Origin of the sequence: Bradyrhizobium sp. Mp19, from assembly GCF_029952935.1 — a bacterium.
In the GTDB taxonomy this organism is placed as follows: domain Bacteria; phylum Pseudomonadota; class Alphaproteobacteria; order Rhizobiales; family Xanthobacteraceae; genus Bradyrhizobium; species Bradyrhizobium elkanii.
The window spans coordinates 1-225,739 of record NZ_JASAUT010000005.1 but is presented as its reverse complement, the minus strand read 5'-3'; the positions used below and the strand labels follow the sequence as shown (position 1 = coordinate 225,739).

Here is a 225,739-nt window from a genome sequence, read left to right as displayed (position 1 = left end):
CTGGAGGAGCGGCTCGGCGCGCGGCTACTGCAGCGGACCACGCGGCAGGTGACGCTGACCGACGCCGGCTCGCGCTATCTGGAGCGGGCGCGCCGGATCCTCGCCGATGTCGAGGAAGCCGAGGACGCGGTGGAGAGCGAGCGCACCCGCCCCGAGGGGCGCCTCGTGATCTCGGCGCCGTTCGGCTTCGGGCGGCTGCATGTCAGCCCGGTCGTGAGCGCCTATTTGAAGCGCTATCCCGGCGTCGGCGTCGACCTGCGGCTGTCGGATCGCAGGATCAATCTGGTCGAGGACGGCGTCGACCTCGCGGTCAGGATCGGGCACCTGCCGGATTCGACGCTCGTGGCGCGGCATGTCGGCCGGATGCGCCGCATCGTGGTGGCGTCCGCCGGCTATCTCAAGCTTCGCGGCAGGCCGAAGCGGCCGGCGGACCTCACCGCCCATGACACGATCCAGTTCGGCGCCATGACCGCGACGCCGGATTGGCGCTTCATGGAGGATGGCCGCGAAATCCGCATTACCCCTACGCCGCGCTTCACCAGCAACAGTTCGGACGCCGCCATCCAGTACGCCGAGCAGGACGGCGGACTGACCCGCGTGATGGCCTATCAGGCGGCCGAATCGCTGAAGGCGCGGCGGCTCCAAATCGTGCTCGCCGAGTTCGAGCAGCCGGCGGTGCCGATCCACGTCGTCTATCCGACGACGCGGCTGTTGTCGGCCAAGGTGCGGACCTTCATCGATCTCGTGACCGAGATCACCGACTGGTACTTCGATTAGCTCACCGGCGGCTTCTTCGGCACCACGCGGAAGGTGCCGTTGGCGCGTGCGATGGTCACGCCGTCGGCCTTGATCAGGCTCTGCGCGAAGCAGATCGTGCTGCCGGTCTTGATCACGTCGCTCTCGATCGCGAGCCATTGTCCGACATTGGCGGAGCCTACGAAATCGACCGCGAGCGAGATCGTCACGAACGAGGTGGTCCAGCCGGTCGCCTGGCCGCAGCTATAGCCCATCGCGTTGTCGGCAAGCGCGGCGATCAGGCCGCCATGGATCAGGCCGCGGCCGTTGGTGTGCGGCCTCGCCAGCCGCAGGCCGATGATGACGGCCCGCTCGGTCTTCTTTTGGTAAAGCGGCTCCCAGGGCTCGGTGAGCGGGCTCTTGCGGAACAGCGGCTCGAAGCCTTGAGGGACGTCCTCGGGAGTATCGGGGACGATTTGCGTATCGGTGCTCATCTGAAAGCTCGCATATGGCGTTGGGTTGACGCCATTGAACGCGATGTCGATGACGGTTTCACCGCCTACAAAGTTTTAAACGGGATTTGCGCAGGTGTTTGAATGTAGCGCGGGCCTGTCGCCACATCTCCTGCTGTTATCGCACGGCTTGACCGGGCGATCCAGTATTCCAGAGACCGCACGGCATGAATCGAGAAGCCGCGGCGTACTGGATACCCCGCATGCGCGGGGTATGACGGCTGAGTGTGTAACGGAGAGGTTGCTCGACGAAAGAAACAGCGAGCTTGCCTAGAACGGCAGCCCCACATAGTTCTCCGACAGCGAGGTCGAGGCCGCCTTCGAGCTGACGAGGTAGTCGAGCTCGGCGATCTGGATGCGCGCGGCGAATTCGCCCTCGTCGGGGAATTTGTGCAGCATCGAGGTCATCCACCAGGAGAAGCGCACCGCCTTCCAGACCCGCGCCAGTGCTTTCGCCGAATAGCCGTCGATGCCGGCGGAGGATTTCTCGTCGTAATATTCGCGTAGCGCCTGCGACAGATAATGCACGTCGCTGGCGGCAAGGTTGAGGCCCTTGGCGCCGGTCGGCGGCACGATGTGCGAGGCGTCGCCGGCCAGGAACATGCGACCGAACCGCATCGGTTCGGCGACGAAGCTGCGCAGCGGCGCGATGCTCTTTTCGATCGAGGGGCCGGTGACGATCTCGTCGGCGGCCTTCTGGTCGAGCCGCCGCTTCAATTCGTCCCAGAACCGCTCGTCCGACCATTGGTCGACATGATCGTCGAGCGGGCACTGCACGTAATAGCGGCTGCGGTGGGACGCGCGCATCGTGCACAGCGCAAAGCCGCGCTCGTGGTTGTTGTAGATCAGCTCCGGCGAGACCGGCGGCGTCTCCGAGAGGATGCCGAGCCAGCCGAACGGATACACCCGCTCGTAGCTGGTGATCGCCGAAGCCGGCACGCTGGCGCGGCTAATGCCGTGGAAGCCGTCGCAGCCGGCGATGAAATCGCAGGCGATTTCGTGGGTGACGCCGTCCTTGACGTAGCTGACGCGCGGATGATCGGTGTCGAAATCGAGCGGCTTGACGTCGGCCGCCGAGTAGATCGAGGTCAGGCCGGCGGCCTTGCGGGCATTCATCAGGTCGAGCGTGACCTCGGTCTGGCCGTAGATGGTCACGGTCTTGCCGGTCGAGCCATGCAGGTCGATGCGGTGCCGCGCGCCGCCGAACGCCAGCTCGAGACCGTGATGGACCAGGCCCTCCTGGTGCAGCCGGGCCGCGGCGCCGACGCTCTCGAGCAGCGACACGGTGCCTTCCTCGAGCAGCCCGGCGCGAATCCGCCCCAGCACATAGTCGGGGGTCTGCCGCTCAAGAATGATGTTGTCTACGCCGAAAGTATGAAGTAGTTGCCCAAGCAACAGTCCGGCCGGACCTGCGCCAATGATTGCTACTTTTGTCCGCAATACCTTGTCCTCCCGATCGGATAGGCTTTTAGCCGGTGCCCGCGCCGCGGCGCGCGCCGTCAACTTGCCAAGGCAACTATATCATATAACGGTTTTGGCAAGGCGGATTTGCGCGGGACGCACGTTCGCCGCAGCGCAAGATGCGGCGGACGGGACCGGCGGAGGGTGCGACGTGGCGTCCGCCCGGCGGATTTCGTCTTGAATATCCGCGCGAATTAGATAACATGTTAAGTAATGAGACCGGGCAGCAAGCCCGTCCTGGAGAGGAGGAGACGTGATGAGGAAGACAATGTTGGCGGTGTTGATGGCCGCCGCCATCGTGCCGGCCGCGGGACCTGCTGTCGCGCAGGACAAGACCGTCAATCTCAAAGTGTCGCTATGGGTGCCGCCGGCGCATCCGCTGGTGCCGGCGACGCAGGCCTGGGCCGCCGATATCGAGAAGGCATCGGGCGGCACCATCAAGGTCACCGTGTTTCCGTCCGAGCAGCTCGGCAAGGCGTTCGACCATTACGACATGGCGCGCGACGGCATCGCCGACGTCACCTATGTCAATCCAGGCTATCAGCCCGGCCGTTTCCCGATCGCGGCCGCCGGCCAGCTTCCGTTCACCTTCTCCGACGGCAAGAAAGGCACGCTGGCGCTGAACGAGTGGTACCACAAATATGCGCCGACCGAGATGAAGGACACTAAGCTATGCTTCGCCTTCATCCACGATCCGGGCGCGCTGCACGGCAAGAAGAAGATCGTGCTGCCGAGCGATCTCTCCGGCGTCAAGGTGCGTCCCGCGCAGAGCACCATCGGCGAGATGGTCAAGATGTTCGGCGGCACCAATGTGCAGGCCTCCGCGCCGGAATCGCGCGACGCGATCGAGCGCGGCGTGGCCGACGAGATCACCTTTCCCTGGGGCTCGATCTTCCTGTTCGGCATCGACAAGGTGGTGAAGTACCACATGGACGTGCCGCTCTATTCGACGGTGTTCACCTACAACATGAACCTCGCCAAATATAATTCGATGTCGGCTGCCCAGAAGAAGGTGATCGACGACCATTGCACGCCGGAATGGGCCTCCAAGGTCACCGACCCCTGGACCGATTTCGAAGCCAATGGCCGCACCAAGATGAAGGCGCTGGAAGGCCACGAGGTCTACCCGCTGACATCGGATCAACTCGCCGAGTGGAAGAAGGCGGTCAAGCCGCTGCGCGACAGCTGGGCCGAGGCGGTGAAGAAGGCCGGCGGCGATGCGGCAAAGATCGACGCCGATCTGCAGGCCACGCTGAAGAAGTACGAGGCGGGGATCTAGCCGACTTCGTCATTCCGGGGCGCGCGTCAGCGCGAACCCGGAATCTCGCGCCACAATCCCCGGATTCCGGGTTCGCTCGCGTGGCGAGCGCCCCGGAATGACGGTTCCTGACAGCGATAGTCCGACATCATGGCTGCCAACTCCGAAGTTTCCCCAGACGGCGCGATCACCGGCCCACCCGAACCGGCGCGCAAGAATTTCATGGACCGCTTCATCGATTCGATCGAATGGGTGGCGGCCTTCTTCGTCGGCGTCGTCGCGCTCAACACCTTCACCGCGGTGTTCATGCGAAAATTCTTCGCGGTGACCATCCCCGACTACTACAATTTCGGCCAGTTCCTGCTCGGCATCCTGATCTTCTGGGGCATTGCGGCGACCAGCTATCGCGGCACCCACATCACCGTGGATCTGGTCTGGGCCAACGCCTCGCCGCGCCACCAGCGCTGGATCGACATCTTCGCGACGCTGGTGCTGCTGTTCGTGGTGAGCGTGCAGACCTACACGCTGGTCGACAAGGTGATCGACACCAGGAACAGCCATATCGTCACCATGGATCTCGGCGTTCCGGTCTGGCCGTTCTTCCTGGTGTCGTGGATCGGCGATGTCTCCGCGGTGCTGCTGATCGCGATCCGCACCTACCGCCTGATCTTCCATCCGGAAGATATCCATGATGCCAAGATCAAGACCGCGGAGTAGACGGCCATGAGTCTCGACCTCAGTCCCGAGACCGTCGCCGTCATCGGCTTTGTCAGCCTGTTCGTGCTGATGCTGCTCCGTGTCCCCGTCGGCATGGCGATGGGCCTCGTCGGCATCACCGGCTTTGGCTACCTCACCGGCTTCGCGCCGCCGCTCAAGCTGGTCGGCCAGACCACGATGCGCACGGTGACGGATTATTCCTTCGGCGTGATCCCGATGTTCCTGCTGATGGGCGCCTTCGTGTCCGTCTCGGGCATCAGCCGCGAGCTGTTCCGCGCCGCCAACACCTTTGTCGGTCATTGGAAAGGCGGGCTCGGCATTGCGACGATCGCGGCCTGCGGCGGCTTCGCCGCGATCTCGGGCTCTTCGGTCGCGACCGCCGCGACTTTCTCGGCCGTCGCCTATCCCGAGATGCGCCGCTTCGGCTATCCGCAATCATTCGCCGCCGGCGTGATCGCGGTCGGCGGCACGCTCGGGGCGATGCTGCCGCCGTCCACCGTGCTCGCGGTCTACGGCATCATCACCCAGCAGGATATCGGCAAGCTGTTTATCGCGGGCGTGGTGCCGGGCCTGCTCGCGATCCTGATGCACATGATCACGATCGGCATCATCGGCGTGACGCGGCCCGGCTTCCTGCCGGCGGGAAAGAAAGCGTCATGGCACGAACGCTTTGTCGCGCTGCGCGACGTCTGGTCGCCGCTGCTGCTGTTCCTGTTCGTGATCGGCGGGCTCTATGGCGGCTTCTTTGTCCCGACCGAAGCCGGCGCGGTCGGCGCGGTGGGCGCCTTCATCATCGGTATTCTCCGCGGCAAGTTGACCAGGGAAGGCATCCTGCAATCGCTGCTGCAGGCGACGCGCACCGCGGCCGCCGTGTTCACGGTGCTGATCGGCGCGCTCTGCTTCGGCTATTTCCTTACCATCACCCAGACGCCGCAGCACGTCACCGAATTCCTCACCGGGCTCGGCATCGGCCCCTATGGCGTGCTGGCGCTCATCCTCCTGATGTACCTTGTGCTCGGCTGCCTGATGGACGCGATGGCGATGGTGATCCTCACCGTGCCGATCGTGTTTCCGGTGGTGACGGCGCTCGGCTTCGATCCGATCTGGTTCGGCATCATCATCGTCATGACGGTCGAGCTCGGCCTGATCCATCCGCCGGTCGGCATGAACGTGTTTGTGATCAAGAGCGTGATCAAGGACGTCAACATGTCGACGATCTTTGTCGGCGTGCTGCCGTTCGTCATCACCGATTTGATCCGGCTGGTGATCCTGATCCTGTTCCCGCTGCTTGCGACCTGGCTGCCGCAGCGTATGATTGGTTAGGCTTATGAATCCCGAGCTCGAGACCAGATACGTCTTCACCATCACTGCCCGGATCGCGGAGGTGACCTCCGCCGGCGACATCGGCACCGGCGTCCGCCGCATCATTCCGATCATCGGCGGCGAGGTGAGGGGCGAGAAGGTCAACGGCAAGGTGCTGCCGTTCGGCGCGGACTTCCAGATCGTCCGGCCCAATGAGCTGATCGAGCTGGAGGCGAAATACGCGTTCGAGACCGACGACGGCGCCGTCGTCTATGTCGAGAACAAGGGCATCCGCTTCGGGCCGGTCGAGTTGTTGCAGAAACTGAAGCGCGGCGAGCCGGTCGACCCCAGGCTGATCTATTTCCGCACCGTGCCGAAATTCGAAACCGGCGCCGAAAACTACCGCTGGCTGATGCAGCACATCTTCATAGGCTCCGCCGCCCGCCACGCCGACCGCGTCGCGATCGACGTGCACCAGGTGCTTTAGCTTCGCACACATGCCGTCTCACCCGCCGGGATCCGCCAACATTCGGTGTCGTCCCTGCGAAAGCAGGACCCATACTCCGCGGCCTGTGTCGTGAACGGGACTCGTCGTTCCGTCGTCGCGCAGCAATAATCATTGGTGGTTATGGGTCCCTGCTTTCGCAGGGACGACGGGTGGAGGGGGCGCGCGTATCAACTCCATCACCGTCACCCTGAGGAGGCCGCGCAGCGGCCGTCTCGAAGGGTCGACGACCACCAGCCGGGCCGTGCATCCTTCGAGGCCCGCTTGCGCGTGCACCTCAGGATGACGGAATCGACAGCCGTGCGCGCCCATATTGACTCTCCTGCCAATCGTTATAAAACATAACTATTCTGAACAGGAAACAATAACGCCATGGGAAACGCTGCCGGCGGGGGAGACGCCTCGCTGCTCAGGATCGAGACGCGAGGGGCGGTGCTGACGGTCGGGCTGAACCGTCCCGCCAAGCGCAATGCGCTGAATGACGGCATCATCCTGGCGCTGCGGGACTGCTTCTCCGCGATACCGGATGCGGTCGGTGCCGTCGTCATCCATGGTATCGGCGATCACTTCTCGTCCGGCCTCGACCTCTCCGAACTGACCGAGCGCGACGCCACCGAGGGTCTGGTGCATTCCCAGATGTGGCACCGCGTGTTCGACCGCATCCAGTATTGCCGCGTGCCTGTCATCGCCGCGCTGAAGGGCGCCGTGATCGGCGGCGGGCTTGAGCTGGCCTGCGCCGCGCATATCCGGGTCGCCGAGCCGTCGGCCTATTTCGCGTTGCCCGAGGGCCAGCGCGGCATCTTCGTCGGCGGCGGCGGATCGGTGCGGCTGCCGCGCCTGATCGGTGTGCCGCGGATGGCCGACATGATGTTGACCGGGCGGGTCTATTCGGCGACCGAGGGCGCCGCCTACGGCTTCTCGCAATACCTCACCGAGGCAGACGGCGCGCTGCCGAAGGCGCTGGAGCTTGCCGAGCGCGTCGCCGCCAATGCGCCGCTGACCAACTTCGCCGTGCTGCAGGCGCTGCCGATGATCGCCGAGGCCAATCCGCAGACCGGCCTCTTGATGGAATCGCTGATGGCGACGGTGGCGCAGAGCGACAAGGAAGCCAAGAAACGGATCCGTGCCTTCCTGGATCGCAAGACCGCCAAGGTGAAGCCGACATGAGCGCCGCGCCGTCTGCAACCGCCAGCCCCGCGCATCCGCTGCGCCCGATCTCGTTTGGCAATCCCGACGTCACCGTCGAGCGCCGCGACGACGGCACGATCTATCTCCGTCCGAAGCTCAGCCTCGCGGATTTTCCGGTTCGCCTCACCGACCGCCTGCATCACTGGGCAAAGGCCGAGCCGAACCGCGTGTTCATGGCCGAACGTGCCGCCGGCGGCGGCTGGCGGCAGATCACCTACGCGCAATTGCTCGAGGCTATCAGGCGCATCGCCTCCGCGTTGATCGCGCGCGGGCTGTCGGCCGAGCGGCCGATCGTGATCCTGTCGGGCAATTCAATCGATCATGCCTTGATGGCACTCGGCGCGCTCTATGCCGGCGTTCCGTTCTGCCCGGTGTCGCCGGCCTATTCGCTGGTATCGCGCGACTACGGCAAGCTCAGCTTCGTCATCAAGCTTCTGACGCCCGGCCTCATCTTCGTCGACGATGCCGACAAGTTTGCCGACGCGCTGCGCGCCAATGTCGGATCCGATGTCGAGATCGCCGCGAGCCGCGGCACTGTGCCCGGCCGTGAGGTGACGCGCCTCGCCGGTCTCTTGGCGACGCCGGAAGACCCGCGCCTCGATGCGACCCATGCGGCTATCGGTCCGGACACGATCGCGAAATTCCTGCTGACGTCGGGGTCGACCGGCAATCCCAAGGCCGTCATCAACACCCAGCGCATGATCTGCGCCAACCAGGTGATGCTGCGCGAGACGCTGGCGTTCCTCAAGGACGAGCCGCCTGTGATCGTCGACTGGTTGCCATGGAATCACACTTTTGGTGGCAACCACAATGTCGGGCTGACGCTCTATAATGGCGGCTCGATGTATCTCGATGAGGGCAAGCCGATGCCCGGCGGCATCGAGGAGACCGTGCGAAACCTGCGCGAGATCTCGCCGACGGTCTATTTCAACGTGCCAAAAGGCTATGAATCGCTGCTGCCCTATCTGCGCGACGACGCCGGTCTGCGGGCAAAATTCTTCGACCGGCTGCATGCGATGTTCTTCTCGGGCGCCGCGCTGTCGCCGTTCATCTGGAACAGCCTCGATGCGCTCGCCGTGCAGGAGAAGGGCTATCGCGTGCCCATGCTGACCGGGCTCGGCGCCACCGAGACCTCGCCGTTCTTCATGTCGGTGCGTCCCGATACCAGCCGCTCCGGCCATGTCGGGCTTCCGGTGTCGGGCAACGATGCGAAGCTCGTTCCGAACAACGGCAAGCTCGAGGTCCGCGCCAAGGGCCCGAATGTGACGCCGGGCTACTGGCGGCAACCCGAGCTGACCGCCAAGGCGTTCGACGAGGAAGGTTTTTACAAGTTCGGCGACGCGCTGAAGCCCGCTAACGCGAGCGATCTCGATGCCGGTTTCGATTTCGACGGCCGCATCGCCGAGGATTTCAAGCTGGCGAGCGGCACCTGGGTCAGCGTCGGCCCGTTGCGGGCGCGCTTCGTTGGCACCTGCGCGCCGCTGGTGCGCGACGTCGTGATCGCGGGGCTCAATCGCGACGAGCTTGCCGCAATCGTGATCCTCGATCTCGACGGCTGTCGCCTGATCAATCCGGCGCTGGTCGCCAATGACATCGCGGCCGCGGCCAATGATCCGCTGGTGCGCGCTGCCTTTCGCGAACGCTTCGCGCGTGTTCTCGCCGGCGCCACCGGCTCGTCGAACCGGATCGCGCGCGCGATCCTGCTCGACACGCCGCTGTCGATCGATCGCGGCGAGGTCACCGACAAGGGCTCGATCAACCAGCGCGCGGTGCTGGAGCATCGCACGGACATCATCGAAGCGCTTTATGCGCCGGTGCCGCCGGCATCGGTGATCACGTCAGTCTAGTTCTCGAACAGGAGAAAGCCATGCAGTTGAAGGACCAGGCCGCCATCGTCACCGGCGGCGCATCGGGATTGGGTGCTGCGACCGCGCGCCGTCTGGCCGCGCAGGGCGCCAAGGTCGCGGTTTGCGACCTCAACGCCAAGCTCGCCGAGAGCGTCGCTGCCGAGATCGGCGGCATTCCGGTGGTCTGCGACGTCGCCGATGCGGCGGCGGCCGAAGCTGCCGTCGCGGCGGCCGCCAAGGCGCACGGCCCGGCCCGCGTGCTGGTGAATTGCGCCGGCATCGGGGTGGCAAAGCGCGTGATCGGCCGCGAGGGGCCGATGGCGCTGGCCGACTTCGACAAGGTGATCAAGGTCAATCTGATCGGCTCGTTCAACATGCTGCGGCTTGCGACCGCTGACATGGCCAAGCTCGAGCCGCTCGCAACCGGCGAGCGCGGCGTCGTGATCTCGACGGCCTCGGTCGCCGCTTATGACGGCCAGATCGGGCAGGCGGCCTATTCGGCATCGAAGGGCGGCATCGTCGCGATGACGCTGCCGATCGCGCGCGAGCTCGCGCAATTCGGCATCCGCGTCCTGACGATCGCGCCTGGCCTGTTCATGACGCCCCTGCTGGCCGGCCTGCCGCAGGAAGCGCAGGATTCGCTCGCCGCCGCGATCCCGTTCCCGCGCCGGCTCGGCCAGGCCGACGAGTTCGCCTCGCTGGCGCTGCACATGATCGACAACCCCTATCTGAACGGCGAAGTGGTGCGGCTCGATGCCGCGCTCCGGATGGCGCCGCGCTGAAGCATGATCCGGAAGAGCGCGAGCCGCCCTTCCGGATCGCTCACGCTCAATCGAGGATAAACCATGTTCGTCAATCGGCGCGACGTGCAGATCCAGTGGGGCGATTGCGACCCTGCCAACATCGTCTACTACCCGCGCTACTTCGCGATGTTCGACGACTCGACCTCGATCATGTTCGAAGCCGCCGGTTGCTCGAAGCAGGACCTCGTCCACAAATACGGCCTGGTCGGCATTCCCATGGTCGACACGCGGGCGAAATTCCACATCCCGTCGACCCATGGCGACTGGATTACCATCGAGAGCCGGATCGAGAGCATCAAGCGCTCGAGCTTTGAGGTGGTGCACCGCGTGCTCAAGGGCGAGGCACTGGCGATCGAGGCGTTCGAGACCAGGGTGCTGGTCGGCCGCCATCCGGACGATCCCGCCAAGCTGAAATCGGCGCCGTTTCCGCAGGAGATCATCGACCGCTTCATGAACGGCTGACGTGTGCATGAAGGGCTGACTCGTAGCCCCTCATGACTCGACTTTCGGAGCATGATCCTCTCGGAAAACCGGTTTCCACTTTTCCGGATCATGCTCTAAAGAAGGGGCTGAATTGGCCCGCAAAACTGGTTTAAACCCAAAAAACTTATCCGCAGGGAGGAATGAATGAGGAAGGCCACTCTCGCCGCAGCAGCGCTCGCAGCAGCCATCGCGCTGCCGGGCGCGCCCGCACTGGCGCAGACCAATGAAATCACCATCGGCATCTCGATCTCGACCACGGGGCCGGCCGCGGCGCTCGGCATCCCGGAGCGCAACGCGCTCGATTTCGTGCCGAAGGAGATCGGCGGCGTGCCGCTGAAGCTGATCGTGCTCGACGACGGCGGCGATCCGACGGCTGCGACCACCAATGCGCGGCGCTTCGTCACGGAGTCGAAGGCCGACATCATCATGGGCTCCTGCACCACGCCGCCCTCGATCGCGGTGTCGACGGTCGCCAACGAGGCCGGCATCCCGCATCTCGGCCTCGCGCCGTTCCCGATCAACGACGCGCGCATGAAGTGGTCGGTCGACCTGCCGCAGTCGATCCCGATCATGGGCAAGGTGCTCTACGAGCACATGAAGGCGCACAACATCAAGACCGTCGGCTATATCGGCTATTCGGATTCCTACGGCGACCTCTGGGTCAACGACTTCAAGGCGCAAGCCGTGCCGATGGGCCTGACCATGACCGACGAGGAACGCTTCGCGCGTCCGGATACGTCGGTCGCGGGCCAGGTGCTGAAGCTCGTCGCCGCCAATCCTGACGCCATCCTGGTTGGTGCTTCCGGCACCGCCGCGGCGCTGCCGCAGACCGCGCTGCGCGAGCGCGGCTACAAGGGCCTGATCTACCAGACCCACGGCGCCGCCAGCATGGACTTCATCCGCATCGCGGGTGCGGCCGCAGAAGGCGTCATCATGTCGGCGGGCCCGGTGATGTCGCCGGAAACGCAAGCCGACAGCGCGCTGACCAAGAAGCCTGGGCTTGCGCTCAACACCGCCTATGAAGCAAAGTACGGCGCCAACAGCCGCAGCCAGTTCGCCGGCCATTCCTACGATGCCTTCGAGGTATTGAAGCGTGTCATCCCGGTGGCGCTGAAGGCCGGCAAGCCCGGCACGCCGGAGTTCCGCGAAGGCATCCGCAAGGCGTTCATCTCCGAGAAGGAGATCGTCGCCACCCAGGGCGTCTACAACTGGACCGAAAAGGACCGCTACGGCCTCGACGACCGCTCGCGCATCCTGCTGACGGTCAAGGACGGCAAATACGTCCCGGCGATGTGAGCCGGTCGCGATCCGCGAAACGAAGAAGCCGGCCCCGATAAGGCCGGCTTTTTCTTACCCTCCCCCTCCAGGGCCCCTGGAGGGGGAGGATCGCCGCGCATGCAATGCGCGGCGAGGTGGGGTGAAGGTCTATCCGCGTTGGCAGTATCGCCGCACACCAGCGCCTAAATCGCGCTTTCGCCTTCGTGCTGGAAGCCGAGATAGCTTGCGGCGACGCCCTTGTTGGCGGCGATGTCCTTGGCGGTGCCCGACAGCACGAACTCGCCGAGCTCCATCACATAGGCGCGGTCGGCGATCTGCAATGCGGCCTGGGCGTTCTGCTCGACCAGCAGCACCGAGACGCCGGCGGCGCGGAGCTCGCCGACGATGCGGAAGATGTCGGCGACGATGATCGGGGCGAGGCCGAGGCTCGGCTCGTCCAGCATCAAGAGCTTCGGCGCGCCCATCAGCGCGCGGCCCATCGCCAGCATCTGCTGCTCGCCGCCGGACAGCGTTCCGGCAAGCTGCTTGCGCCGCTCCTTGAGCCGCGGAAACAACGTGTAGACCCGCTCCAGCGAGGTCGCCGCGACAGCCTTCGCGATCCGGAAGGCGCCGAGCTCGAGATTGTCCTCGACATTCATGGTGCCGAACAATTCGCGATGCTCGGGCACCAGGCTGAGGCCGATGGCGACGCGGTCCTCGATGTCGAGCGGCGCCATGTCGACGCCCGCGAACGTCGTGCGCCCCTTCAGCGGCAGCACGCCCATGATGGCGTTGAGCAGCGTGGTCTTGCCGGCGCCGTTGGCGCCGATGATGGTGACGATCTCGTTGTCGGCGACGTCGAGCGAAACGCCGCGTACCGCCTCGACCTTGCCGTAGGAGATGTGGACGTCGGTCACCGATAGCAGCGCACTCATGCGGCGGCTCCGAGATAGGCCTTGATCACGTCGGGGTTGCGCTTGATCGCGGCCGGCGTGCCCTCGGCGATCTTGGTGCCGAAATCCAGCACCACGATGCGGTCGGCGAGATCCATCACGAACCCCATATCGTGCTCGACCAGCAGCACCGACATGCCGCCGTCGCGCAATTGCCGGAGCAGCGCGGCCAGCCGCTGCTTCTCCATGTGGCGCAGGCCGGCGGCCGGCTCATCGAGCAGCAGCAGCATCGGATCGACGCACAGCGCGCGGGCGATCTCGACGATGCGTTGCTGCCCGAGCGACAGTGAGCCTGCCAGCTGGTCGATCTGGTCGGACAGGCCGACGCGCGCGATCTGCCGCGCGGCTTCCGCCAGCAGCTTCGCCTCGTCAGCGCGGTCGAGCCGCAGCATGCTGGAGATCGCGCCGGAATTGCCACGCAGATGCGCGCCGATCGCGACGTTCTCCAGCACGGTCATGTCGGGCACCAGCTTGACATGCTGGAAAGTCCTGGAAACGCCGAGCTTGACCACCTCCTGCGGCGGAGCGTTCTCGACTTCCTTGCCAAGCACGGAGATCTTGCCGCTGGTTGCGGTCAGGACGCCGGTGATCAAATTGAAGGTGGTGCTCTTGCCGGCGCCGTTCGGGCCGATCAGCGCGACGATCTCGCGGGCGTTGACGTCGAACGAGACGTCGTTGACGGCGAGCACGCCGCCGAACTGCTTGCGCGCCTTGTCGATGTGCAGAAGGATCGGAGACGTTCCGGGCGCCCGTTCGCGGTGCTCCAGCTTCACGGACGTGTCCGGGGTCTTGCGGGCGGGCTTGAACGGCAGCCGCGACATCAGCCAGGGCCAGACGCCCTGAGGCGCGAGCTGCAACAGCAGCACCAGCATGATGCCGAACACGATGGTCTCGAGCTGGCTCTGGCCGCCGAAGATGTAGGGCAGGTAGCTCTGCAGCACCTCCTTGAGGATCACGACGATGCCGGCGCCAAGCACGCCGCCCCAGACGTAACCGGCGCCGCCGACCACGGCGATGAACAGATACTCGATGCCGGCCTGTGCGCCGAACGGCGTCGGGTTGGCGGCGCGCTGGAAATGCGCATAGAGCCAGCCGGACAGGCCGGCCAGCACCGCGGCATAGATGAACACCAACAGCTTCGCGCGCGGCGTCTGCACGCCGAATGCTTCGGCCGCGACATGGCCGCGCCGCAAGGCGCGGATCGCGCGCCCGGTGCGGGAGTCCAAGAGGTTCATGGTCAGCAGCGCGGAGAGCAGCACCGCGACCCAGATCGCATAATAGATCGCATCCGGGCTCAGCATCTTGAACGAGCCGATCGACAGCGGCGGAATGCCGGAGATGCCGTCGTTGCGGCCGAGGAATTCGAGCTTGCTGAACAGATAGAACAGCCCGATGCCCCAGGCGATGGTGCCGAGCGGCAGATAATGGCCGGATAGCCGCACCGTGACGATGCCGAGCAGCACGGCCGCGATGCCGCTGACCAAGAGCGAAGCCGGCAGCGTCAGCCAGGGCGAGACGCCGTAGGCGGTGGTCAGCACCGCCGTGGTGTAGGCGCCGAAGCCGCAGAACGCGGCCTGGCCGAACGAGGTCAGGCCGCCGACGCCGGTGAGCAGCACGAGGCCCATCGCGACCAGCGCGGCGAGGCCGATATTGTCGAGCAGCACGATCCAGAACGGCGGGATGCCCGGCAGCAGCGGAGTCACCGCCATCACGAGCGCGAAGATGATGAGAGGAAGGCGCTGCGTCATCGCGCTCAATCCTTCTCTTCTTCGACCTCGGGCGCCGCGAGCGAGCGCAACACGAGCACGGGGAGGATCAGCGTGAACACGATGACTTCCTTGAAATTGCTGGCGTAGAACGATGAGAAGGCCTCGACGATGCCGACCACGATGGCGGCGACCGCGGTCAGGGGGTAGCTGACCAGGCCGCCGATGATGGCGGCGATGAAACCCTTCAGGCCGATCAGGAAGCCGGTGTCGTAATAGAGCGTCGTGATCGGCACGATCAGGATGCCGGAGATCGCGCCGATAACGGAGGCGAGCAGGAATGCGATCTGGCCGGACAGCGTGGTGCGGATGCCGACCAGGCGGGCGCCGAGGCGGTTGACCGCGGTGGCGCGCAGCGCCTTACCGGTCTTGGTGTAGCCGAAGAACAGCCACAGGGCGACGATGAAGCCGATCGTCAGGCCGTAGACCGCAAGGCTCTGCCCGGTGAAGCGCAGCGGGCCGGCGGTCACTGCGGCATTCGACAGCGCAGGCGCGCGCAGGCCTTCGGCGCCGAAGAACACCAGGCCGAGGCCCTGCAGCGCCAGATGGCAGCCGACAGAGGCGATCAGCAGCACCAGCACGGAGGTGTGCGCGATCGGCTGGAACGCGATGCGGTAGAGGAACAGCCCGATCGCCGCCACGATCAGGAGCGCGAGCGCGATGTTGACGGCGATCGGCGTGCCGGGACCGACCAGCGCGTAAATCAGACCGAGCAGCGCGACGGGAAAGGCGATGTTGAGCGCGACCGAGCGGATCACCAGCCGCGCATGCAGCGCGTTGCGGGCGAAGAACAGGTCGAGGGCGAAGGCGACGAGGCCCATCGCGACGGCAAGCCGTGCCGTGCCGGGCACCTGGCCGGTCGCCAGCATGGCGTAGCTCAGCGCACCGTAGGTGACGAATTCGCCCTGCGGGATCAGGATCACCCGCGTCACCGCGAACACCAGCACCAGGGCCAGCCCGAGCAGTGCGTAGATCGCGCCATTGGTGATGCCGTCCTGCAGCAGGAACAGCATGATCGTTGTGTTCAAGGCCGAGCGCTCCCCCTCAAGCGTCGGACCGCCGCAACCGGTCGTGCCGGTCAGGTCGGCCGATATCGGCTGTTGAAAGCTGCCGATATTTGATATAGTCCATAACAATTATTAGATATAATCTCAAGGTCCCCGAGTGTCGTGCGGGATTCTTGTACCGGGATTGCGAGCCTGGAGCGATGACTGTTTCCAAGACCGCCACCGATGCCCTCCGTTCGTCGCGGGCCCTGCGCAGGGAACCGGCCGATTCTGCCGGGGACGACAGCATGCTGCAACTGGGCGAACTGTCCGGATTGCTCGGCTATTCGTTGAAGCGCGCGCAGCTCAGGGTATTCGAGGATTTCCTGCGCTGCGTCGCGCCGCTGCAGCTGACGCCGGCGCAGTTCTCGGTGCTGCTTCTGCTCGACAAGAATCCGGGCCGCAACCAGACCGAGATCGCCAACACGCTCGGCATCCTCAGGCCGAATTTCGTCGCGATGCTCGACGCGCTGGAGAGCCGCGACCTTTGCGCGCGGATGCGCTCCACCAACGACCGCCGGTCCCACATCCTCGTCCTGACCGACAAGGGCCGCGCCGTGCTGGCGCGCGCCAAGAAGCTGGTCGCCAACAAGCACGAGGCGCGGCTGATCGAGGTGCTCGGTCCGGCCAACCACGCCGCGCTGCTGGAGATGCTGGCGAAGCTCGCGCAGGAGTTTTGAGGGGGCGCGACGGCCCGTCCGCTCGCAATGACGCGTTGGGTTGATACATATCCGGCATGCGGGCGCCGCCAGAAGGCGAACCGTCGCGGTCTAAAGCTTGTAGCCGATGTTCCGCAGCAGATCCTTCCGCCACGCAATGTCGGCGTCGGTTTCGACACCCAGCGGCGAGGCGCCATCCACCACGCCGAGCACGCCGCGCCCGAGCTCCGTCTGCGCGACGATCACCTGTGTTGGATTGGCCGTCGAGCAATAGATGCGGCAGACCTCCGGCACTGCGCGCACCGCCGGCAGCACGTTGACGGGAAAGAACCCGTCGCCGAGGAAAATCAGGAAGGTGTGACCGGCGCCGATCGCCAATGCGTTGTCGCGTGCCAGGGCGAGCGAGGCGTCGTCGTTACCGGAGCAGCGCACCAACCGCTTGCCGGAGGCCTCGCAGAAAGCCAACCCGAAGCGGATGCGCGGAACCGCGCCCACCAGCGCTTCGTGAAGGTCTTCCACGGTCTTGATGAAATGCGACTGGCCGAAGATGAAGTTGGTCTCATCCGGCTTGACGATGGGCACCACGGTGAGTTCCATGGCTTCGCTCCTGCACGCGAACGCCCCAATCCATGGTAGGCCGTCGGAGGGCGTTTGCAAGCGGCCACAGGCGCTCAAATGTGCCGGCTGTCTGCTTCGGCTCACGCCGACCAGCGTCCGTACTCACGACGGCTCTCAAGGGGGACCGGAAATCGCCGGGAGGTTGCGCGCCGAAGGGCGGCAATTGTGGTATCCTCCGTCAAGCGCGATGGCCCGTATGTTGCCCGGCCCCTCGCAAAAGGCCGCGAAGCGTACCGAGCGTTGCTAACGGATCTGAAGGGAGCGCTTCCGGGGGCTCGAGGAGGATCAACGCCGTGAAGCGGGACTTCGACCTCATCGTCTATGGCGCGACGGGTTACACCGGGGGTCTCATCGCCGAATATCTGGCGACATCCTATCGCGGCGACGATGCTCCGTCCTGGGCAATTGCGGGACGCTCGACCGACAAACTCCAGAAAGTGCGTGCCGACATCGGCGCACCGGACGATTTGCCGTTGGTGAAGGCGGATGCCGCCGAGCCGGCCAGCCTGCGTTCGATGTGCGAGCGCGCGGCCGTGATCGTCACCACGGTCGGGCCCTATCAGCTTCACGGTCCCGAGCTAGTGGCGGCATGCGCGGCCACCGGCACGGCCTATGTCGATCTTTGCGGCGAACCGGGCTGGATGCGGGGGATGATCGACGCCCATCACGAAGAGGCAAAACGGACCGGCGCGCGCATCGTCTTCTCCTGTGGCTTCGATTCCATCCCGTTCGATCTCGGTGTGCTCACGTTGCAGGAGAAGGCGCGCGAGAAGTTCGGACGCCCGGCGCGGCGGGTGAAGGCCCGTCTACGCAAGGTGAGGGGTGGCATGTCTGGCGGCACCGCGGCGAGCGCTCAGGCGACGCTGGCCGCCGCGGCGCGCGACCCGGCCCTGATCCGGCTGCTGACCGATCCCTTCGCGTTGACGCCGGGCTTCACTGGGCCGTCTCAGCCGTCGGGCCTCGTCCCCGAATATGACACGAGCATGCACGCGTGGCTCGTGCCGTTCCCGATGGCACCGATCAACACCAAGAACGTGCACCGCACGAACTTCCTGTTGGGCCATCCCTACGGCAGGGACTTCGTTTATGACGAGATGATGGTGGCGCCGGGACTTGGGGACATCGCGAGCGTGACGACCGAGACGTTCGCCACGGTGGTGTCCTTGTTCGGGACCGGCGGTCTCAAGCGCGGCACAGGCCCGACCCGGGAAGCGCGCGAGAGGGGCTTCTACGACATCTTCTTTCTCGGCGAGGTGCCGGATGGCGGACGGGTCGAAGCCGTTGTCACCGGCGACCGCGATCCGGGCTATGGCTCGACCAGCAAGATGATCACCGAAAGCGCTCTCTGCGTCGTGCGCGACGTGCAGGGCGAGGGCGGCATCTGGACGCCGGGCGCGCTGATGGGGCCGGCCTTGCGCAAGCGTCTAAAGGAGCGCGCCGGCCTCACCTTCAGTGCGCGTTGAGGTTACGCAGTCGGCAGGTATAGCGGCCCGTTCGGCTAAAAAAGCGACTAGAGCATTTTCGGTTCTGATTGAATCAGAACCGAAGCTCTAGATTCTTGTTTTGACGCGTTTTCTTCACGCGAACCGGTGCCCACTTCGCTCGAAAACGCTCTAGAGGGCGATCATACGATCTTCCGCTACGATACTTGAGCTTGGCTCCGACTCATCTGCTTGCAAGGAAGGCAGCCCCAATCCAGGGCCAAGCAATTGACGGCAGCGAAGCAGCGCCGCAAATCCGGACAGTGCGTCGAGACTGGTCCGAAGCAGCATCGGTAACTCGCTCGGCTGTTTCATTGTCGCACGGACCAGCGCGGCGAGATCGATCGTCCCGTTTGCACGCACTGCGGACAGGGCGGCGGCAGGAAGCTGCCGACCGGCCGGATCCATGATCACGCGGACGGCAGTCATAGGGAGGCCGCGCGCTGCAGCGACGCTCGCCGCCACATGAGATTCGTTATCGACCGCCAGCGCGCCTGTACTCATATGCAGCGAGCGCTTCGCTTCTGGATGCATGGCGACGGTGGTCACACCAGCAATAGGGCCATAAATCGAACCGGGGATGAGTCGAAGCAAGGCTTGCGACCAGTCCCGATCAGTGAAGAGCTGAATCGTTTCCGAAACGATCGTCGATGCTACGACGCATGCGCCTGCCGGGAGGTCGGGCGAAAGGCCGCCCGCGACGCCAAAGCTGATGAGACCGCAGCAATCCTCAGCAATTGCCGACGCGAGAGACTCCGCGAGCGTGCTGCCATCGCCACTGCAGATCGCCTGCGTATGCAGGTCTGCAGCGATCCGCGCCTCAAATGCAAGTCCCGTGACTCCAATCACCGCTGCCATGAGTCCGCTCCCCGGATGCCGCGCTGGACGGCTTGTGTCCGCGCATGCGGGTCGTATCAGGAGTGTTCTGCTCCAACGCCAAATCGCAAATGACTAACGAGTTAGTTTCTGACGGATATGTTAGCTGCTTTGTTTTGGCGCCGTGATAAATGCTGCCCTAGGGCCGGGATCCGTGGTGAGCGTGAGATCGTGCCGGAAGCTGCAACAGCGCACTTGACGAGCCAAATCGGCGACCTCACGAGACGCGAGCCGATGCAATGTCCGCCGCATCTCCAAGTCATTGTGCGGAACGATTTGGAGCATTGTCCGCGCTGGCAGTTCGCCTTCGCGAGCGAGCGCAAGGATCATCGATACTATGAGTTGGTCGAGGATACCCTTCATCCCGAGTTCGATTACCGGTATTTCCTCATCAAGGATGCGGTTGACCAGATTTGTGCGGTACAGCCATTCTTCCTGATGGACCTGGATTTGCTGGCCGGTGCGAGCCCGCGGTTTGGCGTAATCATCGACGCCATTCGCCGGGTGTGGCCAGGTTTGATGCGCGCCCGTGCGCTCATGGTGGGGTGCGTCGCCGGGGAAGGTCATCTTGACGGGGACGAGGCCTGCCATCGAGGCTGCGCGGAACTGCTGGCCTCTACGATTGCAATCCATGCTCGCAGGCTCGGGGCACGGCTGATCGTGCTCAAGGAGTTTCCGGCGCGATACCGACCAATCCTCGACTGCCTGATCGCTCACGGCTTCACCCGCATCCCCAGCCTGCCCATGACCAGGCTTTGCATCGATTACGCCAATTTCGATGACTATATGAATCAAGCGCTCAACAGCGCAACCCGTAAGAAACTTCGCAAGAAGTTTGAGGCGACAGCGCGGGCCTCTCCATCCGTCGAGATGAACGTCGTCAACGACGCGACGCCGGTGATCGCGCAGATCTATCCATTGTATTTCCAGGTCTATCAGCGTTCGAAACTGCACTTCGAGAAGCTGACGGAACAATACTTCTGCGACTTGGGGCGGCGGATGGGGGACAAGGTCCGCTTCTTCCTCTGGCGTCAGAACGAGCGGATCGTCGCGTTTGCCGCATGCATGGTACACGGTGACGCGATTTATGCGGAGTACATAGGTCTCGACTACGATGTCGCCTTAGACTTGCACCTCTATCATTATGTGTTTCGCGACATGGTGAGCTGGGCAATCGCCAACGGGTACAAATGGTTTCGCAGCAGCGGGCTGAACTATGATCCAAAGCTGCACCTGAGGCACTTGCTTGACCCGATCGACTTATACGTTCGGCACACCTCCGCGCCGATCAACTCAGTGTTGAAGCGCATTTTGCCGGTGCTCGAGCCGACGCGATATGACGAGACGCTTGCGAAGTTTCGTAACTATCAGGAGCTTTGGGCGCAGCCCGAGACTGGCCTTGGGTCCGTCGAGGATACGGCCTAATCCACCAAAATCACCCGCACGTCATTGACGTTGGTCAGCGTCGGCCCGGTCAGCAGCAGATCCCCGGTCTGGGCGAAGAACCCGGTCGCATCGTTATTCTCGAGATAGGCCTTCGGATCGAGGCCGATCGATTTCATCTTCGCGAATGTCGCCTGGTCGATCACGGCGCCGGCCGGGTCGGTCGCGCTGCCGGCGCCGCCGTCGGCGCCGTCGGTATCGGCGGCCAGCGCCGAGACGTCGGGCGTATCCTTCAGCAGGCCCGCCAGTGCCAGCGCGTATTCCTGGTTGGGGCCGCCGCGGCCATTGCCGCGCACCGTCACCGTCAGTTCGCCGCCGGAGATGATCGCAACCCGCTTGCCTTCGCTGCGCGCCTTCAGCGCAAGCCGCGCATGCTCGGCCGCGACCTCGCGGGCCTCGCCTTCGAGATCGGCGCCGAGCGCGACGGTCTCGTAGCCGGCGTGCTGCGCGACCTTCACCGCGGCGTCGATCGAGGCCTTCGGCTTTGCCAGCAGTTCGAATGTCGCCCGCGCGAAGGCGGCATCGCCGGGCTTGCAGCTTTCGTTCGCGAGGTCGTCGAGGGCGCGGCGGACCGCGTCGTCGATCGAGAGATTGTATCTGGCGACCAGCGCGCGGGCGTCCGCCAGCGTGGTCGGATCCGGTACCGTCGGCCCCGAGGCGATCGCGGAGGGATCGTCATGCGGCACGTCGGAAATCGCCAGCGTGACGATCTCGGCGGCGTGCTGGCCGGCGCGCGCCAGCCGTCCGCCCTTGATGCGCGAGAGATGCTTGCGCACGGTATTCATTTCGCCGATCGGCGCGCCGGAGCGCAGCAGCGCGCGGTTGACCTGCTGCTTCTGCGCGAAGGTCACGCCCTCGACCGGCGCGATCCAGTTCGCCGAACCGCCGCCGGTCAGCAGCACCAGCAGGAGATCGTCCGGGGTCGCTGTCGCGGCGAGCTGCAGCGTGTCGTCCGCCGCCTTGAGCCCGGCCTCGTCGGGCACCGGGTGGCCGGCCTCGACGACCTTGATGCGGCGGGTCGGCACGCCATGACCGTGGCGGGTGGTGGCGATGCCGACCAGCCGCGACGGATCGAGCTCGAGCGCGTCGAGATAGTGCCGCTCGGCAGCCGCGGCCATTGCCGCGGCGCCCTTGCCTGCGCAGAGACAGATCACCCGACCCTTCGGCACCGGCCGCAGCCGCGACGCCAGCACGACATCGGGATGCGCAGCCGCCACCGCGGCATCGAAGATCGAACGCAGGAAAGGACGACGGTCGGTCATGGCTGTGCCTTTGTGCGGGTCGGGACGTAGGTACTGTTCCCTCTCCCGCTTGCGGGGGAGGGTCAGGGTGGGGGTGCTGCCACGAGTCGTATTGCGGAGACAGCCCCCACCCGGATCGCATCTTTGATGCGATCCGACCTCCCCCGCAAGCGGGAGAGGTAAGGGAAGATTGCGGCCGTTTCGATCGAAGCAATATCCATTCCGGCTCTAATTGCCGCCGACTTCGCCGCTGATGACGTCGCCGAACAATTGCCAGCGCTCGCCCTTGAACTGCATCAGCTGCAGTTGCTCGATCGGCTGGAAGTCGGTGGGCCCGGTCGACAGCGTCACGCCGGGCAGCAGGCCGCCCTGCGCGAATTGCTTCAGGCTTGCCGCCTGCTTCATCACATTGGCGCGGGTGAGGTCGTCGCCGCAGCGGCGCAGCACCTCGACCATCGTGGTCGCCATGTTGTAGCCGGTCATCGCCGAGGCATCGACGCGGTTGGTGTCGGGCATGTATTTGCCGAGCAGTTCGTCGAACGCCTTCATGCCGGCGTCATCCTTCCACTGCGGATCGCTGGCGTCCTTGGCGTAGGCGGCCGAGATCACGCCCTGCGCGTTGTCGAGGCCGGCCGGACGCATCACGGTCGCGGTGGAAGCCGAGACGTTGGAGACGATGGTCACCGGCTTCCAGTTCATCTCGCCGAGCTTCTTGATCGCCTGGGCGCCGAATTTCGGCGTGGTGAAGAAGACGATGACGTCGGGATTGGAGGATTTCAGCCGCACCACATGGGAATCGATCGTCGGCTCGGCGACTTCATAGCTCTCCTTGGCGACGACGCGCGCGGGGTCGCTGGCGAAGCCGTCTTCCAGGCCCTTGAGGTAGTCCTTGCCCATGTCGTCGTTCTGGTAGAGCACCGCGACCTTGGCGGCGGGCTTTTCCTTGAGCAGATATTTCGCGTAGATCCGCGACTCGCTCTGGTAGCTGGGCAGCCAGCCCATGGTCCACGGGAAAGCCTTCGGATCGTTCCACTTGGTCGCGCCGGTGGCGACGAACAGCTGCGGCACTTTCTTGGCGTTGAGATATTTCTGGATCGCGGTGTTGGAGGCGGTGCCGAGCGTGCCGAACAGGAACAGCACCTCGTCGCTCTCGACCAGCTTGCGGGCCTGCTCGACGGCCTTCGGCGGCGAGTAGGCGTCGTCATAGGAGACGAAAGTGATCTTGCGCCCGTTGATGCCGCCGTCGTCGTTGACCTTCTTGAACACCGCGGCCATCGCCTTGCCGACCACGCCATAGGCCGACGCCGGGCCGCTATAGGGCACGATGTTGCCGATCTTGATCTCGGTGTCGCTCGCACCGGTGTCGTATTTCTTCTGCGCCCATGCGCCACTGCCGGTCGCGGCGGCGACGGCGAGGCCGAGCAGGGCGGTTGCGACACGGTGTCGGATCGGCATCGGCATTTCCCGAAATCTCCTTGTTGTTGCCGCCGCGCAAGGGCGCCGGTTTCTTGTCGGGGTTCTTGCCGGTTTACCTAGCGTATCGCCGGGCAAAGTGTAAGCAGGCATTGCCCGGGCCGGCCTGCGAGCAGGGCCATGGCTTTAAATCCTGGTTTCTGACGGGTTTTCTTCGCACGAACCGCTACCCGCTTCGCCCGAAAACGCGCCAGCAAAAAGCCCCCTGCGACGGTATCGCAGGGGGCCATTCCCGGTCGAGGGGCGGCGGGGAATCAGCCGCCGACGTCGGCGCTGATGACGTCGCCGAACAGTTCCCATTTCTCGCCCTTGAACTTCATCAGCTGCAGCTGGCTGATCGGTGCGAAATCGTTTGCCGCGGTGTTGATCTTGACGCCGGGCAGCAGCACCTCGGTGCGGAAGTCCTTCAGGCTTGCCGCCTGCTTCATGATGTTCTCGCGGGTGAGGTTGTCGCCGCACTGCTTCAGCACCTGGACCAGCGTCTGCGCCACGCCGAAGCCGACCACGGTGCCGCCGTCGAGCTTGTCGCCTTCGGGGAAGTCCTTGGCCATGAAGGCGTAGAACTCCTTCATGCCGGGGTCATTGTCCCATTGCTTGTCGGAAGCGTCCTTCAGGTAGGCGGCGGAGATGATGTCCTGCGCGTTCTCGAAGCCGGCCGGCTTGATCACGCTGCCGACCGAGGCCGACACGTTGTTGAGGAAGTGGGTCGGCTTCCAGCCGATCTCGGCGACCTTCTTGATCGCCTGGGCCGCGAATTTCGGCGTCGCGATGTCGATGAAGACGTCGGCGTTGCTCGCCTTCAGCTTGACGATGTTGCTGTCGATGGTCGGCTGGGACGTCTCGAAGCTTTCTTCGGCGACGATCATGCTGGCGGCCTTCTGGCCGAGCCCGTCCTTCAGACCCTTCAGATAGTCCTTGCCGTAATCGTCATTCTGGTAGAGCACGGCAATCTTGGCGTTCGGCATGTTCTTCAGGATGTACTTGGCGTAGATCTGGGTCTCGCTCTGGTAGTTGGGCTGCCAGCCCATGGTCCAGGGAAAGTCCTTCGGGTCGTTCCACTTGGTGGCGCCGGTCGCGACGAACAGCTGCGGCACCTTCTTGGAGTTCATGTATTTCTGGATCGCCGAGTTCGACGGCGTGCCGAGCGAGTTGAAGATCAGCAGCACCTCGTCGCTCTCGACCAACTTGCGGGCCTGTTCCACGGCCTTCGGCGGCGAGTACGCGTCATCGTAGGAGATGAAGTTGATCTTGCGGCCATTGATGCCGCCGGCATCGTTGACCTTCTTGAAATAGGCGGCCTCGGTGCGGCCGATCACGCCATAGGCGGATGCCGGGCCGCTGTAGGGCATGATGTTGCCGATCTTGATCTCGGTGTCGCTGGCGCCGGTGTCGTATTTCTTCTGGGCCAGCGCAGCGCTGCCGGATGCGGCGACTAGCGCGAGCGCGGCCCCGAGGACCGCAAGTTTCTTGGTAGCGGACATCTATGTCTCTCTCCCTGTTTGTCAGACGCATGTGTCTCGGCCCTCTTGCTTGGAGAGCTCTTTATTTGGCTGCAGTGATTATCATTTTAGGCGGTTCGCCTCAATGAGAAGCCCCTGCGGCAAACGCCGCAGGGGCGGTATCTTTGGTCGACCTTTCCGGCCTAACCGCCGACGTCGGCGCTCAAGACTTCGCCGAAGCGCTCCCAGGTCTCGCCCTTGAAGCGGATCAATTGCAGCTGCGAAAGCGGCGCGAAATCGGTCGCCGAGGTGTTGACCTTGACGCCGGGCAGCAGCCCGCCGGGCTCGTAATCGCGAATGCTGGCCGCCTGCTTCATGATGTTCTCGCGGGTCAGATTGTCGCCGCAGGCCTTGAGCACGTGGACCAGGCCCTGCGAGACGATATAGGCGTACATCACCGAGGCATCGGCCCGGTTCGCTTCCGGATAGTACTTATCGAGGAATTCGTTCCAGGCGATCATCGCCTTGTCGGTCTTCCACTGCGCGTCGGTCGGATCCTTGAAATATTGCGACGAGATGATGTCCTGGGCGTTCTCGAAGCCTGCCGGCTTGATCACGCTGCCGATCGATCCGGAGACGTTGTTGAGGAAATGCAGCGGCTTCCAGTTGAGCTCGGCGTTCTTCTTGATCGCCTGCGCCGCGAATTTCGGCGTCGTGATGTTGAAGAACACGTCGGCGCCGGAGGCCTTCAGCCTCACGATGTGGGAATCGATGGTTGGCTCCGTTACCTCGTAGCTGTCCTCGGCGACGATCATTGACGCTGCCTTGGCGCCGAGCCCGTCCTTGAATCCCTTCAGATAGTCCTTGCCGTAGTCGTCGTTCTGGTAGAGCACCGCGATTTTGGCGTCCGGCTTGTTCTTCAGGATGTACTTTGCATAGATGATGGACTCGCTCTGGTAGTTGGGCTGCCAGCCCATCGTCCAGGGGAATTCCTTCGGGTCGTTCCACTTGGTGGCGCCGGTGGCGACGAACAGTTGCGGCACCTTCTTCTGGTTCATGTATTTCTGGATCGCCGAGTTCGGCGGTGTGCCGAGCGAATTGAAGATCAGCAGCACCTCGTCGCTCTCGACGAGTTTGCGCGCCTGCTCGACGGTCTTCGGCGGCGTGTACGCGTCGTCGTAGCTGATGAAGTTGATTTTGCGGCCGTTGATGCCGCCCTCGGCGTTGATCTTGCGGAAATAGGCCTCCTCGGTCTTGCCGATCACGCCATAGGCGGAGGCCGCCCCGCTGTAAGGCATGATGTTGCCGATCTTGATCTCGGTATCGCTGGCGCCGGTGTCGTATTTCTTCTGGGCCAGCGCAGCGCTGCCGGATGCGGCGACGAGCGCAAGCGCAGCAGCAAATGCCGTCAATTGTCGTATTCCAGACATGCCGTTTCTCTCCCTGATTGCAGATGATGTGTCGCGGCCCCCTGTTTCGAGGGCTCATTATTGGTCGTAAAAACTATCATCTTACCTGGGGTGCCTCAATGAAAAGCCCCTGCGGCATTGCCGCAGGGGCTGCGTCTTTAGTCGATCGCCCTCAAGGCGGGCCGCTGCTCAAAAATCCGCCAACGCGTTGGCTTGTGCGCCGCGCCAACCGCAGAGATTGCGGTCGAGTAAAACGGCGATGTTGAGTTGAGCGCGCGGATCGAACAGACCGACGTGACGATCAGTTGCTCAGATTGCTTGAAATGATGTCCCCGAACAGCTCCCACTTTTCGCCCTTGAACCGCATCAGGCGCAGTTGCTTGATCGGCGCGAAGTCGGTGGCTGACGTGTTGATGCTGATGCCCGGCAGCAGCGTATCGGGGACATAATCCTTCAGGCTTGCGGCCTGCTTCATGACATTGGCGCGGGTGAGGTCGTCACCGCACATCTCCAGCACCTTCACCATGGTCTGCGCGGCGGCGTAGCCGAAGGCGGTGGCGCCGTCGAGCTTGTTGGCGTCCGGATAATTCTTCTTGAGGAAGGCGAGGAATTTCTCCATGCCGGGATCCTTGGCCCACTGCGGATCGGCGCCGTCCTTGAGATAGGACGCCGACAGGATACCCTGCGAATTCTCGAAGCCCGCCGGCTGCATCACGCCGCCGACGGAGGCCGAGACATTGGCGACGATCTGCAGCGGCGTCCACGCGATCTCGGCGGCCTTCTTGATCGCCTGTGCCGCGAATTTCGGCGTCGCGATGCTGACGAAGGTGTCGGCACCGGCGGCCTTCAGCTTGACGATGTGACTGTCGATCGTGGGCTCGGATGTCTCGTAGGCCTCCTCGGCGACGATCATCGATGCCTTGTCGCCGAAGGCGTCCTTCAAGCCCTTGAGGTAGTCCTTGCCGAAATCGTCGTTCTGGTAGAGCACGGCGACCTTGGCGTCGGGCTTGTGCTTCATGATGTATTTTGCGTAGACCCGCGCCTCGTCCTGGTAGGACGGCTGCCAGCCCATGGTCCACGGATAATCTTTCGGGTCGTTCCACTTCGAGGCGCCGGAAGCGATGAAGAGCTGCGGCACCTGCTTCTCGTTCATGTATTTCCGGATCGCCGCGTTGCTTGCGGTGCCGACCGAGCCGAACAGCAGCAGCACTTCGTCGTTCTCGACCAGCTTGCGTGCCTGCTCCACCGTCTTGGGCGGCGAGTAGCCATCGTCGTAGGAGATGAATTTGATCTTGCGGCCGTGGATGCCGCCGGCATCGTTGATCATCCTGAAATAGGCCGCCTCGGTCTTGCCGATCACCCCATAGGCCGACGCGGGACCGCTGTAGGGCATGGTGTTGCCGATCTTGATCTCGGTGTCGCTGGCCCCGGTGTCGTATTTCTTCTGAGCCTGCGCGACATTGCAGCTCGTCAGGATCAGAGCGAACGCGGACAACAGCGCCGTCAGGGACGGACGTGCGGCAGTCATGGTTTCCCCACCTCGGGTTCTTTGTTTGGAGTATTCAATACCATCGGCGCGGGGCGTCAACAAAAAGCCCCCGCGACGGATATCGCGGAGGCTGTTGTTTTATTCCCGCAGTGCAACGTCACTCGGAGGGGACGTCGCCGGAAATGATCTCACCGAACAGTTCCCACTTCTGGCCCTTGAAGCGCTGCATCTGCAGCTGGGCGATCGGGGCGAAGTCGGTGGCCGAGGTGTTGATCTTGACGCCGGGCAGCAGGGTGTCGGGCGTAAAGTCCTTCAGGCTCGCCGCCTGCTTCATGACGTTGGCGCGGGTGAGATCGTCGCCGCACATTTCGAGCACCTTGGCGAGCGTCTGTGCGGCGCCATAGCCGTACACATAGCCGCCGTCGGTCTTGTCGGCGCCCGGCATGTACTTGTCGAGAAACTCGGCCCACTTCTTCATGCCGGGGTCGTTGTTCCACTGTGTGTCGGCACCGTCCTTGGCGTAGGCGGCCGACAGCACGCCCTGCGCGTTGTCGAAGCCGGCCGGCTGCATCACGCTGCCGACCGAGGCCGACACGTTGGTGATGATCTGCAGCGGCTTCCAGCCGAGTTCGGCGGTCTTCTTGATGGTCTGCGCGCCGAACTTCGGAGTGGTGTAGATCAGCAGGACGTCGGGATTGGCGGCCTTGATCTTGACGATGTGGCCGTCGATCGACGGCTCCGAAATCTCATAGCTCTCCTCCATGATGATGCTGGAGGCCGCCTTGGCGCCAAAGCCGTCCTTGGTGCCCTTGAGGTAGTCTTTGCCGAAATCGTCGTTCTGATAGAGGATCGCGATCTTGGCGTCGGGCTTCTCCTTCATCAGCCACTTGGCGTAGATCTGCGCTTCGCTCTGGTAGCTCGGCTGCCAGCCCATGGTCCACGGGAAGTTCTTCGGGTCGTTCCACTTGGTGGCGCCGGTCGCGACGAACAGCTGCGGGATCTTCTTGGAATTCAGGTATTTCTGGATCGCGGTGTTGGACGGGGTGCCGAGCGGGTTGAAGACGAGCAACACCTCGTCGCTCTCGACCAGCTTGCGCACCTGCTCGACCGCCTTCGGCGGCGAATAGGCGTCGTCATAGCTGACGAAATTGACCTTGCGGCCGTTGATGCCGCCGCGATCGTTAATCATCTTGAAGTAGGCTTCTTCGGTCTTGCCGATCACGCCGTAGGCGGAGGCTGGTCCCGAATAGGGGATGATGTTGCCGACCTTGATCTCGGTATCGCTTGCGCCGGTGTCGTATTTCTTTTGGGCGAATGCGGTCGTGGACGTCGCGGCAACAGCGACGATCGCCGCGGAAATCGCGGCGATCCGAACGGTAGAAAGCATAATATCTCCTGGTTTGCTTCTATAGGCTGTCAGTTTTTCTTGAACTTTGCGGCCAGTTGCTGGGCAACGATCGCAACCTGCCTGGCGCCGTGCGGCACGAGGAAGATGACGAGGAACAGCAGCACGCCGAACACCGCGCCCGAAAGGCCCTTCGAAATACCCTCGGCGATGTTGGGCACGAAGATGATGAAGGCGGAGCCCACGATCGAGCCGGGCAGCCAGCCGACGCCGCCGACCACCATGCCGAGGAACAGCGAGATCGCGAGCTGGATGGTGTAGCCGTCGGGTGCCACGAACTGCACCGCGATGGCGCCGAGACCGCCGGCAACGCCGGTGATGCCGGCCGAGACGCCGAACGCCAGCGTCTTGTACAGCGCGACGTCGACGCCCATCGCGGAGGCCGCGATCTCGTTGTCGCGGATCGCCATGAAGGCGCGGCCCGAGCGCGAGCGCAGCAGGTTCACCGAAGCGATATAGATCGCGATCGTGACCACCAGCGTGAAGTAATACAGCCACATGTCCTGCCCCATCGGCAGGCCAAACGGCGCATCCGGCTTGGTGACCACGAGACCCTGCACGCCGCCGGTCCAGTGCTCGAAATAGCCCAGCTTCAGAAGCTGCGGCATCGCGGTTGCTAGCGCAAAGGTGGCGAGCGCCAGATAGACGCCGGAAAGCCGCAGCGCCGGCTGGCCGAACAGGAAGCCGAAGCCGAAGCAGATGATGCCGGCGATCGGCAGCGTGAGGGCATAGTTCATGCCCGCATGCTCCATCAGGATCGCCGAGGTATAGGCGCCGACGGCGTAGAACGCGCTCTGACCGAGCGAGAACTGGCCGGAGCCACCGGTCAGGATGTTGAGCGCCAGCACCGCGATGCCGTAGATCAGAAGCATCGTCATCTGGAAGATGATGAAGTTCTTGACGAACAGCGGGATCAGGATCAGCGCGGCGAGCACGACGAGCGAGGTGCCGTAGCCCAGCGTCATGGCGCGCTTGGGAACGGCCTCGACGGCCTGGCCTTCGGTGACGACTTCGACTTCTTCAGCGGCGCTCATGATCAAACTCGCTTCACGATGGCGCGGCCAAAGAGGCCTGCCGGTTTGACGACCAGGACGACGATGATCAGCGCAAGCGCGATCGGAAGTTTCAGCTCATTGCCGACGCCGGGGATGTAGGTGCCGACGAGGTTCTCGAAGACGCCGACCAGGAAGCCGCCCATCACCGCGCCGAACGGCGAGCTCAGGCCGCCGAGCACGGCTGCGGCAAATCCGTAGATCAGCACGCCGAGCATCATGTTCGGCTCGAGGAACACCACAGGTGCGATCATCATGCCGGCGATCGAGCCGATCGAGGCGGCCATGCCCCAGCCCAGCGCGATCATCCAGGAGGTGTTGATGCCGACGAGGCGCGCCGATTCCGGCAGCGAGGCTGCGGCACGCATCGCAAGACCGACCCGGGTGAAGCGGAAGAAGAAGAACAGCAGGAGCAGCATCAACAGGGTGATGCCGATCATGCCGGCCTGGTGGGTTGAGATCAGCTGGCTGCCGAGGAACGGCGAGGAGCCGAACGGTGTCGGATACTGCTTGATAGTGAAGTCCCAGATCAGGCCGGCGACCGAGTTGATGATCGCGTAGAGCGCGATGAAGCCGGCGACATTGGTCAGGATCGGCGCCTTGGCCAGCGGCTTGAACAGCAGCCGCTCGATGACGATGCCGGCGGCGAACGAAAAGGCGACGGTGAGCACGAAGGCGCCCCAATACGGCACGCCCCATTGCATCAGCTGCCAGGACACGAAGGTCGAGAACATCGCCATTTCGCCCTGGGCGAAATTCAGATGGTCGATGGCCTGGTAGATCATCACGACCGCGAGCGCCATGCAGGCATAGATCGCGCCCGTGGCGATGCCGGCCAGGACCTGGTTGGCAAAAAGCTCCATTGTGCCAGCTCCCTCAGTAGCCGAGATAGGATTTGCGGACGTCTTCGTTGTTCGCGATGTCCTTGGCATTGCCCGACATCACGATCCGTCCGGTTTCGATCACATAGGCCTGGTCGGCGAGTTCGAGCGCCAGCTGCGCATTCTGCTCGACCACCAGGATGGTCACCTTTTCCTCGCGATTGATCTTGCCGAGGATGCGGAACAGGTCGCGCACGATCAGCGGCGCGAGGCCGAATGACGGCTCGTCGAGCAGCATCAGGCGCGGCCGCAGCATCAGCGCACGCGCCACCGCGAGCATCTGCTGCTCGCCGCCGGACAGCGTGCCGGCCTGCTGGGTGTAGCGCTGCTTCAGCACCGGGAAATGCTCGTACATCCGCTCGATGTCGGAGCCGATCGCCTTCTTGTCCGGGCGGCTGATGGCGCCGAGCTGCAGGTTTTCCTCCACCGTCATGTTGGTGAAGGTGCCGCGGCCCTGCGGCACATGGGCGATGCCGAGGCGGACTACGTTTTCGGTCGAGCGCGTGCCGATCGGCTTGCCCTCGAACTCGATCGCACCGGTCGAGCGCACCATGTTGCAGATCGCCCGCAGCGTCGTGGTCTTGCCGGCACCGTTGGCGCCGAGCAGGGTGGTCAGCGAGCCCTCGTTGAGCGAAAAGGAGAGGCCGTGCAGGGCCTGAACCTGGCCGTAATAGGCGCGCAGGTCCTTGACGTTGAGCATCGTGGTCATTGGTCCTTGCTCCCCAGATAGGCCTTGATGACATCAGGGTCGGCCTGGACCTGGGCCGGCGTGCCTTCGGCAAGCTTGCGGCCGAAATTGAGCGCGACGACGTGGTCGGCGATCGACATCACGAGACCCATGTGATGCTCGACCAGCAGCACGGTGATCTTGCGGTCGTCGCGGATTTTGCGGATCAGGTCGCCGAGCACATAGACTTCCTCATGATTGAGGCCGCCGGCCGGCTCGTCGAGCAGCAGGATCTTCGGGTCTGCGGCCAGGGCGCGCGCCAGTTCGACGCGCTTCTGGGTGCCGAACGGAAGTCCCGAGACCACGGTGTGGGCGACGTCCTCGAGATCGAGATAGCCGAGGATGTCGTGCACCTTCTTGTTCATGTCGGTCTCGCCGCGGCGGACCCAGGCGAGGCGCAGCGAGTCGCTGACGATGTCGCTCGAGGTGCGCGCATGCGCGCCGACGCGCACATTGTCGATCACGGACAGGTTGGGAAACAGCGCGACATTCTGGAAGGTGCGGCCGATGCCGATCTCGGCGATCCGGTGCGGCGGGCGCGACAGGATGCTCTTGCCTTCCATCAGGATGTCGCCGGACGACGGCTGATAGAGCCGCGACAGGCAATTGAACAGCGTCGTCTTGCCGGCGCCGTTCGGCCCGATCAGTCCGAGGATCTGTCCGTGGCGCATGTCGAACGACACGCCGTTCAGTGCGATGATGCCGCCGAACACGACGCTGACGTCGCGAACCGCGAGCAGGGGATCATTCCCCTGCGCGAGTTGTGCCTGCGTCATCTCGTCTCGCCCGCCGTCTTCGAGCGGTGCGAGCGGCCCTGCGATGCGTTTCGCTGGACGTGATGGAGGCTATCTGATCCCCTCGGCCAAACGTGCAACTTTCCCTCCTACTCTGGTCTTTTTGCGTTCTTCTTTTTTGGATTGCGGCGCCATTCCACCGAGCGCCTGCTCGATGTTCCTTACCATCGCCACAAGACGAGGTCCAATGTCGTTGAGCAATCTGTCTTCCGTGAAGCGGAATGCCGGCGCGCCGCAATTGAAGGCGTAAGGACCGGTTCCGTCGTTCAATCTCAATGCAACGCCGACCGCGGCGACGTCGTTCTGCCAGTCGCCTGCGGACATCGTGAAGCCGTGCTTCGCGACCGTCTCGCCGGAGCGCTCGATGCCGTCGCGCATCTTGGCCCAGCGGCTGCCGTAGTGATCGCGCAGCTCGCGCAGTAAAGCCGCACGCTCGTCGGGCGGCAATGCCCAAATATAGGCACGTCCCATCGCCGTGGTTGCGATCGGCACCCGCGAGCCGACGTCGAGTTGTACGCCGAGCGCCAGGCCGTTCCGGCTCTGGCCGAAATAGATCATGCTGTGGCGGTCGCGGCCGCCGACCGCGACTGCGCCGCCGGTCGCGCGCATCACTTCTTCTCGATAGGGCTCGGACAAATGCCGAACGCCGAGATTGGCGAGCGCGGCGTAGCCGAGTGCCATCGCCGACGGCGCGAGCTGGTACTTCTCGAACTTCGGTACAGGTGTAAGGTATCCCAGCTTGGTGAGCGTGTAGGTCAGCCGGGAAATGGTTGGCTTCGGTAACTTGGTGCGGGCGGCAATCTCCTGATTGCCGAGCAGCCCGTCATTGGGTTGGAATGCGCGCAGGACGTCCAGTCCGCGGGAAAGCGCGACGACGAAATTGCGATCGGTCGCGGCTTTCTTGCTAGCGCGCTTCATCCCTATCCTTGCCCTGCCCTTGTCATGCTCGTTGACAAGGCACGTGCTTCAAAATAACCCTCCATGTCAAGATGTGGAATTAAATTTCGCAGTGCGAAATTGGTCTAATCGTAGCGGCTCGACGCAAGTCGTGCAGCTACTCAACACAAGTCCAAGAACAAACATCCAGGGAGAGTCCCGGTGAGTGAAGTCGTCAAGCTCGAACGTCATGACAATATTGCCGTCGTCACGGTTAACAGTCCGCCCGTGAATGCGCTGAGCGCCGCGGTGCGCGGCGGCATTTTCGAGTGCATCAGGAGCGCGATCGATGACGCGCAGGTTCAGGGCATCGTGCTGACCTGCGCCGGCCGCACCTTCATCGCCGGCGCCGACATCACCGAATTCGGCAAGCCGCCGAAGCCGCCCGGGCTCGCCGAAGTGCTGAGCCTGATGGAGAGTTCGCCGAAGCCGATCGTGGCCGCGATCCACGGTACCGCGCTCGGCGGCGGCCTCGAGGTTGCGCTGGCCTGCCACTACCGTGTCGCCACCAAGGACGCCAAGCTCGGCCTGCCCGAGGTGAAGCTCGGCCTGCTGCCGGGCGCGGGCGGAACCCAGCGCCTGCCGCGCGCGGTCGGTCCCGAGCTCGCGGTCAAGATGATCGTCGGCGGCGATCCGATCGGCGCGGACGCGGCGCTGAAGGCCGGCCTGATCGAGGAGATCGTCGAGGGTCCGGCCTCGGGCGGTGAGGCATTTGCGCGCAAGGTGGTCGCCGAGAAGCGTCCGCTGCGCAAGCTGCGCGACGACGACTCTAAGCTCGCCGCTGCCAAGGCCGATCGTTCGATCTTCACCAATGCGGTCGCTGCGCTGACCAAGAAGTCGCGCGGCCTCGAGGCGCCGTTCGCCGCGGCGGACGCCGTCGGCGCCGCGATCGACCTGCCGTTCGATGAGGGCCTGAAGAAGGAGCGCGAGGGCTTCCTCAAGCTGATGAACGGCGACCAGTCCAAGGCACAGCGCTACGCGTTCTTCGCCGAGCGCGAGGCCGCCAAGATCTCCGGTGTTCCCGAGGGCACCAAGGGCCGCAACGTGGCGCGCGTCGCCATCCTCGGCGCCGGCACCATGGGCGGCGGCATCGCGATGTCGTTCGCCAATGCCGGCATCCCGGTCACCTTGATCGAGACCGGCGAGGAGCAGCTCAAGCGCGGCATGGGCATCATGCAGAAGAACTACGAGGCGACCGCCGCGCGCGGTGGCATCCCGGCGGACGCGCCCGCCAAGCGCATGGCGCTGATCAACGGTGTCGTCGGCATCGAGAACGTCGGCGACGCCGACCTCGTGATCGAGGCGGTGTTCGAGACCATGGCGGTCAAGAAGGAAGTGTTCGGCAAGCTCGACCAGTATGCCAAGCCGGGCGCGGTGCTGGCCTCCAACACCTCCTATCTCGACATCGACGAGATCGCGAAGTCGACCAAGCGTCCGCAGGACGTGCTCGGCATGCACTTCTTCTCGCCGGCCAACGTCATGAAGCTGTGCGAGATCGTGCGCGCCGACAAGACCGCGCCGGACGCGCTGGTCACCGCCGTCTCGATCGCCCGCAAGATCGCCAAGGTGCCGGCAGTGGTCGGCGTCTGCGACGGCTTCGTCGGCAACCGCATGCTGGCGCAGCGCGGCAAGCAGTCCGAGAAGCTGCTGTTCGAAGGCGCTCTGCCGCAGCAGGTCGACGCCGTGGTGACGAAGTTCGGCATGCCGATGGGCCCGTTCGCGATGGGCGATCTCGCCGGTCTCGATATCGGCTGGCGCTCGCGCAAGGACCGCGGCATCAAGTCGGAGATCGCGGACGCGCTCTGCGAAGCCGGCCGCTTCGGCCAGAAGACCGGCAAGGGCTACTACAAGTACGAGGCGGGCTCGCGCGCGGCGCTGCCCGATCCGGAGGTCGAGAAGCTGATCGACGAGACGCTGGCGCGCCTCGGCCGCAAGAAGCGCGTCGTCAGCGACGACGAGATCCTCGAGCGCATGATGTACCCGATGATCAACGAAGGCGCGAAGATCCTCGCCGAGGGCATCGCGGCGCGTCCGTCGGATATCGACGTGGTCTGGCTCTATGGCTATGGCTGGCCGATCTATCGCGGCGGTCCGATGTTCTGGGCCGACACCGTCGGCCTCAAGCACATCGCCGATCGCCTGGCCTTCTACGCCAAGGAGACCAACGATCCCTCGCTCGAGCCGGCGCCGCTGCTCAAGAAGCTCGCCGACGAGGGCAAGACCTTCGCCTCGCTCGCCGCGCCGTCGAAGGCGGCGTGATTGGCCGACCGTAACCACGTGTCATTCCGGGATGCGCCGGAAGGCGCAGACCCGGAATCTCGAGATTCCCCGATGCGCAATTGCGCATCTTAGGTTCACGCTGCGCGTGCCCCGGAATGACAGTTTCCAGAGTCTGGTTTTCATGACCTATCCCGGCGAACAATATTATCCCAAGGGCGTGCAGTGGAGCGACGAGATCACGCGCGGCACGCTGCCGGACCTGCTCTCGAGCGCCGCCGCCGAGTTCGGCGCGCGCCCGGTGCTCGAATTCCGCGACCGGCCGATCGGTTACGCCGAGCTGGAGGCCTTGGTCGAGACCGCCGCCGCGGCCTTCATGCGGGCCGGCTACGGCAAGGGCACGTCGGTCGCGCTATTCCTCGGCAATTCGCCTGACCATCCGATCAATTTCTTCGGCGCGCTGAAGGCCGGCGCCCGCGTCGTGCATCTGTCGCCGCTCGACGGCGAGATCGCGCTGTCGCACAAGCTGTCCGATTCCGGAGCGCGGGTGCTGGTCACCAGCAACCTCTCGGCGCTGTTGCCGACCGCGCTGAAATTCCTCGCCAAAGGGCTGCTCGACCGTCTGATCGTCTGCGAGGACGACAATTGGGGCAAGGTCGGCACGCCGCAAACCGCGCTGCCCGACAATCCTGCTGTCATCACGCATCGCCAGTTCATCGACGGCGCGACCAGGCCGTCGCAATGGCCGGCGGTCGACGTCGAGGACGTCGCGCTGCTGCAATATACCGGCGGCACCACCGGCCTGCCCAAGGGCGCGATGCTCAGCCATGGCAATCTCACCGCGGCGGTGTCGATCTACGACGTCTGGGGCAAGCCCGGGCGGCTCGAACGCAATGCGATCGAACGCGTGATCTGCGTGCTGCCGCTGTTTCACATCTACGCACTGACCGTCGTGCTGCTGTCGGCGATCCGGCGCGGCCATCTGATCTCGTTGCACCAGCGCTTCGACGTCGAGGCCGTGATGCGCGACATCGAGGTCAAGCGCGCGACGGTGTTTCCCGGCGTGCCGACAATGTGGATTGCGATCGCCTCGCTGCCCGATCTCGACAAGCGCGATCTCTCTTCGCTGGTGGTCGCCGGCTCCGGCGGCGCGCCGCTGCCGGTGGAGGTCGCGAAGATCTTCGAGCGCCGCGTCGGCATGAAGCTGAAGAGCGGCTGGGGCATGACCGAGACCTGCTCGCCCGGCACCGGCCATCCCAAGGAGGGGCCGGAGAAACCGGGCTCGATCGGCTTGATGCTGCCCGGCATCGAGATGGACGTAGTGTCGCTGGAGGATTCCACCAGGGTGATGCCGGTCGGCGAGGTCGGTGAAATCCGCATCCGCGGTCCGAACGTCACCAAGGGTTACTGGAACAGGCCGGCGGAGACCGCGGAGGCTTTCGTCGGCGACCGCTTCCTCACCGGCGACATCGGCTACATGGATGCCGACGGCTATTTCTATCTGGTCGACCGCAAGAAGGACATGATCATCTCCGGCGGCTTCAACGTCTATCCGCAGATGATCGAGCAGGCGATCTACACCCATCCTGCCGTGCAGGAGGTGATCGTGATCGGCATTCCCGACGGTTACCGCGGCGAGGCGGCAAAGGCCTTCATCAAGCTGCGCGACGGGCAGCCAGCGTTCTCGATCGACGAGCTGCGTGCATTCCTCACCGGCAAGGTCGGCAAGCACGAGCTGCCGGCAGCGCTCGAGTTCGTCGACGAGCTGCCGCGCACCCCGGTTGGAAAGCTGTCGCGTCACGAATTGCGCCAGCAGCAGCCCAAGCCTTCTCAAACCAAGACTGCTCAAACCGAGACATCTCAATCCAAACCACAGCAGACTGCATCAGGATCCCGCTCATGACCGACGCCGTTATCGTCTCCACCGCCCGCACGCCGATCGGCAAGGCCTATCGCGGCGCGCTCAACGTCACCGAAGGCGCGACCTTGCTCGGGCACGCGATCGGCGAGGCGGTGGCGCGCGCCAAGGTCGATCCGAAGGAGATCGAGGACGTGGTGATGGGCGCGGCGATGCAGCAGGGCGCGACCGGCGGCAACATCGCGCGCAAGGCGCTGCTCCGCGCCGGGCTGCCGGTGAGCGTTGCCGGCACCACGATCGACCGCCAGTGCGCCTCCGGCCTGCAGGCGATTGCGCTTGCCGCGCGTTCGGTGATCTTCGACGGCGTCGAGATCGCGGTCGGCGGTGGCGGCGAGTCGATCTCGCTGGTGCAGAACGACAAGATGAATTCCTTCCACGCCCAGGATCCGGCGCTGCTCAAGATCAAGGGCGAGGTCTACATGCCGATGATCGACACCGCCGAGATCGTCGCCAAGCGCTACAACATCTCGCGCGAGAAGCAGGACGAGTATGGACTCGAAAGCCAGCGCCGCACCGCGGCCGCGCAGCAGGGCGGCAAGTTCAAGGAAGAGCTCGCGCCGATCACCACCATGATGGCAGTCACCGACAAGGCGACCGGTGCCGTCACGATGAAGGAGGTGACGCTGTCGCAGGACGAAGGTCCGCGGCCGGAGACCACGGCCGAAGGGCTTGCCAGCCTCAAGCCGGTGCGCGGCGAGGGCTTCACCATCACCGCCGGCAATGCCAGCCAGCTTTCGGACGGCGCCAGCGCCTCCGTGATCATGAGCGACAGGGAAGCCGCCAGGCGCGGCCTGAAGCCGCTCGGCATCTTCCGCGGCTTCGTCTCCGCCGGCTGCGAGCCGGACGAGATGGGCATCGGTCCGGTGTTCGCGGTGCCGCGGCTGCTCAAGCGCCACGGCCTCAAGGTCGACGACATCGATCTGTGGGAGCTCAACGAGGCGTTTGCGGTGCAGGTGCTGTACTGCCGCGACAAGCTCGGCATCGATCCGGAGAAGATCAACGTCAATGGCGGCGCGATCTCGGTCGGCCATCCCTACGGCATGTCGGGTGCGCGGCTCACCGGCCACGCGCTGATCGAGGGCCGCCGCCGCAAGGCCAAATACGCCGTCGTCACCATGTGCGTCGGTGGCGGCATGGGCGCGGCCGGCCTGTTCGAGGTGCTGCAGTAATTCACCGTCGTCCTGGCGAAAGCCAGGACCCATACCCCGCGGCCGGGGTAAGGGGCACGGACGGCAGTCGCCTTCGCAGGACAACGAAGGCCGGTGGTAATGGGTCCTGGCTTTCGCCAGGACGACAACGAAACAAGACGTTAGGTTTCGCTCAAAAGGAGGATCCGATGGATCTCGCTTTCACCAAGGAAGAGATAGCGTTTCGCGAGGAGGTACGGGAGTTCTTCAAGAACAACGTGCCGCCGGAGACCCGGCGCAAGCTGCAGGAAGGCCGCCATCTGTCGAAGGACGAGATGGTCACCTGGTGGCGCATCCTCAACAAGAAGGGCTGGGGCGTCACCCACTGGCCGAAGGAATATGGCGGCACCGGCTGGAGCACCGTGCAGCACTACATCTTCAACGAGGAGCTGCAATCCTACCCCGCGCCGCAGCCGCTCGCCTTCGGCGTCAGCATGGTCGGTCCGGTCATCTACACCTTCGGCAACGAGAAGCAGAAGAAGGAATATCTGCCGCGGATTGCCAATGTCGACGACTGGTGGTGCCAGGGCTTCTCGGAGCCGGGTTCGGGTTCGGACCTCGCGTCGCTGAAGACCAAGGCCGAGCGTAAGGGCGACAAGTGGATCATCAACGGCCAGAAGACCTGGACCACGCTCGCCCAGCACGCCGACATGATCTTCTGCCTCTGCCGCACCGACAACAACGCGAAGAAGCAGATGGGCATCTCCTTCATCGTGTTCAGCATGAAGTCGAAGGGCGTCACCGTGCGCCCGATCCAGACCATCGACGGCGGCCACGAGGTCAACGAAGTGTTCTTCGACGACGTCGAGGTGCCCTACGAGAACCTGATCGGCGAAGAGAACAAGGGCTGGGATTACGCCAAATTCCTGCTCGGCAATGAGCGCACCGGCATCGCCCGGGTCGGCGTGTCGAAGGAGCGGCTGCGCCGCATCCGTGCGCTGGCCTCCAAGGTCGAGGCCGGCGGCCGTCCGGTGATCGAGGATCCGGCGTTCCGCGAGAAGCTCACGGCCTGCGAGATCGAGCTGAAGGCGCTCGAGCTGACCCAGCTCCGCGTCGTCGCCGACGAGGGCAAGCACGGCAAGGGCAAGCCCAATCCGGCCTCCTCGGTGCTCAAGATCAAGGGCTCGGAGATCCAGCAGACCACCACCGAGCTGCTGATGGAGATCATCGGTCCGTTCGCCGCACCCTACGACGAGCACGGCGATGCCGGCTCCAACGAGAGCATGGATTGGACCGCGCAGATCGCGCCGAGCTACTTCAACAACCGCAAGGTTTCGATCTACGGCGGCTCCAACGAGATCCAGCGCAACATCATCAGCAAGGCCGTGCTGGGACTGTAAGCCACAAGTTCGGTGTCGTCCCCCGCGCAGGCGGGGGACCCAGTACGCCGAGCCGATCGTGATTCCCAACGAGGGCTGCGGCGTACTGGATCCCCGCTTTCGCGGGGATGACGAGTGGAGATCAGGGCAGGCGCCCGCGTGATTTTGGAGAGATGATAAAATGGATTTTGATCTGTCCGAGGAGCAGCGGCTTCTCAAGGAGAGCGTCGACGGGTTGCTGGCGGATGCCTACGACTTCGATGCGCGCAAGAAGTACATGAAGGAGAAGGGCGGCTGGAGCAAAGCGCTCTGGGGCAAGCTCGCCGAGCAGGGCCTGCTTGGTCTGCCCTTTGCGGAGACCGACGGCGGCTTCGGCGCCGGCGCGGTCGAGACCATGATCGTGATGGAAGCGCTCGGCAAGGCGCTGGTGGTCGAGCCTTATCTCGCCACCGTCGTGGTCGCCGGCGGTTTCCTGCGCCATGGCGGCTCGGCCGAGCAGAAGGCCAAGTACATTCCCGGCATCATCGACGGCAGCAAGACCTTCGGCTTTGCCCAGCTCGAGAAGAACTCGCGCTACGATCTCTTCGACGTCGTGACCACGGCCAAGAAGAAGGGCGCCGGCTGGGTGATCGACGGCGAGAAGTTCGTCGTGCTCAACGGCGAGAACGCCGACACGCTGATCGTGACCGCGCGCACCAAGGGCGGCCAGCGCGACAAGACCGGCATCGGCGTGTTCCTGGTTCCGGCGGATGCCAAGGGCGTCACCAGGAAGGGCTATCCCACCCAGGACGGCCTGCATGCGGCCGACATCACCTTCACCAATGTCGAGGTCGGTGCTGACGCTGCGATCGGCGATCCCGAGAACGGCCTGCCCCTGATCGAGCGCGTCGCCGACGAAGCCCGCATTGCGCTGTGCGCGGAAGCGGTCGGTGCGATGGACGAGTCGCTTAAGGAGACCGTCGAGTACATCAAGACCCGCAAGCAGTTCGGCGTTGCGATCGGCTCGTTCCAGAGCCTGCAGCACCGCGCCGCCGACATGTTCGTGGCGCTGGAGCAGGCCCGCAGCATGTCGATGTTCGCCACCATGGCGTCGGACTTCGACGACGCCAAGGAGCGTTCGTCCGCAGTCGCGGCTGCCAAGGTGCAGGTCGGCAAGTCCTTGAAGTTCGTCGGCCAGCAGTCGATCCAGCTCCATGGCGGCATCGGCATGACCATGGAAGCCAAGATCGGCCACTACTTCAAGCGGCTGACCATGATCGAGAACACGCTCGGCGACACCGACTACCACCTCCGTCGCGTCAGCGAGGGCGGCGGGCTGCTGGCTTAACCACACAGGCGTCATTCCGGGGCTCGCGAAGCGAGAACCCGGAATCTCACACCACAACTTCTGGATTCCGGGGCTGCGCCTTGCGGCGCATCCCGGAATGACGCGTCAACAACAGGGAAACAACAACAATGAAAAACACCCCGTTCGATCTCACCGGCCAGGTCGCGGTCATCACCGGCTCGAGCCGCGGCATCGGCCGCTCCTCGGCCGAGCTCCTGGCCAAACTCGGCGCCAAGGTCGTGATCTCCTCGCGCAAGGCGGACGCCTGCGAAGAAGTCGCCGACGGCATCAAGAAGGCGGGCGGCGATGCGCTCGTCATCCCCTGCAACATCTCACGCCGCAACGAGGTCGAGGCGCTGGTCTCGGGCACCATCAAGCACTACGGCAAGATCGACATCCTGGTCTGCAACGCCGCGGTGAATCCGTATTACGGCCCGCTGCTCGACATTACGGACGAGGCGTTCGACAAGATCATGGGCGCCAATGTCAAGAGCAACATCTGGCTGTGCTCGCAGACCATTCCGCAGATGGCCGAGCGCGGCAAAGGCTCGGTCGTGATCATCTCCTCGATCGGCGGCCTGCGCGGCTCGACGGTGATCGGCGCCTACGGCATCTCCAAGGCGGCCGACTTCGCGCTGTGCCGCAGCCTCGCCGGCGAGTGGGGGCCGAAGGGCGTGCGCGTCAATTGCGTGGCGCCCGGCCTGGTGAAGACCGACTTCGCCCGCGCGTTGTGGGAGGACCCGGATAATCTGAAGCGCCGCACCGCATCGACGCCGCTCCGCCGCATCGGCGAGCCCAACGAGATCGCCGGCGCCGTGGCCTATCTCGCTTCCGACGCCTCGACCTTCATGACCGGCCAGACCATCGTGGTCGACGGCGGCGTCACCACGGCGGCGACGTAAGTTCCTTCGCCTCCCCCGCAAGCGCAGGGCTATCGCATTTCGTGGCGGTGCCCTCGTGGCCATCCCTCGAGACGCCCGCCTTCGGCGGGCTCCTCAGGATGAGGTCTTGTTTTGCGGCACAATAGTAGACCCTCATGGTGAGGAGCGCCGCTTGCGGCGCGTCTCGAACCACGAGGCCGAGCACTTGCGCCGCAAGCGCAGGGCTATCGCATATCGTGGCGATGCCCTCGTGGCCATCCTTCGAGACGCCCGCCTTCGGCGGGCTCCTCAGGATGAGGTCTTGTTTTGCGGCACAATAGTAGACCCTCATGGTGAGGAGCGCCGCTTGCGGCGCGTCTCGAACCACGAGGCCGAGCACTTGCGCCGCAAGCGCAGGGCTATCGCATATCGTGGCGATGCCCTCGTGGCCATCCTTCGAGACGCCCGCCTTCGGCGGGCTCCTCAGGATGAGGTCTTGTTTTGCGGCACAATAGTAGACCCTCATGGTGAGGAGCGCCGCTTGCGGCGCGTCTCGAACCACGAGGCCCAGCACTTGCGCAGTCGCCAAGGGGCATATGCGATAGCCTTGCCCGCAAGCGGGAGAGGGCGCCGAGCTCTCCAGACTAGACTTCTCTGTTCGCCCTAAACCCGCGCCAGCGCCCGCTCAAAATCCTCGATCAGGTCGTCGGGATGCTCGAGCCCGGCCGAGAAGCGAATAAAACCTTCGCTGATACCGAGCTCGGCGCGGGCTTCCGGCGCCAGCCGCTGATGCGTCGTGGTCGCGGGATGCGTGACCAGGCTCTTGGCATCGCCGAGATTGTTGGAGATGCGCGAGATCTTCAGCGCGTTGAGGCAGCGGAAGGCGCCGGCCTTGCCGTCCTTCACCTCGAAGCCGACCAGCGTCGAGCCGGCGCCCATTTGCTTCTTCACCGTCTCGGCCTGCGGATGGTCGGGGCGGCCCGGATAGACCAGCCGCGTGATCTTCGGATGCCTGGCCAGCGCCTCGGCGATCTTCGCCGCGTTCTCGGTCTGGGCGCGGACGCGGACGCCGAGCGTCTCCAGCCCCTTCAGCAGCACCCAGGCGTTGAACGGCGACAGCGACGGACCGGTCTGGCGCATGAAATTGTGGATGTGCTCGGCGATGAAGGCTTCTGATGACAGGATGACGCCGCCGAGGCAGCGGCCCTGGCCGTCGATATGCTTGGTCGCAGAATAGACCACGACGTCGGCGCCGAGCGACAGCGGGCTCTGCCAGATCGGCGTCGCGAACACATTGTCGACGATCAGCCGGGCGCCGCCGCTATGCGCGATCTGTGCGATCGCGCCGATGTCGAGCACGTCGAGCGTCGGATTGGTCGGGCTCTCCAGGAAGAAGGTCTTGGTGTTCGGCCGCAATGCGCGCTGCCACTGGTCGAGATCGAGGCCGTCGACCAGCGTCGTCTCGATGCCGTAGCGCGGCAACAGGTCCTGCACCACGTAGAGGCAGGAGCCGAACAGGGCCTTCGAGGCCACCACATGATCGCCGGCCTTCAGCGGCGCCAGGATCGCGGTGGTCACCGCGGCCATGCCGGTCGCGGTCGAGCGCGCGGCTTCCGCGCCCTCGAGCTCGATCATGCGGCGCTCGAACATCGCAATGGTCGGGTTGGAATAGCGCGAATAGATGAAGCCGGGGTCCTGGCCCTTGAAGCGCGCCTCGCATTGCTCGGCGGTGTCGTAGACGTAGCCCTGGGTGAGAAACAGCCCTTCCGACGTCTCCCCGAACTGCGAGCGCAGCGTGCCGCCATGGACGAGGCGGGTTTCGGGACGAAAGCGGGCGGTACCTTCAGATTCAGACATGTGACCTCCGAGGTGGCCATTTCCCCTGGAAACTGGCCACAAAAAAACCGGCCTGGAGCAACCTCCACAAGCCGGGATCACACTGTCCCCGGCCTGTTTAGCGACTTATTTAACGTGGCTGCAAGCCGGCCGGCTCAAATCACCACGGGATAAGTGCAGCTGATATTCCCTCGCGCCCTTTCCGTCAAGACGGTCATCGGATAACCCCTAAAAGCCCATATATTGGGGCTTGATGGCCGTTCAGAGTATGATTTTGGGCCATCTCGAGGGACCTCGCCGTGTCGTTCACGCTGGAAGATGAATCCAACGGAATCCTGCCCGACCGCATGATCGCGGAGATGGCGGAGGCCGGCCTCATTCTGCCCGCCTACGACTTCGTCGAGAGCCAGATCCAGCCGGCCAGCCTCGATCTGCGCCTTGGCGACATCGCCTACCGGGTCCGTGCCAGCTTCCTGCCGGGGCCCGATGCCACCGTCGCCGAGCGGATCGACGAGCTGAAGCTGCACGAGATCGATCTGTCCGACGGCGCGGTGCTGGAGACCAACTGCGTCTACATCGTGCCGCTGCTGGAGAGCCTGGCGCTGCCGCCGGAGATCGTGGCCGCGGCCAACCCGAAGAGCTCGACCGGACGGCTCGACGTCTTCACCCGCGTGATCGCCGACGGCACCCGCCGCTTCGATATGATCGGCGCCGGCTATCACGGCCCGCTCTACGCCGAGATCAGCCCGAAGACGTTTCCCGTGCTGCTGCGCGAGGGTTCGCGGCTCAGCCAGGTCCGCTTCCGGATCGGCGAGGCGACGTTGACCGCCGACGAGCTCGATGCGCTGCATGCCGCCGAGCGGCTGGTCGATATCGACGATGCCGATCTCTCCGATGGCGTTGCGCTTTCCGTCGATCTCTCCGGCGAGAGCTCGGGCGGCTTCGTCGGGTATCGCGCCAAGCGCCACACCGGCGTGGTCGATGTCGATCGCCGCGGCGGCTATGCGGTCGACGATTTCTGGGAGCCGATCAAGGCCCGGCCCGACGGTAGCCTCATTCTCGATCCCGGCGAGTTCTACATCCTGGCGTCGAAAGAGGCGGTGCAGGTGCCGCCGGACTACGCCGCGGAGATGGTGCCGTTCGATCCGCTGGTCGGCGAATTCCGCGTCCACTATGCCGGCTTCTTCGATCCCGGCTTCGGCTATGCCGGCGCCGGCGGCAAGGGCGCGCGCGCCGTGCTGGAGGTGCGCTCGCGCGAGGTGCCGTTCATTCTCGAGCATGGCCAGATCGTCGGCCGTCTCGTCTATGAACGGATGCTCGAGCGCCCCGACGCGCTGTACGGCCAGCGCATCGGCTCGAATTATCAGGCGCAGGGCCTGAAGCTGTCGAAACATTTTCGCGTGTAGCGGAATTCCTCCTCCGCTGTCATTCCCCGCGAAAGCGGGGAATCCAGTACGCCGCGGCTTCTCGATCGGTCACACCGGCTCTGGAATAATGGATCGCCCGATCAAGTCGGGCGATGACACCGAGTGTGTAATTCCGTTTCGCGCGCGATTAATTCCGTAGCCCGGATGGAGCGAAGCGAAATCCGGGATTCGCGCCGCTGCAACGCGCCGCCCCGGATTGCGCTTCGCTGCATCCGGGCTACGATTGCGCATGCGAGCTCGACCTCGCCAACAAGAGCCAGGGAGCGAACATGACCGCAGGCGAAAGCGCACAAGAAACGCAGTGGCGCAAATGGCGCAGCGTCGCCGATCTCTATCACGCCTTCTTCACCGGGCTGATCCTCACCGTCGTCACGCGGCGCGGCACCGTTGACGCCGCCGAATTCGTCTTCCGCGTGTTTCGCCGCCAGCAGCAGGAACGCTTTCTCCCCGGCCTGAAGAAGCTCGGCCTCGACGGTCTGCCGCCGGCGGTCGCGGCCGCGCAGTATCATTATCTCTCCAACTGGATCGGCGGCGTGCATGTCGAATACATGTACGAGACCGACCGCAAGGCCTGGATCCGCTATCCGCCGCCGCGCTGGATCTGGAAGGGCACGGCGATTTGCGGCGTGCCCGGCGAGGTCTCGCGCGCGATGCTGCGCGGCTGGCACGCCAACAATGGCGTCGCGCTCGGGGATTTGCGGCTCGGCTTTGTCTGCACCAAGCAGAGTGTCGACGGCCAGGACGGCCTCGAAGGCTATTACTGCGAGTACGATCATCCGCTCGAGCTCGATCAGCGCCTCGTGTTCGCGCGCCATCTCGAGGCGCCGCTGTTCGATTCCAGAACCGCGCCGGCGCTGCCGGTCGACAGCTGGCCGAAGCCGCGGCTGGAAAAGGCCTATCGCAACTACGCGATGGAATATGTGAAGACGGCCGCGCCGGTCATCGTGCAGGTGTTCGGCCCCGAGGATGCGAGCTATCTGCTGCATCTCACCGGCAAGCTGATCGGCATGCAGTATTATGACGAGGTCGCGCAGGCGCTCGGCGGCAGCCGTGGCCGTGCCACGGAATTTGCCGCATTCCTGCGCACTCTCTTCGAGTCGCAGGACGATGTCGCTGACATCACCGAATCCGAGGGCCAGTTCGAAATCCGCCAGCACGGCTGGAAGCTGATGGCCGACGTCGCCGACTATCATCCGGCCTGCGCCAGCGTGCTGACCGGCCTGTTCGACGGGCTGGCCGCCGGCTGCGGGCGGCATATTCCGGTGCATCTGAAGCCGAATGGTGCCGCCGGCGCGCCGTTCGTGTGGTCGATCGGCTAGCGCCAAGGTTCATCCGGGTTCACCTGCAATCGCGCAGGCCCCCCTTGCGTCCCGCGCACGTGGATTCCGCCATTGCCATGGTAGGGAAACACCATGGCGCGGCTCCCCAGATCGCGCGTGGGAGTAGAAATGTCCGATCTCGGCCTCGCCGAAATACCTGTCGACGAACAAGAGCGGCCGCTGCCGCCGCCGGTGACCAAGCCGGCGCGCAATGCGCTGCTCGACGGGCCGATCCTGCGCACGTTGCTCTGGCTGGCGTGGCCGAATGTGATCGCGCTCTCCGCCGGCACCTGCGTCGTCATCGCGGAGACTTCGTATATCGGCCGGCTCGGCGTCGAGTCGCTTGCGGCGATGGCGCTGGTGTTTCCCTGCGTGATCCTCACCATGACGATGTCCGGCGGCGCGATGGGCGGCGGCGTCGCATCCGCGATCGCGCGTGCGCTCGGTGCCGGCGAGATCGAGCGCGCCTCGACGCTGGCGATGCATGCGCTGCTGATCGGCCTGACCTTTGGTTTGACGTTCATGCTGGGCATGCTGATCTTCGGTCCGCGCCTGCTCGAATTGCTCGGCGGCCGCGGCAATGTGCTGGCGCAGGCGATCGCCTATTCGCAGGTGTTCTTCGGCGGCGCGATCCTGCCTTGGCTGATGAACACCATGGCCGGCATCCTGCGCGGCACAGGCAACATGAAGCTGCCGTCGACCATGATCCTGTCCTCGGCGGTGTGGCAGATCATTCTCGGCGGCACGCTCGGGCTCGGTCTCGGTCCGGTACCGCAATTCGGCATGCGCGGTGTCGCCGCAGGTTCGCTGATCGCCTATTCGATCAGCATCAGCGTGATGGGCTGGTATCTGTTCTCGGGCCGCGCGCGCGTGAAGCCGAAGCTCAAGGGGCTCCGCGTGCAGTGGGCGATGTTCATCGACATCCTCAAGGTCGGCGCGGTGTCCTGCTTCTCGCCGCTGCAATCGGTTCTGACGATCTCGATCTTCACCCACATGCTGGCGCAGTTCGGCACCGCGGTGCTCGCCGGCTACGGCATCGGCGCGCGGCTCGAATTCATGCTGACCTCGGTCGCCTTCGCGGTCGGCATCGCCTCGGTGCCGATGATCGGCATGGCGGTCGGCGCCGAGCGCGTCGCGCGGGCCCGGCGCATCGCCTGGACCGCGGGCACGGTGTCGTTCCTTGCGGTCGGCGTGGTCGGCAGCTTCATCGCCGTCTTCCCAGACCTCTGGGTCAATCTGTTCACCAATGATCCGCATGTGCGGGCGACCAGCCATCAATATCTTTCGACCGCCGCGCCGATGTACGCCTTCATCGGCCTTGCGATGTCGATGTATTTCTCCTCGCAGGGCGCGGCGAAGGTGCTGGGTCCGGTGCTGGCGCAGACGGCGCGCTTGATCTTTATCGGCGCCGGCGGCTGGTGGCTGTCGACGCATGACGCAAGCGCGCAGAACTTCTTCGCACTCGCCGCCGCCTCGATGGGGGTGCTCGGCGTGCTGTCCTGCCTCAGCGTGATCCTGACGCGCTGGGGCAAATCAGCGCCGGTCGCCGAGGCGCAGCCGGCGCTGTCGTAGCTCTCTGCTCCACAATCCCCCGACTCTCACACCGTCATCCTGAGGAGCGGCCCCTTGGCCGCGTCTCGAAGGATGCACGGCCCCGATGCCTCAACATGCTCGTGGACAAAGCCGGGCCGTCGACCCTTCGAGACGGCCGCTATGCGGCCTCCTCAGGGTGACGGTGAAAAATTTTCCGGCCGCCAGCCCCGCTACGCCGCGTTCTTCTCCTTGAAGGATTTGGCCATCGCCGCTTGCATCGCCGCCGCGCCGAGGTCCATCTGCGCGTCCATGTAGGGCGCGACCTCGTGCGGCAGCACGTCGGCGATCCACACTACGCGGCAGCGCGTGTCGCCCTCGGCGAACACCTGCACCGAGGCGGAATGCTGCTTCAATCGTTCGCTGGTGATCGCATAGACCAGCCGCTTTCGGTTGTCGTCGCAATCGACCAGCGTCTCGCGCGCCACGGTGCCGTTGGCGAAAGTGACGGTGCGGACGTCGCCGTCGAGTTGCGTGTCGGTCACGAAGCCCGGCACCAGCCGCGTATGCAGCGCGCCGAAATCGCGCAGCGCGTCCCAGACATGATCAGCCGGCGCGTCGATCGGGATATTCTTGTGAATGGAAGCCATGATTGTAACCTTTCGGGTGGTTGTCATCCCCGCGCAAAGGATTCGCCTTTGTCGCTGGAGGTGCGAGCGACGCGATGCCCCGGCATCGCGTTCCTGAGCGAGCCTCGAAGGATGACCGGATCTCGCTCGGGGCCATCCTTCGAGACGCCGCGCGTTGCGCGGCTCCTCAGGATGACGTTGGAATGCGCGGCTCTTGCTTACGTCGACACCGCCTCGACATTGTTGCCGTCGGGGTCGAGCAGGAATGCCGCGTAATAGGTCGGGCTGTAGTCCTTGCGATGGCCGGCCGCGCCGTTGTCCTTGCCGCCGGCTTTCAGGCCTTCGGTATGGAATGTCTTGATCGCGTCGTGGCTCGGCGCGCGGAACGCAACGTGGGCGCCGCCTTGGGCCTTGCCCCTGTGCAAATGCAGCCAGAGCGCGGGCTCGCCCTTCGGGCCGAAACCGGCGCCGCTGTCGTCGCGCGAGCAGAGCACGAAGCCGAGTGGCGCCAGCACCGCGGTGTAGAAGCGCACGCTGGCGTCGAGGTCGGCAACGCGCAATCCGATATGATCGTACATAAGGGAATCTCCAGTCGTTGGGCGCATCGAAAGACGCGCGGACTGGAGCAGCCTAGCTATTGCAGCGCGAGACGTTCTTGGAAAATCTTGCGGTCGCCGCGAGAGGCCTGGCGGAACTTCAGCGGCGAGGCGCCGGCGGCGCGGTGGAAGCTGCGCACGAAATTGGACAGATCACCGAAGCCGACGTCATAGGCGATGTCCGTGATCGGGCTGTCGTCGTCGGCGAGCCGCCGTGCCGCATGGCGCAGCCGCGAGCGCACGAGATATTGATGCGGGGTGACGCCGAGCACGGCGGAAAACAGCCGCAGGAAATGGAAGGTGCTCAAGCCGGCCTGTTCCGCAGTATCGTCGAGGTCGATCTGATGATGTGAATTGGCGTCGATCCACAGCGCGGCCTCGACGGCGCGGCGGCGATCGCGCAAGCCTGCGGTGAGGGGCTTCGTCGCGCGGTCGGACACCAGCTCGACAAGGCGGCTGGTGAGGAGGTGGCCGATCTCGTCGAGACCGACGTCGCTGTTGCCATCTGCCGCCGTTTGCGCGAGCTCGCCGATCACCATCAGTTCCGGCAGCGGCGGCACCGACCCGACCTGCCAGACCGCCGCGCGGTCGCCGATGGTCTCGACCAGCACCGGGTCCAGGAAGAACGACAGGCATTCGTCGCCGACCACGTGGTCGTGCGTGCAGGTGTATTCATAGCCGGGATGGCCGACCAGGATCGAACCTGCCACCAGCTCATGGAAGCGGCCGCGGCAATGGCAGCCGAAGCTGCCGCTGCGCACATAGGACACCGAGTGGGAGGCGAACTGCTCGGCGAACGGCTTGTCGCCGGGTTCCGCCGTGCAGCGAAACTCGTTCACCGTGATGCGATCGCGCTGTAGCAGCGTGGTTCGGACCATACCGGGGATTTAAGCTCGCGGCCGGAGCCGTGCAACTGGCAGCAGCACATCAAAAAGGGTCTTGCTGGTGGTCGGCTGGGCGCCCTCGATCGAGAGCAGCCGCCGTTTCGAGATGCTGCCGCCGTTCGGCGAGATCCGGTCGGCGTAATGGCCCGCCTCGAGCACGCGGTGGCAGGGCACCATGACCATGAAGGGGTTGCGGCCGAGCGCCTGTGCCACCGAATTGACCGCACCGGACGCGCGCAAGGCGCTCGCCACCTCGTCATAGGTCCGGGTTTCGCCGCGGGGAATGGTGCGGACAAACTGGTAGACGCGCGCGTTGAAGGCCGGGATGCCGCTCATGTCGAGCGCAACGCCGGCAAGGTCCCCAATGCCGCCGCGCAAGGTTGCAGCGATGCCCTCGATCGCGACAGTGATCTCCTCGGGAGGCCGCATCTCGCGCGCATCCGGATAAAGCTTGAATAGCCGCTTGCGGGTCTCGATCTCGCGCAGCTCGGGAAGCTGCACGCCGGCCACGCCGAGCTCACCCCACGCGATACCGCATCGGCCGATCGCCGTATCGAAAATGGTGTACCCACGCCCCGCCATGACGCCACCAGCCCCCATGCGCGCGATCTTAACATCGTCGCCGGCGTGCGCATCTTGAATCTTGACGTTTAGCTAACCATGTCGCGACACCGTTCGGTGTGACCCCGCCAATTACCGGTCACGCATCTTAAAGGCTTTGCCCGCTATCTGGTCGTCAGCATGCTGCTCCACGGTACGATCGGCGGAACGATGACCAGCACCGGCGCGGATATCGCGCGCGGCGGCACCGCCGTGGCCGGGACGTCGGCCGGGCGTCGTCATCCGCTGTTCGCATTGCTGTTGCTGGCCTTGGTCCTGCGCCTTGCGGCCGCGCTCTGGCCCAACGTGATGTATCCGGACGAGATCTTTCAATATCTCGAGCCGGCGTGGCGAATGCTCGGCCATGACGGCATCTTGACGTGGGAGTGGCGCGAAGGCATTCGCGGCTGGTTCCTGCCGACATTGCTGGCCGGGCCGGTCGCGGTGGGCGGCTTGATTGCGCCGGGCGGCGAGGGCGCTTTCCTGGTGCCGCGCCTGGTCGCCGCAACAGCGTCGCTGTCGATCGTGGTCAGCGCCTGGTACTTCGGTGCTCGGATATCGCGAACCCATTCCATCGTCGCGGCGTTCGCGGCTGCGGTCTGGTTCGAGTTGATCCTGCTCGCGCCGCACACATTGGGCGAGCCGTTGGCGACGGCGCTGATCGTGCCGGCGGCGCTGCTGGTGACCGGTCGTCCGTCGCAGCGGCATCTCGCGATCGGCGGCGCGTTGCTCGCTTTCGCCTTTGTCTGCCGCTTTCAGTACGCGCCGGCCATTGCCGTGCTTGCGCTCGGCGCCTGCTGGATGCGTTGGCGAAACCTGATTGCGCTGATCGCGGGCGGCCTCGCCGCGCTGGTGCTCACCGCCGCGATCGAGCTTGCGCATGGCGCCGTGCCGTTCGCCTGGCTGATTGGCAACATCAAGGAAAACCTGCTGCACGATCGCGCGACCGAGTTCGGCGTGACGCCCCCTTCGGCCTATCTCGTCAACTTCCTGATCGTGTGGTCGGCGGCGATCGTATTGCCGCTCGCTGCGATCTGGCGCGGCTCGCGCCATGCGCCGCTGCTGCTGGCCGTGGCGTTGGTCAACCTCGTCTTCCACAGCCTGATCGCGCACAAGGAATACCGCTTCGTCTTCCTGTCGGTGGCGCTGTTCATCATCGTCGCGGCGCTGGGATCGGCCGATTGGGTGCAATGGCTGCGCGCAAAACCCGGGTGGCGCCGCTGGGCATTGCCGATCGTCACCGGCGGCTGGGCCTTGCTCTCGGTGACGCTCGCCGGCGCCAGCGAGGGGATGCGCGACTACTGGACGCGCGGTGTCGGCGCGGCGCGGCTCGCCGCCGAACTGCGCAGCGATCCGCAGATGTGCGGCCTCGCACTTTACAATGTCCGTTTCCAGCTGTTGCCGGGGCGGGAACGATTGGTTGGGACGACGCCGCTTTATGCGCTGGAGCCCGCCGATCCGCTCGCCGAGCTGATCCTGCCGCCGCTGTTGCAGGCGACCAGGCCGGCCTTCAACCGCATCCTCGCGCGGCCCGCGGCCGCCGGTGATCTGCCGGCGGATTATTCAAGGCAAAGCTGTGCCCGCGTCGGCATCGCCGATGCCTGCATCTATGCACGAAGCGGCAGCTGCGACGCATCCGCCGCCGCGGCTTTTGTCATCAATGACGTGCTCGTGAGGATGGGCCATTAGCGAGCGCGGTGCGGCGATCGGCTCCAATGCGCGCTTGATCCGCTGCCTCCGCCCGGGCTATGGTCCGGCCGGTCGCACCCGTGAGGTGCGACCTCAAGCAATTGAGATCGCGGGCGTAGTTCAATGGTAGAACGGCAGCTTCCCAAGCTGCATACGAGGGTTCGATTCCCTTCGCCCGCTCCAGCCTTCAGGCAAATGTCGCGGGACAGCTCGTCGGCAAGGCAATGTATTTGACGACAGCAGGAGACGTAACGTGAGGTTGCTTGGAGCGCTGCTGCTTGCGCTGGGCGTGCTTTGGATGACGAGGCCGGCATCCGCGCAAATGTATGATCCGCGCTATCCCGTCTGCATGCATGTTTACGGTGAGTTGGTCGGCGAGCGCATGGACTGCATCTTCACCTCGCTGGATCAGTGCCAGGCCAGCGCTGTGGGCATGCCGGCGACCTGTCTGGTGAACCCCTATTATGCGCCGAGGTCGGCGCGTCCTTACCGGCCTGAACGATGACCTTTCCGCTCGTATTGGCGAGCGTCATTTGAGATCAGTGCATGGCATGGTGGTACTTCGCGCTCTTCGCGATCGTTCTGGTCGGATGTTGTGCATTGGTGGTCCGCGCCCGTCGCGGCAGCAATGCGAGAGAAGACGAGGAGCTGAACCGGCGGATTGACGAGCGCGTCGATCGGCTCGATCTCCCCAGGCGCAATCGCGACAGGGATTCCTGACCCAGGCGATCCGCAGACGGCCTTCGCTATTATCCCGGGATATTACGGCGATCTGTTCACGCAACGTGCGCGCCTAACGAACCGTACTCGACCTGTTCTTCTCACAACGCGCAGTTATGTTTCCGTAGTTCTCCGCGTTTGAGAACGAAGTTCCACCGGAACGATGTCGCGGGTTCCGGCATTGGTCGAACAGAGCCGACCGACCTCCGGCGAGAACGGTCGGTTCAAGCCCGCGCCGGGCCGTTCCCTCTCAACAGCCCCCCTAGAAGACGGTCGGCGCGGGTCCTTATCCCGGTTCTGCCCGATGTGACGAGCGTGCGCGCCGGCCGAGTATCGCTGACGTTGCGCGATGGATTCAGCGCCAGCCTAAAGCGGGCGCGATCTGGGTCAGGATCGTCTCGATCACATGCGTGTTGTAGGCGACGCCGAGTTGATTGGGGACGGTCAGAAGCAAGGTATCGGCCTCCGCGATCGCCTCATCGGTCTTGAGCTGCTCGATCAGCCTGTCCGGCTCGGCTGCGTAGCCGCGGCCGAAGATCGCGCGCGTCCTCTCGTCGATCAAGCCGATCTGGTCTTCCTCCTGCCCGTTGCCGAAATAGGCGCGGTCGCGATCGTCGACCAGCGCGAAGATGCTGCGGCTCACCGAGACCCGCGGCTCGCGCGTGTGCCCGGCCTCCTTCCAGGCGGCGCGATAGGCCCGGATCTGGGCCGCCTGCTGGATATGGAAAGCCTCTCCGGTCTCGTCGCTCTTCAGTGTCGAGCTCTGCAGGTTCATCCCGTGCTTCGCCGCCCACACCGCGGTGGCGTTCGAGCCGGCGCCCCACCAGATGCGCTCGCGCAGGCCTTCCGAGAGCGGTTCGAGCCGCAGCAGGCCGGGAGGATTGGGAAACATCGGCCGTGGATTGGGCTGCGCAAATCCCTGACCGCGCAGCATGTCGAGGAAGATCTCGGCGTGACGCCGGCCCATGTCGGCGTCGGTTTCGCCCTCGCCCGGCTGATAGCCGAAATAGCGCCAGCCATCGATCACCTGCTCGGGCGAGCCGCGGCTGATGCCGAGTTGCAGGCGTCCCCTCGCGATCAGGTCGGCCGCGCCGGCGTCCTCGATCATGTAGAGCGGATTTTCGTAGCGCATGTCGATCACGGCGGTGCCGATTTCGATCCGGCTGGTCCTGGTGCCGACCGCCGCCAGCAGCGGGAACGGCGAGGCTAGCTGGCGCGCGAAGTGATGGACACGAAAATATGCGCCGTCCGCGCCGAGCTCTTCGGCGGCGACCGCAAGGTCGATGGATTGCAGCAGCACATCCGCGGCTGAGCGGGCCTGCGACTGCGGCGAGGGCGTCCAGTGCCCGAACGAAAGGAATCCGATTTTCTTCATGCCGGCAATGTAGGGATGTCCGCGCCGAATTGCGATCCGCGATGTGACCCGGGAATGACCGAAAGTATTTACCAGCCGGGAGATTTTTCTGCGGCAGATGTTGCGGGTTTTGCAGATCGCGCCGTTGCGCACGTGCTGCATGCGTGCAGGTCTTGCCGCCTGCGCCGCGGTGTGGCTTGCGATCCCGGGGCGCGCCGCCTAGCTTTCCGCCACGATTTCTCCCGCCAACACCGTCCCGCAGGTCCCGATGTCGCAGCCGCTTCTGTTTCAGCCGATCACGCTTCGCGGCGTGACCTCCCGAAACCGCATCCTGATCTCGCCGATGTGCCAGTATTCGGCAACCGACGGCTTGGCCAATGACTGGCATCTCGTGCATCTCGGCAAGTTTGCCCAGGGCGGCGCCGGGCTCGTGATGGTCGAGGCCGCGGCGGTGACCGCGGAGGGCCGCATCACCCATGGCGATGTCGGCATCTGGAGCGACGAGCAGATCGCGCCGCTCGAGCGCATCGCCGCCTTCCTCAAGGACAATGGCGCCGTGCCCTCGATCCAGCTCGCGCATGCCGGCCGCAAGGCCAGCATGCAGCGTCCCTGGTACGGCAATGCCGCTCTCGATGCGGCCGATCGTGCCCGCGGCGATCTGCCGTGGCGCACGGTGGCGCCGAGCGCGATCCCGATGGAAGAAGGCTGGTTGATGCCGCACGCGCTCGACGCGGCCGAACTCGCCGCGCTGCGCGAGCAATGGCGGCGCGCCACCTTGCGCGCGGTGGAGGCCGGCTTCGAATTCGTCGAGGTGCATTGCGCGCATGGCTATCTGCTGCACGAATTCCTCTCGCCCTTGTCGAACCGCCGCACCGATGCCTATGGCGGCGATCGCGCCGGGCGGATGCGCTATCCGCTCGAGATCATCGAGACCGTGCGCGCCGCCTGGCCGGCGGAGCGGCCGCTGTCGGTGCGGATTTCCTCGGTCGACGGCGTCGACGGCGGCCTGACGCTCGAGGACCAGGTCGCGTTCGCCCGCGAAGCCAGGGCGCGCGGCGTCGATTTGATCGATTGCTCGTCGGGCGGCCTGCTCGGCTCGGCGACCGCGGCGCGGATTCCGCGCGGCTACGGCTTTCAGGTGCCCTATGCCGATGAGATCCGCCGCGCCGCCGACATTGCGACCATCGCGGTCGGCCTCATCCTGCACCCGCAGCAGGCCGAAGACGTCCTCGCCAAAGGCCATGCCGACCTGGTCGCGATCGGGCGCGAGGCGCTGTTCGATCCGAACTGGCCGCTGCATGCCGAGCTTGCGCTCGGCGGTGGAGGCGGCGAGGTGTTCGCGTCGTGGCCGAAGCAGTATGGTTGGTGGCTGGAGCGGCGCGAGCCGGGCCTGCGCCGGCTCGACGGCCCGCCGCTGCCGTTCCGCCAGAGCTGACAAGAAAATCCGACAACAACCTGGGAGGTCGTTATCATGACGTCAGTCGCAAAGCGCCCCTATCGCGGCGTCTTCCCCGTGGCGCCGACCATCTTCGACGCCAGCGGCAATCTCGACCTCGATGGGCAGCGGCGCTGCGTCGACTTCATGATCGACGCCGGCTCCCACGGCATCTGTATCCTCGCCAACTTCTCCGAGCAGTTCGTGCTGACCGACGCCGAGCGCGAGACCGTGATGCATACGGTGCTCGAGCATGTCGCCGGCCGCATTCCCGTCATCGTCACCACGACGCATTTCTCCTCGGCGGTGTGCGCTGAGCGCAGCCGTCAGGCGGAGGCCGCCGGGGCCGCGATGGTGATGGTGATGCCGCCCTATCACGGCGCGACCTTCCGCGTCGGCGAGCCGGGCATCTATGAGTTTTATCGGGTCGTGTCGGATGCCATCAACATCCCGATCATGATCCAGGACGCGCCGGTCGCGGGCACGCCGCTGTCGGTCGACTTCCTGGCGCGGATGGCGAAGGAGCTTGCCAATGTCAGGTACTTCAAGATCGAGGTGCCGATGGCCGCGAACAAGCTGCGCGGCCTGATCGAGAAGGGCGGCGCCGAGATCGAGGGGCCGTGGGACGGCGAGGAGGCGATCACGCTGATGGCCGATCTCGATGCCGGCGCCACCGGTGCGATGACCGGCGGCGGCTATCCCGACGGCATCCGCCAGATCATGGATCCGTTCTTTGCCGGCCGCCGCGACGAGGCGGTGCGGGCCTATGCGCGCTGGCTGCCGCTGATCAACTACGAGAACCGCCAATGCGGGCTGCAGGCCTGCAAGGTGCTGATGCGCGAAGGCGGCGTCATCAAGTCCGATGCGGTGCGCCACCCGCTGCAACCGCTGCATCCCGCGACGCGCGCGGGGCTGATCGAGATCGCGCGGACACTCGATCCGGTTGTGCTGCGCTGGGGACGGTAACGGGGGCTACGCGTCCCACGTCAGCGGCAAATCCAGCAGGCCGCGGAACGCCCAGCCGCCGATCCGCGCCGGCTTGTGCTCGATCAGGCGCAGCTTCTTCAGCCGGTTGAAGATCGCGGGCAGCGCGACGTCGGCGACCATGGCGCGCGAGGCCCAGGCACCGGCGCAGAAATGCGGTCCGGCACCGAACGCGATGCTTTTGCCGGCGTCGCGGCGCACGTCGAACGCGTCGGGCCGGTCGAAATGCTTCTCGTCGCGGTTCGCCGAGCCGAACATCAGGAACACGCGCTCATTGGTCTCGAATGCGACGTCCCTGATCGTCCAGGGCTTTGCGATCCGCCGCGGCGACATCCCGATCGGCGAGATCCAGCGCGCATATTCCTCGAACACCTGCAGCCACGGGATCGTGCCGCTCGCCGCCAGCGCAAGCTGGTCGGGATGGGTCAGCAGCGCCCATACCGTGCCGGCGATCGCATCGCGCGGCTCGTTCTGGCCGCCCGAGATCGCAAGCTTGATATTGGCGCGCACGCTCTCCATCGGCATGTCGGTCTGCAGCATCACGCCGAGCAGGCTGAGGTCGGGCGTTTTGCGCAGCCCAGGGACCATGTCGTCGATCGCGGCGTCGATGCCGGAGGTCGCCGCATGGCAGCGCGCCTCGATCGCGGGATCGCCGACATAATTGGCGATACCGTCGATCATGCCCTGCGACCAGGCGTTCATGTCCTGGAAGCGCATATTGGTGAGGCCTGTGATCGACTTCAGGCATTCGGCCGAGAATGGCAGCGCGAAGGCCTGCACGAAATCGACCACGCCGTCCGGCTTCAGTTTGTCGAGGATGCGCGTCGCGTGTGCTGTGAACTGCGCGGTCCAGTGTGATCGGACGGTTTTGGGCGAGATCGCCGGAAAGATCGCCTTGCGCTCGTTCATGTGCGCATCGCCGTCCTTGCGCATCATGTTGTGGCCCATCAGTTTGTTCATCAGCCCCTCGGGCTGGTGCGACGAGAACACGTCGATCTGCTTCTCGGAGATGAAGATGTCGTCGCGGTTGCACAGCAGTGTGCTGCCGAGCTGCGGCACGTAGGCGATCGGCGCCTCCTTGCGCATGCGCGCCAGCGTCGGATAGGGGTCCTGCCAGAAGGCGGGGACGTCGATGTCGAAATGGGGCGCGGTGCTCACGACGTGATCTCGGTTTGGCCTCAGGTTTTCGAGCCGAGCATAGGCCGGCAGGCGCGGCCCGTCTGTCCCCAGCGCTGGGGACAGCGGGGGCGGGGTAGGGCAATCGCATATGACGCTTCGGCGGCTACGGAGGTAACTCGGCCTCGTGGTTCGAGACGCGCCGCAAGCGGCGCTCCTCACCATGAGGGTCTACTATTGTGCCGCAAAACAAGACCCGTCATCCTGAGGAGCGCGCCGAAGGCGAGCGTCTCGAAGGATGGCCGCGAGGACGCTGCCCGACAGATCCTTTTATAGGCGATCGCTCTGGGGGGGCCGCCGTTCAAGGTTCCGTCAGTTCAGGCTGCGCGCCGAGGCCATCAGGCGCAGCGCGATCGCGAACAGCTCGTTCTGCGAGGAGATGCCGAGCTTGTCATAGGCACGCTTGCGATAGGTGAGGGCGGAGTGCAGCCCGATGCCGAGCTCGGCGGCGATCGCTTCCGAGCTGAGACCGGAGAGGATGCGCAGGCAGACCTCCTTCTCACGCCCGGTCAGCCTGGCGAGCGGCTCAGCGGTTGCAAACAGGATCTTCAACCGCTCGATCGGATCAACATCCGCTGCCGGGTCGCGCTGGAAATGCCGCGCCACGGCCGCCGTCAGCGCCGGCGCGACCGCGGCCAGGCGCGCGATCTGCTCGCGGCTGAAGCGGCCTTGCGCGGTGATCTGGTAGAAGTTGACATAGAAGCAGGTGTCGCCGGTCCAGATCGCGGAAGCGAACTTGTCGACAATGTCGGAGTCGTCGAAGAAGATCTTGCGGTAGCCGTCGCTGTACATGCGGCGGGCGAAGGTCGGCAGCACGATCGGCGCGGGCTGGGTCCGTCCCTCGAACACCGCATCGCGGTTCGGGTCGGCCTGATGGAAATGTTCGGAATAGGCGATCCCGAGGTCGCGCCCGGTCGGGATGTTGCCGACATCGAGCAGGCACGCGGCGGTCCGCGGGCCGGTGAACGAGAACACCATGCAATGACCGACACCGGCGACGCGGCGTAGCGCGCCGATCAGGGCCTGCGGAAAGCTGTCGCGGCCGATCGCCAGCAGCGCCGGCGTGATGTCGCTGACGACAGAAGTCTTGAAGGCGTGACCTGCCTTCATGGCGTCCTCCCTGTGTTTCGGGAAGACTATCAGCGACGTCGCCGGCGTGGAAGCCGTTGACGTAACGGCGTTGGCGTTCTGTCCCCTCGTCATTCCCCGGTGCGCAATTGCGCACCGGGGAATGACGAGAGGATATAGGTCGTGGTTGCCTGAGGAAGGCCTCAGGCGCCCGGCACCTGGTCGAGGAAGCCGGTGATGCTCCTGATCCGGCCGTCCTTCAGCATGGCGAAGTCGGTGCCCTTGATCGGGCTGTCGACGCCGTCAGGGCCAAGGCCCCAGGAGAACCGGACATGGTCGCCGAAGCCGTTCGGCTCCCCGATCAGCTTGAAGCGGAAGTCCGGAAACTTCTGCTGCACGCCCGCGATCAGCGCGTCGACGCCCTCATGGCCGTCGCCGCTCATCAGCGGATCGATATAGCGCGCATCGGCGGTCCAGTTCTCGCTCAGCATCTCGCGACGCCGGCTTGGCGTCCGCTCGTTCCAGAGATCGATATAGCGGCGGGCGATGGTGGCATGGTCGGTCATGGTGCTCTCCTTCGATAGTGCCGGACTGTGCGGCGGTCCGGACTATCGAAGGTTCGCGAGCGCCGATCGATTACCTCGGAGGTCATCGCGCAGGCTATGGTGCGATCGTCAGCACCGCCTTCATGTTGGGATGGTATCGGCAGTAATAGTCGACCGTGCCGGCCTTGGTCAGAACCGACTTGATCGTCTTCTTCGGCGCGATCGTCACGTCGAAGTCGCCGTTCTTCGCGGTGGCGGTGTGGGCGAACACGTCCTTGTTGACCCATTCGATGGTGTCGCCGGCCTTGGCCGACACCTCGGCCGGCGAGATCACCAGGTTTTCCATCACGATCTGGATGGTGGCCGCATGCGCCGGGACGGCCATCGCGCCGAGCGCGAGCAAGGCCAGCGTTGCGAGATAGCGTCCTGACAACATCACGCGTCTCCTTACTTCAGGCTGGCCGCGACGTGTTCGGCATGCTGCTGGTGGCCCTGGAAGATCTTCAGGCCGGTCTGCAGCAGGCTCTTCAGCTCGGGATTGCTGGCCGAGGGGATCAGCTGCGTCTCCAGCGCGGTGTTGACGGCCTTGTGGTAGGCGACCTCGTTGTCGATATAGGCCTTGTCATAGGCGGCGCCCTTCAGCTTGCCGAGCTCGGCGAGCTTGTCGGCCGCCTGCTTCGACAGCGCCTTACTGGTGTCGTTGTCCTCCGGCGTCACTTTCAGCTTCTTGACGAGGTCGAGCGCCTGCTTGTTCACCGCCTCGTGGTCGCGCGCCATGTCCTTGGCGAACGCCTTGACCTCCTTGTTGGAAGCCTTCTCTTCCGCCTGCTTGGCGGCATTGATGTCGATCACACCTGCCGTATAGGCGATATGTGCGATCTGCGGATCGGTCGGCTTTGCGCCCTGCGCCAGCGCTGCGCAGTTGAGAAGGCTGAGCGCGGCGACCGCGATACTCAATCGAACGAACATGGTTTGAAACTCCTGTTGAGCCGGGCGTAGCGCGCGGCGCGTCGTTGCTTGCACAGGAGTTGGATGGCGCGGACGAGCAGAGGTTCCCGAAAAATTTCAGGCCGTGGCGCGGAGCCGTTTCAGAACCGCCTCGGTCAATCGCTCGCAGCGTTTGCCCGCGAAGGGAAAGGCCTCCATGACGACGGGACCGATCTTCCGCTCGACATTGTCGCGTAGCATGGTGCGGGCGCGGTGCAGGCGGGTCTTCACGGTTTCCGGCTTGAGGCCGAGGATCTCAGCGGTCTCCTCGACATTCATGCCCTCGATCACGCGAGTGATGAAGACGAGGCGGAACGCCTCCGGCAGCTCGTCGATCGCGTGCTCGACGACGTGCTGGATCTCACGCTGGGCCATGGATTTTTCCGGATCGTCTGTTGACGACAGGGGGAACTGGATGATCTGGGCTTCAGGAGCGCCTTTCGGCAGATCGGACCATTCGACGCTGCTGTGCCTGCGGCGCAGGCGGCCGAGCGCCTCGTTCATTGCGATCCGCGACAGCCAGGTCGAAAGGCTGGAGTCGCCGCGGAACTGGTCGAGATGGGTAAAGGCGCGCACATAGGCGTCCTGAACCACGTCCTCGGCCTCGTGGTCGTTGCGGAGGATGCCGCGCGCCAGCCGGAACAGCCGGCGATTGTTCGCCTGCATGATGGCGCGGATTGCGGCTTCGTCGCGGGCAAGCGCGCGCTGCACGAGCTCGGCATCGCCCGAGCTGGTCGGCGGCAGGGACGTTACATGGGCCTGGCGCATGGCGGGGTCGCCCTCACTGTTGGCGGAATAATACCATTGGATGCCAAGTGGCCGTACAGGTTCCCGGGAAAATGGTGATCGGCCAAAAAAGGCCCCTACGGCCTGATATAGGCCTCCGGATCGCCGCGCGCATGCGCCTCCATCGCGTCGAGGAAACAGCGCACCTTTGCCGGGACAAATTGCCGCGCCGGCAACAGCGCGTGCACGTTGAGCGGTTCGCAGGCATGATCGGGCAGCAATCGCCGCAACTGGCCGGCCGCGACGGCGGCGCGGGTGTAGCTGGCGGTGACCCGCAGCACGCCATGGCCGGCGAGCGCCGCCTGCAGGCGGACATGGGCATTCGAACTGGTGAGGCGCGCGCGATCGACCGCGAGATGCTCGACCGCGCCGCCGGGAGCGGTGATCGCCCATGGCGGATCGCTGGGGCCGGTCAACAGCGGCAGCTTTCGCAGATCATCCAGCGCGCGTGGCTCGCCGAGCTTGTCGAGCAGCGCGGGGGCTGCGAACAGGCCGCGCTCGAGCGTGAAGACGCGGCGGATCACGATGCCGGCCGACGGCAGCGGCGCCTCCAGCATCGCAAACACGATGTCGTAATTCTCGGCGATCGGGTTGACGATGTCATGCTCGACATCGATCCGGATCGCGAGCTCGGGGTAGCGGCCCATCACCGCGCAGGCGACCGGCCCCGCGTGATGCGCGCCGAATTCGTAAGGCGCCTTGATGCGCAGCGTGCCCGCGACCGCGCTCGACATCGCCAGCGCCTCGCTGTGGGTGTCGTGCAGCGCGGCGAACAGCGGGCGCACCTTGCGATAGATGGTCTCGCCGGAATCGGTCAGCCGCAGGTGGCGCGTGGTCCGCTCGATCAGCCGCAGCCCGAGATTGGCTTCGAGACGCTGCACCGCAGCACTGAGGCTCGATTTGGGATGGCCAAGCACACGCGCGGCGGCCGTGAAGCCGCCATGCTCGACAACCTCGCAAAACAGCTCCCAGTCGCGCCACTCCATGGCCGATTGTCCATCCACCGGTACAGTGTGTCCAGCCAAATCGGATTATCCCGATGACCGCAATCACCTAACCTCGTCGCAACCAAATCTTGCATCGGGAGGGTGAGATGGCTGACGACGGAATTTTCCTGCGCAACACCTGGTATGTGGCGGCGTGGAATCACGAACTGATCGACGGCAAGATGGTCGCACGCACCATCCTGGAACGGCCGATCGTGCTCTATCGCGGGTCGAGCGGGAAAGTCGTCGCGCTGGACGACCGCTGCTGCCATCGCGCCGCGCCGCTTTCGATGGGACGCATCGAGGGCGACGACATCAGGTGCATGTATCACGGCATGAAGTTCGCGGCCGACGGCAAATGCATCCAGATCCCGGGGCAGGACACGATCCCCGCCAAGCTCGGCGTGCGCAGCTATCCGGTGGTCGAGCGCTACAATCTGATCTTCATCTGGACCGGCGACCCGGAGAAGGCCGATCCGAAACTGATCCTCGACTATCCGCCGCTCGAGGATCCCAGATGGCGCGGCCTGCCGGGTTACATGCACTACAAGGCCAATTGGCTCCTGATCGTCGACAATCTCAGCGACTTCGCGCATCTCGCCTTCGTGCACACCAACACGCTCGGCGGTTCGGAGGAATACGCCTACAAGACCAAGCCGGTCGCGATCGAGAAGCTGGACGACGGTTTTCGCGTCGAGCGCTGGCACATGGGCGCCGAGCCGCCGCCCTACCACAAGAAGGTGATCCCGAACAAAACCGACACGATCGACCGCCGCAATGTCGGCCGCATGATCGTGCCCGGCATCTTCACGCTCGACACCACGTTCGCGCCGGCGGGGCAGGGCGTCGAGAAGGGCGTCCAGGTTCCGGGCACACGGTCATATCGCAACGCGCAGTTCATGACGCCGGAGACGCGCTCGACCACGCACTTCTTCTGGAATTACCTGCACGATTTCGACATCGACAATCCGAACATCGCACTGTCGCTGCGGCGCAGCCTCGAGGAAGGGTTCAACGAGGACAAGGACATCATCGAGGCGCAGCAGCGCGTGTTCGATGCCGATCCGGACTATCAGCTGCTCGCGATCGGCGCCGATGCCCCGCTGACCTATTTCCGCTGGCTGTTCGCGCGCAAGCTCGAGGCGGAGAAGGGCACGGCGCGCGCCGCCTAGAGCATGATCCGGAAAAGTGTGAAGCGGTTTTCCGAAAAGATCATGCTCAAACAAGGAGCTAGAGCGCGATGATGATTCAACCCAATCTCATCGCGCTTTAGTCCGCTGAAACGACGGCTTTTGCTGCTTGGCAGCAAGCCGCGCCGGGGTCGCGAGATCGTGACATCCCGGCGTGGCTGCCGCTCCAGCCCGTTTGGCGTAAACTGTTCCGACCTGAATTTGTCGGCTCTTGATCAGCGTGAAGGTGACCCGCGTTGGCCAGACCATCCCGGTAGCGATCAATCGGTGAATGAGCTTGCCCGAAAAGACGGATCCATCGGATCGAAGTGCGAGCGCTAGCTGGGCGCAGGACGCTTGGCTATGGCCGTTTGAAGCCGCGCGATTGGCACTGGACATCTACTCGCAGTGGTACCCCAATCGTGCGCCCGAGCCCACAGATTCGCCGGGCGAAGTGGCGTCGCTGCCCTGGACGACAGCCCATTCGGTCGCGCTTCAGCTGCCGTCGATGTGCTTGCTGGATTTCTCAAGAGCGGCCGAAGGCCGGCCATTGCTGGTCTGCGCGCCCTATGCGCTGCATCGCGCGCAGATTGCGGATCTCGCCCCCGGCCACAGCCTGATGGAGGCGTTGCAGAAGGCCGGCGTTGCGCGTCTCTATCTCACGGATTGGCGCTCGGCGGCACCGGAGATGCGATATTTCTCGATCGACACCTTTCTGTCCGATCTCAACGTGGCCGTCGACACGATCGGGCCGCCGGTCGACCTTGCAGGTCTCTGTCAGGGCGGCTGGCTGTCCTTGCTCTATGCGGCGCGCTTTCCGGGCAAGGTACGACGGCTTGTGCTTGCAGGCAGCCCGGTGGACGTTTCGGTGCCGTCGGAGCTTTCCCGGATGGTCGCCTCGCTGCCGCAGCAAGGCTTCGAGGTGCTGGTGCGTCAGGGGGATGGGATTGTCAGTGGCAAGCAGATGCTGAAGGTCTGGAGTATCCCGTTCAGTCTGCTTGACGTGGAAGCGGCGCTGCAGCGACGGCTCGACCGCAAGTCGGAGGATGCACGAGCGCTGCTCGACTGTTTCACACACTGGGACAGCGATCCCCTCGATCTGCCGGGTACCTACTACCTTGAAGTGACCGACTTGATCTTTCGCCAGAACCGGATTGCGGCCGGACACTTCGTCGCGCTTGGCCGCAAAATCGATCTTGCTGCGGTGAAGCTGCCGGTCTTCCTGCTCGCTGCGGAGAACGACATCGTCGTTCCGCCCGATCAGGCGTTTGCGACGATGCGGCTGTTGGGCACGCGGCCCGCGTGGCTGCAACGAGAGACCGAGCCGTGTAGTCACCTCGGCCTGTTCATGGGCCGCGAGGCCTTGGCCGGTTCGTGGCGTCGGATTGCCCGCTGGCTTCAATCTGATCTCGGCGAGACCGCGAGCGAGCGATCGCGGATCAGCGCGTGAGGTGTGATGTGAAATGCCCCGAACTGCGATTTTGCAATCCGGGGCATCCGACATCTATCGCGACGTGCGGCGCGCTTACTTGTCGCGCTTACTTGGCCGCGACGACCATGATCTCGACATTGTACTGCGGCGCCGCCAGCTTGGCCTCGACGGTGGCGCGGGCCGGGGTGTTACCCTCCGAGACCCAGCCGTCCCACACCGCGTTCATCTCCGGGAACGTCTTCATGTCGGTGATGTAGATCGTCGCGCTGAGCAGCTTCGACTTGTCGGTGCCGGCCTTGGCGAGGTGGCCGTCGATGATCGACAGGATGTCCTTGGTCTGGTCGGTGACGCTGCCGCCCGCGGCCTTGCCGGCGACGACGCCGGCGAGATAGACGGTGTTGCCGTGCACGACGGCCTGGCTCATGCGCGGGCCGGTTTCGAAACGCTGAATGCTCATTTGGGTCTCCACTGAATGGCGGGCATGTCTATAGCGTTTTCAAGCGAAGTGGCTACCGGTTCGCGTGAAGAAAACGCGTCAAAACAAGAGATCGACAGGTTTGGTTCTGATTTGATCAGAACCAGACCTCTAGCGCGTCAGGGCGACCGCCGCCACTGCGCATTTTGCAGCGCGCACCTCATGGAAATCGCGGTCTAAAGCGTGATGAGATTAGGTTCAGCTGGAACGGCGCCGAAGGTTTACCTCGCCCCGCCGGGGAGAGGTAAACCGAAATCGCGGCAAGCAGATTTAACCAAACACATCCTGCTTTAGGGCGTGGACTCCATTAGCGCGCAACCAAATTCGGATTGATGCGAATTTGACAAGCGCCTGTCGAGGAACCTTGCTGCCGGATCTGCGTTCGGAGGTTGCTGGCGGGCTCGAACATCAAACCCATGGGGGAGACCATGGGACTGTCTTGGCAACAAGGTCCACTCTCAACGGGAGCAATCGGCCGGTTCCTCGTGCCCGAACCGCTGCCTAAGAGATTGTTGTACGTCGAGCGGTTGCGCCGGCGTATGCGCATTCGCTTCGGGGGGATCTGGATCGCCGATAGCGAGAATGTCCTCCTGTTCTTCGAACCGGGCCGCTATCCGGTCGCCTACTTTCCGGAGACCGACATTTCCCCGCGCATCCTTGAACGCACCGAGCATACCACCCAACACGCCGATCTAGGGCTCACGTCCTGGTACAGCGTCCGGGCCGACGAGCAGCACGTCGCACCGCGAGGGGCATGGCAGCACACCAGCCTTCCTCCCCATGCGAGCGAACTGCAGGCACGCGTTGCGTTCGCTTGGCGGGCTATGGACGCTTTCTACGAAGAAGACGAGCGAATTGTGGGCCATGCCGCTGACCCCTACCACCGCATCGATATCCGCCGCGCTTCCCGTAACCTCGTGGTCCGCCATGGTGACCGGATCATCGCCGATACCAAGCGGCCGCTCGTGCTCTACGAGTCCGGCTTCGCGCCGCGCTGGTACGTTCCACGCGCCGACATCGATGAGTCCGCCCTCACTCCCGTGAAACTCCAGACCTTCTGCCCATACAAGGGGCTCTGCAGCTACTACTCCATCGATGAGGCACGTCTGGCGGCATGGTGGTATCCTGACGCCTATCCCGAGGTTCGCCGCATCTCCAACCTAGTGTCGTTCGAACCGGATATCGTCTCGGTCCATCTCGATGGCACCCAGCTCCATCTCGAGCCGGGCCAGGCGGTGGTTGCGCACGGCCCAGATCGCAACATCGACGTTTCCGAGGTGGTCCATGAGCCAGATGGCGGCGGCTAGGAAGCACCTTCGGTCGCTATCAAAGTGGAGCGGGACATGGCGCGACTGCTGTCGGTGAACGTCGGACTGCCGCGTGATATCGAATGGAAGGGCCGCACTGTACACACCGGGATCTGGAAAAATCCCGTGCGTGGCCGTTGCCGGGTCGGCCGGTTGAATCTGGATGGAGACGGTCAAGGCGACCTGAGCGGCCACGGGGGTGAGCAGCGAGCCGTCTTCGTCTACCAGATTGAATCGTATCGCTACTGGCAGGAACAGCTGAAGAGGACCGACCTCGTCCATGGACAGTTCGGCGAGAACTTCACGATTGAGGGATTACCCGACGATGCCGTTGGCATCGGCGACCGGTATCAAATCGGCGGCGCAGTGTTCGAGGTCACTCAGCCCCGCGTGACCTGCTATCGGGTCGGCATCCGGATGAACGAGCCGCGGATGCCGGCATTGCTGACATCCAGCGGCCGTCCGGGGTTCTACTTCCGCGTCCTGCAGGAAGGCGAAGTAGGCGCCGGCGACGAAATCATGAAGGTGGGAGAAGCGAATGAGCGAATGACAGTCGCAGAGATCAACGCGCTTCTCTATTTGCCCAATCATCCACGCGATCGACTGGAGCGCGCCTTGCGGATCGAGACGCTTTCGCCCGGATGGCGCGTGTCGTTTGAGGCGTTACTGCAGAATCAGACGACCGGCGCGGGAAGCGGCAACGCAGGGCTCGCGCCGGCAGCGGCTGCGCATCCGGTTGCACCAGGATTTCAGCCGCTCGCGGTGGCAGCGATAGATCAGGAGTCCGCGGACGTCCTCTCCCTGTCGATGCGGCATCCGGACGGTCAGCCGCTGCGACAGGCTCTGCCCGGTCAGTACGTGGTCTTGCGTCTTCGACGGATCGGCGGCGGCCCGCCACTCTTTCGCAGCTACTCGCTCTCGGGTCCCCTCTCGACGGAGCGCTACCGGATCAGCGTGAAGGTCGAGCCGGATGGGGCGGCTGGAACCTACCTGCGGGAGCATGTCCGCATGGGCGATGTTCTCGACGTCAGCTCTCCGCGGGGAAGCTTCATTCTGCAGTCGGGAGAGCGGCCCGTGGTGTTGCTCAGCGCGGGAATCGGGGCGACGCCTGTGCTGGCGATGCTGTACGCGCTGGCGGCGGCCCGCTCGACACGGCAGGTCTTGTGGCTGCACACGGCTCGCGACCGGCAGCACCATCCATTTGCCGCCGAAGTCCGCCGGCTCATGCCCGCACTCACCCGCGGCCGCAGCTATGTCTGTTACAGCCGGCCAGGCTCGCGCGACAAAATGGGCGAGGATTTCGACGCTACCGGTCACCTGTCGCGATCGGTCTTCGACAAGGTCGGCATCCCGCGAGAGGCGGATGTCTACCTCTGCGGGCCGACTCGCTTCATGGCGGACATGAAAGAGGCGCTCGCAGCCTTGGACGTGGCGCCGGAGCGGATGCATGTCGAAATCTTCAACGGCAGCGAGTCGATGACTCCTGGTGTCGTCGGCGCGGCGACGCGAACTCCACATCTGCCCAGGGACGACGCCAACACCGGTCCGCTGGTATCGTTCGCGCGAAGTGGCATCGCCGTACACTGGAAGGCGTCAGCCTACCAGAGCATTTTGGAGCTGGCCGAGGCGTGCGACGTCCCGGTCCGTTGGTCGTGCCGGACCGGTGTTTGTCACAACTGTGAGAGCGGTTTGGTTTCGGGCGAGGTCGCCTATGGACCCCAGCCACTCGAGAAGCCCGCTGACGGCAACCTTCTCGTTTGCTGCTCACGACCGATTCGTGACGTCGTGATCGACTTATGAATCCTGGCCGGATTTCGATTCCCGACCGAGGGACCGCCACGGTTACTTGGAAGAGGAACCCGCCGCAAGTGGAAGATCAGGGCGGCGAACATCAGACCAAAGAGGAGTCGCGGCGCGATGAACACAACCAGCAAAGCAGTCGTGAAGCTCTCAATTGAGGTGATCACGTTGCCGGTGAGCGATGTCGAGCGAGCGCTGCGGTTCTATGTCGACCAGGTCGGCTTCACGCTTGATGTCGACTATTCGCCGAATGACGCGTTCCGCGTCGTGCAGCTCACTCCACCGGGCTCGAGCTGCTCGATACAGATCCGTCGCGGAGTCACCGACGCGCCCATCGGATCAGTACGCAATGTCTATCTCGTCGTGACCGACCTTGAAACTATGCGGAGCCGCCTGCTCGAACGTGGGGTCAATGTCAGTGAGGCCCGGCACAAAACACCCATCGATGCCTGGGACGGAGGTTTCGCAACCGGGCTCGACCCCACGCGCAGGGATTACGCCAGCTTCGCGGATTTCTTGGACCCGGACGGCAACAGCTGGGTGCTACAGGAACGAGGTTACCGCAATCTGTGACGTGTTGTGGACGCTTCGCGACGTTGGCCATGCGCGGCGTCGTAGAAGCATCCAGGAGGAGGTCGGGACGGATACCCTTTCTAGGTTCTTCATTCTCGACCCCCTGTCGATGACCTCTAGAGGGAAAGGAGTTCCCATGCGCGCAGTCAGCTACAGGAAAGTAGATGTCGATGGCATAGGAGTATTCTACCGCGAAGCTGGGCCGAAGGACGCGCCGACGATCCTGCTGTTGCACGGCTTTCCCACTGCCGGCCACATGTTTCGCGATCTCATCCCGCTCCTTGCGGATCAGTTTCGCCTCGTCGCTCCCGACCTGCCCGGGTTTGGCCAGTCCGACATGCCGCCGCGGAGCGCCTTCGCTTACACATTCGAGAATATCGCGAACGTAATCGATCGCTTCGCCGAGGCGATTGGTCTCCATCGCTTCGCGATTTACGTCTTCGACTATGGTGCCCCCGTCGGCTTTCGCCTCGCCGTTCGACACCCGGATCGCATCACCGCAATCATCTCACAGAATGGCAACGCGTATGAGGAAGGGTTGAGCGAGGGCTGGAGTCCCGTTCGGAACTATTGGCAAGAGCCGTCTCCGTCCAACCGAGAAGTGCTCCGCAGCTTCCTGGCACCAGAGACGACGCGCTGGCAGTATACGCACGGTGCGCCAGACGTGACCGCGATTTCTCCGGACGGCTATTCGCTCGACAACTTCTATTTAGCCCGCACAGGCGCCGACGAAATTCAGTTGGATCTTTTGGGCGACTACAAGAGCAACATCGCGCTGTATCCGACTTTCCAAAACTATTTCCGGGCTCACCAGCCACGTTTCCTGGCCGTCTGGGGAAAGAACGATCCCTTTTTCCTGCCACGCGGTGCCGAGGCGTTCAGGCGCGATATTCCCGGCGCCATGATCCATTTCTTCGAAACGGGCCACTTTGCGCTTGAGACCCATGTGAGGGAGATCGCGACAAAGATCCGCGAATTCTTAGCACTTTGAATCTGCAACGACATTGTTCCGGGTTTCCATCGGAACATGTTGGACGATGCGAAGGCGCTGCAGCGTCGTCTACCAAATGACGCCCTCAGGTCGTTATGCGTGGCGCCGATAAGACACTATAGCCCGAATCAAAGTCGCGGCAGAACGACCTGGAATAGCTGCTTCTGCTCGGTGTGCTGCTTCTGAGCCTAAGTCGGTTCTGGCCTCAGATAGACGATGAGACAGCAGATGCAGATTCCAAGGCCGACAAGTGGGTACCTCAGCGCCGCGACTGCTGCCACACCGAAGAGGCACAACGTCGTCAGCGACCGCACCCGCATGATCCTGCGCACCTTTGGTGGGATGTCCCCGTGTGGCGTCCGATCGATGAGCTCCCAGATCAGCGCGATATAGGTCGCGTTCACCAGAAAGAAGACCGCCGCGTAGAAAGCCACCGGCTGTGGCGCGAGCTCGCTCACCGCCATCCAGGCCGTGGAGAGCGGAAGCAGCGACATCGAAAACAGATGCGCAAAATTGAACCACAAGAGGCTCGGCGTAGCCTCACTGGCGTAGCGCATCAGGTGGTGGTGATTGACCCAGACGATCGCGATGAAGACGTAACTCACCGCATAGCTCAGCCAGGTCGGCCAGAGAGCCAGCAACGCTTCGAAAGTGGGCCGCTCGGGCGGTCTCAATTCCAACACCAGCACCGTGATGAGCACGGCGAACACACCGTCGGAGAACGCGCTCAGTCGCTCCGGTGTCGCTCTTTGCAGCACGGTCCGCCCTCCTATCGCGCGAAGCTAGGTGAGGTTTGCAGAGCAAGCTGTTTGCGTCAATTGGCCAGCGGCCGCGTACAGGGCCACAGGTCGCCCACCGAATCCAGCACGTGAGCGGCCGGTCTAGGTCGTCCGTGATTTTACAACAGTCTGCGGCAAAGAGGCCAGGAACGACACGGCGCAGACACAAAGCAAGACGATATCCTTGAATAGAAACTCGCCAGTCAAATTCCAGGCCATTGGGTCGGTCGACAGGCTCCATTTGACGACCCCCGGCGTCGTGAAGAATCGAACTCGAGGCCGTGCGACATGGCGATCCGCAGGAAAACCAGTCGAGCGACTTTCGCTGGGCCTAACAAGAACGCAGCTACGAATGATTTTCGGCTATTGACAGTGATCGTGCAAACACCAGCCAGGCTGGGTTGACCGCTTCTGGCCCATCGCGTCATTTTTCGATGCGGAATTTGATCGCTACCGGGGCATAGTGGACTCTTGCGAGCCGTCAGCCCGGCCGAATTATGGGTGCACGGACCTAGGTTACTGTCTTCAGCGCGTTCGCCCAGCGCGCGAACAGCGCCACTCGCTCGGCCGGCCAGGCGCCGTCGCAGGGCATGGTCCCGGCCTCGAGCCGTGCCAGGATTTGCTGACCGTGTCTGGCGACATCCTCCTCCTTCCAGAGATCGAAGGCGAACAGCATCGAACTGCGATCCATCGGCCGGAACAGCGGCCGGATGTGGTGTTCGAACTGCACGGCCTCGTCGGGACCAGGGAGTGCTACGCTGATCTCGTTCGCGGCCTGCGCATCGCTCGCGGTTGCGGACGGCCGTGCGGCCGGCGTTGCGTTGCAGACCCACCACCATCGCGGCACCGGCATGTTCGGCGGCGGCGTTGCGCCGGCGCCGGAATTCTCGACCGCGATCCGCGAGCCCCATTCGATATAGGCGACGAAGGCGGCGCGGAATTCCGGATCGGTCGGCAAGCCGGCATCGTCGGCGCTTTGCACCATGTAGGTCGCCCACAGCGCGCGCTGCTCCGGCCGGATCTCCTTGCCGATGTGCTGCGACACCATCCGCCGATAGCCGCCATAGCGCTCGGTGTAGAAGCGCGGGCCGCCGAACACTTCGCTCAGCCACGCCGCCACCCGTTCGGGATGGTCCGGCGACATCTCCGCGAACAGCGGCCCGAGCAGCGGATCCTCAGGCACGTAGCGGCTGTAGAAGATGCGCGTCATGTCGAGCAGCGCCGGATAGCCGCCGGCCCATTCGAACAGCGTCGGCTCGCGCATCGGATCGGGAACGGGATCGCGAAATTCGACATTCCAGTGCATGCCGCTGCAAAACGGCTTGTTCAGCGATGCGCCGCAGCGGCACAGGCTGACATGCTCCTGCGACGCGCCCGCGTTCCGCGTGATCGATGCGCCATCCTCATCGACCAGCTCGACATGGCCGGTGACGCGATAGGGCCCGTCCTTCGACACTTCGATCTGCGGCGGCCGGTTGACATCGGACAGGTTGGCGTTCCGCTCGGGGCCAATGCCGATGCCGAGTGCCCCCGACGGGCACCTGCGCACCGCGTTGATGAGATCGTCCAAGCGCGCGCCGCTGGGTGCGATGAAAGGCTGCTCGCCGAGACGAAACACGGAGGCGAGCCGGTTGGTGCAGAAGCCGGAATGCGCGCAGGTGCCGCGATTGTCGAACACATAGGCCTGCTGCCCCGCATAGACCTCGAGCCTGTCCGGCACGCGCCGCGGATCCCTGGCGTCGGTGAAACCGCGCGCGACGTGGCTGTCGTCGCAGAACGGCTTGGTTTGCGATTGTCCGCAGCGGCAGAGCCGCACCGCCGCCTTCGCTGCGATCGGCACGCCGAGATGATCGACGATCGGAATGTCAGGGTCGGGTTCGTAGGGCCCGTTGCGTCTGACGACGATGCGCTTGCGCGGCTGTTGCTTGTCGCTTGGACCCTGGGCGGAATTGTCGTCTGTCATGCCTTGCAATGATCCCTGAACTCGCCCAACCCGTGCCAAGCGTGCTTAGATGGATCGATGGCGGCTCTCAACGAACCAGATGGAAAGTGCCGCGGGAGAGTTGCAATGATCCGCAAGACCAAGCGCAAATATGGTTGCCCGGTCGAGTTCTCGATCGATCAGCTCAGCGGCAAATGGAAGACGGTGATCCTGAGCCGGCTCAAGGTGCGGCCGATGCGCTACGGCGAATTGCGCCACGACATCCCGCAGCTCAGCGACAAGGTGTTGACCGAACGCCTGCGCGATCTCTGCAATTCAGGCTTCGTCAGGCGGGAGCGCGGCGGCGGCTCCTCGCGCTATTGCCTGACCAAGCGCGGCGAGATGCTGAAGCCGATGCTGCAGGCACTCTACGATTGGGGCGAGGCCAACGCCGACACGTTCGGCGTCCGCTTCCTCGGCGCGGAGGCGGACTAGAGCAAGATGCGCAATTTCTGAATATTAGAAGAATATGTCTGAGTTGCCCGACGTGTCAAGTTGCTTGGTCGAACGCCGGCCACCGCCGGCTACTTTGCATGGGGTTGTTTTCGATATTTTGCCGACGCCCCCCGGCGACGGTCCCGTAAGTTCATGCTGCACCGGTCCAGAGAGCGGATTTCCGGCGGAACCTTAAGCAAGGAAAGCCCGTTGTCGCGGCATGTTGGGGGCAATCAACACAAGGAATAGTCATGCGCATCCGCATCTCTACGGCGTCCGTCATCGTTGCGGCGCTCTCGCTCGGAACACCTGCTTGGGCGCAGGTGCAGGGAACGCAACCGAAGGCGATGCCGCAGGCTCAATCTGATCAGCCCACCGCCATCCGGAGCATCCAGGTCGTGGACATCAAGGAACTCAAGCCCGACGCCCGGTCGAAGGTCGAGGCTGTCGTCGCAAAGGCAAGCGAAGACGACCTGCGGAACCTTCGCGGTTCCATCGACGCGTCTGAAGAAGCAGTATCCGCGCTGAAGGCGAAGGGCCTCAGCTCGGCACAAGTTGTCGCGGTGAATCTCACCAACGGCATCCTGACGCTTTTCACCAAGACCGCCTGAACAAATTCGGACTCAGCAAATCGAGGCCCGCCGGTTCTCGCCGACGGGCCTCAACGCCCGCATCAGGGAAAGGCGCGCTTTAGTTCACCGCCTTCGCTGCCGCGCGCCCTGCGTTGCGGCCCGAGAACAGGCAGCCGCCGAGGAACGTGCCTTCCAGCGAGCGATAGCCATGCACGCCGCCACCGCCGAAGCCGGCGGCTTCGCCGGCCGCGTAGAGGCCGCGGATGATCTGGTGATCGTTGCCGAATACACGCGAATCGAGATCGGTCTCGAACCCGCCGAGCGTCTTGCGGGTGAGAATGTTGAGCTTCACCGCGATCAGCGGGCCGTGCTCGGGATCGAGGATGCGGTGCGGCTTCGCGGTGCGGATCAGCCTGTCGCCGATATAGCGCCGCGCATTGTGCAGGTTCATCACCTGCGCATCCTTGACGTAGGGGTTGGTGATCTCGCGGTCGCGCGCCTCGATCTGCGCCTTGATGGCGTCGAACTGCAACAGATCGTTGCCTGCGAGCTTGTTCATGGCACCGATGAGATCGGCGAGATTGTCGCGCACGATGAAGTCGGCGCCGTGCTGCTTGAACGCCTCCACCGGCGCCGGCGCGCCCTTGTTGGTGGCGCGCTTGATCGTCATGCGCCAGCTCTTGCCGGTGAGGTCGGGGTTCTGCTCGGAGCCGGACAGCGCGAACTCCTTCTTGATGATGCTCTGGGTCAGGATGAACCACGAATAATCGTAGCCGGTGCCCATGATGTAGTGCAGTTGCCCGAGCGTGTCGGAGCCCGGGAACAGCGGCGCCGGCAGCCGCTTGCCTGACGCGTCGAACCACAGCGACGACGGTCCCGGTAGGATCCGGATGCCGTGACGCGGCCAGATCGGGTTCCAGTTCCGGATGCCTTCGACATAGTGCCACATGCGGTCACGGTTGATCAGCCGCCCGCCCGCAGCCTCGGTGACGCCGATCATGCGGCCGTCGACATGTTCGGGCACGCCGGAGATCATGAACTTGGGCGGCTCGCCGAGCCGCTTCGGCCAGTTCTGCCGCACCAGATCATGATTGCCGCCGATGCCGCCGGACGCGACGATCACGGCCTGCGCGCGAAAGGAAAAATCGCCGACGACCTCGCGCGAGGAACTCTTGCCGCGCTCGACCGAGGTCGGTTCCAGGATCACGCCGCTGACGCCGTCGACCACACCGTTGGTGACGCTGAGCGCATCGACGCGGTGGCGGAACTTGAACACCAGCCGTCCGCTCTTCGCGGCCTCGCGCGCGCGGCGCTCGAACGGCTCGACGATGCCGGGTCCCGTGCCCCAGGTGACGTGGAAGCGCGGCACCGAATTGCCATGGCCCATCGCGTCGTAACCGCCGCGCTCGGCCCAGCCGACCACCGGGAAGATGCGATGGCCCATGGCGCGCAGCCAGTCGCGTTTCTCGCCCGCCGCGAACGCGACATAGGCTTCAGCCCATTTGCGCGGCCAGTAATCCTCCTCGCGATCGAAACCGGCGGTGCCCATCCAGTCCTGCAGTGCGAGGTCTGCGGAATCCCTGATGCCGAGCCGACGCTGCTCCGGCGAATCGACCAGGAACAGGCCGCCAAACGACCAGAAGGCCTGGCCGCCGATGCTCTGTTCCCCTTCCTGGTCGAGCACGATGACGCGCTTGCCTGCGTCGGCAATCTCGGTTGCGGCGACGAGACCGGCAAGCCCCGCGCCAACCACGATCACATCTGCATCCTCAGCCATGTTTGAGTCCCCCGGTCCCATCGGGATTCAAGACCGCCTCATTGCGTGCGGTCAACGCCAAATGGACCTTGCCTGTGGCGGCGGAGCACCAAGCACGCGCGCCACGCTGTTCCAGTTTGGGACCTTTCCCAGTCCCACTGCAGCGTGCGCGCAACACCCAATTTGAATTTGTTTTGACCGGCTTCGCTCGTCTGGACAAAAATACGCGCGCGCAACACGCTCACGATTGTCTTGCATCACAGACCAAACAGATTCGGTTTCGACTGGGGCTGGCCAAAATGAAGTTGATGACGGGGTTGCTCGCTGCGGTTCTCCTGCTGGCGGGAATGGGGACGTCTCAAGCTGTAGTCAGGATCGCCGACGATCGCGGCGGCAAGATCGGCGTCTATGTCGACAGGTATCAGGACCTGCGGACATCGGGCGAGACGGTCATCATCGACGGGCTGTGTGCCTCGGCCTGTACCATCGTGCTCGGCAAGGTTCCTCACGACCGGATTTGTGTGACCTCGCACGCCAGTCTCGGCTTCCACGCAGCCTGGGACTACGGCGACAACGGCCGCCCGGTCCCCAATCCCGAAGCCACCCATATGCTGTACCTGATGTATCCGCCGGCGGTACGCAGATGGATTTCGGAGCGTGGTGGCCTGACCCGGCGCATGATCTTCCTGCGCGGCAAGCAACTGCAGGCGCTGTACAAACCGTGCTACCTCAACGCGCAGGCCTCGGCGCCGAAGCCCGCGCACTAAGCTCCGGCTGCTTCTCTGTTTGCCCCTCGTCGGCCATTGGCCTGGTCATACGCCGGGGGATGGACCAGCAGGCATCGGAATCGCTCGCCATCATTTGACGGCCTGCGACCGCCATTGCGCTTGCTGCCTGCCGGAACCGGGCTTATCTCAGCCTCATGGTTCAGCCGATCTCCACCCGATCCGAGCTCGTAGCGGCTCCGCAGGGCCGGGTAGCGTCTGCGATCCTGTGGGGTGCGGCCGCTATCGGCGGATCGGCCCTGCTTGCCGCTGCCGCGCTCTGGTTCCACTACGGGACCGCGGTGTTTTTCGAAATGATCACGGCCGGCATCTCCGCCTGCTTCTGACAAGGACGCCCTCGAATCATGCCTCGGACCACGCGCCCATTGGTGATCTTCGCTGCCTTCGCGGGCAGTCTGGCGGTCGGCTTGTTCCTCATGCTGTGGGCGATCGGCGGCTTGCGCACCGTTGCCGCGCCGGCCGCGATCGGCGGGTCGTTCCAGCTCACCGACCAGTCCGGCCAGACGGTCACCGACAAGAACCTCCAGGGCAAGCCGACCCTGATTTTCTTCGGATTCACCCATTGCCCGGACATCTGCCCGACCTCGCTGTTCGAGATCTCGGAGGTGCTGAAGGCGATGGGCAAGGACGCCGATCGCGTGAATGCCTATTTCGTCTCGGTCGATCCGGAACGCGACACCGCCACCGCGATGAAGGATTACCTGTCGAGCTTCGATCCGCACCTCAAGGGCCTGACCGGCGATCCCGCGGCGATCGCCAAGGTGCTGTCGAGCTATCGTGTCTACGCCAAGAAAGTGCCGCTGAAGGATGGCGACTACACGATGGACCACACTGCGCTGATCTATCTGATGGACCGCGACGGTCATTTCGTCGCGCCGTTCAATCTGAAACGGACGCCGGAAGAGGCGGCGGCCGATCTCAAACGGTATCTCTGATCGCCATTTCCGGTTCAGAATTAACCCAATCGGCGCTCGCTTCGGGCGCCGATTCGGCTATAAGCCGTTCAATTTCCTGAAATTGCCGGTTATGCCAAATCCCTCTGTCCAGCCCCTTGCCGTCCGTTCGCGCCAGCGTCACCTGGCTGCGGGCATGATCGCGGCTGCCTTGCTGGCCATGGCAGGTCCTGCGATCGGGCAGGCGCCTCCGGCGCAGCCACCGGCGGCCAAGACGGCCCCTGCGCCGGCTCCGCCCGCCAGGCCGGCGCCGGCTGCACCGCAGGCCGCGCCTGCGGCCCCGGCGGCAACCCAGCCAGCCCCGGCCCTGCCGCCCAAGGCCGCCGCCGAGGCCGCGCCGCAGGCGGTGCCGGGTTTCTGGGACCCGCGGCGCCGGCCGGACCGCCCGGACCTGTCGCGCCTCACCGTGATCCGCTTCCTGACCGAGACCGACTATCCGCCGTTCAATTTCACCGGTCCCGACGGCAATCCGGCCGGTTTCAACGTCGACCTGGCGCGTTCGCTCTGCGACGAGATCAAGGTCACCTGCACCATCCAGATGCGCCGCTTCGAGACGCTGATCGATGCCCTGGCGACCAACCGTGGCGATGCCATCATCGCGTCGATGGCGGTGACGCCGCAGCTGCGCGCCAAGGTCGATTTCACCGATCCCTATTACCGCGCGCCGGCACGCTTCGTGTCGCGCCGTGACAACGTGATGCCGGAAATCCGCCCGGAATATCTCGAGGGCAAGAAGGTCGGCGTCATCGCCGGTACCTCGCACGAGGCCTACCTCAAGGCGATGTTCACCGACGCCGAGATCCATTCCTATCCGGATAACGACGCGCTGCGCGCGGCGCTGCGCCGCGGCGAGGTCGACTTCATCTTTGGCGATGCGATCTCGCTCGCGTTCTGGATCAACGGCACCGATTCCGCCGAATGCTGCGCGTTTTCCGGCGGTCCCTTTGTCGAGAGCCGCTATTTCGGCGAGGGCGTCGGCATCGCCGTCCGCAAGGGTAACGATCTGCTCCGGCAGTCGCTGAACTGGGCGCTGTTCCGGATCTGGGAAAAAGGCCGCTTCACCGATCTGTGGCTGCGCTATTTCTCGGTCAGCCCGTTCTGAGTTCGTCATTCCGGGATGGTCCGTAGGACCAGACCCGGAATCTCGAGATTCCGGGTTCGATGCTGCGCATCGCCCCGGAATGACGACAAACTTCCCGTCGTTTTGCATTTTGCCGCGAAAGCGTTAGTTTTCGCGGCCTTTTTGGAGAGAACCTGAGGAATGTCCGTGATTGATCCTTCTGCCAGCCCGAGCGACCTGCGGGCGCTCGCCGAACAATCCAACGCATGGCCGTTCGAGCAGGCGAAAGCGATTGTGGCGCGGCTGAAGAAAAATCCCAAGGACGAGGTGCTGTTCGAGACCGGCTACGGCCCGTCGGGCCTGCCGCATATCGGCACTTTCGGCGAGGTCGCGCGCACCACGATGGTGCGCCACGCCTTCCGCGTGCTCACCGAGGACAAGATCAAGACGCGCCTGCTCGCCTTCTCCGACGACATGGACGGCCTGCGCAAGGTGCCGGACAACGTGCCGAACAAGGAGCTGCTGGAGCAGCATCTCGGCAGGCCGCTGACCAAGGTGCCCGATCCGTTCGGCACCCATCCGAGCTTCGGCCAGCACAACAATGCGCGGTTGCGCGCGTTCCTCGACCAGTTCGGCTTCGACTACGAATTCGCGAGCTCGACCGAGTACTACACCTCCGGCCGCTTCGACGCCGCGCTGCTGCGCATGCTGGAGCGGATCGAGAAGGTGATGGCGATCATGCTGCCGTCGCTGCGCGAGGAGCGCGCGGCGAGCTACTCGCCGTTCCTGCCGATCTGCCCGCGCACCGGCCTCGTGCTCTACGTGCCGGTGACGGCGCATGACGCCAAGGCCGGCACGATCTCGTATGAAGATCCCGATACCAAGGAGAGCGTCACGGTTCCTGTCACCGGCGGCCGCTGCAAGCTGCAATGGAAGCCGGACTGGGCGATGCGCTGGTACGCCCTCGGTGTCGACTATGAAATGGCCGGCAAGGATTTGATCGACTCGGTGAAGCTGTCGGGCAAGATCTGCTCGGCGCTCGGCGGCACGCCGCCGGAAGGTTTCAACTACGAACTGTTCCTCGACGAGAAGGGCCAGAAGATCTCGAAGTCGAAGGGCAACGGCCTGACCATCGACGAGTGGCTGCGCTACGCCTCGCCGGAATCGCTGTCGCTGTTCATGTATCGCGAGCCCAAGGCGGCGAAGCGGCTCTATTTCGACGTCATCCCGCGCAATGTCGACGACTACCAGCAATTCCTCGACGGCTTCGCGCGGCAGGAAGCGCGGCAGCAGCTGCAAAATCCGGTCTGGCACATCCATTCCGGCAAGCCGCCGCAGGCCGATATGCCGGTCACCTTCCAGCTGCTGTTGACGCTGGTGTCGTCGTCGAACGCGGAGAATGCCGAGACGCTGTGGGGCTTCATCGGCCGCTACCGGCCGGGCGTGACGCCGCAGACCCATCCGAAGCTCGATGCGATGGTCGGCTACGCCATCAACTACTATCGCGACTTCGTGGCGCCGACCAAGCAGTTCCGCGAGCCGACCGACGGAGAGCGCGCCGCGCTGCAGGATCTGCGCGATGCGCTCGCCAACATGCCGGCGAACGCGAGCGCGGAAGACATCCAGAATGTGGTCTATGAGATCGGCCGCCGCGAGCCGTTCCTCGACATGGTCAAGAAGGGCAAGGACGGCCGTCCCGGCGTCTCGCTCGACTGGTTCAACATGCTCTACCAGGTGCTGCTCGGGCAGGAGAAGGGCCCGCGCTTCGGCTCCTTCGTCGCGGTCTACGGCGTGCAGAACGCGGTCAACATGATCGACGGTGCGCTGGCGCGGTCGTCGTAGGGATCGCGCCGCTCATCGCGGCTCGGCCTGCGCCGCGTCGCGCAGGCCGTCGCTGGTGGCGCGCAACAGCGTCAGCAGCAGGCCGTTGAGCGGCGTCGGCACGCCGTGCCGTTCGCCGGCCGCGACGATCGCGCCGGTGAGAGCGTCGGCTTCGAACGGGCGTCCCGCGACACGATCGAAATACATCGAGGTGCCGGCGTCGGGCGGATAGGTCAACAACGTCGCCAGCATCAGCTCGGCCTCGTCGGGCGCGAGCTGTGCGCCGTCGGCGCGGCCGACACTCGCGGCCTCCTCGAGGATGGCGCGGCACAGCGCCTTGACGTCCGCGCGGCGGAACACCGCCTGCCGTTGCAAGGTGAGTGCGGTGATCGGATTGGCGACCGCATTGAGCAGAAGCTTGCGCCACGCCAGCGTGGTGAAATCGGCGGAGCGCCGCACGCGCATCGCCGTGCCATCCAGCAGCGCTTCGAACGCGCGCCCGTCTGTATCATCGGCAACCGCGAATTCATGCTCGCCGGCGCGGCGGAAGCGGACGCGATCCGGCGCCAGCCGTTCGCCGTTGTAATAGACGATGGTCGGAACGACCGTGGCGGCGCCGACCAATGACGCCAGCCGCTCCGCGTGGCCGATGCCGTTCTGCAGCACCGCGACACGCGTCCGCGGCCCGCACAGCCTCTGCAGCCAGGGCGCGCTCGATTCCGTGTCCTGCGCCTTGGTTGACAACAACACCCAGTCGACCGGCGTAGCCTCTGCCGGATCGGTGAGGGCGCGCAGCGGCACCTCCACCGTGCCTTCCGCCCGCTCGACCGTGAGGCGATCGAGCGGCCGCCGGACACAGGCGATCACGTCATGCTTGTCGACCGCCCGCAGCAGGCCGGTGATGATGCCGCCGATGCTGCCGAGGCCGACGATGGCGATGGTTTTGCGGTCGGATGGTCCTGTCATGGCGTGACTCTGGGCTTTGCGGAGTGTGTTGCGTTGGGTTGGAAAGTGCAGGCCGCTCATGTGGCTTTCCGCCGCAGCCAACGAAGCCGCCGATCCGCGGTCTTCGCATCGCATCATCACATAATGACGCCGAGCCCGCAAAATTCGGATAGCAGGCCATCGGCAATTTCACCGGAGCCTGGCGCCGGATTGCGCTACAGTCGCATTCATAAAATCAGCACGGCCTCCGCGGAGAGGCCGGCACAGATGGGAGCATGCGCATGCAGTTCAGGGTTTCGCCGACATCGCTGCAGGACAGTTCGAGCGCCGAGGAATGGCAGGCGCGGGTCGATCTCGCGGCGGCGCATCGGCTCGCCTACATCCACGGCTTTTCGGAAGGTATTTTCAACCATCTCACCCTCGTGGTGCCCGGCCGCACCGACCGCTACTACCAGATCCCGTTCGGCTTGCACTGGTCGGAGGTGACGGCATCGTCCTTCATGGAGGTCGGCATCGACGATGCCGAGGTGAAGCGCGGCGAGGGTGAGGTCGAGCGCTCCTGCTATTGCATCCATGCGCCGATCCACAAGGCGCTGCCGCAGGCCAAGGCCGTGTTCCACACCCACATGCCCTATGCGAGCGCGCTGACGCGGCTCGAGGATCCGCGCATCAAGGAGATCGGGCAGACCGAGGTCGGTCTGTCGGAAGCGATTGCCTATGACGATCTCTACACCGGCCCCGCGCTCGATCCCGAGGAAGGCGCGCGGCTCGCCAGGGCGATCGGCAACAAGACCATCCTGTTCATGGCCAATCATGGCATCTCGACCGTCGGCGAGACGGTCGCCGATGCTTATGACCGACTCTATTACATCGAACGCGCCGCGCAGGTGCAGATCTACGCGATGTGGACGCAGCAGCCGCTCAAGCAATTGCCGCAGCACGTGGTGGAGAAGACCAAGCGCGATTTCCGCGACGACCATCTCTACAACGGCCCGTCCCCGGCGCAGCGGCATTTCGATGCGCTGAAGCGGATGCTGGATCGCAAGGAGCCGGACTACGCGACGTAAGGCTGGCAGGGAGCGCGCCGCAACCTCCGCCGTCGTCCCGGCGAAAGCCGGGACCCATAACCACAGGGTAATGTTGTCGAAGCCAGCTGTGGCCCCAGCTCGCTCAAGCACGATGAGTGGTGGTTATGGGTCCCGGGTCGCGCTTCGCTTGCCCGGGACGACGCCGGTGTTTACCTGCCCGGCTACTGGCTCGCCCACACCACGCGTGCGATCCACGCGACTTCCTCGGCATCGAGCATGCGGTCGGGGTGCTCCGGATTGAGCGATCCGAGTTCCAGCATCTTGGCGGTGCGGCGTCTCAATTCCTTCACCATCACCTCGCCGCCGGTCGTGCGCACCACCACGCGGTCGCCGCGGCGGATCGCGGTCGCGGGTGACACCACGATGATATCACCTTCGCGATAGGCCGGCTTCATCGAGTCGCCCTCGATCTCCAGCGCATAGGCGTGCTCGTCTGATGTCGCCGGCAGCGCGACTTCGTCCCAGCCCTTGCCGGCGGGAAAGCCGCTGTCGTCGAAATAGCCGCCTGCACCGGCCTGCGCGAAGCCGATCAGCGGCACCGACTGTCCGCCGCGCGCGCCATCGCCGAGCAACTGCACGAAGGTCTCCATGCTGGCATTGCTCGCCGCCAGCGCCTTGGAGAGCGATTCGGTCGAGGGCCAGCGCTCGCGCCCGTCGCCCGTCACGCGCTTGGACTTGTTGAAGGTGGTGGGGTCGAGTCCGGACTGCTTGGCAAGGCCGGACGGCGACAGGCCGGCGCGTTCGGCGAGCCGGTCAAGCGCGGCCCAGACCTGCGCGTGGGTCAGCGGTCGGGTGGCTTTGGGCTGTTTGGCCATCGAGGATATCCCGGATGGTAGGAATTATTGCCTGAAACTTGGCGTTTTCGCAAATCTGTCGGCCGATGTGTCCTGGCACCGCTTGAGTTGCGCCGCCGCCGCCGATACGGTCCCTCGCTCGCCAGATGGCGTCTGGGGCATTTCCCCTCAAATCCGGATAAAACCCCAAGAGACTCAAGGACAAAAGGGAAGGCCGGCCCGTGCCGATGATCTACAAAATCACCCCCGCTTCGGCCTGGCGCGAGGCCGAGCGGCAGGGCGTGTACCGGGGCAGTGCCGACGACAAACGCGACGGCTTCATCCATTTTTCCACCGCCTCCCAGGTCGCCGAGACCGCGCGCAAGCACTACCACGGGCAAACCGGCCTGTTCCTGGTCGCGGTCGATGCCGATGCGCTGGGCGATGCCCTGCGCTGGGAGCGGTCGCGCAATGGCGAGCTGTTCCCGCATCTCTATGGCGAACTCGACCTCGGCGCGGTCACCGAGATCCTCGACCTGCGCGCGCGCTCCGACGGTGGCCACGACGTTCCGGAGCTGAAGCCGTGATCCGTGCCTTCGACGCCTTTTCGCTGCCGCTGCTGCGCTGGTTCGATCCCGAGGATGCCCATCGCATGGCGATCCAGGGCCTGAAGCTGCTGCCGCCGATCCGGCAGCGGCCGGACGATCCCAAGCTCGCGGTGCGCGCCTTCGGACTCAACTTTCCAAATCCGATCGGCATGGCGGCGGGTTTCGACAAGAGCGCCGAGGTGCCCGACGCGCTGCTGCGGCTCGGCTTCGGCTTTGTCGAGATCGGCTCGGTGACGCCGAAGCCGCAAGGCGGCAACCCGCGGCCGCGGCTGTTTCGCCTCGAGCGCGACGAGGCCGTCATCAACCGCATGGGCTTCAACAATGACGGCGCGGAGGCCGTGCTGCGGCGGCTCGCCGCGCGCGCCAGCGCCGGCGGCATTATCGGGGTCAATGTCGGGGCCAACAAGGATTCGCCCGACCGCGCCGCCGATTATGTGAAGCTGATCGAGACGTTTGCGCCGGTCGCGAGCTATTTCACCGTCAACGTCTCTTCGCCGAACACGCCCGGCTTGCGCAATTTGCAGCAATCGGCCGCGCTCGACGATTTGCTGGCGCGGGTCATCGACACCCGCGAGCGCGTGCGCAAGAACGCCGGCGACTCGCCGGTCCTGCTCAAGATCGCGCCGGACCTCAGCCTTGCCGAGCTCGACGACGTCGTGCACATCGCCCGCTCGCGGCGCGTCGACGGCATGATCGTCGCCAACACCACGCTGGCGCGGCCCTCGACCTTGCGCGAGGAGAATCGCGCCAAGGAGCAGGGCGGCCTGTCGGGCCGTCCGCTGTTCCGGCTATCGACGCGGATGGTGGCCGAGACCTATGTCCGCGTCGAAGGCGCGTTTCCCTTGATCGGCGTCGGCGGCATCGATAGCGGCGGCGCCGCACTGACCAAGATCCGTGCCGGGGCCAGCCTGATCCAGCTCTATTCCTCGCTGGTCTACAAGGGCCTCGGCCTCGTCGACGACATCAAGCGCGATCTGTCCTCGACCCTGCTGCGCACCGGCCGCGACTCGCTGTCGGAAATCGTCGGCGCCGATGCGGCGACGATTACAGCCGAGGACTGGCCGGTGAGGTAGCTTCCAAGTTACCTCGCCCCGCTTGCGGGGAGAGGTCGGATCGCATCGCAGATGCGATCCGGGTGAGGGGGAGCTTCCGCGTAATCAGCTCCCACCTCCTCTATGGAGGCAGCCCCTCACCCCAACCCTCTCCCCGCAAGAGCGGGGCGAGGGAGCAGAGCGTCGCTTCGTTCATTTGAACGTCTTCCTGAGCAGCGCCGGATAGCGCAGGCCCTGCAGGCCGCCGCGTGCGACGTAGAAGCCGAGCAGCGCGATCCATAGGCCGGTGTTGCCGAACGAGCTGAGCGCCCACCAGGCGGCGAGGAAGATCGCGAGCGAGGCCAGCATCAGATTGCGCATCTCGCGCGCCCAGGTGGCGCCGACATAGATGCCGTCGAAGCCGAACGCGAATACGCCGGGCAGGGGTGCCAGGATCACGAATGGCAGGAACTCGCGGGCATAGCGGCGCACGTCGTCGCTGGTCGTCATCAGATTGATCAGCGCCGGTCCGAACAGCGCGAACAGCACCGATACGACCAGCGCAAAGCCGATGCCCCACAGCAGCACCAGTCGGGTCGAATCGGAAAAGCCGCGTGCATCGCGCGCGCCGAAGGCGCGGCCGCACAGCTGCTGGGCGGCATTGGCGAGGCCGTCGAGGAAGAAGGCGCTGACCAGCAGGAAATTGTTCAGCACCGAATTCGCCGCCAGCGTCACGTCGCCTTCGCGCGCGCCCTTGGCCGTGAAAAACAAGAACACGACGATCAGCGCCGCGGTGCGGACCATGATGTCGCGATTGACCGCCAGCATGCGCATCAGCTTGGCGCGGTCGAACAGCGTGGCCGCAGGCACGGCAAAGCCGCTTTGCGAGATCCGCCACGCCACGACGATGCCGACGGCGAAACCGGCCGTCTCGGCGAGCACGGCGGCGATCGCGGCACCGGCGATGCCGGCGCCGTAGACCTGCACCAGCAGCACGGTCGCGGCCATGTTGATCAAATTGATCACGATCTGCAGCGCCAGCGCCAGATTGGCGCGGGCCTGGCCGACCAGCCAGCCTAGGATGACGTAATTGGCGAGCGCCAGCGGCGCCGACCAGATCCGGATCATGAAATAGCTCTTGGCCGCGCGCGTGACGCCCTCGCTGCCGCCCATCAGCTGGAACGTGACCGCCGCGAGCGGCAACTGCAGCGCGATCAGCGCCGCGCCGATCAGGCCGGCGACGATGAAGCCGCGCACCAGGATCGCGGCATATTCCTTGATCTCGCCGGCGCCTTGCGCCTGCGCGGTGAAGGCCAGCGTGCTCATGCGCAGGAAGGCGAACAGCCAGAACAGGCAGTCGAAGATCACCGAGGCCATCGCCACCCCGCCGAGCAGCGCGGCGTCGTCGAGCCGGCCGATCGCGGTGGTCGAGACGATGCCGATCAGCGGCGTGGTCAGGTTGGCGACCATCGCGGGGCCGGCGATGGCGAACACCTGACGCGTCGTGATCTTCGGGTGGATGGGTGCGTGCATGGCTACAATTGCAAGGAATATCCGTTTCTATCGCGACATCCGTCGCGCGACCATGCCGGAATTGTTCTCAGAGCAATGCGATGGCGGAGGGGCAGCGGGCAAGGCATTGCATGCTCAGAGCACCACGACCATGCCGTCGCTCGCCGCCGTGTAGGGCAGGTCGTCGATGCGGCCGAGCATGTCGTCGCTCATATGGGTCAGCACCACGCGCTTGGCGTTGATGGCGGGCAAATGCGCTTCCAGCGTCTTCAGGCTGAGATGGTTCTTGACCATTTTGTCGTACATGTAGGCTTCGGCGATGAAGAGGTCGGCGTCCTGCGCCGCCGGGATCAGCGCGTCGGTCCATTCGGTGTCGGCGCTGTAGCTGATGATGCGGCCTTCCGCCCCGACGCGGTAGGCGAGGAACGGCCCGCCGGATTCGCCATGCACGACAGGGTAGGGCGTCACGATCACCTCGCCGAAGCTGCGCGTTTCGCGCGGCGCGAGCGTGACGACGGACAGATCGAAGCGTTGCCTGGTTTTGGAGGAATGCTCGAACATCACCTCCATCACCGCAGGCAGTTTCGTTTCGATGCCTTGCGGCCCGGCGATCACCAGCGGCCGGGTGCGGCGGGAGAACTGCGCGTCGAGCAGGAAGAACGGCAGGCCGGCAAAATGATCGCCGTGGAAATGTGTGATCAGGATCAGGTCGATCGCGTCGCCGTCGATCTCGAGCCGCTTCATCGCCGGAAGCGACGAGGCGCCGCAATCGATCAGAAAATTGCTGCGCGCGCCGCTGACGTGGAAACAGGTGTTGAAGCGGCCGCCGGAGCCGAATGCATCGCCGCAGCCGACAAATCGCAATTGCATCGGCTGTGCACTCTCCCTGGGATCAGCGGCCGCGCGGCGCGCCGAACAGCCGCGACAACAGCCAGATCGGAATCACGATGACAGCGCCGAGCAGGAAGTAGCGCCAGGCCCAGTTGATCGCGTCGAAGCCGAAATCCCAGATGCTCTGGAACAGCCGGCGGATGCTGTAGAGGATGTTCCATGGATCGAGGCCGATCGCGGCGAGCACGACACCGACCAGAATCGACAGCAGAATCAACCGGAACGCCGCGGAGAGCGGCGATCCGCCGAGAAAGCGGTACAGGCCGTCACTCCGGCCGGCCGGCAAGTCCCGGATATTGTCTGGCATTGCTGTCTCCCGCGGAATCGCCCGCATTATAGGTCACGGCGGTGCACATGGGAAACCCGCGCACCGCGATCAATGGCTGCCATGCGCGCTTCGGATTTAACTTCCTGTCATGGAGATTAACATCCGTTCAAGCGTCTCCAGCCGGTCGGCTTCGCGCGGCGGCTTGTCCCAGCGCAGGCGGCTGATCCGAGGGAAGCGCATCGCGACGCCGGATTTGTGACGCGGCGAGCGCTGCAAGCCCTCGAACGCGACCTCCAGCACCAGCCCCTGATCCGGCTCGTGCACGACATGGCGTACCGGGCCGAACTTCTCGGTGGTGTTGCGGCGGACGAAGCGGTCGATCTGCAACAGCTCCTCGTCGGTGAAGCCGAAATAGGCCTTGCCGACCGGCACCAGCTCGTCGCCGGCATCGCCGCGGGTCCAGACGCCGAACGTATAGTCGGAGTAATAGGACGAGCGCTTGCCGTGGCCGCGCTGGGCATACATCAGCACGGCGTCGATGATGTGCGGATCGCGCTTCCACTTCCACCACGGTCCTTTCGGCCGTCCGGGCAGATAAGGCGCGTCGCGCCGCTTCAGCATCACGCCTTCTACCGCGTCGGCATCGTCGCCGGCGCCCGCACTCTTGGGATCGGCGCGCGCCGCGGCCAGCTCTTCCCAGCTCGCGAACGGGACGGTTGGCGACAGATCGATGCGCGGATCATTCAGCTTGGCGACGAAGGCTTCGAGATGCGCGCGGCGTTCGGTGAAGGGCAGCTCGCGCAAATCGTTCTCGTCGTCGCCGAGCAGGTCGTAGGCGCGCAGGTGGATCGGAAATTCCTTGATCAGCTTCGGCGAAACGACCTTGCGGTTCAGCCGCTGCTGCAACACGTTGAAGGTCTGCACGCGGCCGTCGCGCAGCACCAGCAACTCGCCGTCGATCGCGCCGGGCAGATGCAGCGACGGCACGAGATCCGGAAAGCTGCCGGTGATATCCTCGCCGGTGCGCGAATAGAGCCGCGCCTGGACGTGGCCGCGCGCATCGCGGCCGGACACCGCCTGCACCCGGATGCCGTCCCATTTCCATTCCGCGCTGAAGTCGGCGGCGTCGAGATTGGCGAAATCGCTATCCTCGATCGCATGCGCCAGCATCACCGGGCGGAACGGCGCAGGGTCGCGGTTGACCGGTTTGTCGCCGCGGCCCTCGAGCCAGGCGAACAGGTCGAGATAGGGCGGCGACAGGCCCGGCCACATCAGCTCGATCTCGTGCGCGTCTTTGTCGCCGAGCGCCGCCGCCGCGGTCTTCGCCAGCCGCGCCGAGATCCCGATTCGCATCGCGCCGGTGACGAGCTTCAAGAGCGCCCAGCGCCCGGTCTCGTCGAGCTCGTCCAGCCAGCGCGCCAGCTGCGCCGGCAGCTCGGCCTTGCCGAGCGTGCGCAACGTGGTGACGACGTCAGTGAGGGTGGGAGGAGGCGGGTTGTTGTGGGTGCGGAGGTCGCGATCGTTGCGCGAGAGCAGATCATCGCTGACGTCTCGCTCGCGGTACCCCTCTCCCTCACCCTCCCCCGCAAGGGGGGAGGGAACCCATCCACTGGTGCGTTCCTCACCCAAGTCAGTCACCTCGTTATCGCTGTGAGTTGAGCACGACGGTTGGGCTCCCTCCCCCCTTGCGGGGGAGGGTTGGGGAGAGGGGTGGCCCAGCAAAGACTCGTTGCGAGATGCACCAGTCGCCTTCGGCCACATCAGCGCGACCGTCTCCGAGAGGTCGCCGACGTAATCATAGGAATAGCCGAACAGCACCGGATCGGCGCGTTCGGTGATCAGGTCGCGGATCAAGCCCGGCTTGGCGTGCTTGAACGACAGCGCGCCGGTCAGCGCCGCCAGCGCGTAGCCGCGGTCGGGGTCCTCGGTCTCGCGGAAATAGGCGACCAGCAGCTTGATCTTGTTGTTGCGGCCGGGCTCGTAGGCGAGGCGGTCGAGCAGCTCGGCAAAGCGGTTCATGGCTTCTTGGTCTCGCCGACGGGCTGGGCCTCGCCGGCGGGCTGGGCTTCGCCGGTCAGTGCGGCCGTTTCGCCTTCGTCCTCGTCGCCATAGCCGACCAGATCGAGCGGCCGCGCGGCAAGGCCTTTGGTCTTGCACCAATGCACCAGCGCATCTTCCTGGCCGTGGGTGACCCAGATCTCGCCGGCGCCGGTCGCCGCGATCGTCGCCGTCAGGCCATCCCAATCGGCATGATCTGATATCACCAGCGGCAGCTCGACACCGCCCTGCCGGGCCCGCGCGCGCACGCGCATCCAGCCCGAGGCGAATGCGGTGACCGGATCGGGGAAGCGACGCGTCCAGACATCGGATGTCGCGCTCGGCGGCGCCAGCGTAATGGTGCCGGCAAGCTCGGCTTTCTTCATGCCGCGCGCGGGGCGGAGCTCGCCGAGCGGAATGCCGCGCTCCTGGTAATAATAGGTGATCTTCTCCATCGCGCCGTGCAGATAGATCGGGGCGTCGTAGCCGGCCTCGCGCAGCAGCGCGATCACGCGCTGCGCCTTGCCGAGCGAGTAGGCGCCGACGAGATGCGCGCGCTCCGGAAACAATTTGACCGACGCCAGCAGCTTGTTCACTTCGCCGGCGGCATCGCCATGGCGGAACACCGGCAATCCAAACGTCGCCTCTGATATGAAGACGTCGCAGGGCACCAGCTCGAACGGCGCGCATGTCGGATCGCGCGCATCCTTGTAGTCGCCGGAGGCGACGATGCGGGTGTCCTTGCAGGTGACCGATATCTGGGCGGAGCCCAGCACATGGCCGGCGGGATGAAACGTCACCGTGACGTCGCCGAGCCTGATCTCCTCGCCATAGGCGATCGCCTGCACAGAGCCAGCGAAGTTCTCGCCATAGCGCAGCCGCATCATGTCGAGCGTTTCCTGGGTCGCGAGCACAGCGCCATGGCCCGCCCGCGCATGGTCGGAATGGCCGTGGGTGATCAGTGCCCGCTCGACCGGCCTGACAGGATCGATGTGGAAGCCGCCGGGCTTGCAGCAAAGCCCGGCCGGGACGGGCATCAGGATGTCTTGCGGGCGCATCGTCCCTATATAGTCGCTCGATCCGCGATGTTTAGCCGGATCCGCGGGCTTGACCCGTGCATCCATCTCCGGAAAAAGTCCGTGCTTTGATGGATGGCCGGACCTGGCCGAGATTGGTTCCTTAAAGCGAATGGCCCCCCGCCTGTTTCTGTCCTCCGGCGACCTCGTCGCCGACCGCCGCTACGAGTTCGCGCGCGACCTGCAATTGAAGGGCGATCTGCCGGCTGCCGCCGAGCTGCTCGAACAGGCGATCGAGCTCGTGCCGAATTTCCCGTCCGCCTGGTTCACGCTGGGCAAGATCCGTCTCGAACTCGGCCAGCACGAGGCCGCGATCGCAGCCTTCCGTGCCGCGCGTGACGCCGATCGCGAGGACCGTCATGGCGCGGGCCTGCATCTGATGCAGCTCGGCGTCGAGGCCGTCAGCGCGATGCCGCCCGGCTATGTGCAGACGCTGTTCGATCAATATGCGCCACGCTTCGAGGCCGCGCTGGTCGGCGATCTCGGCTATCGCGGCCCGGCGCTGCTGTTCAAGGCCGTGCTGTCGGTACGTGCGGGCGCAAAGCAGCCGGCCTTCTTCAAGCGTGCGATCGATCTCGGCTGCGGCACCGGGCTGGCGGCCGGTGCGTTCGCGCGGCATGTCGATCGCTTCATCGGCATCGATCTGTCGCCGCGCATGATCGACAAGGCGCGCGCCACCGGCCTCTATGCCGAGCTCGAGGTCGACGACATGTTGAAGGCCATTTCGGCCAGGCGCGAGGCCAGCGCCGAATTGATCCTGGCCGCGGATGCAATGGTCTATGTCGCCGATCTTGCGCCGGTGCTCGCCGAGGCCAGCCGTGTGCTGGTGCCGGGCGGCGTGCTCGCCTTCACGACCGAGACCCATGACGGCGAAGACGTCATCATCGGTGAGGGACTGCGCTACGCCCACAGTGCAGCTTACGTGCGCGGCTCCGTCGCTGCCGCGGGGCTGACGCTGGCCCTGCTCGACGATCTCTCGGCGCGCAATGAAGACAATATCCCGGCACCCGGACTCGTCGCCGTGGCCGTGAAGCCGTGACGCACCCTCTCCCCTTGTGGGAGAGGGTGGATTCGATGCGGTCGCATCGAAGCCGGGTGAGGGGTTTTTCTCCGCGGATAGAGACCCCTCATCCGGCTCGCATCTTCGATGCGAGCCACCTTCTCCCACAAGGGGAGAATGGAAGAGGCAGCCCCGCACTCAACTTGAGTCTACACGCTACGCATTTGCCGTGACGCGGCATTGCGCCGCAAAGCTGTGACTTCGCGCTTGCCCGGCGCAAGGCGGAATGCGAGAGCTTTTCGCCTCAGGGAGAGAAATAATGAAAAAGCATACACGGCGCGAGTTCGGCGCCACTGCATTGTCTGTGATCGCCGCGTCCGTGCTGCCTGCGCCCTTCGTCCGGGCCGCCGACAAGAAGTACGATCCGGGTGCGAGCGACACCGAGATCAAGCTCGGCCAGACCGTGCCGCATTCCGGACCCGGCTCGCTCTATGGTGTGCTGGGCCGCGTCGGCGAAGCCTATTTCCAGATGCTGAACGACAAGGGCGGCATCAACGGCCGCAAGGTGAAATTCCTCACCATGGACGATGCCTACAGCGCGCCGAAATGCGTCGAGGCGACCCGCCGCCTGGTCGAGCAGGAGGAGGTGCTGGCGCTCTATGGTTCGCTCGGCACCGCGCCGCAGACCTCCGTGCACAAATACCTCAATTCCAAGGGCGTTCCCCAACTGCTGTTGAACACCGGCGCCTCGAAGTGGAACGACCCGAAGAATTTCAAATGGACCATGGCGGGCCTGCCGCTCTATCCGACTGAGGCGCGCATCCTCGCCAAGCACGTCGTCAGCGTGAAGCCGAACGCCAAGGTCGGCATCCTCTACCAGAACGATGATTTCGGCCGCGACTTCCTGGGGCCGTTCAAGAAGGTGCTGGCCGATGCCGGCGGCAAGGCACAGGTGATCATGGAGCAGACCTATGATCTCACCGATCCGACGGTCGATTCGCAGCTCATCAATCTCTCGAAGTCGGGCGCCGACGTCTTCTACAACATCACCACCGGCAAGGCGACGTCGCAGTCGATCCGCAAGGTGACCGAGCTCGGCTGGAAGCCGCTGCAATTGCTGTCGGCGGGCTCGACCGGTCGCTCGATCCTGAGCGCCGCGGGCCTCGATAACGCCAAGGACATCGTCGCGATCCGCTACAACAAGGAAGTCGGCGTGCCGCGCTACGAGAAGGATCCGGACGTGGTCGCGTTCGAGGAGCTGCGCAAGAAGTACCTGCCGAACATCGACCCCGATAACACCATCGCTTTCGCCGGCTACGGGCAGGCGGCGACGATGGGCGAAATCCTGCGCCGCTGCGGCGACGACCTGACCCGCGCCAACGTGCTGAAGCACGCCACCACGCTGGCCGGTTTCCACTCGCCCTATTTCCTTGATGGCATCAATTACAGCTATACGCCCGACGACTACACGCCGATGAAGACGCTCTATGTCTCGATCTTCAACGGCAAGGATTGGGACCTCTCCGGCGAGCCGATGACGGAGTAGGTGCGGGGCACGCTGTTGCTTAACCTCGCCCCGCTTGCGGGGAGAGGCATAGGCCGCCTACGGCGGCCGTCCTCAAGAACGCCGAAGCAGAGCTTCGGCTATGTCGCATCGTGAGATGCGATCCGGGTGAGGGGGTACAGGTCTCACGGCACTCGCCGCTCGCGGAAGCAGCCCCTCACCCCAACCCTCTCCCCGTGAAGAACGGGGAGAGGGAGTCGAAGCGTCCTGTCGCCGGCCCCTTGCCACCTGCCGCCATTTCCGTCCGCCCTCGACGAAACCGCCTGAACCACCTACCTCTTGGGCGTGTCGACGCTCGATCTCTTTTCCGTTCCGCCGTCGGAAACGGCCGATCTCCTGCCGCGCCGGTTTCGCGACTGGTTCGCCTCACGCGGCTGGTCGCCGCGCGAGCATCAGCTCGCGCTGCTGGCGAAAGCGCGGGAGGAACGCTCGGCGCTGCTGATCGCGCCCACGGGAGCGGGCAAGACGCTGGCGGGGTTCTTGCCGACGCTGGTGGAGTTATCGGGTGAAACACATGGTCCCCAGGATTCTCACCTCCCCCTGAAAGGGGGAGGTCGGCGCGAACAGGCGCGCGCTAGCGCGGCCGGGCGCGACGGGTGGGGGTCAGCCGCGGGCACTGAGCAAGCGGCTGACCCCCACCCCAACCCTCCCCCTTTCAGGGGGAGGGAACCTGACGAGCTCGCAAGCGGAGAGGCAGCAGCGTCGGCGAGATCGCGTCCGAATCTCATCTCCACCGGTCGCTCCGTTCGCCGCAGCGGCGGGCTGCACACGCTCTACATCTCGCCGTTGAAAGCGCTCGCGGTCGATATCGCGCGCAATCTGGAGACGCCGGTCGCCGAGATGGGGCTGCCGATCAGGATCGAGACCCGCACCGGCGACACGCCGGTGTCGCGGCGGCAGCGGCAGCGGCGCTATCCGCCGGATATTCTACTCACCACGCCGGAGCAGCTGGCGCTGCTGCTCGCGTCCGACGACGCGCCCTATCTGTTTTCCTCGCTGAAGCGCATCGTGCTCGACGAGCTGCATGCGCTCGTCACCTCCAAGCGCGGTGATCTGCTGTCGCTCGGACTTGCGCGGCTCTGGACCATCGCGCCGCAGATACGTGCCATTGGCCTCTCGGCGACGGTCGCCGAGCCGGAGCAGCTCGCGCGTTTCCTGGTGCCGCAGCCGGGTGGCGAGAATGCGTCCGCCGACGTCGTCACCGCCGGCGGCGCCGCGCCGCCGGTGGTCGAGATGCTCGACACCAGGGAGCGGCTGCCGTGGTCCGGCCACAGCGCGCGCCATGCGCTGCCCGAGGTCTACGAGCTGATCAAGCGCAACAAGACCACGCTGGTGTTCGTCAACACCCGCAGCCAGGCCGAGATGCTGTTCCAGGATCTCTGGCGCATGAATGACGACGGGCTGGCGATCGCGCTGCATCACGGCTCGCTCGACGTCGCGCAGCGCCGCAAGGTCGAGGACGCGATGGCCGCGGGAAAACTGCGCGGCGTGGTCTGCACCTCCTCGCTCGATCTCGGCGTCGACTGGGGCGATGTCGATCTCGTCATCAATATCGGCGCGCCGAAAGGTTCGTCGCGGCTGATGCAGCGGATCGGTCGCGCCAACCACCGCTTCGACGAGGCCTCGCGCGCCGTGCTGGTGCCGGCCAACCGCTTCGAGGTGCTGGAATGCCGTGTCGCGATCGATGCGATCGCCGAGAATGCGCAGGACACGCCGCCGCTGCGCTCCGGCGCGCTCGACGTGCTGGCCCAGCACGTGCTCGGCTGCGCCTGCGGCAAGCCGTTCCTGTCCGATGAACTCTATGATGAGGTCAGGACCGCGGCGCCCTATGCATCGCTCGCACGCACCGATTTCGACGATGTCGTCGATTTCGTCGCCACCGGCGGCTACGCGCTGAAGACCTATGAGCGCTTCGCGCGCATCAAGCAGGACAAGCAGGGCCGCTGGCGCGTCACCAATCCCAAGGTGCGGCAGAGCTATCGCCTCAACGTCGGCACCATCGTCGAGGAGACCATGCTGAAGGTGCGGCTGGTGCGCTCGCGCGCCGGCGGCCAAGGGAAAAGCGGCGGATCGACCGGCGCGATCGCCCGCGGCGGCCGGATGCTCGGCGAGATCGAGGAGGTCTTCATCGAAGGCCTCGTGCCCGGCGACACTTTTGTCTTTGGCGGCGAGGTGGTGCGCTACGAGGCCTTGGTTGAAGACCAGGTCTATGTCTCCCGCGCCAATGATAAGGATGCAAAAGTGCCGTCCTATATGGGCGGCAAGTTCCCGCTCTCGACCTATCTCGCCGAACGGGTCCGCAAGCTGCTTGACAACAGCCGGGCCTGGAACGCGCTGCCGGACCAGGTGCATGACTGGCTGTCGCTGCAGCGGAAATTCTCACGGGTGCCTGCGGTGCGCGAGCTGCTGGTGGAAACCTTTCCGCGCGGCGGCAGCCATTACCTGGTCTGCTATCCCTTCGAGGGTCGGCTCGCGCATCAGACGCTCGGCATGCTGCTGACGCGCCGGCTGGAGCGCGCCCGTGCCCGTCCGCTCGGCTTCGTCGCCAACGAGTATGCGCTTGCGGTCTGGGGCGTCGGCGATCTCTCCTTCATGATCCGGCACGGCAAGCTCGATCTCAACGCGCTGTTCGATCCCGACATGCTCGGCGACGACCTCGAAGCATGGCTTGCGGAATCCGCGCTGATGAAGCGGACCTTCCGCAACTGCGCCATCATCTCCGGGCTGATCGCGCGCCGCTTCACCGACGAGGAGAAGTCGCGCCGCCAGGTGCTGTTCTCGACCGACCTGATCTATGACGTTTTGCGAAAACATCAGGCCGATCACGTGCTGCTGCGCGCCGCGCGCGGCGATGCCGCCACGGGATTGCTCGATCTCCGCCGTCTGAGTGACATGCTTTCGCGCATCCATGGCCGAATCACCCACCAGGATCTCGACCACGTTTCTCCGCTTGCCGTCCCCGCGCTGCTGGAAATCGGCCGCGAGTCAGTTTATGGCGAAGCATCCGACGAGCTCCTGGCCGAGGCGGCCGAGGAACTCGTGCGGGAGGCGACGACGTAATACTGGCACTGTGGGGAACAGGACGTGACGGCAAGCGCGCTAGCTTTGCGAGACGGTGACGACATGCGCGTTTCGAGGGTCACGGTGGCGGATGTCGGATTCGTGGCCGATTTCTCCGGCGCACTGTTTTGGGAAGCGCAGAGCCTGCTGGTGGTGTCCGACCTGCATCTGGAAAAGGGCTCAAGCTTCGCCAGCCGCGGCGTGCTACTGCCGCCCTATGACACGGTGGCGACGCTCAGCCGGCTCGCTGCGGTGATTGCGCGGCACGATCCACGGCAGGTGATCGCGCTCGGCGACAGCTTTCACGATCGCGATGCGCATGCGCGGCTGTCGGATCCGGACCGCGAGGCGCTCGCGGCCTTGCAGCTGCGGCGCAACTGGATCTGGATCTCGGGCAACCACGATCCGGCGCTGCCGTCCGATCTCGGCGGCGTGGTCGCGACCGAGGTCGCGATCGGGCCGATCGCGTTCCGCCATGAGCCGACGGGTGCGAGCGGCGAGATCGCCGGCCATCTGCATCCCAAGGCGCGGGTGCCGACCCGCGGCCGCTCGATCGAGCGCCGCTGCTTCGCCTGTGACGGCGAGCGCGCGGTGATGCCGGCGTTCGGCGCCTACACCGGTGGCTTGAGCATCCGCGACGCCGCGTTCACGCGGATTTTCGGATCGCCCGGCTTCATGGCCCATGTGCTCGGCGACAACCGCGTCCACGCGTTCGTCGCGTCACGGTGTTATTAGCGATCGGCGCATTGTTATCACCGTCATCCCCGCGCAAAGGCTTCGCCTTTGTCGCTGGAGGTGCGAGCGGAGCGAGCCTCGAAGGATGTACGGCCCGGCTGGTGGCCGTGCATCCTTCGAGGCGCGCAAGGGCGCGCACCTCAGGATGACGGGATCAAGAGCGTTGGCGCAACCTCACACTGCCTTCGCCTGCCGCGCCACACAGTCAGTGTCGTCCCGCGCAAGCGAAGCGCGACCCGGGACCCATAACCACCGATGATCGTTGTTGCGCGACGATGGGGGCACAGCTTGCTTCAGCAACACAGCCCTGTGGTTATGGGTCCCCTGCTTTCGCAGGGACGACAGCGGAGTAGCGGCGCAGCCTTTGCTTCACGCGGCCTTCGCCTGCACGCTTTCGCAATACTCCGCGAGCCTGTCGGCCAGCCGCAGTGTCGCCGGGCTGGCTTCGGGGGCGGCGAGGAGGGCGACCTCGGTGCGGTCGATCGGTGCAAAGCCGTCCTTTGCGGTCAGCACGCGATGCTCCGCCTGGATCGACATTTCAGACAAAATGCTGAGCCCGAGGCCCGCGGCGACCGCGGCCTGGATGCCGGCGAGGCTCGAGGAGGTGTAGGCCATGTGCCAGTTGCGGCCGGCGCTCTCCAGCGCATGGATGGCGCGGGCGCGGTAGAGACAGCCCGAGGCGAAACCGATCAGCGGAACCGAGCCGGCCGTCGTATCGCGTGGGTGGCCCTTGCTGGTGACCCAGTGCACGCGTTCAGGCCAGACCGCGATGCCGCCCTTCTCATTGGCGGCGCGCTTGATCAGCGCGAGATCGAGATCGCCGCGTTCGAGATCGCGGTACAGGAACAAGCTCTGGCCGGAGCGCACATCGAGCCGCAAGTTCGGATGGCTGCGCGCGAAGGTCGCGAGCAGCTTTGTCAGCCGGTAGGCGGCAAAATCCTCGGTGATGCCGATCCGGATCGCGCCTTCGCTGCCGGGCCGCGACAGCACGTCACGGGCCTCTTCGGCGAGCGACAATAGCCGCCGCGCATAGCTCAATAGCCGCTCGCCGGCTTCCGTCGGGGTGACGTCCTTGCCGCTACGGATCAGCAGCGGCTGGCCGACATCCTCCTCCAGGCGCTTGATCTGCTGGCTCACCGTCGACTGCGTGCGGTGGACACGCTCTCCGGCGCGGGTGAAGCCGCCGGCATCGACCACCGAGACGAAACTGCGCAACAGCTCCAGGTCGAGCATCGCAGCCTCCATTCATAAATCCACTGCACGCCAGTCTACCATTTAATTTCCAAATATCAAGGCGCTGGCCTAGATCATGGCTGAAGGAGAATTCGCCCATGTCCGCCGCAACCTCGATGGCCGCCCCGCGCGCCCGCTTCAACACCCTGCCGCTGCTGATCGCCCTGTTCTGCCTGCTCTGGAGCTACGCCTTCGTGGCCGGCAAGATCGGCGTCACCGATTGCCCGCCGCTGATCCTGCTCGCCGCGCGGTTTTCGCTCGCCGGGGTTCTGATCCTCGCCATCTCCTGGCTGCGCCGCGACCAATGGGATCTCACCTGGCGCGATGCGGCGGTGTTTGCCGTGCTCGGCGTCGCCAACAACGCGCTTTATCTCGGCCTCGGCTATACCGGCCTGAAGACCGTCTCGGCCGGGCTTGGCGCGCTGATCGTCTCGGCCAATCCGGTGTTCACCGCCATGCTGGCGGCGCTGTTCCTCGGCGAGAGCATGACCTTGCGCAAGGTGATCGGTCTCGTGCTCGGCATCGTCGGCGTCGCCTTCATCGTCTGGCATCGCATGTCGGTCGGATCGGACAGCCCGCACGGCATCCTGTTCACGCTGGCCTCGCTGGCCTCGATCGTCGCCGGCACCGTGCTGTTCAAGCTGCTGGCGCCGAAGGGCAGCCTGTGGATCGGCAACGGCATCCAGAACATCGCCGGCGGCCTTGCGGTGATGCCGTTCGCCTTCACGCTCTCCAGCTTTGGCGACATCGTGCCCAGCATGCGTCTCGCCGGCGCCTTCACTTACCTCGTGCTCGGCGGCTCGATCCTTGCCTATCTGCTCTGGTTTCATCTCCTGAAAGTGTGTGGCGCGACCGCCGCAAGCGCCTATCACTTCCTGATGCCGCCGCTCGGCATGCTGTTCGCCTATCTCGTGCTCGGCGAGCATGTCGAATTTCGCGACCTGCTCGGGATCGTTCCGGTCGCGCTCGGCATTTACCTGGTGACCCGCCCGGCGGCCGCCGCGGCCAACAGGAGTGTGACGTGAGCATCACCATCACGCTGATCGGAGGTCCCACCGCCCTGATCGAGATCGACGGGTTCCGCCTGCTCACCGATCCGACCTTCGATGCGCCCGGCGAGTATCAACTGCCGCATGTGAAACTGGAGAAATTGACGGGTCCCGCGCTCGGCGCGCGGGACGTCGGCGCGATCGATGCGGTGCTGCTGAGCCATGACCAGCATTCCGACAATCTCGACCATTCCGGCCGGGATTTCCTTAAAAGCGCGAAGCGCGTGCTGACGACGGAGGCCGGCGCCAAGCGGCTCGGCGGCAACGCCGAGGGCTTTGCGCCCTGGGCCACGACCGAGTTGCGGAAGGGCGGCCGGACGCTCACCATCACCGCGACGCCGGCGCGGCACGGACCGGCCGGGATCGAGCCATTGTCCGGCGACGTCATCGGTTTCGTGGTCGAGCCGGCGAAGCCCGGTCGTCCGGTCTATGTCAGCGGCGACACCACCTGGTTCGACGGGGTCGCCGAGGTCGCGCGGCGCTTCGACTGCGGCGTGGTGCTGCCGTTCGCCGGCGCGGCGCAAACCCGCGGCCCCTTCCATCTCACCATGGACACCAATGACGCGATCGAAACCGCGCGCGCCTTTGCGGACGCGGTGATCGTGCCGGTTCATACCGACGGCTGGGCGCATTTCCGGCAGAGCGCGAGCGACTTGCGCGCGAGCTTCGATACGCTCGGCTTCGGCCGCCGTCTGCGGATCCTCGAACCCGGCGTCGCCACGGTCATCGAGCCGTAGGTTTCGCCTCAGGAACTTGCCGGTATTCGGCTCGTTGTCAGACGGCTGGAACCGGACATGACGCGGCAAGGGACAATCTCACCACACGACAAACATGACGATGCGCCGGCGGCGAAGCCCCGGCGCCAGCCGTTCAGTTTCAACCGTGTCCTGAAGACGCTCGGCCCCGGCCTGATCACCGGCGCATCCGACGACGACCCTTCGGGGATCGGCACCTACAGCCAGGCCGGCGCGCAACTCGGCTACGGCATTGGCTGGACCATGCTGCTGACGTTTCCGCTGATGAGCGCGATCCAGGAGATCTCGGCGCGGGTCGGCCGCGTCACCGGGCACGGCATCGCGGGCAATGTATGCAGGCATTATCCAGGCTGGCTCCTCGCCGTCGTGGTGACGCTGCTGTCGATTGCCAACACCATCAACATCGCGGCCGACCTCTCGGCCATGGCCGATGCGGCAAAGCTTCTGATCGGCGGTCCGGCCATTCTCTATGTAGTGCTGTTCGGCGTGACCTCGGTGGCCGCGCAGATCTTCATGAACTACCGGCGCTACGTCGCTATCCTGAAATGGCTGACGCTCAGCCTGTTCGCCTATGTCGCGGCGCTCGCCTTTGCCAAGGTGTCGTGGATGGAGGCCCTGGCCGGCGTGCTGCTGCCGCGCATCAGCTGGAGCGCCGACTATTTCACGACCATCGTTGCGATCCTAGGCACCACGATCTCGCCCTATCTGTTCTTCTGGCAGGCCTCGCAGGAGGCGGAGGAGCAGCGGGTCGATGTCACCAAGCATCCGCTGATCGAGCGGCATTACGGCGCCCGGCGCGAATTCTCGCGCATCCGTGCCGACACCATCACCGGCATGGCATTCTCGAACCTGATCGCATTGTCGATCATCGTCACCGCCGCCGCATCGCTGCATGCCACCGGCAAGACCGACATCCAGACCTCGGCGCAGGCCGCCGAGGCGCTGCGCCCGATCGCCGGGCCTTTTGCCGAGGTGATCTTCGCGCTCGGCATCGTCGGCACCGGCCTATTGGCGATCCCGGTGCTCGCGGGTGCAACGGCCTATGCGGTCAGCGAGGGCCGGCGATGGCCCGTTGGGCTGACGCGCAGGCCGAAGGAGGCGATCGCGTTCTATTCGGTGCTGGCGCTGTCGGGCGGCATCGGCATCGCGCTCAACTTCACGCCGATCGATCCGATCGCGGCGTTGTACTGGAGCGCGGTCGTCAACGGCGTGCTCGCGGTGCCCGTGATGGTGCTGCTGATGTTCATGGCCCGCCGTCGGGACGTCATGGACCGCTTTGTGGTCGGCGGCTGGCTGTCCTGGCTCGGCTGGCTCTCGACCGGCGCGATGGCGCTCAGCGTGATCGCGATGGGGATCGGCTTCCTGCTGTAGCTTGTTCGAACTGCTCAACCCTCGCCGAACAGCGAGCTATCAATCTTGGTCGTCGATTTGACCTTTCGCAGGATGATCGTCGTGCGGTAGCTCGCGATGTCGGTGTCCGGATGCATGAGGCGGTCGAGGATGAAGGATTGATAGCGCGCCAGGTCGGAGGACACGATCCGTAGCGAGTAATCCCAATCGCCGGCAATCATGCAACATTCGACGACCTCCGGAAGGTCGATCACCTTCCTCTCGAAGCGCGCGAAGGATTCCCTGTTCTGTTGCTTGAGACGGACCTCGACGATCACGTCGAACCCGAGTCCAACCCGTATTGGGTCGACCAGCGCCACATAGGAATTGATGACGCCGGCCTCTTCGAGGGTGCGGACGCGTCGCATGCAGGGGGCAGACGAGAGACCGATCCGTTCGGCCAACTCGAGATTCGTGATGCGCCCCTCGACCTGCAGCACGTCGAGGATTTTTCGGTCGATCTCGTCAATCACGATCGCGGTTCCCATTTCTTTCGCATTTTCCATCTTTTGCGCAATTGATTGCAGAAGAAGGGATGAAATGCATCTCAAATCGCAATGTCATTGCCCTCGCGCGCGCATAAGATGCGGTGTGAGGGTTCTTTGATCGCTGCGACCGAGCAGCAAGGAGCGGGCATGGCCGGGAATGACGACAAGTCCTTTTGGGATCGCGCGCGGCGGCACCTCATTCGCTATGGCGGGACGTTCGCTCCCGTCATCATCGAGCGCGCCTCCGGATCCTTCGTCTATGACGCCGATGGCCGGGCCATCCTGGATTTCACGTCCGGGCAGATGAGCGCCGTGCTCGGTCACGGTCACCCGGAAATCGTCCAGACCATCAGCGAGCATGCCGAACGGCTCGACCATCTCTTCAGTGGCATGCTGACGCGCCCGGTCGTCGCGCTGGCCGAACAGCTCGCGGGCCTGCTGCCGCCGGGGCTTGATCGCGTCATGCTGCTCAGCACCGGCGGCGAGGCGAACGAAGCGGCGATCAAGATGGCCAAGCTCGCCACCGGCGGATTCGAGACCGTCGCGTTCGCACAGTCCTGGCACGGAATGACGTCTGGTGCGGCCGGAACGACCTATTCGGCTGGCCGCAAGGGCTATGGTCCCGCGCCGGTCGGCTCGCTCGCGATCCCGACGCCGAACCCCTATCGCCCGCGCTTCGGCAACACGGCCGATTGGCGGGCCGAGCTCGCCTACGCCTTCGATCTGATCGATCGCCAATCGACCGGCTCGCTCGCCTGCATGATCGCCGAGCCGATCCTCAGCTCCGGCGGGCTGATCGACCTGCCTGAAGGCTACCTTGCCGAGCTCAAAGAGCTGTGCCGGGCACGCGGCATGCTGCTGATCGTCGACGAAGCACAGACCGGCCTCGGCCGAACCGGCGCCATGTTCGCGTTCGAGCGCGACGGCGCCGTGCCTGACATCCTGACCTTGTCGAAGACGCTCGGTGCCGGCCTGCCTCTGGCTGCGGTCATCACCTCCGCCGAGATCGAAGAGCGGTGTCATGAACGTGGTTTCCTGTTCTACACGACGCACGTGTCGGACCCGATGCCGGCCGCGGTCGGGCTGAAGGTCATCGAGATCATCCTTCGCGACAGATTGGTCGAGCGCGCCAGGATAGCGGGCGCGCGGCTGAGGGATGGGCTCCTCGCACTTCAGAACCGGTTCGAATGCATCGGTGACGTGCGCGGCAGGGGGCTGATGCAGGGCATCGAGATCGTGCGCGACCGTTACAGCAAGGAGCCTGATGAAGCGCTCGGAACGCGTGTCTCCCAGCGCTGCATGCAGCTTGGACTGAGCACCAACATCGTTCAGTTGCCGGGCATGGGCAGCGTGTTCCGGATCGCCCCGCCGCTGACGATCAGCGACGACGAGATCGACCTTGGCCTTGCGATCCTCGGCGACGCGTTCGAAGGTGCGTTGCAAAGCAGGGCTGGCTAAATCAATCCTTGCGGAACACGATCGAGGCCATCCAGCCGGTCATCAGCGCCATGAACGCGGTGATCAGGCCGTAGACAAAGCCGTTCTGCCGCGCGGTGGTGGCGACGAATTGCTCGAAGCCGACCTTGACGATCTCGAACGCGGTCTCGGCCTTGGTCACCAGCGCGCCGTCGGCAAACAGCTTGATCTCGACATTATAGGTGCCGATCGGCACCTCCGCGGGCAGCGGAATGCCGGTGCGGAACAGGGTCGGGGTCAGGAAGGTCACCGCCGAGGTCGCCTCACGGTACAGCCCGTGCTCGGAGCGCAGCCGGACGAAGGCGCTGCGGAACGGGTCGTTCGGCACCACGTCGGCATAGTCGGGCCCGACCCTTTGCATCAGCAGCACGTTGTTGAGCCCGAGCTGCTGCCGCCGCTGCACCTCGGGCGAGGCGATCTGGTCGAACGGGCGGTTCGAGAACAGCGCCAGATAGCCCGGCACCTGCAGGAACTGGCGCGAGTCGGTGTTGATCCAGATGCCGAATTTGCGCTCCTTGCGCCGCGTGACCATGTCGGCGCGCGGGCCGGAGACCGTGACGACGAGGTCGTAGTTCGTGCGGTTTGACGGCGTCTTGTCGTCCTTCTCGACCGAGCCGAACAGCACGAGCTCACCGCCCGAATAGTTCGGCGTCACCGTGACGCGGTGGTTGGAGACCGACGCGATCAGCCGCTCGGCATGAGCGGGCGCGGCCGCCAGGCTGGCGACGGCGAGGCCGATGATCGCGAGCGCCGTACGCAGCCTCATGGCGGGGCTCCGCCGGTTTCGCGAATGCTGAACAGGTCCTGAGGCCGGATCACCAGCTCCACCGCAAAGCGGATGCCGACCGCGAGCACGAGCAGGCCGAGCAGCAGGCGCAGATGCTCGCCGCGGATCTTCTGGCCGGCGCGAGCGCCGAACTGCGCGCCGGTGACGCCGCCGACCATCAGGATCAGTGCCAGCACGGCGTCGACCAGATGGTTGGTCACGGCGTGCAGCATGGTCGCGAACACCATGGTGACGAGGGTGAGCACCATCGAGGTGCCGATCACGGTCGAGGTCGGCACCCGCAGCACATAGATCATCAGCGGCACCAGGATGAAGCCGCCGCCGATCCCCATCACCGCGCCGATGAAGCCGATCGCGAGCCCGACCACGACGATCGGAATGACGGAGAGGTAGATCTTGGAGCGCTTGAAGCGCAGCTTCAGCGGCAGGCCATGGATCCAGCCATGGCTGCCGGGCTTGCGCAGGGTGACGGGGCGGCCGCCGCGGGCGCGCAGCATCGCGCGCAGGCCTTCCCAGAACATCAGCCCGCCGACCGTCGTCAGCAGGATGACGTAGGACAGCGCGATCATCAGGTCGAGCTGGCCGAGCGAGCGCAGGAAGGTGAAGGTCCATACCCCGAGCGTGGTGCCGAGCGTGCCTCCGACCAGGAGCACCGCCGCCAGCAGCGGGTCGATCGCGCGTCTGCGCCAATAGGAAATGGCACCGGAGAACGAGGAGGCCGCGATGTGGCTGGCGACGGAGGCGACCGCGACCGCGGGCGCGATGCCGACGAAGATCAGCAGCGGCGTCATCAGGAAGCCGCCGCCGATCCCGAACATGCCGGAGACGAATCCGACCGCCGCGCCCATCGCCAGGATGAGAAAGACATTGACCGGAATGTCGGCGATCGGGAGGTAGAGCTGCACGCGCGTCGCTTCTTGTCGGTTCGCCGCGCGATCGGCGCAAGGCCGCATCACGGCGTGATGTCGTTCTGGTCGGGCATTCTCCGGCTGAACGAATCCGGTCGGCGCGCAAGACGCAGGCGAACGCGGGTCGATTGCCGCGTTCTTGCATAACTGAAATCGGCGGGGGGAGGGACTAAAGAATCCGCTCCCCGGGGGCATTTTTCGCCGCACTTGGCCGCCGTCTGCGGACGTGGTTGATAATTCAGATTAATGGTGCTCGTGCCGCCTCACGGCCGATCGACGGGCTTTGTGATCAGGTTCAGCGCGAGCGCTTCCTTCGGGTTCAACCAGCGGATATCCGAGGTTTGCGACATCGCCTCGACGATCCCGGAAGAGACACCCATCTTGGTCATGTAGCCCAGCACCATGCCCTGGATGCGTTGTGCCTCGGCGAGGGGATCGCTGACGGGCGTGCTCGTCGTGAAGCGATGCACGCCGAGCCGCGAGCCCGCGATGCCATAGCGGGTCTGGCCGCCGGCATAGACCAGAACGCAGGCGCTGGCGCAGGACGCGGGGCGGAGCTTGCCCGAGGCGCCGGCGGTGGCGACCGCGGTGACCAGCCCGCGCGTGCGGATGACCTCGCCCATGATGGCGGCCTGGTTCAGCGCGCCGCCCGGCGACGACAGCAGCACGACGTCGCCTGGTGCGAGACGCGCCTCGCTGAGCCGGTCGCGGAACCAACTCGCGCTGGCCGAGCCGATCTTGCCGCTGATCGCAAGCGCCCGCCGGCCGCGGCCCGATCCGTCGATGTCGACGTCGGGAATCACGGCCGACGTCATGCTGGCCGCGATGTAGGTCTCGCGCCAGAAGTCCCAGGCGCCCCGCGTCGACAGGTCCCGGTAAGCCTGGATGGCGACGCTCGACAACAGCAGCACGAAGATGATGATGGACCAGAGCGAGAACCGGAACGCGCGGGGCGGCGATGCCGCGTTCCCTTGGGGCGTCGGCGGAGGCGGGGCCGAGGGGCGCCGGGCAAATGGAGACGGCGCCTGTCGCGGCGGCGCAACGCGGGGACCGGTCGGCGACGAACGGTGGCCCGTTCCATCATCCTGGCGATCGTCGACGGACAAGCCTGACCCTCCGGAACGTGCGCGCCGATGGCGCGGAACTGCGCGCCTGTCTACACGGCGGAAGGCCGGAGGTATAGGACAGCGGCGCCGTCAAGGCGCCGCAGCCGTCTCGAACCTAGCGAGCCGGAGCGGCGAGTGCCGCGGTCCGCTTCGAGGGTTGCTTGACCGGCTTCGCCGCGGCGGGCTGCGCGGTAGCGCCGTCCCAGCCGCCGGCGGGGGCCGGCACGTTGACCGCATCGCTCGGCTGCGGCTCGGCGGTGAAGGTCTGGATCGCCAGCTTCGCTGCGGCCAGCGACTGCGGGTCGAGCCGCTTGGCAATATCGTCGCGCTTGTGGCCGGCGTCGGCGTCGCCCTGCGCGGCCGCGAGGCTGAACCACTTGAAGGACTCGGCGAGGTTCTGTTCGACACCGATGCCGCGTGCATAGAGGATGCCGAGATTGACCTGGCTGTCGGCAACGCCGCGATCGGCCGCCTTGCGGAACCACTGCGCGGCGCTCTTGTAGTCGGCGCCCTTGCCGCCGCCATCGGCGTCGAGCACGGCGAGATTGTGCATCGCCTTGGCGTTGCCGCGCTCGGCGGCCTGCACATAGTAACGTCGCGCCACATCGAAGTCGCGCTTCACGCTGAGGCCCTTCTCGTAGAAGGTGCCGAGCCGGAACATCGCGGGCACCACGCCGGCCTGCGCCGCGCGGCCATACCATTTGGCGGCTTCGTCGACATTGGCGGTCACGCCCTTGCCCTCGGCAAAGCGGACGCCGACTTCATAGGCCGCGGCCGCATCGCCCTTGATCGCGGCGCTGCGCAGCGCCGGACCACCGATTGCATCGGGCAGCTTCTCGCCCGCCGGGATCTGGACCATGGCGAGCTTGCCGCCGAGCGGCGGTGCGGTCGGAATCGTGCCGGTGACGTCATTGGCGGCGGCTGTTGGCGTCGCAGCCGGCTCAGGCGCGGCGGCGGGTGCGGGCGCGGTTGCCGGTGGGATCGTCACCTGCGCGCTGTCGAGCGTGTTCGGCGCCGGAGTGTTATTGGACTGGCGGCCGAGCGGGGTCGGCGAGGTCATCGATGGCCCCGGCACTGACGGCCCGCCCACGCCGGACGGCGCAGCCGGTGCGGGGGCTGCGGAATTCTCGGCAGGCGGCTGCATGGGCTGCGTGGCCGGCTCGCTGTGCTCGATCGCCGGCATCTGCGGCGCGGAGCTGGTGTCGAGCAGGTTCATCGCCATCTTGGCGGTCGAGAGCAGGATCACGACCACGCTCGCGCCGACCAGCAGCGAACGGATCTTGGAGGTGATGGTCGAAGGCTGCGCCTCCGGCGCGCCAGTCGCCGTCGCGCCGGCCGCGGCCGTGCCGGCCTTGGCGGCAACCGCCTTCGCGGCCTTGTCGGCCTTCTCCTTGGCCTTGGCTGCAGCCTTGCTCGCGGCGCGCGCCGCCTTCTCGTTGACGGGTTGCGCGGCAGCGGCCTGCGCGGCGCGGCGCGCGGCGGCGATGAAGCTCGATGTCGAGACCGGCTCCTTCTTGCCGGCGGGAAGATCGCTGATTGCGCGCTCGGAATCCGCGATCCGCTCCGACGGCGAAGCGACGCGGCCGGAGGGGCGTGTGCCCGGTTCGAGCGGATGATCCGGCGGCAGTTCCGGTGCGATCGCGGCGCGTGCGGACGCCGCATGCGGCTCGAGGATCTCGCTGATCGCGCGCGGCGGCAGCGGCGGCGGCGGCGCGCTCTCGACCGGCTGCGCGGCATGGAATTCGCGCGGCGCGGACATGAAGTGCTCCTGCGCCAGCGCAGGATTGGGCAATTCGGGCCTGTACGATTCAGGCTTGTACGCTTCAGCTTTGGGCTGCGCAATCGGCTGCGACATCGCCGCGCGCGGCAGCTCTATCCGCGGAGCTTCCATCCGCGATTCGGCCGGCGCGGGAGCTGGCGGCGCGGTGCGCACCGTACGCAGATCGTTCTCGATCATCGCGAGACGATCGACGACATGGCCGAGCGTGTTGTGAACGGTCTCCAGCGAATCCTGGGTGCGGCGGTCGGTCTCCGACTGGCTGAAGCGGATGTCGGACAGCTCGCGCTTCACCATGTCGACGATGCCGCTGTCCATCATCGGCTGCGGCGAGGAGCTGACGTTGCGGGCGGCGTCGGCGAGCGAGGCGATGTGGGCGTGCTGCGCCTCGAGATGCCGCATGATATCATGCAGCCCTTCCTCGACCCGGCCGAGATTGCCGGAGCGCTGGTCGGCGGACTCAAGGCGCTCGAGCAGATAGGAGACGCGCTGCTCGAGATGGGTGAATGCCGACGAACTGTCGTTGCCGACCTGCAGGCGGTCGATCCGCTCCGACAGCGAGCGCAGCGCGCCTTCGATGGCATCGGTGTTGTCATAGCCGGCCGGCCGCTCGCGGGTCTCCAGCGTCGAGGCCAATGCGGCAATGCGCTGCTCGATCCCGGCGAAGGCATCGCCATGGGTCTCGGCGCGCGACATCTGCGACAGCTGGTCGACCTTCGCGGCCAGCGCATGCACGTCCCCGGAGAGCTGGAGCAGCGCGTCGTTGGAGGCGACGTTGGAGACGATGGCGCGCAGCGCGGCGATCGCGCTCTCGAGCTGATGCACTGTCGACGGATCGTCGTTGGCGCGCAGGATCATGTCGAGCTTGGCGCCGAGATTGCGGATCGCCTCGTCGTAGCCGGTGAGCTGCTCGGCGGGCGTCAGCGTGCGCAGCGCCTCGCGGATTTCCGACAGCGCGCGTTCGATGCCGGCGATCGCCTGGCCCTGGCCGTTGCGGCCCTCCTGGCGGATCTCGTCGATCCGGTGATGCAGCGAACGGATCTCGTTCTCGATCGACTCGATCGCCCGGCGCGGCATCGCCTCGGTGATCGCCTGGCGGATTTCCGCAAGCTCGCCGCGGAAGGCCGCGATCGACTGCTCAATATGGTCGGGCCGCTGCAGCGCCTCGATCTGGCTCGTGATCTTGAGCAGATGGCGCTCGAGCGAGGAGAAGTCGGGCCCGGGCGGCGGCGCATAGGCGGCCATCGGCGGCGCGCCGCGCGGCGGCATTTGCCGTTGCGCTGATACATCAAGCTCGTTCTGGCGCGCGGCGATCTCCGCGATCGCGGAATCGAACGAGGCCGGGCTCAGTGGCGGCGAGGGGCGATAGACCTGGGCTGCGGCGCGCTCGACCGCCTCCGCCTGGCGCAGCCTCTCCTCCAGTTGCCGGTCATGCATCTGCGGCTCCCGCTGCATCTGCGATTCACGCATCAGCTGCGGCTGCGGCTCGCGCGCTGGCTGCGGCCGTGAAATTTGCGACAGCCGGGCATCGAGGCGCGAAATCGCGTCGTTCAGCTGTCGCGCGACGGCGGGCTGGCCGCGCGGCACTTCGGCGCGCACCGCTTCGGCGCGCGTCACCGGCTTTGCAATTTGTTCGATCTGGCGGGTGATGGCGTCGAGCCGCTGGTGGATATCGGCGACCTCGCGGCTTTCCCGGCTCGGCATCGGCTGCCGCTGCTCCATGCGCCAATCCGGCGGGCTCGGTTCGCCGACGGTGGAGTTGAGCCAGTCGTTGAGCGACATGCCGGCGCGGCGCGCAGCCGCCTCGGCCCTTTCGCGGACGGAGGGATCGATGCCGTCAACACTCCACGATACGCGCGAATTCATGATTCCGTCCGGTCCCGACTCCGGCGCTACATCCTGCGCCCGCAGCCTCCCCGCGCATTCCCGTTAAGAGACAATCGAATTCTGCGCTGGGCGTCTGCCTCAGCTGCTGACTTTTTCCCGTCACGGTAAATAACGGGTTAAGGAATGCGGCCGACGGGCTCTAAAGTTAGGGAATCCGGGAACCTGTTGCGCCGGATCAGGACAGCGACAGCGACTTGTGTTGCCGCCGAACTTCTCCTTCCCCCTGAAAGGGGGAAGGTCGGGATGGGGGTTTGCCGCACACACTGCGTGTGGAGAGAGATGATCCCCACCCGCTTTGCTCTTCGAGCAAAGCGACTCCCCTTTTCAAGGAGAGGTTGGAGATTTGTTTCTAGCCGTTGCTCTCGCGCTTGCCGTCGTCGAGCGGCAGTACATTGCCGCGGCCCGACATCGCCGACAGCGCGTCGAGCGCCTCCTCGCACCATTCCACCACCATGCGCTCATGGCGCATCCCGAGGCGCAGGCTGAGCATCTTGCCGACATCGGCCGGCGGCGCGGTGCCGTCCGGAAAGCGCTTGTTGAGCAGGCGCTCGTAGCGCTCATAGCGGTCGCGGTGATGCTCCAGCCGCGCCATCAGGTCGGTGCGCAGCGGCTCGATGTCGACGCAGTCGAGCGCATAGAGCCGGACCAAGAGGTCATCCTTGATCGAGGGCGGAACGCTCGGCCGCGCCGCCCAGTGCTTCAGCGCCGCGCGGCCTTCGGCGGTCAGGGTATAGACCAGCTTGTTGGGCTTGCCGGACTGCACCACCTCGCGGCCCTGGACGTGACCCTTGTCGCGCAGCCGCGAGAGCTCGCGGTAGATCTGCTGGTGGTCGGCCTTCCAGAAGAAGCCGATCGAGGCGTCGAACGTCTTGGCGAGCTCATAGCCCGTCATCGGACGTTCCGTGAGGCATGCGAGGATTGCGTCACCGAGTGCCAACGCCCACCTCCATCTCAGTTCCCCAAAAGGCCATTCTGAAGTTCGCTTGACTTTATGCGTTACTGTGCATATGCGTCAATATGCATATGGTGATCGGCGTGCCGCTCTGTCGCGCGCGCCGGTGGTTCAGGCTTTTCTTAAACCCCGCCGCAGGAGACGTCCGAATGAGCAAGCCGGGCCTCGACAAGTGGTACGCCTACATGAAGTCCCACGACACCGCCGCTCTGTGGGATCTGCTGCATCCCGACGCGGTGTTCGAAAGCCCGGTCGTGCACACGCCGCAGCGCGGCCGTGACATCACCTTCAAATATCTCACCAGCGCCGCCAAGGTGCTCGGCGGTCCGACCTTCAAATATCTCGGCGAATGGAAGAACGACACCGGCGCGGTGCTCGAATTCGAGAACGAGATCGACGGCATCAAGCTCAACGGCGTCGATATCATCACGTTCGATGGTGACGGCCGGATCACGCATTTCAAGGTGATGGTGCGTCCGCTCAAGGCGATCAACCTGCTGCATCGGATGATGGGCGAGGAGTTGATGAAGCAAAGCGGCGCAACGTCGCAATCACAGTCGCGATAGCATCTGCCGCGGACCTCCGGAACCGGATAAGGTCCGCTCCAACAAACCAAGGGACACGCTGCGCAGCGTCCGTCGCACATGCGGCCACGTGCCAGCCGGGAGACCAGCATGCCAACCTACAAAGCCCCCGTCGAAGACGTCAGCTTCCTGCTCAACGACGTTTTCCAGATCGACCGCTACGGCAATCTTCCCGGCTTCACCGATGCGTCGGCCGATGTGCGCGAGGCGATCCTCGGCGAGGCCGCCAAGCTCAGCGAAGAGGTACTGCAGCCGCTCAATCGCACAGGCGATCTCGAAGGCTGCAAGCGCAGTGACGACGGCAGCGTCACCACGCCGAAGGGCTTCAAGGACGCCTTCAAGCAGGTCGCCGAAGGCGGCTGGCTCGGCCTGTCGGCGCCGACGGAATTCGGCGGCCAGGGCCTGCCGGTGACGCTGTCGCAGGCGGTCAACGAATTCCAGATCTCCGCCAACATGGCGTTCTCGATGTATGGCGGGCTGACCATGGGCGCGACCGCGGCGCTGCTGGTGCACGGCACGCCCGAGCAGAAGCAGACCTATGTGCCGAAGATGGTCGCCGGCCAGTGGACCGGCACCATGAACCTGACCGAGCCGCAGTGCGGCACCGATCTCGGCCTGCTCCGCACCAAGGCGGTGCGCCAGGCCGACGGCAGCTTCAAGATCACGGGCACCAAGATCTTCATCTCCGCCGGCGAGCACGACCTCACTGAGAACATCATCCATCTCGTGCTGGCGCGCATCGAAGGCGCGCCGGCCGGCATCAAGGGCGTCTCGCTGTTCGTCGTGCCGAAGGTGCTGGTCAATGCCGACGGCTCACTCGGGGCGCGCAACGGCGTCAGCTGCGGCTCGATCGAGCACAAGATGGGCATCCACGGCAATTCCACCTGTGTGATGAACTACGACAACGCCACCGGCTGGCTGATCGGCGAAGAGAACAAGGGCATGCAGGGCATGTTCGTGATGATGAACGAGGCTCGCCTCGGCGTCGCCGTGCAGGGCCTCGCGCAGTCCGAGGTCGCCTATCAGAACGCGGTCGCCTATGCGCGCGAGCGCCTGCAGGGCCGCTCGCTGACCGGCGTGAAGGAACCCGAGAAGCCGGCCGATCCGATCATCGTGCACCCCGACGTGCGCCGCACGCTGCTCACCATCCGCGCCTTCAACGAGGCGGCGCGCGCCATGGTGGTATGGACCGCGCTGAAGAGCGACGTCGCGCACCGCTCCAACGACCCGAAGGATCGTCAGGCCGCCGACGATCACATGGGCCTGATGACGCCGGTGCTGAAGGGCGTGTTGACCGACACCGGGTTCGCCAACACGGTCTCGGCGCAGCAGATGTTCGGCGGCCACGGCTACATCGCCGAGCACGGCATGGAGCAGTTCGTGCGCGATGCGCGCATCGCGATGATCTACGAGGGCGCCAACGGCATCCAGGCACTCGACCTGGTCGGCCGCAAGCTGCCGCGCGACGGCGGCCGCGCCGCGATGGCGTTTTTCGGCGAGGTCGGCGCTTTCGCCAAGGAGCATGGGGCCGACGAGGCGATGAAGCCGTTCATCACCCCGCTCTCCACCGCGCTCGGCCATCTGCAGCAGGCCACCGGCTGGCTGATGCAGAACGCGCTGACCAAGCCCGACAATGCCGGCGCCGCGGCGACCGACTACATGAAATTGTTCGGCCTCGTCGCGCTCGGCTACATGTGGGCGAAGATGGCCAAGGTGGCGCAAGACAAGGCCGCCGCCGGTACTACGCCGTACCTCAACACCAAGCTCGTGACCGGGCGCTTCTTCATGGAGAAGCTGCTGCCGGAGACCGCCGTGCATCTGGCCCGGATCCAGAGCGGCAGCGCCACCACGATGGAATTGGCCGCGGAAGCGTTCTGAAGCGTTTTCCAGCGAAGTGGAGACCGGTTCGCGTGAAGAAAACGCGTCAAACAAGAAAGCCTTGAAAAATTGCCGCCGCACCGCTGCGGCGGCGGGTTCTACCGTATATATTATGATCCTCATATCAAGGAGGGCGTCATGCCTGAGGCATACATCTACGATCACGTTCGTACCCCGCGCGGCCGCGGCAAGGCCGACGGCGCACTGCACGAGGTCACCGCGCTGGCGCTCGCGACGGTGCCGCTGAAGTCGCTCAAGGAGCGCAACAATCTTCCCGAGGACTCCGTCGACGACGTCGTGCTCGGCGTGGTCGACCCGGTCGGCGAGGCCGGCTCCGACATCGCCCGCTTCGCGGCGCTGAACGCCGGCCTCGGCGAGAAGGTGCCGGGCGTGCAGATCAGCCGCTTCTGCGCCTCCGGCCTCGACGCCGTGAACTTCGCCGCGGCCCAGATCATGAGCGGTCAGCATGAGCTCGTGATCGGTGGCGGCGCGGAATCGATGAGCCGCGTCGGCATCGGCGCCTCCGGCGGCGCCTGGCCGATGGATCCCTCGATGGCGGTGCCGGCCTATTTCATGCCGCAGGGCATCTCGGCCGACCTGATCGCGACCAAATACGGTTTCTCGCGCGATGACGTCGACGCCTACGCGGTGCAGAGCCAGCAGCGCGCGGCCAAGGCCTGGGACGAGGGCCGCTTCAGCAAGTCGGTGGTGCCCGTCAAGGACGTCAACGGCCTGACCATTCTCGCCAAGGACGAGCACATGCGCCCGACCACGACGATGCAGTCGCTGGCGCAGCTGCAGCCGTCATTCGCGGCGATGGCGGCGATGGCCGGCTTCGACGCGGTGGCGATCCAGTCGCATCCCGAGGTCGAGAAGGTCAATTACGTGCATCATGCCGGCAATTCCTCCGGCATCGTCGACGGCGCCGGCGCCGTGCTGCTCGGCAGCAAGGAGGCGGGCGCCAAGCACGGGTTGAAGCCGCGGGCGAAAATCCGCGCCTTCGCCAATATCGGCTCGGAGCCCGCGATGATGCTGACCGGCCCGGTCGACGTCACCGAAAAGCTGTTCGAGCGCTCCGGCATGAAGAAGTCGGACATCGACCTGTTCGAGCTCAACGAGGCGTTCGCCTCGGTGGTGCTGCGCTACATCCAGGCGTTCGACATCGACAACGCCAAGATCAACGTCAATGGCGGCGCGATCGCGCTCGGCCATCCGTTAGGGGCGACCGGCGCGATGATCCTCGGCACCGTGCTCGACGAGCTCGAGCGCACCAACAAGGAAACCGCCCTGGTGACGCTGTGCATCGGCGGCGGCATGGGCACCGCCACCATCATCGAGCGCGTCTGAGACGAGGGGAGCGAGCAACATGGCTTACAAGAATTTCAAGTTCGACGTCGACGCCGACGGCATTGCGCTCGTCACCTGGGACATCCCGAATCGTTCGATGAACGTGTTCGACGAGATCTCGACCCAGGAGATCGACGAGATCATCAAGCAGACGACCGGCGATGCCGCGATCAAGGGCGTCGTGATCACCTCCGCCAAGGAAGCATTCTGCGCCGGCGCCGACCTCTCGATGCTCGAGGGCATGAACCGCTCTTACGCGCAGCTCTTCAAGGAGAAGGGCGAGGAAGCCGCGAACCAGATGCTGTTCGAGCAGAGCCGCCGGATGTCGCAATCGTTCCGCGCGATCGAGACCTCGGGCAAGCCGTGGGTCGCCGCGATCAACGGGCTTGCGCTCGGCGGTGGCTTCGAGATCACGCTGGCTTGCCATTACCGCGTCGCGGCCGAGAACCCGAAGACCCGGCTCGGCCTGCCCGAGATCAAGGTCGGCCTGTTCCCCGGCGCCGGCGGCACCCAGCGCGTGCCGCGTCTTGTGCAGCCGGCGGACGCGATGCAATTGCTGCTCAAGGGTGAGGCGGTCAATCTCACCCGCGCCAAGGCACTCAACCTGATTCACGCGGTGGTGCCGGCAGCCGATTTGATCAAGGCCGCGAAGGACTGGATCAAGGGCGGCGGCAAGGCGGTCGCGCCGTGGGATGAGAAGGGCTTCAAGTTGCCCGGCGGCCCCGTCTTCTCCAAGATGGGCATGCAGATGTTCCCGGCCGGCAATGCGATTTATCGCCGCGAGACCTACGACAACTATCCGGCCGCGCGCGCCATCATGAGCTGCGTCTATGAAGGCCTGCAGTTGCCGATCGACGCTGCGCTGCGGGTCGAGTCGCGCTACTTCACCAAGGTGCTGCGCTCGAAGGAAGCGGCGGCGATGATCCGCTCGCTGTTCCTGTCGATGCAGGAACTGAACAAGGGCGCCCGCCGCCCGGCGGGCGTGCCGCCGACCAAGGTCAAGAAGCTCGCCGTGATCGGCGCCGGCTTCATGGGCGCCAGCGTCGGCTATGTGTCAGCGCAGGCCGGCATCGACGTCGTGCTGGTCGATCGCGACCTGGAGAGCGCCGACAAGGGCAAGGGCCACGCCAAGACCGTGGTCGACGGCCTGATCGCCAAGGGGCGGATGAAGCAGGACGCGGCCGACGCCATCCTGGCGCGGATTTCGGCAACGGCCGACTACAACGTGATCTCGGACTGCGACCTCGTCATCGAGGCCGTGTTCGAGGACCGCAAGGTCAAGGCGGACACCTATGCCAAGGCGCAGCCGCTGCTGAAGCCGGGCGCGATCTTCGCCTCCAACACCTCGACCTTGCCGATCAATTCGCTGGCCGAGGAGTTCAAGGACCAGGGCAAGTTCATCGGCATCCACTTCTTCTCGCCGGTCGAGAAGATGATGCTGGTCGAGATCATCCTCGGCAAGAACACCGGCGACGTCGCGCTGGCGACCGCGCTCGACTATGTCCGCGCGATCGGCAAGACGCCCATCGTCGTCAACGACAGCAGGGGCTTCTTCGCCAACCGCTGCGTGATGCGCTACATCTCCGAGGGCAACGAGATGCTGCTCGAAGGCGTGCCGCCGGCGATGATCGAGAACACCGCCAAGATGGCCGGCATGCCGGTCGGGCCGCTGTCGCTGCAGGACGAGGTCGCGCTCGATCTTGGTCTGAAGATCACCAAGGCGACCGAGGCCGATCTCGGCCCCAACGCGATCGACCAGGCGCAGAAGAAGCTGATGGTCGAGATGGTCGAGAAACAGGGCCGCTTCGGCCGCAAGAACGGCAAGGGCTTCTACGACTATCCCGAGAAGGGCAAGGGCCAGAAGAGCCTGTGGCCGGGGCTCGCCAATCTGCAGCCGAAGCAGCTCGATCCCGACACGCTCAGCGTCGAGGAATTGAAGCAGCGCTTCCTGGTGGTGCAGGCGGTGGAGGCCGCGCGCACCGTCGAGGATCACGTCATCACCGACGTGCGCGAGGCCGATGTCGGCTCGATCCTCGGCTTCGGCTTCGCGCCGTTCACCGGCGGTGCGTTGTCCTACATCGACTTCATGGGCACCAAGAACTTCGTCGCGCTCTGCCACAGCTTCGAGAAGAAGTACGGCTCGCGCTTCACGCCGCCAAAGCTGCTCGAGGAGATGGCCGCCAAGGGCGAAACCTTCTACGGCCGCTTCCCGCCAAAGAAACAGGCGGCGTAAAGTCGCCGCCTTTCAAAATCGCGATGAGATGGCGAGTTCTCTCCGCTCCCTCTCCCCGTTCTTACGGGGTCGAGACGAGCGAAGCTCGCTCTTAGAGGGTTGGGGTGAGGGGCCATCTCCGCGAGTTAGATGCAGCGAGTTCGCGGCGACTCCCCCTCACCCGGATTGCATCTGTCGATGCAATCCGACCTCTCCCCGCACGCGGGGCGAGGTGATGCGGAGTCCGCTGCTGCGACCTGAGGTACAGTCATCGATCCGACTTGATCCTGTTGTGCGACGGTCATGCCGGTCAAAGTCCCGCCACGCTCGTTCCCCACTGGCACCACGCTGCTGGCATCACTTTTGCTGGTCGATCGCCGGGGCGACGATCAGCGTGAGGGTGTCGTGCGATGAGTTCTGCGCTCAGGGAAAATGCCGCGGAGGTCGTGGCGAAGGATCCGTTGCCTTCGTTGCCGCCGTCGCGGCGGTGGAAGTCGCTGCGTTTGCGGGGCAAGGGCCCGTCATGGACCGGCCTCGCGCTACTCGTTCTGGCCGCGGATATTGTGCTCGCCGCGGCGGTCTGGCAGGCCGTCAATTTCTTCAGCCATTGAGCCGTCGGTCCCCGGCGAGAGCAAGGCGCCGGCGAGATAGGCGAACTGGTTGAAGGCGAGGCAGGCGACGACGATCGGAGCGCCGGTGGCAAAGGAAAAGCCGTCGGATTGGAGCACGATCGCCGCGAGCACCGCGATCAGCGGCGACTCCAGCATCAATGTCCAAACCCGAAAGTACAAACTGGTTGCCAGCCCAACCAGGGTGCTGGTCAATAAAAGGGTAAAGGCGATCGTCACATTTTTAGACCAGTTGGAGCGGAGGGCGCCGCAGGTCATAGTCGGTCAGTTGGATCGCTCGAACAAGGACGGCCACGCCCTCAGCCGGAACTACACCGACTTAGTATTAATCGCTATAATGCAGGTTAAAGTGAGACTTTCCGCCTCCGGTGTCGAGAAAGGGGATCGGCGAATCCACAACAAAAAAGAGCCGGATCGATCGACCCGGCTCTATCGCGGTCGTGGTGAGCGAACTCAGGCCGCCTTGAGCAGGCCTTCCTTCTTCATCGCCTCCTGCACCTTCGGGCGCGCCGCAACGCGAGCCTTGTAGGCGGTCACGTTCGGCAGGCCGGAGAGATCGAAGCCGAGCCGGTCCTGCGCCCACATGATCATGGTGAAGAGGTAGCCGTCGGCGACCGTGAACTGGTTGCCCATCAGATAGTCGCGTCCGGCGAGCTGGCTCTCGACATATTTGAACTTGCCCATGGCGCGGTCCTTGAAGAAGGCCTTGGCGTCGTCGGCGAGCACGGGCGAGAACATCGGGCCGAGATTCTTGTGCAGCTCGGTCGTGGTGTAGTTCAGCCATTCGAGCAGCTTGTAGCGCTCGTTGGAGTCCCTCGCCGGCGCCAGCTTCTTGTCGGCGGCCTTGTCGGCGATCATCTGGATGATGATCGGCCCCTCGGTGACCATCTCGCCGGTATCCAGCGCCAGCGCCGGCACCTGGCCCTTAGGGTTCACCTGGAGGAAATCGTCGCCGTTTTCGAGCTTCTTGGCGCGCAGATCGACCTTGACCAGGTCGTAGGGGAGCCCGGCCTCGAGCAGGGCGATATGGGGGGAGAGGGAGCAGGCACCGGGGGTGTAATAAAGCTTCATAGGGGTATTCCTTCCCTTGTTCTTGGCGTCCGGAGAGGGATTGCCTACATGCGCCTGCATGAAATAGTCAAGATTGATGCAGATGCATTCAGTGCGGTACACTCGGTTCCGGGACCTTTTGGGCTAGACCATGAAACGCAAGCTATCGAGCGAGGCGACGGCCGCCTGGATCCGCCTGATGCGGGTGCCGAGCCGGGTGCTGGACTGCGTCGAGCAGGATTTGAAGAAGGCCGGTTTTCCGCCGCTCGCCTGGTATGATGCCTTGCTCGAGCTGTCGCGCGCGCCGTCGGGCGAACTGCGCCCGGTCGAGCTCGAGCGCCAGATGCTGATCCCGCAATATTCGACCTCGCGGCTGATCGACAAGCTGGTCGACGAGGGGCTCGCCGCCCGGCGCGAATGCAAGATCGACAAGCGCGGCCAGTTCGTCGAGATCACCGAGGCCGGGCGCGAGCTGCAGAAGAAGATGTGGAACGCCTATTCCGCCGCGATCGACAAGCATGTCGGCTCCAAATTGTCCGACGCCGACGCGACCAGGCTGTGCGGTCTGCTCGACCGGCTCGGCTGCGCCTGCGGCGACGCCAAAGGCGACGTCAAGAACGAGACCAAGGCTGATAGCAAGGCTGCGCCTGCGCGAGACGGCGTGCCCGCCCGATGATATTGCTGATTCCATCATCCGCGGCCGTTGTGGCTCGCGGATGTCCCTGCCACCGCGCGCCTTCGATCGAAGCGCCCTTGAGTTGGATTATCTATGGCGCGTGACCAGATCGACATGACGCCGCTGCAGTCGCGCGACGAACTCGTGGCGTGGCTTGAAGCCGGCGTGAAGCCTGAGTCCGAATTCCGGATCGGCACCGAGCACGAGAAGACTCCGTTCACGCTCGAGGGCCATCAGCCCGTGCCCTATGAAGGCGCCAAGGGCATCGGCGCGTTGCTCGAGGGCATGAAGCTCTTGCTCGGCTGGGAGCCGATCATGGAGCGCGGCAACATCATCGGCCTGTATGACGTCACCGGCGGCGGCGCGATTTCGCTCGAGCCGGGCGGGCAGTTCGAACTGTCGGGCGCGCCGGTCGAAACCGTGCATCAGACGCAGTCGGAATTGATGGCGCATCTGGCGCAGGTGCGGGAGATCGCAACCCCGCTCGGCATCGGCTTCCTCGGCCTCGGCATGACGCCGTCCTGGTCGCGCGCGCAGATCCCCGTGATGCCCAAGGGGCGTTACAAGATCATGCGAAACTACATGCCGAAGGTCGGCAAATACGGCCTCGACATGATGTTCCGGACCTGCACGGTGCAGACCAATCTCGACTTCTCCTCCGAAGCCGACATGGTGAAGAAGCTGCGCGTGTCGCTGGCGTTGCAGCCGATCGCGACCGCATTGTTCGCCAACTCGCCGTTCACCGAAGGCAAGCCCAACGGCTTCCTGTCGTTCCGTTCCGAGATCTGGCGCGACACCGACAATGCACGCAGCGGCATGGTGCCGTTCGCGTTCGAGGACGGCATGGGATTCGAGCGCTATGTCGATTACGCGCTCGACGTTCCGATGTATTTCGTCAAGCGCGACGAGGAATATATCGACGTCTCCGGCTCCTCGTTCCGGGATTTCTTCGCCGGCAAGAATGCCGCCCTCCCGGGCGAGCGGCCGACCCTGTCGGACTGGGCCAATCACCTCTCGACGATCTTCCCCGAGGTGCGGCTGAAACGTTACCTCGAAATGCGCGGCGCCGACGGCGTGCCGTGGGGCCGGCTGCCGGCGCTGCCGGCGTTCTGGGTCGGACTGCTCTACGACAATGACAGCCTCGATGCCGCCTGGGACATCGTCCGCCACTGGACCGCGCCGGAGCGGCAGGCACTGCGTGACGACGTGCCGCGTTTCGGCTTCAAGTCGCGGATCAAGGACCGCTATCTGTTCGAAATCGCCAAGGAGTGCCTGATCCTGTCGCATGCCGGATTGCGACGGCGCGGCCGGATCGATCATCTCGGACGCGACGAGAGCCGCTTCCTCGAGCCGCTCGAGCGCATCATCGAGGCCGGCCGCTCGCCGGCGGAGGAGATGCTGGAGAAGTTTAACGGTCCCTGGAAGGGCTCGGTGGAACCGGCCTATCAGGAGTATGCGTTTTAATCCCCGCTTGGCCCCAATCCGGGCCCGAAACGCGCGCGAACGGCGGTGGTGTCGCACCCGCCGTTCATCCGCCGTACAGGTTGATGGCGTTCAAATGACGACCCGCTAAACGCGCGGGGCTGCGCGAATTTGAAAGCAATCTCATGGGGATAGGCCGCCACTTTAGGGCGTGTGTCATGATGTTTGCGGTCCTTGCGGCCGCTGTCGTCGCGCGCCCGGCATTGGCGCAAACCAATTTCGACCGTCCCGGCGGCGACTATCTCAACGCGCCGGTGACGACGGGCGATCCGGCCGATTGCGCGCTGACCTGCGAGCGCGACCGCCGCTGCCGCGCCTGGAGCTTCAACTATCCGACCGATGCAAACAACGGCGCGGTGTGCTGGCTGAAGAACACGGTGCCGCCGCGGGTGCAGGACGTCTGCTGCGTCTCCGGGGTGCGCGGCGCGGGCGTGGTCGAACCGCGCAACGGCGCCATCGAAACCTCGATCGACCGCCTCGGCGGCGACTACAAGAATTTCGAACTGAAGAGCAGCGACGGCGACGAGGCCTGCCAGGCCGCCTGCACCGCCGACAACAAGTGCCGCGCCTGGACCTACGCCCGGCCCGGCTATGCCGGCCGCGACGCGCATTGCTTCCTGAAGAAGGAGATCAAGCCGCCGCGGCGGAAGGCGGGGTTCACGTCGGGCGTGGTGCGGTGAGTCCGGTCCCGGATTACGCTTCGCTCCATCCGGGCTACGAAGCTATGACAGGCTACTCCGCCGCCAGCACCGTGAGCTCCGGCCCCAGCGCCTGCCACCGCTCAGCCTTCCTCGCATAGTTCGCGGCCGAAAAATTCGCGGTCCGGTTTGGCCGCACGATCATGCCGGCGACATCGTCGAAACCGTTCGGCGCATAGACGTCGTAGCCGCGCGTGGTGCGGCGGATGCCGATCTGCGTGTTTTCGGTGAGGAAGCGATCGATGCCGTCGGTCGAACGCGACAGCGCCGGGTAGGGCAGGCCGTGCTTGTCGGGATACCAGAGATGGACGCGGGCCTGGTTGCGCACCTCGGTCGCGACACCGAGATACGCAAGCCGCGCCTTGAGCTCACGGATCACCGCATCCTCGGCCTCCCATGAGGTATCCGGATCGAAATAGAAGATGTCGTGGTCGCTGATGCCGTGATCGAGCGGCCGGCTGGTCAGCACGTTCCACACGGTCTGCACCAGACAGCCGGCCACCAGCCATGCATCGGGCAAGCCGAGGCGGTACAGCTCGTCGGTGACGGCTTGATTGGCCGGGTTGCGCAGCGCGGCTGTGAGGAATTCGTCCTGCGTCACGACGAGGCGGTCGCATCGTAGTCCCTGACCGCCTTCTTCGATGCCAGCGTGCGCCAGTGCCGGCGCAGCAAGGGCTCGACGGTGACGCGTTTGGCCTTCGACAGGCGGATCAGGACCATCGGGTAGTCGCGGTAGTGATCGGTGAAGTAGAACACTTTGGGCTGATGCTCGATCAGCATGTCGCGCTCATCCGGCGGCACGCCCGGCATCACCAGGCTGTCGCCGTCCTCCTTGAGCCGCACCAGCATCTTGTTGCGCACCTTCAGCGCCGGCGTGCCGTAGGACGAGCCGTCCTCGACCTCCGGCCACGCCAGCGCGATGCGCCTGATGTCGTCGAAGGTCACGGCTGACCTCTCGCGGGGAATGTAGCCCGGATGAGCGAAGCGATATCCGGGACGGCCTCGACACATGCCCCGGATGTCGCTGCGCTCATCCGGGCTACGCGCTACGCGTCTACTGCACCGAGGTGAAGAAGCGCGCGAGGCGGAAGCCTGAGAGCCAGGTCCAGACCGGCTGGCTGCGGATGCCGAGGTCCCAGGAGCCGACCACGGCGTCGGCGCGGCCGATCAGATTGTCGATCGGCAACAGGCCGACGCCGCCGTCGCGCACCGGCACGCGGCTATCGGCGGAATTGTCCCGGTTGTCGCCGAGCACGAACAGTTTGCCCGGCGGCACCGTCACCTCTTGGGTGTTGTCGAGCCGGCCGTTGTCGCGGATCTTGAAGATCGCGTGGTTGACGCCGTTCGGCAGCGTCTCGATATAGCGATACGCCTCCTCGCCGCCGCCGCGATCGTCTTCGGCGAAGCCGGTGCCGTCGGGCTTCAGCGTCGCCGCATGATCGTTGATGAAAAGCTGACCCTGCCGCATCTGGATGCGGTCGCCGGGCAGCCCGACCACGCGCTTGACCCAGGCCTGCGAGCGGTCGCCCGGCCAGCGGAACACGACGACGTCGCCGCGCTTCGGCGTCTCGCCGAACACGCGGCCGGTTTCCGGCAGCGTGATCTGGATCGGCAGCGAAGCCGCGCCGTAGCCATAGGGATATTTCGAGGCGACCAGCGCGTCGCCGATCAGCAGCGTCGGCTCCATCGATCCCGACGGCACGTAGAACGGCTCGGCGATCGCGCCCTTGGCGAGGAAAACGACGGCCACGATCGCGGCCAGTTGCACGGCCTGCCCGCGCCAGCTGGTCGGCTTGGCCGTCACGACTTCGTTTCCGCTGCTCACTAGCCCGTTCCTCCGACCGTAATCCGTTCCATCCTGAGCGTCGGCTGGCCGACGCCGACCGGCACGCCCTGGCCGTTCTTGCCGCAGGTGCCGATTCCCGTATCCAGCGCAAGATCGTTGCCGATCATGGTGATCCTGTGGAGATCGGTCGGTCCGTTGCCGATCAGCATGGCGCCCTTCACCGGCGCACCGAGCTTGCCGTTCTCGATCTTGTAGGCCTCGGTGCACTGGAACACGTATTTGCCCGAGGTGATGTCGACCTGGCCGCCGCCGAAATTGGCGGCGTACATGCCGTTCTTCACCGAGGCGATGATCTCGGCCGGGTCGCGGTCGCCCGACAGCATGTAGGTGTTGGTCATGCGCGGCATCGGCACATGGGCATAGCTCTGCCGCCGTCCGTTGCCGGTCGGCTTCATGCCCATCAGCCGGGCGTTCTGGCGGTCCTGCATGTAGCCGACAAGAATGCCGTCCTCGATCAGCACGGTGCGGTTAGTCGGCGTGCCCTCGTCGTCGATCGAGAGCGAGCCGCGGCGCGAGGCCATGGTGCCGTCATCCACCACGGTGACGCCCTTGGCGGCGACCTGCTGGCCCATCAGGCCGGCAAAGGCGGAGGTCTGCTTGCGGTTGAAATCGCCCTCGAGCCCATGGCCGACGGCCTCATGCAGCATCACGCCGGGCCAGCCGGCGCCGAGCACCACGTCCATCTCGCCGGCAGGCGCCGGCACCGATTCGAGATTGACCAGCGCCTCGCGCAGCGCGCCGTCGGCGGCATCGCGCCAGGCCTTGGTCTCGATGAAACGCGCATAGCCCTCGCGGCCGCCATAGCCCTTGCTGCCGCTCTCCTGCCGGTCGCCCTGGCCGGCGACCACGGAGATGTTGACGCGCACCAGCGGGCGGATGTCGCGATAGCTCTCGCCGTCGGGCCGCAGGATCTCGACCACTTGCCAGGTCGCGGTGAGGCTGGCGGAAACCTGCCGCACCCGCGGGTCCTTGTCCCTGACATAGGCGTCGATCTCGCCGAGCAGTTTTACTTTTGCCTCGAACGCGGGGCCATCCAGCGGGTTCTCGTCGCCATAGAGCTTGATGTTGGTGTGGGCCGGCGCTGCGGCGAAAGTGCCGGCATAGCCACCGCGCACGGCCGCGACCGCATCGGCGGCGCGGATCAGCGCCGGGATCGAGACGTCGGAGGAATGCGCATAGCCGACCGCGTCGTCCTTGACCGCGCGCAGGCCGAAGCCCTGCGAGGTGTCATAGGTCGCTTGCTTCAGCCTTCCATTGTCGAACACCAGCGCCTCGGTCTGCCCGAACTCCAGGAACAGCTCGCCGTCGTCGGCGCCTTCAAGGCCGCGGGACACCTCGCGGCGGACGGCATCGCGGTCCAGATTGGCGCGGTCGAGCAGGGAGGTCGTGGCGGGATTGGTCATGGTCACTCCGACGCAATGCGATTGCTTGGCGATTCCTCGTCATCCTTGCCTGAAGTGCAACTGATTGCCAGTGGGGAACCCGCAGCAGGGATTTCGGGGGGATTGAAGCAGAGACGAGCGGAAAACTCATCTTACAACCCGGAAACCTGTACCGGTCCCGGTTCAGGCCCGGACGGCGATCACCAAAGATAGTGGTTGAGGTGGCAAATCGGGAGTGCCTGCGGCTATGCGGTCGATCACAGTGCCCCGTCGGGGTCCTCACCTTGTCGTCATCACCTTGAGCGCCGATGCGCCTTCCGCGGCTGGCTTTCGCGCTCGGCTGCATCGCCCGATTGCGGCTTCGGCTGCGCGGTGCCCTGCGCCGAGGTCGGAAAGCCATGCTCCTGCGCCCAGCGGTACAGTTCGTCGAACACCGGCTTGAGCGCCTTGGCCGACGGCGTCATCTCGTACTCAACCCGTGGCGGCACCTCGGGATAGACGGTGCGCTTGACGAGGCCGTTGGCCTCGAGATCGCGCAGCTGCATGGTCAGCATGTGCTGGGTCACGCCGGGGATCGATTGGCGCAGCTCGCCGAACCGCCGCTTGCGCTCGACCAGTTGCCAGAGGATGTCGCCCTTCCATTTCCCGGCCAGCACCGACAGCGCGCGATGAAATTGCGCCGACAGGTCGCCGTTGCACGGTTCGGACGCCGCCGGAGGCTCGGCAGGCCCATTGGTCAGTTTTTTCATACTACCTCACAAAAAGCATCCTACTTGTTCTTTTCATCTTACTCCCGAATTTAGACCACCGAAAGCCGCGGGCCAGCCGCCTATCGGTCGGGTGGCCGCGCGGACCGGCCTTACGAACAACTCGGGAGTCATCAATGTCAGTTGCAGTTGCCGCGGCGCCGTCGCGCTGGAAATCCGTCAGCCTCTGGGTCGTCAGGGGACTGCTTGCGTTAGCCTTTGCCGCCGCGGGCGCCGCAAAGCTCTACGGCGTGCCGATGCTGGTCGAGGAATTCGAGCATATCGGGCTCGGTCAGTGGTTCCGCTATTTCACCGGATCGCTGGAGCTGCTCGGCGCGATCCTGATCCTGCTGCCCCCGGTCGCAGCGTTCGGCGGCGTGCTGCTCAGCTGCATCATGGTCGGTGCCACCATCACGCATCTGTTCGTGATCGGCGGCTCGCCGGTGCCCGCCCTGGTGCTGCTGACATTGAGCGCAATCGTCGCCTACGCCAAGCGCAGCCAGTTCGCCCTGCTCGCGAGCGCGCCGTGAGGTGAGCGCGATGCGCGTCTCTCGCCGCAAGCTGGCGGTCGTGACCGGGCTGGTGCTGGCCTTCGCGGTGCCGTTCGCCGCGACATTGCTGCTCACTGGTTCGGTCGCGGCGGTCTCGAAGCCCGAGCCCAAGAAACTTGAGTCCAGGAAGCCCGAGCCGCGCGTGCACCACCTGGTGCTGCCGATCAACAGCGACGACCCGACCACGATGCGGGCGCTGATCTCGACTGCGCTCAACCTCCCGAAATATTATCGGGAGCGCAATGAGCCGTTCGAGATCGAGGTCGTCGCCTACAATGCCGGCGTCCATATGCTGCGGGCCGATACCTCGCCGGTGAAGGACCTGCTCCGGGTGGTGAGGGGGCTCGCGCCGGACATCCGCTTCGTGGTCTGCGAGGCCACCAAGCTCGGCATGGAGCGCGCCGAGGGACATCCGCTGGTCCTGCTCGACAATGTCGTCCTGGTGCCGAACGGGCCCGGGCGCATCATCGAATTGCAGGAAGCCGGCTGGTCCTACATCCGCTCCTGAGCGATGCAGCGATCAAGCCAAGTGGAGAACCCATCATGACGTCAGCTCACGCACCGCCGCGCCGCGCCGTCGTCGCCGGTATGATCGGCGCCGGCGCCTCGCTCGTGATGCCCGCCGGAGCCGTGCGCGCAGCGTCGGGGCCGCCGCAATTCGGCACCATCCGGCACCAGTTCACGCAGGTCGAAGGCGCCCGCCCGGTGCCGCAGGTTGCGATCCCCGTGCTCGCCGGCGGCGCGCTCGATCTCACCGCGTTCAAAGGCAGGATGGTGCTGGTGAACTTCTGGGCCACCTGGTGCGCGGCGTGCCGGACCGAGCTACCGATGCTGGACCGCCTTGCCGCGAGCGGCCGCAGCGATCTCGTCGTCGTCGCTGTCAGCACCGATCGCAACCGCGCGCCGGTCGCGCCCTACGTCAAGCAGCTCAAGCTCCGCCACCTCGCGATCGGCTTCGATCCGGGCGGTCTCGTCTCGCGTGTCGACGCCGCCGAGGCCGATACGCCGTTCGCGCTCTACGGCATGCCGATCACATTCTTGATCGGCGTCACCGGACAGGTCGAAGGCTACATGACGGGCGAGGCGGACTGGCTGTCCACGGAGGCGAGCGGGTTGTTCGACTATTATGCGGCGGGTGGGCGGTAAGCTGATCTGCTTGGCGTAGCCCGGATGAAGCGCAGCGAAATCCGGGAAGGCACTCTCTGCTGACGCCGGTCCCGGATTGCGCTGCGCTTCATCCGGGCTACGGCCTCTGCATTTGCGACGCCGGCCTAACCCCTAGGGCAATTTGTCATACCCCTCCGCCAAGCCGTTCAGGCTGAGCGGAAAGCCGATCCCTTCTTCCGGGGTCTCGAAGATGATGAAGGTCGCGGTCTTGGCGTTCTTGAGCTGGCCGAGCAGCTTGTCGTCCATCACGACCTCGGCGACGCAGCCATTGGGCAGGCAGCGGACAAAACCGGCGCGGCCGACGTCCTGATTGTCGAGCTTGAGGCCGAGGCCGGAGGGCAGCAGCACGCCGAGCGGCGCGACCACGCGCATCAGGCGGCTCTTCTGGTCGGCGGTCTTCAGCACGATCACGGTCAGGCCGGCGTTGGAGCGGTCTTCCGCTACCACGCTCTGGATCAGCGCGCATTGCTCGGCCTGGGCGCCGGGCGGGGTGTCGCAGCGGATCTGCCAGTCGCCGTGAACCGAGCGCACCGCGCCTTGCGCGTTTGCCGGCTGGGTCAGGTCAAGAGAAAAGCCAAGCCAGAGGGCCAGAATCGCGAGGCCGCCGAGCCGGCTGGCCATCGTCAAACGAATGTTCGAAGCGCCCATCCGGGTCGATCCTTATAGATGTTCGGTCGGTCCGGCCGTCCGGCCGCCGGTAGCATGCGCGCCACGATGCGCTTCCCGGAAGCGAATCATGATCTCATCTTCTTGTTTGAGCATGATCTTTCGGAAAACCGGTCTCCACTTTTCCGGATCATGCTCAGGCGTCGACTGATACCGCAATGACGGCGCCTTGAAGGCGATCTTGAAGCCATTCTCGCGCCGGATTGGGGCAGCCCGCAGCGAATCAGGTTCCTGTGCGCTGCCCTGTCTGTGGGTACATCCGGTAATCCCCCTGTCAACTGCATGCGGCGTCGTTTCGGCGACTTTCGCTTGATTTTGCGGGAAAAATCGCAAGCGGCAGCTTCATTGCAGGCGCATGGCTTTCGGCCCCACTACTGCATTGCGAGCGCCGGAGAATTATGGTTTGAGAGGCTGGATTTCGACGCGTTCTAGCGATCTGGCTCCCGTACCCACCTTGACTCAGAGACGGGTATGTCCGGAAGGCCGTTTGTCAGGGCGGATCGTGCTGCATTTTCGGCCACATGCCGGGGGTGCTTTGGGGAATAATGCAAGGGAGCGCGAGCGGCATGAAGATGTCGATTGGCCGGTTGGGCAGGCAATTGCTGGGGTTGGCGGTAGCGGGTGTGGCGTCGATCGCCGCGGGATCGGCCTTCGCCGAGATGGGGCAGCCGGCTCCGTGGGAGCACACGCTGCAGGAAGCCGCGACCCCGGTGATGGAAAACATCATCTGGTTTCACAATTTCCTGCTGGTGCTGATCACCGTCATCACCCTGTTCGTGCTGGCGCTGCTCATCATCGTGGTGGTGAAGTTCAACGCCCGGGCCAACCCGGTCCCCTCCAGGACCACCCACAACACGCTGATCGAAGTGGCCTGGACGCTGATCCCGGTCCTGATCCTGGTCGGCATCGCGGTGCCGTCGTTCCGCCTGCTGTTCCTGGAGCTCGACGTGCCGAAGCCGGACCTCACGGTGAAGGTCACCGGCAAGCAGTGGTACTGGTCCTACGCCTACCCGGATAACGGCAAGTTCGAGTTCGACTCGCTGCTCGACAAGGACAAGCAGCCGCGTCTGCTCGGCGTCGACAACGAGATGGTGGTCCCGGTCAACAAGGTGGTGCGGATCCAGACCACCGGCGCCGACGTGATCCACTCCTTCGCGGTGCCGGCCTTCGGCGTGAAGATCGACTCGGTCCCCGGCCGCCTCAACGAGAGCTGGTTCAAGGCCACCAAGACCGGCGTGTTCTACGGCCAGTGCTCGGAACTGTGCGGCAAGGACCATGCCTTCATGCCGATCGCGGTGCGGGTCGTCAGCGACCAGGAATTCGCGACCTGGGTTGAAGGCGCGAAGAAGAAGTTTGCGACCAACCCGGCGAATTCCTACGCCTCGGCTGGTCAGGCGGCGCAGTAAGCCTCACGGCTTACGGCGCGGATGGAATAAGGGCGACGGGACCGCAAGGTCCAAGAGGGACTGCAAGGCAGGATTTTGAACATGGCGACAGGCGCAGCGACACACGACGATCACGCCCATGATGATCACGCCCACCATCCGACCGGATGGCGGCGTTATCTCTACTCCACGAACCACAAGGACATCGGTACGATGTACCTGGTCTTTGCGGTGATCGCGGGCATCATCGGCGCGGCGATGTCGATCGCGATCCGTGCCGAGTTGATGTATCCGGGCGTCCAGATATTCCACGAGACGCACACCTATAACGTGTTCGTGACCTCGCACGGTCTGATCATGATCTTCTTCATGGTCATGCCGGCGATGATCGGCGGCTTCGGCAACTGGATGGTGCCGCTGATGATCGGCGCGCCGGACATGGCGTTCCCGCGCATGAACAACATCTCGTTCTGGCTGCTGCCGGCCTCGTTCGCGCTGCTGCTGATGTCCACCTTCGTCGAGGGTGAGCCGGGCGCAAACGGCGTCGGCGCGGGCTGGACCATGTACGCGCCGCTGTCGACCTCCGGCCATCCGGGTCCTGCGGTCGATTTCGCGATTCTCTCGCTCCATCTCGCGGGTGCCTCGTCGATCCTCGGCGCCATCAACTTCATCACCACGATCTTCAACATGCGCGCGCCGGGCATGACCCTGCACAAGATGCCGCTGTTCGTGTGGTCGATCCTGGTCACCGTGTTCCTGCTGCTGTTGTCGCTGCCGGTGCTCGCCGGTGCGATCACCATGCTGCTGACCGACCGCAACTTCGGCACCACGTTCTTTGCGGCTGACGGCGGCGGCGACCCGGTGCTGTTCCAGCATCTGTTCTGGTTCTTCGGCCACCCCGAAGTGTACATCCTGATCCTGCCCGCCTTCGGCATGGTCAGCCAGATCGTCTCCACCTTCTCGCGCAAGCCGGTGTTCGGCTATCTCGGCATGGCCTACGCCATGGTCGCGATCGGCGGCATCGGTTTCGTGGTGTGGGCGCACCACATGTACACCGTCGGCATGTCCTCGGCGACGCAGGCCTATTTCGTCGCCGCCACGATGGTGATCGCGGTGCCGACCGGCGTGAAGATCTTCTCTTGGATCGCCACGATGTGGGGCGGCTCGATCGAGTTCAAGGCGCCGATGATCTGGGCGATCGGCTTCATCTTCCTGTTCACCGTCGGCGGCGTCACCGGCGTCGTGCTGGCCAATGCCGGTGTCGATCGCGTGCTGCAGGACACCTATTACGTGGTGGCGCACTTCCACTACGTGCTGTCGCTTGGCGCCGTGTTCGGCATCTTCGCCGGCTGGTACTACTGGTTCCCGAAGATGTTCGGCTACATGTACTCGGAGACCATCGCCAAGGCGCACTTCTGGTTTACCTTCATCGGCGTCAACCTGGTATTCTTCCCGCAGCACTTCCTCGGCCTGTCGGGCATGCCGCGCCGCTATGTCGACTATCCGGATGCGTTCGCGGGCTGGAACCTGATCTCGTCCTGGGGCTCCTACATCTCGGGCATCGGCGTTCTGATCTTCATCTACGGCGTGATCGATGCCTTCGTCCGCAAGGAGCAGGCCGCGAACAATCCGTGGGGTGCGGGTGCGACCACGCTGGAGTGGACGCTGACCTCGCCGCCGCCGTTCCACCAGTTCGAAGTGCTGCCCCGCGTGCAGTAAGTCCAGGACAACGCGGCGCACCCTGGGTGCGCCGCGCCTTTTGAGAGAAGCGAGACCTGATCTTGTCGGTTGTCGATCACAACGCCATCGAACTGCCCCGGATCTCCGAGGCCGAAGTGGGCGACTACATCGCGCTGTTGAAGCCGCGCGTGATGTCGCTGGTGATCTTCACCGCGCTGGTCGGGCTGATGATCGCACCGGTGCACGTGCATCCGGTGCTGGCGTTCACCTCGATCCTGTGCATCGCGGTCGGCGCCGGCGCTTCCGGCGCGCTCAACATGGCCTATGAGGGCGACGTCGACGCGCTGATGACGCGCACCGCCAACCGGCCGATCCCGCGCGGCCGTATCACGCCGACCGAGGCGGCCGCGTTCGGCATCACGCTCGCTTTCTTCTCGGTGATGACGCTCGGCATCCTCGTCAACTGGGTGGCGGGCGCGCTGCTTGCCTTCACCATCTTCTTCTACGCCGTGATCTACACGATGTGGCTGAAGCGCTGGACCGCGCAGAACATCGTGATCGGCGGCGCCGCCGGTGCCTTGCCGCCGGTGGTCGCGTGGGCCGCCGCGACCGGCTCGCTCTCGGTCGAGCCGATCCTCCTGTTCCTGATCATCTTCTTCTGGACCCCGCCGCATTTCTGGGCGCTGGCGCTGTTCCGCAGCGACGATTATGCGCGCGCCGGCATCCCGATGCTGCCGGTCGTCGCCGGACCCGACGCGACCCGGCTGCAGATCCTGCTCTACACCATCGTGCTGGTCGCGATCGCGCTGGCGCCGTGGCCGCTCGGCTATTTCGACGCGATCTACGGCGTCACCTCGCTGGTGCTTGGCGCCGGCATGCTGTGGCTCGCCGTCGAGGTCTATCGCCGCCGCGAGGGCACTGCTGCCAATCGCGCCACGCGCCGGCTGTTCGCCTTCTCGATCCTCTATCTGTTCGCGCTGTTTGCCGTCCTCCTCGCCGAGGTCGTGGTCCGCGCGATTGCGCCTGTCTTCATCGGATAGGGAGCCGGGGGGCGAGATGGGGGCGCATGGGATATCAATGGACGAGAAACGCGAACCAGAAGGAATCGTTCTCACCGAGGCACAGCTCAGGAGCCGCCGCCAGCGCTCGATCGCCATCGCGCTCGCGCTCGGCATCCTGGTCGTGCTGTTCTTCGCCGTCACCCTCGTCAAGGGGCCAGCCGTGCTGGTGCGGCCGCTGTGAGTGAGATGGCGAACCAGGAACCGCAGCAGGGTGAGGGCGCCAAGGTCACGCGCCGCACGCTGACGCGCGACGCCGTGGTCGCCTCGATCTGCGGCTTCGTCGTGGTGCTGATGGTCGGCGCGTCCTACGCGGCCGTGCCGTTCTACAACTGGTTCTGCCGCACCACCGGCTTCAACGGCACCACCCAGGTCGCGACCTCGGTGCCTTCGGATGCGCCGCTCGCGCGCACCATTTCGGTCAGCTTCGATTCCAACGTCGCGCCGGGCCTGCCCTGGAAGTTCGAGGCGGAGCAGAACACGATCGACGTCAAGATCGGCCAGGTGGTCACGGTCTACTACACGGTCACCAACCAGTCGGCGCGCACCACGACCGGCCAGGCGTCCTACAATGTCGCGCCGCTGACGGTCGGCGCCTATTTCCAGAAGATCAACTGCTTCTGCTTCACCGAACAGACCATGGCGCCGGGCGAAAAGCGCGAGATGGCCGTGGTGTTCTATGTCGATCCGGCGCTGGCCAAGGACAGCGAGAACGACACGCTGAAGACGATCACTTTGTCCTACACCTTCTTCCCCGTGCGCGACGCAACGCCGAAGCCCGTGGCGGCCGGCGAGGCGGAGCAGCGCAAGGGCGGCTAGTTCTGGAATTTGAGATTTAAGACGTGCCTTGCGGCACGCGAATGGAGAGACGGCAATGGCTGAGGCGCAAGTCAAGCATCACGACTATCATCTCGTCGACCCGAGCCCGTGGCCGGTGGTCGGCTCGATCTCGGCCTTCATCATGGCGTTCGGCGCGATCGGCTGGATGCATCACATGTTCTCCGCCGCCCCGATCGTGTTCGGCGTCGGCACCATCGGCGTGCTCTACACCATGGCGAGCTGGTGGGGCGACGTGATCAAGGAAGCCCAGTACAAGGGCGACCACACCCGCGTGGTGCAGATCAGCCACCGCTACGGCATGATCCTGTTCATTGCCTCCGAGGTGATGTTCTTCGTCGCCTGGTTCTGGGCCTTCTTCAACTCGGCGCTGTTCCCGGCCGACGCGGTGCACGCCACGCGCGATGCGGTGTTCGGCTGCGGCGCCGGCACGGCGATGGGCGCCTGCTCGGTCCCGGGCACCTGGCCGCCGAAGGGCATCGAGACCTTCGATCCCTGGCATCTGCCGCTGCTCAACACGCTGCTGCTCCTGACCTCGGGCACCACCGTCACCTGGGCGCACCATGCGCTGCTCGAGAACGACCGTCAGGGCCTCAAGCAGGGCCTGATCCTCACCGTGATCCTCGGCGCCCTTTTCACCTGCGTGCAGGCCTATGAGTACGCCCATGCGACGTTCTCGTTCGGCGGCAACGTCTATGGCGCGACCTTCTTCATGGCGACCGGGTTCCACGGTTTCCACGTGCTGGTCGGCACCATCTTCCTGCTGGTCTGCCTGATCCGCGCCTATGCCGGCCACTTCACGCCGAAGCAGCACCTCGGCTTCGAGTTTGCCGCCTGGTACTGGCACTTCGTCGACGTGGTCTGGCTGTTCCTGTTCATCTGCATCTACGTCTGGGGCCACGGCGCCGAGACGATGGCCCACGGCGCACACTAATTGCCGGCCGACGTGCTAAGAGGGGGCGGCCGAATGGCCGCCCCTTTGCTTTTGAAGAGAACCGATGACCGATACCCCGCCGACCGTCACTGAGAGCGCACTGCGCGGCATCGCCTGCCGCTGCCCGCGCTGCGGCAAGGGCAAGCTCTATTCCGGCTTCCTGACGCTGGCGCCGCGCTGCCAGGCCTGCGGCCTCGACTTCGCCTTCATCGATTCCGGCGACGGGCCGGCGCTCTTCGTCATCATGCTGGCCGGTGCCATCGTGGTCGCGGCGGCGCTGATCGTCGAGGTGAAGTACCAGCCGCCGTTCTGGGTGCACGCCGCGCTGTGGCTGCCGTTGATCCTGGTCACCACGATCCTGCCGCTACGATCGATGAAGGCACTTCTGATCGCGCTGCAATTCCACCACAAGGCCGCCGAAGGCCAATTGATCGAGCGCGACCCGAAATGAATGATACGACGACGCGCCGGCCGAGCGCGGCCGGCTTCGGCATTTTCACGTTGATCCTGATCGCGGTGTTTATCGCCCTCGGCTTTTGGCAATTGCAGCGCCGGGTCGAGAAGCACGCGCTGATCGCGGCGCTCGATGCGCGGCTGGCCGCCCCGATCGAGGCGCTGCCGCCGCCGTCGGCATGGCCGACGCTGACCTCCGCCAAGGATGAATTCCGCCGCGTCACCCTGACCGCGACCTATGCGAAGCAGCCCGACGCGATGGTGTTCAGCTCCGGCTCCGCGGTGCGCGACGACATTTCGGGTCCCGGCACCTGGGCGTTGCTGCCGGCGAAGCTCACGAGCGGCGAGACCGTCGTGATCAACACCGGCTTTGTCCAGAACACAATGCAGGATCGCGCCTTCGAGGACCGCGTCGTCGGCCGCCTCGTCACGGGTGCGCCGGTTGAACTTACCGGCTATATCCGCTTTCCCGAGCCACCGGGCCGGCTGACGCCGAAGGAAGATACGGCGAAGCGGCTGTGGTTCGTGCGCGATCATCGCGCAATGGCGCAGGCGCTCGGCTGGGGCCAGGTCGCACCGTTCTATATCGACCTCGAGGCGCCGGTGCCCGACAGCGGCACGCCGAAGCCCGGACCGCTCAAGGTGCGTCTCAAGGACGACCACATGCAGTACGCCATCACCTGGTTCTCGCTGGCCGCCGCGGTCACCATCGCCTTCGGCCTGTGGTGGCGCGGCCACCGGCGGCGCGCCTCTGGTCGAACCTAGTCTCATCATGGTTTGATTGACCCGCGAAGGAGACCTCGCGGCGAGCAAATCAGGGTGTGCCATGGAGAAATACGGCGCCGGGCCAATCGTTGTCCTGGACTATGACCCCAACTGGCCGGCCATGTTCGAGACGGAGCGCGCGAGGATCGAGCATGCGCTCGGCTCGTTGGCCCTGGCCATCGAGCATGTCGGAAGCACCGCAGTTCCGGGTTTGCCGTCGAAGCCGATCATCGACCTGATGGTCGGTGTCCCCAGCCTCGCGGAGGCACGGGAGCGTTGCATCGAGCCGATCGAGGCGCTCGGCTACAACTACATACCGGAATACGCGGCGTGGCTGCCTGGCGAGTTGTTCTTCCGCAAGGGCCCTCCGGGCCCGTGGACCCATCATCTGCATGTGATGGAGCCATCCAATCCGCGCTGGGAAACGCTGCTGGTGTTTCGCGACTATCTTCGCGCGCACCCCGAGGCGGCCCGCGCCTACGCGGATATCAAGCAGGCCCTTGCTGCCTCCTCAAGGGAGGACATCGCGGCCCATCGCAACGGCAAAACTCGTTTCGTCGAGGAGACGACCGCGAAGGCCCGCGCGTGGCGCGCGGACCCGTCCGGTCGATAGCGCGGCTTCGCCGGCCTGCATGCCGCCGTAGCTCATGCATGTCCGTGCCGGGATCAATGACCCATAGGGGCGGGGCCGCCGAGCCTGACCTTGCGCAAGGTCAGCGCCAGCGGGATCGCCGACAGCGCGATCAGCATCAGGACCCAGAACGCGTCCATGTAGGACAGGAACGAGGCCTGGGTCTGCACCTGCTGCCCGATCCACTGGATCGCCTGGCTGTGCGCCTGCGCCAGCGAACTGCCCTGGGCGACGAAGAAGTCGGTGATCTGGTGCAGCGTGTCCTGGTATTGCGGGCTCGACGGCGTCACCTGCTCGACCAGCCGGCTCTGGTGGAATTGCTGGCGATGCGTCAGCACGTTGGACACGATCGAGACGCCGATCGAGCCGCCGGTGTTGCGCGCCGCGTTGATCAGCGCGGAGGCCTGGTCGGTCTTGTCGGGCGGAATGCCGTCATAGGACGCCGCCATGATCGGCACGAAGATCAGCGGCAGGCCGACGCCGATCAGCATGCGCGAGCGCGCCATGAACCAGAAGCCGAGATCGCCATAGACGTTGGTCATGCTGTACATCGAGGCGGCGATCACCAGCGCGCCGGCAACGATCAGGTGTTTCGGCTGCACCCGGGCGGCGAGCCGGCCGACCGCGAACATCATCATCATGGTGACGACGCCGCCGGGCGAGAGCACGAGGCCGGCCCAGGTCGCGGTGTAGCCGAAATCCTGCTGCACCAGCTGCGGCAAGAATTGCGTGGTCGCGAGCAGGATGGCGCCGGTCGCCAGCATCACCAGGAAGCAGGCGCCGAACTGCCGGGTTGCGACCATGCGCAGGTCGATCATCGGATTGCGTCGGGTCATCTCCCACGGGATCATCAGCACGAACGCCGCGGCGCAGATCACCGCGAAGATGATGATGAAGGGCGAGGCGAACCAGTCGTCCTCGAGGCCGCGGTCGAGCACCACCTCGAGCGCGCCGAGGAAGGTCGCGACCAGTGCGAAGCCGATGAAGTCGAACGTGTTGCCCTGGGGCTGCGCCCCCTTGGCTTTTGCGGTCGCGGGCTCCTGCAGCACGGCCGCGATCAGCGCGATCGCGAACACGCCGACCGGCGCGTTGATCAGGAAGCACCAGTGCCAGGAGAGGTTGTCGGACAGCCAGCCGCCGAGGGTCGGCCCGACCACCGGCGCCACCACGACGGCAATGCCGAACACCGCGAACGCCTGCCCGCGCTTGGCCGGCGGGAAGGCGTCGGCGAGAATCGATTGCGCCACCGGCACCATGCCGCCGCCGCCGAGACCCTGCAGGATACGGAACAGCAGCAGCGCGTTCAGATTGGGCGCGAAGCCGCACAGGATCGAGCTGACGGTGAAGATGCCGAGGCAGATCAGGAAGAAGGTCTTGCGCCCGAGCGTGCGGGCGAGAAAGCCGGAGGCGGTCAGGATGATGGCGTTGGACACCAGATAGGTGGTGACCACCCAGGAGGCCTCGTCCTCGCTCACGCCCATGCCGCCGGCGATATAGGGCAGCGCTACGTTGGCAATGGTGGTGTCGAGCACCTCCATGAAGCTCGCGAGCGCAACCACGATGGCGATCAGCCAGGGATTGACGGTGGCGCGCGGCACCGGAACGCCTTTGGCGTCGATCGCGGCGGCACTCATCACAGCCTCCCAAGATTCAACTTCTCGAGGCGCTCGACGAGGGACGGCGCGGCATCGATCCGCACCGTCGGCACGACGGACATGCCCGGGCCGAGCGCGACGTCGGTCGGCGGGTTGTCCATCACGATCTTCACCGGCACGCGCTGCACGATCTTGACGTAGTTGCCGGTGGCGTTCTGCGCCGGCAGCAGTGAGAACGCGGTGCCGGAGCCCGGCTGCACGCTCTCCACATGGCCCTGGATGGTGCGTCCGGGATAGGCATCGATCTTCAACGTCACCTTCTCGCCGGGGCGCATCTTGTCGAGCTGGATCTCCTTGAAGTTTGCGGTGACCCAGGTCTGGTCGGGCACGAACATCGTCAGATTGGTGCCCGCCTGCGCGAACTGGCCGACTGCGGCCGAGAGGTTGACGACGCGGCCCGGCTGCGCGGCGGTGACCGTCGTATAGGACAGATTGAGCTCGGCCTGGTCGCGCTGTGCCTCGGCCTGGGCGAGGTTCGCGACCGCGCTCTTGCGCTGCGCCTTCAGCGATTCGACCTGACGCTTTGCGAGGTTGAACGTCGCCTGCGCGCTCAGCAGCGCAGCCTGCTGCTGATGCAGCTGCGAGGTGAACTGCTCGGAATTCTGCACCGTGCCGTAGCCGGATTGCTCCAGATGCTGGTAGCGCGTCGCCTGCTGCTGGGCGAACACCAGCGCCGCCTGCGCCTGATCCACTTGGGCCTGATTGGCTGATATCTGCGCCTGCTGCACGTCGAGCTGCGCATCGACATTCTCGATGTTGGCGCGGGCGGCCGCGACCTGCGCCTCGGCCTGCGCCAGCGCGACGCGATAATCGCGGTCGTCGAGCCGGGCGATCACGTCTCCGGCCGCGACATGCTGGTTGTCGGTGACCGGGACGGCGGTGATGTAGCCGGAGATCTTCGGCGCGAGCGCGGACTGCCGTGCGGCGATGAAGGCGTCGTCGGTGGATTCGAAATGCCCGCTATAGTCCATGTAGAGATAGCCGCCGCCGATTGCCGCCGCGAGCAGCACGACGCCGATCGCGGAGACGACCGGACGGCGGCGCAGGAAGCCGCGCTTCGGCGCCGTGCCGGTCACCTCGGGCGGGACGGTTGCCGGCGGGGCGGGCTGCTTGCCCGCGGGACGCTCCTGCGCCGGAGCCCGTGTCGTGATCTCCGGCCGCTCCGATGTGACATTGGGCTCATGCGAGGCCGGCGCCGAGGACGCCGCCTCGATGCCCTCGTGGCCCGGTTGGTGGCGCTCCAAAACAGTGTCTTCGAACATGATGGCTGCTCCTGGCTGATGAGCGAGGTCCGCCGGGCCTTCGCAAAAGGGAACGATACCGTTCCGTTCTATGCGACAAATAGTCCCGCTGCGACGCAGCGTCAATAAGAACGGAACTGTATCGTTCTATTTACAACTAGATGTGATAAGGCTATATTGCTTGATATTGCCGGCCTGACCGGCCCATCGAACCCGGGTCGATGCGATGACCACCAGTACCCTGAAGAAGCCGCGGGCCGCCAAAGCCAGGCCGGTCGAGGTGCGCGCCGGGCGGCCGCCGAAGGAACTCGCCGGCGAGGTCGATGCGCGGATTCTCGAGGCCGCGCGCAAAGTCTTCCTGCAGCGCGGGTTCGAGGGCGCGAGCATCGACGAGATCGCGGAGGCCGCGCGCTCCGGCAAGCGGACGATCTATGCGCGCTTCCGCGACAAGCGGGCGCTGTTCACCGAAGTGGTGACGCGGGACATCCTGTCACGCATCGCCGAGTTCAAGGCCGATCCGCCGGTCGGCGCGACCATCGAGGAGCGCCTCACCAGCGTTGCCTCGACCCTGCTGCATTGGGGCTTCGACGCCGACCGGATCGGCCTGATGCGGCTCGCCATCGCGGAGGCGCACCGCTTTCCGGATCTCGCCGCCAACGTCAACCGCAGGGCGCGCGCGCTCAGCACCGAGCTCGGCATTCACCTGCTGCGCGAGCTGACGCAATCCGACGAGCTCGGCAAGCTGCCGGCCTTCGCGCCCGAACAGCTGCCGACCACGGCGCGGATGTTCCTCGATATCATCGCCGTGCCGATGCTGCTTCGGGCGTTGTTCGAGGTCGACCTGAAGGCGCTCGATCCCGAGATCGACGCCCATGTCGCGCGCGGCGTCTCGTTTTTCGTTGCTGCGTGCCGGACCGGCTGGGTTGAGAATCCCAAGCCATAGGCATGCTCAGTCCGGCGCGCGCTCCACGGCGTGACGCAGCCAGACCATGCCGCCTTCCAGCGTCTCGCAATGGGTGAGCCGCAGCGACTGTCCGGCGCCGGGGCGGTCGCCGTCCGGACCGTGATAGTCGACGATGCTTTGCGATCCGGCGACGCCGTCGACCGCCGGAAAGATCAATGTACTGAACTCGTCGATCAGCCCGTGCTTGAGGAATGCGCCGTTGATCCCGCCGCCGCCCTCGAGCAGCAGCGTCTTGGCGCCGAACAGGGTGGCGAGCTGCGCCATCGCGCCCGGCAGATCGTCGCCCTTCGCGCCGGCAAACAGATAGGACGCACCGTCCTCGCGCAGTTCGGCGAGATGCGCGTCGGACACCTGTTCGCCCAGCACCGCGACGGCATGATCGCCGCCGACATTGTCCTTGCCGAAATGCACGCGGCCCGACGGATCGATGCCAACAGCAAGCTTGCGGCCGTTACGGTTGCCGAGATGCGCCTCGCGCGGCAGCCTCAGTGGGTTGGCGATATGCCGCTCCGTTCCCTTGGCCATCTCGTTCATGGTGACGCGGCCGATGATCCATCCATCGGCATTGAAGCCGTCATGAATCCGTTCGTAGTGCGAGCGCAGCACGTCGGCCGGAATCCCGGCGGCCGCCTTGGTGAAGCGGCTGGGATGAAGCCGGCCGTCGATCGACGTGCCCATGTGGCAGATGATGTGGGGGCGCATAGGCTGGACTCTTCGATGGGGGATGACCGCGCCACAGGGGCGGGTGGGGCAGCTTCAGATTTATAGACGCGCAGGCAGGTTCTCAACGCGGATAACGCCGCGGCGTTTCAACTTCGCTTGTTTAATCGAACCAGCCGTGCCGCTTGAACCAGAGCACCGGCAGGATGCCGCTGGCGATGATCGCGGCCCAGGCCAAGGGATACCCAAACGTCCAGCTCAGCTCCGGCATCGCCTTGAAGTTCATGCCCCAGACCCCGACTAGGATGGTCGGGGGAACGCCGACCACCGACACGATGGTCAGGATCTTGAACAGGTCGTTCTGCTGGATGTTGATGAAGCCGAGCACGGCGTCCAGCAGCAGCTGGATCTTGTCCGACAGCCGGGTCTCGTAGTCACCCAGCGAAGCCACATCCTTGGAGACGGCCTCCAGCCGGCGCTTCGATGCCGATGTGATCCATTCATTGCCGACGTCGTCGGCGAAGCTCGCGACCCGGCCGACGCCGAGCAGCACGTCGCGCGCCTTCGCCAGGCGATCGGCGAGCTCGCCGATGTTTTCCAGCGCCTCGCGCAGCCTGCGGCTGGAACGCACCGGACGCTTGCTCCGCACCAGGCCGCCCTTGAAGACGCCCCGCGACAACCTGTCGGTCTTGGCGCCGAGATGCTCCAGCACGTCGGCGCCGCGATCGATCATGGCCTCGAGCAGCGCGGTGAACACGCACATGCCGTTCTGCAGGCTCTTGTCGGTGCCGATCCGCTTCATGACGTCGTCGAACGTGGTCAGCTGCGCGAACCGCACGGTGACCAGCACCTTTGGGCCGATCACGAAGCCGATATTGGTGATCTCGGCTTCGTTGTTGTCGTCGAGCCGCACCGCCGGCGAGCTCAGATAGAGCCGGTCATGGTCGGTGATCAGGCGGCTCGACGCTTCGATCTCGCTCAACGATCGCTCGGACGGTACGCGGATGTCGAGCACGCGCTCGACGAACTGCTTTTCGTCCTCGGTGGGATCGAGCAGATCGATCCAGATGATCTCGGACGGCAATTCCGCGCCGATCCTTCGCCAATCGGAGGTCGCCGACCTGTACAGCTTCAGCAATGATCGGGCTCCATGCATGGTAGGTCGTGCGTCCCACGACAATCGCGAGGGCCGCAGGGCCGTTCCATGCATTTGGAAGCTTGCCGGCACTCACTTCAGTCGATGAGAGGTTCCGCCGAGCTTTCTAAGCCGGCGCAGGTCGCTTGCGGCCTCCGAGAGCAACCAATCGCGAAACGTCACGATCTTCGGCAGGTTTGCGGTCGCCTTCGGGCAGACGATCCAGTAGGTCTTCGACAACGGCAGCGACTGCGGAAACGGGCGCGCCAGATGGCCGTTGATGAGGTCCCATGCCGCCAGCGTGGTGCGCGCCAGCGCAATGCCTTGCCCATTGATGGCGGCATCAATCACCATGCTGGCGCGATTGAGGACCGGGCCATGCGTGGCGGCAGCATCGTCAAGTCCCGCTTCCTGAAGCCAGTTCTTCCAGTCGACGCGACTGTCCATATGGATCAGCGGAAATTTCAGGATGTCAGCGGGGTTGCTCAGGCGTCGCTTGCCGGACAATAGCTTTGGGCTGCACACGGCAAATAGCTGCTCCGGGCTCAGCCGCACCGCGTCAAGCCCCGGCCAGTTGCCGTCGCCATGGCGCACCGCCAGATCCACTTCCTCGCGCGCGAAGTCGACGTGGTGCAGCGTGGCGGAGACGCGCAGGTCGATGCCGCTATGCGCCTCAACAAAGTGGCCGAGCCGGTGCACCAGCCATTTCGCAGCAAAATCCGGCGAGGTCGAAACCGTGAGCACACCGGTATTCTGCCGCTGCAACAGCCGCTCGGTGCCGATGGCGATGCGGTCGAGCGCGTCGCGCACGACAGCGAGATAGTCGCGCCCGGCCTCGGTGATGATCAGGCGCTGGCGTTCGCGGTTGAAGAGCTTTATTGCGAGCTCCGCTTCCAGTGCTTTCACCTGATGGCTGACGGCACCCTGCGTGACACAAAGCTCTTCGGCCGCGCGCGTAAAACTCTCGTGGCGCGCGGCGGCCTCGAAGGATTTCAGGGCGTTCAGTTGCGGCAGGCGTGGGCGCATCGCAATACTTCATGAGAAAAATTAGGGCAGGCACGAGAAACGATGCTTTGCGGGAAACCGCCCCGCGCCATTATTGAACAGCTCCAGTGCAGCATTTTCAAGCAATTTGGAGCCCCATCATGTCCGTCCTATTAACCGATACATGGTCGATCCCGCCGGTGCCCGCCGCCGACCCGGCCACACCACTTCATCAATTCAGCTCAGGAACGTCGCCAGGCGCTCCGCGCCCCGGATGGTGGAGCTTGCTTGACCGGCCGTTTCAGCGCATGGCGCTACGCGCGATCGCCGACGACCCGCATCTGCTTCGCGATCTCGGCCTGACGCGCGAGCAGGCGCTGCGCGAGGCCTCCAAGCCGTTCTGGCGCTGAGACCAAATCAGAAGGGAGAAAACGGATGTCCGATCCGATCGTCTACGGTTTCCCACGCAGCACTTTTGTCAACATCGTCCGCTTGATCCTCACGCACAAGGACGTGGCTTACCAATTCCACGACCTTGAACCGGTCATGGGCAAGCCCGATCACCTGGCGCTGCACCCGTTTAACCGTGTCCCAATTCTGAAACACGGCGATCTCACCGTCTACGAGACGAGCGCGATTGCCGCCTATGTCGACGAGGCCTTTGGCGGCGTATCGCTGACACCGAAAGACATCAAGGCGCGGGCGCGTATGAACCAGTGGATCAGCGCTGTTAACAACTATTACTACCCCTACATGATCTATCACGTGACGCATGAGCGTCTGGTTTTCCCGGAGCTCGGCATTGCCCCGGACGAGAAGGTCGTGGCACATGCGCTGCCCAAGGTCGAGACCGGGTTTGCGGTGGCCGAGCGCCAGCTTGCGCACGACAAGGATTTTTTGCTCGGGGACGAGCTCTCGATTGCGGATTTCTATCTGCTGCCGAGCACGTTCGCCTTCAGCCTCACCGCCGAAGGGCAGTCGATGTATCCGAAATACCCGGCATTCTGCCGCTGGCGGGAACGCATGGACAATCTGCCCGCAACGCAAAAGGTTCGCGCCGCCGTGCAGCGCGTGCCGATCGAACACGCGCGCGAATGGGCTACTTCGCACCGGCCGAGATATTGACCGTCACGGTTCGCGTGCAGAGCGCCCGGTTCCGACCACCACGTGCAGCCAAAAGCCCGTTTGTTTCCGAACAAAGGCGATGACGGAGCGTTAGTGCTGCAGAGCAAGAGGAAGGGACAACACCATGAAGAATTCTATATCGGTTGCGTTCATCTCCGCGGTCGCAATGACCTTCGCATTCGCCGGAAGCGATGCAAAAGCACAGTCTACGCCTGTCCAACAGGCCCAGCCGCCCCAGCAGTCGGAGCAAACCCGCGAGCAGGATCGCAGTCGCGCCGAGGACGTCAAGATCGGGCGTGACTGGAAGGCTCAAGGCGGCGAGAAGGACCACGCCGGCCAGGCAACACCTGACGAGAACCATCAGACTGTCGGTCGAGACTGGCGAGCCCATCCAGAGAACCGGGACCGCCAGTAGCTATCGAGGCGGAATTGGCGACGCTTGGTGCGCGGCGTGGCCCTCGAAGAAGGAAAGCGGAAAGCCGAAGGTCAATCCCGCACGTATCTCGTTTACCGGATGGCCTCCTGTGAGCGCGTGCCGGACCGCGATGTCGAAGCTGAGGTCGTCGCGCACACGATAGATCAGCCCGACCAACCCCGAGAACGTCTCCTCTTTTCCAAACTCGTTCTCGTAGAAGATCTCGGCGACGGGGCGCACCGTCCAGGTCATCGGTCCTTCGACAATAGCACCCACGAACACGTCGCCATGATGGTCGCGGGTGATGGCAGTCTCGGCATTCAGGTGAATGGTGCCCCAATCCCAGCGCTGCGAGACGACGCCAACGCCCGAATTGCCGGTACTGTCAGGAAGCAGGACGCCAAATTCGGTCGCAATGCTCGGACCGGTCTTGTCCTGCAGGCTACCAGGTACGACCACGTGCTTGAGAAACGCTCCGGCTGCAGTCAGGCTGGTCGGCCCGGGCGGAGAGAGCGACGTTTGTCCCTGGCCTTCGAAGACGGCTTCCCAACTCTCGCTCAAACCGAAGTTGAGAACCCAGGCCGGCGCGATCAGGCTCGTTCCGCTCTCATCACGCAAACGTCCGGCCGGCTGCAGCTCGACCTCCATCTCCCCCTTCTTGGCAACGGCGGCATCGGTGCCATCGAAGGGGCGATAGGCCGAGGCGGGGTCAGACCAGGCGATCAGTCCAAGAGCGGCCATGAAGCGAGGCGCAAGGCGTCTCGAAAAGCTACGAAAGCCCCGGCTGCGTTTCCACATGCGCCGTCTCCCCACAAAGTCGATCTCAAGGCATTGGCTTGAATACCCAGATTGCCGCCGGTCCGGCAGGCCCCGCGCGGACCGCAACAAACAGACGGTCCATCTCCGGCACAAAGAGCGATGTTCGCGCGCCCGTCGCCGTCGGCAGACGCGCGATCAGTCGATAGGCCGCTCCATCAATCTCAAATACATCGACGTATCCACCGCCGCAGCTCACATAAATGCGTCCGCGCTTTGCATCTACAAAGAGGTCGTCGGCATCGCCGCAAGTGCCGGTGGCTGCAATCGCCTTGCCGTCGGTCGAAAAGGCTGCAAGCTCGGCTGGGCTGCGATACACCAGGAGAACGCGACTTCGTTCGTGATCGATGGCCATCGCGAAATTACCGCCCTTGTCCAACGGCCAGCTGGTGAGTTGTTTCCCGGAAGCAACGTCCACCACCGCGACGGCTCGTGCGTCAGGCAGATTCACGAAGATGCGCCCACTATCGGGCTGAAGCTGGAAGCTTTCCGGATGTGCCTTAAGGAGTAGGCGCCGAACCTTTGTCCGGGTGGATGGGTCGACGACTGCCAGACCACCATCGCCATAGCCGACGATGACGCGCTTGGCCGCCGCGTCGACCCGGATATTGTCGGCGTCGCTGCCGAGTTCGATTCGCCCGGTCGCCTTGTACTCGTTGGCTTCGTACAGCTGCACCGATCCGTCGCGGGCGTTGGCGACGTAGAGGGTGTCGGTCGATGGCTCATAGCCGACGCCCTGGGGGGCGCTCAATCCGGTAATGGTTCGAAGCAAGCTGCGCGCAGCCAGATCGACGACGCCGACGCTGTCATTGCCGAGCTCGGCCACGAACAGTCGCTGCCGCTTCAGGTCGATCGCCAGGTGATCAATCCGACCGCGCACATCGCCGAGCAGGATTTTCGTTTCGAGCTGAAGGGGCGTTTTGTCTCCCGCCGGTTCAGTTGCCGCCGCCAGCGTCGGAATGAGGGCGTCGATGCGCCGGACGATCTGATCCCGGGTCGACTCATAATCATCGATACCCAAGGGAATGCCGGACCAGTAGGTCACGTCGGCCCGTCCGTGCCGCTCGGCGGGGATCTGATCGAACGCCACCACCTGGTCCGCCGCGGCCATGTCGTCCACGGTCAGCTGTTGCGGCGTGTTGGCCGCCTCCAGACCATCGAGTGCAAGGCCATCCTGGACCCTGACCGGTACCGACCGATAAAGGTCAATGCCGCGTGAGACCGCCCTGAATCGCAATCCACGCTCCTGGGCAGCCTTGTTGAAATAGGCCGCCGCCATCTGGCTGTTCACCACGCCGTGCAGGCAGACAAAGACAACGATCTTGCCATCGTCCGCCGGCGCCGGCCGAGCCGATGTCAGCGCGATCGCAAGCAATATGGCGGCAACGCGCAGCGTCGCCTGGGCACTCCTGAGCAGCGTTCGCGTCGTCAGCATCTCACTTCAGCCCGGTTAGCACCCACGCCGGTTGCAAGAGCGCCCCTGTCATTTCTTGCAAGCTTTCTTGCACATCTGATACTCGGACTCGCAGGTCGGCCCGGCATAGTTCTTCATGCACGCTTTTTGCTGATCGGCGCAGACCCGACAGCTGGTCTGGCCGATCGCAGCGTCCATCCCCACAAGAACTCCGACGACAACCATGGACATGACCGTGAGGCTTCGCATCGTTGATCCCTCCAAGACCAGAGTCAGCTTTTTGTCGTGGCCGTCTTGTCCAGCGCGGCGCGCAGGCCCTTGGCGAGCTTGATGGCGTCGTCATTGGCCCAGAAATGCATGAAGAACAGGCGCGGCTGTTCATCCAGCATGTGGCTGTGCAGCGCGGTGACGTCGATGCCGTGCGTCCGCAGCGCCATGATGACGGGGTTGACCTCGTCGTTCGTCAGCACGAAATCGCCGGTGATCGCCGCCTTGCCGCCGCCGGTCGGCTGGAAGTTGATGCCGATGGCGACGCCCATCGGACCGACCGGGCTCAACGCCATGCCCTGTTCGGTGATCGGATCGCGGCGGGGCACGTTGAACTGATAGACGCCGCCATTGGCCTGGCCTTTGACGCCGATGATCTGGTCGAGCTGAGCGGTGTCGAGATCGATGGCCGGCGGCGGCGCGGCCGTCGCCGCTGCCGTGAGCGGCGTCTTGCTTTCCGCGAGGCCATCCCGGATCGCGGCGGCGATCTTAACCGGGTCGCCGTGGCCGGCGACGTGCATGTAGAAGGTGGCCGGGCTCGCGCCAAGCAAATGGTTGTGCACGGCCGTGATCTGCAGGCCGTTTCCGATCATCTTCAGCATCACAGGGTTGATCTCGGATTCGAGCAGCACCAGGTCGCCCATCGCCATGACGCCGTCGTGCATGGGCTTGAAGGCGACCCAGCCGCCGAGCGCCAGCGCCGGCTTGATGGTGACGCCGTCGAGCGTCACCGCAAGGTCGCTCCGCGGAAAGCCGTAGCGATGCACGTCGCCGGTGACGGCGGGTTTTCTGCCCAGCACGTCGTCGACCTTCTGCCAGTCGATCGCCTGCGCATGCGCCGACGAGACGAACGGCTCGGCAAACACCTGCCAGTCGATTTTTTGCGCGCTTCCGCCCGTGGCGAAGAGGCAGGCGCCGACGCCGATCAGCGCCGAAATCGTGTGTCGCATTGGATTGCTCCCTTGAACCTGGTTTTCGATGCGTCGGGGCCCGGCTCTATTGCTTCGAGAGCCCGACGATGGTTCGGAACCCGGCGATGTTCTGCACCGCGATTTCGACGGGATCGCCGAAGCGGACGGCATTGAAGATCAGGCCGTCCTGGACCTTGAACGATTCGATCCGGTCCGGAGACAGCCGGATCAGCAGCGTGTCGTTGCGTTCATCGACGCGATCGACGACGCCGCGCAGCGTCTCGCTCGCCTGCGGATGGACCGTCGCCGCCTGCAATGTGACGGCCGCGTCCTGCTGGTCGTCGAGGGCAGCCGGCACTGCCAGGGTTGCGCCCGGCCATAGCACCGCCATGCACATGGCCACAATAGCTCTCATCATGATTGTCACTCCATCGATTGGTTGGCGACTTTCGCGCCCGCAAGCTCAGTCCCGCTCCTTGACCTGGCCGCTGCTGTCGATCACGAGCCGCACCGGCTTGCCGTTCTTCATCGCCTTCGCCGTCGTGCCCTCGGCCGTCGACTTGACGTCGGTGATCTCGGCGTAACCGGCGGCGCGAAGCTTCGCGACGAGCTCGTCCTGCGTCAGGGCATGGGCCGGCATGGCCGCACCCGCGATCGTCAGTGCGAGAATCAAATGGGAGAGTCTTCGTTTCTGCATGGTTGTTCTCCTGGTGTGTTGTGCTGCCCCAGGTTCTTCCGATGCGTGCCGCTCCGCTCAGATGATGCCCGCGAGGCGCAGCAGCACGCCAGTGATGCAGGACGCAGCGAGGACACTAAGCATCCCGACATTGAAGCGGAAGATCGCGATCGCGGCGGCGATGGACAGCGCCAGCGCCGGCCAGTCGACGCTATCGGGCACCGGCGCGTCGAACGACAGGCCAAGCCCATGCACCGGCGAGGTTTGCCGAAACAGCGTGTGCAGCGCGAACCAGATCGACAAATTGAGGATCACGCCGACCACGGCGGCGGTGATCGCCGAAAGCGCGCCGGCCAGCGCCTTGTTGCCGCGCAGCGCCTCGATGTAGGGCGCCCCGACGAAGATCCACAGGAAGCACGGCGTGAACGTCACCCAGGTCGCGAGCAGCCCTCCGAGCGTGGCGGCAAGCATCGGCGACAGCCCGCTCGCCTCGCGGAACGCGGCCATGAAGCCCACGAACTGCACCACCATGATCAGCGGGCCGGGCGTGGTCTCGGCCATGCCGAGCCCGTCCAGCATCTCGCGCGGGCTGACCCAGTGATAATAGTCGGCGGCCTGTTGCGCGACATAGGCGAGCACGGCGTAGGCGCCGCCGAACGTCACCATCGCCATCTTGCTGAAGAAGATCGCGATCTGTGTGAACACGTCGCCGGGCCCGAGCGCAATGAGCAGGGCGAACACCGGCACCAGCCAGAGTGCGAGCCAGATCGCGCCGACCCGCAAGGAGCGCGATGCGTTGGGACGGACATGATCCGGCACCGCTTCACCGAGCATGCTGTCGATCACGGCGGAATTCTTGCCGCCATGCTCGATTGCCGCAAATTCGCTCCGGCCGAGGCGTGCGCCGACCAGCCCTGTGACCGCGGCGGCTCCGATGATCAGCGGAAACGGCACGGCGAAGAAGAAGATCGCGACAAAGGCGATCGCGGCGAGCGCGATCATCACCCGGTTGCGCAGCGCGCGCTTGCCGACCCGCACCACGGCCTGGATCACGATGGCCAGCACCGCGGCCTTCAGGCCGAAGAACAGCGCCTCGACAAACCCGACATTGCCGTATGCCGCGTAGATATAGCTGAGGCCCATGATGGCGAAGACGCCGGGCAGGATGAACAGCCCGCCCGCCACGATGCCGCCGAGCGTCCGGTGTAGCAGCCAGCCGATATAGGTCGCCAGCTGCTGCGCCTCCGGCCCCGGCAGCAGCATGCAGTAATTGAGGGCGTGCAGGAAACGCCCCTCCGATATCCAGTTCTTCTCCTCGACCAGGATGCGATGCATCACCGCGATCTGGCCGGCCGGTCCGCCAAAGCTCAGGATGGCGACGCGCATCCAGACCAGCAGCGCCTCGTTGAAAGAGATGCCGTGCGCGGGCTCATGCCCGCGCGCCTTCGCTGTCGTTGCGACGTCCGTCATGGCTTCACCTTGCTGGTCGGCCAGTTGTGCGTCTCCTTGGTCGCGTCGCGGCACCATCGGTAGAAGGCGTCGTAGAGCAGCAGCCCGGCGCTCAACTGTTCGAGGTCGTCGTCGAACATGCGCGACAGGCCGAGCGAGGCGGCGAGCAGCCCGGGCGCCTCCGGCGAAAGCTCGAGCCGCGCGGTGTCGGCCGCCCGCACCATCGTCGCGAGCCGCTCCAGCGCCGGCGTCGCGAGGCCGAATTCCTTGACCATCACGTCGAAGGTGCAGAGCTCGCCGCGATGGCTCCAGAACACGTTCTCGATGTCGAACGGCGTGGCGTCGAACCGTTCGGCGACCGCCTCGACCTCCGCCGATGTGACGAACAGGAACACCGCCGCGGGATCGACGAAGCGGCGGATCAGCCATGGACAGGCGATACGGTCGATCTTCGGCCGCGATCGCGTCACCCAGACGGTGCGGCCCCGCCCGTCGCGTTTCGGAATCTTGTCGGCGGGAACGGTCGGTAGCTCCGCTTCCCGCCAGCCGAGGTGGCCGCCCTCGAGAATCTCGGCCGTGATGTTGCTGCAGCGGAGCCAGGCGGCGGTGCCTTCGGCAAGCTTCTGCCCCTTCTGGCAGACCACCACCACGGACTGGCCGGTGAGGCGGGAAGCCCAGTCCTGGACATCGCGATCGGAGTAGCGGACCGCGCCCGGGATCAGGCGCGGATCGGCGGCGAAATCTTCATCGAGACGAACGTCGACGAGCGTCGGCGCCTTGGCGGTGCCGATGAGACGGGACAATTTTTCGGATGAGATCGATGTGTATGACGACATGGTGCGCCCTTGGTGACAGGACGCGATTCTTGGGCATGTCGCCTCGCGGGGAGATCGCACATCCCCGTAGCCGCATCAAAAACCCTGAGCTCCGGGCTGTCAACCAAATCCGCAGCAACCGCCGATCGACAGTCACGAAAACTTCATCGCGCAGCTTGGAACGAACATCCGCCGCAGGAGCGGCAGACTGTCCCCCTCAATCGCCGACCGAAGCTGGCTCGAGCCGATGGGTCACGTCTCCATCTCCGGCGAGTTGCGAATAGGAACATACAATTCGTTGCCGAGTTGCGCGGTGGCAGGGATCAGCTCAGGTAGATGCCGACACTGCGAACGTGTCGCGCTCCCGCCTGCATTCATTGGAGCAGTGCCGATTGATGGACAGTCATTATTGGCATGCGACGCCTGTTGCGCTGGTCGCCATGCTGCTCATCACAACAACCGGCGGCGCTCTCGCCCACGATCATCAGCAACCCGAATTGAACGGTTGGTATGAGGGCCTGCATAGCAGCAAGGGTCCCTGCTGCGATGGCACGGATGCGCAGCACATTGACGACGTCGACTGGGAAACCAGGAACGGCCATTATCGAGTGCGCATCGATGGTGAGTGGGTTGACGTTCCGAACGAAGCCGTCGTGCCCGGGCCGAACCTGTCCGGCCGACCCATCGTGTGGCCCTACTACATAGACGGTCACCCGAAGGCGCGTTGCTTCATGCCTGGAAGCATGGGCTGACGCCCGTCGGGGACGGGCCACTGTGTAAATCGGGTGAACCCGACTTCTCCGCGCTGGCAGCCGACTCACCGCGGTGATGGACCGCGACGGCCGTCCGATGCTGGCCAAGAGCGCTGCGTCCAAGCACCGACTTCTCACCCATGCACAGGAGGATTCGCGGATCAGCAAGGGTCTTTTGCCTGCGACAGGAACAATGTCGTGGCTGACATCTCAGCTCGCCTTTGCGGCGGTGCTCGGGGTAATTCCAGCCCGGATCATTCAGCGGCCCGTTGAACACCGCCTACCGAATTGAAAGAGTCGATCGTCGGCCGCTTCGCGAACCTCGCGTAAAGGGCAGGCAGCACGACCAGCGTCAGCACGGTTGCAGTCAGCAATCCGCCGATCACGACGGTGGCAAGCGGCTTCTGCACCTCGGCGCCAGTACCGGTCGCCAGCGCCATCGGCACGAAGCCGAGCGACGCCACCAGCGCGGTCATGACGACGGGTCGGAAACGCGTCAGGGCTCCGTCCCGGATCGCCTGAGCAAGCGGCGTGCCGCCGTCGATCAGCGACCGGATCTGGGTCAGCATCACCAGACCGTTCAGCACCGCCACACCCGACAAGGCGATGAAGCCGACCGCGGCCGAGATCGAGAACGGCATGCCGCGCAGCCAGAGCGCGGCGATGCCGCCGGTCAGCGCCAGCGGCACCGCGCTGAAGACCAGCACTGCGTCGCGCGCCGATCCCAAGGCTCCGAACAACAGCAGGAAGATCATCGCGAAGCACGCCGGAACAACGATAGCCAGGCGCTGCCGCGCGACCGAGAAGTTCTCGAACTGTCCGCCCCAGGCCAGATAGCTTCCGGGCGGCAGTTTCACCTGCTCGGCGACCTTGTCCTGCGCTTCGGTAACCAGCGATCCGATATCCCGTCCACGTACCTCGGCAGTGGCGACGACGCGCCGCTTGCCATTCTCGCGGCTGATCTGGTTGGCGCCTTCGGTCTGTTCGAACGAGGCGATCTCGCGCAGCGGAACGGTTGCCGCCGGTGCGTTGGCGCTCAGGTGAGGAAGCGGGACCGGAAGACTTTCCAGGGCGGAAATGTTTCCGCGCAGCGCGTCGTTGAGCCGAACCACGATCTGGAAGCGTCGATCGCCCTGGAACACCAGTCCGGCCTGGCGCCCGCCGACCGCGATCTCGATCATGTCCTGGACGGCGGTCAGGCTGAGGCCGCGGCGGGCGATCTCGGCCTTGTCGATCCGGATTTCGAGGAACGGCAGACCGCTGGTCTCTTCGACCTTCACGCTTTCGGCGCCTTCGATCGTCTTCAATACGTCCGCAATGCGGGTCGCCGTTCGCTGCATTTCGGAGAAATCGTCACCGAAGACCTTGACGCCAAGGTCCTCGCGCACGCCGGCGATGAGTTCGTTGAAGCGCATCTCGATCGGCTGCGAAAAGCCGACCTTGTTGCCGGGGAGCTTGGCTGCCTCTGCCTCGATCGCGCGGATCAGGTCGTCCTTCGTCATCGAAGGGTCCGGCCAATCGCTTTGCGGCTTGACGATGATGTAGGTGTCGGATGCGCTCGGCGGCATCGGATCGGCCGCCAGATCCGGCGTACCGGTGCGCGAGAACACGAAGGCGACTTGCGGAAACTTGCTGATCACCTTCTCGATGTCGAGCTGCATGGCCTGGGACTGCGAGAGCGCCGTGCTCGGCACGCGCTTCACCTCCATGACGATGTTCTTCTCGTCGAGTGTGGGGGTGAATTCCTGCCCCAGCCGGGACAACACGACGAGCGAGACTGCGAACAGAAGGGCTGCCGACGTCAGGACCAGGCCGGGGCTCGCGATGCTGCGTGACAGGATCGGCCGATAGGCGTCCTTCAGCCAGCGGACGAGGACGTTTTCGCTCTCCCGCACCGGCCGCGTCAGCGCGATCGCGGTCGCAGCGGGAATGAAGGTCAAGGAGACCACGAAGGCCGTGGCCAGCGCGATCATCACCGTCAACGCCATCGGCTCGAACGTCTTGCCCTCGACGCCGGTGAAGGCGAGCAGCGGGACGTAGACGAGGATGATGATGAGCTGGCCGTAGACCGTCGGCCGGATCATCTCGACGGCAGAATCGGTGATCGTCTTGAGGCGCTCGTCGCGTGTCAGGACCCGCCCGAGGGTGACCTGCCGTTCCGCGAGATGCCTCAGGCTGTTCTCGCAGATGATGACCGCGCCGTCGACGATCAGGCCGAAGTCGAGCGCGCCGAGGCTCATCAGGTTCGCACTGATGTGCCCGCGCAGCATGCCGGTCGCGGTCAGCAGCATCGTGATCGGAATGACGCAGGCGGTGATCAGCGCCGCGCGGAAGTTGCCGAGCATCAGGAACAGCACCGCGATCACGAGCAGCGCGCCCTCCGCGAGATTGGTGGCGACGGTATGGATGGTGGCGTCGACCAGCTGGGTCCGGTTCAGCACCGTTCGTGCCTGGATTCCGGGTGGCAGGGTCTTGCTGATGTCCTCGATCTTGGCCGCCGCCGCGGCGGCCACCGTTCGGCTGTTGCCGCCGATCAGCATCAACGCCGTACCGAGCACGACCTCGCGGCCGTTGACGCTGGCGCTGCCGGTTCTGAGCTCCTTGCCGATCGTGACGTCGGCGACGTCCTTGACGCGGACTGGCACGCCGTTTCGGGTCGAAACGACGATCTGTCCGATATCCTCGATGTTCTCGACGCGCCCGGCGGCGCGCACCACATAGCCTTCGCCGTTCTGCTCGATGTAGTTGGCGCCCCGGCTGGCGTTGTTGGCCTCGATCGCCGCGACCACCTGCTGCAGCGAGAGCCCGTAGGCGATCAGTTTCTGCGGGTCGGGCTGCACCTGGTATTGCTTGACGAAACCGCCGATGGCGTCGGCGCCGGCGACGCCGGGCACCGTCTTCATCTGCGGGCGGACGATCCAGTCCTGCACCGTCCGGAGATATACGGTGCGCTGGAAGTCGTCGGTCAGCCGCTCGCCTTGCGGCGTGAGATAGCTGCCGTCGGTCTGCCATCCGGGCGCGCCGTCACGCACTGGCGCCGTCGTGCCGGGCTTTTCGTATTCGACCGCCCACCAATAGATTTCGCCGAGGCCGGTCGACACCGGCCCCATCTTCACCTCGACCCCTGAGGGGAACGAGGATTTGGCATTGTTGATCCGTTCGGCGACCAGTTGCCGCGCGAAATAGATATTCGTGCCGTCGACGAAGACCACCGTCACCTGGGCGAAGCCGTTCCGCGAGAACGATCGCGTGGACTCCAGGCCGGGGATGCCCGCCAGCGCCGTCTCCAGCGTGACGGTCACCTGTTTCTCGATCTCGAGAGGGGTGAGGGCCGGCGCAGTCGCGTTGACCTGCACCTGAACGTTGGTCACGTCGGGAACCGCGTCGATCGGCAGTTTGGTCAATGACCAGAAGCCGGTTGCGGCGGCGACCAGCACCACCAGCAGAACAAGCCAGCGGCGCCTGACCGAGAAGTCGACGATACGCGCGATCATCTCAATCCTCGTCGCCTGGCTTGGACAGCTCGGCCTTCAGCGGAAACGTATTTGAGACCGCGATCGTCTCGCCTGCGGTGAGACCCGACGTCACCTCGACCAGATCGCCGTCGCGGCGACCGAGCACGATGTCGCGCTTCTCGAAACCCTCGGGCGTGCGCACGAACACAGCCTTGTGTCCCTCCACCGTTTGCACGGCGGTAGCCGGCACCGCGATGGGAGCCTGGCGCGACTCCACGGCAATCTCGGCCGTCACGAACGACCCCGGACGCCAGCGCCGGTCCGGATTGTCCAGCACCGCGACAGCGCGCGCGGCCCGCGTTTCCTTGTCGAGAAGCGGGCTGACGAAGATGATCTTGCCGGTTCCGGTCCCGCTTGAGCCACGGCTGGTGACGCTTACGCTCTGGCCTTCCCGGACCATCGGCAGATCGGAGGAATTGACCGCCATTTCGACCCAGACCCTGCTGAGGTCGACGATGACGAAGAGCTCGGTCTCGAGATTGTCCCTGCCGACCGCGGTCCCCAGCTCGACCTTGCGTTCGACCACGCGTCCAGAAATCGGTGACCGGACGTTCTGCAGGCGGAGCGTTCCCTCAGGCGCTTGCGGGATCGATACGATCTCGCTTTCGTCCATGCCGAGTGCAAGCAGCTTTTGCCGTGCGATGTCGAGGCGCATGGCCGTCTGCGCCGCAGCATTGCGCGACCGGATATATTGTTGCTCCGGGACCGCCTTGGTGTCCCAGGCAGCCTTGTCGCGGGCCGCGAGGTCCTGCTGGAGATCGTTGGACAACCGTGCGGCCATGTACTCGCTCTTGGCATCGGCGACCTCCCGGCTCTCCAGCGCGCCGAGAACCTGGCCCTTCTCGACCTCATCGCCGATGTTCTTGCGGAGCTCGGCAACGGTTCCCGACAGTTTCACCGAGACGTGGGCGACGCGGTCGGCGTCCGGGGCGATGACCGCCGGAACTGACAATCGCATAGCCATTGTCGCCGGACCTGCCTTGGCCTGTTCGATTTTGGCCAGCGCGATCCGCTCGTCGTCCATCCGGACGACGGGCTTCCGCTCCTCCGCTTGGGGCTTGAGGTGCGGCGATGGCACGGTCGCAGCCAGGCCCACCGTCCTGCGCAGGGCCGGCATGCCCGGTCCCCACGCCGCGAGCGCGGCTGCCGCGACGATCACGGCGAGGCCCAGCATCCAAACGGACGTTCGAGAGGGCATTCGCGGCTCCGCTCAAAGATACCGTGAAATCGCCTTGAACTCAGCCAGCACATGCTTCGTCGGCTTCGGGGAGCCGCCGTTGGCTGCGACGTCGAGACAGTTGTCGACATGATCGTGGATCAGCGTTCGCTTTGCCTCGGTGATCGCTTTCTCGACTGCGTAAAGCTGCTGGGCCAGGTCCAAGCACGAGCGGCCGTCGTCGAACATTTCGATGACCCGGTGAAGATGGCCCTCCGCGCGCTTCAAGCGCCGGACGATCTGGGCGTGGCTTTCGTGGACGTGTCGCTTGGTCATCTGATATCCTATCCCCGGGGAGGGGATACTATAATCCGAAATCGACTGGAAAAGCGATCCCGTAGGTTGACTAATATAGGGTACCCCCCTATCTTATGCTCCATGTCGCACACGATCAAACACAAGTCAAAGCTCCTTTCCCGGGTTCGGCGCATTAAGGGACAACTTGACGCGGTCGAGCGCGCCTTGGAGGCGGAACTCGGCTGCACCGACGTGCTCATGCTGGTCGCGTCGGTTCGGGGGGCCGTTGGCGGTCTGACTACCGAACTGCTCGAGGATCATATCCGTCATCACGTCGTGGATCCCGCTCACGAGAAGGATCCGGAGAAGGCCAAAGGGGCGGCCGACCTGATCGAAGTCGTCCGAACCTATTTGAAGTGAGTGCCATGACCGACCTGTCTCAGCTGCTGCAGCAGGGCAGCGCGCATGCATGGCTGTTCGTACCCAGCGCGATCCTGCTCGGCGCGTTGCACGGGCTCGAGCCCGGCCACTCCAAGACGATGATGGCGGCCTTCATCATCGCGATCCGCGGCACCGTGGTGCAGGCGGTGCTGCTCGGCCTGGCGGCGACGATCTCGCACACCGCCATCGTCTGGATTGTCGCGCTCGCAGGGCTTCATTTCGGCCAGCAATGGTCCGGAGAACGCAGCGAAGCCTGGCTGCAACTGGCGTCGGCGGTGATTATCATCGCGATCGCGGCCTGGATGGCCTGGCGCACCTGGCGCGAGCAGGCTGCCGAACACGATCACGATCGTCACCATCATCACGACGAAACGCGCCGGCTGGTCCTGGCCGGACAATCGCTGTCGCTCGGGGTCTTCGAGGACGGCGTGCCGCCGCGCTGGCGGTTGCGGAGCGAGGCCGGGGCGCTGCCGGTGGCCGGCGACGTTGCCGTCGTGACGATCCGTCCCGACGGCAGCGAGCAACGCTTTCGCTTCGCCGGCCACGATGGCTATCTGGAAAGCATCGACGAAATTCCGGAGCCGCATGCCTTCAATGCGCGCGTCTCGGTGCGCGCGGACATGGCGGAAGTCCTGTTCGAGGAGCATGACCATGCGCATATGAATCTCGGCGACGAGGACGACGCGCATGCGCGCGCGCACGCGGCCGACATCCGCAAGCGCTTTGCCGGACGCACCGTCACGACGTGGCAGATCATCCTGTTCGGCCTGACCGGCGGGCTGATCCCGTGTCCGGCGGCAATCACCGTGCTGCTGCTCTGTCTCCAGCTCAAGCAGTTCAGCCTCGGCTTCGTGCTGGTGCTTTGCTTCGGCATCGGGCTTGCGATCACCATGGTCTCCGCCGGTGTTGCGGCCGCGCTCAGCCTGCGTCATGTCGAGCGCCATTGGGCCGGCTTCAGCCGCTTTGCCCATCGCGCCCCCTACGTGTCGGCCGCGCTGATCGTGCTGGTCGGCCTCTACACGGGCTGGCTTGGGTTGCACGGGATCACGGCCTGATCCGGGATCACGGCGTGATCCGCTTCGCCCCACTTCGACCTTGAAACCTGCGCGAGGTGGTCTAGATTTGCCTCAAGGGGACAAGGCAGACTCCCCGTGAGACCTCGGTCCAAGCTCTGCGCGACATTCACCGTCGTGGAGCTTTCACATGGACACCGAACCACACACACTTCTTCGTTCCGAAGATCGTCGTCGCAAAATCGCTATCCTGTCGCGTGGCGACGCCGCGTCGCGACGGGAGGCGACGGCGCAAAACAGCCGCTTCGTCCGCGTCTTCGAAGCGCTCGCCGCCTCCGGCATCGAGGCCGTTCCCGTCGTCTATGACGAGACATTCGCCGATGCCGTTCGCGACCAATTGCTGACGATGGACGGCGTTCTCGTCTGGGTCGATCCGATCCATCAGGGCAAGACGCGCGCCGCCCTCGATCCGCTGCTGCGCGAGGTCGCGGCGAAGGGACCGTGGGTCAGCGCGCATCCCGAAGTCATCCTCAAGATGGGCGTCAAGGACGTGCTGTACCGGACGCGTCGCCTGGGCTGGGGCGCCGACACCCATCGATACGCCACGGTCGATACGTTCCGCGCCGAATTCCCCTCGCGCTTGCGCGCGGGCGGTCCGCGCGTGCTCAAGCAGAACCGCGGCAATGGCGGCCGGGGCGTCTGGAAGGTGGAAACCGTGCCGAACACCGACACGACGATTCGCGTGCTTCATGCGCTGCGCGGCAGCCGGCCGGAGGAGTTGCCGCTGGAGGACTTCATGGCGCGCTGCGAGCCGTATTTCGGCTGGGGCGGCTGCATCATCGATCAGGCGTTCCAGCCGCGTCTGCCCGAGGGCATGATCCGTTGCTATGTCAGCGGAGCGAAGGTCGCGGGCTTTGGGCACCAATTGATCAAGGCCTTGATCCCGCCGCCCCCGCAAGGCCCGGATTCTCCGGAAGCTCAACCTGGACCGCGCATCATGCACGGCCCCGATGCCCCGCAATTGCAGAGGCTGCGAAGGTTGATGGAGGACGAATGGATTCCGCAAATGATGGCGGCGCTGGCGATCGACGAAGCGTCGCTGCCGGTGATCTGGGATGCGGATTTCCTCTACGGTCCGCGCGACGCTGATGGCGCCGACACCTATGTGCTCTGCGAGATCAACGCGAGCTCGTGCTTTGCGATCCCCGACGAAGCGCCGGCGGCGATCGCGCAAACGGTCGGGAATCGCATCGGTCGGAACATGGCGAGCGTGAGGTGAGCACGCCCTCCCTCTCCCGCATTCGCCAAGAGGCGTCGGCGGATAGCAGGGGGAGGGAGCCTGCCGCCGATGCTTGACGCACGCGTGGGTCGTCAATCAATTTGTTCTGATTTTCGGAATTCAACTTGACGGGTACCCCAACTCAGATGTTCAATACACCCGTCTCACCCGATCGAGGGGCTCGCGGTCGTCACGAACGCGGCGTGGGATGCGGTGGACGCCGAGCGTGGTGCTGACGAGCGCGTGCAAAGCGGACGGTGAAGTCGTGTGGTCCTGACGCCCTAGCGGCAGGTGTCCTCTCGCAAAGCGCGCAAGCGTTTTGCGAAGGCGGTGACAAACAAGCCAAGTCTCGCCGGGGAGAGCACGTATAAGCCGTAGCCCATCGCGCAGGGAAAGCCGGATTGCTCCGGTTACACCTGTGGTCCTACCCCCGTGCTTTCTACCTTTTGCACGGGGCCCATGGGTGCGATCGGCACCCGGCTTTCCCTGCGCCCTCTGTTCAAGAGAGGGCGAAACGAAGAGCAAAGCTCGGACAATTCATGTCGCGAGAATGCGAATGTATGGCTCACAGATCGTGCAACACACTCGGCGTCGTCCCGGCGAAGGCCGGGACCCATTACCCCAAATGCCAATGATCGCGCGACGCTGGGGCCACAGCCTTCTTCAACTACTCGACCCTGTGGTTATGGGTCCTGGCTTTCGCCAGGACGACAATGATGAGTCCCCTCCACAACAACCGCCGCGGAGTATGGGTCCCTGCTCCCGTGCGCAATTGCGCACTAGGCAGGGACGACGGTTGTGTTTGCGGCGCGCCCGTCAATCTCCCTCAGCAGCGCCGCTCACCACTCGTCCCGCGACCCCGAAGCGCGTGCTTCGGGCTACCCATTGCCAGTCCGATCTTCTATGGTGAACCGTTCGGGTCGCATGAGGCGAACTCGATAAATCCATGATATCAAAGGCTTAAGGCTCTAATCGAAGCCTTTGGAGGGCGGTTTGACGCGGTATATCTCGACCAGGGGTGAGGCCCCGGTGCTTGGCTTCTGCGACGTGATGCTGACCGGGCTTGCCCGCGACGGCGGGCTCTACGTGCCCGAGACCTGGCCGCAGCTGTCGCCCGAGACCATCGCCACCTTCTTCGGCCGTCCCTATTGGGAGGTCGCGGTCGAGATCATCCGTCCGTTTGTCGCCGGCGAGATTTCCGACGCCGAGCTCGGCCGCATGGCCAACGAGGCCTATGCCACGTTCCGTCATCCCGCGGTGGTGCCGCTCGATCAGGCCGGGCCGAACCAGTTCCTGCTCGAGCTGTTCCACGGGCCGACCCTGGCGTTCAAGGACGTCGCGATGCAGCTGATCTCGCGGCTGATGGATCACGTGCTGGCCAAGCGCGCGCAGCGCACCACCATCGTGGTCGCGACCTCGGGCGATACCGGCGGCGCCGCGGTCGAGGCATTTGCCAATCTCGACAATGTCGACCTCGTGGTGCTGTTCCCGAACGGCCGCATCTCCGAGGTGCAGCGCCGCATGATGACGACGACCGGCGCCGCCAACGTCCACGCGCTGGCGATCGAAGGCACCTTCGACGATTGCCAGGCGCTGGTGAAGGCGATGTTCAACAACCATCGCTTCCGCGACACGGTGGCGCTGTCGGGCGTCAACTCGATCAACTGGGCGCGCATCGTCGCGCAAGTGGTCTATTACTTCACCTCGGCGGTCGCGCTCGGCTCGCCGCAGCGCACCGTCGACTTCACGGTGCCGACCGGCAATTTCGGCGACATCTTCGCGGGCTATGTCGCCAAGCGGATGGGGCTGCCGATCCGGAACTTGCGCATTGCCGCCAACGTCAACGACATCCTGGCGCGCACGCTGAAGACCGGCATCTACGAGGTGCGCGAGGTGCACGCCACGGCGTCGCCGTCGATGGACATCCAGGTGTCGTCGAACTTCGAGCGGCTGCTGTTCGAGGCGAGCGGCCGCGACGCCGATCAGGTCCGCCGCCTGATGGCCTCGCTGAAGCAGTCCGGCCGCTTCGTGCTGCCGGATGCGACACTTGCCGCCGTGCGCCGTGATTTCGACGCCGGCCGCGCCGACGAGACCGAGACGGCGGCGGCGATCCGCGCCGCCTGGCGCGAGGCCGGTGATCTCGTCGACCCCCACACCGCGGTGGCGCTCGCGGTCGCCGACCGCGACACCTCCGATTCCAGGATTCCGAACATCGTGCTGTCGACCGCGCACGCGGCCAAATTCCCCGACGCGGTGGAAGCCGCCTGCGGGGTGCGTCCGCAGCTGCCGGTCTGGCTCGGAGGCCTGATGAGCAAATCCGAACACATCACGGTCATGAAGAATGATTCTGCCGAGGTCGAGCGCTTCGTGCTGTCGGTCAGCCGTGCTGCCAAGCAGGGAGTTGCCTGATGGGCGTTGAAATCACCAAGCTGCCGAGCGGCCTGACAATCGTCACCGACACCATGCCGCATCTGGAAACCGCGGCGCTCGGGGTCTGGGCTGGCGTTGGCGGGCGCGACGAGAAGCCGAACGAGCACGGCATCTCGCATCTGCTCGAACACATGGCGTTCAAGGGCACGGCGCGGCGCTCCTCGCGCGAGATCGTCGAGGAGATCGAGGCGGTCGGCGGCGACCTCAATGCCGGGACCTCGACCGAGACCACGGCCTATTATGCGCGGGTGATGAAGGCGGATGTGCCGCTGGCACTCGACGTGCTGTCGGACATCCTCGCCAATCCCTCCTTCGTGCCGGACGAGCTGGAGCGCGAGAAGAGCGTCATCGTACAGGAGATCGGCGCGGCGCAGGATACGCCCGACGACGTCGTGTTCGAGCATCTCAACGAACTCTGCTATCCGGAGCAGCCGATGGGCCGCTCGCTGCTCGGCACCGCCAAGACGCTGAAGGCCTTCGACCGCGACATGCTGCGCGGCTATCTCTCGACGCATTACCGCGCCCCCGACATGGTGGTCGCGGCCGCCGGCGCGGTCGATCACGCGCGCATCGTCGAGGACGTCACGCAGAAATTCGCAAGCTTCGAGGCCACGCCGGCGCCGAAGCCGCAGGCCGCGATGTTCGGCAAGGGCGGTTCGCGGGTGGTGCATCGCGATCTCGAGCAGGCGCATCTGACGCTGGCGCTCGAAGGCGTGCCGCAGACCGACCCGTCGCTGTTCTCGCTGCAGGTCTTCACCAACACGCTCGGCGGCGGGATGTCGTCGCGGCTGTTCCAGGAGGTGCGCGAGAAGCGCGGGCTGTGCTACTCGATCTATACCTTCCACGCGCCCTACACCGACACCGGCTTCTTCGGCCTCTACACCGGGACCGATCCGGCCGATGCGCCGGAAATGATGGAAGTCATCGTCGACGTCATCAACGACGCGGTCGAAACCCTGACCGAGGCCGAGGTCGCCCGCGCCAAGGCGCAGATGAAGGCCGGCCTGTTGATGGCGCTGGAAAGCTGTTCATCCCGGGCCGAACAATTGGCACGCCATGTGCTAGCCTATGGCCGGCCGCAGACGGTGGAAGAACTGGTGGCGCGGATCGACGCGGTCAGCGTCGAATCGAGCCGCAACGCCGCCCGTGCCCTGCTGGCGCGCAGCCGGCCCGCCGTTGTCGCGCTCGGCAGCGGCAGGGGTCTGGACACGGCGGTGGCTTTTGCGGAAGGATTGACGACGTCGAAGGCAAAGACGCTGCTGCATTAAGAATTCTGCTTACCTCGCCCCGCGCTTGCGGGGAGAGCATAGGCCGCCTACCGGCGGCCGTTGACGGACATACGCCGAGGCCGAGCCTTGGCTATGGCCGAAGGCTTCGGGTGAGGGGTAGAGCCGCAAAACCGAATCTGCGGCGAGACCCTCACCCCGACCCTCTCCCCGCAAGGGCGGGGCGAGGGAGAAGTGGCGGGGAGTGTTGGGCCATGGCCCTGTTTCGTTTGCCGTCCAATGGACCCGCTGCACTGATGCCGCGCGGTCACGGGCTCTTGCTGCGCGCGCCGCAGATGTCGGATTTCCCCCAATGGGCGCAGTTGCGCGAATTCAGCCGCGCCTATCTCACGCCGTGGGAACCGATCTGGCCCTCCGACGACCTGACCCGCGCCGGCTTCCGCCGCAGGTTGCGCCGCTACACCGAGGATATCGCCGCCGACCGCTCCTATCCGTTCATCATCTTCCGCGAATCGGACGGTGTGATGATCGGCGGGATCACGCTCGCCAATGTGCGGCGCGGCATCGTGCAGGCCGGCACCATCGGCTATTGGGTCGGCCTGCCGCACGCCCATCGCGGCTACATGACGACGGCGCTGCGGGTGCTGCTGCCCTCGCTGTTCGGCGAGCTCAATCTGCATCGCATCGAGGCGGCCTGCATTCCCTCCAATGCCTCGTCGATCCGGGTGCTGGAGAAGTGCGGCTTCACCCGCGAGGGCCTGGCGCGGCGCTATCTCTGCATCAACGGGATCTGGCAGGACCACCTGCTGTTCGGCCTGCTGCACGAGGATTTCCGCGGCTGAATCATAAGCCTATTGGCTGATGGCGATGTCGATTCCATGCCTTGGGTTCGCCGCCATTGCCTTGCTATAACGCCCGCGAAACGGGGAACCGGGCTTGGAGATTTGAGGATATTGATGGGTGACAGGGTGATCAGGTTCGCGCTCGCGGCGGCGGTATCGATCGGTCTCGGTGCCACCCTGCTGCCGTCGGCAGCTTCCGCGCAGTCGCTGAGCGACCGTTTCAAGAGCCTGTTCGGCGGCGGCGGCTCGTCCGACCAGGACAAGCCGGCGACGCCCGCAGCGCCGCAGCAGCTCAACGACGCCGATGCCGAGCTGACCTGCCCGCCGGTGCAGATCCGCTCCGGGGCCTCGACCTATTCCGTGGCCGCGAACGGCAAGGAAGCGGTCGGCAACGACGTCAAGTTCCTGGCCTCGATCACGCGCACGGCGCGGCAATGCAATCTGAACAGCGGCCAGATCACGGCCAAGATCGGTATTCAGGGGCGGATCATTGTCGGTCCCCAGGGCGCGCCACCGAGCATTCAGGTGCCGCTTCGCGTCGCCGTAGTGCAGGGCGGCGTCGGCGAGAAGACCATCATGACCAAGGCCTACACCACCACGGTGCAGATGGACGAGAGCGGCAGCGTGCCGTTCAGCCTGGTCGCCGAGGACGTCGTGTATCCGGCGCCGTCGCCGGCCGACAACGACAATTACATCTTCTATATCGGCTTCGATCCGCAGGCCCTGAAGCCGGAGCCCAAGCCCCGCGCGCCGCACAAGAAGAAGTAGTACCAGAGCGTTTTCGAGCGAAGTGGGTACCGGTTCGCGTGAAGAAAACGCGTCAAAACAAAAACACCCCGCATCATGCGGACAGATACGGGCAAAGAAAAAGGCCGGCGCGATCAGCTCGCGCCGGCCTTTTGTCGAAGGAGTTGAGATCGCGTCAGTTCAGCTTGGAGCGGACTTCGGCGATGCCCTTGCCGACGAGATCGTCGGCAACCGAGCCCTTGACCGATTGCGACAGGATGGTCGAGGCGGCGGTCACGGCGGCGTTGGCCGCGGCGGCGCGGACATCGGCCACGGCCTGCGCCTCGGCCTGGGCGATCTTGCTCTCGGCGGTCTTGGTCCGCCGGGCGACAAAATCTTCCATCTTGGTCTTGGCCTCGGCCGCGATCCGCTCGGCTTCGGCCTTGGCGTTGGAGATGATCTCCTCGGCCTCGCGCTCCGCGCTGGCGCGGCGCGCCTTGTACTCGCCGAGCAGCTTGGCGGCCTCGTCCTTCAGACGGCGGGCGTCTTCCAGCTCGGCCTTGATGCGCTCGGCACGGTGGTCCAGCGCCGTCAGCAGGGTGCGGTGGACGCCGAGATAGCCGAACACGACCAGCAGAATGACGAAGGCGATCGCAACCCAGGTTTCCGGTTCGTAAAACATCGTCTATCCCTTCAGCGACGCGTCGACGGCGCTGTTGACCGCATTGGCGTCCGGCGTGACGCCGGCGAGTTGCTGGACGATGGCGCCGGCCGCATCCGCCGCGATGCCGCGGACGTTGCTCATGGCGTTGGTCCGGGTTGTTGCGATCTGCTTCTCGGCGTCGGCGAGCTTTGCCGCCAGCTTCTCTTCCAGCGCCTTGCGCTCGGCTTCCGAGGCCGCGTTCAGCTTCTCGCGGGTCTCGTTGCCGATCGCCTGCGCGTTGGCACGCGCATTCGCCAGCTCGGTCTCGTAGGCCTTCAGCGCCGCGTCGGACTCGTCCTTCAGCTTCTGCGCTTCGGCCAGATCGCCCTCGATCTTGTTCTGACGTGCGTCGATCGTCCCACCAACGCGCGGCAGGGCGAAACGCGACACGATCAGGTAGAGCGCGACAAATGCAATCGCCAGCGACACCAGCTGCGAGGCGAAATTGGACGAATCGAACGGCGGAAAGGCTCCGCCGTGATGTCCGCCGTCGGTCTCGGTGTGGGCGCCGGCTTTCTGGCCTTTTGCCTCGCCATGACTCTCAGCCATGGTGTTCTCCTGTTGCTGTCATGCGCGCCGCCCTCCGGATGGTCTTTGGGACGACCTTTGGGCGGCGCGAAGGGGTTACCGCTAATGCGGAACCGGGTTACCGCAGAGCGGAACCGGGGTGCCGCTCAGAGCGGAACGAACAGCAGGAGCAGCGCGATCAGCAGCGAGAAGATGCCGAGCGCTTCGGTCACGGCGAAGCCGAAGATCAGGTTGCCGAACTGGCCCTGAGCGGCCGACGGGTTACGCACCGCAGCGGCGAGGTAGTTGCCGAAGATGATGCCCACGCCGACGCCCGCGCCGCCCATGCCGATGCACGCGATGCCCGCGCCAATAAGTTTTGCTGCTGCCGGTTCCATATGTAGCTCCTTGAGAAAGATAGACAGATTGGTGGGTGGAGATTCCCCGGACCGCTTAGTGTCCCGGATGAATGGCGTCGTTGAGGTAGATGCAGGTCAGGATCGCGAACACGTAGGCCTGCAGGAACGCGACCAGCAGTTCGAGGGCGTACAGCGCAATCGTAAGCGCCAGCGGCAGCACGCCGCCGACCCAGCCGAGCGCGCCCAGCGAGAAGCCGAGCATCGCGACGAAGCCCGCGAACACCTTCAGCGCGATGTGGCCGGCCAGCATGTTGGCGAACAGACGAACGCTGTGCGAGACCGGCCGCAGGAAGAACGACAGGATCTCGATGAACATGACCAGCGGCAGGATGTAGATCGGAACGCCGTGGGGGACGAAGATGCTGAAGAATTTCAGGCCGTTCTTGTAGACGCCGTAGATCAGGACGGTGAAGAACACCAGAAGCGCGAGCGCCGCGGTGACGATCAGGTGACTCGCGATCGTGAAGGTGTAGGGAATGACGCCGACGAGGTTCGAGACGCAGAGGAACATGAAGAGCGAGAAGATCAGCGGGAAGAACTTCATGCCTTCCGCGCCGGCCGTGCTGCGAATCGTGGTGGCGACGAACTCGTAGGAGATTTCGGCGACCGACTGCAGCCGTCCCGGAACCAGTTCGCGGCCGCTCGCCAGCATCAGCAGCGCGATCAGCAGCACCGCGATGAACATGAAGAGCGACGAATTGGTGAAGGCGATCGTGTGATTGCCGATGTGGCCGAGCGTGAAGAGGGGCTCGATATTGAACTGGTGGATCGGGTCGATTTTCATCCGCGCGGCTCTTGGTCCACCGGCTATCGTGCCGGTAATCGAATTTCAAATGTCGTGACTTCCCGCCAGCGCTCAGCGCTTGCCCGAGGCCACGCCCGCGGACCTCACCACGTTGACCACCCCGGCGACGAAGCCGAGCAGCGTTAACACGATGAAGCCGAATGGCGACGTCGACAGCAAACGGTCGAACCCCCAGCCAATCGCCGCTCCGACGGCAACGCCCGCGATCAGCTCCGAGGAAAGACGAAAACCGAGCGCCATCGCCGAAGCTCTGGCGGCACTGTCCCCGCTTTCATTACCGGATTGATCAGTCTTGCTCCTGCGGCTGTCGCGAATTTCTGACAACCGATGATCGAGACTTCCGAGCCTTGCGGAAAGCGCAGCTTCGTCAGGAGGCGATTGATCGCGACTTCCATTTGCGCCGTCGTTGGTGTTCTCAGCCATGCTGCAAACACTAACCGATGCCGCGGATGATGGAAATTGCGCCCGTCCCCGTCAAAAGCCGCGCGGACCATACTTACCGCGTCTAATCAAGTCAAGATTGCGTCGTCACCAGTTATTGCTTTGATTCTGCTGGTTTTATTTGGAGATATTCAAGGTCAGAGTGACGCAGTGATCGCAGTGCAACAGCTTGCGTGGCATTGAGCGATATTGCGTGGCTTTTCCCGCTCTGCTGGGATCGCCGAAAGTCCCGTCCTCTCATGCAGTCAGGTTCCGCATGCCGCGCCAGATCGATTACTACTTCTCGCTGCAATCCCCCTGGGCCTATATTGGCCACAAGCCCTTCGTTCGACTCGTAAGCACTTACGATCTCAAGGTAAATTACCGGCCTGTGCTGCTGGTCGATCTGTTCTCGGAAACGGGCGGGCTGCCGCTCGCCAAGCGCCATCCGGTGCGGCAGCGCTATCGGATGATCGAGTTGCAGCGCTGGCGCGACAAGCGCGGGCTGAATTTTCATCTGCAGCCGGCCAACTGGCCGTTCAACGGGCGCCTTGCCGATGGCGTCGTGATCGCGGTGCTCGAGGCCGGCCTCGACCCCGAGCCCTTCCTGCAACGGGCCTATCCTGCGGTCTGGGAGCAACAGCTCAACCTTGCCGATCCCGCGACACTGGTGAAGCTCGCCGATGATGCAGGTTTGCCCGGCCGGCAGCTGGTGGAGCGCTCCGGCACTGAAGCGATCAGCGCGACCTATGAGCAGAATCGCCAGAATGCACTGGACGCCGACGTGTTCGGTTCGCCCGGATATGTGCTCGATGGCGAGGTGTTCTGGGGCCAGGACCGGATCGAATTGCTTGAAGACGCGTTGAAGTCGGGCCGCAAGCCCTATAGCTCTGTCGTATAGGGGCAGGAATCAGGTTGAGGCGGAGCAAGCCATGCCCATCGCGATGTCGCCGTCGAAGTTGTCCATCGCAATTGCTGCCATCCTGATCGCAAGCGGCGGCGCGGCGATCGCGCAAACCGCACCGGACACCGAGAATGGCCGCTACGCATTGTCTCCGGCCGGCGACGGTTTCCTGCGGCTCGACACGCGCACCGGCGCGGTGTCGACCTGCACCAATTCCAGCGCCGGCTGGGCCTGTTACATGGTGCCGGACGAGCGGGCGGCGCTGGATGCCGAGATCGGGCGTCTGCAGGCCGACAATGACAAGCTCAAGGGCGAGCTCGCCGCGCACGCACCGTCGGCCAAGACCGACGAAGCGTTGCCGAAATCGGATTCGTTGAAGAAGCCAGAGCCGAAGAGCGCCGAGGGCGAGCGCAAGATCGAGATCCCGCTGCCGAGCGACCGCGACATGGATCGCATGATGTCGTTCGTGGAGCGGGCCTGGCGGCGGCTGATCGAGATGGCCAACCGCGTGCAGCGCGACGTCAATGGCGGCAAGATTTGATACGGCGTTTGCAACATCCACGGTGTCGTCCCGGCGAAAGCCGGGACCCATAACCACCGGAGCGTATGGTTACAAAGAATATCCACTCCGAGTCTTTGAACATGAGGGGCCGCGGAGTATGGGTCCCGGCTTTCGCCGGGACGACGAGTTGAGAGGCTGCAGATGAGTTCGGCGAAAATGATCACGCACTCGGCGCCGTCCTCCGTCGCGGCAACCAGCATCGTGTCGTCGCGATTGACGGTCGAAACGTCGGGCGCCGGATTCACCGACATCACGCGCGAGGTCGTCAAATTCCTGCGCGAGGTGCGCGCCGGCGAGGGCGCGGTGACGCTGTTCATCCGTCACACCTCGGCCTCGCTGACGATCCAGGAGAATGCCGATCCGACCGTGCTGCTCGACCTGATGATGGCGCTCGATCGCGCGGCGCCTGAAGACGGCGGCTGGCGTCACGACGCCGAAGGTCCCGACGACATGCCGGCGCACATCAAGACCATGCTGACGTCGACCTCGCTGCAGGTCCCCGTGCTCGACGGCGAGATGGCGCTCGGCACCTGGCAAGGCATCTATCTGATCGAGCATCGCGCCCGGGCGCACCGGCGCGAGATCGTGCTGCAATTCATCGGCGCCACGCGCTGACGGGCGCATGTCATCCGGCTTCGGCTCCTAAAACGACATCGGCCGCGGATCGCTCCGCGGCCGATGCATTTTGACTGGGATGTCGACCGGTCAGGTCTTGGTGATGTCGACGTCCTTGGTTTCCGGGATGAACAGCGCGCCGACCACGACGGTGATTGCGGCGAAGATGACCGGATACCAGAGACCGGAGTAGATATCGCCGGTCGATGCGGTGATCGCGAACGCGGTCGCCGGGAGCAGGCCGCCGAACCAGCCGTTGCCGATGTGATAGGGCAGCGACATCGAGGTGTAGCGGATGCGGGTCGGGAACAGTTCGACCAGCATGGCGGCAATCGGGCCGTAGACCATGGTGACGTAGAGCACCAGGATGAATAGCAGGCCGATGACCGCGGCCACCTGCGGACGGAAGACGTCGAACGGGTGCGACATCTTCACGATGCCGGCGTCACCCGGCTTCGGATAGCCCGCCGCCTGCACCGCCGCGAGGATTGCGGGGTTCGACGTCTTGGCGTCCGTATACGGCACTTCCTTGTCGTTGATCAGGATCTTCACCGGCGAGCCGGCCGGACCCGGCACCGTCGAGTATTTCACCGACGATTGGGCAAGGAAGGCGCGGGCGGTGTCGCAGGGCGCGCTGAAGACGCGGGTGCCAACCGGGTTGAACAGATCGCCGCAGCCCGCGGGATCCGCAACCACCTGCACCTTGACCGTCTCATAGGCCTTCTCCAGCGCCGGATTGGCGTTGGTCGTGATCATCTTGAAGATCGGGAACAGCGTGAGTGCGCCGATCAGGCAGCCCGCCAGGATGATCGGCTTGCGGCCGATCTTGTCCGACAGCGCGCCGAACACCAGGAAGAAGCCGGTGCCGAGCAACAGGGACCAGGCGATCAAGAGGTTGGCGGTATAGCCGTCGACCTTCAGGATCGATTGCAGGAAGAACAGCGCGTAGAACTGGCCCGTGTACCAGATCACCGCCTGGCCCATGGTCAGGCCGAGCAGCGCGAGGATCACGATCTTGGCGTTGCTCCAGGTCGCGAAGGCCTCGGTCAGCGGCGCCTTGGAGGTCTTGCCCTCCTCCTTCATCCGCTGGAACACCGGCGATTCGTTCAGCCGCAGCCGGATCCAGACCGAGATGCCGAGCAGCAGCACAGACACCAGGAACGGAATGCGCCAGCCCCAGTCGGCGAAGTCCTTTTCGCCGGTGAGGGTTCGGGTGAACAGGATCACCAGCAGCGACAGGAACAGGCCGAGCGTTGCCGTGGTCTGGATGAAGGAGGTGTAGTAGCCGCGCTTGCCGGGTGGGGCATGCTCGGCGACGTAGGTCGCGGCACCGCCATATTCGCCGCCGAGCGCGAGGCCCTGCAGCAGGCGCAGCGAGATCAGGATGATCGGCGCCGCGATGCCGATGGTCTTGGCGTTGGGCAACAGGCCGACGATGAAGGTCGACAGACCCATGATCAGGATGGTGACGAGGAAGGTGTATTTGCGGCCGACGATGTCGCCGACCCGGCCGAACACGATCGCGCCGAACGGGCGCACCAGGAAGCCCGCGGCGAATGCCAGCAACGCGAAGATGTCGCGGGTCGCCGGCGGATAGTCGGAGAAGAACTGCGCGCCGATGATGCCGGCCAGCGAACCGTAGAGATAGAAGTCGTACCACTCGAACACGGTACCGAGCGACGACGCGAGGATGACGAAACGCTCATCCTTTGTCATGCCGGCGGGCCGCGCCGAAGTTGCAGTCATAGTGGACATCTGGATTGCTCCCCCCGAAATATTGCTGCCATGCTCGCCCCCGGCTGGCGGGTGAGGCCCGAATAGGCCTTCGGCTTGAGATGAAGGTAACATCGCAGTGAAACCCGCCCCAATAAGACTTTTGGCCTTTTCAGGATCGAACCTATCTTCAGAAGGAAGAGCAGGATGGAACGCCTCCGCATGCGTCTATTGCGGCGCACAAGCTGCGCGGGTTAACCGCGTTGGCATCTGGTATTATCAACCGCTTGCGTGATACTGCCGCGCGGGCGAAAACCGAGCGACGCGGGTTTGCCTAAAGCCCGCTTGTGGGACTGAGATGACTGCTGCTGCCAATACTCATCTTGTCATCGCCGACGACCATCCGCTGTTCCGCGATGCGTTGCGTCAGGCGGTGTCGAGCGTCGTGAGATCGGCCACGATCAGCGAGGCCGGATCGTTCGAGGACCTGACCGCGCTGTTGGAGCGGGACTCCGAGGTCGACCTGATCCTGCTCGATCTGAGCATGCCGGGGATCAGCGGCTTCTCCGGCCTGATCTATCTGCGGGCGCAATACCCTGCGATCCCCGTCGTCATCGTCTCCGCCAGCGACGATGCCGGAACCATCCGCCGCTCGCTCGACTTCGGCGCCTCCGGCTTCATCCCCAAGCGCTTCGGCGTCGAGACGTTGCGGGATGCCATCATGAAGGTGATGGAGGGTGACGTCTGGGTGCCGCCGGACACCGATCTGTCGGCGGCCGGCGATCCCGACATGACGCGGCTGCGCGACCGGCTGGTCACGCTGACCCCGCAGCAGGTGCGGGTGCTGATGATGCTGTCCGAGGGGTTGCTCAACAAGCAGATCGCCTATGAGCTCGGCGTCTCCGAAGCCACCATCAAGGCCCATGTCTCGGCGATCCTGCAGAAGCTCGGCGTCGAAAGCCGCACCCAAGCCGTGATCGCCGCCGCCAAGATCGCCGGCGGCCAGTGGCGCCAGGGCACGCCGCCGACATAGTCCCGAGCAACTCCAGCTGTGATTGCCGGGCTCGGGCCACGGCATTGCGAGACGACGGGTGGCGCGAAAGCGCGCCCGATGGCACGCTTCCGCGCAGCCATCCAGATCCCATTCAAACTGCGCGTCGGTCGAAAAACGAGTATCCTGTCCGGCATCGGCCCGTGAGAGGCCGCGTGCTTTTGGGGAGAACGCCATGATTTCCGTCACTCGCGTCGCCGGACTATCTCTGGCTGCGGCAATCCTTCTCGGTACCAGCTCTTTCAATTGCGCTCAGGCCAAGCCCCTGATGATCGTCGGCCTGGACGAGAAGCTGTTGTGGGACGACGACGGCAAGCCGGTGCTGTCAGCGCCCGGCAAGGATCAAGTGCTGATCGTCGATCTCGCCGATCCCGAGAACCCGAAGATTGCGGCTTCTCTCCCATTGAAGAACTCGGTAGTCGGCCCCCCGGTCAACGTCGCGATCGATCCGACCGGAACGGTGGCGCTGGTCGCGGATTCGGTCGACGTGGTGAAGGAAGGCGACGCTCTGAAGCAGGTGCCGGATAACAAGATCTATGTGATCGATCTCAAGGCGACCCCGCCCAAGCTGGCAGCGACCATTGCCGGCGGAAAGCAGCCATCAGGCTTGAGCTTCAGTCCCGATGGCAAGATGGCGTTGGTTGCCAACCGCGGGGACAATTCGATCAGCGTACTTTCGGTCAACGGCACTGACGTCAAGATCACCGACACGATATCGATGCCTGACAGTGTCGCACATGTCGCGTTCGCGCCAGACGGCAAGCACGCGCTGGTCGCGCGTTTTCCCGGGCACAAGATATCGGTGCTCGATATCGCCGGCGACAAAGTCACCTACAACAAGATAGACCTGCCGGTCGGCCAATGGCCTTACAATGTCGCAGTGACCCCGAACAGCAAGATCGCGTTGACGTCGGACAATGGCAACTCAGGCGCGTCGGACGGCAGCGTCGACACGGCCAGCGTCATCGATCTCGAAGCGAAGCCGCCGCGCATCATCGATCGCGTGGTGGTCGGCGATGGACCGGAGGGGCTTGGCGTCAGTCCGAAGGGGGATCTCGCAGTCTCAGTGATCCTGCGCGGCTCGAACATGAAGAATGCGTTCTTCCATGAGAAGAACGGCAGCGTCTCGGTCCTGAAGATCGACGGCAAGAAAGTGACCAAGACCGGAGATATCGAAGTCGGCGGACTGCCTGAGGCGGCGGTCTTCACGCCTGACGGAAAATACATCCTGGTCGGGAACTACCTTAGCCAGGATTTTTCGATCCTCAAGGTCGACGGAACCAACGTTACCGACACAGGCAAGCGCTTTCAGGTGCCAGGGCACCCGGCGTCGGCCGGAATAGGGCCGAACTAGGCCGACACTTGGCGATCTTGGAGCATGTGATTTTCGGTTGAGGCCACTCTGCAGGCTCGCTTCACCTCTCGCGCTTGCGGGAGGGAACGCCGTGTCTTTGCGGCGCCTTCATGATGCGATTCGATCCAATCGCATCATGATCCAAAGCAAGATGCGCGCCCGGATTGCGCCGCCGCGCGCTATTCCGCCGCCACCATCTGCTGGGTGCGCCATTGTCCGAGCAGGGCGCGCAGCGAGGCGGGTTTGACCGGCTTGTTCAGCACGGCGATGTTCTCCTCGCGCGCGGCGGCGCGCACCGCGGGGCTGCGGTCGGCGGTGATCAGGATCGCCGGAATGCCGTCACCGAAGCGGCGGCGGATCTCGCGGATCGCTGCAACGCCGTTGCCGCGGTCGAGATGGTAGTCGACCAGCACGCCGGTGACGCGGCCGCCGGCGGCCTCGATCGCGCTGATCGCGCCGTCGGCGTCGAGCACCGCGATCACCTCCGCGTCCCACGCCGTCAGCAGCGTCTTCATGCCGTCGAGAATGGCGGGATCGTTCTCGATGCAGACGATCAGCGAGCCGCTCATCGGCGTCTTCGACAGCGGCGTCGCGGTGGTGACCGCCGCGGTATGGTTGACCGCGGTCGCGACCGGCACGGTGACCGAGAACGCCGAGCCGCCGCTGACATTGGCCGAGATCGCGATGCGGTGGTTGAGCACGCGCGCCAGCCGCTCGACGATCGACAGGCCGAGGCCGAGGCCGCGGGCGATCCGGGCGCCCTGCTCGAGGCGATGAAACTCCTTGAAGATCTCGCCGCGCTTCTGCACGGGAATGCCGACGCCGGTGTCGAAGATGCTGATCTGGAGCGTGGCGCCGCGGCGGCGGCAGCCGATCAGCACGCGGCCGCGCGGGGTATATTTGATCGCGTTGGAGATGAAGTTCTGCAGCAGCCGGCGCAGCAGCGAGCGGTCGGATTCGACCGGCAGCGAGCAGGCCACGAAGCGCAGGTCGAGGCCCTTGTCGCGGGCGATCGGCATGAACTCGATCTCCAGCGAGCGCATCAGGTCGGCCATTCGGAAGCTCGTGATCGCCGGCGTCATGGCGCCGGCGTCGAGCCTGGAAATGTCGAGCAGCGCGCCCAGGATGTCCTCGATCGCCTCGAGCGAGTCGTCGATGTTCTCGACCAGGCGCGAATCCTCGCCGCCGTTCTGGCGCTCGACCAGGCTCGTGACATAGAGGCGCGCCGCGTTGAGCGGCTGCAGGATGTCGTGGCTGGCGGCCGCCAGGAAGCGCGTCTTGGAGGCGTTGGCGTCTTCCGCGATGCCCTTGGCGAGCGCGAGCTCCGAGTTCAGCTGCGTCAGCTCCTCGGTGCGGTCGCGCACCCGCTTTTCCAGGGTCGCATTGGCGCGCTCCAGCGCCTCCGCCGCCTCGAAGCTCGGCGTGACGTCGGAGAAGGTGATGACGAGCCCGCCGCCCGGCATGCGGTTGGCACGCACCTCGATCACCAGATGACGGTCGGTGAAGCGTTCCAGATAGGGCTCGCCCTCGGTGGTGTAGGCACGCAGGCGGGCCTGCAGCAGGCTGTCGCCGTCGCCGGACGCGGGCGGACTGATCGCGCCCATGAATTCGAGGATCTCGGACAGCGGGATGCCGAGCTGCACCAGATGCTGCGGCAGCCCCAGCAATTCGGAGAACTGGCGGTTGGAACAGATCAGCTGCAGATCGGCGTCGAACACCGCGATGCCCTGGCGCACGTGATTGAGCGCGGTCTGCAGGATCTCGCGGTTGAAGTGCAGGGCGGCGTGGGAGTCGTCGAGCAGTTTCAGCGCGGCCTTGGCCGACACCGTGCGCCGTTGCAGCAGCAGCGACATCACGAGGCGCGAGGACGCCGCCCCGATCGAGGAGGCGATCAACCGCTCGGCATGCTGCAGCAGCTCGAAATCGGCCGGTGCCGACGCCAGCAGCATGATGTTGCGGTCGACGGCGAAGGCGGCGAAGGCCTCGCGGGTCCGGTCGGGGCCGAGATATTGCGTCACCGTGCTCTGGATGTCCTCCACCGTCACTGTGGTGCGCCAGCGCCGGAAGCTGGGCGCGATCGGCGCCAGCGCGTTGGGCACGAACACGTCGGCCTGCAACAGCTCGATCGAGGACGGCGCACGCGCCAGCGAGAACAGCACATAGGTGAGGATGTTGAGCGCAAGGCTCCACAGCACGCCGTGCAGCAGCGGCGGCAGGTCCGCGCCGAACAGCGCCTGCGGCCGCAACGCCTCGATCCCGAACGGTCCGTGCTGCAGCAGCATCAGGCCGGTGGTCGAGGTTTCCAGGAAGCTCGGGATGAACAGCGTGTAGAGCCACGTCGCGAAGCCGATCAGCATGCCCGCCATGGCGCCGCGTGCGGTGGCCCTGCGCCAGAACAGGCCGCCGAAGAACGCCGGCGCCAGCTGGCTGATCGCGGCAAACGACAACAGGCCGATCGCGACCAGCTGGGTGTTGCCGAGCGCGCGATAGTAGAAATACGCCAGCACCATGATGGCGAAGATCGAGAAGCGGCGCGCCTTCAGCAGGAAATCGCCAAAGTCCTTCTGGCCGGCGCTGGCATCGTCGCTGCGCGGCAAGACCAGCGGCAGCACGATGTCGTTGGAGACCATGATCGACAGCGCGACGCATTCGACGATCACCATCGCGGTCGCCGCCGACAGCCCGCCGACGAACACGGCGAGGCTGAGCAATTGCGAATTGCCCTCGATCGGCAGCGCCAGCACGAACATGTCGGCATCGACCGCGCCGAACGGGAAGATGACGAGGCCGGCGATCGCGATCGGAATCACGAACAGGTTGATGGCGATGAGGTAGAGCGGGAACAGCCAGCGCGCCCGGGTGACTTCGGCGGGCGTCGAATTCTCCACCACGCTGACATGGAACTGGCGCGGCAGCAGCATGACCGCGCAGAACGACAGCAGCGTCATGATCAGGAAATTGCCGATCGACGGCACATATTCGATCGCGCGCACCGCCTCCGGCGTCTTCAGGGCGCGCTCGTAGAGCTCGACCGGAGAGAACATCCAGAAGGTGACGAAGGCGCCGGCGGCGATGAAGGCGACCAACTTGACGATGGACTCGGCCGCGATCGCCAGGATCAGGCCGTGCTGGTGCTCGGTCGCGTCGGTGTGGCGGGTGCCGAACAGCACCGCGAACACCGCCATCGCCAGCGTCACCATCAGCGCGATGTCACCGATAACGGGAATTTTCGAGAACGCCTGGTCCTCGCTCAGGATGGTCTCCAGCGACGCCGCCACCGCCTTCAGCTGCAGCGCGATGTAGGGCACCGAGCCGATGATCGCGATCAGCGCCACGGTCGCCGCCACCGCCTGGCTCTTGCCGTAGCGCGCGGCGATGAAGTCGGCGATCGAGGTGATGTTCTGCGACTTGGCGAGCGCGATCACCCGGCGCAGCAGCGGCGTGCACAGTCCGACCATCACGATCGGGCCGACATAGATCGCCAGGAAGTCGATGCTGGTGCGGGTGGCGAAGCCGACCGAGCCGAAGAAGGTCCAGGAGGTGCAGTAGATCGCCAGCGACAGCGGAAAGATCCACTGGCTGGCACGGCCGCGCTCGCCCGGCGACGTGCGGTCGCCGCGGCTGGCGATGAAGAACAACAATCCGATGTAGGCGAACGCCGTGGCGATTACGCCCCAGTCGTGCAGCATCGCTGCTTATCTCCGTCCAGGCCGGGGAAGGGGCCGGATACCGGATTATATAACGCAAAGGGCCGGCCGCGCGATGCACGGCCGGCCCAAATTCGGGGTCGGAAACGAATAGGGTTACTCGGCGGCAAGCGACTTCTGGCGCAGCGGCAGGCCGAGCCGGTCCCAGACCTGGAGCAGCGCCTCGGCCAGCGCGTCGATCAGGCCGTCGTCATGGTAGGGCGAGGGCGTGATGCGCAGCCGCTCGGTGCCCTTGGCGACCGTCGGATAGTTGATCGGCTGGATGTAGATGCCGTGGTCCTCGAGCAGCAGGTCGGAGGCGCGCTTGCACTTCTCGGGATCGCCGACGAACAGCGGCACGATATGGGTGTCGCTCGACATGACCGGCAGGCCGGCGGCGGTCAGGATCGCCTTGGTGCGGGCGGCACGGTCCTGGTGGCGCTCGCGCTCCCAGTTCGAGGTCTTCAGGTGCCGGATCGCAGCCGTCGCGGCCGAGCAGATCGCCGGCGGCAGCGCGGTGGTGAAGATGAAGCCCGGCGCATAGGAGCGCACCGCGTCGATAACCTCGGCGCGGCCTGCAATGTAGCCGCCGAGGCAGCCGAACGCTTTTGCCAGCGTGCCCTCGACGATATCGATCCGGTGCATCACGCCGTCGCGCTCGGCGATGCCGCCGCCGCGCGGGCCGTACATGCCGACCGCATGCACTTCGTCGAGATAGGTCATGGCGCCGTATTGCTCGGCGAGATCGCAGATCTTGCCGAGCGGCGCGACGTCGCCGTCCATCGAATAAAGGCTCTCGCAGACGATCAGCTTCGGCCGGTCGGGACCGGCGGCGATCAAGAGCTCCTCGAGATGCGCGACGTCGTTGTGGCGGAAGATCTGGCGTTCGCAGCCGGCCTGGCGCACGCCCTCGATCATCGAATTGTGGTTCAGCGCGTCCGAAAGGATCAGGCAGTTCGGGATCAGCTTGGCGAGCGTCGAGATGCCGGTCTGGTTCGAGACATAGCCCGAGGTGAACAGCAGCGAGGCTTCCTTGCCGTGGAGATCGGCGAGTTCGGCCTCGAGCTGCACCAGCGGATGATGGGTGCCCGCGATGTTGCGGGTGCCGCCGGCGCCGGTGCCGACCCGGGTCGCGGTCTCGACCATCGCGCCGACCACCTTGGGGTGCTGGCCCATGCCGAGATAGTCGTTGGAGCACCAGATCACGACGTTGCGGCTGCCCTTCGGCGAATGCCAGGTCGCGTGCGGGAAGCGTCCCGCGATCCGCTCGAGGTCGGCGAACACCCGGTAGCGCCGCTCGTCGTGCAGGCGGTTGAGGGCGGCATTGAAGAACTGGCTGTAATCCATCGGCAAACCCAGAAAGCGGAACCTGACCGGAATGATTGCTTCTTCTTAGAGCTTTTCCAGCTCTAATGTCCATGCATTGACCCACATCTGGGCATGCGCCGCAGTTGGGCAAATTGCCCTAGCCGGGGCCGTTCGGCTTGATTTCGGTCAAATCGCCGGGCGATGCCTTGCCGCCCGGCCGGGTTCAGGTCGTCTTGAAGCGCAGCATGCCGTCGGCGTGCATCTCGGCCGTCAGGCGGCCCTCGACCAGCATGTAGTTGACATGGGCGACCAGCTCGCCGGCGGCAAAACCCATCTGGTGCTCGTCCAGCACGTGCTTATGGAACACCACCGGCACCAGCTCCTTGGAGGTCTGCGGCACCTCGCGGCAGGCCTCGGCGATCAGCCGGCAGCGCTCCTCGTGGTGATCGGCGAGCTGCTTGATCCGGGTCTTCAGCCCGTAGAACGGCACGCCGTGGCCGGGCAGCACCATCACGTCATAGGGCAGGGTGGTGGTCAGGCTCGCCAGCGACGCCAGATATTCGCCGAGCGAGTTCTGCTCGGGCTCGACCGCCCAGACGCTGACATTGGGCGAGATCTTGCTCAGCACCTGGTCGGCGGACAGGAACAGCTTGTCGGCCGCGCAATACAGCATCACCTGGTCGAGCGCGTGGCCGCCGCCGGTAATCACCTTGAAGCGCCGCGTGCCGATCACGACCTCGTCGCCATGGGTGAGGCGGTGATAGGACGGCGGCAGCACCGACACGCGCTTCAAATAGTCCTGGCCGCGGCCGAGCAGCTTCTCGGTCAGGTCCTCGTCCATACCGTGGCGGCGGAAGAACAGCCGCTGCGCGTTGCGCCGCTCCTCGGTGCCGCGATTCTGGTGATAGACCGACTGCAGATATTCCACCTGCGACATGAACAGCGGGCAGCCGAAGCGCTCGGTGATCCAGCCGGCGAGACCGACATGGTCGGGATGCGAATGCGTCACGATCAGGCGGGTGACCTTGACGTGCTTCAGCGGTCCCTCGAACAGCGTGGTCCAGGCCGCGATCGATTCCTCGTTGCCGAAGCCGGCATCCACCATGGTCCAGCCGTCGCCATCGGCGAGCAGATAGATGTTCACATGGTTGAGGCGGAACGGCAGCTTCAGCCGCGCCCACAGCACGCCGGGAGCCACCTCCACGACCTGGTCGGGGCCGGGATGGTTCTCCCAGGGGTATCGCAGTGCCTCCGCCGAGGAGTGCACGGGGTCGGTCTTCGTATGCATGCTACCGGCTTAGCGGCACACGGCCCGCCGCGCCAGCCGAAAAATCAGATAGTCGTCCGGAGAATACGCTAGGAAGTCGCCGGAATTCCGTAGCCCGGATGAAGCGAAGCGCAATCCGGACAAACCTCCCCTTGAAAAGGGGAGGTCGCTTTGCTCGCAGAGCAAAGCGGGTGGGGATCTGCTCTCTCCACATGGAGCGTCGCCTGCGGCTGAACCCCCATCCCGACCTTCCCCCTTTCAGGGGGAAGGGGAAGACAAATCGTGGTCCCGGATTTCGCGGAGCCTGTCATCGGGCGCGCGTTCGCGCGACCCGTTGGCTTCTCCGGGTTACGGGATATCGTTGCTACGCCGCGCGGATGTTCGACAGGAAGCCGTCGATCTCCGAGCGCAGCACGTCGGCCTCGCGGCGCAGCGCGTCGGAGGCGCTCAGCACCTCGCCGGCGGCAGAGCCCGCCTCGGCCGAGGCGGTGGAGACGCCGACGATGTTGCTCGACACCTCGCTGGTGCCACCCGCCGCATGCTGGATGTTGCGGGCGATCTCGCGGGTCGCCGCGCCCTGCTGCTCGACCGCGGCGGCGATCGCGGTGGTGACGTCGTTGATCTCGCCGATCGTGCTCGAGATGTTGCGGATGGCGGAGACGGCCGTCGTCGTCACCTCCTGCATGCTGACGATCTGCTGGCGGATTTCCTCGGTCGCCTTTGCGGTCTGGCTCGCGAGGTTCTTCACCTCGGAGGCGACCACGGCAAAGCCGCGGCCAGCCTCGCCGGCGCGCGCCGCCTCGATGGTGGCGTTGAGCGCGAGCAGATTGGTTTGCGAGGCGATGGTCTGGATCAGGTCGACCACGACGCTGATGCGTGCGGCATTGTCGGCAAGCCCCTGCATGGTGCTGTCGGTGGCGCTGGCTTCCTCCACCGCCTTGCGGGCGATCTCCGCCGAGGTGACGACCTGGCGGCCGATCTCCTGGATCGAGGACGACAGCTCCTCGGTGCCGGCCGACACCGTCTGCACGTTCACCGAGGTTTCCTCGGCGGCCGACGCGACGGCGTTGACCAGCGCGCTCGACTGGTCGGCGGTCGCCGACATGCTCTGCGCGGTCGACTGCATCGAGTTCGCCGCGGTCTGCAGGCTGCCGAGCGCGCTGCGGACGTTGGATTCGAACGTGACGATCTGCGCTTCCATGCGCGAGGCGCGCTCCGCCTTTGCGCTGCGGTCCTTGTTCTGGTTTTCCGTAAGCTCGCGGCTCTCGACCATGCTCTCGCGGAACACCTGCAGCGCGTCGGCCATGACGGCGATCTCGTCGCGCTGGCGGCTCTGCGGGATCTCGGTGTCGAGGTCGCCGTCGGACAGCAGCTGCATCGAGCGCTGCAGGCCGCGGATGCGGCGCAGGATGTTGCGCCCGACATAGAGCCAGACGAACAGGAACGAGCCGACCAGCGTCAGCGCGCCGAGGCCGATCATCACCATGGTGGCGAGCGAGATCTGCTGCCGCGCCTGGAAGGTCGAACTGTCGGTCTCCTTCTGCACCGCGTCGACCAGCTGCTGGACGCTGATGCCGAGCCCGACATTGAGCTTGCGCGTCTCTTCCAGGATGGTCTGGCCGTAGTCGATCGCGTCGAGCTCCTTCTGGCGGATCTTGAACACGCCGGTCTTGCCTTCGCCGAGCACGAGCAGCCTCGAGGCGGTATCGCGCACCGCGACGATCGCGGGATTGTTCGGCAGGTCCTCGAGGTTGGACTTGACGCGTTCGCGCCCGGCCTTGAACTCGGCCTCGATCGCATCGAGGGTTTCGCTGGAATTGGCCGACAGCGCCGCGGTCATGTCGGCGGCCATCAGATTGCCGGCGGCGAGCACGTTGCTGATCTGGCCGACGGTGCGGGCAGCTTCAGTGGCGTCGTCCGCGGACACCTCGGCCGCGGCGAGGATGGCGTTGAGGCGGGTCTGCGCGTCGAGCATCGCGGGACTTGCGGCGGAGACGAACGCCGCCTGCGCCTTGCGCAGCGCATTGTACTGCTTGTCGCGCAGCGCGCCGACCTCGAGCCGCTCGCGCGCCGCCGAGATCAGGCTTTTGGTCGCCTCGTCGGTGTTCTTGACGTTCTCCTGCAGCGCGCTGACCACGGATTTGTCGGCGCCGAGCTCGATGATCTCGCCAAGCTTGGCGTTGGTGAGCCGCGCGACGTCCTGCACCTTCTTGGTGCGATCGTTCAGCGCGTCGTCGCTCTGCACGGCGAGCAGGCCGGGACCTTGCGCCGCGAGCGAAGCGCTTTGCGCGGCAAGTTGCAGGCTCGCGGCAAGCCGCGGAATATCACGGCCGGAGAGATCGGTCATGGTGCCGCCGAGCTGATGCAGCACGATGCCGGCGCCTGCGCTGATCACCAGCGCCATGCCTGCGATCACCGCGAACGCCGCGAACAGGCTGCCCCTGACGCCCATCTGCGGCAGATGGATACGCTTGAGATTTGGTTTGCCGAGCTTGAACCGAAACGCCATTGCCCCTGTGCCCCCTGGCCCACTACGCTTGGCCACTATCCTTGGCCACTACTCTTGGATGTTTCCCCGGCGCGGGAGTATCGGTGCGGCCGGTTAACAAAATCGGGAAAATTGCGACGATCTGCGGGATTTTTCAGGGCGGCCACGCCGTAGCGCCGTCCTGGTTCGCTGTGCGGAATCGATGCACGTGATCGGACGCAAAAAAGGCCGGCGTGAGCCGGCCTTTTCCACTATCGGTTGTGGGCAGTATTCTCAGTAGCGGCCGTAGGCGGGGCCGCCGAGGTTGCCGAGATTGAAGCGGTAGTTGAGGCCCGCCTTCACCGTATGCTCGTCATTGTGGAAGCTGCCGACCGGCACCAGCGCACCCGGCGCGGTGAAGCGGCTGTCGCCGAAGTCGTAGTATTGGTACTCGACCTTGGCCGACCAGTTCGGCGCGAACATGTATTCGGCGCCGCCGCCGATGGTCCAGCCGTTGCTGTGGTTGTCGCTGAGCGTGAAGCCGACCGGCGCGCCGCCGAGCGTCACCGTTTCGTTGTTGTCGGAATAGGCGTAACCGCCCTTCACATAGATCAGGCCCGGGCCCCAGGTGTAGCCGACGCGGCCGGTGATCGAGCCGATGCCGCGCTGGTTGTTGTTGTAGACGTAGCCGCCCGGGAAGATCGCATTGAGCTGATGGCCGCCGACCCAGGAATACTGGCCTTCGACGCCGATCACCCACATCGGCGACAGCTGCCAGTCGTAGCCGGCCTGCACGCCGCCCATGAAGCGGGCGTCGGAGTCCGACAGCGCGAGGCCGTTGAAGTTGTTGTTCTGGGAGAACACGCCGCCGAGATGGCCGCCGAGATAGAAGCCGGTCCAGTTGTAGAGCGGCGCGGCGTAAACAGGCGCGGGCGCCTTCTGATAGTAGCCACGGTTGAAATCGGCGGCGTTGGCGGTCGCGCCAAAGGCAGCGACGGCAGCCGCGGCGGCTGCGGTTGCGAGCAGGAACGTCTTCATGGGGGCAGTCTCCGGGCAAGTCATGAGGCGCAGCGTGAATGGCGCCATCCATCGCGGATGGGTTAGACCGCATTTGAATAAAATGCAGTCACCCGAACGCTGCTCGGAGCGTTAAGTCGCAGCCTTTGCGGCGAAACGTTTTGTTGTGCCTAACGAACGCTTAAGGTGGAATGAAGCAAGGCTTAACGCGGTGCGCGCGGCGCGCATTTCCCGTTAACCAAGCCGTCGGCTAGGCCAGTCGCTTGCGCACATCGTCGCGCATCTGCTCGCGGAACGCCTGGCGGCGCGCGGCGCGATCCCTGACCGGAACGTCGTGGCGATCGAACACGTCGAACTTCTCCAGGATCGGATAGTGCTCGCTCGCCATCGCCAGCACGCGCAGCAGGGCGGCAACCTTCGGGGTCGGGCCGGTGACTTCCCACCTGCGCAGCTTCTCGGCGCCGCCGGCGGCCGACAGCCCGCACAGCTTCGCCATGTCAGCCGCCGTCAGCTCGCGGCCGAGCGCCTCACCGAGATGTTCGCGCAATTTCTTCAGTTCTGGGCCGGTCACGCTGGGTCCGCTCCGCGATGGCAAATGTGAAGTGAGTCACATGACGTGCTCGAGGTGCGGGCTATACACCGCGCATGCGACTTCTAGAGCTTTTTCCGTTCCGATTGAATCGGAACGGGGCCCTGGATTCTTGTTTTGACGCGTTTTCATCACGCGAACCGGTACCCGCTTCGCTCGAAAACGCTTCTGAAGGAAACCATCATGCACGGCATCATCGAAGGCCTCAGCCCCGAACACGATCAGATCGATTGGAAATGGGTCGGCAGTGTGTTCGCGTTCTACGTCGTGCTGACGATCGGCGGGGCGGGCGTGCTGCTGGCGCATTGATCCAGCGCACGCGGGTGCACCGCGTGCCTACGACTGCCATCGTTTGCGAAGATCCTGGTGCTGCCAGACAGGATTGAACTGTCGACCTCTCCATTACCAATGGAGTGCTCTACCACTGAGCTACGGCAGCATGCCCGGGAAAAATTGAATCGGCCCCAAGGGCCCGTCCAAGCGGGCGGTTCTTGCCACAGGCCTCCCTTTCGCGCAAGCGAAACAGCGTCCCTGTCGCCCTCGAAATCGGCAGAAATCGACGGCCTCGCCGATGATTTCGGCCAATTCGGCCGATTTCGGCCGGATTGGGTTCCCGATCTCTCCGAAACTATCCCGATCCGCGCTTGCCGCCGAATCATATCGCCGCAACTGGCCGACCGGGCAGGGTGCGCGGGCATCCGCCATTGGCTATGCTCGCCTCGCGCCCGGGCGGCGGCGGTTCGAGAGTTTTGCAATGACAGGCGATCAGGACAAGGGCAGCGGGCAGGCCGGAGCCCGCGCGAAGGATTCACGACAGGATCGTCTCAAGCTGGCGCTGCGCGAAAATCTGAAGCGACGGAAATCGCAGGCGCGCGGTCGCGAGGATGTGGCTTCCGAACCAGCCGATGGCTCGCTAGATGACGCCGGCGGAAACGAGCCGCGCCGTTAACCCGGTTCGTGCGCATTGTTATTAGGAAGCGGGTCGCCGATATGGCTGTAGATGAGACGACGATCGATCGGCTGAGCGCAACCGCCTACGCCTTCCCGCGCCATGAGCAGACTTTTCCGACCCTGACCGCGCACGAGATCGAACGGATGCGCCGCTTCGGCGAGCCGCGCGCATACCAGGACGGCGAGGCACTGTTCGAGACCGGCAAGCCCGGGCCCGGCATGTTCGTGGTGCTGTCGGGCAATGTGTCGATCACCCAGCGCGACGGCCTCGGCCATGTCGCGCCGATCATCGACCAGGGACCGGGCCAGTTTCTCGCCGAGATCGGCCAGCTCTCCGGCCGCCCGGCGCTGGTCGACGGCCATGCCGATGGGGTGGTCGAGACGCTGCTGCTGCCGCCCGACCGGCTGCGCGCGCTTTTGGTTGCGGAGGCCGATCTCGGCGAACGCATCATGCGCGCGCTGATCCTGCGCCGCGTCAGCCTGATCCAGGGCGGCGCCGGCGGGCCGGTGCTGATCGGCCCCGCCTCGGTCGGCAACATGGCGTCGCTGCAGAATTTCTTGGCGCGCAATGGCCAGCCGCACCACTTCCTCGACCCCGAGACCGACAAGGATGCCGCCGACCTCGTCGCGCGCTATTCGCCGACGCGCGCCGAGCTGCCGCTGGTGGTCTGTCCCAACGGCACGGTGCTGCGCAATCCGTCCGAGACGGCGCTTGCGATGGCGCTCGGCATGATCGGCAACAGCGCGCATGAAAAACTCTACGATGTCGCCGTGGTCGGCAGCGGCCCGGCCGGGCTTGCCACCGCGGTCTATGCGGCGTCGGAAGGCCTGTCGGTCGCGGTGTTCGATTCCCGCGCCTTCGGCGGCCAGGCCGGCGCCAGCATGCGCATCGAAAACTATCTGGGCTTTCCCACCGGGATCTCCGGCCAGGCGCTGGCCGGACGGGCCTTCAACCAGGCGCAGAAATTCGGCGCCGAAATGCTGATCCCGGTCTCGATCAAATCGCTCGACTGCACGAAAGCGTCCGGCGCATTCGTGCTCGACACCGCGTGCGGGCATACGCTGCGCGCGAAATCCGTGGTGGTCGCCAGCGGGGCGCGCTATCGACGGCCCGAGATCGACAATCTCGATGCCTTTGAAGGCCGCGGCGTCTGGTACTGGGCATCGCCGATCGAGGCGCGGCTCTGCGCCAACCAGGATGTCGTGCTGGTCGGCGGCGGCAACTCCGCGGGGCAGGCGGCGGTGTACTTGTCGGCGCATGCCCGCAGGGTCAACATGATGATCCGCGGCGGCGGGCTCGGGGCCAGCATGTCGCGCTATTTGATCGAGCGCATCGAGGCGACGCCGAACATCGAATTGATGTTCAATACCGAGGTGATCGGACTCGACGGCGCGGAGACGCTGCAGCGGGTGCGCTGGCGCAGCCGGCTCGCGCCGGACGAGTTCACCATGGATATCCGCAATCTCTTTTTGTTTGTCGGCGCCGATCCGGCGACCGGCTGGCTCGAGGGCTGCGGGGTGCAGGTCGACCGCGGCGGCTTCGTGATGACCGGCGTGCAGACCGGCGAGGGCGCGCGCGCCGTGCCGCTGCTGGAGACCACGGTGCCCGGCGTGTTCGCGGTCGGCGACGTCCGCTCCGGATCGGTCAAGCGCGTCGGCGGCGCGATCGGCGAGGGCGCGCAGGTCGTCGCCGCCCTGCACGGCTATCTCGCCGACGCGGGCAGTCCGTCGCTGTAAGTACGATTGATGCGGCAAACGCAAACGTTTCCCCGTCATCCCCGCGCAAAGGCTTCGCCTTTGTCGCTGGGATGACGGGTTGAAGAGGCGCACAAGGTAAGAGGTCGCGAATGACAAAAGGCTGCACCCATATCGCCGGCATTCAGGACGTCATGCCGAGCGCGCTCGGCTGCGAGGAATGCCTGAAGAGCGGCAGCCGCTGGCTGCATTTGCGCATCTGCCGCACTTGCGGCCATGTCGGCTGCTGCGACGACTCGCCGAACCGGCATGCGACGGCGCATTTCCACGCCACCGGCCATCCCGTGATCGAGGGCTACGATCCGCCGGAAGGCTGGGGCTGGTGCTATGTCGACGAGGTGCTCTTCGACCTGTCGAAGCGCAAGACGCCGCATAACGGACCGATCCCGCGCTATGATTGATGAGGCTTCTCGCACGGCGCACGTGCCGCATCGTGTGACAGATGTGCGAAAATTTTCAGCAGTCACCGGCGCCGGCAATTTTTGATGAGATGTCGGCCGTCCTGCCATCGAAGCATGTAGCAATTTTCCGTCACGCATCGTAACCTCGCACGCGGGTCTCAACGGGGAGTGCGCCACATGACGACATTGGTGCTCGTGCACGTCATTATCAGCCTGATTGCAATCGTCGCCGGCGTGCTCGTGATGTTCGGGCTGCTCGGCTCGCGCGCGATGCCGGGGCTGACCGCGATCTTCCTCGCGCTCACGATCCTCACCAGCGCCACCGGATTCGTGATCCCGCCTTTGGTGACCGAGAAGCTGCTGCCGTCGCATATCATCGGCGGGCTTTCGCTGGTGCTGCTCGCGATCGCCTGCATTGCGCTCTATGCGATGCAGCTCAAGGGCGCCTGGCGTCCGATCTATATCGTGACTGCGATGGTCTCGCTCTATCTCAACGTCTTCGTGCTGGTCATCCAGAGCTTCCTCAAGGTGCCGGCGCTGCAGGCGCTGGCGCCGGCCGTGCCGCCGAACCCGCCGTCCGGGCCGGTGTTTGCGGCGGTGCAGGGCATCGTGCTGGTGTTCTTCGCCGTGGTGATCATCGGCGCCTGGCGCCGCTTCAGGCCGGTCACGTTCGCCTGATCCGGGGCGAATGACCTCATTTCGAGGCGACGCGCAGCATAGAAGATGAGGTGCGGTGGCGTGTCCGCGATGTGCCGTCGCCCAAGGTTCGTTCACGCCTGGCGTGTCCGGAATGACGATCAGCTGAAGGAGTGCTTCCAATGCCCACCATCACCACCAAAGACGGCGTCGAGATCTTCTACAAGGATTGGGGTTCGGGGCAGCCGATCGTGTTCAGCCATGGCTGGCCGCTGTCGTCGGACGACTGGGACGCGCAGATGCTGTTCTTCGTGGGGCGCGGCTTTCGCGTCGTCGCCCACGACCGCCGCGGCCACGGCCGCTCCGCCCAGGTCGCCGACGGTCATGACATGGATCACTACGCCGACGACCTCGCTTCCGTCACCGCGCATCTCGACCTGAAGAACGCCGTCCATGTCGGCCATTCCACCGGCGGCGGCGAGGTGGTGCACTACATTGCGCGCCACGGCGAGAGCCGGGTGGCGAAGGCGGCGATCCTGAGCGCGGTGCCGCCGTTGATGGTGCAGACGGCGAACAATCCCGGCGGCCTGCCGAAGTCGGTGTTCGACGGCTTGCAGGCCCAGCTCGCCGCCAATCGCTCGCAATTCTACCGCGACCTGCCGGCCGGGCCGTTCTACGGCTACAACCGGCCCGGCGCAAAATCGTCGGAAGCCGTGATCCAGAACTGGTGGCGGCAGGGCATGATGGGCGGCGCCAAGGCGCATTACGACGGCATCGTCGCGTTCTCGCAGACCGACTTCACCGAGGATCTGAAGAAGATCAACGTGCCGGTACTGGTGATGCATGGCGACGACGACCAGATCGTGCCCTACGCCGACTCCGCCCCGCTCTCGGCCAAGCTTCTGAAGAACGGCACGCTGAAGACCTATAAGGGTTTTCCGCACGGCATGCCGACCACCGAAGCCGAGACGATCAACGCCGACCTGCTGGCGTTCATCAAGGGCTGAAGGTGAGAGAGGCTGTGCTCTGCGCCGCGCGTCTCAACATTGCGCAGCCTCAATCCACCTCGCCCGGTGGCTTACTCCTCTCCCCACAAGGGGGAGGAGTCCGAAGCATGCGCTCGCCTTACGAGGACTATGTTTCAGAAGCGCCGTGATCGGCTGGCTCACTCGAAAATCGCGCGGATCGCTGCGAACAGGCGCTTGGCGACCAGGTCCGGCTTCTCGCGGGCGCCATCGTCGGCCCAGAGCTCGCTGCCGACGCGCATCGCGCCGGTCGTGATCATCGCGACCAGCCGGGCTTTCATCCGGTCGTTCTTGTGGTTGGCGCGCTTGAGCAACGCGTTGGCGAGCTCACGCTCAAGCCTTTCATATTTGGCCTGATCGCGCGCTTGCAGCGCTGGATTGTCGCGCTTCAGCCGCGCTAGCGCGACCGCCTCGCGCGGGTCGATCTGCTTGACCATGTCGGCGATGGCGTTCTCGGCGGCCTGCAGCATGGATTCAGTGGCCGGGCGCGCCGCAACGGCTGCGATCAGTGCCGCGGTACCGTCCTCCTGCCAGGCCAGCACCACGTCTTCCTTCGAGGCGAAATAGTGAAAGAAAGTGCGGCGCGAGACGTCGGCGGCGGCGACGATGTCGTCGAGCGTGGTCGCCTCGAAGCCGCGCTCGAGAAACAGCATCATCGCCGCCTTGGTCAGCCGCTCCCGGGTCTCCTGCCGCTTGCGTGCACGCAGGCCCGCCGCCGGCGGCGGGCGATTCGCTTTGGATTGCATCGACTTGACCGGTTTCTTGGCCGATTTCCTGGCCGGTTTGCGCGCGGGCGCCGGACGTTGCAATTTTTCACCCATTGCAAAAATGCACTTAGTGCACATTTCGTCGGATGCGGCTGGACCCGCAAGAACCCGACGAGAAACCCGAATCGTGTCGCAAGGAGATATAAGCATGACCGGCTGGAGCACTGCAGACATTCCGCGGCAGGGCGGCAGGATCGCCGTGATCACGGGCGCTACCGGCGGACTCGGCTACGAGACCGCGCTGGAACTGGCGCGCGCAGGCGCCAATGTCGCGCTCACCGGCCGCAACGGCGCCAAGGGGCAGGACGCGCTGGCGCGGATCCGCGCGCAGCTTCCCGATGCCGCGGTGACCTATGAAACGCTCGACCTCGCGAACCTCGCATCGGTTGCCGATTTCGCCGGGCGCTTCGCCGCCACGCATAACGCGCTCGATCTCCTGATCAACAATGCCGCGGTGATGTTGCTGCCGAAGCGGCAGGTCACCGCTGACGAGTTCGAGATGCAGTTCGGCACCAACTATCTCGGCCACTATGCATTGACCGCGCTGCTGTTGCCGCAGCTCCGCCGCGGCCACCAGACCCGCGTCGTCAATCTTTCCAGCCTTGCGCATCGCTCCGGCGTCATCAATTTCGACGATCTGCAGGCCCGCCGTTCCTACGCGCCATGGCGCGCCTACTGTCAGTCGAAGCTTGCGATGCTGATGTTCGCGCTCGAATTGCAGCGTCGCAGTGCGATCAACGGCTGGGGACTGATGAGCAATGCCGCGCATCCCGGCTACGCGCGCACCGAGTTGATCCCGAACGGTCCCGGCACCGACAGCCTGTCGTGGCGGTTCGGTCGATATTTGCAGCCGATCATGAGCCACTCCGCGGCGGCGGGCGCATTGCCGACGCTGTTCGCGGCGACCTCAGCCGCGGCCCAGCCGGGCGGCTATTACGGCCCCAACGGGTTCTACGAGTTGAAGGGCCCACCTGCGCCGGCGCGCATCATGCCGCAGGCCAGGGACACCGCGGTAGGGCAGCGGCTATGGGATATCTCGGTGGCGCTGACCGGTGTATCGTTTGATCAGGTCGCAACCGCCGCCTGAACGGATCGGGCGGCAGCGGGGCAATCGAGATGAAGGTCATCCTGTTCGGCGCGACCGGCATGGTCGGGCAGGGCGTGCTGCGCGAATGCCTGCTCGATCCCGGTGTCGAGCGCGTGCTCGCGGTTGGGCGCAGTCCGACCGGGCAGCGCGATGCCAAGCTTGTCGAGTTGATCCACGACGATTTCGTCGATTACAGCGCGATCGAACCGCAGCTTGCCGGCTACGACGCCTGCTTCTTCTGCCTCGGCGTCTCCTCGATCGGCATGGACGAGGCACGCTACCGCCATCTCACCTACGACATCACGCTGGCCGCGGCGACGGTGCTGGCGCGGCTCAATGCCGGCATGGTGTTCACCTATGTCACGGGGCGCAGCACCGATTCCACCGAGCGCGGCCCGTTGATGTGGGCGCGCGTGAAGGGCAAGACCGAGAACGATTTGCTCAAGCTGCCGTTCAAGGCCGCCTACATGTTCCGGCCCGCCGGGATCCAGCCGCTGCATGGCGTCCGCTCCAAGACCGGCTGGGTGCAGGCGATCTATGTCGCGACCTCGCCGCTGCTTTCCTTTCTGGTGCGGGTCGCCCCGAGCTACATGACGACATCGGAACAGCTCGGCCGCGCCATGCGGAAGGTCGCCCGCGACGGCTACCCCAGGCCGGTGCTGGAGAGCGAGGACATCAATCGCCTCTGAAGCGCGGTGGCCGGTTCCCTCGAGCGGCGATTTCGCCAGGTCTCTTGGTACCTCCCGGGCCGCGAGGCGTTATAACCACCGTCATGTCCCCTCCCGCGCCGCTGAAACTGATCGCCCTCGATGCTGATGACCTCGCGGTTATCTCGGCCCATGTGCAGGACGCCCGCGTCCAGCCCTCCGACATCGTCTGGCGCCAGGACGAGAAACGCCTCGTGGTCGGCCTGAACCGGCTGGACTGGGAGCAGACCCTGTCGGGCGGCACCTGCTCGCGCCGGCTGATCGCCGCGCTGAGGTTCGACCGGGTGCTGGCATGCAAGTCGCGCAATATCGACCTGGAGGCCCCGGAAGCCACCCTGGAACTGCTCGGGATCGAGTTCTATGCCTCCGACCCGCCGGGCGGCAGTGCGCTCCTGATGTTCGGCCATGGCGGGGCGCTGCGGCTGGATGTCGAGTGCCTGGAGTGCGAATTGACCGATCTTGGGGCAGACGACCTCGGGATGGCGCCGGGGTAATTGGGCAGGTCATTCCGGGGCGTTCCCAACGGGTCCGCGCAAAGCGCGGCCCGATGACAGGCTCCGGACCGAGCCCGGAATCTCGAGATTCCGGGTCCGGTCCTTCGGACCATCCCGGAATGACTTCCCCCAAGGGTTGACGGCCATTATCCGCCGCGCCATTGAGCAGGGACCCGAATTCCTCCTAAGAAAGCCGTCATGCCCGTTCGCCTGGACCGACAGAGCGCCGATTTCGAGCAGCGATTCCGCGATTTCCTGGCGGCCAAGCGCGAGGTGTCGGCCGACGTCGAGCGCGCCACCCGCGCGATCGTCGACGACGTGGCGGCCCGCGGCGATGCGGCGCTGCTCGAGGCGACCAAAAAGTTCGACCGGCTCGATATCGACGCGGCAGGCCTGCGCATTACGGCAGCCGAGATCGACGCCGCGGTTGCGGCCTGCGACCCCAAGACCGTCGACGCCCTGAGGTTCGCGCGCGACCGGATCGAGACCTTCCACCGCCGCCAGTTGCCGAAGGACGAGCGCTTCACCGACGCCGCCGGCGTCGAGCTCGGCTGGCGCTGGAGCGCGGTCGATGCGGTCGGGCTCTATGTGCCCGGCGGTACCGCGGCCTATCCGTCCTCAGTATTGATGAATGCGGTGCCGGCCAAGGTCGCCGGCGTGCCGCGCGTGGTGATGGTGGTGCCGGCGCCGGACGGCAAGCTCAACCCGCTGGTGCTCGCGGCCGCCCATCTCGGCGGCGTCTCGGAAATCTACCGCGTCGGCGGCGCCCAGGCGGTGGCGGCGCTGGCCTACGGCACCGCGACGATCGCGCCGGTCGCCAAGATCGTCGGCCCCGGCAACGCCTATGTCGCCGCGGCAAAACGGCTGGTATTCGGCAAGGTCGGCATCGACATGATCGCCGGTCCCTCCGAGGTGCTTGTCATCGCCGACGACACCGGCAATGCCGACTGGATCGCGGCCGATCTCCTGGCGCAGGCCGAGCATGACGTCAGCGCGCAGTCGATCCTGATCACCGACAGTGCACGGCTCGCCGCCGACGTCGAGCGCGCGGTCGAGGCGCAGCTGGCGACCTTGCCGCGCGCCGAGATCGCCCGCACCTCGTGGAACGATTTCGGTGCCGTGATCAAGGTGGCAAAACTCGACGACGCCGTCGAGCTCGCCAATGCGATCGCGGCCGAGCATCTCGAGATCATGACCGCGGACGCCGAGGGCCTGTCGAACAAGGTCCGTAACGCCGGGGCGATCTTCCTCGGGGCCCATACCCCGGAGGCGATCGGCGATTATGTCGGCGGCTCCAACCATGTGCTGCCGACCGCGCGCTCGGCGCGGTTCTCGTCGGGCCTCGGGGTGCTTGACTTCATGAAGCGAACCTCGATCCTGCGGTGCGGGCCGGATCAGTTGCGTGCGCTCGGGCCCGCCGCGATGACGCTCGGCCAGGCCGAGGGTCTCGATGCCCATTCACGTTCCGTCGGATTGCGCCTCAACCTCTCATGAACAAGCCGCCAGACGACGAGGATTCCAACAATCGCATCGTCGCGGTGACGCTCGACGAGGAATCGATCGGCCGTTCCGGGCCCGATATCGAGCATGAGCGCGCGATCGCGATCTACGATTTGATCGAGCAGAACCTGTTCGCGCCCGAGGGCGCCGCCGGGCCGGGGCCCTACACCCTGCATATCGCGATCACCGGCAACCGGCTGATGTTCGATATCCGCAAGGAGGACGGCGCGCCGGTGGTCGCGCATCTGTTGTCGCTGACCCCGTTCCGCCGCGTCGTGAAGGACTACTTCATGATCTGCGACAGCTACTATCAGGCGATCCGGACCGCGACGCCGGACAAGATCGAGGCGATCGACATGGGCCGCCGCGGCATCCATGACGAGGGCTCGCGCACGCTGCAGGAGCGGCTCAAGGGCAAGGTGCGCGTCGATTTCGAGACCGCGCGGCGGCTGTTCACGCTGATCACTGTGCTGCACTGGAAGGGTGAAGGCGCATGATCCCGAAAAGTGGATACCGGTTTTCGGATCAGATTATGCGCCAGAAGAAGAGGCGCATGATCGGTGACGCGATGATTGACGGGGGCGTACCCCGATCGAAAAAAGCCTGATCGCATGGAAGCGCCGCGCGCGCGCAACCCCCAGGCCGTGCTGTTCGCATGCGGCCTGAACAGCGTGCGGTCGCCGATGGCCGAAAACCTGCTGCAGCAGATGTTTCCGCAGGGTCTCTATGTGCGCTCGGCCGGGGTGAGGAAGGGTGAGCTCGATCCGTTCGCCGTCTCGGTAATGGCCGAACTCGGCCAGGACATTTCCAGCCACAAGCCGCAAACCTTCGAGGAACTCGAGGATTGGGAGGGGCTGAACTTCGATCTCATCATCACGTTGGCTCCCGAAGCCCATCACAAGGCGCTCGACCTCACCCGCACGCTCGCGGCCGACGTCGAATACTGGCCCACCGTCGATCCGACCGGCACCGAGGGCTCGCGCGAGCAGAAGCTGGCCGCCTATCGCGAGGTCTGCGACGGTCTGTTGCTGCGCATCCGCCGCCGCTTTGCCAAGGCCGGCGCGGCAAACCTGTGAGGCTCCGTGAGGTGACGGGACCAGCGTGTTCCGATTCGCAGAACCGCCGCTTGTCGCCAGACTGACAAACAGCTGTGCTTATGGGGCCTTGTCTCCAGGCGGGGGCGCGATTCGCGGCCGGTTCCAAGGTTGTGCATCCATGCCCCATCCGATAGGTTCCGCCCGCGTCCGTCCCCCCGATTCAGCCCAAAAGCCCGCATGCTAGGCCGTCCCAAATTCGTTCTTGCTTCCGGTTCGCCGCGGCGGCTGGCCCTGCTCAACCAGGCCGGCATCGAGCCCGATGCGCTGCGCCCGGCCGATGTCGACGAGACCCCGCGGCGGGGCGAGTTGCCGCGCGCCTGCGCCAACCGCCTGGCGCGCGCCAAGGCCGACGCGGCGCTAAAATCGGTGCATCTTGACGATGACCTGCGCGGCTCCTTCATCATTGCCGCCGACACCGTGGTGGCGGTCGGCCGCCGCATCCTGCCCAAGGCCAATCTGGTCGACGAGGCCGCGCAGTGCCTGCGGCTGCTGTCGGGCCGCAATCACCGCGTCTACACCGCGATCTGCGTGGTGACCCCGCGCGAGGCATTCCGCCAGCGCCTGGTCGAAACGCGCGTGCGCTTCAAGCGGCTCAGCGAGGACGACATCCAGGCCTATATCGGCTCCGGCGAATGGCGCGGCAAAGCCGGCGGCTACGCCGTGCAGGGGATTGCCGGATCGTTCGTGGTCAAGATGGTCGGCTCCTACACCAATGTGGTCGGCCTGCCGCTCTACGAGACCGTGACCTTGCTCGGCGGCGAGGGCTTTCCGATCCGCCACGGCTGGCTCAACTCCGTCGCGGTGTGAGGTATCCACTTTCGTGCGGCGACGGCAGTCTACCTCTCTCGCTCGCGAGGGAGGTCGTATCGCATCGAAGATGCGATACGGGCGGGGGCTTTTTCCTCCTGAGCGACTCGCGGTGAGACCCCCAGCCCAACTGCTCCACATCGTCATGGCTGGGCTATGGAACGAGGCCGATAGCCGGACGCGATAGCTTGCCGCAGGGGTGCGCTGCCAAAATATCGAAAACAACCCCATGCAAAGGTGCCGGCGGCTGCCGGCGTTCGCCACGGCAGCTTGACTCGTCGGGCAAATCAGCGGCATTCTTCCATTATCCAGAAATCGCGGAGACGCCCTACGCTCCGAGGCTATCGCCCTGCGCTTGCGGGCGAGGTCGCCGTCTCGAGCCACGAGGCCAAGCACCTGCGCGGCCGGCGAAGACGCATATGCGATTGCCCTACCCGCAAGCCGAGAGGGAGCGCAGCGGAACATGCGGCCGCCTCCGCAATTGCCAGATGATATAGACTTCGTCCCAGCGATGACTGACCAAGCCCGAACGCCCAAGGCCATACCTTCTGCCACCCCGCGCGCCTGCCCGATCTGCGGCAAGCCTGTCGAGCAGGCCTTCCGCCCGTTCTGCTCGCCGCGCTGCCGCGACGTCGACCTCAACCGCTGGCTGACCGGCCGCTATGTCGTTCCCGGCCGCGAGGACGACGCGGAAGACCCGGAATAGCCAAGATTTCCCAACAAGTTGGGGAAAGAGTGCCGGGCGGGCCGCGCCCGGCGAAGCGTTTCGCGAAGCCGGGTGGACACGACGCTCCGACCTCTCTATAAACCGCCCGCTCGCTCCGGCCTTTTCGGCCCCGCGGGTATGCCCAGGTAGCTCAGTTGGTAGAGCATGCGACTGAAAATCGCAGTGTCGGTGGTTCGATCCCGCCCCTGGGCACCATCACCCTTGATGCTACCGTAATCAGCGATCGCTCCATGCAGGCGCTCGTCCCGGCGTAGCCCGGAGGGCGGAGCCGGATGGTTCGATCCCGCCCCTGGGCACCATTTCCGTTTGACAAGCGCCCGGTGCTCCCCGCTGCGCCTCAACCCGCGTACAGATAGTTCGGCAGCCACAGCGTCATGCCCGGCCAGAGATACATGATCACCATGCACAGGATCACGATCAGCATGTAGGGCATCATGCCGGCGAAGATCTGGTTCAGCGTAACGTGCTTCGGGGCGACGCCCTTGAGATAGAACGCCGACATCGCGACAGGCGGAGACAGGAACGCGGCCTGCAAGTTCACGAACACCAGCGTGCCCCAAAGGATCGGATCGATGTTGAAGTGCTTCAGCATCGGCAGGAAGATCGGCACAAAGATGATGATAATCTCGGTCCATTCGAGCGGCCAGCCCAGCACGAAGATGATCACCTGCGACAAGATCATGAACTGCACGGGCGTCATGTCGAGCGAAAGCACCCAGCTTTCCAGCAGCGCCTGACCGCCGAGAATGGCGAACACCGCCGAGAACAGCGCCGAGCCGACGAACAGCCAGCACACCATCGCGGTCGTCTTTGCGGTCAGGAACACCGCTTCCTTGGTGCGCTTCCAGTCGAGCGTGCGGGCGTGGAAAGCGAGGATGAAGGCGCCAGCGGCGCCGACGCCGGCGGACTCGGTCGCGGTCGTGATGCCGAACAGGATCACCCCCAGTACCACGACGGTGAGGATGCCGAGCGGCATCACCGACGACGTCAAGAGCTTCAACACTTCGAAACGTTCGCCGTCCATGCGCAAGTAAGAGCGCGCCGTCCACGCAGCCAGCACGGCGGCCGATATCGCGAACCAGATGTAGAACTGGGTGTCCGGTCCCTTTTCGGCGGCCGACAGCTCCCTCGGCTCGACCGGGCTGCCGAGCTGCTGCAGGCCTTCGACGGCTCCGCTCGCGGCGCCGGGCTGCTGGTGGATCACGACGTACCACCAGACCGTGCCAAGCGCGGCTGCGGTCATCAGGAACGGCACCAGCGAAATGAGGAAGTTCTGCACGATCGCGCCATAGCCCATCGGCTTGCCGTCGATCCGGAGCGTCTTCGCCTTTGCGGGCGAGAGCAGTGCCTTGAACAAGCCGACGAACAGGTTCGGCGAATACAGCGTCGCGAAATTTCTGATCCATTCGGGCACGTTGACGCGGGTCTGTTCCTCCGGCAGCGGCGGGGCGATCTTCGGGTTGATCATCGCCCAGCCCACGACATAGACGAGGTAAAGGAACGCCAGGAAGAAGCCGGGAAGCATCGCCGCCGCATAGAGCTTGACCACGGACTGGCCGGCGACCGCGGCATAGACGATGATCATCACCGAAGGCGGGATCAGGATGCCGAGCGTGCCGCCCGCGGTGATGACGCCGGAAGCGAGCTTCACGTCATAACCGGCGCGCAGCATCGGGTTGAAGGCGATCACGCCCATCAGCACCACCACCGCGCCGACGAGCCCGGAGGCGATGCCCCAGAACGTGCACACGATCAGGGTCGCAACCGCGAGCGAGGCGGGCAGGCGGCGGAAGGCGAGCTGGATCGAATAGAACATCTTGTCGACGAGGGCGCCGCGCTCCATCACATAGCCCATCAGCACGAACAACGGGATGGAGATCAGCACGTCGTTGGTCATCGCGCCGTAGGTGCGCTGGACCATCAGCTCGAAAACCTTGTTGTGCGTCCAATTCTGCGACGGGTCGTAGAAGGCGATGAAGCCGAAGAACATGCCAAGGCCCATCAGCGTAAACGCCGTGGCAAAGCCCATCATGATGACGACGACGATGAGCGTCAGCATCAACAGGCCGAGCGCGGGATCGCTCATGTGTTCAGGTCCCCGCCCATGCCGCGCTGCCGCGCCATTTCATCGATGCGCGCGGCGCCCTCGATGGCGAGCTTGCGCGATTCCTCGTCCACGAATTCAGAGTGCGCGAGCTGCTCCCCGATGACGTCGGTCTCGGCGACGTCGGCAAGCCGGCTCGGCCATTCGCCGGTCTTCAGGCACACGATGCAGCGGATGATCTCGCCGATGCCCTGCAGCATGATCAGCGCGCCCGCGATCGGGATGACGGTCTTGAAGTGGTAGACCGGCGGGCCGTCCGCCGTGACGTTGGAATGCTCGTTGATGTGCCAGGAGTCCGCGGCGTAGAAGTAGCCGGCATAGATCAGCGCGGCGATGCCCGGGATGAAGAAGACGAAGTAGAGAACGAGGTCGAGCGCGGCCTGCGTGCGCGGGCGCATCGAGGAGTACAGGAAGTCGCCCCGGACATGGGCGTTCTGCGCCAGCGTATAGGCGCCGCACAACATGAACAGCGACCCATACAGCATGTTCTCGGCGTCGAAGATCCATGCCGTCGGCATGTTCACGGCATAACGCTTGAACACCTCGATGCAGACGACGCTCATCAGGACGATCATCAGCCAGGCGGTCGCCTTGCCGACCCAGGTGGAGATGCCGTCGATCGTGTGCAGCAAACGCTGTACGCTCATGTGATACGGTTCGGCATAAGAAACGATCCCAACATAGCACAGGGCACCGTCGGGGGCGGCCGGCGCCTTGCGGGCTTTATCTCGCCATCAGAGTTTCTTGGCCGCGGCGTTTGGCCCGAAATAGTGATCGTAGGCCATGCGGCGGCTCACCACCGTGTCCTGCTCCCACTGCGTCGCGCGCTTGGCGAACTCGATCTGCGACTGCACGATCTCCTTGAACAGGGGATTTTCCGCCGCCTTCTTCTTCACCACGCCATCATAGATCTCGAGCTGCTGCTTCAGGATGGCGTCGGGCGTCTTGTAGAACTTGACGTTGTCCTTGGTCTGCAACTCGACGTAGTCCTTGGAGTAGCGGTCGATCGCCTTCCACGACATATCGGCCGAAGCCGCGTCCACCGCGTTGGCGATGATCGCCTTCATCTTCTCCGGCAGCGCGTTGTACTTGTCCTTGTTGAACGTGATCTCGAACTGCTCGGCGTTCTGGTGATAGCTTTGCAGCATGCAGACCTTGGAGACGTCGGGGAAGCCGAGCACGCGGTCCGAGGTGGCGTTGTTGAATTCCGCCGCGTCCAAGAGGCCGCGGTCCATGGCAGCCACGATTTCGCCGCCGGGCAGCGCGTTCACGGCTGCGCCCATCCCTGAGTACACGTCGATGGAGATTCCGACGGTGCGAAACTTCAGTCCCTTGACGTCGTCGGGCTTGGTGATCGGCTTCTTGAACCAGCCGAACGGCTGGGTCGGCATCGGACCGTAGGGGAACGAGACGACATTGGCGCCGATCGATTCATAAAGTTTTGCGAGCAACTCCTTGCCGCCGCCATAGCGGTGCCAGGCCAGCAGCATGTTGGCGTCCATCGCGAAGCCCGGTCCCGAGCCCCAGAGCGCCAGCGCCGTCTGCTTGCCGTAGTGATAGACCAGCACGCCATGGCCGCCGTCGAGCACACCCTTGGAGACGGCATCGAGCAGCCCGAAGGCGGGCACGACAGCGCCTGCCGGCAGCACTTCGATCTTGAGCTCGCCGCCGGTCATGTCGTTGACCTTCTTGGCGTAGTCGAGCGCATATTCGTGGAAAATGTCCTTTGACGGCCAGGTACTTTGCCAGCGCATGCTGATCGGCCCCTGGGCGCTGACGACGCTCGGCGCGGCTACCGTCGCGGCGGCCCCCACAGCAGCGACCTTGAGAAAGCCGCGGCGGCTCGAAGTGCTGCCCTTGTTTGATTTGGTCATGGCTGCCTCCTCCCCTTTGAAATAGCGATCCTTTGCGGATCGGCCTCTTTTTTATTGGAACAAGTCAAAGTCTTGCGCAGGGGTTTGGCAAGAATGTTCGGAATGATGCGACGCTACGACGCGGACTGCAGTGATGACGCGCCACTCGAGGACCGACCACGGAGGCGTAGCCGCCTTTCGGAAGAGCAGATCATCGGAATTTTGAAAGAGCATGAGGCCGACGTTTCGGCCGCCGATCTGCCGCAAGCATGGCGTCAGCGACGCCAGCATCTACACATGAAGAGCGAAGTTCGGCGGGATGGAGGTGTCGGAGGCCAAGCGGCTGAAGACGCTGGAGGACGAGAACACGGCTGAAGCGGTAGCTGGCCGACGCCATGGTCCGGACGGCATGTGTGGTCCGCCCCGTCCATGCATGGTGTCGTGACGTCGTGGGTGACGATTTCAGTTGCATGAATGTATCCGGCCTCTCGCGAGTGGACTGCTGCAGATATCCGAGCACGCGGCTCATGCGCTGACGCCTTAAATTATATAGTTACTTCAATAACATATGAGTTCGCATTTTTATTCTGAATGGCGCGCCATTCCCCCCGATGCGATCGTAGCCAGCCATCCCTCCACGCAGACGCTCGTCCCGGCGTAGCCCGAAGGGCGAAGCCGGATGGTTCGATGCCGCCCCTGGGCACCAGAATTCCTACGCCCAACCTGTCGGTGGCTCGATTCCGCTCCCTGCACGAGATGTAGCGGTATTGGGCGCAATGTGACGCCTCTGTGTGAGTAGGATTTTGAGTAGGGCGGATTTTCCGCCGAGGCCGCCTACTCACGAAAGGGGTGGCGGGTCGATTCCCCTTTTGCAATCGAGCGGTCGCAGATTTTCTAGCGCATGCTTCAATGAGGGGCATGTACAGGTACGTCGTGTACAGTCACTCGACAGCCGACGGATTCCAATTTGTCTTCACGCCCGCGAAAGAGCTGAGGCAGCACGATTTATTGCCCGATGATCGTAGCGATCCAACCCACAAGGCCAACCACATTCAAATCCTTTCGTGATTGCCCTTGGTGGCAAATCGAGCCGCCATGCATCGTACAACCTCTTCGACGACGGCTCCAAATCCGCTACAGAGCTACTTTCAGATAGGTTGCGGTCAAGCTGCCTTTTGCGTCGGCAACTTCACGCGGAACGCCGCCGGCGATAACGCGACCGCCGTCTTCGCCGGCCCCGGGGCCGAGATCGATGACCCAGTCCACCTGCGCGATGACCCGCATGTCATGCTCGACGACGACGACGGTGTTGCCGGCGTCGACAAGTCCCTGCAGTTGACGCATCAGGCGGTCAACGTCGGCGGGATGGAGGCCGGCAGTCGGTTCATCGAGCACATAGAGTGTACTGCCGTGCTGCGCACGCTGGAGTTCGGTCGCCAACTTGATCCGTTGCGCTTCGCCGCCAGAGAGTTCCGTCGCCGGCTGGCCCAGCCGCAGGTAGCCAAGCCCGATCTCCCGCAACACGGTGAGCGGCCGCAACACCTGCGCTTCGTCGGTGAAGAACTGGCAAGCCTCGTCGACGGTCATCTGAAGCACTTGCGCGATGTTGCGGCCATGCCATTCGATCTCGAGCGTCTGCGGATTGTAGCGGCTGCCGTTGCAGGTCGAGCAGGGCGCATAGACGCTGGGCAGAAACAGCAACTCGACCATCACAAAACCTTCGCCCTCACAGGTCGGACAGCGCCCTTGCGCGACGTTGAACGAGAATCGACCTGCGCTGTAGTGGCGCTTTCGCGCCATGGGCGTGGCGGCGAAAAGCTGGCGTACATGATCGAACAGGCCGCTATAGGTTGCCAAATTCGAGCGCGGCGTGCGCCCGATCGGCTTCTGGTCCACCTGGACAAGGCGGCGGATGTGGTCCATGCCGCCAACAATGCGCCCTTCGGCGGCCGCCTGCGTCACCGCAAGCAGAGGATCAAGCTCGTCCTCGTCCGACGCGGCGAGCGGCCGCCCGAGTCGTTCGCTCACCAGTTCAGGGAGCGCCTGGCTCACGAGACTGGATTTGCCAGAGCCCGAAACGCCGGTGACCGCCGTAAAGCAGGCGACCGGAAATGCGACATCGAGACCATGCAGGTTGTTGCGCGTCACACCTTCCAGCCGCAGCCAGCCCTTGCGCGGTCGGGGCGTGCGCTCGACCGCAGCCGGTTTGCCGAACAGATAGCGGCGGGTGATCGAGGCCTCGACGTCTGCCAGCCCCGCAGGCTTCCCGCTATAGATGACGCGGCCGCCCTTCTCACCGGCTCCCGGGCCCACGTCCACCAGCCACTCGGCACGGCCTATGAGATCGAGATCGTGCTCGACGACGAACAGCGAGTTGCCCGCGGCCTTGAGGCGTTGGAGGATGGCGAGCAATGCCTCGCCATCCGCCGGATGCAGCCCGGCCGAGGGCTCGTCCAGCACATAGACGACACCGAACAGGTGCGAAGATAGCTGGGTCGCAAGTCGCAGTCGCTGCAGCTCGCCCGACGACAGCGTTGGCGTGCTCCGGTCCAGCGACAGATAGCCGAGCCCGAGATCGGTGAGCGGCGCAAGGCGCTCGAGCAATTCCGAAGCCAGGCGTCGGGCGGCGATACGCTTTTCTTCGGAAAGATTCGGCGTGCGGCGGATGTCTGGCGCACTCTTGTGCGCCGATCCGCCTGCGGCGACCCGGCGCTCGATCGCAGCACTACGCGCCTTTTTGTCGAGGACGCCGGCGTGCGAGTATTCTTGCGCGCCCGTCTGCTCGCCGCGCGCAACGGGCGTCAGCAATTCCGCCAGTTTCAAGAACGACAGCTTCCCGAATTCGGAAATATCGAGCCCTTTGAATTTCACCGACAGTGCCGCGCGCGTCAGCCGCTTGCCGTGGCAGGTCGGGCATTCCTGGCCGATGATGAACTGAGTGACACGCTTTTTCATCAAGGGGCTTTTTGTGTTGGCGAACGTATCCAGCACATAGCGCCGGGCACCCGTGAACGTGCCCTGATAGCTCGGTTCAAAGCCGCGCTTGATCGCGACGCGCGTTTGCTGCGGCGTAAGGCCTGCATACACCGGCACGGTCGGTTGCTCGTCCGTGAACAGAATCCAGTCGCGGTCCTTTTTCGGCAGATGGCGCCAGGGCGTGTCCACGTCGTAGCCAAGCGACACCAGAATATCGCGAAGATTCTGTCCGTGCCATGCGGGCGGCCAGGCGGCGATTGCGCGCTCGCGAATCGTCAGCGAGCTGTCCGGCACCATCGTTTTCTCGGTCGCGCCGTAGATCCGGCCGAGTCCATGGCAAGTGGGGCAGGCCCCTTCGACGGTGTTCGGCGAGAAATCCTCGGCATAGAGCATCGGCTGATTCCGCGGATACTCGCCGGCGCGGGAATAGAGCATCCGCACCAGGCTCGACAGTGTCGTCACGCTGCCGACCGACGAGCGCGCGTTCGGCGAACTCCGCTGCTGCTGCAAGGCAACCGCCGGCGGCAATCCGTCGATCGAGGTCACGTCCGGAACGCCGGCCTGGTCGATCAACCGGCGTGCATAGGGGGCGACCGATTCCAGGTAGCGGCGCTGCGCCTCGGCATAGAGAGTGCCGAATGCGAGCGATGACTTGCCGGATCCGGATATGCCCGTAAACACCACGAATGCGTCGCGTGGAATGTCGACGTCGACATTCTTCAGATTGTTTTCGCGCGCGCCTCGTACCCTCACACAATCGGATCGCTCTGCAAGTTTGTCCCGAGCGGCGGTCAATACCGGGTCCGGATCTCCGTTCATGTCACGCCTTTCCGGGGCGGCATCCCGTTTGGGTGGTCGCTCGTCTTTTCGTGCTCATTCGAAAGATAACGGCCGATAAGAGACTTGAGGCGATCAAAAAAGAAACTGGAGGCACTGTAACAGGGAGCGATACGCGAAATACTGCCAGACGCGACGATTATTGCGATTAACTGTCGCTCCGCGTTGTCGGAGATCCAGCCGATGAACCGCGTTTCACCGCCCTCCGGAATGCCTTCACCGCCGACGCGCCATTTAGGCAGGGGGCTTCCGAGCGCCCGTAACCTGCCGCAGCTGCAGAGTGGTTCTGAATTTCGAGAGGATGAGCCGTAAATTATAGTGTAATTTCAATGATATAAGAGTTCATTGTTTTATTCTGGGTGGCGCACCATCCCCTTGACGCTACCGTAATCTGCAATCGCTCCACGCAGGCGCTCGTCCCGGCGTAGCCCGGAGGGCGAAGTCGGATGGTTCGATCCCGCCCCTGGGCACCATCCCCTTGATGCTTCCGTAATCGGCAATCGATGCGCTGACAACTCGCGCGCGAACGCGACCTTCGGCCGCGCCGCCGATGTCGCCGCGACCGACAGGAGATGAGCCAGGCGGCCCTTGCAGGCCGCCTGGCTGAGAGCAGACAAGCCTATTGGCAGAGATGCTGGAGTCCGTCGGACCCCTTGAAAGTGGTACCGGGCCTGCAGACGATCCCATTGTGCGAGGCGTAGCTGTTCCAGTCGCCGTTCCACGCGTAGTAGTCGCCATATGCGGCGGGTCGATCGTAGGTGTCGTATGCCGCGTAGGAATTGCGCCAGCCGCTGAAGGGAGCGGTCGCGATCGCCGCGGCTGTTCCGACGGCAGCGCCCGCCACGCCGGCGGCGGCCCCCACCGGTCCCACCGGTTCGCGATAGGCGGTTCGCCGCTGATAATAGCCTCGCCTGCTGTCGTACGGGCTCCCGGCTCCTCTATTGAGGCAGTTGGCGTTGGCGAACTGAGATGAACAGGCGGCCGGGTTGGAGAAGACCGCTTGCGCCGACGCGGGGCTCGAAACTGCGGACGCCACTATCACGGCCGCGCCAATGATTCTCAGGTTCATCATGCGTTGCTCCCTAGCCCGTCTTATTCACGATGAGCTTTGAAGTGGCTGGCGGGTGTGGCGTAAGCCGCTGATGGGGCGTAGGATTCGGTTGCTGACACCAATTCTGCGCTGACATTGAGGCCGCCACACCCGCCATGGTCGACGATACAATTCTGCCCTTCATATTTCCAGCGGTCGGACGCAAGAAGATCACAGCCGCTTTCGATGGCGGGCGACTGACGTCGGATGCAGGCGTCATGCTGCTGTCGCTGGCCGACGGTCATGCCAAGGTCTCGGAGAAACTGGCGCGCGTTTTTCCCGAGCGGCGCGATCCGGCCCGCATCGCACATCGCCTTGTCGATCTGATCCGCGCCCGGATCTTCGCCATCGCGTGCGGCTACGAGGACGGCAATGATCTCGACCAGCTGCGCAGCGATCCGGCCTTCAAGCTGGCCTGCGGCCGTCTACCGGACAGCGGTTTGAACCTCTGCTCGCAGCCGACCCTGTCGCGGCTGGAGAATGCCCCTGACCTGCGCGAGACGATCCGACTGAGCTATGCGCTTGTCGACCTGTGGATGGACAGCTACTCACGCGCGCCGGGCGCTGTGACGCTTGATATCGACGACACCGTCGACGTGGTGCATGGGCGTCAGCAGCTATCATTGTTCAACGCCCATTACGACGAGCACTGCTTTCTGCCGATCCATGTCTACGATACCCAGCGCAGCCGGCCGGTTGCGGTCGTTCTGCGCCCGGGCAAGGTGCCGGGCGGCCTCGAAGTTCGTGCCCATCTGCGCCGCCTCGTCCGTCACATTCGAAAGCGCTGGCCCACGACGCGCATCACCTTCCGCGGCGACAGTCATTACGCCCGCCCCGAGGCCATGGAGTTCTGCGAGCAAAACGGCATCGATTACGTCTTCGCCGTGGCCGGGACCAAGCCGCTCGCCGTGAAGGTCGAGCAGATCGCAGACGCGGTCCGCGTCGAACGGGCGATCGAAGGCAAGGCGGTAGTGCGGGACTACACCGAGGTCCGCCACGCCGCCGGCTCCTGGCACCACGAGCGCCGCATCGTCGCCCGCATCGAGGCGAGCGAGCACGGGCTCGATATCCGTTATGTCGTCACCAGCCTGGGCATCGGCTCGGCTCAATGGATCTACGACAGCCTCTATTGCCAACGTGGACAGGCCGAGAACCTGATCAAGCTGCACAAGAGCCAGCTCGCTTCCGATCGGACCAGCTGCCGCTCGGCGCTCGCCAATCAGGTCCGCCTCGTGCTCCACACCGCCGCTTATTGGCTCGTGCTCGTCGTGCGCGACAGGATCCCGAAACTGCGCGACCTCGCCACCGCCGAGTTCGCAACGATCAGGCTCAGACTTCTCAAGATCGCCGCTCGCATCGTCGAGACCACAAGCCGGATCCGCATCGCCTTCGCCGCAGCCTGTCCCGAGGCCGACCTGTTCCGCGGCCTTGTCAACGCATTCTTCCCTCAACCGCCGTGACCAACGGGGCGGCTGATGCCCCGTTCATCCCCATCGCTCCTCAAACGCGTTCCCCACATTCGACGCAAACCGCGGAAAACTCCGCAACCCTCACTCGCGACCCCACCCCGGGGAACGCAAATGTGGCCTTCTTCACGCGGGCACATCGTGAATAAGACGGGCTAGATTGGTTTGCTTGCGACAGGGCTCGCTAAAGCCACACCGGAACGTTCCCGGTTTTTCTCGCATCCAACCAAATGCAACCTCAGGAAGAGGTTCCTGCGCGCCTCGCACGACGCATCAAATCGACGTGACTGATGGACGATTGAAGGATGACTTCAGCGAAGCTGCACAGGCGCGGCGTAGTGCCGACTGAAGATGGGCCGAGCGACACGACAGGAATCAAAATGCCGCTCCCCGTCGGCGAAGGCGCAAAGCTGCGTTCGATGATGACGCCTTCGCATATACGGGGAAGTCTTCGCAAATACGGGAAAGTCCGGCCTTTGTATCAATTGGTAGAAAAGCGCTATGGGCGAGCGCGATGACGATCCTGATCGGTTTCGGTGATCAGGATCGCGCGGACTTCGACGCAGAGCGGCCCATTGCGGAGCGACGCCGCCACAGACCTCGTTGCCGAACTCGTTCGCGCAATCCGGGCCCAAGTTGATCAGGCGGTCCGCGATCTCGAACTCGGCGGAGATGTGATTAGCCCGGCATCGCGGACGCGGAGATGCCTAACAGACCCTCACACTCTGCTGGACATACGCGTAACCGTTCCACACGTTTCGCGTCTGATAGCAGGAGTTATAGGCCGTCGCGGCTCCGATGGCTGCGCCAGTCGCCAAACCGGCCGCGGCAGCTCCGGGGCCCCAACCGCCTCGATAGTAACCGCCACCGCGGTAATAGCCGCCGCCGGCCCAACGCGCGCGGCCGCCGTGCCAGCCGCCGGCATGCCATCGCGTGCCGCCGCCGTGCCAACCAGGCCGCATGCCTCCGCCGTGGAAGTGAGCCGATCGAGCGCCGGCTCCTCCGCGCCGGGCCTGTGCGTCATAAGGAAGTATCATTGCTGCCGATGCGATGAAGCTGAGAACCAGCAAAGCCTTGGTTGGTCGCATGTCCGGACTCCTTGCAAGGGTGTCCCGATCAATCCCGCTGAACGTGCTTCGTTCCGTTGGTTCAACTGCGTGCCACGCTGGCACGAAATGCATAAGGCGGTGGTTGCAGCAGAGCACGGCAGCAGGCCTCTCTGCGACGCTGAACATCCCCTCATGCTCGCTCTTCGAAGACGTTCGCTCGCAATTGGAAGAAAACATCAACCTCCAGGATGAACGGTCCGCGTGATCGCGCGCTTGAGCATCGGAACCGCTTCTGCGAAGTTCCGGCAAGCGCGAGGTGGGAACCTCGCCGATTGCCAGCTCGTTTGGCCTGGCGGTGCTTTTCCGGAGTGGCCAATTGACACTGTACTGTGCGAGCAATTCCGCGCCTGAAGGAGGCTTCAAGCATGGCCAGGAAATTCAAGGTCGGCGATCACGTCAGCTGGAATTCCGAGGCCGGCCGCGTCTCGGGCACCATCATCGCGGTTCACACCAGCGATTTCGACTACAAGGGGCACACGCACCGCGCCTCGGAGGCCGATCCGCAATACGAGATCAAGAGCGACAAGACCGATCACGTCGCGGCCCATAAGGGCAGCGCGCTGCATCATGCCTAGCAAAGACGTGGCGCTTCCGTTCTTCACGGTCGGTCATTCCACCCGCAGCCTCGAGGATTTCATCGCTCTCCTCGGCGCGGCCGCGATCGAGCGCATCGTCGACATCCGAACGGTGCCGCGGTCGCGAACCAATCCGCAGTTCAACAAGGATACGCTGCCCAAGCCGCTCAAGGCCGCGGGCATCTCGTATGAGCATCTGGCCGATCTCGGCGGGCTCCGCGGCAAGGCGCGAAGCGTGCCGCCGTCCGTCAATGGGTTCTGGAGCAACGAGAGTTTTCATAACTACGCCGACTATGCGTTGTCGCCGCAGTTTCATGCGGCGCTCCAGCATCTGCGCGACGAAGGGCGCCGGCAACGCTGTGCGATGATGTGCTCGGAAGCGGTGTGGTGGCGCTGCCACCGCCGCATCGTCGCCGACTATCTCATTGCGTCCGGCGAGACCGTCGTCCACATCATGGGGGAGGGGCGCCTCGAGCCCGCCCGCCTCACCGAAGGCGCCGTCGTCCAGGGCGACGGCACGGTGGCCTATCCGGCGACGGGTGAACTGGATTTATGAAAGGGGCGAGGCTTGCGGCTGCACCATCGCGCCGCGCCCACTCACTCCACGCTGCGCTTCCAATAGCCGGTGCCGAGCTTGCCGGTGATCACGGCAATGGCGTCGCGGATCTCGTAGGAGCCGCCGTCGCTGTAGTTCCTCAGTCCTCGCAGAGCATGCAGCGTCCAGCGGCCGTTAGCGAAGCTGACGGTGCCTTCGTGCGGGCGCGCGGCGCGCGAAGGCTCGGCGTGGAATTGATAGGTGCCGTCGGCCATGATCCGCCAGATCCAGCGCGACTGGCCGCGACCATCCGGCACCATGATCTCCCAGGTGCCGACCAGCGCGGGATCGATCGCGCCGGCCGACGTCGTCGATGGCGCAGACAATGCGGCGGCTGCCGGCGCAGCGTTCGCCTGCTTCGCGGCGGCGTCGTCGGCCGGCGGCGCGGCCACGAGATAGATCGCCTTGCGCGACAGCGAGCCGTACACAAACGGCTGCTGCGCGTTGCGCGTCGCCTCCATCACGTCGTCGCGGACGTTGCGGAACATGAAGGTGACCTCGACGCCCGGCGTCTCGATGTTGCGGAGCAGCGCCGCGGCGAACGGGCTGTTGCGGCCGTCGCCGTCGAGCGCAATGGTGCCGTCGCGCGCGGCATAGGCGACCAGCACATTGCCGACCGGCTCGATGCGGCCGAGCCCGCTGCTGGCAGCGGCGCGGGCGGCGAGCGAGCGGCTCATCTTCGCCGCGAACGGATTGTTGCGGCAGGCATCGAGGATGACGAGGCCGAGACTTCCGGTGTTGGAGACCTGCAGCATCACGCTTTGCAGGCTGATCGCTTCATTGGCGGCGTCGGTATCGCGCTTCAGTTCGGCATCGATCGGGATCAGCCAGTTGTCGCCGTTGATCTCCATGCCATGGCCGGCGAAGTACACCGCCGCCATGTCGGCGCCGGCGGCATTGCGCCCGAATGCGATCAGCCCGCGCCGCATCTCGTCGAAGCCTGCATTGGTGATGAGCGTCACGGCAAAGCCGAGGCGCTTCAGCGCGGCGGCGATATCGCCGGCATCATTCGGCGGATTGGACAGCGCCGGCACGCTTTTGTAGGTGCCGTTGCCGATCACCAGCGCCACCCGCTTGCCGTCGGCTGCAGCCGGCGCGGCGAAGCCTGCAAGCGCCGCGGCAACGGCCAGTCCCGAGACAAACGCGCGGCGGTTCATGCTGGCCCCGATCGGAGGTGACGGGTGCAGCGTATCGCAGCCGTCGCGAGGTGGCCACGGAAATGGCAATCAAGCGTAGCCCGGATGAGCTCCGCGATATCCGGGGAAGACCGTTGGTGCGGGCCCCGCATGTCGCTGTGCTCATGCGGGCTACTAGCTGCGCGTGGATCAGGCCGCCTGCTTCGGCGTCCAGACGCCGGCGGGCACCGGCTCGGCCGGCAACAAACTGGCGCCGGCGGCGCCCGCGATCGACATCGTGATCTCGTGGATGTCCTGCACCGACCGCTGCATCGAGAAGCGCGGATAGAGCTCGCGCAAGGTGGTCGCGGCCGCCGCTTGCGCCGCTGAGGGATCGGCCAGCACGGCCTCGACGGCGGCGGCGATGCTCATCGTGTCCTGGCCGAAGCTGAAGCGGGCGAGATGCGGCATCTCCGCGGCCGAGAAGCGGTTGGCGTCGAACACCGGCACGGTGCCGGCGCCGAGCGCGAAGAACACCCGGTCATGCACCGACAGATCGATATTGGGATTGAGCGAGACCGCGGCGAGGTAACTGCCGAGGCCTTCGCGCATCGCATCGAAGGTCATCGCGCCGAGCACGCGGGCCGGACGCCCGCTGACGGCGAGATCGCTCCAGCCGCCGCCGATGAAGTCGACCGGATAGTCGGCGAGCACCGCGCCCACCTCGCGGGTACGCACGCCTCGTGTGTAGTTGTCGAGCCGGGTCAGGATCACGTTGAACAGGTCGCCGCCGGGCCTCAGATAGACCAGATGCTGCTCGGCGACGTCGACGATGATCTTCGGAAATGCGCCGCAGGTCTTGCCGCGCGCCTCGGCGATCGCGTCGAACAGCAGCGCGAACAGCTTTGGCGGCATCGTCTTGCGCCAGCCGCGCTCGAGCGCCACCGGATTCCAGCCGGACTTGGCGAAGATCAGCCGGCCGTTCCGCTTCTCGGGCGGCAGGCCGCTGAAGAAGCCGGGATCGGGAATGCCCATATGGGTCGCGAACACAGCGCCATTGGCCCCCAGGTGATCGCGGTTGAATGCGGCGTGGTCCGGAAACACGTAGCCATGCGCGGTGTAGCGGCTCTCGAGTCCGTGGCGCCGGGCGAAATAGCAGGGATGATCGCAGAACCAGGTGAAGACGGGGATCTGGGCGACGTCCCAGAACAATCTGCCGTCCTTGGTGTGGATATCGAGCCCGATGCCGGAGAAGCCGAGCGCCATGGTCTCGGCGCGCCGCGGCAGCAGGGCGTTGAGCCGGGCCGAGAAATCCGGCGCCAGCAGATCGAGCATCTTGACCTCGTGCCCGAGCCGGTCGAGCTCGGCGGCCGCCATCGCCAGGATGCCGCGCAGCGAATCATAGGTGGTGTTGCTGGAGTACAGGACGCAGATCACGGACATGGGACCTCCGCGCTTGATGGGGTTGCTGCTCGCGCGGGCATTTCCGTCGCCTTGCATGCTGTCAGTTGAACGGCCGAGCCGGCCGTTCCGGGCTCGGAATTATCCTGATGGGCGGATTTATTTCGCCCGAAACGGCCGTGCCGTCACGTTGAAGCTCCGTCGGGCGCCGTCGCGATCCGACATGAGGGGCGAGAGCGCATGCAGCTAGATGGCTTCGACGTCGTCGTGGTGGGGGCCGGCTTCTTCGGCGCTGTGATCGCCGAGCAGGTGGCGAGCAGGCTCGGCCGCTCCGTCTGCGTGCTCGACCGCCGTCCGCATATCGGCGGCAACGCCTATTCGGAGCTCGACCCTGACAGCGGCGTCGAGGTGCATCGCTACGGCACGCATATCTTCCACACCAATTCCGAGACCGTCTGGCGCTATCTGCACCGCTTCACCGAGTTCACCGGCTATCGTCACCGCGTCTTCACGGTGGCGAAGGGCCGCGTCTATTCGATGCCGATCAACCTTGCGACCGTGTGCGCGGCGTTCGGGCGCGCCATGACGCCCGAGCAGGCCCGCGCCGTGATCGCGGCGGAGGCGGCCGTGCACGGCGCCGCGGGGAGGCATGGTGCCTCCGGGATCGGCAATCTCGAGGACAAGGCAATCGCCTCGGTCGGCCGCACGCTCTACGATCTCTTGATCCGCGGCTATACGCAGAAGCAGTGGCAGACCGACCCGCGTGAGCTTTCGGCCGACATCATCGGCCGCCTGCCGGTCCGCTTCACCTTCGACGATCGCTACTTCGCCGACCGCTATGAGGGCATGCCGCTCGACGGCTACACCGCGATATTCCGCCGGATGCTCGATCATCCCGCGATCGACGTCCGGCTCGGCGTCGACTATTTCGACGTCGGCGATCGCATCAATCCGCGGCAGCTCGTGGTCTATACCGGCCCGATCGACCGCTTCTTCGGCTATGCCTGCGGCCATCTCGGCTGGCGTACCGTCGACTTCGCGCGCGAGGTGCACGACGTCGCGGACTACCAAGGCGCCGCGGTCATCAACTATGCTGACGCCGAGGTGCCGTTCACCCGCGTCCACGAGTTCAGGCATCTGCATCCGGAGCGCGCGCATGCGGAGGCGCGGACGACGATCTACCGCGAATATTCCCGCTTCGCGGGCCGGAGCGACGAGCCGTATTATCCGATCAACACCGCCGCCGACCGCGCCATGCTCGCGTCCTATCACGCCATGGCGGCGTCGCGGCCGAACGTCATTTTCGGCGGCCGGCTCGGCTCCTACAAATATCTCGACATGCACCAGGCGATCGGCGCGGCGCTGAAGACGTTCGAGCACGAGGTCGAGCCGTTCTTCGTTCGCGAAGGCATGCACCCGCGTGACGCGGCCGCGCGCCGCGAAGTCTTGTCGCCCTCGCCGGCGTGATCTAATGCTGCGAGCTGCGGGCAACGAACGCCATAACAAATCGCCCGCGGTCCCCCGGTGAGGAAACAATGAGAAAAACCGTCATTGCCGCGGCTGCCGCCGCCACTAGCCTTGCTGTCAGCATCGCCCACGCCGCGCCGCTGCCGGAAACGTCGGCGCACCAGGTCGGTTTCTCGGAGCGGGGGCTGGCGCGGCTCGACGACTTCTTCGCGCGCGAGATCGCGGCCAAGCGCGTGCCCGGTGCTGTGGTGGCGATCGCGCGCGACGGCAAGCTCGTGCATTACAAGGCGTATGGCCAGCTCGATCCGGTGAAGGGCACGCCGATGCCGATCGACGCGGTGTTCGCGCTGGCGTCGATGACCAAGCCGATGGCGGCGGTTGCAGGCCTGACGCTGATGGAGCAGGGCAGGCTGCCGCTGCAGGCCAAGGTCGCCGAGTTCTATCCGGCGTTCGCCGACATGAAGGTCGGCGTGCAGCAGGCCGACGGCTCGCTGAAGATGGAGCCGCAGGCGCAGCCGATCTTCATCCACGATCTCTATCGCCACACCTCCGGCCTGATGTATGGCGGCCGGCCCGACAGTTCGAGCGCGCTGGCGCGGCTCTATCCTGATGGCACCGCGCCGGCGGTCGAGGGCGATACCCAGGCCTTCATCGAGCGCATCACCCAGCTGCCTCTGGTGCATCAGCCCGGGACCGAGTTCGAATATGGCTTCTCGATCGACGTGCTCGGCGCCGTCGTCGAGAAGGTCTCCGGCCAGCGGCTCGGCGATTATCTCGCGGCCAATGTCTGGAAGCCGCTCGGCATGAAGGATGCGACGTTCCACCCGGCCGACGCACAGCGCGCGCGGCTGGCGCGTCCGTTTCCGAACGATCCGCTCACCGGCAAGCCGCAAGCCATCAAGCTGCTCGATACGCCGACCAGGTTCGATTGCGGCGGCGCCTGCTCGTTCGCCACCGTCGGCGACTATCTGCGCTTCGGACAGATGCTGCTCAATGGCGGCGAGCTCGACGGCAAGCGCATCCTCAGCCCCAAGACGGTGCATCACATGACGTCGAACCATCTCGGGCCCGAGATCAAGAACAACGTCGCCGCGGTCGAACCGCATCGCGGCGGCTTCGGCTTCGGGCTGTCGGTCGCGGTGCGGACCGGCGAGGGGCTGTCGTCGGTGCCGGGCAATCCCGGCGAGTTCACCTGGAACGGCGCCTACGGCACGCAGTTTTTCTGCGATCCGAAGGAGCGCCTTGTCGTTGTGGTGGGAACCGCGGCGCCGGGCGAACTGCGCAAATACTATCGCGAGAATGTGCAGGACATCGTCTACGGCGCGATGGTGAAGTAACGCCTCAGCAGAAAAGCCGAACCTCACGTTGCCACGTTTTGCATACGTGGAACGTGGAACAGCAAAAAGGCCCGTCGCTCAAGCCGGGCGACGGGCCTCAAATTCGCGTGGCTACCAGCGCCTGTAGACGCCGGTCAGCGTACCATTGTTGTTCCCTTCAGGACCCACGTCACCCTGGGTCGAGCTCGGCGTTGGATGGTTGGTGCCGTTGAATGAACCGTACCAGCCCGGCTCCGCCGGAGAGTACATCACATCAGGCTGCACGGCCTGATAGCGGGGGCCGCCGTAATATCTCGGACCAGGGTTCCCGTAAGGATAGTAGCCTTGTGCGAACGCGCCTGCCGTTGTTGCGATCAGGGACGCCGCGGCGAGGGACAATATCTTGGTCTTTCGTTGCATTCACACTCTCCTTGCTGGTGTCCCGACCAACGACCGCCATGGAGCGGCGTTCCTGATCTGCCATGCATCTCGCAAGGGCAAATCTGCGCGGGCGTGGGATCAGGTTCTTGTGAAGGGGCTTGTGCTCCGGGAGGGCACAGCCAGGCTCTGCACGGCAGGATGCATCGGTCGCCGGCCCGCGTTATGCTTCCATGGCTATAACGGCGCATGCGCGAGCGGCGCCTCGAAAAACCGGGGCGGTTCGGAAAAGGAAGCCCGCCACTGCGGCGGGCAAGGTCCAGGGAGGAAAACGCCCTGACAAGGGAGCGTACAGCCAGTCTCCCCGATTCGTGCGCGGCTGCGAAGATCGTATAACTACTGTCATCAGGGCCGGCATTATGCGAATGCTGCTGCGGGCCGCGGCCGGTCGGCAAGGGAATGACAAGGCGCGCTAACACGGCGCAAATACAGGGGAAGTTCATGAGCACGTCTGGAGTTTTTGCCCGCGTCGTCGCGGCGATCGGGGCCGGCGCCTTGGCGTGGCGGCGGATGCAGGGCGCGCAGCCCGCGCCGGCCTGGGGCAGCGCGCCGCAGATCCCGCAGGCCAAGCCGCAGGGCGCGATCCCGACGCTCAAGATGCCGACGGCGCGGGGCTGGGACAAGGACCAGAAGCCGGTCGCCGCGCCCGGGCTCAAGGTCAACGCCTTTGCGGCCGGGCTCGATCATCCGCGCTGGATCAACGTGCTGCCCAACGGCGACGTGCTGATCGCGGAGGCGACGCAGATCGCTGGCACGCCGCGCAGCGTCTTCCACTACGCGATGCAGGCGACGATGCGGCGCGCCGCGGCGCTCGGCGTCAGCGCCAATCGCATCACGCTGCTGCGCGACCGCGATGGCGACGGCGTCGCCGAAAGCCGCGGCGCCTTCATGGAAGGATTGAGCCAGCCGTTCGGCATGGCGCTGGTCGGCGACACCTTCTATGTCGGCAACACCGACGGCGTGGTGGCGTTTCCCTATGCCGCTGGCGCCGATCGCATCACCGCGCAGGGACGCAAGCTCGTCAGCTTCAAGCCCGACGGGCACTGGACGCGCAGCCTGCTGCCGAGTGCCGACGGCAAGAAGCTTTATGCCGGTGTCGGTTCGCTCAGCAACATCGCCGAGAGCGGCTTTGCGGTCGAGGAAGGCCGCGCCGCGATTTATGAGCTCGATCTCGTCGCGGGCACCAGCCGCATCTTCGCCGGCGGCCTGCGCAATCCGGTGGGCATCGCGTGGGAGCCGACCACCAATGTGCTCTGGACCGTCGTCAACGAACGCGACGGCCTCGGTGACGAGACGCCGCCGGACTATCTGACCTCGGTGCGTGACGGCGGCTTCTACGGCTGGCCCTATTGCTACTGGGGCAAGACCGTCGACGATCGCGTGCCGCAGGATCCGGCGATGGTCGTCAGGGCGATCCAGCCGGACTACGCGCTCGGTGGCCATACCGCCTCGCTGGGCCTGTGCTGGATGCCGCAAGGCACGCTGCCGGGATTCCCCGACGGCATGGTGATCGGCCAGCACGGCTCGTGGAATCGCTCGACGCTGTCGGGCTACAAGGTGGTGTTCGTGCCGTTCGCGAACGGCCGTCCCGCAGGGCCGGCGCGCGACATCCTGTCGGGCTTCCTCGCGCCTGACGAGAAGGTGTCGTACGGCCGCCCGGTCGGCGTCGCGCTCGGCCCCGACGGCTCGCTGCTGGTGGCCGACGACGTCGGCAACGTGATCTGGCGCGTCACGGCGGCGTAGGCGCGGCGACCTCAGACGGATCTGATCTCGCCGCCATCCATGCGCAGCACGGTGCCGGTCATCCAGCGCGCCGGCGGCGACACGGCATAGGCGACGAGGTCGGCGATCTCCTCCGGCGTGCCGAACCGCCTGATGCCGGCCTGCCTGAGGAAGCCGGCCTTGGCGGTGTCGACATCGACCTGCCTTGCCGCCGCGGCCTTCTCCAGCATCGCGAGGCGGCGTCCGGTCATCACGGCGCCCGGCGACACGCAGTTCACCTGCACGCCGTCGTCGATGCCGCGCTCGGCGAAGGCTTTTGCAAGTGCCTCGATCGCGGCGTTGATCGTGCCCACCGCGGCGGCGCCTGCGCGCGGCATCACGGCGGCATTGCCTGAGGTGAAGATGACAGCGCCTTGCGACGCTTTCAGCGCGTCCCAGGCGCGGATCGTCAGCCGCCTGGCGCCGTGGAATTTGAGCGCGAGGCCGGCGTCCCATTGCGTATCGGTCATCTCGAACAGATCGAGCCCGGGCACGGCGCCCGCGACATTGACCAGCGCGTCGATGCGGCCGAAGCGATCCAGCGTGGCCTTGACGACTTCATCGGCGGCATCAGGCCTGGCGAGATCGAGCTCGAGCGCCAGTGGCGTGCTGCCACGACCTTCGATCTCCTGAGCGGCCTTGCGCAGCCTCTCGCCGCTGCGCGCGACGAGCACGATGGCGGAAAAATCCCGCGCGAGCCGCAGCGCGGTGGCGCGTCCGATGCCGGAGCTTGCGCCGGTCACGATGGCGACGGATTGGGTCATGTGCATTTCCTTGGTGGTTCGGCGACTGAGTAGATGGAGGTTCGTCATTGCGAGGAGCGACAGCGACGAAGCAATCCATCCTTCCGTTGTGCGGAGCTATGGATTGCTTCGCTTCGCTCGCAATGACGCGGATGGAGTTGTGGGTGCGGACATCCTTGAGTCAGCGGCTAAGGAACTCGCGGATGACCTGCGCGATCTCGTCGGCATGCGTCTCCAGCGCGAAGTGGCCGGTGTCGAGGAATTTGACGACCGCCTTCGGATTGTCGCGCCTGAAGGCCTCGGCGCCCGGCGGCAGGAAGAACGGATCGTTCTTGCCCCACACTGCGAGGAACGGCGGCTGGTGGGTGCGGAAGTAAGTCTGGAAGGTGGGGTAGAGCGCGACGTTGCTCTTGTAGTCGCCGAACAGATCGAGCTGCACGTCGTGGGCGCCGGGGCGCGCCATGTAGTAATTGTCGAGGTTCTGCCCGTCCGGCGACACCGCCGCCGGATCCGAGGTGCCGTGGGTGTACTGCCAGCGCGTGGTGTCCGGCGTCAGGAAGGCGCGCAGCGCGTCGCGGTTCGCCAGCGAGGGATTCTGCCAATAGGCCTTGATCGACGTCCAGCCGTCGCTGAGGCCTTCCTCATAGGCGTTGCCGTTCTGCGAGATGATCGCCGTGATCCGCTCCGGATGCTTGACCGCGATGCGGAAGCCGGTCGGCGCGCCATAATCGAACACATAGACCGCGAAGCGATCGAAGCCGATCACCTCGGTGAAGCGATCGATGACGCCGGCGATGCGCTCGAAGGTGTAGTTGAACTTGTCGCGCGGCGGCATGTCCGACTGGCCGAAGCCGGGCAAATCCGGCGCCACGATGTGGAATTTGTCCGCGAGCTGCGGGATCAGATCGCGAAACATATGGCCCGCGCTCGGGAAGCCGTGCAGCAGCAGCAGCTTCGGCGCGCCGGCCGAGCCGGCTTCGCGATAGAAGATGTTGAAGCCATCGACATCGGCGGTGCGGTATTTGACCTGAGACATCTGTCACTCCTTGTGATCGTGATGTGTGGTGTGGTTTTGCGAGTTCAGGACTTGGCCTGCCCGGCGACCGCGCCGACCGCCTCCCGGATGATGTCGGTGACGAGCTTCGGCGCGGTGACGATCGGGGTGTGATCGACGGGATGTGAGCGCACGGTCGCCTGCATTCGTGCCGCCATGCTGCGCTGTGTCTCGGGCGCGATCATCCGGTCGTCCTCGGCAATCAGGAACCAGCTCGGGACGTCCTTCCAGAGGGGGCGGCCGACAGGCACGGTGATGCAGGCCGGCGAGATCGGCCGCTGCACCGCGGCGAGCACCGCGAGGTCCTCGGACCGCGCGCCCTGCGCGAAGGCCGCTGCGAAAGCGGGCTCCGGCAGCCAGATCAGGCCATTGGCGTCGGGCGCGAGCTTGGGCGCGAACGGATGCGGCGGCAGCCGGTAGAACACGTCGGCGACCGTCTCGCCTTCATCCGTCGCCAGCGCCGCGACATAGACCAGTGCCTTGACGCGCGGCGAGCGGGTCTCGGCGATCACGGCGCCGGCATAGGCATGGCCAACCAGCACCACCGGGCCCGCGACGCGGTCCAGGGTTCGGTTCAGCGCGGCGACGTCGTCGGCGAGCGAGGTGAGAGGCAGCGGCGCCGCCACCGCCGCGATGCCCTCGGCGTCGAGCGCCGTGATCACCCGCGCCCAGCTCGAGCCGTCGGCCCACGCGCCATGGGCAAGCACCACGCTGACATTCTCGTTCGACATTGTCCGCTCCCTCGTTTCAGGCCGGTGTCGGCCGTAACCCTTAAAATGCAGTTTGATAGGTTATCTCGCTTATGGCTCATGACGCGTAACTTGTCAAATGCATTTTATCAGGTTACTGTTTCGTGACTGACGAAGCCGTCAGGAAGCCGTCAGGAGGCCGTCACCGTGCAATCCCATCCGCCCGCGATGTTCATCGCAGATAGCCTGGGCCTCGATTTCATCAATTCGATCGCGACGCCGGTCGATACGCCGGTGGACTGGATCGCCGATGGCGACGGCCTGCTGCGCTGGCTCGCGCAGGCGCAGCTGGCGCCGCCCGATGTGCTCGACGAGCTCAAGGCGCGCGCGACGCCTGGCGAGCTCGACAACGCCGCCGGTCAGGCCCGCGATTTGCGCGAATGGTTCCGCGGCTTCGTCCGCAAGCATATGGGCCGGCCGCTGACGCCGCGGGCGCTCAAGGAGCTCGAGCCGCTGAACCGGCTGCTGGAAAACGATCAGGCGTTTAGCCGGATCGTGGCGCATCGCCAAAAGGACGGCGGTGATGGCCATGACGGTTTCGCGCTGGAGCGGACGCGGCGCTGGCGTTCGGCCGAAACATTGCTGCTGCCGATCGGGGAAGCGATGGCCAGGGTCGTCTGCGAGGAAAGCTTCTCCGACATCAAGGCGTGCGAGGGCCCGGCCTGCACGCTGATGTTTGCCGACCACACGCGGGCGCGTGCGCGCCGATGGTGCAGCATGGCGATCTGCGGCAACCGCGCCAAGCAGGCTGCGCACCGCAGCCGGATGAAGGACAGGGGCTGAGACCAGCAAAAACCAAACGACAGGAGTCCAACAAAATGGCGGCACTTCCCTTGATTGTGTTCGACGTCAACGAAACCCTGCTCGACCTCGAGACCATGGAGCCGGTGTTCGCGCGCATCTTCAACGACAAGAGCGCGATGCGGCTGTGGTTCGCCAACTTCATCATGTACTCGGCCTCGCTCACGGTGGCCGGGTGCTACGTGCCCTTCACCGATATCGGCGCCGCGGTCATGAAGATGCTGGCCGACACCCGCGGCATCAAGATCAACGAGTCAGACAAGCAGGAGCTGACCGAGAAATTCTCCACCATGCCGCCGCACGGCGAAGTGCCCGGCGCGCTGCGCAAGCTGCGCGCGGCGGGCTTCCGCCTGTTCACGCTGACCGACAATCTGCTCGAGGTGCAGACCCGGCAGCTGACCCATGGCGGCATCGTCGATCTGTTCGAGCGGCGCTTCTCGGCCGACGGCGTCAAGCACCACAAGCCGTCGCGGCAGGCCTATGCCTATGTCGAGAAGGAGCTCGGGGCAAAGCCCTCGGAGTTCTGCCTGATCGCCTGCCACACCTGGGACACGCTCGGCGCGGTCGCCGCCGGCTGGGAGGCCGCGCTGATCAAGCGGCCCGGCAACGATGTGCTCGGCGTCGGCCCGCAGCCGCAGGTCGTCGGCACTGATCTCGACGATGTCGCCGATCAGCTGATCCGCCGCTACGGCGCCAAAGGGTAACGGCAACTGACGGATTCTCGCGGCGGAGGAGAGGGCAAACTCCCCTCCAGGCCCGATCGTTCGGAAGTGCATAAAACCGGAATGAAATCCATAGCGGTTTTCAACCATGCCCCTTGAGCCTTCCTCAACTTCCGCGGCCGATGCTGCGCCCGCCACAGGGATCGAAGGAGCTCACAGCATGCCGGCCAAGGGACGAGCGACCGCGACCAACGCCACCGCGCAAGGGCGCGAGGATATCCTTAACGCGCGCGCCATCAGCACGCTGGGCGCCGGCGTCGTCAGCGCGATGAGCGCGGTCGGCGCCGCCGTCATCAAGAAGAACAAGCCGGCACTCGGCAAGAATGCCGATTGGTTCTGGCACATGTTCGCGAAATGCGAGGCCAGGGCCGCGCGCGTTGCCGAGCAGGCCGCGCGCGATCCGGAGGCCTGCGGCGATGCCACCTTCATCGAGGTCTATGCCGCGCAATTGCCGAAGCTGATGACAGCGGCGCTTGAAAGCCACGAGAAGGCGCTCAAGGCGAAGTGATGTAGCGACTAAGGAGTCCCGCAACGGTGCTCGTCCCGTTGTCGTTCCCTCTTGACCTCTCACATGCGCCAAGGCGGCAAGTAGCGGCGGCTCTCGCCGAGCAGACGGGTTTTGCGGGTCAGGCGAAGCCGTCACGCGCCATCGCGCTGACCGGCCCTACGGCCCCCGATCGGGCAGCCAGCCTGATCCGCGCCAGCTTTTCTGCGACGGGGGCATGGCGATTTGGTCGGTCTTGGCGTAAAGCACCCCAAATCGTCATGCGGCTGTGCCGCCTGCCGGGTACGCAGCTCCAGGTCGTCCCGCTCGACGTTCTGCGCCCGGACCAATCAAGGTTTCCCATCCCGTGCCGTTCCCGACCACAAGTTCGCCGCTCGCCCGCGCCTTGGCCGAGCGCAACTACGATCAACCGACCCCTGTCCAGCTCGCGGTGCTCGCCGCCGACGCCGTCGACCGCGACCTCCTGGTTTCGGCCCAGACCGGCTCGGGCAAGACCGTTGCCTACGGCTTGGCCATGGCAAAGGACCTGCTCGACGGCGCCGAGCGGTTCGAGCCGGCTGCCGCCCCGCTGGCCCTGATCGTCGCGCCGACCCGCGAGCTCGCCTTGCAGGTTCAGCGCGAGCTTGCGTGGCTCTATGAGCATGCCGATGCCCGCGTCGTCTCCTGCGTCGGCGGCATGGACCCGCGCCGCGAGCAGCGCGAGCTCGCCGAGGGCGCCCACATCGTGGTCGGGACGCCCGGCCGGTTGTGCGACCATTTGCGGCGCGGCCGTCTCGACATTTCGGAACTCAAGGTCGTCGTGCTCGACGAGGCCGATGAAATGCTCAATCTCGGTTTCCGCGAGGATATGGAATTCATCCTCGAGACCACGCCAGACACCCGCCGCACCTTGCTGTTCTCGGCGACGTTCCCGCGCGGCATCGTTGCGCTCGCCAAGCAGTATCAGGAGCAGGCGTTCCGGATCGAGGTCGCGGGCGACGAGGGCGGCCATGCCGATATCGAGTACCGCGCCATCCGGGTGGCTGCCGACGATGTCGAGCACGCCGTCGTCAACGTGCTGCGTTTCCACGAGGCGCCGAGCGCGCTGGTGTTTTGCAACACCCGTGAGGCCGTCAGGCATTTGCAGGCGGCGCTGCTCGAGCGCGGGTTCTCCGTCGCCGCGCTGTCGGGTGAAATGACCCAGAACGAGCGGACCCAGGCGCTGCAGGCGTTGCGCGACGGACGGTCGCGGGTTTGCGTCGCGACCGACGTCGCGGCGCGCGGCATCGACCTGCCGAGCCTCGATCTCGTCATTCACGCGGATTTGCCGAAAGATCCCGAGGTCATGCAGCATCGCTCGGGCCGCACCGGCCGCGCCGGCCGCAAGGGCGTCAGCATCCTGCTGGTGCCGCCGGCACGGCGGCGGCGCGCCGAATTGCTGCTCGATCTCGCCGGCATCGATGTGGCCTGGGGCTCCGCGCCGCAGGCGGAGGAGATCCGCAAGCTCGACCATGATCGCCTGCTGCAGGATGCGGTGTTCTCCGAGGAGGCGACATCAGACGATCTGGCACTGGCGCAGGCCTTGCTCGCCGAACGTTCGCCCGAGGCGATTGCCTCAGCGCTCGCCCGGCTCTATCGCGCGCGGCTGCCTGCGCCCGAAGACATTCTCGATCCCGGCGAAGGACGGAGCCGGGACCGCGACGATCGCCGCGGCGAGCGGGCCTCGCGCCGCGATGATCGTGCCGCCGGGCCGCGATCGAAGACCGGCAAGTCCTCCGCGCGTCATGGCATGGAGGAGGCCACCGTCTGGTTCCGCGCCGCGATCGGGCGCCGGAAGAATGCCGAAGCCCGCTGGCTGCTGCCGATGATCTGCCGCCGCGGCGGCATCGACAAGCGCGATATCGGCGCGATCAAGATCATGGACACGACCACCGAGTTCGAGATCGCCACGCGGGTCGCGGATTCCTTCGCGGTCAAGATCAAGCGTCCGGACAAGGAAGACAGCATCCGCATCGAGCCGCTGGCCGATGCGCCGCAGGGAGAGGTGCGCGAGAAGCCGGCGCGCAAGCCCTGGCACGATCCTTGGCGCGACAATGACGACGGCGGATACAGCGCGCCGCGCGGCGACGAGCCGCGCGACGAGGGGGCAGGAAAGCGGCGCGGCAAGCCGGATCGCGAGGCCAGAGCGTTTTCGAGCGAAGGCGCGAGCGGTTCGCGCCAGGACTACGCGTCAAAAAAGGAATCCAGGGACTCGTTCCGGTCCGATCGGGACGGAAAAGGCTTCAGGCCGAAATCCGGCGACGAGCCACGGTTCGGGAAGAAAAAGAAGCATCCGGGAAAGTCCAGTCACGCCGGACGCACGCAGTGGCCGGATGTGTCGGCGAAGCCGAAGTTCGGCAAGAAGCCGAAGAAGAAGCGGCGGGGCTGAGGTGGCGTGAACGCGGCTGCCGTGCGTTCAGAATGGCGATGTGTGTCTCGACGCCGCAACAAACTCGGTGTCGTCCCGGCGAAGGCCGGGACCCATTACCCCAAATGCTCATTGTTGCGCGACGCTGGGGCCACAATTCCGTTCACAATCACATGCGGTGGTTATGGGTCCCGGCCTTCGCCGGGACGACGATGTGGATGTGGTGCGACATGGGCTTCGTTACGACGGCGAACCGTAAGACCAGTGCGCGCAACTCTCCCTCACGCCACCAGCGCGATCTTCGGCACGGTTGCGAGCACCGACTGGTTGCGGCCGTTGGCCTTGGCGGCGTAGAGCGCCTTGTCGGCGGCCTCGATCAGGTCGGACCATTGCTGGCCCGCGGTCGGCCGCATGCTGGCGACGCCGATGCTGACCGTCGTGGTCAGTTCGCCCGCGCACCATTGCTGGACCTTGTGGCGGATGGTCTCGGCCAGGTTGAAGGCCTCGAGCGCGGTCATGTTGGGCAGCAGCACGGCGAATTCCTCGCCGCCGAAGCGCGCCGGGCAATCGCCGGCGCGACGCACCGCATCCGAAATGCAGATCGCGATCCCGACCAGCACCTGGTCGCCGGCCTGATGCCCATAGGTGTCGTTGTAGGCCTTGAAATGATCGGCATCGATCATCAATAGCGCGACCGGCTGGCCGTAGCGGCCGGCACGGCGCCATTCGCGCTCGATCTCGCCGTCGAACTTGCGCCGGTTCTTCAGGCCGGTGAGGGCGTCGGTGGTCGCCATCTCCTCGAGCTTGTCCTCGGCGTCGGCGCGGCGGACGATCTCGCGGGCGAGGACCAGCGTTGCGCTGAGCACGAACAGGATCAGAAACGCCATGATCGCGCCGATGCGAACGGCCTCGGTGCGCCAGAGGTTGAAGACGGCTTCGAGCGGCTTGCCGACCACCACGTAAAGCGGCCCGGAGCTGCCGCGCCTGACATAGAGCCGCGGCGTGTCGTCGACCGGGCCCTTGCCGGAGAAGGCGCCGCCCATCTTCAGGTTCTCGGCCTTCCAGTCCAGCTGCTCCGCGAGGTTCCTGCCGATCACATCGAGATCGAACGGCGTCCGCATGATGATGGTGCGGTCGTTGCGCAGCACGGTGATGGTGTCGCCCGGCATGAGGTTCAGCCGCCCGAACAGATCGTGGAAATAGCTGAAGCGGATCGAGCCGACCACGACGCCGAGGAAGCGGCCCTCGTCGTCGACGATGCGCCGGCTCAGCACGATGGCGTAGGCGCCGCGATGCAGCATCGGCCGGCTGATGTAAAGGCCGGCATCGGGATTGTCGCGCTGGACCGTGAAATACTCCTCGTCGCTGCGGTTCTCCGGCCGCGGATCGAGGCTCGCCGCGTCGATGGTCAGATTGCCCTTGGTGTCGAACACCTGGATCGCGCCGAAATGTTTTGCGGTCGCGGCGTGGTCGAACAGGATCAGCTGGCGCAGTTCCTTGCTGATATTGCGGATCTCCGGCATCTCGAGATTGCTGGCGACCGCGCGCAGCGACAGGTCGTAGAGCTCGATGTTGCGGCTGATGTCGGCCTCGATACCCGACGCCAGATTCTCCAGGGTGCGGCGGGCCAGCTCCTCCTCGCCGCGGCGCATGTCGAACATCACGCCGGCGCAGACCGCGGAGAAGCCGAGGACGGTCGCAACCGACGAGGCGATCAGCAGCTTTGCCGATAGCCGCCAGCGCCGCCTTGCGTCCTTTCCCCGCCGAAATCGCATGTTCCGCTCCAAAGCGCCGTCATGCATCGGGAAATGTTGTTGTCGCCTTAAATGGCGACAGCAGCCGCCGAATGGGTTAACGGGTGGTTGCCGGATTTTTGTCATCGAGGACGTTGTGAACGACTACGACGCATTGCGGGATTATCTGAAGAAGCAGCATCTGCCCGAATTCGTGCTGACCTTCGAGGAGATCGAGGCGATCATCGACGCGGCGCTGCCGCGCGCCGCGCATAGGGCGTCGTGGTGGGAGACGTTGCGCAGCCCGCAGGAGAAGATGCCGCAGCGCGAGGCGTGCCTCGAGGCCGGCTACATCGCCACCCGCCAGGCCGACGGCAAGAGCGTCAAGTTCAAGCGCATGCCCAAGCCGCGCTAAGGCGCGATCCTGTAAGGTCGGACAGTCATCGCGGAGAAGGTGCGCTCCCTCTCCCGCTTGCGGGCAGGGCAATCGCATATGAAAAGAAATCTGTCGGGCAGCGTCCCTTGCGGCCATCCTTCGAGACGCCCACCTTCGGCGGGCTCCTCAGGATGAGGATCTTGTTTTGCGGCAAAATCGTAGACCCTCATGGTGAGGAGCGCCGCTTGCGGCGCGTCTCGAACCACGAGGCCGAGTTACCTCCGCAGCCGCCGAAGGGTCATATGCGATTGCCCTACGCTTGCGGGGAGGGCTCTCTCCGCGAGTCGTTCCGTGGAGAGAGCCCCCACCCGTATCGCATCTTCGATGCGATACGACCTCCCCGCAAGCGAGGGCTTTGCGCAAAGGCGAATCTGCGATTCTCTAAGACCGATCTGAAGGGGGAGGCGGGGATGGCGTATCGGCAGGTTGGTCAAGCGAGCTTCGCAGATGCGCTGGTGTCGCGGCGGGGGAAAGGGAGTTCGGTGCTGAGGCGGATTTGCGAGCTGGTCGATTGGGCGGCTGTGGAGTGCGTGCTGCGCAGCCTTGCTGAACCGGAGCGTGGAGCGCCGCCCTATCCACGGCTGGTGATGTTCAAGGCGTTGCTGTTGCAGCAATGGTATGGGTTGTCTGATCCGGAGCTGGAGGAGGCGCTCGATGATCGGGCCTCGTTCCGCGAATTCTGCGGCTTTGTGCTCGGTGACGAGACGCCCGACCACACGACGATCTGGCGCTTCCGCGAAGCTTTGCAGCAGGCCGATCTGGAGGAGAGGCTGTTCGGCGAGATCCTGCGCCAGATCGACGCGCGCGGGCTGGTGCTGCGCCGGGGCACATTGATCGATGCGAGCCTGATCCCGGCGGCGGTGAAGCCGCCGAAGCCGCCGAAAGA

The 225,739-nt window shown here is 65.0% G+C and carries 210 protein-coding genes, 3 tRNA genes, 1 pseudogene and 1 riboswitch (1 of these 215 cut by a window edge); of the genes and pseudogenes, 114 read left to right on the top strand and 100 right to left on the bottom strand.

The window, feature by feature from the left end; genetic code table 11:
* Positions 1–777, top strand: partial view of a LysR family transcriptional regulator gene (locus tag QJT82_RS09070; protein ID WP_028339092.1) — the 3' portion only. 117 nt of this gene lie to the left of the window's left edge; only the last 777 of its 894 coding nucleotides appear in the window; its start codon lies beyond the left edge, outside the window; it ends in the stop codon at positions 775–777.
* Here the strand turns inward: QJT82_RS09070 and QJT82_RS09065 are convergent.
* Complete coding sequence (locus QJT82_RS09065; protein ID WP_051447728.1) at positions 774–1,229, bottom strand: PaaI family thioesterase; 456 nt, start codon at positions 1,227–1,229, stop codon at positions 774–776. The genes QJT82_RS09070 and QJT82_RS09065 overlap by 4 nt on opposite strands.
* 288 nt (positions 1,230–1,517) lie before the next feature.
* The gene (pobA, locus tag QJT82_RS09060; RefSeq protein WP_028339090.1) at positions 1,518–2,687 is read right to left on the bottom strand and encodes a 4-hydroxybenzoate 3-monooxygenase; all 1,170 of its coding nucleotides are present in this window, start codon (positions 2,685–2,687) and stop codon (positions 1,518–1,520) included.
* 277 nt (positions 2,688–2,964) lie between these two features.
* Between pobA and QJT82_RS09055 the strand changes: the two genes are divergently transcribed.
* From QJT82_RS09055 to QJT82_RS09015, 9 genes are all read left to right on the top strand, one after another.
* Positions 2,965–3,987 (top strand): TRAP transporter substrate-binding protein, encoded by a 1,023-nt coding sequence (locus tag QJT82_RS09055; protein ID WP_028339089.1) that lies wholly within the window; start codon positions 2,965–2,967, stop codon positions 3,985–3,987.
* Positions 3,988–4,116: 129 nt separating this feature from the next.
* Positions 4,117–4,683: a TRAP transporter small permease gene (locus QJT82_RS09050; RefSeq protein ID WP_051447727.1), complete on the top strand. Its 567-nt coding sequence runs from the start codon at positions 4,117–4,119 to the stop codon at positions 4,681–4,683.
* 6 nt (positions 4,684–4,689) lie between these two features.
* Positions 4,690–6,006 carry a TRAP transporter permease gene (locus tag QJT82_RS09045; RefSeq protein ID WP_264641736.1) on the top strand — a complete coding sequence of 439 codons (1,317 nt, stop codon included), beginning with the start codon at positions 4,690–4,692 and terminating at the stop codon, positions 6,004–6,006.
* A gap of 4 nt (positions 6,007–6,010) precedes the next feature.
* Positions 6,011–6,472: a DUF3237 domain-containing protein gene (locus QJT82_RS09040; RefSeq protein ID WP_028339087.1), complete on the top strand. Its 462-nt coding sequence runs from the start codon at positions 6,011–6,013 to the stop codon at positions 6,470–6,472.
* A gap of 390 nt (positions 6,473–6,862) precedes the next feature.
* Positions 6,863–7,657 (top strand): crotonase/enoyl-CoA hydratase family protein, encoded by a 795-nt coding sequence (locus QJT82_RS09035; RefSeq protein ID WP_028336538.1) that lies wholly within the window; start codon positions 6,863–6,865, stop codon positions 7,655–7,657.
* Complete coding sequence (locus tag QJT82_RS09030) at positions 7,654–9,525, top strand: feruloyl-CoA synthase (protein WP_028339086.1); 1,872 nt, start codon at positions 7,654–7,656, stop codon at positions 9,523–9,525. The genes QJT82_RS09035 and QJT82_RS09030 overlap by 4 nt, the downstream gene beginning before the upstream one ends.
* A gap of 20 nt (positions 9,526–9,545) precedes the next feature.
* The gene (locus QJT82_RS09025; protein ID WP_028339085.1) at positions 9,546–10,307 is read left to right on the top strand and encodes an SDR family NAD(P)-dependent oxidoreductase; all 762 of its coding nucleotides are present in this window, start codon (positions 9,546–9,548) and stop codon (positions 10,305–10,307) included.
* Between the two features lie 63 nt (positions 10,308–10,370).
* Entirely contained in the window at positions 10,371–10,790 is a 420-nt protein-coding gene (locus tag QJT82_RS09020) for a thioesterase family protein (protein ID WP_028339084.1), read from the top strand.
* Between the two features lie 165 nt (positions 10,791–10,955).
* Positions 10,956–12,107 carry an ABC transporter substrate-binding protein gene (locus QJT82_RS09015; RefSeq protein WP_028339083.1) on the top strand — a complete coding sequence of 384 codons (1,152 nt, stop codon included), beginning with the start codon at positions 10,956–10,958 and terminating at the stop codon, positions 12,105–12,107.
* Positions 12,108–12,271: 164 nt separating this feature from the next.
* Here the strand turns inward: QJT82_RS09015 and QJT82_RS09010 are convergent, their stop codons facing one another.
* The 3 genes from QJT82_RS09010 to QJT82_RS09000 are packed head-to-tail and all read right to left on the bottom strand — an operon-like array spanning position 12,272 to position 15,815.
* Positions 12,272–13,003 (bottom strand): ABC transporter ATP-binding protein, encoded by a 732-nt coding sequence (locus tag QJT82_RS09010; RefSeq protein ID WP_028339082.1) that lies wholly within the window; start codon positions 13,001–13,003, stop codon positions 12,272–12,274.
* Positions 13,000–14,769, bottom strand: a complete 1,770-nt coding sequence (locus tag QJT82_RS09005; RefSeq protein ID WP_051447726.1) for a branched-chain amino acid ABC transporter ATP-binding protein/permease — start codon at positions 14,767–14,769, stop codon at positions 13,000–13,002. Before QJT82_RS09005 ends, QJT82_RS09010 begins: the two co-directional genes overlap by 4 nt.
* A 5-nt stretch (positions 14,770–14,774) precedes the next feature.
* Positions 14,775–15,815 carry a branched-chain amino acid ABC transporter permease gene (locus QJT82_RS09000; protein ID WP_028336532.1) on the bottom strand — a complete coding sequence of 347 codons (1,041 nt, stop codon included), beginning with the start codon at positions 15,813–15,815 and terminating at the stop codon, positions 14,775–14,777.
* Between the two features lie 179 nt (positions 15,816–15,994).
* Between QJT82_RS09000 and QJT82_RS08995 the strand changes: the two genes are divergently transcribed.
* On the top strand, positions 15,995–16,513 hold the full coding sequence (locus QJT82_RS08995) for a MarR family transcriptional regulator (protein ID WP_028336531.1): 519 nt from the start codon (positions 15,995–15,997) through the stop codon (positions 16,511–16,513).
* Between the two features lie 90 nt (positions 16,514–16,603).
* On the opposite strand, the gene QJT82_RS08990 is transcribed toward QJT82_RS08995, so the two are convergent.
* A complete protein-coding gene (locus tag QJT82_RS08990; protein ID WP_028339081.1) occupies positions 16,604–17,089 on the bottom strand; it encodes an adenosine-specific kinase in 486 nt (161 codons plus the stop codon).
* A gap of 314 nt (positions 17,090–17,403) precedes the next feature.
* Between QJT82_RS08990 and QJT82_RS08985 the strand changes: the two genes are divergently transcribed.
* Positions 17,404–18,573 carry a saccharopine dehydrogenase NADP-binding domain-containing protein gene (locus QJT82_RS08985; RefSeq protein ID WP_028339080.1) on the top strand — a complete coding sequence of 390 codons (1,170 nt, stop codon included), beginning with the start codon at positions 17,404–17,406 and terminating at the stop codon, positions 18,571–18,573.
* Positions 18,574–18,723: 150 nt separating this feature from the next.
* On the opposite strand, the gene QJT82_RS08980 is transcribed toward QJT82_RS08985, so the two are convergent.
* A complete protein-coding gene (locus tag QJT82_RS08980) occupies positions 18,724–19,449 on the bottom strand; it encodes an adenosylhopane nucleosidase (RefSeq protein WP_028339079.1) in 726 nt (241 codons plus the stop codon).
* 189 nt (positions 19,450–19,638) lie between these two features.
* Between QJT82_RS08980 and QJT82_RS08975 the strand changes: the two genes are divergently transcribed.
* Positions 19,639–20,892, top strand: a complete 1,254-nt coding sequence (locus QJT82_RS08975; RefSeq protein WP_245288645.1) for a GNAT family N-acetyltransferase — start codon at positions 19,639–19,641, stop codon at positions 20,890–20,892.
* On the opposite strand, the gene QJT82_RS08970 is transcribed toward QJT82_RS08975, so the two are convergent.
* The 11 genes from QJT82_RS08970 to QJT82_RS08920 all read right to left on the bottom strand — a co-directional run bounded on the left by QJT82_RS08970 (position 20,889) and on the right by QJT82_RS08920 (position 33,738).
* Entirely contained in the window at positions 20,889–22,172 is a 1,284-nt protein-coding gene (locus QJT82_RS08970) for a glycerate kinase (protein ID WP_028339077.1), read from the bottom strand. The genes QJT82_RS08975 and QJT82_RS08970 overlap by 4 nt on opposite strands.
* A gap of 207 nt (positions 22,173–22,379) precedes the next feature.
* The gene (locus QJT82_RS08965; RefSeq protein ID WP_028339076.1) at positions 22,380–23,612 is read right to left on the bottom strand and encodes an ABC transporter substrate-binding protein; all 1,233 of its coding nucleotides are present in this window, start codon (positions 23,610–23,612) and stop codon (positions 22,380–22,382) included.
* Positions 23,613–23,878: 266 nt separating this feature from the next.
* Positions 23,879–25,105 (bottom strand): ABC transporter substrate-binding protein, encoded by a 1,227-nt coding sequence (locus tag QJT82_RS08960; RefSeq protein ID WP_028339075.1) that lies wholly within the window; start codon positions 25,103–25,105, stop codon positions 23,879–23,881.
* Between the two features lie 161 nt (positions 25,106–25,266).
* Positions 25,267–26,493 (bottom strand): ABC transporter substrate-binding protein, encoded by a 1,227-nt coding sequence (locus QJT82_RS08955; RefSeq protein WP_026191951.1) that lies wholly within the window; start codon positions 26,491–26,493, stop codon positions 25,267–25,269.
* Between the two features lie 280 nt (positions 26,494–26,773).
* The gene (locus QJT82_RS08950) at positions 26,774–28,000 is read right to left on the bottom strand and encodes an ABC transporter substrate-binding protein (RefSeq protein WP_028339074.1); all 1,227 of its coding nucleotides are present in this window, start codon (positions 27,998–28,000) and stop codon (positions 26,774–26,776) included.
* Between the two features lie 118 nt (positions 28,001–28,118).
* Positions 28,119–29,348 (bottom strand): ABC transporter substrate-binding protein, encoded by a 1,230-nt coding sequence (locus tag QJT82_RS08945; RefSeq protein ID WP_028339073.1) that lies wholly within the window; start codon positions 29,346–29,348, stop codon positions 28,119–28,121.
* 29 nt (positions 29,349–29,377) lie between these two features.
* Positions 29,378–30,400 carry a branched-chain amino acid ABC transporter permease gene (locus QJT82_RS08940; protein WP_028339072.1) on the bottom strand — a complete coding sequence of 341 codons (1,023 nt, stop codon included), beginning with the start codon at positions 30,398–30,400 and terminating at the stop codon, positions 29,378–29,380.
* A 2-nt stretch (positions 30,401–30,402) separates the two neighbouring features.
* Complete coding sequence (locus QJT82_RS08935; RefSeq protein ID WP_028339071.1) at positions 30,403–31,281, bottom strand: branched-chain amino acid ABC transporter permease; 879 nt, start codon at positions 31,279–31,281, stop codon at positions 30,403–30,405.
* A 13-nt stretch (positions 31,282–31,294) separates the two neighbouring features.
* The gene (locus tag QJT82_RS08930) at positions 31,295–32,008 is read right to left on the bottom strand and encodes an ABC transporter ATP-binding protein (protein ID WP_028339070.1); all 714 of its coding nucleotides are present in this window, start codon (positions 32,006–32,008) and stop codon (positions 31,295–31,297) included.
* Complete coding sequence (locus tag QJT82_RS08925) at positions 32,005–32,802, bottom strand: ABC transporter ATP-binding protein (RefSeq protein ID WP_016847575.1); 798 nt, start codon at positions 32,800–32,802, stop codon at positions 32,005–32,007. The genes QJT82_RS08930 and QJT82_RS08925 overlap by 4 nt, the downstream gene beginning before the upstream one ends.
* A 69-nt stretch (positions 32,803–32,871) precedes the next feature.
* Complete coding sequence (locus QJT82_RS08920) at positions 32,872–33,738, bottom strand: IclR family transcriptional regulator (protein WP_018269093.1); 867 nt, start codon at positions 33,736–33,738, stop codon at positions 32,872–32,874.
* A 180-nt stretch (positions 33,739–33,918) separates the two neighbouring features.
* On the opposite strand from QJT82_RS08920, the gene QJT82_RS08915 reads away from it, so the two are divergent.
* From QJT82_RS08915 to QJT82_RS08890, 6 genes are all read left to right on the top strand, one after another.
* Positions 33,919–36,015 (top strand): 3-hydroxyacyl-CoA dehydrogenase NAD-binding domain-containing protein, encoded by a 2,097-nt coding sequence (locus QJT82_RS08915; RefSeq protein WP_028339069.1) that lies wholly within the window; start codon positions 33,919–33,921, stop codon positions 36,013–36,015.
* 142 nt (positions 36,016–36,157) lie between these two features.
* Positions 36,158–37,876: a dicarboxylate--CoA ligase PimA gene (gene pimA, locus QJT82_RS08910; protein WP_028339068.1), complete on the top strand. Its 1,719-nt coding sequence runs from the start codon at positions 36,158–36,160 to the stop codon at positions 37,874–37,876.
* Entirely contained in the window at positions 37,873–39,060 is a 1,188-nt protein-coding gene (locus tag QJT82_RS08905) for an acetyl-CoA C-acyltransferase (protein ID WP_028339067.1), read from the top strand. The genes pimA and QJT82_RS08905 overlap by 4 nt, the downstream gene beginning before the upstream one ends.
* Before the next feature lie 167 nt (positions 39,061–39,227).
* Positions 39,228–40,418 carry a pimeloyl-CoA dehydrogenase large subunit gene (gene pimC / locus QJT82_RS08900; RefSeq protein ID WP_028339066.1) on the top strand — a complete coding sequence of 397 codons (1,191 nt, stop codon included), beginning with the start codon at positions 39,228–39,230 and terminating at the stop codon, positions 40,416–40,418.
* A gap of 160 nt (positions 40,419–40,578) precedes the next feature.
* On the top strand, positions 40,579–41,724 hold the full coding sequence (gene pimD / locus QJT82_RS08895; RefSeq protein ID WP_028339065.1) for a pimeloyl-CoA dehydrogenase small subunit: 1,146 nt from the start codon (positions 40,579–40,581) through the stop codon (positions 41,722–41,724).
* A 128-nt stretch (positions 41,725–41,852) separates the two neighbouring features.
* Positions 41,853–42,626: an SDR family oxidoreductase gene (locus tag QJT82_RS08890; protein WP_028339064.1), complete on the top strand. Its 774-nt coding sequence runs from the start codon at positions 41,853–41,855 to the stop codon at positions 42,624–42,626.
* On the opposite strand, the gene QJT82_RS08885 is transcribed toward QJT82_RS08890, so the two are convergent.
* Both QJT82_RS08885 and QJT82_RS08880 read right to left on the bottom strand, forming a co-directional pair.
* Positions 42,607–43,173 (bottom strand): hypothetical protein, encoded by a 567-nt coding sequence (locus tag QJT82_RS08885; RefSeq protein WP_281446631.1) that lies wholly within the window; start codon positions 43,171–43,173, stop codon positions 42,607–42,609. The two genes, QJT82_RS08890 and QJT82_RS08885, sit on opposite strands and share 20 nt — an antisense overlap.
* A 74-nt stretch (positions 43,174–43,247) precedes the next feature.
* Positions 43,248–44,441 carry an O-succinylhomoserine sulfhydrylase gene (locus tag QJT82_RS08880; RefSeq protein ID WP_028339062.1) on the bottom strand — a complete coding sequence of 398 codons (1,194 nt, stop codon included), beginning with the start codon at positions 44,439–44,441 and terminating at the stop codon, positions 43,248–43,250.
* Positions 44,442–44,517: 76 nt separating this feature from the next.
* Positions 44,518–44,597: riboswitch (SAM riboswitch) on the bottom strand.
* Positions 44,598–44,719: 122 nt separating this feature from the next.
* Here QJT82_RS08880 and QJT82_RS08875 point away from each other — a divergent pair.
* The 3 genes from QJT82_RS08875 (at position 44,720) to QJT82_RS08865 (ending at position 48,738) form a co-directional block, all read left to right on the top strand.
* Complete coding sequence (locus QJT82_RS08875) at positions 44,720–45,826, top strand: 2'-deoxycytidine 5'-triphosphate deaminase (RefSeq protein WP_028339061.1); 1,107 nt, start codon at positions 44,720–44,722, stop codon at positions 45,824–45,826.
* 290 nt (positions 45,827–46,116) lie between these two features.
* The gene (locus QJT82_RS08870) at positions 46,117–47,166 is read left to right on the top strand and encodes a hypothetical protein (protein ID WP_028339060.1); all 1,050 of its coding nucleotides are present in this window, start codon (positions 46,117–46,119) and stop codon (positions 47,164–47,166) included.
* 129 nt (positions 47,167–47,295) lie between these two features.
* Positions 47,296–48,738, top strand: coding sequence for an MATE family efflux transporter (locus QJT82_RS08865; protein WP_028339059.1), 1,443 nt, complete (start codon positions 47,296–47,298; stop codon positions 48,736–48,738).
* A gap of 191 nt (positions 48,739–48,929) precedes the next feature.
* On the opposite strand, the gene QJT82_RS08860 is transcribed toward QJT82_RS08865, so the two are convergent.
* From QJT82_RS08860 to QJT82_RS08845, 4 genes are all read right to left on the bottom strand, one after another.
* Entirely contained in the window at positions 48,930–49,346 is a 417-nt protein-coding gene (locus QJT82_RS08860; RefSeq protein ID WP_028339058.1) for an SRPBCC family protein, read from the bottom strand.
* A 197-nt stretch (positions 49,347–49,543) separates the two neighbouring features.
* Entirely contained in the window at positions 49,544–49,903 is a 360-nt protein-coding gene (locus tag QJT82_RS08855; protein ID WP_028339057.1) for a VOC family protein, read from the bottom strand.
* A 56-nt stretch (positions 49,904–49,959) separates the two neighbouring features.
* On the bottom strand, positions 49,960–50,799 hold the full coding sequence (locus tag QJT82_RS08850) for an AraC family transcriptional regulator (protein ID WP_028339056.1): 840 nt from the start codon (positions 50,797–50,799) through the stop codon (positions 49,960–49,962).
* Positions 50,800–50,808: 9 nt separating this feature from the next.
* Complete coding sequence (locus QJT82_RS08845; protein WP_028339055.1) at positions 50,809–51,387, bottom strand: methylated-DNA--[protein]-cysteine S-methyltransferase; 579 nt, start codon at positions 51,385–51,387, stop codon at positions 50,809–50,811.
* 159 nt (positions 51,388–51,546) lie between these two features.
* Here QJT82_RS08845 and QJT82_RS08840 point away from each other — a divergent pair, with 159 nt between their 5' ends.
* The 3 genes from QJT82_RS08840 (at position 51,547) to QJT82_RS08830 (ending at position 53,599) form a co-directional block, all read left to right on the top strand.
* Entirely contained in the window at positions 51,547–53,094 is a 1,548-nt protein-coding gene (locus QJT82_RS08840) for a 4-amino-4-deoxy-L-arabinose transferase (RefSeq protein WP_028339054.1), read from the top strand.
* Between the two features lie 109 nt (positions 53,095–53,203).
* Positions 53,204–53,277, top strand: a tRNA-Gly gene (locus QJT82_RS08835).
* Positions 53,278–53,347: 70 nt separating this feature from the next.
* Positions 53,348–53,599 (top strand): DUF3551 domain-containing protein, encoded by a 252-nt coding sequence (locus QJT82_RS08830; protein ID WP_028339053.1) that lies wholly within the window; start codon positions 53,348–53,350, stop codon positions 53,597–53,599.
* Between the two features lie 570 nt (positions 53,600–54,169).
* Here the strand turns inward: QJT82_RS08830 and QJT82_RS08825 are convergent.
* Positions 54,170–55,189: an LLM class flavin-dependent oxidoreductase gene (locus tag QJT82_RS08825; RefSeq protein WP_028339052.1), complete on the bottom strand. Its 1,020-nt coding sequence runs from the start codon at positions 55,187–55,189 to the stop codon at positions 54,170–54,172.
* A 247-nt stretch (positions 55,190–55,436) separates the two neighbouring features.
* On the opposite strand from QJT82_RS08825, the gene QJT82_RS08820 reads away from it, so the two are divergent.
* Complete coding sequence (locus QJT82_RS08820; protein WP_259245043.1) at positions 55,437–56,603, top strand: NADH:flavin oxidoreductase/NADH oxidase; 1,167 nt, start codon at positions 55,437–55,439, stop codon at positions 56,601–56,603.
* A 36-nt stretch (positions 56,604–56,639) separates the two neighbouring features.
* Positions 56,640–57,569, top strand: a complete 930-nt coding sequence (locus QJT82_RS08815) for a dihydrodipicolinate synthase family protein (RefSeq protein WP_028339051.1) — start codon at positions 56,640–56,642, stop codon at positions 57,567–57,569.
* 6 nt (positions 57,570–57,575) lie between these two features.
* Here the strand turns inward: QJT82_RS08815 and QJT82_RS08810 are convergent, their stop codons facing one another.
* The 7 genes from QJT82_RS08810 to QJT82_RS08780 form a co-directional block, all read right to left on the bottom strand.
* Complete coding sequence (locus QJT82_RS08810) at positions 57,576–58,745, bottom strand: cytochrome P450 (protein WP_028339050.1); 1,170 nt, start codon at positions 58,743–58,745, stop codon at positions 57,576–57,578.
* A 330-nt stretch (positions 58,746–59,075) separates the two neighbouring features.
* The gene (locus QJT82_RS08805; RefSeq protein ID WP_028339049.1) at positions 59,076–59,873 is read right to left on the bottom strand and encodes a helix-turn-helix transcriptional regulator; all 798 of its coding nucleotides are present in this window, start codon (positions 59,871–59,873) and stop codon (positions 59,076–59,078) included.
* A 161-nt stretch (positions 59,874–60,034) separates the two neighbouring features.
* Positions 60,035–60,397 carry a nuclear transport factor 2 family protein gene (locus tag QJT82_RS08800; RefSeq protein ID WP_028339048.1) on the bottom strand — a complete coding sequence of 121 codons (363 nt, stop codon included), beginning with the start codon at positions 60,395–60,397 and terminating at the stop codon, positions 60,035–60,037.
* 94 nt (positions 60,398–60,491) lie between these two features.
* On the bottom strand, positions 60,492–60,812 hold the full coding sequence (locus QJT82_RS08795) for a cupredoxin domain-containing protein (protein WP_028339047.1): 321 nt from the start codon (positions 60,810–60,812) through the stop codon (positions 60,492–60,494).
* An 11-nt stretch (positions 60,813–60,823) separates the two neighbouring features.
* The gene (locus tag QJT82_RS08790; protein WP_028339046.1) at positions 60,824–61,345 is read right to left on the bottom strand and encodes a DUF4142 domain-containing protein; all 522 of its coding nucleotides are present in this window, start codon (positions 61,343–61,345) and stop codon (positions 60,824–60,826) included.
* Between the two features lie 96 nt (positions 61,346–61,441).
* Complete coding sequence (locus tag QJT82_RS08785; protein WP_028339045.1) at positions 61,442–62,131, bottom strand: RNA polymerase sigma factor; 690 nt, start codon at positions 62,129–62,131, stop codon at positions 61,442–61,444.
* A gap of 95 nt (positions 62,132–62,226) precedes the next feature.
* The gene (locus QJT82_RS08780) at positions 62,227–63,135 is read right to left on the bottom strand and encodes a LysR family transcriptional regulator (RefSeq protein ID WP_028339044.1); all 909 of its coding nucleotides are present in this window, start codon (positions 63,133–63,135) and stop codon (positions 62,227–62,229) included.
* 107 nt (positions 63,136–63,242) lie between these two features.
* Here QJT82_RS08780 and QJT82_RS08775 point away from each other — a divergent pair, with 107 nt between their 5' ends.
* Both QJT82_RS08775 and QJT82_RS08770 read left to right on the top strand, forming a co-directional pair.
* Positions 63,243–64,307 (top strand): aromatic ring-hydroxylating dioxygenase subunit alpha, encoded by a 1,065-nt coding sequence (locus QJT82_RS08775; RefSeq protein WP_028339043.1) that lies wholly within the window; start codon positions 63,243–63,245, stop codon positions 64,305–64,307.
* A gap of 451 nt (positions 64,308–64,758) precedes the next feature.
* Positions 64,759–65,754, top strand: coding sequence for an alpha/beta fold hydrolase (locus QJT82_RS08770; protein ID WP_028339042.1), 996 nt, complete (start codon positions 64,759–64,761; stop codon positions 65,752–65,754).
* Between the two features lie 88 nt (positions 65,755–65,842).
* Here QJT82_RS08770 and QJT82_RS08765 read toward each other — a convergent pair whose 3' ends face one another.
* Positions 65,843–66,193: a RidA family protein gene (locus tag QJT82_RS08765; protein WP_028339041.1), complete on the bottom strand. Its 351-nt coding sequence runs from the start codon at positions 66,191–66,193 to the stop codon at positions 65,843–65,845.
* Between the two features lie 530 nt (positions 66,194–66,723).
* Here QJT82_RS08765 and QJT82_RS08760 point away from each other — a divergent pair.
* From QJT82_RS08760 to QJT82_RS08745, 4 genes are all read left to right on the top strand, one after another.
* Positions 66,724–67,518 (top strand): DUF427 domain-containing protein, encoded by a 795-nt coding sequence (locus QJT82_RS08760; RefSeq protein ID WP_245288643.1) that lies wholly within the window; start codon positions 66,724–66,726, stop codon positions 67,516–67,518.
* A gap of 36 nt (positions 67,519–67,554) precedes the next feature.
* Complete coding sequence (locus tag QJT82_RS08755; RefSeq protein ID WP_028339039.1) at positions 67,555–69,318, top strand: MOSC and FAD-binding oxidoreductase domain-containing protein; 1,764 nt, start codon at positions 67,555–67,557, stop codon at positions 69,316–69,318.
* A gap of 117 nt (positions 69,319–69,435) precedes the next feature.
* Complete coding sequence (locus tag QJT82_RS08750) at positions 69,436–69,891, top strand: VOC family protein (protein WP_035631016.1); 456 nt, start codon at positions 69,436–69,438, stop codon at positions 69,889–69,891.
* Between the two features lie 136 nt (positions 69,892–70,027).
* Positions 70,028–70,882 carry an alpha/beta hydrolase gene (locus tag QJT82_RS08745; RefSeq protein WP_028339037.1) on the top strand — a complete coding sequence of 285 codons (855 nt, stop codon included), beginning with the start codon at positions 70,028–70,030 and terminating at the stop codon, positions 70,880–70,882.
* 188 nt (positions 70,883–71,070) lie between these two features.
* Here QJT82_RS08745 and QJT82_RS08740 read toward each other — a convergent pair whose 3' ends face one another.
* Positions 71,071–71,640 (bottom strand): TMEM175 family protein, encoded by a 570-nt coding sequence (locus QJT82_RS08740; protein ID WP_155258354.1) that lies wholly within the window; start codon positions 71,638–71,640, stop codon positions 71,071–71,073.
* A 532-nt stretch (positions 71,641–72,172) separates the two neighbouring features.
* Positions 72,173–73,624, bottom strand: coding sequence for a CDGSH iron-sulfur domain-containing protein (locus QJT82_RS08735; RefSeq protein ID WP_028339035.1), 1,452 nt, complete (start codon positions 73,622–73,624; stop codon positions 72,173–72,175).
* Between the two features lie 105 nt (positions 73,625–73,729).
* On the opposite strand from QJT82_RS08735, the gene QJT82_RS08730 reads away from it, so the two are divergent.
* Positions 73,730–74,077 (top strand): helix-turn-helix domain-containing protein, encoded by a 348-nt coding sequence (locus tag QJT82_RS08730; RefSeq protein WP_028339034.1) that lies wholly within the window; start codon positions 73,730–73,732, stop codon positions 74,075–74,077.
* Between the two features lie 251 nt (positions 74,078–74,328).
* Positions 74,329–74,688 carry a hypothetical protein gene (locus QJT82_RS08725; protein WP_038384505.1) on the top strand — a complete coding sequence of 120 codons (360 nt, stop codon included), beginning with the start codon at positions 74,329–74,331 and terminating at the stop codon, positions 74,686–74,688.
* A gap of 79 nt (positions 74,689–74,767) precedes the next feature.
* Here the strand turns inward: QJT82_RS08725 and QJT82_RS08720 are convergent, their stop codons facing one another.
* A complete protein-coding gene (locus QJT82_RS08720; RefSeq protein WP_028339033.1) occupies positions 74,768–76,426 on the bottom strand; it encodes an FAD-binding dehydrogenase in 1,659 nt (552 codons plus the stop codon).
* A gap of 278 nt (positions 76,427–76,704) precedes the next feature.
* Between QJT82_RS08720 and QJT82_RS08715 the strand changes: the two genes are divergently transcribed.
* The 4 genes from QJT82_RS08715 (at position 76,705) to QJT82_RS08700 (ending at position 81,045) form a co-directional block, all read left to right on the top strand.
* Entirely contained in the window at positions 76,705–77,172 is a 468-nt protein-coding gene (locus QJT82_RS08715; protein WP_028339032.1) for a hypothetical protein, read from the top strand.
* 362 nt (positions 77,173–77,534) lie between these two features.
* Entirely contained in the window at positions 77,535–78,125 is a 591-nt protein-coding gene (locus QJT82_RS08710) for an SCO family protein (protein WP_028339030.1), read from the top strand.
* Between the two features lie 91 nt (positions 78,126–78,216).
* Entirely contained in the window at positions 78,217–79,245 is a 1,029-nt protein-coding gene (locus tag QJT82_RS08705; protein ID WP_028339029.1) for a transporter substrate-binding domain-containing protein, read from the top strand.
* A 159-nt stretch (positions 79,246–79,404) separates the two neighbouring features.
* Entirely contained in the window at positions 79,405–81,045 is a 1,641-nt protein-coding gene (locus QJT82_RS08700; protein ID WP_028339028.1) for a lysine--tRNA ligase, read from the top strand.
* Between the two features lie 12 nt (positions 81,046–81,057).
* On the opposite strand, the gene QJT82_RS08695 is transcribed toward QJT82_RS08700, so the two are convergent.
* Positions 81,058–81,990: a 2-dehydropantoate 2-reductase gene (locus QJT82_RS08695; RefSeq protein ID WP_051447725.1), complete on the bottom strand. Its 933-nt coding sequence runs from the start codon at positions 81,988–81,990 to the stop codon at positions 81,058–81,060.
* A 260-nt stretch (positions 81,991–82,250) separates the two neighbouring features.
* Here QJT82_RS08695 and QJT82_RS08690 point away from each other — a divergent pair, with 260 nt between their 5' ends.
* The gene (locus QJT82_RS08690; RefSeq protein ID WP_245288641.1) at positions 82,251–83,036 is read left to right on the top strand and encodes a class II aldolase/adducin family protein; all 786 of its coding nucleotides are present in this window, start codon (positions 82,251–82,253) and stop codon (positions 83,034–83,036) included.
* Between the two features lie 182 nt (positions 83,037–83,218).
* Here QJT82_RS08690 and QJT82_RS08685 read toward each other — a convergent pair whose 3' ends face one another.
* Complete coding sequence (locus QJT82_RS08685) at positions 83,219–83,872, bottom strand: helix-turn-helix transcriptional regulator (RefSeq protein ID WP_028339026.1); 654 nt, start codon at positions 83,870–83,872, stop codon at positions 83,219–83,221.
* Positions 83,873–84,072: 200 nt separating this feature from the next.
* Here QJT82_RS08685 and QJT82_RS08680 point away from each other — a divergent pair, with 200 nt between their 5' ends.
* Complete coding sequence (locus tag QJT82_RS08680; protein WP_028339025.1) at positions 84,073–84,417, top strand: DUF952 domain-containing protein; 345 nt, start codon at positions 84,073–84,075, stop codon at positions 84,415–84,417.
* The gene (locus QJT82_RS08675; protein WP_028339024.1) at positions 84,414–85,511 is read left to right on the top strand and encodes a quinone-dependent dihydroorotate dehydrogenase; all 1,098 of its coding nucleotides are present in this window, start codon (positions 84,414–84,416) and stop codon (positions 85,509–85,511) included. Before QJT82_RS08680 ends, QJT82_RS08675 begins: the two co-directional genes overlap by 4 nt.
* Positions 85,512–85,682: 171 nt before the next feature.
* Here the strand turns inward: QJT82_RS08675 and QJT82_RS08670 are convergent, their stop codons facing one another.
* The 5 genes from QJT82_RS08670 to QJT82_RS08650 form a co-directional block, all read right to left on the bottom strand.
* The gene (locus QJT82_RS08670; protein WP_028339023.1) at positions 85,683–87,002 is read right to left on the bottom strand and encodes an MATE family efflux transporter; all 1,320 of its coding nucleotides are present in this window, start codon (positions 87,000–87,002) and stop codon (positions 85,683–85,685) included.
* 114 nt (positions 87,003–87,116) lie between these two features.
* Positions 87,117–87,851 (bottom strand): MBL fold metallo-hydrolase, encoded by a 735-nt coding sequence (locus QJT82_RS08665; protein ID WP_028339022.1) that lies wholly within the window; start codon positions 87,849–87,851, stop codon positions 87,117–87,119.
* Between the two features lie 22 nt (positions 87,852–87,873).
* Positions 87,874–88,179 carry a DUF6460 domain-containing protein gene (locus QJT82_RS08660; RefSeq protein WP_028339021.1) on the bottom strand — a complete coding sequence of 102 codons (306 nt, stop codon included), beginning with the start codon at positions 88,177–88,179 and terminating at the stop codon, positions 87,874–87,876.
* Positions 88,180–88,275: 96 nt separating this feature from the next.
* Positions 88,276–90,159, bottom strand: coding sequence for a cisplatin damage response ATP-dependent DNA ligase (locus QJT82_RS08655; protein WP_028339020.1), 1,884 nt, complete (start codon positions 90,157–90,159; stop codon positions 88,276–88,278).
* Complete coding sequence (locus tag QJT82_RS08650; RefSeq protein WP_028339019.1) at positions 90,156–91,235, bottom strand: ligase-associated DNA damage response exonuclease; 1,080 nt, start codon at positions 91,233–91,235, stop codon at positions 90,156–90,158. The genes QJT82_RS08655 and QJT82_RS08650 overlap by 4 nt, the downstream gene beginning before the upstream one ends.
* A gap of 130 nt (positions 91,236–91,365) precedes the next feature.
* On the opposite strand from QJT82_RS08650, the gene QJT82_RS08645 reads away from it, so the two are divergent.
* The 4 genes from QJT82_RS08645 (at position 91,366) to pdeM (ending at position 97,612) form a co-directional block, all read left to right on the top strand.
* The gene (locus QJT82_RS08645; protein WP_028339018.1) at positions 91,366–92,292 is read left to right on the top strand and encodes a methyltransferase domain-containing protein; all 927 of its coding nucleotides are present in this window, start codon (positions 91,366–91,368) and stop codon (positions 92,290–92,292) included.
* Positions 92,293–92,572: 280 nt separating this feature from the next.
* Positions 92,573–93,799 carry an ABC transporter substrate-binding protein gene (locus tag QJT82_RS08640; RefSeq protein ID WP_028339017.1) on the top strand — a complete coding sequence of 409 codons (1,227 nt, stop codon included), beginning with the start codon at positions 92,573–92,575 and terminating at the stop codon, positions 93,797–93,799.
* A 303-nt stretch (positions 93,800–94,102) separates the two neighbouring features.
* On the top strand, positions 94,103–96,877 hold the full coding sequence (locus QJT82_RS08635; protein WP_051447734.1) for a ligase-associated DNA damage response DEXH box helicase: 2,775 nt from the start codon (positions 94,103–94,105) through the stop codon (positions 96,875–96,877).
* Positions 96,878–96,940: 63 nt separating this feature from the next.
* Positions 96,941–97,612, top strand: a complete 672-nt coding sequence (gene pdeM / locus QJT82_RS08630) for a ligase-associated DNA damage response endonuclease PdeM (RefSeq protein WP_035631010.1) — start codon at positions 96,941–96,943, stop codon at positions 97,610–97,612.
* Positions 97,613–97,981: 369 nt separating this feature from the next.
* On the opposite strand, the gene QJT82_RS08625 is transcribed toward pdeM, so the two are convergent.
* A complete protein-coding gene (locus tag QJT82_RS08625; protein ID WP_028339014.1) occupies positions 97,982–98,845 on the bottom strand; it encodes a LysR substrate-binding domain-containing protein in 864 nt (287 codons plus the stop codon).
* A 98-nt stretch (positions 98,846–98,943) separates the two neighbouring features.
* Between QJT82_RS08625 and QJT82_RS08620 the strand changes: the two genes are divergently transcribed.
* The 3 genes from QJT82_RS08620 to QJT82_RS08610 are packed head-to-tail and all read left to right on the top strand — an operon-like array spanning position 98,944 to position 102,020.
* Entirely contained in the window at positions 98,944–99,870 is a 927-nt protein-coding gene (locus tag QJT82_RS08620) for a DMT family transporter (RefSeq protein WP_028339013.1), read from the top strand.
* Positions 99,867–100,631, top strand: coding sequence for an MBL fold metallo-hydrolase (locus tag QJT82_RS08615; RefSeq protein WP_028339012.1), 765 nt, complete (start codon positions 99,867–99,869; stop codon positions 100,629–100,631). The genes QJT82_RS08620 and QJT82_RS08615 overlap by 4 nt, the downstream gene beginning before the upstream one ends.
* Positions 100,632–100,688: 57 nt before the next feature.
* Positions 100,689–102,020 carry a divalent metal cation transporter gene (locus QJT82_RS08610; RefSeq protein ID WP_028339011.1) on the top strand — a complete coding sequence of 444 codons (1,332 nt, stop codon included), beginning with the start codon at positions 100,689–100,691 and terminating at the stop codon, positions 102,018–102,020.
* Between the two features lie 14 nt (positions 102,021–102,034).
* Here the strand turns inward: QJT82_RS08610 and QJT82_RS08605 are convergent, their stop codons facing one another.
* Positions 102,035–102,544 carry an Lrp/AsnC family transcriptional regulator gene (locus QJT82_RS08605; RefSeq protein ID WP_259266122.1) on the bottom strand — a complete coding sequence of 170 codons (510 nt, stop codon included), beginning with the start codon at positions 102,542–102,544 and terminating at the stop codon, positions 102,035–102,037.
* A 129-nt stretch (positions 102,545–102,673) separates the two neighbouring features.
* Here QJT82_RS08605 and QJT82_RS08600 point away from each other — a divergent pair, with 129 nt between their 5' ends.
* Positions 102,674–103,984, top strand: a complete 1,311-nt coding sequence (locus tag QJT82_RS08600; protein WP_035631031.1) for an aspartate aminotransferase family protein — start codon at positions 102,674–102,676, stop codon at positions 103,982–103,984.
* 1 nt (position 103,985) lies between these two features.
* On the opposite strand, the gene QJT82_RS08595 is transcribed toward QJT82_RS08600, so the two are convergent.
* The 5 genes from QJT82_RS08595 to QJT82_RS08575 all read right to left on the bottom strand — a co-directional run bounded on the left by QJT82_RS08595 (position 103,986) and on the right by QJT82_RS08575 (position 111,404).
* Positions 103,986–104,768 (bottom strand): TIGR02186 family protein, encoded by a 783-nt coding sequence (locus QJT82_RS08595; protein ID WP_028339008.1) that lies wholly within the window; start codon positions 104,766–104,768, stop codon positions 103,986–103,988.
* On the bottom strand, positions 104,765–105,694 hold the full coding sequence (locus QJT82_RS08590) for a sulfite exporter TauE/SafE family protein (protein WP_028339007.1): 930 nt from the start codon (positions 105,692–105,694) through the stop codon (positions 104,765–104,767). Before QJT82_RS08590 ends, QJT82_RS08595 begins: the two co-directional genes overlap by 4 nt.
* 266 nt (positions 105,695–105,960) lie before the next feature.
* On the bottom strand, positions 105,961–106,803 hold the full coding sequence (locus QJT82_RS08585) for a hypothetical protein (protein WP_264641735.1): 843 nt from the start codon (positions 106,801–106,803) through the stop codon (positions 105,961–105,963).
* A gap of 115 nt (positions 106,804–106,918) precedes the next feature.
* Complete coding sequence (locus QJT82_RS08580; protein WP_028339005.1) at positions 106,919–110,446, bottom strand: tetratricopeptide repeat protein; 3,528 nt, start codon at positions 110,444–110,446, stop codon at positions 106,919–106,921.
* 370 nt (positions 110,447–110,816) lie between these two features.
* Positions 110,817–111,404, bottom strand: coding sequence for a PadR family transcriptional regulator (locus QJT82_RS08575; protein WP_026191938.1), 588 nt, complete (start codon positions 111,402–111,404; stop codon positions 110,817–110,819).
* A 164-nt stretch (positions 111,405–111,568) separates the two neighbouring features.
* Here QJT82_RS08575 and QJT82_RS08570 point away from each other — a divergent pair, with 164 nt between their 5' ends.
* From QJT82_RS08570 to QJT82_RS08555, 4 genes are all read left to right on the top strand, one after another.
* Positions 111,569–111,985 (top strand): nuclear transport factor 2 family protein, encoded by a 417-nt coding sequence (locus QJT82_RS08570; protein WP_028339004.1) that lies wholly within the window; start codon positions 111,569–111,571, stop codon positions 111,983–111,985.
* A gap of 108 nt (positions 111,986–112,093) precedes the next feature.
* On the top strand, positions 112,094–113,881 hold the full coding sequence (locus QJT82_RS08565; RefSeq protein ID WP_028339003.1) for an acyl-CoA dehydrogenase C-terminal domain-containing protein: 1,788 nt from the start codon (positions 112,094–112,096) through the stop codon (positions 113,879–113,881).
* A 138-nt stretch (positions 113,882–114,019) separates the two neighbouring features.
* Entirely contained in the window at positions 114,020–115,228 is a 1,209-nt protein-coding gene (locus QJT82_RS08560) for an acetyl-CoA C-acetyltransferase (RefSeq protein ID WP_028339002.1), read from the top strand.
* Positions 115,229–115,247: 19 nt separating this feature from the next.
* The gene (locus QJT82_RS08555; protein ID WP_028339001.1) at positions 115,248–117,461 is read left to right on the top strand and encodes a 3-hydroxyacyl-CoA dehydrogenase NAD-binding domain-containing protein; all 2,214 of its coding nucleotides are present in this window, start codon (positions 115,248–115,250) and stop codon (positions 117,459–117,461) included.
* A gap of 518 nt (positions 117,462–117,979) precedes the next feature.
* Here QJT82_RS08555 and QJT82_RS08550 read toward each other — a convergent pair.
* Positions 117,980–118,288, bottom strand: a complete 309-nt coding sequence (locus tag QJT82_RS08550; protein ID WP_244435780.1) for a hypothetical protein — start codon at positions 118,286–118,288, stop codon at positions 117,980–117,982.
* Positions 118,289–118,522: 234 nt separating this feature from the next.
* Positions 118,523–119,140 (bottom strand): glutathione transferase GstA, encoded by a 618-nt coding sequence (gene gstA, locus QJT82_RS08545; protein ID WP_028338999.1) that lies wholly within the window; start codon positions 119,138–119,140, stop codon positions 118,523–118,525.
* Positions 119,141–119,270: 130 nt separating this feature from the next.
* On the opposite strand from gstA, the gene QJT82_RS08540 reads away from it, so the two are divergent.
* From QJT82_RS08540 to QJT82_RS08530, 3 genes are all read left to right on the top strand, one after another.
* Positions 119,271–119,795, top strand: a complete 525-nt coding sequence (locus QJT82_RS08540; protein ID WP_028338998.1) for a helix-turn-helix domain-containing protein — start codon at positions 119,271–119,273, stop codon at positions 119,793–119,795.
* A 93-nt stretch (positions 119,796–119,888) separates the two neighbouring features.
* Entirely contained in the window at positions 119,889–121,259 is a 1,371-nt protein-coding gene (locus QJT82_RS08535; protein WP_028338997.1) for a glutamate--cysteine ligase, read from the top strand.
* A 179-nt stretch (positions 121,260–121,438) separates the two neighbouring features.
* The gene (locus QJT82_RS08530) at positions 121,439–121,957 is read left to right on the top strand and encodes a PAN domain-containing protein (protein ID WP_245288646.1); all 519 of its coding nucleotides are present in this window, start codon (positions 121,439–121,441) and stop codon (positions 121,955–121,957) included.
* Positions 121,958–122,009: 52 nt separating this feature from the next.
* Here QJT82_RS08530 and QJT82_RS08525 read toward each other — a convergent pair whose 3' ends face one another.
* From QJT82_RS08525 to QJT82_RS08505, 5 genes are all read right to left on the bottom strand, one after another.
* Positions 122,010–122,576, bottom strand: coding sequence for a nucleotidyltransferase family protein (locus QJT82_RS08525; protein WP_028338995.1), 567 nt, complete (start codon positions 122,574–122,576; stop codon positions 122,010–122,012).
* Positions 122,573–122,920, bottom strand: coding sequence for an MmcQ/YjbR family DNA-binding protein (locus QJT82_RS08520; RefSeq protein ID WP_028338994.1), 348 nt, complete (start codon positions 122,918–122,920; stop codon positions 122,573–122,575). The genes QJT82_RS08525 and QJT82_RS08520 overlap by 4 nt, the downstream gene beginning before the upstream one ends.
* A gap of 109 nt (positions 122,921–123,029) precedes the next feature.
* A complete protein-coding gene (gene lepB, locus QJT82_RS08515; RefSeq protein ID WP_016847099.1) occupies positions 123,030–123,800 on the bottom strand; it encodes a signal peptidase I in 771 nt (256 codons plus the stop codon).
* The gene (gene tldD / locus QJT82_RS08510; RefSeq protein WP_028338993.1) at positions 123,800–125,224 is read right to left on the bottom strand and encodes a metalloprotease TldD; all 1,425 of its coding nucleotides are present in this window, start codon (positions 125,222–125,224) and stop codon (positions 123,800–123,802) included. Before tldD ends, lepB begins: the two co-directional genes overlap by 1 nt.
* A gap of 272 nt (positions 125,225–125,496) precedes the next feature.
* Positions 125,497–125,952, bottom strand: a complete 456-nt coding sequence (locus tag QJT82_RS08505; RefSeq protein WP_051447724.1) for a helix-turn-helix domain-containing protein — start codon at positions 125,950–125,952, stop codon at positions 125,497–125,499.
* 134 nt (positions 125,953–126,086) lie between these two features.
* On the opposite strand from QJT82_RS08505, the gene QJT82_RS08500 reads away from it, so the two are divergent.
* Genes QJT82_RS08500 through QJT82_RS08490 form a run of 3 tightly spaced genes read left to right on the top strand, consistent with a single transcriptional unit; the run spans position 126,087 to position 127,646 of the window.
* Positions 126,087–126,479: a DoxX family protein gene (locus QJT82_RS08500; RefSeq protein WP_028338992.1), complete on the top strand. Its 393-nt coding sequence runs from the start codon at positions 126,087–126,089 to the stop codon at positions 126,477–126,479.
* Between the two features lie 10 nt (positions 126,480–126,489).
* Entirely contained in the window at positions 126,490–127,008 is a 519-nt protein-coding gene (locus QJT82_RS08495; RefSeq protein WP_028338991.1) for a hypothetical protein, read from the top strand.
* 35 nt (positions 127,009–127,043) lie between these two features.
* The gene (locus QJT82_RS08490; protein WP_035631008.1) at positions 127,044–127,646 is read left to right on the top strand and encodes a TlpA disulfide reductase family protein; all 603 of its coding nucleotides are present in this window, start codon (positions 127,044–127,046) and stop codon (positions 127,644–127,646) included.
* A gap of 132 nt (positions 127,647–127,778) precedes the next feature.
* Here QJT82_RS08490 and QJT82_RS08485 read toward each other — a convergent pair whose 3' ends face one another.
* Positions 127,779–128,315, bottom strand: a complete 537-nt coding sequence (locus tag QJT82_RS08485) for an invasion associated locus B family protein (RefSeq protein WP_028338989.1) — start codon at positions 128,313–128,315, stop codon at positions 127,779–127,781.
* Positions 128,316–128,327: 12 nt separating this feature from the next.
* Complete coding sequence (locus tag QJT82_RS08480; RefSeq protein WP_155258351.1) at positions 128,328–128,666, bottom strand: hypothetical protein; 339 nt, start codon at positions 128,664–128,666, stop codon at positions 128,328–128,330.
* 233 nt (positions 128,667–128,899) lie between these two features.
* On the opposite strand from QJT82_RS08480, the gene coxB reads away from it, so the two are divergent.
* From coxB to QJT82_RS08435, 9 genes are all read left to right on the top strand, one after another.
* Positions 128,900–129,739 (top strand): cytochrome c oxidase subunit II, encoded by an 840-nt coding sequence (gene coxB, locus QJT82_RS08475; RefSeq protein ID WP_028338988.1) that lies wholly within the window; start codon positions 128,900–128,902, stop codon positions 129,737–129,739.
* An 81-nt stretch (positions 129,740–129,820) separates the two neighbouring features.
* Complete coding sequence (gene ctaD / locus QJT82_RS08470) at positions 129,821–131,437, top strand: cytochrome c oxidase subunit I (protein WP_028338987.1); 1,617 nt, start codon at positions 129,821–129,823, stop codon at positions 131,435–131,437.
* Positions 131,438–131,499: 62 nt separating this feature from the next.
* On the top strand, positions 131,500–132,438 hold the full coding sequence (locus QJT82_RS08465; protein WP_028338986.1) for a heme o synthase: 939 nt from the start codon (positions 131,500–131,502) through the stop codon (positions 132,436–132,438).
* Between the two features lie 37 nt (positions 132,439–132,475).
* Entirely contained in the window at positions 132,476–132,640 is a 165-nt protein-coding gene (locus QJT82_RS08460) for a hypothetical protein (RefSeq protein ID WP_018269059.1), read from the top strand.
* A gap of 5 nt (positions 132,641–132,645) precedes the next feature.
* Positions 132,646–133,275, top strand: coding sequence for a cytochrome c oxidase assembly protein (locus QJT82_RS08455; protein WP_028338985.1), 630 nt, complete (start codon positions 132,646–132,648; stop codon positions 133,273–133,275).
* A gap of 55 nt (positions 133,276–133,330) precedes the next feature.
* The gene (locus tag QJT82_RS08450) at positions 133,331–134,227 is read left to right on the top strand and encodes a cytochrome c oxidase subunit 3 (RefSeq protein WP_028338984.1); all 897 of its coding nucleotides are present in this window, start codon (positions 133,331–133,333) and stop codon (positions 134,225–134,227) included.
* Between the two features lie 64 nt (positions 134,228–134,291).
* Positions 134,292–134,678, top strand: coding sequence for a DUF983 domain-containing protein (locus QJT82_RS08445; protein WP_264641734.1), 387 nt, complete (start codon positions 134,292–134,294; stop codon positions 134,676–134,678).
* Positions 134,675–135,445 carry an SURF1 family cytochrome oxidase biogenesis protein gene (locus QJT82_RS08440; RefSeq protein ID WP_028338983.1) on the top strand — a complete coding sequence of 257 codons (771 nt, stop codon included), beginning with the start codon at positions 134,675–134,677 and terminating at the stop codon, positions 135,443–135,445. The genes QJT82_RS08445 and QJT82_RS08440 overlap by 4 nt, the downstream gene beginning before the upstream one ends.
* 61 nt (positions 135,446–135,506) lie before the next feature.
* The gene (locus tag QJT82_RS08435; protein WP_028338982.1) at positions 135,507–136,058 is read left to right on the top strand and encodes a GrpB family protein; all 552 of its coding nucleotides are present in this window, start codon (positions 135,507–135,509) and stop codon (positions 136,056–136,058) included.
* Positions 136,059–136,111: 53 nt separating this feature from the next.
* Here the strand turns inward: QJT82_RS08435 and QJT82_RS08430 are convergent, their stop codons facing one another.
* Together QJT82_RS08430 and QJT82_RS08425 are read right to left on the bottom strand one after the other, a co-directional pair.
* A complete protein-coding gene (locus tag QJT82_RS08430) occupies positions 136,112–137,710 on the bottom strand; it encodes a DHA2 family efflux MFS transporter permease subunit (protein ID WP_028338981.1) in 1,599 nt (532 codons plus the stop codon).
* Positions 137,710–138,975: an HlyD family secretion protein gene (locus tag QJT82_RS08425; protein WP_028338980.1), complete on the bottom strand. Its 1,266-nt coding sequence runs from the start codon at positions 138,973–138,975 to the stop codon at positions 137,710–137,712. The genes QJT82_RS08430 and QJT82_RS08425 overlap by 1 nt, the downstream gene beginning before the upstream one ends.
* A gap of 223 nt (positions 138,976–139,198) precedes the next feature.
* Here QJT82_RS08425 and QJT82_RS08420 point away from each other — a divergent pair, with 223 nt between their 5' ends.
* Positions 139,199–139,915 (top strand): TetR/AcrR family transcriptional regulator, encoded by a 717-nt coding sequence (locus QJT82_RS08420; RefSeq protein ID WP_051447723.1) that lies wholly within the window; start codon positions 139,199–139,201, stop codon positions 139,913–139,915.
* A gap of 6 nt (positions 139,916–139,921) precedes the next feature.
* Here QJT82_RS08420 and QJT82_RS08415 read toward each other — a convergent pair whose 3' ends face one another.
* The 3 genes from QJT82_RS08415 to QJT82_RS08405 form a co-directional block, all read right to left on the bottom strand.
* Entirely contained in the window at positions 139,922–140,638 is a 717-nt protein-coding gene (locus tag QJT82_RS08415) for a dihydrofolate reductase family protein (RefSeq protein WP_028338978.1), read from the bottom strand.
* 121 nt (positions 140,639–140,759) lie between these two features.
* Entirely contained in the window at positions 140,760–141,734 is a 975-nt protein-coding gene (locus QJT82_RS08410) for a magnesium transporter CorA family protein (protein WP_028338977.1), read from the bottom strand.
* A gap of 90 nt (positions 141,735–141,824) precedes the next feature.
* The gene (locus QJT82_RS08405) at positions 141,825–142,757 is read right to left on the bottom strand and encodes a transcriptional regulator GcvA (protein WP_028338976.1); all 933 of its coding nucleotides are present in this window, start codon (positions 142,755–142,757) and stop codon (positions 141,825–141,827) included.
* A gap of 119 nt (positions 142,758–142,876) precedes the next feature.
* Here QJT82_RS08405 and QJT82_RS08400 point away from each other — a divergent pair, with 119 nt between their 5' ends.
* From QJT82_RS08400 to QJT82_RS08390, 3 genes are all read left to right on the top strand, one after another.
* The gene (locus tag QJT82_RS08400) at positions 142,877–143,125 is read left to right on the top strand and encodes a hypothetical protein (protein ID WP_155258350.1); all 249 of its coding nucleotides are present in this window, start codon (positions 142,877–142,879) and stop codon (positions 143,123–143,125) included.
* Between the two features lie 25 nt (positions 143,126–143,150).
* Positions 143,151–143,840 carry a glutathione S-transferase family protein gene (locus tag QJT82_RS08395; protein WP_028338975.1) on the top strand — a complete coding sequence of 230 codons (690 nt, stop codon included), beginning with the start codon at positions 143,151–143,153 and terminating at the stop codon, positions 143,838–143,840.
* A 124-nt stretch (positions 143,841–143,964) separates the two neighbouring features.
* Positions 143,965–144,255: a hypothetical protein gene (locus tag QJT82_RS08390; RefSeq protein ID WP_028338974.1), complete on the top strand. Its 291-nt coding sequence runs from the start codon at positions 143,965–143,967 to the stop codon at positions 144,253–144,255.
* Here QJT82_RS08390 and QJT82_RS08385 read toward each other — a convergent pair whose 3' ends face one another.
* From QJT82_RS08385 to QJT82_RS08355, 7 genes are all read right to left on the bottom strand, one after another.
* On the bottom strand, positions 144,256–145,053 hold the full coding sequence (locus tag QJT82_RS08385; RefSeq protein WP_245288640.1) for a hypothetical protein: 798 nt from the start codon (positions 145,051–145,053) through the stop codon (positions 144,256–144,258). It abuts the gene before it with no gap.
* 25 nt (positions 145,054–145,078) lie between these two features.
* Positions 145,079–146,506 carry a hypothetical protein gene (locus tag QJT82_RS08380; protein ID WP_028338972.1) on the bottom strand — a complete coding sequence of 476 codons (1,428 nt, stop codon included), beginning with the start codon at positions 146,504–146,506 and terminating at the stop codon, positions 145,079–145,081.
* 251 nt (positions 146,507–146,757) lie between these two features.
* The gene (locus QJT82_RS08375) at positions 146,758–147,702 is read right to left on the bottom strand and encodes a DUF1259 domain-containing protein (RefSeq protein ID WP_028338970.1); all 945 of its coding nucleotides are present in this window, start codon (positions 147,700–147,702) and stop codon (positions 146,758–146,760) included.
* 46 nt (positions 147,703–147,748) lie between these two features.
* Positions 147,749–148,081, bottom strand: a complete 333-nt coding sequence (locus tag QJT82_RS08370) for a hypothetical protein (RefSeq protein ID WP_245288639.1) — start codon at positions 148,079–148,081, stop codon at positions 147,749–147,751.
* A 45-nt stretch (positions 148,082–148,126) separates the two neighbouring features.
* Positions 148,127–148,360, bottom strand: a complete 234-nt coding sequence (locus tag QJT82_RS08365) for a hypothetical protein (RefSeq protein WP_028338968.1) — start codon at positions 148,358–148,360, stop codon at positions 148,127–148,129.
* Positions 148,361–148,417: 57 nt separating this feature from the next.
* On the bottom strand, positions 148,418–149,809 hold the full coding sequence (gene chrA / locus QJT82_RS08360; protein ID WP_028338967.1) for a chromate efflux transporter: 1,392 nt from the start codon (positions 149,807–149,809) through the stop codon (positions 148,418–148,420).
* Positions 149,806–150,624, bottom strand: a complete 819-nt coding sequence (locus QJT82_RS08355; protein WP_028338966.1) for a sulfurtransferase/chromate resistance protein — start codon at positions 150,622–150,624, stop codon at positions 149,806–149,808. Before QJT82_RS08355 ends, chrA begins: the two co-directional genes overlap by 4 nt.
* A 374-nt stretch (positions 150,625–150,998) precedes the next feature.
* Here QJT82_RS08355 and QJT82_RS08350 point away from each other — a divergent pair, with 374 nt between their 5' ends.
* Entirely contained in the window at positions 150,999–151,355 is a 357-nt protein-coding gene (locus tag QJT82_RS08350) for a hypothetical protein (protein WP_245288638.1), read from the top strand.
* 254 nt (positions 151,356–151,609) lie between these two features.
* Here QJT82_RS08350 and QJT82_RS08345 read toward each other — a convergent pair whose 3' ends face one another.
* The 3 genes from QJT82_RS08345 to QJT82_RS08335 are packed head-to-tail and all read right to left on the bottom strand — an operon-like array spanning position 151,610 to position 156,362.
* Complete coding sequence (locus QJT82_RS08345; protein ID WP_028338964.1) at positions 151,610–154,849, bottom strand: CusA/CzcA family heavy metal efflux RND transporter; 3,240 nt, start codon at positions 154,847–154,849, stop codon at positions 151,610–151,612.
* A 1-nt stretch (position 154,850) separates the two neighbouring features.
* Complete coding sequence (locus tag QJT82_RS08340) at positions 154,851–156,068, bottom strand: efflux RND transporter periplasmic adaptor subunit (RefSeq protein ID WP_028338963.1); 1,218 nt, start codon at positions 156,066–156,068, stop codon at positions 154,851–154,853.
* A gap of 12 nt (positions 156,069–156,080) precedes the next feature.
* Positions 156,081–156,362 (bottom strand): metal-sensing transcriptional repressor, encoded by a 282-nt coding sequence (locus QJT82_RS08335; protein ID WP_028338962.1) that lies wholly within the window; start codon positions 156,360–156,362, stop codon positions 156,081–156,083.
* Positions 156,363–156,464: 102 nt separating this feature from the next.
* Here QJT82_RS08335 and QJT82_RS08330 point away from each other — a divergent pair, with 102 nt between their 5' ends.
* The 7 genes from QJT82_RS08330 to QJT82_RS08300 all read left to right on the top strand — a co-directional run bounded on the left by QJT82_RS08330 (position 156,465) and on the right by QJT82_RS08300 (position 164,322).
* The gene (locus QJT82_RS08330) at positions 156,465–156,743 is read left to right on the top strand and encodes a metal/formaldehyde-sensitive transcriptional repressor (RefSeq protein ID WP_028338961.1); all 279 of its coding nucleotides are present in this window, start codon (positions 156,465–156,467) and stop codon (positions 156,741–156,743) included.
* Positions 156,744–156,748: 5 nt separating this feature from the next.
* Positions 156,749–157,819: a nickel/cobalt efflux transporter gene (locus QJT82_RS08325; protein ID WP_028338960.1), complete on the top strand. Its 1,071-nt coding sequence runs from the start codon at positions 156,749–156,751 to the stop codon at positions 157,817–157,819.
* A 148-nt stretch (positions 157,820–157,967) separates the two neighbouring features.
* Positions 157,968–159,056: a Cj0069 family protein gene (locus QJT82_RS08320; RefSeq protein WP_028338959.1), complete on the top strand. Its 1,089-nt coding sequence runs from the start codon at positions 157,968–157,970 to the stop codon at positions 159,054–159,056.
* Positions 159,057–160,049: 993 nt separating this feature from the next.
* Positions 160,050–161,465 carry a threonine synthase gene (gene thrC, locus QJT82_RS08315; protein WP_028338958.1) on the top strand — a complete coding sequence of 472 codons (1,416 nt, stop codon included), beginning with the start codon at positions 160,050–160,052 and terminating at the stop codon, positions 161,463–161,465.
* Positions 161,465–162,754 (top strand): pitrilysin family protein, encoded by a 1,290-nt coding sequence (locus QJT82_RS08310; RefSeq protein WP_028338957.1) that lies wholly within the window; start codon positions 161,465–161,467, stop codon positions 162,752–162,754. Before thrC ends, QJT82_RS08310 begins: the two co-directional genes overlap by 1 nt.
* 212 nt (positions 162,755–162,966) lie before the next feature.
* Positions 162,967–163,554 (top strand): GNAT family protein, encoded by a 588-nt coding sequence (locus QJT82_RS08305; protein ID WP_026191927.1) that lies wholly within the window; start codon positions 162,967–162,969, stop codon positions 163,552–163,554.
* Between the two features lie 114 nt (positions 163,555–163,668).
* A complete protein-coding gene (locus tag QJT82_RS08300; RefSeq protein WP_028338956.1) occupies positions 163,669–164,322 on the top strand; it encodes a hypothetical protein in 654 nt (217 codons plus the stop codon).
* A 154-nt stretch (positions 164,323–164,476) separates the two neighbouring features.
* Here the strand turns inward: QJT82_RS08300 and QJT82_RS08295 are convergent, their stop codons facing one another.
* The 5 genes from QJT82_RS08295 to QJT82_RS08275 form a co-directional block, all read right to left on the bottom strand.
* On the bottom strand, positions 164,477–164,962 hold the full coding sequence (locus tag QJT82_RS08295) for an ATP F0F1 synthase subunit B (RefSeq protein WP_028338955.1): 486 nt from the start codon (positions 164,960–164,962) through the stop codon (positions 164,477–164,479).
* Between the two features lie 3 nt (positions 164,963–164,965).
* A complete protein-coding gene (locus tag QJT82_RS08290) occupies positions 164,966–165,532 on the bottom strand; it encodes a F0F1 ATP synthase subunit B (protein WP_016847055.1) in 567 nt (188 codons plus the stop codon).
* Between the two features lie 125 nt (positions 165,533–165,657).
* The gene (locus tag QJT82_RS08285) at positions 165,658–165,888 is read right to left on the bottom strand and encodes a F0F1 ATP synthase subunit C (RefSeq protein WP_016847054.1); all 231 of its coding nucleotides are present in this window, start codon (positions 165,886–165,888) and stop codon (positions 165,658–165,660) included.
* 55 nt (positions 165,889–165,943) lie between these two features.
* Positions 165,944–166,693 carry a F0F1 ATP synthase subunit A gene (locus QJT82_RS08280; RefSeq protein WP_028338954.1) on the bottom strand — a complete coding sequence of 250 codons (750 nt, stop codon included), beginning with the start codon at positions 166,691–166,693 and terminating at the stop codon, positions 165,944–165,946.
* Positions 166,694–166,765: 72 nt separating this feature from the next.
* Complete coding sequence (locus QJT82_RS08275) at positions 166,766–167,137, bottom strand: AtpZ/AtpI family protein (RefSeq protein ID WP_028338953.1); 372 nt, start codon at positions 167,135–167,137, stop codon at positions 166,766–166,768.
* A 274-nt stretch (positions 167,138–167,411) separates the two neighbouring features.
* Here QJT82_RS08275 and QJT82_RS08270 point away from each other — a divergent pair, with 274 nt between their 5' ends.
* The 3 genes from QJT82_RS08270 (at position 167,412) to QJT82_RS08260 (ending at position 169,215) form a co-directional block, all read left to right on the top strand.
* On the top strand, positions 167,412–168,035 hold the full coding sequence (locus QJT82_RS08270) for a 2-hydroxychromene-2-carboxylate isomerase (protein ID WP_028338952.1): 624 nt from the start codon (positions 167,412–167,414) through the stop codon (positions 168,033–168,035).
* Positions 168,036–168,066: 31 nt separating this feature from the next.
* On the top strand, positions 168,067–168,579 hold the full coding sequence (locus QJT82_RS08265) for a hypothetical protein (RefSeq protein ID WP_028338951.1): 513 nt from the start codon (positions 168,067–168,069) through the stop codon (positions 168,577–168,579).
* Between the two features lie 162 nt (positions 168,580–168,741).
* Positions 168,742–169,215, top strand: a complete 474-nt coding sequence (locus tag QJT82_RS08260; protein ID WP_028338950.1) for a secondary thiamine-phosphate synthase enzyme YjbQ — start codon at positions 168,742–168,744, stop codon at positions 169,213–169,215.
* 90 nt (positions 169,216–169,305) lie between these two features.
* Here QJT82_RS08260 and QJT82_RS08255 read toward each other — a convergent pair whose 3' ends face one another.
* The gene (locus QJT82_RS08255) at positions 169,306–170,970 is read right to left on the bottom strand and encodes an MFS transporter (RefSeq protein WP_035631004.1); all 1,665 of its coding nucleotides are present in this window, start codon (positions 170,968–170,970) and stop codon (positions 169,306–169,308) included.
* A 316-nt stretch (positions 170,971–171,286) separates the two neighbouring features.
* Between QJT82_RS08255 and QJT82_RS08250 the strand changes: the two genes are divergently transcribed.
* Entirely contained in the window at positions 171,287–171,961 is a 675-nt protein-coding gene (locus QJT82_RS08250; RefSeq protein ID WP_028338948.1) for a response regulator transcription factor, read from the top strand.
* A 193-nt stretch (positions 171,962–172,154) separates the two neighbouring features.
* The gene (locus QJT82_RS08245) at positions 172,155–173,333 is read left to right on the top strand and encodes a beta-propeller fold lactonase family protein (protein WP_035631003.1); all 1,179 of its coding nucleotides are present in this window, start codon (positions 172,155–172,157) and stop codon (positions 173,331–173,333) included.
* Positions 173,334–173,512: 179 nt separating this feature from the next.
* Here the strand turns inward: QJT82_RS08245 and QJT82_RS08240 are convergent, their stop codons facing one another.
* The 6 genes from QJT82_RS08240 to QJT82_RS08215 all read right to left on the bottom strand — a co-directional run bounded on the left by QJT82_RS08240 (position 173,513) and on the right by QJT82_RS08215 (position 183,649).
* Positions 173,513–177,022, bottom strand: a complete 3,510-nt coding sequence (locus QJT82_RS08240; RefSeq protein ID WP_028338946.1) for a PAS domain-containing hybrid sensor histidine kinase/response regulator — start codon at positions 177,020–177,022, stop codon at positions 173,513–173,515.
* A 114-nt stretch (positions 177,023–177,136) separates the two neighbouring features.
* The gene (gene hemA / locus QJT82_RS08235) at positions 177,137–178,366 is read right to left on the bottom strand and encodes a 5-aminolevulinate synthase (protein ID WP_028338945.1); all 1,230 of its coding nucleotides are present in this window, start codon (positions 178,364–178,366) and stop codon (positions 177,137–177,139) included.
* Between the two features lie 184 nt (positions 178,367–178,550).
* A complete protein-coding gene (locus QJT82_RS08230; protein WP_028338944.1) occupies positions 178,551–179,615 on the bottom strand; it encodes an MBL fold metallo-hydrolase in 1,065 nt (354 codons plus the stop codon).
* Positions 179,616–179,958: 343 nt separating this feature from the next.
* Complete coding sequence (locus tag QJT82_RS08225; RefSeq protein ID WP_028338943.1) at positions 179,959–182,103, bottom strand: HAMP domain-containing methyl-accepting chemotaxis protein; 2,145 nt, start codon at positions 182,101–182,103, stop codon at positions 179,959–179,961.
* Between the two features lie 252 nt (positions 182,104–182,355).
* Positions 182,356–183,099, bottom strand: a complete 744-nt coding sequence (locus tag QJT82_RS08220) for an outer membrane beta-barrel protein (RefSeq protein ID WP_028338942.1) — start codon at positions 183,097–183,099, stop codon at positions 182,356–182,358.
* A 229-nt stretch (positions 183,100–183,328) separates the two neighbouring features.
* Positions 183,329–183,649, bottom strand: coding sequence for a hypothetical protein (locus tag QJT82_RS08215; RefSeq protein WP_028338941.1), 321 nt, complete (start codon positions 183,647–183,649; stop codon positions 183,329–183,331).
* 201 nt (positions 183,650–183,850) lie between these two features.
* On the opposite strand from QJT82_RS08215, the gene QJT82_RS08210 reads away from it, so the two are divergent.
* The gene (locus tag QJT82_RS08210) at positions 183,851–183,976 is read left to right on the top strand and encodes a hypothetical protein (RefSeq protein WP_259245041.1); all 126 of its coding nucleotides are present in this window, start codon (positions 183,851–183,853) and stop codon (positions 183,974–183,976) included.
* A gap of 55 nt (positions 183,977–184,031) precedes the next feature.
* On the opposite strand, the gene QJT82_RS08205 is transcribed toward QJT82_RS08210, so the two are convergent.
* Positions 184,032–184,106, bottom strand: a tRNA-Thr gene (locus QJT82_RS08205).
* A gap of 132 nt (positions 184,107–184,238) precedes the next feature.
* Between QJT82_RS08205 and QJT82_RS45605 the strand changes: the two genes are divergently transcribed.
* The 5 genes from QJT82_RS45605 (at position 184,239) to QJT82_RS08180 (ending at position 188,417) form a co-directional block, all read left to right on the top strand.
* Positions 184,239–184,616, top strand: a complete 378-nt coding sequence (locus QJT82_RS45605; RefSeq protein ID WP_338132166.1) for a hypothetical protein — start codon at positions 184,239–184,241, stop codon at positions 184,614–184,616.
* 41 nt (positions 184,617–184,657) lie between these two features.
* Entirely contained in the window at positions 184,658–186,355 is a 1,698-nt protein-coding gene (locus QJT82_RS08195) for a cyclic nucleotide-binding domain-containing thioredoxin-disulfide reductase (protein ID WP_051447721.1), read from the top strand.
* 110 nt (positions 186,356–186,465) lie between these two features.
* Complete coding sequence (locus QJT82_RS08190) at positions 186,466–186,774, top strand: UBP-type zinc finger domain-containing protein (RefSeq protein ID WP_028338937.1); 309 nt, start codon at positions 186,466–186,468, stop codon at positions 186,772–186,774.
* A gap of 177 nt (positions 186,775–186,951) precedes the next feature.
* Complete coding sequence (locus QJT82_RS08185) at positions 186,952–187,452, top strand: hypothetical protein (protein WP_035631002.1); 501 nt, start codon at positions 186,952–186,954, stop codon at positions 187,450–187,452.
* Between the two features lie 140 nt (positions 187,453–187,592).
* On the top strand, positions 187,593–188,417 hold the full coding sequence (locus tag QJT82_RS08180; protein WP_028338935.1) for an alpha/beta hydrolase: 825 nt from the start codon (positions 187,593–187,595) through the stop codon (positions 188,415–188,417).
* A 158-nt stretch (positions 188,418–188,575) separates the two neighbouring features.
* Here the strand turns inward: QJT82_RS08180 and QJT82_RS08175 are convergent, their stop codons facing one another.
* Positions 188,576–189,181 carry a TetR family transcriptional regulator gene (locus QJT82_RS08175; RefSeq protein WP_245288637.1) on the bottom strand — a complete coding sequence of 202 codons (606 nt, stop codon included), beginning with the start codon at positions 189,179–189,181 and terminating at the stop codon, positions 188,576–188,578.
* 169 nt (positions 189,182–189,350) lie between these two features.
* Between QJT82_RS08175 and QJT82_RS08170 the strand changes: the two genes are divergently transcribed.
* From QJT82_RS08170 to QJT82_RS08130, 9 genes are all read left to right on the top strand, one after another.
* Positions 189,351–190,289 carry an SDR family oxidoreductase gene (locus QJT82_RS08170; RefSeq protein ID WP_028338933.1) on the top strand — a complete coding sequence of 313 codons (939 nt, stop codon included), beginning with the start codon at positions 189,351–189,353 and terminating at the stop codon, positions 190,287–190,289.
* Between the two features lie 29 nt (positions 190,290–190,318).
* Positions 190,319–190,978 carry an epimerase gene (locus QJT82_RS08165; protein ID WP_028338932.1) on the top strand — a complete coding sequence of 220 codons (660 nt, stop codon included), beginning with the start codon at positions 190,319–190,321 and terminating at the stop codon, positions 190,976–190,978.
* A gap of 83 nt (positions 190,979–191,061) precedes the next feature.
* Positions 191,062–191,490: a DUF2948 family protein gene (locus QJT82_RS08160; RefSeq protein WP_028338931.1), complete on the top strand. Its 429-nt coding sequence runs from the start codon at positions 191,062–191,064 to the stop codon at positions 191,488–191,490.
* 198 nt (positions 191,491–191,688) lie between these two features.
* Positions 191,689–192,984 (top strand): histidinol dehydrogenase, encoded by a 1,296-nt coding sequence (gene hisD / locus QJT82_RS08155; RefSeq protein ID WP_028338930.1) that lies wholly within the window; start codon positions 191,689–191,691, stop codon positions 192,982–192,984.
* Positions 192,981–193,487: a UPF0262 family protein gene (locus tag QJT82_RS08150; protein WP_016841326.1), complete on the top strand. Its 507-nt coding sequence runs from the start codon at positions 192,981–192,983 to the stop codon at positions 193,485–193,487. Before hisD ends, QJT82_RS08150 begins: the two co-directional genes overlap by 4 nt.
* Positions 193,488–193,601: 114 nt before the next feature.
* Positions 193,602–194,066: a low molecular weight phosphatase family protein gene (locus QJT82_RS08145; protein ID WP_028338929.1), complete on the top strand. Its 465-nt coding sequence runs from the start codon at positions 193,602–193,604 to the stop codon at positions 194,064–194,066.
* Positions 194,067–194,264: 198 nt separating this feature from the next.
* The gene (locus QJT82_RS08140; RefSeq protein ID WP_018269043.1) at positions 194,265–194,894 is read left to right on the top strand and encodes a Maf-like protein; all 630 of its coding nucleotides are present in this window, start codon (positions 194,265–194,267) and stop codon (positions 194,892–194,894) included.
* A gap of 511 nt (positions 194,895–195,405) precedes the next feature.
* On the top strand, positions 195,406–195,600 hold the full coding sequence (gene yacG, locus QJT82_RS08135; RefSeq protein ID WP_028338928.1) for a DNA gyrase inhibitor YacG: 195 nt from the start codon (positions 195,406–195,408) through the stop codon (positions 195,598–195,600).
* 140 nt (positions 195,601–195,740) lie between these two features.
* A tRNA-Phe gene (locus QJT82_RS08130) sits at positions 195,741–195,816 on the top strand.
* Positions 195,817–195,958: 142 nt separating this feature from the next.
* Here the strand turns inward: QJT82_RS08130 and QJT82_RS08125 are convergent.
* From QJT82_RS08125 to QJT82_RS08115, 3 genes are all read right to left on the bottom strand, one after another.
* The gene (locus QJT82_RS08125; RefSeq protein WP_028338927.1) at positions 195,959–197,707 is read right to left on the bottom strand and encodes a TRAP transporter large permease subunit; all 1,749 of its coding nucleotides are present in this window, start codon (positions 197,705–197,707) and stop codon (positions 195,959–195,961) included.
* Positions 197,704–198,372 (bottom strand): TRAP transporter small permease subunit, encoded by a 669-nt coding sequence (locus QJT82_RS08120; protein WP_035630999.1) that lies wholly within the window; start codon positions 198,370–198,372, stop codon positions 197,704–197,706. The genes QJT82_RS08125 and QJT82_RS08120 overlap by 4 nt, the downstream gene beginning before the upstream one ends.
* An 87-nt stretch (positions 198,373–198,459) precedes the next feature.
* Positions 198,460–199,599: a TRAP transporter substrate-binding protein gene (locus QJT82_RS08115; RefSeq protein WP_028338925.1), complete on the bottom strand. Its 1,140-nt coding sequence runs from the start codon at positions 199,597–199,599 to the stop codon at positions 198,460–198,462.
* A 105-nt stretch (positions 199,600–199,704) separates the two neighbouring features.
* On the opposite strand from QJT82_RS08115, the pseudogene QJT82_RS08110 reads away from it, so the two are divergent.
* Positions 199,705–199,958 (top strand): annotated as a pseudogene (locus tag QJT82_RS08110) (transposase); the annotation flags it as partial.
* A 754-nt stretch (positions 199,959–200,712) separates the two neighbouring features.
* On the opposite strand, the gene QJT82_RS08105 reads toward QJT82_RS08110, so the two are convergent.
* On the bottom strand, positions 200,713–203,373 hold the full coding sequence (locus QJT82_RS08105) for an excinuclease ABC subunit UvrA (protein ID WP_080686643.1): 2,661 nt from the start codon (positions 203,371–203,373) through the stop codon (positions 200,713–200,715).
* Positions 203,374–204,010: 637 nt separating this feature from the next.
* A complete protein-coding gene (locus QJT82_RS08100) occupies positions 204,011–204,463 on the bottom strand; it encodes a hypothetical protein (RefSeq protein ID WP_028338923.1) in 453 nt (150 codons plus the stop codon).
* Positions 204,464–204,597: 134 nt separating this feature from the next.
* Here QJT82_RS08100 and QJT82_RS08095 point away from each other — a divergent pair, with 134 nt between their 5' ends.
* The 3 genes from QJT82_RS08095 to QJT82_RS08085 all read left to right on the top strand — a co-directional run bounded on the left by QJT82_RS08095 (position 204,598) and on the right by QJT82_RS08085 (position 208,187).
* On the top strand, positions 204,598–205,941 hold the full coding sequence (locus QJT82_RS08095) for an IS1380 family transposase (protein WP_129964838.1): 1,344 nt from the start codon (positions 204,598–204,600) through the stop codon (positions 205,939–205,941).
* A gap of 1,480 nt (positions 205,942–207,421) precedes the next feature.
* A complete protein-coding gene (locus QJT82_RS08090; RefSeq protein WP_028338922.1) occupies positions 207,422–207,631 on the top strand; it encodes a DUF2945 domain-containing protein in 210 nt (69 codons plus the stop codon).
* On the top strand, positions 207,624–208,187 hold the full coding sequence (locus QJT82_RS08085; protein WP_080686642.1) for a DUF488 domain-containing protein: 564 nt from the start codon (positions 207,624–207,626) through the stop codon (positions 208,185–208,187). Before QJT82_RS08090 ends, QJT82_RS08085 begins: the two co-directional genes overlap by 8 nt.
* A 41-nt stretch (positions 208,188–208,228) precedes the next feature.
* Here the strand turns inward: QJT82_RS08085 and QJT82_RS08080 are convergent, their stop codons facing one another.
* A complete protein-coding gene (locus QJT82_RS08080) occupies positions 208,229–209,383 on the bottom strand; it encodes a caspase family protein (protein ID WP_051447719.1) in 1,155 nt (384 codons plus the stop codon).
* A gap of 168 nt (positions 209,384–209,551) precedes the next feature.
* Entirely contained in the window at positions 209,552–210,784 is a 1,233-nt protein-coding gene (locus tag QJT82_RS08075) for a hypothetical protein (protein WP_155258348.1), read from the bottom strand.
* A 198-nt stretch (positions 210,785–210,982) separates the two neighbouring features.
* On the opposite strand from QJT82_RS08075, the gene glf reads away from it, so the two are divergent.
* Together glf and QJT82_RS08065 are read left to right on the top strand one after the other, a co-directional pair.
* Positions 210,983–212,209, top strand: coding sequence for a UDP-galactopyranose mutase (glf, locus tag QJT82_RS08070; RefSeq protein ID WP_028338919.1), 1,227 nt, complete (start codon positions 210,983–210,985; stop codon positions 212,207–212,209).
* Between the two features lie 68 nt (positions 212,210–212,277).
* Positions 212,278–213,546 carry a serine hydrolase domain-containing protein gene (locus QJT82_RS08065; RefSeq protein WP_028338918.1) on the top strand — a complete coding sequence of 423 codons (1,269 nt, stop codon included), beginning with the start codon at positions 212,278–212,280 and terminating at the stop codon, positions 213,544–213,546.
* Between the two features lie 111 nt (positions 213,547–213,657).
* On the opposite strand, the gene QJT82_RS08060 is transcribed toward QJT82_RS08065, so the two are convergent.
* Entirely contained in the window at positions 213,658–213,945 is a 288-nt protein-coding gene (locus QJT82_RS08060; RefSeq protein WP_075969423.1) for a hypothetical protein, read from the bottom strand.
* A 459-nt stretch (positions 213,946–214,404) separates the two neighbouring features.
* On the opposite strand from QJT82_RS08060, the gene QJT82_RS08055 reads away from it, so the two are divergent.
* Positions 214,405–215,706, top strand: coding sequence for a sorbosone dehydrogenase family protein (locus tag QJT82_RS08055; RefSeq protein WP_028338917.1), 1,302 nt, complete (start codon positions 214,405–214,407; stop codon positions 215,704–215,706).
* An 11-nt stretch (positions 215,707–215,717) separates the two neighbouring features.
* Here QJT82_RS08055 and QJT82_RS08050 read toward each other — a convergent pair whose 3' ends face one another.
* From QJT82_RS08050 to QJT82_RS08040, 3 genes are all read right to left on the bottom strand, one after another.
* Positions 215,718–216,488 carry an SDR family oxidoreductase gene (locus QJT82_RS08050; RefSeq protein WP_028338916.1) on the bottom strand — a complete coding sequence of 257 codons (771 nt, stop codon included), beginning with the start codon at positions 216,486–216,488 and terminating at the stop codon, positions 215,718–215,720.
* Positions 216,489–216,648: 160 nt separating this feature from the next.
* The gene (locus tag QJT82_RS08045; protein WP_028338915.1) at positions 216,649–217,503 is read right to left on the bottom strand and encodes an alpha/beta hydrolase; all 855 of its coding nucleotides are present in this window, start codon (positions 217,501–217,503) and stop codon (positions 216,649–216,651) included.
* A 44-nt stretch (positions 217,504–217,547) separates the two neighbouring features.
* Entirely contained in the window at positions 217,548–218,252 is a 705-nt protein-coding gene (locus QJT82_RS08040) for an alpha/beta hydrolase (protein WP_028338914.1), read from the bottom strand.
* A 186-nt stretch (positions 218,253–218,438) separates the two neighbouring features.
* Here QJT82_RS08040 and QJT82_RS08035 point away from each other — a divergent pair, with 186 nt between their 5' ends.
* From QJT82_RS08035 to QJT82_RS08020, 4 genes are all read left to right on the top strand, one after another.
* Positions 218,439–219,053 carry an ABATE domain-containing protein gene (locus tag QJT82_RS08035; RefSeq protein WP_035630997.1) on the top strand — a complete coding sequence of 205 codons (615 nt, stop codon included), beginning with the start codon at positions 218,439–218,441 and terminating at the stop codon, positions 219,051–219,053.
* Between the two features lie 35 nt (positions 219,054–219,088).
* Positions 219,089–219,775: a haloacid dehalogenase type II gene (locus tag QJT82_RS08030; RefSeq protein WP_028338912.1), complete on the top strand. Its 687-nt coding sequence runs from the start codon at positions 219,089–219,091 to the stop codon at positions 219,773–219,775.
* Positions 219,776–219,953: 178 nt separating this feature from the next.
* Positions 219,954–220,301: a hypothetical protein gene (locus QJT82_RS08025; RefSeq protein ID WP_028338911.1), complete on the top strand. Its 348-nt coding sequence runs from the start codon at positions 219,954–219,956 to the stop codon at positions 220,299–220,301.
* Positions 220,302–220,644: 343 nt separating this feature from the next.
* The gene (locus tag QJT82_RS08020) at positions 220,645–222,705 is read left to right on the top strand and encodes a DEAD/DEAH box helicase (RefSeq protein WP_028338910.1); all 2,061 of its coding nucleotides are present in this window, start codon (positions 220,645–220,647) and stop codon (positions 222,703–222,705) included.
* A 260-nt stretch (positions 222,706–222,965) separates the two neighbouring features.
* Here QJT82_RS08020 and QJT82_RS08015 read toward each other — a convergent pair whose 3' ends face one another.
* The gene (locus QJT82_RS08015; protein ID WP_028338909.1) at positions 222,966–224,459 is read right to left on the bottom strand and encodes a sensor domain-containing diguanylate cyclase; all 1,494 of its coding nucleotides are present in this window, start codon (positions 224,457–224,459) and stop codon (positions 222,966–222,968) included.
* Between the two features lie 115 nt (positions 224,460–224,574).
* On the opposite strand from QJT82_RS08015, the gene QJT82_RS08010 reads away from it, so the two are divergent.
* Together QJT82_RS08010 and QJT82_RS08005 are read left to right on the top strand one after the other, a co-directional pair.
* Positions 224,575–224,832: a hypothetical protein gene (locus QJT82_RS08010; RefSeq protein ID WP_028338908.1), complete on the top strand. Its 258-nt coding sequence runs from the start codon at positions 224,575–224,577 to the stop codon at positions 224,830–224,832.
* A gap of 206 nt (positions 224,833–225,038) precedes the next feature.
* Positions 225,039–225,739 (top strand): transposase (locus QJT82_RS08005; RefSeq protein WP_281446630.1); only part of this gene is annotated, 701 nt, incomplete at its 3' end.

Excerpts from the sequence above, each read along its gene's own strand:
- QJT82_RS09065 (WP_051447728.1), bottom strand. The coding sequence starts at position 1,229 with ATGAGCACCGATACGCAAATCGTCCCCGATACTCCCGAGGACGTCCCT.
- QJT82_RS09055 (WP_028339089.1), top strand. The coding sequence starts at position 2,965 with ATGAGGAAGACAATGTTGGCGGTGTTGATGGCCGCCGCCATCGTGCCG.
- QJT82_RS09050 (WP_051447727.1), top strand. The coding sequence starts at position 4,117 with ATGGCTGCCAACTCCGAAGTTTCCCCAGACGGCGCGATCACCGGCCCA.
- QJT82_RS09045 (WP_264641736.1), top strand. The coding sequence starts at position 4,690 with ATGAGTCTCGACCTCAGTCCCGAGACCGTCGCCGTCATCGGCTTTGTC.
- QJT82_RS09040 (WP_028339087.1), top strand. The coding sequence starts at position 6,011 with ATGAATCCCGAGCTCGAGACCAGATACGTCTTCACCATCACTGCCCGG.
- QJT82_RS09035 (WP_028336538.1), top strand. The coding sequence starts at position 6,863 with ATGGGAAACGCTGCCGGCGGGGGAGACGCCTCGCTGCTCAGGATCGAG.
- QJT82_RS09030 (WP_028339086.1), top strand. The coding sequence starts at position 7,654 with ATGAGCGCCGCGCCGTCTGCAACCGCCAGCCCCGCGCATCCGCTGCGC.
- QJT82_RS09025 (WP_028339085.1), top strand. The coding sequence starts at position 9,546 with ATGCAGTTGAAGGACCAGGCCGCCATCGTCACCGGCGGCGCATCGGGA.
- QJT82_RS09020 (WP_028339084.1), top strand. The coding sequence starts at position 10,371 with ATGTTCGTCAATCGGCGCGACGTGCAGATCCAGTGGGGCGATTGCGAC.
- QJT82_RS09015 (WP_028339083.1), top strand. The coding sequence starts at position 10,956 with ATGAGGAAGGCCACTCTCGCCGCAGCAGCGCTCGCAGCAGCCATCGCG.
- QJT82_RS09010 (WP_028339082.1), bottom strand. The coding sequence starts at position 13,003 with ATGAGTGCGCTGCTATCGGTGACCGACGTCCACATCTCCTACGGCAAG.
- QJT82_RS09005 (WP_051447726.1), bottom strand. The coding sequence starts at position 14,769 with ATGACGCAGCGCCTTCCTCTCATCATCTTCGCGCTCGTGATGGCGGTG.
- QJT82_RS08995 (WP_028336531.1), top strand. The coding sequence starts at position 15,995 with ATGACTGTTTCCAAGACCGCCACCGATGCCCTCCGTTCGTCGCGGGCC.
- QJT82_RS08990 (WP_028339081.1), bottom strand. The coding sequence starts at position 17,089 with ATGGAACTCACCGTGGTGCCCATCGTCAAGCCGGATGAGACCAACTTC.
- QJT82_RS08980 (WP_028339079.1), bottom strand. The coding sequence starts at position 19,449 with ATGGCAGCGGTGATTGGAGTCACGGGACTTGCATTTGAGGCGCGGATC.
- QJT82_RS08970 (WP_028339077.1), bottom strand. The coding sequence starts at position 22,172 with ATGACCGACCGTCGTCCTTTCCTGCGTTCGATCTTCGATGCCGCGGTG.
- QJT82_RS08965 (WP_028339076.1), bottom strand. The coding sequence starts at position 23,612 with ATGCCGATGCCGATCCGACACCGTGTCGCAACCGCCCTGCTCGGCCTC.
- QJT82_RS08960 (WP_028339075.1), bottom strand. The coding sequence starts at position 25,105 with ATGTCCGCTACCAAGAAACTTGCGGTCCTCGGGGCCGCGCTCGCGCTA.
- QJT82_RS08955 (WP_026191951.1), bottom strand. The coding sequence starts at position 26,493 with ATGTCTGGAATACGACAATTGACGGCATTTGCTGCTGCGCTTGCGCTC.
- QJT82_RS08950 (WP_028339074.1), bottom strand. The coding sequence starts at position 28,000 with ATGACTGCCGCACGTCCGTCCCTGACGGCGCTGTTGTCCGCGTTCGCT.
- QJT82_RS08945 (WP_028339073.1), bottom strand. The coding sequence starts at position 29,348 with ATGCTTTCTACCGTTCGGATCGCCGCGATTTCCGCGGCGATCGTCGCT.
- QJT82_RS08940 (WP_028339072.1), bottom strand. The coding sequence starts at position 30,400 with ATGAGCGCCGCTGAAGAAGTCGAAGTCGTCACCGAAGGCCAGGCCGTC.
- QJT82_RS08935 (WP_028339071.1), bottom strand. The coding sequence starts at position 31,281 with ATGGAGCTTTTTGCCAACCAGGTCCTGGCCGGCATCGCCACGGGCGCG.
- QJT82_RS08930 (WP_028339070.1), bottom strand. The coding sequence starts at position 32,008 with ATGACCACGATGCTCAACGTCAAGGACCTGCGCGCCTATTACGGCCAG.
- QJT82_RS08925 (WP_016847575.1), bottom strand. The coding sequence starts at position 32,802 with ATGACGCAGGCACAACTCGCGCAGGGGAATGATCCCCTGCTCGCGGTT.
- QJT82_RS08920 (WP_018269093.1), bottom strand. The coding sequence starts at position 33,738 with ATGAAGCGCGCTAGCAAGAAAGCCGCGACCGATCGCAATTTCGTCGTC.
- pimA (WP_028339068.1), top strand. The coding sequence starts at position 36,158 with ATGACCTATCCCGGCGAACAATATTATCCCAAGGGCGTGCAGTGGAGC.
- QJT82_RS08905 (WP_028339067.1), top strand. The coding sequence starts at position 37,873 with ATGACCGACGCCGTTATCGTCTCCACCGCCCGCACGCCGATCGGCAAG.
- pimC (WP_028339066.1), top strand. The coding sequence starts at position 39,228 with ATGGATCTCGCTTTCACCAAGGAAGAGATAGCGTTTCGCGAGGAGGTA.
- pimD (WP_028339065.1), top strand. The coding sequence starts at position 40,579 with ATGGATTTTGATCTGTCCGAGGAGCAGCGGCTTCTCAAGGAGAGCGTC.
- QJT82_RS08890 (WP_028339064.1), top strand. The coding sequence starts at position 41,853 with ATGAAAAACACCCCGTTCGATCTCACCGGCCAGGTCGCGGTCATCACC.
- QJT82_RS08880 (WP_028339062.1), bottom strand. The coding sequence starts at position 44,441 with ATGTCTGAATCTGAAGGTACCGCCCGCTTTCGTCCCGAAACCCGCCTC.
- QJT82_RS08870 (WP_028339060.1), top strand. The coding sequence starts at position 46,117 with ATGACCGCAGGCGAAAGCGCACAAGAAACGCAGTGGCGCAAATGGCGC.
- QJT82_RS08865 (WP_028339059.1), top strand. The coding sequence starts at position 47,296 with ATGTCCGATCTCGGCCTCGCCGAAATACCTGTCGACGAACAAGAGCGG.
- QJT82_RS08860 (WP_028339058.1), bottom strand. The coding sequence starts at position 49,346 with ATGGCTTCCATTCACAAGAATATCCCGATCGACGCGCCGGCTGATCAT.
- QJT82_RS08855 (WP_028339057.1), bottom strand. The coding sequence starts at position 49,903 with ATGTACGATCATATCGGATTGCGCGTTGCCGACCTCGACGCCAGCGTG.
- QJT82_RS08850 (WP_028339056.1), bottom strand. The coding sequence starts at position 50,799 with ATGGTCCGAACCACGCTGCTACAGCGCGATCGCATCACGGTGAACGAG.
- QJT82_RS08845 (WP_028339055.1), bottom strand. The coding sequence starts at position 51,387 with ATGGCGGGGCGTGGGTACACCATTTTCGATACGGCGATCGGCCGATGC.
- QJT82_RS08840 (WP_028339054.1), top strand. The coding sequence starts at position 51,547 with ATGCTGCTCCACGGTACGATCGGCGGAACGATGACCAGCACCGGCGCG.
- QJT82_RS08825 (WP_028339052.1), bottom strand. The coding sequence starts at position 55,189 with ATGAAGAAAATCGGATTCCTTTCGTTCGGGCACTGGACGCCCTCGCCG.
- QJT82_RS08820 (WP_259245043.1), top strand. The coding sequence starts at position 55,437 with ATGTCGCAGCCGCTTCTGTTTCAGCCGATCACGCTTCGCGGCGTGACC.
- QJT82_RS08815 (WP_028339051.1), top strand. The coding sequence starts at position 56,640 with ATGACGTCAGTCGCAAAGCGCCCCTATCGCGGCGTCTTCCCCGTGGCG.
- QJT82_RS08805 (WP_028339049.1), bottom strand. The coding sequence starts at position 59,873 with ATGAAGGCAGGTCACGCCTTCAAGACTTCTGTCGTCAGCGACATCACG.
- QJT82_RS08800 (WP_028339048.1), bottom strand. The coding sequence starts at position 60,397 with ATGACCGACCATGCCACCATCGCCCGCCGCTATATCGATCTCTGGAAC.
- QJT82_RS08795 (WP_028339047.1), bottom strand. The coding sequence starts at position 60,812 with ATGTTGTCAGGACGCTATCTCGCAACGCTGGCCTTGCTCGCGCTCGGC.
- QJT82_RS08790 (WP_028339046.1), bottom strand. The coding sequence starts at position 61,345 with ATGTTCGTTCGATTGAGTATCGCGGTCGCCGCGCTCAGCCTTCTCAAC.
- QJT82_RS08785 (WP_028339045.1), bottom strand. The coding sequence starts at position 62,131 with ATGCGCCAGGCCCATGTAACGTCCCTGCCGCCGACCAGCTCGGGCGAT.
- QJT82_RS08780 (WP_028339044.1), bottom strand. The coding sequence starts at position 63,135 with ATGGAGTGGCGCGACTGGGAGCTGTTTTGCGAGGTTGTCGAGCATGGC.
- QJT82_RS08775 (WP_028339043.1), top strand. The coding sequence starts at position 63,243 with ATGGCTGACGACGGAATTTTCCTGCGCAACACCTGGTATGTGGCGGCG.
- QJT82_RS08765 (WP_028339041.1), bottom strand. The coding sequence starts at position 66,193 with ATGAGCATTCAGCGTTTCGAAACCGGCCCGCGCATGAGCCAGGCCGTC.
- QJT82_RS08755 (WP_028339039.1), top strand. The coding sequence starts at position 67,555 with ATGGCGCGACTGCTGTCGGTGAACGTCGGACTGCCGCGTGATATCGAA.
- QJT82_RS08750 (WP_035631016.1), top strand. The coding sequence starts at position 69,436 with ATGAACACAACCAGCAAAGCAGTCGTGAAGCTCTCAATTGAGGTGATC.
- QJT82_RS08745 (WP_028339037.1), top strand. The coding sequence starts at position 70,028 with ATGCGCGCAGTCAGCTACAGGAAAGTAGATGTCGATGGCATAGGAGTA.
- QJT82_RS08735 (WP_028339035.1), bottom strand. The coding sequence starts at position 73,624 with ATGACAGACGACAATTCCGCCCAGGGTCCAAGCGACAAGCAACAGCCG.
- QJT82_RS08730 (WP_028339034.1), top strand. The coding sequence starts at position 73,730 with ATGATCCGCAAGACCAAGCGCAAATATGGTTGCCCGGTCGAGTTCTCG.
- QJT82_RS08725 (WP_038384505.1), top strand. The coding sequence starts at position 74,329 with ATGCGCATCCGCATCTCTACGGCGTCCGTCATCGTTGCGGCGCTCTCG.
- QJT82_RS08720 (WP_028339033.1), bottom strand. The coding sequence starts at position 76,426 with ATGGCTGAGGATGCAGATGTGATCGTGGTTGGCGCGGGGCTTGCCGGT.
- QJT82_RS08715 (WP_028339032.1), top strand. The coding sequence starts at position 76,705 with ATGAAGTTGATGACGGGGTTGCTCGCTGCGGTTCTCCTGCTGGCGGGA.
- QJT82_RS08710 (WP_028339030.1), top strand. The coding sequence starts at position 77,535 with ATGCCTCGGACCACGCGCCCATTGGTGATCTTCGCTGCCTTCGCGGGC.
- QJT82_RS08705 (WP_028339029.1), top strand. The coding sequence starts at position 78,217 with ATGCCAAATCCCTCTGTCCAGCCCCTTGCCGTCCGTTCGCGCCAGCGT.
- QJT82_RS08700 (WP_028339028.1), top strand. The coding sequence starts at position 79,405 with ATGTCCGTGATTGATCCTTCTGCCAGCCCGAGCGACCTGCGGGCGCTC.
- QJT82_RS08695 (WP_051447725.1), bottom strand. The coding sequence starts at position 81,990 with ATGACAGGACCATCCGACCGCAAAACCATCGCCATCGTCGGCCTCGGC.
- QJT82_RS08690 (WP_245288641.1), top strand. The coding sequence starts at position 82,251 with ATGCAGTTCAGGGTTTCGCCGACATCGCTGCAGGACAGTTCGAGCGCC.
- QJT82_RS08685 (WP_028339026.1), bottom strand. The coding sequence starts at position 83,872 with ATGGCCAAACAGCCCAAAGCCACCCGACCGCTGACCCACGCGCAGGTC.
- QJT82_RS08670 (WP_028339023.1), bottom strand. The coding sequence starts at position 87,002 with ATGCACGCACCCATCCACCCGAAGATCACGACGCGTCAGGTGTTCGCC.
- QJT82_RS08665 (WP_028339022.1), bottom strand. The coding sequence starts at position 87,851 with ATGCAATTGCGATTTGTCGGCTGCGGCGATGCATTCGGCTCCGGCGGC.
- QJT82_RS08660 (WP_028339021.1), bottom strand. The coding sequence starts at position 88,179 with ATGCCAGACAATATCCGGGACTTGCCGGCCGGCCGGAGTGACGGCCTG.
- QJT82_RS08655 (WP_028339020.1), bottom strand. The coding sequence starts at position 90,159 with ATGAACCGCTTTGCCGAGCTGCTCGACCGCCTCGCCTACGAGCCCGGC.
- QJT82_RS08650 (WP_028339019.1), bottom strand. The coding sequence starts at position 91,235 with ATGCGCCCGCAAGACATCCTGATGCCCGTCCCGGCCGGGCTTTGCTGC.
- QJT82_RS08645 (WP_028339018.1), top strand. The coding sequence starts at position 91,366 with ATGGCCCCCCGCCTGTTTCTGTCCTCCGGCGACCTCGTCGCCGACCGC.
- QJT82_RS08640 (WP_028339017.1), top strand. The coding sequence starts at position 92,573 with ATGAAAAAGCATACACGGCGCGAGTTCGGCGCCACTGCATTGTCTGTG.
- pdeM (WP_035631010.1), top strand. The coding sequence starts at position 96,941 with ATGCGCGTTTCGAGGGTCACGGTGGCGGATGTCGGATTCGTGGCCGAT.
- QJT82_RS08625 (WP_028339014.1), bottom strand. The coding sequence starts at position 98,845 with ATGCTCGACCTGGAGCTGTTGCGCAGTTTCGTCTCGGTGGTCGATGCC.
- QJT82_RS08620 (WP_028339013.1), top strand. The coding sequence starts at position 98,944 with ATGTCCGCCGCAACCTCGATGGCCGCCCCGCGCGCCCGCTTCAACACC.
- QJT82_RS08610 (WP_028339011.1), top strand. The coding sequence starts at position 100,689 with ATGACGCGGCAAGGGACAATCTCACCACACGACAAACATGACGATGCG.
- QJT82_RS08605 (WP_259266122.1), bottom strand. The coding sequence starts at position 102,544 with ATGGAAAATGCGAAAGAAATGGGAACCGCGATCGTGATTGACGAGATC.
- QJT82_RS08600 (WP_035631031.1), top strand. The coding sequence starts at position 102,674 with ATGGCCGGGAATGACGACAAGTCCTTTTGGGATCGCGCGCGGCGGCAC.
- QJT82_RS08595 (WP_028339008.1), bottom strand. The coding sequence starts at position 104,768 with ATGAGGCTGCGTACGGCGCTCGCGATCATCGGCCTCGCCGTCGCCAGC.
- QJT82_RS08580 (WP_028339005.1), bottom strand. The coding sequence starts at position 110,446 with ATGAATTCGCGCGTATCGTGGAGTGTTGACGGCATCGATCCCTCCGTC.
- QJT82_RS08570 (WP_028339004.1), top strand. The coding sequence starts at position 111,569 with ATGAGCAAGCCGGGCCTCGACAAGTGGTACGCCTACATGAAGTCCCAC.
- QJT82_RS08565 (WP_028339003.1), top strand. The coding sequence starts at position 112,094 with ATGCCAACCTACAAAGCCCCCGTCGAAGACGTCAGCTTCCTGCTCAAC.
- QJT82_RS08560 (WP_028339002.1), top strand. The coding sequence starts at position 114,020 with ATGCCTGAGGCATACATCTACGATCACGTTCGTACCCCGCGCGGCCGC.
- QJT82_RS08555 (WP_028339001.1), top strand. The coding sequence starts at position 115,248 with ATGGCTTACAAGAATTTCAAGTTCGACGTCGACGCCGACGGCATTGCG.
- gstA (WP_028338999.1), bottom strand. The coding sequence starts at position 119,140 with ATGAAGCTTTATTACACCCCCGGTGCCTGCTCCCTCTCCCCCCATATC.
- QJT82_RS08540 (WP_028338998.1), top strand. The coding sequence starts at position 119,271 with ATGAAACGCAAGCTATCGAGCGAGGCGACGGCCGCCTGGATCCGCCTG.
- QJT82_RS08535 (WP_028338997.1), top strand. The coding sequence starts at position 119,889 with ATGGCGCGTGACCAGATCGACATGACGCCGCTGCAGTCGCGCGACGAA.
- QJT82_RS08530 (WP_245288646.1), top strand. The coding sequence starts at position 121,439 with ATGTTTGCGGTCCTTGCGGCCGCTGTCGTCGCGCGCCCGGCATTGGCG.
- tldD (WP_028338993.1), bottom strand. The coding sequence starts at position 125,224 with ATGACCAATCCCGCCACGACCTCCCTGCTCGACCGCGCCAATCTGGAC.
- QJT82_RS08505 (WP_051447724.1), bottom strand. The coding sequence starts at position 125,952 with ATGAAAAAACTGACCAATGGGCCTGCCGAGCCTCCGGCGGCGTCCGAA.
- QJT82_RS08500 (WP_028338992.1), top strand. The coding sequence starts at position 126,087 with ATGTCAGTTGCAGTTGCCGCGGCGCCGTCGCGCTGGAAATCCGTCAGC.
- QJT82_RS08495 (WP_028338991.1), top strand. The coding sequence starts at position 126,490 with ATGCGCGTCTCTCGCCGCAAGCTGGCGGTCGTGACCGGGCTGGTGCTG.
- QJT82_RS08490 (WP_035631008.1), top strand. The coding sequence starts at position 127,044 with ATGACGTCAGCTCACGCACCGCCGCGCCGCGCCGTCGTCGCCGGTATG.
- QJT82_RS08485 (WP_028338989.1), bottom strand. The coding sequence starts at position 128,315 with ATGGGCGCTTCGAACATTCGTTTGACGATGGCCAGCCGGCTCGGCGGC.
- coxB (WP_028338988.1), top strand. The coding sequence starts at position 128,900 with ATGAAGATGTCGATTGGCCGGTTGGGCAGGCAATTGCTGGGGTTGGCG.
- ctaD (WP_028338987.1), top strand. The coding sequence starts at position 129,821 with ATGGCGACAGGCGCAGCGACACACGACGATCACGCCCATGATGATCAC.
- QJT82_RS08460 (WP_018269059.1), top strand. The coding sequence starts at position 132,476 with ATGGACGAGAAACGCGAACCAGAAGGAATCGTTCTCACCGAGGCACAG.
- QJT82_RS08455 (WP_028338985.1), top strand. The coding sequence starts at position 132,646 with ATGGCGAACCAGGAACCGCAGCAGGGTGAGGGCGCCAAGGTCACGCGC.
- QJT82_RS08450 (WP_028338984.1), top strand. The coding sequence starts at position 133,331 with ATGGCTGAGGCGCAAGTCAAGCATCACGACTATCATCTCGTCGACCCG.
- QJT82_RS08445 (WP_264641734.1), top strand. The coding sequence starts at position 134,292 with ATGACCGATACCCCGCCGACCGTCACTGAGAGCGCACTGCGCGGCATC.
- QJT82_RS08440 (WP_028338983.1), top strand. The coding sequence starts at position 134,675 with ATGAATGATACGACGACGCGCCGGCCGAGCGCGGCCGGCTTCGGCATT.
- QJT82_RS08435 (WP_028338982.1), top strand. The coding sequence starts at position 135,507 with ATGGAGAAATACGGCGCCGGGCCAATCGTTGTCCTGGACTATGACCCC.
- QJT82_RS08430 (WP_028338981.1), bottom strand. The coding sequence starts at position 137,710 with ATGAGTGCCGCCGCGATCGACGCCAAAGGCGTTCCGGTGCCGCGCGCC.
- QJT82_RS08420 (WP_051447723.1), top strand. The coding sequence starts at position 139,199 with ATGACCACCAGTACCCTGAAGAAGCCGCGGGCCGCCAAAGCCAGGCCG.
- QJT82_RS08415 (WP_028338978.1), bottom strand. The coding sequence starts at position 140,638 with ATGCGCCCCCACATCATCTGCCACATGGGCACGTCGATCGACGGCCGG.
- QJT82_RS08405 (WP_028338976.1), bottom strand. The coding sequence starts at position 142,757 with ATGCGCCCACGCCTGCCGCAACTGAACGCCCTGAAATCCTTCGAGGCC.
- QJT82_RS08400 (WP_155258350.1), top strand. The coding sequence starts at position 142,877 with ATGTCCGTCCTATTAACCGATACATGGTCGATCCCGCCGGTGCCCGCC.
- QJT82_RS08395 (WP_028338975.1), top strand. The coding sequence starts at position 143,151 with ATGTCCGATCCGATCGTCTACGGTTTCCCACGCAGCACTTTTGTCAAC.
- QJT82_RS08390 (WP_028338974.1), top strand. The coding sequence starts at position 143,965 with ATGAAGAATTCTATATCGGTTGCGTTCATCTCCGCGGTCGCAATGACC.
- QJT82_RS08385 (WP_245288640.1), bottom strand. The coding sequence starts at position 145,053 with ATGTGGAAACGCAGCCGGGGCTTTCGTAGCTTTTCGAGACGCCTTGCG.
- QJT82_RS08380 (WP_028338972.1), bottom strand. The coding sequence starts at position 146,506 with ATGCTGACGACGCGAACGCTGCTCAGGAGTGCCCAGGCGACGCTGCGC.
- QJT82_RS08375 (WP_028338970.1), bottom strand. The coding sequence starts at position 147,702 with ATGCGACACACGATTTCGGCGCTGATCGGCGTCGGCGCCTGCCTCTTC.
- QJT82_RS08370 (WP_245288639.1), bottom strand. The coding sequence starts at position 148,081 with ATGATGAGAGCTATTGTGGCCATGTGCATGGCGGTGCTATGGCCGGGC.
- QJT82_RS08365 (WP_028338968.1), bottom strand. The coding sequence starts at position 148,360 with ATGCAGAAACGAAGACTCTCCCATTTGATTCTCGCACTGACGATCGCG.
- chrA (WP_028338967.1), bottom strand. The coding sequence starts at position 149,809 with ATGACGGACGTCGCAACGACAGCGAAGGCGCGCGGGCATGAGCCCGCG.
- QJT82_RS08355 (WP_028338966.1), bottom strand. The coding sequence starts at position 150,624 with ATGTCGTCATACACATCGATCTCATCCGAAAAATTGTCCCGTCTCATC.
- QJT82_RS08350 (WP_245288638.1), top strand. The coding sequence starts at position 150,999 with ATGGACAGTCATTATTGGCATGCGACGCCTGTTGCGCTGGTCGCCATG.
- QJT82_RS08345 (WP_028338964.1), bottom strand. The coding sequence starts at position 154,849 with ATGATCGCGCGTATCGTCGACTTCTCGGTCAGGCGCCGCTGGCTTGTT.
- QJT82_RS08340 (WP_028338963.1), bottom strand. The coding sequence starts at position 156,068 with ATGCCCTCTCGAACGTCCGTTTGGATGCTGGGCCTCGCCGTGATCGTC.
- QJT82_RS08335 (WP_028338962.1), bottom strand. The coding sequence starts at position 156,362 with ATGACCAAGCGACACGTCCACGAAAGCCACGCCCAGATCGTCCGGCGC.
- QJT82_RS08330 (WP_028338961.1), top strand. The coding sequence starts at position 156,465 with ATGTCGCACACGATCAAACACAAGTCAAAGCTCCTTTCCCGGGTTCGG.
- QJT82_RS08325 (WP_028338960.1), top strand. The coding sequence starts at position 156,749 with ATGACCGACCTGTCTCAGCTGCTGCAGCAGGGCAGCGCGCATGCATGG.
- QJT82_RS08320 (WP_028338959.1), top strand. The coding sequence starts at position 157,968 with ATGGACACCGAACCACACACACTTCTTCGTTCCGAAGATCGTCGTCGC.
- QJT82_RS08310 (WP_028338957.1), top strand. The coding sequence starts at position 161,465 with ATGGGCGTTGAAATCACCAAGCTGCCGAGCGGCCTGACAATCGTCACC.
- QJT82_RS08305 (WP_026191927.1), top strand. The coding sequence starts at position 162,967 with ATGGCCCTGTTTCGTTTGCCGTCCAATGGACCCGCTGCACTGATGCCG.
- QJT82_RS08300 (WP_028338956.1), top strand. The coding sequence starts at position 163,669 with ATGGGTGACAGGGTGATCAGGTTCGCGCTCGCGGCGGCGGTATCGATC.
- QJT82_RS08295 (WP_028338955.1), bottom strand. The coding sequence starts at position 164,962 with ATGTTTTACGAACCGGAAACCTGGGTTGCGATCGCCTTCGTCATTCTG.
- QJT82_RS08290 (WP_016847055.1), bottom strand. The coding sequence starts at position 165,532 with ATGGCTGAGAGTCATGGCGAGGCAAAAGGCCAGAAAGCCGGCGCCCAC.
- QJT82_RS08285 (WP_016847054.1), bottom strand. The coding sequence starts at position 165,888 with ATGGAACCGGCAGCAGCAAAACTTATTGGCGCGGGCATCGCGTGCATC.
- QJT82_RS08280 (WP_028338954.1), bottom strand. The coding sequence starts at position 166,693 with ATGAAAATCGACCCGATCCACCAGTTCAATATCGAGCCCCTCTTCACG.
- QJT82_RS08275 (WP_028338953.1), bottom strand. The coding sequence starts at position 167,137 with ATGGCTGAGAACACCAACGACGGCGCAAATGGAAGTCGCGATCAATCG.
- QJT82_RS08270 (WP_028338952.1), top strand. The coding sequence starts at position 167,412 with ATGCCGCGCCAGATCGATTACTACTTCTCGCTGCAATCCCCCTGGGCC.
- QJT82_RS08265 (WP_028338951.1), top strand. The coding sequence starts at position 168,067 with ATGCCCATCGCGATGTCGCCGTCGAAGTTGTCCATCGCAATTGCTGCC.
- QJT82_RS08260 (WP_028338950.1), top strand. The coding sequence starts at position 168,742 with ATGAGTTCGGCGAAAATGATCACGCACTCGGCGCCGTCCTCCGTCGCG.
- QJT82_RS08255 (WP_035631004.1), bottom strand. The coding sequence starts at position 170,970 with ATGTCCACTATGACTGCAACTTCGGCGCGGCCCGCCGGCATGACAAAG.
- QJT82_RS08250 (WP_028338948.1), top strand. The coding sequence starts at position 171,287 with ATGACTGCTGCTGCCAATACTCATCTTGTCATCGCCGACGACCATCCG.
- QJT82_RS08245 (WP_035631003.1), top strand. The coding sequence starts at position 172,155 with ATGATTTCCGTCACTCGCGTCGCCGGACTATCTCTGGCTGCGGCAATC.
- QJT82_RS08240 (WP_028338946.1), bottom strand. The coding sequence starts at position 177,022 with ATGCTGCACGACTGGGGCGTAATCGCCACGGCGTTCGCCTACATCGGA.
- hemA (WP_028338945.1), bottom strand. The coding sequence starts at position 178,366 with ATGGATTACAGCCAGTTCTTCAATGCCGCCCTCAACCGCCTGCACGAC.
- QJT82_RS08230 (WP_028338944.1), bottom strand. The coding sequence starts at position 179,615 with ATGCATACGAAGACCGACCCCGTGCACTCCTCGGCGGAGGCACTGCGA.
- QJT82_RS08225 (WP_028338943.1), bottom strand. The coding sequence starts at position 182,103 with ATGGCGTTTCGGTTCAAGCTCGGCAAACCAAATCTCAAGCGTATCCAT.
- QJT82_RS08220 (WP_028338942.1), bottom strand. The coding sequence starts at position 183,099 with ATGAAGACGTTCCTGCTCGCAACCGCAGCCGCCGCGGCTGCCGTCGCT.
- QJT82_RS08210 (WP_259245041.1), top strand. The coding sequence starts at position 183,851 with ATGCACGGCATCATCGAAGGCCTCAGCCCCGAACACGATCAGATCGAT.
- QJT82_RS45605 (WP_338132166.1), top strand. The coding sequence starts at position 184,239 with ATGATTTCGGCCAATTCGGCCGATTTCGGCCGGATTGGGTTCCCGATC.
- QJT82_RS08195 (WP_051447721.1), top strand. The coding sequence starts at position 184,658 with ATGGCTGTAGATGAGACGACGATCGATCGGCTGAGCGCAACCGCCTAC.
- QJT82_RS08190 (WP_028338937.1), top strand. The coding sequence starts at position 186,466 with ATGACAAAAGGCTGCACCCATATCGCCGGCATTCAGGACGTCATGCCG.
- QJT82_RS08185 (WP_035631002.1), top strand. The coding sequence starts at position 186,952 with ATGACGACATTGGTGCTCGTGCACGTCATTATCAGCCTGATTGCAATC.
- QJT82_RS08180 (WP_028338935.1), top strand. The coding sequence starts at position 187,593 with ATGCCCACCATCACCACCAAAGACGGCGTCGAGATCTTCTACAAGGAT.
- QJT82_RS08175 (WP_245288637.1), bottom strand. The coding sequence starts at position 189,181 with ATGCAATCCAAAGCGAATCGCCCGCCGCCGGCGGCGGGCCTGCGTGCA.
- QJT82_RS08170 (WP_028338933.1), top strand. The coding sequence starts at position 189,351 with ATGACCGGCTGGAGCACTGCAGACATTCCGCGGCAGGGCGGCAGGATC.
- QJT82_RS08165 (WP_028338932.1), top strand. The coding sequence starts at position 190,319 with ATGAAGGTCATCCTGTTCGGCGCGACCGGCATGGTCGGGCAGGGCGTG.
- QJT82_RS08160 (WP_028338931.1), top strand. The coding sequence starts at position 191,062 with ATGTCCCCTCCCGCGCCGCTGAAACTGATCGCCCTCGATGCTGATGAC.
- hisD (WP_028338930.1), top strand. The coding sequence starts at position 191,689 with ATGCCCGTTCGCCTGGACCGACAGAGCGCCGATTTCGAGCAGCGATTC.
- QJT82_RS08150 (WP_016841326.1), top strand. The coding sequence starts at position 192,981 with ATGAACAAGCCGCCAGACGACGAGGATTCCAACAATCGCATCGTCGCG.
- QJT82_RS08145 (WP_028338929.1), top strand. The coding sequence starts at position 193,602 with ATGGAAGCGCCGCGCGCGCGCAACCCCCAGGCCGTGCTGTTCGCATGC.
- QJT82_RS08140 (WP_018269043.1), top strand. The coding sequence starts at position 194,265 with ATGCTAGGCCGTCCCAAATTCGTTCTTGCTTCCGGTTCGCCGCGGCGG.
- yacG (WP_028338928.1), top strand. The coding sequence starts at position 195,406 with ATGACTGACCAAGCCCGAACGCCCAAGGCCATACCTTCTGCCACCCCG.
- QJT82_RS08125 (WP_028338927.1), bottom strand. The coding sequence starts at position 197,707 with ATGAGCGATCCCGCGCTCGGCCTGTTGATGCTGACGCTCATCGTCGTC.
- QJT82_RS08120 (WP_035630999.1), bottom strand. The coding sequence starts at position 198,372 with ATGAGCGTACAGCGTTTGCTGCACACGATCGACGGCATCTCCACCTGG.
- QJT82_RS08115 (WP_028338925.1), bottom strand. The coding sequence starts at position 199,599 with ATGACCAAATCAAACAAGGGCAGCACTTCGAGCCGCCGCGGCTTTCTC.
- QJT82_RS08105 (WP_080686643.1), bottom strand. The coding sequence starts at position 203,373 with ATGAACGGAGATCCGGACCCGGTATTGACCGCCGCTCGGGACAAACTT.
- QJT82_RS08100 (WP_028338923.1), bottom strand. The coding sequence starts at position 204,463 with ATGATGAACCTGAGAATCATTGGCGCGGCCGTGATAGTGGCGTCCGCA.
- QJT82_RS08095 (WP_129964838.1), top strand. The coding sequence starts at position 204,598 with ATGGTCGACGATACAATTCTGCCCTTCATATTTCCAGCGGTCGGACGC.
- QJT82_RS08090 (WP_028338922.1), top strand. The coding sequence starts at position 207,422 with ATGGCCAGGAAATTCAAGGTCGGCGATCACGTCAGCTGGAATTCCGAG.
- QJT82_RS08085 (WP_080686642.1), top strand. The coding sequence starts at position 207,624 with ATGCCTAGCAAAGACGTGGCGCTTCCGTTCTTCACGGTCGGTCATTCC.
- QJT82_RS08080 (WP_051447719.1), bottom strand. The coding sequence starts at position 209,383 with ATGAACCGCCGCGCGTTTGTCTCGGGACTGGCCGTTGCCGCGGCGCTT.
- QJT82_RS08075 (WP_155258348.1), bottom strand. The coding sequence starts at position 210,784 with ATGTCCGTGATCTGCGTCCTGTACTCCAGCAACACCACCTATGATTCG.
- glf (WP_028338919.1), top strand. The coding sequence starts at position 210,983 with ATGCAGCTAGATGGCTTCGACGTCGTCGTGGTGGGGGCCGGCTTCTTC.
- QJT82_RS08065 (WP_028338918.1), top strand. The coding sequence starts at position 212,278 with ATGAGAAAAACCGTCATTGCCGCGGCTGCCGCCGCCACTAGCCTTGCT.
- QJT82_RS08060 (WP_075969423.1), bottom strand. The coding sequence starts at position 213,945 with ATGCAACGAAAGACCAAGATATTGTCCCTCGCCGCGGCGTCCCTGATC.
- QJT82_RS08055 (WP_028338917.1), top strand. The coding sequence starts at position 214,405 with ATGAGCACGTCTGGAGTTTTTGCCCGCGTCGTCGCGGCGATCGGGGCC.
- QJT82_RS08050 (WP_028338916.1), bottom strand. The coding sequence starts at position 216,488 with ATGACCCAATCCGTCGCCATCGTGACCGGCGCAAGCTCCGGCATCGGA.
- QJT82_RS08045 (WP_028338915.1), bottom strand. The coding sequence starts at position 217,503 with ATGTCTCAGGTCAAATACCGCACCGCCGATGTCGATGGCTTCAACATC.
- QJT82_RS08040 (WP_028338914.1), bottom strand. The coding sequence starts at position 218,252 with ATGTCGAACGAGAATGTCAGCGTGGTGCTTGCCCATGGCGCGTGGGCC.
- QJT82_RS08035 (WP_035630997.1), top strand. The coding sequence starts at position 218,439 with ATGTTCATCGCAGATAGCCTGGGCCTCGATTTCATCAATTCGATCGCG.
- QJT82_RS08030 (WP_028338912.1), top strand. The coding sequence starts at position 219,089 with ATGGCGGCACTTCCCTTGATTGTGTTCGACGTCAACGAAACCCTGCTC.
- QJT82_RS08025 (WP_028338911.1), top strand. The coding sequence starts at position 219,954 with ATGCCGGCCAAGGGACGAGCGACCGCGACCAACGCCACCGCGCAAGGG.
- QJT82_RS08015 (WP_028338909.1), bottom strand. The coding sequence starts at position 224,459 with ATGCGATTTCGGCGGGGAAAGGACGCAAGGCGGCGCTGGCGGCTATCG.